218 protein-coding genes, 4 tRNA genes, 2 pseudogenes and 1 riboswitch (2 of these 225 cut by a window edge) are annotated in these 226,782 nt (G+C 68.6%); of the genes and pseudogenes, 125 read left to right on the top strand and 99 right to left on the bottom strand.

Going from position 1 to position 226,782, the window contains the following annotated elements; all coding sequences use genetic code 11:
* On the bottom strand, nt 1-143 hold the start of the coding sequence (locus HQ306_RS04000) for a crotonase/enoyl-CoA hydratase family protein (protein ID WP_056447520.1). Its footprint begins 619 nt before the window's first position; 143 of the gene's 762 nt are visible here — the first part of the coding sequence; the start codon lies at nt 141-143; its stop codon lies beyond the left edge, outside the window.
* A gap of 165 nt (nt 144-308) precedes the next feature.
* Nucleotides 309-1,952: a glucose-6-phosphate isomerase gene (gene pgi, locus HQ306_RS03995; RefSeq protein ID WP_056446956.1), complete on the bottom strand. Its 1,644-nt coding sequence runs from the start codon at nt 1,950-1,952 to the stop codon at nt 309-311.
* 143 nt (nt 1,953-2,095) lie between these two features.
* Between pgi and HQ306_RS03990 the strand changes: the two genes are divergently transcribed.
* Complete coding sequence (locus tag HQ306_RS03990; RefSeq protein WP_222627709.1) at nt 2,096-3,577, top strand: NAD-dependent succinate-semialdehyde dehydrogenase; 1,482 nt, start codon at nt 2,096-2,098, stop codon at nt 3,575-3,577.
* Nucleotides 3,578-3,643: 66 nt separating this feature from the next.
* Here the strand turns inward: HQ306_RS03990 and HQ306_RS03985 are convergent, their stop codons facing one another.
* Nucleotides 3,644-3,970: a chorismate mutase gene (locus HQ306_RS03985; protein WP_027504161.1), complete on the bottom strand. Its 327-nt coding sequence runs from the start codon at nt 3,968-3,970 to the stop codon at nt 3,644-3,646.
* A gap of 299 nt (nt 3,971-4,269) precedes the next feature.
* Between HQ306_RS03985 and HQ306_RS03980 the strand changes: the two genes are divergently transcribed.
* Nucleotides 4,270-6,729 (top strand): UvrD-helicase domain-containing protein, encoded by a 2,460-nt coding sequence (locus HQ306_RS03980; RefSeq protein ID WP_056446962.1) that lies wholly within the window; start codon nt 4,270-4,272, stop codon nt 6,727-6,729.
* 78 nt (nt 6,730-6,807) lie between these two features.
* On the opposite strand, the gene HQ306_RS03975 is transcribed toward HQ306_RS03980, so the two are convergent.
* On the bottom strand, nt 6,808-8,016 hold the full coding sequence (locus HQ306_RS03975; protein WP_027504159.1) for a M23 family metallopeptidase: 1,209 nt from the start codon (nt 8,014-8,016) through the stop codon (nt 6,808-6,810).
* A gap of 245 nt (nt 8,017-8,261) precedes the next feature.
* Between HQ306_RS03975 and HQ306_RS03970 the strand changes: the two genes are divergently transcribed.
* From HQ306_RS03970 to HQ306_RS03955, 4 genes are all read left to right on the top strand, one after another.
* Nucleotides 8,262-9,983 (top strand): hypothetical protein, encoded by a 1,722-nt coding sequence (locus HQ306_RS03970; protein ID WP_222627707.1) that lies wholly within the window; start codon nt 8,262-8,264, stop codon nt 9,981-9,983.
* A 137-nt stretch (nt 9,984-10,120) separates the two neighbouring features.
* Nucleotides 10,121-11,284, top strand: a complete 1,164-nt coding sequence (gene sucC, locus HQ306_RS03965) for an ADP-forming succinate--CoA ligase subunit beta (protein ID WP_056446972.1) — start codon at nt 10,121-10,123, stop codon at nt 11,282-11,284.
* A 14-nt stretch (nt 11,285-11,298) separates the two neighbouring features.
* Nucleotides 11,299-12,201, top strand: coding sequence for a succinate--CoA ligase subunit alpha (sucD, locus tag HQ306_RS03960; RefSeq protein WP_027504157.1), 903 nt, complete (start codon nt 11,299-11,301; stop codon nt 12,199-12,201).
* Nucleotides 12,202-12,291: 90 nt separating this feature from the next.
* On the top strand, nt 12,292-13,284 hold the full coding sequence (locus HQ306_RS03955; protein WP_222627705.1) for a zinc-binding alcohol dehydrogenase family protein: 993 nt from the start codon (nt 12,292-12,294) through the stop codon (nt 13,282-13,284).
* A gap of 1 nt (nt 13,285) precedes the next feature.
* On the opposite strand, the gene HQ306_RS03950 is transcribed toward HQ306_RS03955, so the two are convergent.
* Complete coding sequence (locus HQ306_RS03950) at nt 13,286-13,651, bottom strand: VOC family protein (protein WP_222627703.1); 366 nt, start codon at nt 13,649-13,651, stop codon at nt 13,286-13,288.
* Nucleotides 13,652-13,744: 93 nt separating this feature from the next.
* Here HQ306_RS03950 and HQ306_RS03945 point away from each other — a divergent pair, with 93 nt between their 5' ends.
* From HQ306_RS03945 to purH, 8 genes are all read left to right on the top strand, one after another.
* Entirely contained in the window at nt 13,745-14,710 is a 966-nt protein-coding gene (locus tag HQ306_RS03945; protein ID WP_056446982.1) for a YafY family protein, read from the top strand.
* Between the two features lie 253 nt (nt 14,711-14,963).
* Nucleotides 14,964-16,406, top strand: coding sequence for an HNH endonuclease signature motif containing protein (locus HQ306_RS03940; protein ID WP_222627701.1), 1,443 nt, complete (start codon nt 14,964-14,966; stop codon nt 16,404-16,406).
* A 68-nt stretch (nt 16,407-16,474) separates the two neighbouring features.
* The gene (locus HQ306_RS03935; RefSeq protein WP_222627699.1) at nt 16,475-17,710 is read left to right on the top strand and encodes an acyl-CoA dehydrogenase family protein; all 1,236 of its coding nucleotides are present in this window, start codon (nt 16,475-16,477) and stop codon (nt 17,708-17,710) included.
* A 38-nt stretch (nt 17,711-17,748) separates the two neighbouring features.
* Nucleotides 17,749-18,873, top strand: coding sequence for a dimethylsulfone monooxygenase SfnG (gene sfnG, locus HQ306_RS03930; protein ID WP_222627697.1), 1,125 nt, complete (start codon nt 17,749-17,751; stop codon nt 18,871-18,873).
* A gap of 99 nt (nt 18,874-18,972) precedes the next feature.
* Nucleotides 18,973-20,193, top strand: coding sequence for a DUF5336 domain-containing protein (locus tag HQ306_RS03925; protein WP_222627695.1), 1,221 nt, complete (start codon nt 18,973-18,975; stop codon nt 20,191-20,193).
* Between the two features lie 59 nt (nt 20,194-20,252).
* Nucleotides 20,253-21,701 carry a DUF6350 family protein gene (locus HQ306_RS03920; protein WP_222627693.1) on the top strand — a complete coding sequence of 483 codons (1,449 nt, stop codon included), beginning with the start codon at nt 20,253-20,255 and terminating at the stop codon, nt 21,699-21,701.
* A gap of 106 nt (nt 21,702-21,807) precedes the next feature.
* Nucleotides 21,808-22,452: a phosphoribosylglycinamide formyltransferase gene (gene purN / locus HQ306_RS03915; protein WP_222629067.1), complete on the top strand. Its 645-nt coding sequence runs from the start codon at nt 21,808-21,810 to the stop codon at nt 22,450-22,452.
* Entirely contained in the window at nt 22,421-24,022 is a 1,602-nt protein-coding gene (gene purH / locus HQ306_RS03910; protein ID WP_222627691.1) for a bifunctional phosphoribosylaminoimidazolecarboxamide formyltransferase/IMP cyclohydrolase, read from the top strand. Before purN ends, purH begins: the two co-directional genes overlap by 32 nt.
* Nucleotides 24,023-24,109: 87 nt before the next feature.
* Here purH and HQ306_RS03905 read toward each other — a convergent pair whose 3' ends face one another.
* On the bottom strand, nt 24,110-24,601 hold the full coding sequence (locus HQ306_RS03905; protein WP_204866400.1) for a glutathione peroxidase: 492 nt from the start codon (nt 24,599-24,601) through the stop codon (nt 24,110-24,112).
* A gap of 67 nt (nt 24,602-24,668) precedes the next feature.
* Between HQ306_RS03905 and HQ306_RS03900 the strand changes: the two genes are divergently transcribed.
* The 3 genes from HQ306_RS03900 to HQ306_RS03890 are packed head-to-tail and all read left to right on the top strand — an operon-like array spanning nt 24,669 to nt 28,420.
* Nucleotides 24,669-25,004, top strand: coding sequence for a hypothetical protein (locus HQ306_RS03900; RefSeq protein WP_081821049.1), 336 nt, complete (start codon nt 24,669-24,671; stop codon nt 25,002-25,004).
* Nucleotides 25,005-25,052: 48 nt separating this feature from the next.
* Entirely contained in the window at nt 25,053-26,456 is a 1,404-nt protein-coding gene (locus HQ306_RS03895; RefSeq protein ID WP_222627689.1) for a sigma 54-interacting transcriptional regulator, read from the top strand.
* Complete coding sequence (locus HQ306_RS03890; protein ID WP_222627687.1) at nt 26,456-28,420, top strand: VWA domain-containing protein; 1,965 nt, start codon at nt 26,456-26,458, stop codon at nt 28,418-28,420. Before HQ306_RS03895 ends, HQ306_RS03890 begins: the two co-directional genes overlap by 1 nt.
* A 6-nt stretch (nt 28,421-28,426) precedes the next feature.
* Here HQ306_RS03890 and HQ306_RS03885 read toward each other — a convergent pair whose 3' ends face one another.
* The 6 genes from HQ306_RS03885 to rpmB are packed head-to-tail and all read right to left on the bottom strand — an operon-like array spanning nt 28,427 to nt 30,881.
* Nucleotides 28,427-28,888, bottom strand: coding sequence for a hypothetical protein (locus HQ306_RS03885; protein WP_027504144.1), 462 nt, complete (start codon nt 28,886-28,888; stop codon nt 28,427-28,429).
* A 53-nt stretch (nt 28,889-28,941) separates the two neighbouring features.
* Nucleotides 28,942-29,868 (bottom strand): AEC family transporter, encoded by a 927-nt coding sequence (locus HQ306_RS03880; protein WP_222627685.1) that lies wholly within the window; start codon nt 29,866-29,868, stop codon nt 28,942-28,944.
* Between the two features lie 32 nt (nt 29,869-29,900).
* A complete protein-coding gene (rpsR, locus tag HQ306_RS03875) occupies nt 29,901-30,155 on the bottom strand; it encodes a 30S ribosomal protein S18 (RefSeq protein WP_027504142.1) in 255 nt (84 codons plus the stop codon).
* A gap of 12 nt (nt 30,156-30,167) precedes the next feature.
* Nucleotides 30,168-30,473, bottom strand: a complete 306-nt coding sequence (gene rpsN / locus HQ306_RS03870) for a 30S ribosomal protein S14 (protein WP_027504141.1) — start codon at nt 30,471-30,473, stop codon at nt 30,168-30,170.
* Nucleotides 30,473-30,643, bottom strand: coding sequence for a 50S ribosomal protein L33 (gene rpmG / locus HQ306_RS03865; RefSeq protein ID WP_222627683.1), 171 nt, complete (start codon nt 30,641-30,643; stop codon nt 30,473-30,475). Before rpmG ends, rpsN begins: the two co-directional genes overlap by 1 nt.
* A 1-nt stretch (nt 30,644) precedes the next feature.
* Nucleotides 30,645-30,881, bottom strand: a complete 237-nt coding sequence (gene rpmB / locus HQ306_RS03860; protein ID WP_222627681.1) for a 50S ribosomal protein L28 — start codon at nt 30,879-30,881, stop codon at nt 30,645-30,647.
* A gap of 141 nt (nt 30,882-31,022) precedes the next feature.
* Here rpmB and mrf point away from each other — a divergent pair, with 141 nt between their 5' ends.
* From mrf to HQ306_RS03835, 5 genes are read left to right on the top strand one after another with little or no spacing between them, the layout of a single operon-like run.
* Entirely contained in the window at nt 31,023-32,321 is a 1,299-nt protein-coding gene (gene mrf / locus HQ306_RS03855; RefSeq protein WP_027504138.1) for a ribosome hibernation factor-recruiting GTPase MRF, read from the top strand.
* Nucleotides 32,318-32,575 carry a type B 50S ribosomal protein L31 gene (locus HQ306_RS03850; RefSeq protein ID WP_027504137.1) on the top strand — a complete coding sequence of 86 codons (258 nt, stop codon included), beginning with the start codon at nt 32,318-32,320 and terminating at the stop codon, nt 32,573-32,575. Before mrf ends, HQ306_RS03850 begins: the two co-directional genes overlap by 4 nt.
* 3 nt (nt 32,576-32,578) lie before the next feature.
* Entirely contained in the window at nt 32,579-32,755 is a 177-nt protein-coding gene (gene rpmF, locus HQ306_RS03845) for a 50S ribosomal protein L32 (RefSeq protein WP_056447007.1), read from the top strand.
* 17 nt (nt 32,756-32,772) lie between these two features.
* Nucleotides 32,773-33,252, top strand: a complete 480-nt coding sequence (locus HQ306_RS03840; protein WP_027504135.1) for a cation:proton antiporter regulatory subunit — start codon at nt 32,773-32,775, stop codon at nt 33,250-33,252.
* A 3-nt stretch (nt 33,253-33,255) separates the two neighbouring features.
* Complete coding sequence (locus tag HQ306_RS03835; protein WP_027504134.1) at nt 33,256-34,431, top strand: cation:proton antiporter; 1,176 nt, start codon at nt 33,256-33,258, stop codon at nt 34,429-34,431.
* Here the strand turns inward: HQ306_RS03835 and HQ306_RS03830 are convergent.
* The 3 genes from HQ306_RS03830 to HQ306_RS03820 form a co-directional block, all read right to left on the bottom strand.
* Nucleotides 34,346-34,879 (bottom strand): DUF1992 domain-containing protein, encoded by a 534-nt coding sequence (locus HQ306_RS03830; RefSeq protein ID WP_027504133.1) that lies wholly within the window; start codon nt 34,877-34,879, stop codon nt 34,346-34,348. The genes HQ306_RS03835 and HQ306_RS03830 overlap by 86 nt on opposite strands.
* A 27-nt stretch (nt 34,880-34,906) precedes the next feature.
* A complete protein-coding gene (locus HQ306_RS03825) occupies nt 34,907-37,291 on the bottom strand; it encodes an ATP-binding protein (protein WP_222627679.1) in 2,385 nt (794 codons plus the stop codon).
* A 136-nt stretch (nt 37,292-37,427) separates the two neighbouring features.
* Complete coding sequence (locus HQ306_RS03820) at nt 37,428-38,678, bottom strand: Ig-like domain-containing protein (protein ID WP_027504131.1); 1,251 nt, start codon at nt 38,676-38,678, stop codon at nt 37,428-37,430.
* Nucleotides 38,679-38,802: 124 nt separating this feature from the next.
* On the opposite strand from HQ306_RS03820, the gene zwf reads away from it, so the two are divergent.
* A complete protein-coding gene (gene zwf / locus HQ306_RS03815; protein ID WP_056447015.1) occupies nt 38,803-40,260 on the top strand; it encodes a glucose-6-phosphate dehydrogenase in 1,458 nt (485 codons plus the stop codon).
* 203 nt (nt 40,261-40,463) lie between these two features.
* On the opposite strand, the gene HQ306_RS03810 is transcribed toward zwf, so the two are convergent.
* The 10 genes from HQ306_RS03810 to HQ306_RS03765 all read right to left on the bottom strand — a co-directional run bounded on the left by HQ306_RS03810 (nt 40,464) and on the right by HQ306_RS03765 (nt 52,948).
* Nucleotides 40,464-41,672, bottom strand: coding sequence for a lipase family protein (locus tag HQ306_RS03810; protein ID WP_308115368.1), 1,209 nt, complete (start codon nt 41,670-41,672; stop codon nt 40,464-40,466).
* A 6-nt stretch (nt 41,673-41,678) separates the two neighbouring features.
* Entirely contained in the window at nt 41,679-42,971 is a 1,293-nt protein-coding gene (locus HQ306_RS03805; RefSeq protein WP_222627678.1) for a hypothetical protein, read from the bottom strand.
* Nucleotides 42,958-44,070: a glycosyltransferase gene (locus HQ306_RS03800; RefSeq protein ID WP_222627676.1), complete on the bottom strand. Its 1,113-nt coding sequence runs from the start codon at nt 44,068-44,070 to the stop codon at nt 42,958-42,960. The genes HQ306_RS03805 and HQ306_RS03800 overlap by 14 nt, the downstream gene beginning before the upstream one ends.
* Nucleotides 44,057-45,322, bottom strand: coding sequence for a hypothetical protein (locus HQ306_RS03795; protein WP_222627674.1), 1,266 nt, complete (start codon nt 45,320-45,322; stop codon nt 44,057-44,059). Before HQ306_RS03795 ends, HQ306_RS03800 begins: the two co-directional genes overlap by 14 nt.
* Before the next feature lie 277 nt (nt 45,323-45,599).
* Nucleotides 45,600-46,685, bottom strand: coding sequence for a glycosyltransferase family 4 protein (locus tag HQ306_RS03790; RefSeq protein WP_308115369.1), 1,086 nt, complete (start codon nt 46,683-46,685; stop codon nt 45,600-45,602).
* The gene (locus tag HQ306_RS03785) at nt 46,682-48,232 is read right to left on the bottom strand and encodes a flippase (RefSeq protein ID WP_081821048.1); all 1,551 of its coding nucleotides are present in this window, start codon (nt 48,230-48,232) and stop codon (nt 46,682-46,684) included. Before HQ306_RS03785 ends, HQ306_RS03790 begins: the two co-directional genes overlap by 4 nt.
* Nucleotides 48,232-49,284, bottom strand: coding sequence for a glycosyltransferase family 1 protein (locus HQ306_RS03780; protein WP_222627672.1), 1,053 nt, complete (start codon nt 49,282-49,284; stop codon nt 48,232-48,234). Before HQ306_RS03780 ends, HQ306_RS03785 begins: the two co-directional genes overlap by 1 nt.
* Complete coding sequence (locus tag HQ306_RS03775) at nt 49,194-50,567, bottom strand: O-antigen ligase (RefSeq protein WP_222627670.1); 1,374 nt, start codon at nt 50,565-50,567, stop codon at nt 49,194-49,196. Before HQ306_RS03775 ends, HQ306_RS03780 begins: the two co-directional genes overlap by 91 nt.
* A 19-nt stretch (nt 50,568-50,586) precedes the next feature.
* Nucleotides 50,587-51,957: a sugar transferase gene (locus HQ306_RS03770; RefSeq protein ID WP_081821047.1), complete on the bottom strand. Its 1,371-nt coding sequence runs from the start codon at nt 51,955-51,957 to the stop codon at nt 50,587-50,589.
* Between the two features lie 271 nt (nt 51,958-52,228).
* Complete coding sequence (locus HQ306_RS03765; RefSeq protein WP_027504123.1) at nt 52,229-52,948, bottom strand: GAF domain-containing protein; 720 nt, start codon at nt 52,946-52,948, stop codon at nt 52,229-52,231.
* A 202-nt stretch (nt 52,949-53,150) separates the two neighbouring features.
* Between HQ306_RS03765 and HQ306_RS03760 the strand changes: the two genes are divergently transcribed.
* Nucleotides 53,151-54,218 (top strand): cellulase family glycosylhydrolase, encoded by a 1,068-nt coding sequence (locus HQ306_RS03760; protein ID WP_308115370.1) that lies wholly within the window; start codon nt 53,151-53,153, stop codon nt 54,216-54,218.
* A 62-nt stretch (nt 54,219-54,280) separates the two neighbouring features.
* Here the strand turns inward: HQ306_RS03760 and HQ306_RS03755 are convergent, their stop codons facing one another.
* Together HQ306_RS03755 and HQ306_RS03750 are read right to left on the bottom strand one after the other, a co-directional pair.
* Nucleotides 54,281-55,822, bottom strand: coding sequence for an HNH endonuclease signature motif containing protein (locus HQ306_RS03755; RefSeq protein ID WP_222627669.1), 1,542 nt, complete (start codon nt 55,820-55,822; stop codon nt 54,281-54,283).
* 407 nt (nt 55,823-56,229) lie between these two features.
* The gene (locus HQ306_RS03750; protein ID WP_027504121.1) at nt 56,230-56,469 is read right to left on the bottom strand and encodes a hypothetical protein; all 240 of its coding nucleotides are present in this window, start codon (nt 56,467-56,469) and stop codon (nt 56,230-56,232) included.
* Nucleotides 56,470-56,542: 73 nt separating this feature from the next.
* Here HQ306_RS03750 and HQ306_RS03745 point away from each other — a divergent pair, with 73 nt between their 5' ends.
* From HQ306_RS03745 to HQ306_RS03715, 7 genes are all read left to right on the top strand, one after another.
* Nucleotides 56,543-57,688, top strand: a complete 1,146-nt coding sequence (locus tag HQ306_RS03745; RefSeq protein WP_374197730.1) for a lipase family protein — start codon at nt 56,543-56,545, stop codon at nt 57,686-57,688.
* Nucleotides 57,689-57,747: 59 nt separating this feature from the next.
* On the top strand, nt 57,748-58,434 hold the full coding sequence (locus tag HQ306_RS03740; protein ID WP_027504120.1) for a response regulator transcription factor: 687 nt from the start codon (nt 57,748-57,750) through the stop codon (nt 58,432-58,434).
* Nucleotides 58,435-58,505: 71 nt separating this feature from the next.
* A complete protein-coding gene (locus tag HQ306_RS03735) occupies nt 58,506-59,978 on the top strand; it encodes a HAMP domain-containing sensor histidine kinase (RefSeq protein WP_231476140.1) in 1,473 nt (490 codons plus the stop codon).
* A 41-nt stretch (nt 59,979-60,019) separates the two neighbouring features.
* Entirely contained in the window at nt 60,020-61,390 is a 1,371-nt protein-coding gene (locus HQ306_RS03730) for a S1C family serine protease (protein WP_222627665.1), read from the top strand.
* A gap of 95 nt (nt 61,391-61,485) precedes the next feature.
* Complete coding sequence (locus tag HQ306_RS03725) at nt 61,486-61,980, top strand: molybdenum cofactor biosynthesis protein B (protein ID WP_197027709.1); 495 nt, start codon at nt 61,486-61,488, stop codon at nt 61,978-61,980.
* A gap of 788 nt (nt 61,981-62,768) precedes the next feature.
* On the top strand, nt 62,769-63,506 hold the full coding sequence (locus HQ306_RS03720) for an MspA family porin (protein WP_261769699.1): 738 nt from the start codon (nt 62,769-62,771) through the stop codon (nt 63,504-63,506).
* 247 nt (nt 63,507-63,753) lie between these two features.
* Entirely contained in the window at nt 63,754-64,176 is a 423-nt protein-coding gene (locus HQ306_RS03715; RefSeq protein ID WP_222629043.1) for a hypothetical protein, read from the top strand.
* A gap of 80 nt (nt 64,177-64,256) precedes the next feature.
* Here the strand turns inward: HQ306_RS03715 and mscL are convergent, their stop codons facing one another.
* The 4 genes from mscL to HQ306_RS03695 form a co-directional block, all read right to left on the bottom strand.
* On the bottom strand, nt 64,257-64,703 hold the full coding sequence (gene mscL, locus HQ306_RS03710; protein WP_037183963.1) for a large-conductance mechanosensitive channel protein MscL: 447 nt from the start codon (nt 64,701-64,703) through the stop codon (nt 64,257-64,259).
* A gap of 100 nt (nt 64,704-64,803) precedes the next feature.
* On the bottom strand, nt 64,804-65,460 hold the full coding sequence (locus HQ306_RS03705; protein ID WP_222627663.1) for an SAF domain-containing protein: 657 nt from the start codon (nt 65,458-65,460) through the stop codon (nt 64,804-64,806).
* An 89-nt stretch (nt 65,461-65,549) separates the two neighbouring features.
* Nucleotides 65,550-65,885 (bottom strand): FmdB family zinc ribbon protein, encoded by a 336-nt coding sequence (locus HQ306_RS03700; protein WP_222627661.1) that lies wholly within the window; start codon nt 65,883-65,885, stop codon nt 65,550-65,552.
* Between the two features lie 93 nt (nt 65,886-65,978).
* Nucleotides 65,979-66,578, bottom strand: coding sequence for a 5-formyltetrahydrofolate cyclo-ligase (locus HQ306_RS03695; RefSeq protein WP_222629041.1), 600 nt, complete (start codon nt 66,576-66,578; stop codon nt 65,979-65,981).
* Nucleotides 66,579-66,641: 63 nt separating this feature from the next.
* Here HQ306_RS03695 and HQ306_RS03690 point away from each other — a divergent pair, with 63 nt between their 5' ends.
* The 5 genes from HQ306_RS03690 to HQ306_RS03670 all read left to right on the top strand — a co-directional run bounded on the left by HQ306_RS03690 (nt 66,642) and on the right by HQ306_RS03670 (nt 70,679).
* On the top strand, nt 66,642-67,598 hold the full coding sequence (locus HQ306_RS03690) for a UTP--glucose-1-phosphate uridylyltransferase (RefSeq protein ID WP_051612960.1): 957 nt from the start codon (nt 66,642-66,644) through the stop codon (nt 67,596-67,598).
* A 32-nt stretch (nt 67,599-67,630) separates the two neighbouring features.
* Nucleotides 67,631-68,887, top strand: coding sequence for a gephyrin-like molybdotransferase Glp (glp, locus tag HQ306_RS03685; RefSeq protein ID WP_027504112.1), 1,257 nt, complete (start codon nt 67,631-67,633; stop codon nt 68,885-68,887).
* Between the two features lie 31 nt (nt 68,888-68,918).
* A complete protein-coding gene (locus HQ306_RS03680) occupies nt 68,919-69,569 on the top strand; it encodes a GNAT family N-acetyltransferase (RefSeq protein ID WP_027504111.1) in 651 nt (216 codons plus the stop codon).
* Nucleotides 69,570-69,776: 207 nt separating this feature from the next.
* Nucleotides 69,777-70,541, top strand: a complete 765-nt coding sequence (glpR, locus tag HQ306_RS03675) for a gephyrin-like molybdotransferase receptor GlpR (protein ID WP_027504110.1) — start codon at nt 69,777-69,779, stop codon at nt 70,539-70,541.
* Nucleotides 70,542-70,603: 62 nt separating this feature from the next.
* Nucleotides 70,604-70,679 (top strand) — tRNA-Ala (locus HQ306_RS03670).
* A 13-nt stretch (nt 70,680-70,692) separates the two neighbouring features.
* On the opposite strand, the gene HQ306_RS03665 is transcribed toward HQ306_RS03670, so the two are convergent.
* Nucleotides 70,693-71,442 (bottom strand): hypothetical protein, encoded by a 750-nt coding sequence (locus tag HQ306_RS03665; protein ID WP_156380407.1) that lies wholly within the window; start codon nt 71,440-71,442, stop codon nt 70,693-70,695.
* A 149-nt stretch (nt 71,443-71,591) separates the two neighbouring features.
* On the opposite strand from HQ306_RS03665, the gene HQ306_RS03660 reads away from it, so the two are divergent.
* From HQ306_RS03660 to HQ306_RS03650, 3 genes are read left to right on the top strand one after another with little or no spacing between them, the layout of a single operon-like run.
* The gene (locus tag HQ306_RS03660) at nt 71,592-72,923 is read left to right on the top strand and encodes an MFS transporter (protein WP_222627659.1); all 1,332 of its coding nucleotides are present in this window, start codon (nt 71,592-71,594) and stop codon (nt 72,921-72,923) included.
* Between the two features lie 44 nt (nt 72,924-72,967).
* Nucleotides 72,968-73,642 carry a response regulator transcription factor gene (locus tag HQ306_RS03655; RefSeq protein ID WP_222627657.1) on the top strand — a complete coding sequence of 225 codons (675 nt, stop codon included), beginning with the start codon at nt 72,968-72,970 and terminating at the stop codon, nt 73,640-73,642.
* On the top strand, nt 73,639-75,024 hold the full coding sequence (locus HQ306_RS03650) for a HAMP domain-containing sensor histidine kinase (protein ID WP_222627655.1): 1,386 nt from the start codon (nt 73,639-73,641) through the stop codon (nt 75,022-75,024). Before HQ306_RS03655 ends, HQ306_RS03650 begins: the two co-directional genes overlap by 4 nt.
* Here the strand turns inward: HQ306_RS03650 and HQ306_RS03645 are convergent.
* From HQ306_RS03645 to HQ306_RS03625, 5 genes are all read right to left on the bottom strand, one after another.
* Nucleotides 74,956-75,921: a TAXI family TRAP transporter solute-binding subunit gene (locus HQ306_RS03645; RefSeq protein ID WP_222627654.1), complete on the bottom strand. Its 966-nt coding sequence runs from the start codon at nt 75,919-75,921 to the stop codon at nt 74,956-74,958. The genes HQ306_RS03650 and HQ306_RS03645 overlap by 69 nt on opposite strands.
* Before the next feature lie 28 nt (nt 75,922-75,949).
* A complete protein-coding gene (locus tag HQ306_RS03640) occupies nt 75,950-76,444 on the bottom strand; it encodes a type II toxin-antitoxin system RatA family toxin (RefSeq protein ID WP_051612957.1) in 495 nt (164 codons plus the stop codon).
* A 26-nt stretch (nt 76,445-76,470) separates the two neighbouring features.
* Nucleotides 76,471-77,505 carry an SDR family oxidoreductase gene (locus HQ306_RS03635; RefSeq protein ID WP_222627652.1) on the bottom strand — a complete coding sequence of 345 codons (1,035 nt, stop codon included), beginning with the start codon at nt 77,503-77,505 and terminating at the stop codon, nt 76,471-76,473.
* Nucleotides 77,502-78,746, bottom strand: coding sequence for an aspartate aminotransferase family protein (locus HQ306_RS03630; protein ID WP_222627650.1), 1,245 nt, complete (start codon nt 78,744-78,746; stop codon nt 77,502-77,504). The genes HQ306_RS03635 and HQ306_RS03630 overlap by 4 nt, the downstream gene beginning before the upstream one ends.
* A gap of 248 nt (nt 78,747-78,994) precedes the next feature.
* Nucleotides 78,995-79,537, bottom strand: coding sequence for a CGNR zinc finger domain-containing protein (locus HQ306_RS03625; protein WP_027504105.1), 543 nt, complete (start codon nt 79,535-79,537; stop codon nt 78,995-78,997).
* A gap of 59 nt (nt 79,538-79,596) precedes the next feature.
* On the opposite strand from HQ306_RS03625, the gene HQ306_RS03620 reads away from it, so the two are divergent.
* The 5 genes from HQ306_RS03620 (at nt 79,597) to HQ306_RS03600 (ending at nt 82,886) form a co-directional block, all read left to right on the top strand.
* Nucleotides 79,597-80,619 (top strand): DMT family transporter, encoded by a 1,023-nt coding sequence (locus HQ306_RS03620; protein WP_222627648.1) that lies wholly within the window; start codon nt 79,597-79,599, stop codon nt 80,617-80,619.
* A 135-nt stretch (nt 80,620-80,754) separates the two neighbouring features.
* A complete protein-coding gene (locus HQ306_RS03615; protein ID WP_027504104.1) occupies nt 80,755-81,222 on the top strand; it encodes an effector binding domain-containing protein in 468 nt (155 codons plus the stop codon).
* Nucleotides 81,219-81,656, top strand: coding sequence for an effector binding domain-containing protein (locus HQ306_RS03610; protein WP_222627646.1), 438 nt, complete (start codon nt 81,219-81,221; stop codon nt 81,654-81,656). Before HQ306_RS03615 ends, HQ306_RS03610 begins: the two co-directional genes overlap by 4 nt.
* A 267-nt stretch (nt 81,657-81,923) precedes the next feature.
* A complete protein-coding gene (locus tag HQ306_RS03605; RefSeq protein ID WP_051612955.1) occupies nt 81,924-82,619 on the top strand; it encodes a TetR/AcrR family transcriptional regulator in 696 nt (231 codons plus the stop codon).
* A gap of 84 nt (nt 82,620-82,703) precedes the next feature.
* Nucleotides 82,704-82,886, top strand: coding sequence for a hypothetical protein (locus tag HQ306_RS03600; protein WP_056447066.1), 183 nt, complete (start codon nt 82,704-82,706; stop codon nt 82,884-82,886).
* A gap of 23 nt (nt 82,887-82,909) precedes the next feature.
* Here HQ306_RS03600 and HQ306_RS03595 read toward each other — a convergent pair whose 3' ends face one another.
* Nucleotides 82,910-83,680, bottom strand: coding sequence for a ferredoxin reductase (locus HQ306_RS03595; protein ID WP_056447069.1), 771 nt, complete (start codon nt 83,678-83,680; stop codon nt 82,910-82,912).
* A gap of 1 nt (nt 83,681) precedes the next feature.
* On the bottom strand, nt 83,682-84,281 hold the full coding sequence (locus tag HQ306_RS03590; RefSeq protein ID WP_056447072.1) for a sulfite oxidase-like oxidoreductase: 600 nt from the start codon (nt 84,279-84,281) through the stop codon (nt 83,682-83,684).
* A 108-nt stretch (nt 84,282-84,389) separates the two neighbouring features.
* Between HQ306_RS03590 and HQ306_RS03585 the strand changes: the two genes are divergently transcribed.
* Both HQ306_RS03585 and arcA read left to right on the top strand, forming a co-directional pair.
* Nucleotides 84,390-85,268 (top strand): SDR family oxidoreductase, encoded by an 879-nt coding sequence (locus HQ306_RS03585; protein WP_222627644.1) that lies wholly within the window; start codon nt 84,390-84,392, stop codon nt 85,266-85,268.
* Between the two features lie 62 nt (nt 85,269-85,330).
* On the top strand, nt 85,331-86,545 hold the full coding sequence (gene arcA, locus HQ306_RS03580; RefSeq protein WP_222627642.1) for an arginine deiminase: 1,215 nt from the start codon (nt 85,331-85,333) through the stop codon (nt 86,543-86,545).
* 101 nt (nt 86,546-86,646) lie between these two features.
* Here the strand turns inward: arcA and arsC are convergent, their stop codons facing one another.
* Nucleotides 86,647-86,988 (bottom strand): arsenate reductase (glutaredoxin), encoded by a 342-nt coding sequence (arsC, locus tag HQ306_RS03575; protein ID WP_222627640.1) that lies wholly within the window; start codon nt 86,986-86,988, stop codon nt 86,647-86,649.
* Nucleotides 86,989-87,015: 27 nt separating this feature from the next.
* Here arsC and HQ306_RS03570 point away from each other — a divergent pair, with 27 nt between their 5' ends.
* From HQ306_RS03570 to HQ306_RS03560, 3 genes are all read left to right on the top strand, one after another.
* Nucleotides 87,016-87,375: a GntR family transcriptional regulator gene (locus tag HQ306_RS03570; protein WP_222627638.1), complete on the top strand. Its 360-nt coding sequence runs from the start codon at nt 87,016-87,018 to the stop codon at nt 87,373-87,375.
* A 77-nt stretch (nt 87,376-87,452) separates the two neighbouring features.
* Entirely contained in the window at nt 87,453-87,887 is a 435-nt protein-coding gene (locus tag HQ306_RS03565; protein ID WP_027504098.1) for a DoxX family protein, read from the top strand.
* Between the two features lie 71 nt (nt 87,888-87,958).
* A complete protein-coding gene (locus tag HQ306_RS03560; protein WP_222627636.1) occupies nt 87,959-89,635 on the top strand; it encodes a BCCT family transporter in 1,677 nt (558 codons plus the stop codon).
* 4 nt (nt 89,636-89,639) lie between these two features.
* Here the strand turns inward: HQ306_RS03560 and HQ306_RS03555 are convergent, their stop codons facing one another.
* Nucleotides 89,640-91,106, bottom strand: a complete 1,467-nt coding sequence (locus tag HQ306_RS03555) for a dolichyl-phosphate-mannose--protein mannosyltransferase (protein WP_222629038.1) — start codon at nt 91,104-91,106, stop codon at nt 89,640-89,642.
* A 176-nt stretch (nt 91,107-91,282) separates the two neighbouring features.
* Between HQ306_RS03555 and rsmI the strand changes: the two genes are divergently transcribed.
* The gene (gene rsmI / locus HQ306_RS03550; protein WP_308115371.1) at nt 91,283-92,110 is read left to right on the top strand and encodes a 16S rRNA (cytidine(1402)-2'-O)-methyltransferase; all 828 of its coding nucleotides are present in this window, start codon (nt 91,283-91,285) and stop codon (nt 92,108-92,110) included.
* Nucleotides 92,111-92,126: 16 nt separating this feature from the next.
* Here the strand turns inward: rsmI and HQ306_RS03545 are convergent, their stop codons facing one another.
* Both HQ306_RS03545 and HQ306_RS03540 read right to left on the bottom strand, forming a co-directional pair.
* Nucleotides 92,127-92,555 carry an SRPBCC family protein gene (locus tag HQ306_RS03545; RefSeq protein WP_222627634.1) on the bottom strand — a complete coding sequence of 143 codons (429 nt, stop codon included), beginning with the start codon at nt 92,553-92,555 and terminating at the stop codon, nt 92,127-92,129.
* A 56-nt stretch (nt 92,556-92,611) separates the two neighbouring features.
* Entirely contained in the window at nt 92,612-93,607 is a 996-nt protein-coding gene (locus HQ306_RS03540) for an alpha/beta hydrolase (protein ID WP_374197731.1), read from the bottom strand.
* A gap of 336 nt (nt 93,608-93,943) precedes the next feature.
* Here HQ306_RS03540 and HQ306_RS03535 point away from each other — a divergent pair, with 336 nt between their 5' ends.
* Nucleotides 93,944-95,335, top strand: a complete 1,392-nt coding sequence (locus HQ306_RS03535) for a wax ester/triacylglycerol synthase family O-acyltransferase (RefSeq protein ID WP_222627632.1) — start codon at nt 93,944-93,946, stop codon at nt 95,333-95,335.
* Nucleotides 95,332-96,501, top strand: coding sequence for a low temperature requirement protein A (locus HQ306_RS03530; protein ID WP_308115372.1), 1,170 nt, complete (start codon nt 95,332-95,334; stop codon nt 96,499-96,501). The genes HQ306_RS03535 and HQ306_RS03530 overlap by 4 nt, the downstream gene beginning before the upstream one ends.
* On the opposite strand, the gene metG is transcribed toward HQ306_RS03530, so the two are convergent.
* The gene (gene metG, locus HQ306_RS03525; RefSeq protein ID WP_222627630.1) at nt 96,480-98,033 is read right to left on the bottom strand and encodes a methionine--tRNA ligase; all 1,554 of its coding nucleotides are present in this window, start codon (nt 98,031-98,033) and stop codon (nt 96,480-96,482) included. The two genes, HQ306_RS03530 and metG, sit on opposite strands and share 22 nt — an antisense overlap.
* A gap of 21 nt (nt 98,034-98,054) precedes the next feature.
* Between metG and HQ306_RS03520 the strand changes: the two genes are divergently transcribed.
* Nucleotides 98,055-98,885 carry a TatD family hydrolase gene (locus HQ306_RS03520; protein WP_222627628.1) on the top strand — a complete coding sequence of 277 codons (831 nt, stop codon included), beginning with the start codon at nt 98,055-98,057 and terminating at the stop codon, nt 98,883-98,885.
* Here the strand turns inward: HQ306_RS03520 and HQ306_RS03515 are convergent.
* The 4 genes from HQ306_RS03515 to HQ306_RS03500 all read right to left on the bottom strand — a co-directional run bounded on the left by HQ306_RS03515 (nt 98,882) and on the right by HQ306_RS03500 (nt 102,087).
* Nucleotides 98,882-99,511 (bottom strand): LppP/LprE family lipoprotein, encoded by a 630-nt coding sequence (locus HQ306_RS03515; RefSeq protein WP_222627626.1) that lies wholly within the window; start codon nt 99,509-99,511, stop codon nt 98,882-98,884. The genes HQ306_RS03520 and HQ306_RS03515 overlap by 4 nt on opposite strands.
* 113 nt (nt 99,512-99,624) lie before the next feature.
* Nucleotides 99,625-99,885 (bottom strand): hypothetical protein, encoded by a 261-nt coding sequence (locus HQ306_RS03510; protein ID WP_027504090.1) that lies wholly within the window; start codon nt 99,883-99,885, stop codon nt 99,625-99,627.
* 49 nt (nt 99,886-99,934) lie between these two features.
* Nucleotides 99,935-100,702 carry an amino acid ABC transporter ATP-binding protein gene (locus tag HQ306_RS03505; protein WP_081821039.1) on the bottom strand — a complete coding sequence of 256 codons (768 nt, stop codon included), beginning with the start codon at nt 100,700-100,702 and terminating at the stop codon, nt 99,935-99,937.
* On the bottom strand, nt 100,699-102,087 hold the full coding sequence (locus HQ306_RS03500) for an amino acid ABC transporter substrate-binding protein/permease (protein WP_373425295.1): 1,389 nt from the start codon (nt 102,085-102,087) through the stop codon (nt 100,699-100,701). The genes HQ306_RS03505 and HQ306_RS03500 overlap by 4 nt, the downstream gene beginning before the upstream one ends.
* A gap of 379 nt (nt 102,088-102,466) precedes the next feature.
* On the opposite strand from HQ306_RS03500, the gene HQ306_RS03495 reads away from it, so the two are divergent.
* Together HQ306_RS03495 and rsmA are read left to right on the top strand one after the other, a co-directional pair.
* On the top strand, nt 102,467-103,594 hold the full coding sequence (locus tag HQ306_RS03495; protein WP_222629006.1) for a resuscitation-promoting factor: 1,128 nt from the start codon (nt 102,467-102,469) through the stop codon (nt 103,592-103,594).
* Nucleotides 103,595-103,686: 92 nt separating this feature from the next.
* The gene (gene rsmA, locus HQ306_RS03490) at nt 103,687-104,544 is read left to right on the top strand and encodes a 16S rRNA (adenine(1518)-N(6)/adenine(1519)-N(6))-dimethyltransferase RsmA (RefSeq protein ID WP_051613059.1); all 858 of its coding nucleotides are present in this window, start codon (nt 103,687-103,689) and stop codon (nt 104,542-104,544) included.
* Here rsmA and HQ306_RS03485 read toward each other — a convergent pair.
* Nucleotides 104,532-105,530: a YafY family protein gene (locus HQ306_RS03485; RefSeq protein ID WP_222627624.1), complete on the bottom strand. Its 999-nt coding sequence runs from the start codon at nt 105,528-105,530 to the stop codon at nt 104,532-104,534. The two genes, rsmA and HQ306_RS03485, sit on opposite strands and share 13 nt — an antisense overlap.
* 85 nt (nt 105,531-105,615) lie before the next feature.
* Here HQ306_RS03485 and HQ306_RS03480 point away from each other — a divergent pair, with 85 nt between their 5' ends.
* From HQ306_RS03480 to HQ306_RS03465, 4 genes are all read left to right on the top strand, one after another.
* Nucleotides 105,616-106,566, top strand: a complete 951-nt coding sequence (locus HQ306_RS03480) for a 4-(cytidine 5'-diphospho)-2-C-methyl-D-erythritol kinase (protein WP_222627622.1) — start codon at nt 105,616-105,618, stop codon at nt 106,564-106,566.
* Nucleotides 106,566-108,350: an ABC-F family ATP-binding cassette domain-containing protein gene (locus HQ306_RS03475; protein ID WP_222627620.1), complete on the top strand. Its 1,785-nt coding sequence runs from the start codon at nt 106,566-106,568 to the stop codon at nt 108,348-108,350. Before HQ306_RS03480 ends, HQ306_RS03475 begins: the two co-directional genes overlap by 1 nt.
* Before the next feature lie 61 nt (nt 108,351-108,411).
* Nucleotides 108,412-109,086, top strand: coding sequence for a DUF4166 domain-containing protein (locus HQ306_RS03470; RefSeq protein WP_027504082.1), 675 nt, complete (start codon nt 108,412-108,414; stop codon nt 109,084-109,086).
* Between the two features lie 163 nt (nt 109,087-109,249).
* A complete protein-coding gene (locus HQ306_RS03465; protein ID WP_222627618.1) occupies nt 109,250-109,930 on the top strand; it encodes a fasciclin domain-containing protein in 681 nt (226 codons plus the stop codon).
* Nucleotides 109,931-110,124: 194 nt separating this feature from the next.
* Here the strand turns inward: HQ306_RS03465 and HQ306_RS03460 are convergent, their stop codons facing one another.
* Together HQ306_RS03460 and HQ306_RS03455 are read right to left on the bottom strand one after the other, a co-directional pair.
* On the bottom strand, nt 110,125-110,469 hold the full coding sequence (locus tag HQ306_RS03460; RefSeq protein ID WP_231476131.1) for a hypothetical protein: 345 nt from the start codon (nt 110,467-110,469) through the stop codon (nt 110,125-110,127).
* A 290-nt stretch (nt 110,470-110,759) separates the two neighbouring features.
* Nucleotides 110,760-112,400 carry a peptide chain release factor 3 gene (locus tag HQ306_RS03455; RefSeq protein WP_056447083.1) on the bottom strand — a complete coding sequence of 547 codons (1,641 nt, stop codon included), beginning with the start codon at nt 112,398-112,400 and terminating at the stop codon, nt 110,760-110,762.
* A gap of 164 nt (nt 112,401-112,564) precedes the next feature.
* Here HQ306_RS03455 and HQ306_RS03450 point away from each other — a divergent pair, with 164 nt between their 5' ends.
* Entirely contained in the window at nt 112,565-114,199 is a 1,635-nt protein-coding gene (locus tag HQ306_RS03450; protein ID WP_222627617.1) for a fatty acyl-AMP ligase, read from the top strand.
* A gap of 10 nt (nt 114,200-114,209) precedes the next feature.
* Here HQ306_RS03450 and pth read toward each other — a convergent pair whose 3' ends face one another.
* From pth to HQ306_RS03435, 3 genes are all read right to left on the bottom strand, one after another.
* Nucleotides 114,210-114,788 (bottom strand): aminoacyl-tRNA hydrolase, encoded by a 579-nt coding sequence (gene pth, locus HQ306_RS03445; RefSeq protein ID WP_222627615.1) that lies wholly within the window; start codon nt 114,786-114,788, stop codon nt 114,210-114,212.
* Nucleotides 114,789-114,894: 106 nt separating this feature from the next.
* Entirely contained in the window at nt 114,895-115,554 is a 660-nt protein-coding gene (locus HQ306_RS03440) for a 50S ribosomal protein L25/general stress protein Ctc (protein WP_027504076.1), read from the bottom strand.
* 246 nt (nt 115,555-115,800) lie between these two features.
* On the bottom strand, nt 115,801-117,006 hold the full coding sequence (locus tag HQ306_RS03435) for an aminotransferase class V-fold PLP-dependent enzyme (protein WP_222627612.1): 1,206 nt from the start codon (nt 117,004-117,006) through the stop codon (nt 115,801-115,803).
* Between the two features lie 152 nt (nt 117,007-117,158).
* Here HQ306_RS03435 and egtA point away from each other — a divergent pair, with 152 nt between their 5' ends.
* Genes egtA through egtD form a run of 4 tightly spaced genes read left to right on the top strand, consistent with a single transcriptional unit; the run spans nt 117,159 to nt 121,508 of the window.
* On the top strand, nt 117,159-118,412 hold the full coding sequence (gene egtA, locus HQ306_RS03430) for an ergothioneine biosynthesis glutamate--cysteine ligase EgtA (protein WP_222627611.1): 1,254 nt from the start codon (nt 117,159-117,161) through the stop codon (nt 118,410-118,412).
* On the top strand, nt 118,409-119,737 hold the full coding sequence (egtB, locus tag HQ306_RS03425) for an ergothioneine biosynthesis protein EgtB (protein ID WP_222627609.1): 1,329 nt from the start codon (nt 118,409-118,411) through the stop codon (nt 119,735-119,737). Before egtA ends, egtB begins: the two co-directional genes overlap by 4 nt.
* 3 nt (nt 119,738-119,740) lie before the next feature.
* Complete coding sequence (gene egtC, locus HQ306_RS03420; protein ID WP_222627607.1) at nt 119,741-120,472, top strand: ergothioneine biosynthesis protein EgtC; 732 nt, start codon at nt 119,741-119,743, stop codon at nt 120,470-120,472.
* Nucleotides 120,473-120,521: 49 nt separating this feature from the next.
* Nucleotides 120,522-121,508 (top strand): L-histidine N(alpha)-methyltransferase, encoded by a 987-nt coding sequence (egtD, locus tag HQ306_RS03415; RefSeq protein WP_222627605.1) that lies wholly within the window; start codon nt 120,522-120,524, stop codon nt 121,506-121,508.
* Nucleotides 121,509-121,574: 66 nt separating this feature from the next.
* On the opposite strand, the gene HQ306_RS03410 is transcribed toward egtD, so the two are convergent.
* From HQ306_RS03410 to HQ306_RS03400, 3 genes are all read right to left on the bottom strand, one after another.
* On the bottom strand, nt 121,575-122,558 hold the full coding sequence (locus HQ306_RS03410; RefSeq protein WP_027504070.1) for a ribose-phosphate diphosphokinase: 984 nt from the start codon (nt 122,556-122,558) through the stop codon (nt 121,575-121,577).
* A gap of 4 nt (nt 122,559-122,562) precedes the next feature.
* Nucleotides 122,563-124,041, bottom strand: coding sequence for a bifunctional UDP-N-acetylglucosamine diphosphorylase/glucosamine-1-phosphate N-acetyltransferase GlmU (gene glmU, locus HQ306_RS03405; RefSeq protein ID WP_027504069.1), 1,479 nt, complete (start codon nt 124,039-124,041; stop codon nt 122,563-122,565).
* A 107-nt stretch (nt 124,042-124,148) separates the two neighbouring features.
* Nucleotides 124,149-124,219 (bottom strand) — tRNA-Gln (locus HQ306_RS03400).
* A gap of 206 nt (nt 124,220-124,425) precedes the next feature.
* Here HQ306_RS03400 and HQ306_RS03395 point away from each other — a divergent pair.
* From HQ306_RS03395 to HQ306_RS03380, 4 genes are all read left to right on the top strand, one after another.
* A complete protein-coding gene (locus HQ306_RS03395) occupies nt 124,426-125,016 on the top strand; it encodes a TetR/AcrR family transcriptional regulator (RefSeq protein WP_027504068.1) in 591 nt (196 codons plus the stop codon).
* A 162-nt stretch (nt 125,017-125,178) separates the two neighbouring features.
* Nucleotides 125,179-125,823 carry a ScbR family autoregulator-binding transcription factor gene (locus HQ306_RS03390; protein ID WP_027504067.1) on the top strand — a complete coding sequence of 215 codons (645 nt, stop codon included), beginning with the start codon at nt 125,179-125,181 and terminating at the stop codon, nt 125,821-125,823.
* Between the two features lie 165 nt (nt 125,824-125,988).
* Complete coding sequence (mfd, locus tag HQ306_RS03385; RefSeq protein WP_374197698.1) at nt 125,989-129,678, top strand: transcription-repair coupling factor; 3,690 nt, start codon at nt 125,989-125,991, stop codon at nt 129,676-129,678.
* Between the two features lie 7 nt (nt 129,679-129,685).
* Nucleotides 129,686-130,693, top strand: a complete 1,008-nt coding sequence (locus tag HQ306_RS03380; protein ID WP_081821037.1) for a MazG family protein — start codon at nt 129,686-129,688, stop codon at nt 130,691-130,693.
* A gap of 4 nt (nt 130,694-130,697) precedes the next feature.
* Here HQ306_RS03380 and efeB read toward each other — a convergent pair whose 3' ends face one another.
* From efeB to efeU, 3 genes are all read right to left on the bottom strand, one after another.
* Nucleotides 130,698-131,978, bottom strand: a complete 1,281-nt coding sequence (gene efeB / locus HQ306_RS03375) for an iron uptake transporter deferrochelatase/peroxidase subunit (RefSeq protein ID WP_222627603.1) — start codon at nt 131,976-131,978, stop codon at nt 130,698-130,700.
* On the bottom strand, nt 131,959-133,098 hold the full coding sequence (gene efeO, locus HQ306_RS03370; RefSeq protein ID WP_222627601.1) for an iron uptake system protein EfeO: 1,140 nt from the start codon (nt 133,096-133,098) through the stop codon (nt 131,959-131,961). The genes efeB and efeO overlap by 20 nt, the downstream gene beginning before the upstream one ends.
* Before the next feature lie 88 nt (nt 133,099-133,186).
* Nucleotides 133,187-134,029: an iron uptake transporter permease EfeU gene (efeU, locus tag HQ306_RS03365; RefSeq protein WP_222628966.1), complete on the bottom strand. Its 843-nt coding sequence runs from the start codon at nt 134,027-134,029 to the stop codon at nt 133,187-133,189.
* 207 nt (nt 134,030-134,236) lie between these two features.
* Here efeU and HQ306_RS03360 point away from each other — a divergent pair, with 207 nt between their 5' ends.
* From HQ306_RS03360 to HQ306_RS03340, 5 genes are all read left to right on the top strand, one after another.
* Entirely contained in the window at nt 134,237-134,992 is a 756-nt protein-coding gene (locus HQ306_RS03360; protein ID WP_056447111.1) for a lytic transglycosylase domain-containing protein, read from the top strand.
* A 178-nt stretch (nt 134,993-135,170) separates the two neighbouring features.
* Nucleotides 135,171-136,466: a phosphopyruvate hydratase gene (gene eno, locus HQ306_RS03355; protein ID WP_027504061.1), complete on the top strand. Its 1,296-nt coding sequence runs from the start codon at nt 135,171-135,173 to the stop codon at nt 136,464-136,466.
* Between the two features lie 8 nt (nt 136,467-136,474).
* Complete coding sequence (locus HQ306_RS03350; RefSeq protein WP_222627599.1) at nt 136,475-137,056, top strand: septum formation initiator family protein; 582 nt, start codon at nt 136,475-136,477, stop codon at nt 137,054-137,056.
* Nucleotides 137,057-137,104: 48 nt separating this feature from the next.
* A complete protein-coding gene (locus tag HQ306_RS03345; RefSeq protein WP_027504060.1) occupies nt 137,105-137,620 on the top strand; it encodes a DUF501 domain-containing protein in 516 nt (171 codons plus the stop codon).
* Complete coding sequence (locus HQ306_RS03340) at nt 137,617-138,564, top strand: Ppx/GppA phosphatase family protein (protein WP_222627597.1); 948 nt, start codon at nt 137,617-137,619, stop codon at nt 138,562-138,564. The genes HQ306_RS03345 and HQ306_RS03340 overlap by 4 nt, the downstream gene beginning before the upstream one ends.
* Here the strand turns inward: HQ306_RS03340 and HQ306_RS03335 are convergent, their stop codons facing one another.
* On the bottom strand, nt 138,565-138,909 hold the full coding sequence (locus tag HQ306_RS03335) for an MmcQ/YjbR family DNA-binding protein (protein ID WP_222627595.1): 345 nt from the start codon (nt 138,907-138,909) through the stop codon (nt 138,565-138,567).
* A 146-nt stretch (nt 138,910-139,055) separates the two neighbouring features.
* On the opposite strand from HQ306_RS03335, the gene HQ306_RS03330 reads away from it, so the two are divergent.
* The 8 genes from HQ306_RS03330 to HQ306_RS03300 all read left to right on the top strand — a co-directional run bounded on the left by HQ306_RS03330 (nt 139,056) and on the right by HQ306_RS03300 (nt 143,705).
* Nucleotides 139,056-140,489 (top strand): short-chain fatty acid transporter, encoded by a 1,434-nt coding sequence (locus HQ306_RS03330; protein ID WP_056447560.1) that lies wholly within the window; start codon nt 139,056-139,058, stop codon nt 140,487-140,489.
* A gap of 42 nt (nt 140,490-140,531) precedes the next feature.
* Nucleotides 140,532-141,371, top strand: a complete 840-nt coding sequence (locus HQ306_RS03325; RefSeq protein WP_261769694.1) for a sulfurtransferase — start codon at nt 140,532-140,534, stop codon at nt 141,369-141,371.
* A 29-nt stretch (nt 141,372-141,400) separates the two neighbouring features.
* A tRNA-Leu gene (locus tag HQ306_RS03320) sits at nt 141,401-141,474 on the top strand.
* A 197-nt stretch (nt 141,475-141,671) separates the two neighbouring features.
* A complete protein-coding gene (locus tag HQ306_RS03315) occupies nt 141,672-141,869 on the top strand; it encodes a hypothetical protein (RefSeq protein ID WP_222627594.1) in 198 nt (65 codons plus the stop codon).
* The gene (locus HQ306_RS03310; RefSeq protein ID WP_222627592.1) at nt 141,866-142,117 is read left to right on the top strand and encodes a hypothetical protein; all 252 of its coding nucleotides are present in this window, start codon (nt 141,866-141,868) and stop codon (nt 142,115-142,117) included. The genes HQ306_RS03315 and HQ306_RS03310 overlap by 4 nt, the downstream gene beginning before the upstream one ends.
* A 17-nt stretch (nt 142,118-142,134) precedes the next feature.
* Nucleotides 142,135-142,464, top strand: a complete 330-nt coding sequence (locus HQ306_RS22035; RefSeq protein ID WP_261769870.1) for a hypothetical protein — start codon at nt 142,135-142,137, stop codon at nt 142,462-142,464.
* Nucleotides 142,428-142,964 (top strand): GAF and ANTAR domain-containing protein, encoded by a 537-nt coding sequence (locus HQ306_RS03305; protein ID WP_261769832.1) that lies wholly within the window; start codon nt 142,428-142,430, stop codon nt 142,962-142,964. Before HQ306_RS22035 ends, HQ306_RS03305 begins: the two co-directional genes overlap by 37 nt.
* Before the next feature lie 60 nt (nt 142,965-143,024).
* Nucleotides 143,025-143,705 (top strand): haloacid dehalogenase type II, encoded by a 681-nt coding sequence (locus tag HQ306_RS03300; protein WP_222627588.1) that lies wholly within the window; start codon nt 143,025-143,027, stop codon nt 143,703-143,705.
* A gap of 138 nt (nt 143,706-143,843) precedes the next feature.
* Here the strand turns inward: HQ306_RS03300 and HQ306_RS22030 are convergent, their stop codons facing one another.
* The 3 genes from HQ306_RS22030 to HQ306_RS03280 form a co-directional block, all read right to left on the bottom strand.
* The gene (locus tag HQ306_RS22030) at nt 143,844-144,512 is read right to left on the bottom strand and encodes a VOC family protein (protein WP_261769692.1); all 669 of its coding nucleotides are present in this window, start codon (nt 144,510-144,512) and stop codon (nt 143,844-143,846) included.
* A gap of 100 nt (nt 144,513-144,612) precedes the next feature.
* On the bottom strand, nt 144,613-145,539 hold the full coding sequence (locus HQ306_RS03285; protein ID WP_222627586.1) for an aldo/keto reductase family oxidoreductase: 927 nt from the start codon (nt 145,537-145,539) through the stop codon (nt 144,613-144,615).
* Nucleotides 145,540-145,587: 48 nt separating this feature from the next.
* On the bottom strand, nt 145,588-146,817 hold the full coding sequence (locus tag HQ306_RS03280) for a DUF3500 domain-containing protein (protein WP_374197697.1): 1,230 nt from the start codon (nt 146,815-146,817) through the stop codon (nt 145,588-145,590).
* Between the two features lie 176 nt (nt 146,818-146,993).
* Here HQ306_RS03280 and HQ306_RS03275 point away from each other — a divergent pair, with 176 nt between their 5' ends.
* Together HQ306_RS03275 and HQ306_RS03270 are read left to right on the top strand one after the other, a co-directional pair.
* Nucleotides 146,994-147,923 (top strand): glycoside hydrolase family 43 protein, encoded by a 930-nt coding sequence (locus HQ306_RS03275; protein ID WP_222628944.1) that lies wholly within the window; start codon nt 146,994-146,996, stop codon nt 147,921-147,923.
* Nucleotides 147,924-147,947: 24 nt separating this feature from the next.
* Complete coding sequence (locus tag HQ306_RS03270) at nt 147,948-148,364, top strand: hypothetical protein (protein ID WP_222627584.1); 417 nt, start codon at nt 147,948-147,950, stop codon at nt 148,362-148,364.
* 22 nt (nt 148,365-148,386) lie between these two features.
* On the opposite strand, the gene HQ306_RS03265 is transcribed toward HQ306_RS03270, so the two are convergent.
* Both HQ306_RS03265 and HQ306_RS03260 read right to left on the bottom strand, forming a co-directional pair.
* A complete protein-coding gene (locus tag HQ306_RS03265; protein ID WP_222627582.1) occupies nt 148,387-148,725 on the bottom strand; it encodes a hypothetical protein in 339 nt (112 codons plus the stop codon).
* 46 nt (nt 148,726-148,771) lie between these two features.
* On the bottom strand, nt 148,772-150,061 hold the full coding sequence (locus HQ306_RS03260; RefSeq protein ID WP_222627580.1) for a serine/threonine-protein kinase: 1,290 nt from the start codon (nt 150,059-150,061) through the stop codon (nt 148,772-148,774).
* A gap of 158 nt (nt 150,062-150,219) precedes the next feature.
* On the opposite strand from HQ306_RS03260, the gene HQ306_RS03255 reads away from it, so the two are divergent.
* Nucleotides 150,220-151,434 (top strand): EAL domain-containing protein, encoded by a 1,215-nt coding sequence (locus HQ306_RS03255; RefSeq protein ID WP_307095258.1) that lies wholly within the window; start codon nt 150,220-150,222, stop codon nt 151,432-151,434.
* 12 nt (nt 151,435-151,446) lie between these two features.
* On the opposite strand, the gene HQ306_RS03250 is transcribed toward HQ306_RS03255, so the two are convergent.
* From HQ306_RS03250 to HQ306_RS03240, 3 genes are read right to left on the bottom strand one after another with little or no spacing between them, the layout of a single operon-like run.
* Nucleotides 151,447-153,039, bottom strand: a complete 1,593-nt coding sequence (locus HQ306_RS03250) for an ABC-F family ATP-binding cassette domain-containing protein (RefSeq protein ID WP_261769691.1) — start codon at nt 153,037-153,039, stop codon at nt 151,447-151,449.
* A 30-nt stretch (nt 153,040-153,069) separates the two neighbouring features.
* The gene (locus HQ306_RS03245) at nt 153,070-154,068 is read right to left on the bottom strand and encodes an NADP-dependent oxidoreductase (protein ID WP_222627576.1); all 999 of its coding nucleotides are present in this window, start codon (nt 154,066-154,068) and stop codon (nt 153,070-153,072) included.
* 34 nt (nt 154,069-154,102) lie between these two features.
* The gene (locus HQ306_RS03240; protein ID WP_222627574.1) at nt 154,103-154,816 is read right to left on the bottom strand and encodes an SDR family oxidoreductase; all 714 of its coding nucleotides are present in this window, start codon (nt 154,814-154,816) and stop codon (nt 154,103-154,105) included.
* A 156-nt stretch (nt 154,817-154,972) separates the two neighbouring features.
* Here HQ306_RS03240 and HQ306_RS03235 point away from each other — a divergent pair, with 156 nt between their 5' ends.
* Nucleotides 154,973-155,206 carry a hypothetical protein gene (locus tag HQ306_RS03235; RefSeq protein WP_155956902.1) on the top strand — a complete coding sequence of 78 codons (234 nt, stop codon included), beginning with the start codon at nt 154,973-154,975 and terminating at the stop codon, nt 155,204-155,206.
* A gap of 10 nt (nt 155,207-155,216) precedes the next feature.
* Here HQ306_RS03235 and HQ306_RS03230 read toward each other — a convergent pair whose 3' ends face one another.
* Nucleotides 155,217-156,113 (bottom strand): alpha/beta hydrolase fold domain-containing protein, encoded by an 897-nt coding sequence (locus tag HQ306_RS03230; RefSeq protein ID WP_056447149.1) that lies wholly within the window; start codon nt 156,111-156,113, stop codon nt 155,217-155,219.
* 58 nt (nt 156,114-156,171) lie between these two features.
* Here HQ306_RS03230 and HQ306_RS03225 point away from each other — a divergent pair, with 58 nt between their 5' ends.
* From HQ306_RS03225 to HQ306_RS03210, 4 genes are all read left to right on the top strand, one after another.
* Nucleotides 156,172-157,020, top strand: a complete 849-nt coding sequence (locus HQ306_RS03225) for an SDR family oxidoreductase (protein WP_308115374.1) — start codon at nt 156,172-156,174, stop codon at nt 157,018-157,020.
* A 48-nt stretch (nt 157,021-157,068) separates the two neighbouring features.
* Nucleotides 157,069-157,653: a TetR/AcrR family transcriptional regulator gene (locus tag HQ306_RS03220; RefSeq protein WP_027504042.1), complete on the top strand. Its 585-nt coding sequence runs from the start codon at nt 157,069-157,071 to the stop codon at nt 157,651-157,653.
* A gap of 40 nt (nt 157,654-157,693) precedes the next feature.
* Nucleotides 157,694-159,235, top strand: a complete 1,542-nt coding sequence (locus tag HQ306_RS03215; protein ID WP_027504041.1) for an AMP-binding protein — start codon at nt 157,694-157,696, stop codon at nt 159,233-159,235.
* A gap of 81 nt (nt 159,236-159,316) precedes the next feature.
* Nucleotides 159,317-159,928: a vitamin K epoxide reductase family protein gene (locus HQ306_RS03210; RefSeq protein ID WP_082544607.1), complete on the top strand. Its 612-nt coding sequence runs from the start codon at nt 159,317-159,319 to the stop codon at nt 159,926-159,928.
* Between the two features lie 37 nt (nt 159,929-159,965).
* Here HQ306_RS03210 and HQ306_RS03205 read toward each other — a convergent pair whose 3' ends face one another.
* On the bottom strand, nt 159,966-160,718 hold the full coding sequence (locus HQ306_RS03205; RefSeq protein WP_222627572.1) for a GAF and ANTAR domain-containing protein: 753 nt from the start codon (nt 160,716-160,718) through the stop codon (nt 159,966-159,968).
* 48 nt (nt 160,719-160,766) lie between these two features.
* On the bottom strand, nt 160,767-162,221 hold the full coding sequence (locus HQ306_RS03200; protein WP_222627571.1) for an MDR family MFS transporter: 1,455 nt from the start codon (nt 162,219-162,221) through the stop codon (nt 160,767-160,769).
* 112 nt (nt 162,222-162,333) lie between these two features.
* Between HQ306_RS03200 and HQ306_RS03195 the strand changes: the two genes are divergently transcribed.
* Nucleotides 162,334-162,990 (top strand): TetR/AcrR family transcriptional regulator, encoded by a 657-nt coding sequence (locus tag HQ306_RS03195; RefSeq protein WP_261769690.1) that lies wholly within the window; start codon nt 162,334-162,336, stop codon nt 162,988-162,990.
* Here HQ306_RS03195 and HQ306_RS03190 read toward each other — a convergent pair.
* The gene (locus tag HQ306_RS03190) at nt 162,980-163,957 is read right to left on the bottom strand and encodes a LacI family DNA-binding transcriptional regulator (protein ID WP_222628919.1); all 978 of its coding nucleotides are present in this window, start codon (nt 163,955-163,957) and stop codon (nt 162,980-162,982) included. The two genes, HQ306_RS03195 and HQ306_RS03190, sit on opposite strands and share 11 nt — an antisense overlap.
* Before the next feature lie 126 nt (nt 163,958-164,083).
* Between HQ306_RS03190 and HQ306_RS03185 the strand changes: the two genes are divergently transcribed.
* Together HQ306_RS03185 and HQ306_RS03180 are read left to right on the top strand one after the other, a co-directional pair.
* The gene (locus HQ306_RS03185) at nt 164,084-165,130 is read left to right on the top strand and encodes a Gfo/Idh/MocA family oxidoreductase (RefSeq protein ID WP_222627569.1); all 1,047 of its coding nucleotides are present in this window, start codon (nt 164,084-164,086) and stop codon (nt 165,128-165,130) included.
* The gene (locus HQ306_RS03180; RefSeq protein WP_222627567.1) at nt 165,127-165,906 is read left to right on the top strand and encodes a TIM barrel protein; all 780 of its coding nucleotides are present in this window, start codon (nt 165,127-165,129) and stop codon (nt 165,904-165,906) included. Before HQ306_RS03185 ends, HQ306_RS03180 begins: the two co-directional genes overlap by 4 nt.
* Before the next feature lie 7 nt (nt 165,907-165,913).
* Here the strand turns inward: HQ306_RS03180 and HQ306_RS03175 are convergent, their stop codons facing one another.
* Together HQ306_RS03175 and HQ306_RS22530 are read right to left on the bottom strand one after the other, a co-directional pair.
* Nucleotides 165,914-166,681 (bottom strand): ANTAR domain-containing protein, encoded by a 768-nt coding sequence (locus tag HQ306_RS03175; protein WP_222627565.1) that lies wholly within the window; start codon nt 166,679-166,681, stop codon nt 165,914-165,916.
* Between the two features lie 59 nt (nt 166,682-166,740).
* On the bottom strand, nt 166,741-168,204 hold the full coding sequence (locus tag HQ306_RS22530; protein ID WP_307095238.1) for a helix-turn-helix domain-containing protein: 1,464 nt from the start codon (nt 168,202-168,204) through the stop codon (nt 166,741-166,743).
* A gap of 168 nt (nt 168,205-168,372) precedes the next feature.
* On the opposite strand from HQ306_RS22530, the gene HQ306_RS03165 reads away from it, so the two are divergent.
* From HQ306_RS03165 to HQ306_RS03155, 3 genes are read left to right on the top strand one after another with little or no spacing between them, the layout of a single operon-like run.
* Complete coding sequence (locus HQ306_RS03165; RefSeq protein ID WP_056447174.1) at nt 168,373-169,425, top strand: amidohydrolase family protein; 1,053 nt, start codon at nt 168,373-168,375, stop codon at nt 169,423-169,425.
* Nucleotide 169,426: 1 nt separating this feature from the next.
* Nucleotides 169,427-170,131: an iron-sulfur cluster assembly protein gene (locus HQ306_RS03160; RefSeq protein ID WP_222627564.1), complete on the top strand. Its 705-nt coding sequence runs from the start codon at nt 169,427-169,429 to the stop codon at nt 170,129-170,131.
* Nucleotides 170,132-170,168: 37 nt separating this feature from the next.
* The gene (locus tag HQ306_RS03155) at nt 170,169-171,194 is read left to right on the top strand and encodes an NAD(P)-dependent alcohol dehydrogenase (RefSeq protein WP_204870263.1); all 1,026 of its coding nucleotides are present in this window, start codon (nt 170,169-170,171) and stop codon (nt 171,192-171,194) included.
* A gap of 17 nt (nt 171,195-171,211) precedes the next feature.
* Here the strand turns inward: HQ306_RS03155 and HQ306_RS03150 are convergent, their stop codons facing one another.
* Complete coding sequence (locus HQ306_RS03150) at nt 171,212-171,877, bottom strand: 3-oxoacid CoA-transferase subunit B (protein WP_222627562.1); 666 nt, start codon at nt 171,875-171,877, stop codon at nt 171,212-171,214.
* Nucleotides 171,874-172,638 (bottom strand): CoA transferase subunit A, encoded by a 765-nt coding sequence (locus tag HQ306_RS03145; protein ID WP_056447180.1) that lies wholly within the window; start codon nt 172,636-172,638, stop codon nt 171,874-171,876. Before HQ306_RS03145 ends, HQ306_RS03150 begins: the two co-directional genes overlap by 4 nt.
* 193 nt (nt 172,639-172,831) lie before the next feature.
* Here HQ306_RS03145 and HQ306_RS03140 point away from each other — a divergent pair, with 193 nt between their 5' ends.
* The 3 genes from HQ306_RS03140 (at nt 172,832) to HQ306_RS03130 (ending at nt 175,935) form a co-directional block, all read left to right on the top strand.
* Entirely contained in the window at nt 172,832-173,584 is a 753-nt protein-coding gene (locus HQ306_RS03140; RefSeq protein WP_222627560.1) for an IclR family transcriptional regulator, read from the top strand.
* A 445-nt stretch (nt 173,585-174,029) separates the two neighbouring features.
* Nucleotides 174,030-175,304 carry an ice-binding family protein gene (locus HQ306_RS03135; protein WP_261769689.1) on the top strand — a complete coding sequence of 425 codons (1,275 nt, stop codon included), beginning with the start codon at nt 174,030-174,032 and terminating at the stop codon, nt 175,302-175,304.
* A gap of 1 nt (nt 175,305) precedes the next feature.
* Entirely contained in the window at nt 175,306-175,935 is a 630-nt protein-coding gene (locus HQ306_RS03130; protein ID WP_222627558.1) for a class F sortase, read from the top strand.
* Here the strand turns inward: HQ306_RS03130 and HQ306_RS03125 are convergent.
* Nucleotides 175,928-176,938, bottom strand: coding sequence for a Gfo/Idh/MocA family protein (locus HQ306_RS03125; protein ID WP_222627556.1), 1,011 nt, complete (start codon nt 176,936-176,938; stop codon nt 175,928-175,930). The genes HQ306_RS03130 and HQ306_RS03125 overlap by 8 nt on opposite strands.
* A 62-nt stretch (nt 176,939-177,000) precedes the next feature.
* On the opposite strand from HQ306_RS03125, the gene HQ306_RS03120 reads away from it, so the two are divergent.
* Nucleotides 177,001-177,978 (top strand): Gfo/Idh/MocA family oxidoreductase, encoded by a 978-nt coding sequence (locus HQ306_RS03120; protein WP_222627554.1) that lies wholly within the window; start codon nt 177,001-177,003, stop codon nt 177,976-177,978.
* 45 nt (nt 177,979-178,023) lie between these two features.
* The gene (locus HQ306_RS03115) at nt 178,024-178,665 is read left to right on the top strand and encodes an ANTAR domain-containing protein (RefSeq protein ID WP_222627552.1); all 642 of its coding nucleotides are present in this window, start codon (nt 178,024-178,026) and stop codon (nt 178,663-178,665) included.
* Nucleotides 178,666-178,683: 18 nt separating this feature from the next.
* Here the strand turns inward: HQ306_RS03115 and HQ306_RS03110 are convergent, their stop codons facing one another.
* Entirely contained in the window at nt 178,684-180,282 is a 1,599-nt protein-coding gene (locus tag HQ306_RS03110; RefSeq protein WP_222627550.1) for a GMC oxidoreductase, read from the bottom strand.
* A gap of 142 nt (nt 180,283-180,424) precedes the next feature.
* On the opposite strand from HQ306_RS03110, the gene HQ306_RS03105 reads away from it, so the two are divergent.
* Nucleotides 180,425-181,507 (top strand): tartrate dehydrogenase, encoded by a 1,083-nt coding sequence (locus tag HQ306_RS03105; protein ID WP_222627549.1) that lies wholly within the window; start codon nt 180,425-180,427, stop codon nt 181,505-181,507.
* 310 nt (nt 181,508-181,817) lie between these two features.
* Here the strand turns inward: HQ306_RS03105 and HQ306_RS03100 are convergent, their stop codons facing one another.
* Complete coding sequence (locus tag HQ306_RS03100; protein WP_056447203.1) at nt 181,818-182,897, bottom strand: SDR family oxidoreductase; 1,080 nt, start codon at nt 182,895-182,897, stop codon at nt 181,818-181,820.
* Between the two features lie 349 nt (nt 182,898-183,246).
* On the opposite strand from HQ306_RS03100, the pseudogene HQ306_RS22730 reads away from it, so the two are divergent.
* Nucleotides 183,247-183,468: pseudogene (locus tag HQ306_RS22730) on the top strand (twin-arginine translocation signal domain-containing protein); the annotation flags it as partial.
* On the opposite strand, the gene HQ306_RS22525 reads toward HQ306_RS22730, so the two are convergent.
* Nucleotides 183,378-183,716 (bottom strand): hypothetical protein, encoded by a 339-nt coding sequence (locus HQ306_RS22525; RefSeq protein ID WP_308115403.1) that lies wholly within the window; start codon nt 183,714-183,716, stop codon nt 183,378-183,380. The pseudogene HQ306_RS22730 and the gene HQ306_RS22525 sit on opposite strands and share 91 nt — an antisense overlap.
* Before the next feature lie 116 nt (nt 183,717-183,832).
* On the opposite strand from HQ306_RS22525, the gene HQ306_RS22520 reads away from it, so the two are divergent.
* Together HQ306_RS22520 and HQ306_RS22515 are read left to right on the top strand one after the other, a co-directional pair.
* The gene (locus HQ306_RS22520) at nt 183,833-184,285 is read left to right on the top strand and encodes a hypothetical protein (protein ID WP_308115404.1); all 453 of its coding nucleotides are present in this window, start codon (nt 183,833-183,835) and stop codon (nt 184,283-184,285) included.
* The gene (locus tag HQ306_RS22515) at nt 184,249-184,863 is read left to right on the top strand and encodes a GMC oxidoreductase (protein WP_308115402.1); all 615 of its coding nucleotides are present in this window, start codon (nt 184,249-184,251) and stop codon (nt 184,861-184,863) included. The genes HQ306_RS22520 and HQ306_RS22515 overlap by 37 nt, the downstream gene beginning before the upstream one ends.
* 8 nt (nt 184,864-184,871) lie before the next feature.
* Here the strand turns inward: HQ306_RS22515 and HQ306_RS03090 are convergent.
* Together HQ306_RS03090 and HQ306_RS22510 are read right to left on the bottom strand one after the other, a co-directional pair.
* Nucleotides 184,872-184,942, bottom strand: a tRNA-Cys gene (locus HQ306_RS03090).
* Nucleotides 184,943-184,980: 38 nt separating this feature from the next.
* Entirely contained in the window at nt 184,981-186,534 is a 1,554-nt protein-coding gene (locus HQ306_RS22510; RefSeq protein WP_222627547.1) for a GGDEF domain-containing protein, read from the bottom strand.
* Between the two features lie 254 nt (nt 186,535-186,788).
* Nucleotides 186,789-186,885: riboswitch (SAM riboswitch) on the top strand.
* 169 nt (nt 186,886-187,054) lie between these two features.
* On the opposite strand from HQ306_RS22510, the gene HQ306_RS03080 reads away from it, so the two are divergent.
* From HQ306_RS03080 to HQ306_RS03045, 8 genes and pseudogenes are all read left to right on the top strand, one after another.
* Nucleotides 187,055-188,011, top strand: a complete 957-nt coding sequence (locus tag HQ306_RS03080) for an amino acid ABC transporter permease (protein ID WP_231476123.1) — start codon at nt 187,055-187,057, stop codon at nt 188,009-188,011.
* Nucleotides 188,008-188,790 (top strand): amino acid ABC transporter ATP-binding protein, encoded by a 783-nt coding sequence (locus HQ306_RS03075; protein WP_222627545.1) that lies wholly within the window; start codon nt 188,008-188,010, stop codon nt 188,788-188,790. The genes HQ306_RS03080 and HQ306_RS03075 overlap by 4 nt, the downstream gene beginning before the upstream one ends.
* Nucleotides 188,791-188,826: 36 nt before the next feature.
* Nucleotides 188,827-189,795, top strand: coding sequence for an ABC transporter substrate-binding protein (locus HQ306_RS03070; RefSeq protein ID WP_027504017.1), 969 nt, complete (start codon nt 188,827-188,829; stop codon nt 189,793-189,795).
* A 23-nt stretch (nt 189,796-189,818) separates the two neighbouring features.
* Entirely contained in the window at nt 189,819-190,322 is a 504-nt protein-coding gene (locus tag HQ306_RS03065) for a GNAT family N-acetyltransferase (RefSeq protein WP_222627543.1), read from the top strand.
* A 45-nt stretch (nt 190,323-190,367) separates the two neighbouring features.
* Nucleotides 190,368-191,997: pseudogene (locus tag HQ306_RS03060) on the top strand (ABC transporter substrate-binding protein).
* A gap of 1 nt (nt 191,998) precedes the next feature.
* Complete coding sequence (locus HQ306_RS03055; protein ID WP_222627541.1) at nt 191,999-192,970, top strand: ABC transporter permease; 972 nt, start codon at nt 191,999-192,001, stop codon at nt 192,968-192,970.
* Nucleotides 192,963-193,847 carry an ABC transporter permease gene (locus tag HQ306_RS03050; protein ID WP_222627539.1) on the top strand — a complete coding sequence of 295 codons (885 nt, stop codon included), beginning with the start codon at nt 192,963-192,965 and terminating at the stop codon, nt 193,845-193,847. Before HQ306_RS03055 ends, HQ306_RS03050 begins: the two co-directional genes overlap by 8 nt.
* Nucleotides 193,844-195,472 carry an ABC transporter ATP-binding protein gene (locus HQ306_RS03045; RefSeq protein ID WP_222627537.1) on the top strand — a complete coding sequence of 543 codons (1,629 nt, stop codon included), beginning with the start codon at nt 193,844-193,846 and terminating at the stop codon, nt 195,470-195,472. The genes HQ306_RS03050 and HQ306_RS03045 overlap by 4 nt, the downstream gene beginning before the upstream one ends.
* 185 nt (nt 195,473-195,657) lie before the next feature.
* Here HQ306_RS03045 and HQ306_RS03040 read toward each other — a convergent pair whose 3' ends face one another.
* Nucleotides 195,658-197,031: an MFS transporter gene (locus HQ306_RS03040; RefSeq protein ID WP_222627535.1), complete on the bottom strand. Its 1,374-nt coding sequence runs from the start codon at nt 197,029-197,031 to the stop codon at nt 195,658-195,660.
* Nucleotides 197,032-197,111: 80 nt separating this feature from the next.
* Between HQ306_RS03040 and HQ306_RS03035 the strand changes: the two genes are divergently transcribed.
* From HQ306_RS03035 to msrA, 3 genes are all read left to right on the top strand, one after another.
* On the top strand, nt 197,112-197,627 hold the full coding sequence (locus HQ306_RS03035; protein ID WP_056447228.1) for a helix-turn-helix domain-containing protein: 516 nt from the start codon (nt 197,112-197,114) through the stop codon (nt 197,625-197,627).
* A gap of 109 nt (nt 197,628-197,736) precedes the next feature.
* Nucleotides 197,737-198,537 carry a GAF and ANTAR domain-containing protein gene (locus HQ306_RS03030; RefSeq protein ID WP_261769686.1) on the top strand — a complete coding sequence of 267 codons (801 nt, stop codon included), beginning with the start codon at nt 197,737-197,739 and terminating at the stop codon, nt 198,535-198,537.
* Between the two features lie 85 nt (nt 198,538-198,622).
* A complete protein-coding gene (gene msrA, locus HQ306_RS03025) occupies nt 198,623-199,159 on the top strand; it encodes a peptide-methionine (S)-S-oxide reductase MsrA (protein ID WP_222627533.1) in 537 nt (178 codons plus the stop codon).
* A gap of 30 nt (nt 199,160-199,189) precedes the next feature.
* Here the strand turns inward: msrA and HQ306_RS03020 are convergent, their stop codons facing one another.
* Nucleotides 199,190-199,990: a HugZ family protein gene (locus HQ306_RS03020; protein WP_027504009.1), complete on the bottom strand. Its 801-nt coding sequence runs from the start codon at nt 199,988-199,990 to the stop codon at nt 199,190-199,192.
* Nucleotides 199,991-200,210: 220 nt separating this feature from the next.
* The gene (locus HQ306_RS03015; protein ID WP_027504008.1) at nt 200,211-200,939 is read right to left on the bottom strand and encodes a pirin family protein; all 729 of its coding nucleotides are present in this window, start codon (nt 200,937-200,939) and stop codon (nt 200,211-200,213) included.
* A 64-nt stretch (nt 200,940-201,003) separates the two neighbouring features.
* On the opposite strand from HQ306_RS03015, the gene HQ306_RS03010 reads away from it, so the two are divergent.
* Nucleotides 201,004-201,831, top strand: a complete 828-nt coding sequence (locus HQ306_RS03010) for an SDR family oxidoreductase (RefSeq protein WP_056447585.1) — start codon at nt 201,004-201,006, stop codon at nt 201,829-201,831.
* Here the strand turns inward: HQ306_RS03010 and HQ306_RS03005 are convergent.
* On the bottom strand, nt 201,819-203,045 hold the full coding sequence (locus tag HQ306_RS03005; RefSeq protein ID WP_222627531.1) for an MFS transporter: 1,227 nt from the start codon (nt 203,043-203,045) through the stop codon (nt 201,819-201,821). The two genes, HQ306_RS03010 and HQ306_RS03005, sit on opposite strands and share 13 nt — an antisense overlap.
* 85 nt (nt 203,046-203,130) lie before the next feature.
* Between HQ306_RS03005 and HQ306_RS03000 the strand changes: the two genes are divergently transcribed.
* Nucleotides 203,131-204,039: a LysR family transcriptional regulator gene (locus HQ306_RS03000; protein WP_222627529.1), complete on the top strand. Its 909-nt coding sequence runs from the start codon at nt 203,131-203,133 to the stop codon at nt 204,037-204,039.
* Nucleotides 204,040-204,048: 9 nt separating this feature from the next.
* Here HQ306_RS03000 and HQ306_RS02995 read toward each other — a convergent pair whose 3' ends face one another.
* The 6 genes from HQ306_RS02995 to HQ306_RS02970 all read right to left on the bottom strand — a co-directional run bounded on the left by HQ306_RS02995 (nt 204,049) and on the right by HQ306_RS02970 (nt 209,998).
* Nucleotides 204,049-204,831, bottom strand: a complete 783-nt coding sequence (locus HQ306_RS02995; protein ID WP_261769685.1) for a TauD/TfdA family dioxygenase — start codon at nt 204,829-204,831, stop codon at nt 204,049-204,051.
* On the bottom strand, nt 204,828-205,913 hold the full coding sequence (locus HQ306_RS02990) for a D-alanine--D-alanine ligase (protein WP_308115375.1): 1,086 nt from the start codon (nt 205,911-205,913) through the stop codon (nt 204,828-204,830). Before HQ306_RS02990 ends, HQ306_RS02995 begins: the two co-directional genes overlap by 4 nt.
* The gene (locus HQ306_RS02985; protein WP_222627527.1) at nt 205,906-207,198 is read right to left on the bottom strand and encodes an ATP-grasp enzyme; all 1,293 of its coding nucleotides are present in this window, start codon (nt 207,196-207,198) and stop codon (nt 205,906-205,908) included. Before HQ306_RS02985 ends, HQ306_RS02990 begins: the two co-directional genes overlap by 8 nt.
* Complete coding sequence (locus HQ306_RS02980) at nt 207,195-207,989, bottom strand: O-methyltransferase (protein ID WP_222627525.1); 795 nt, start codon at nt 207,987-207,989, stop codon at nt 207,195-207,197. The genes HQ306_RS02985 and HQ306_RS02980 overlap by 4 nt, the downstream gene beginning before the upstream one ends.
* Complete coding sequence (locus tag HQ306_RS02975) at nt 207,982-209,223, bottom strand: sedoheptulose 7-phosphate cyclase (protein WP_027504001.1); 1,242 nt, start codon at nt 209,221-209,223, stop codon at nt 207,982-207,984. Before HQ306_RS02975 ends, HQ306_RS02980 begins: the two co-directional genes overlap by 8 nt.
* Before the next feature lie 103 nt (nt 209,224-209,326).
* The gene (locus HQ306_RS02970; RefSeq protein ID WP_222627523.1) at nt 209,327-209,998 is read right to left on the bottom strand and encodes an HAD-IA family hydrolase; all 672 of its coding nucleotides are present in this window, start codon (nt 209,996-209,998) and stop codon (nt 209,327-209,329) included.
* 241 nt (nt 209,999-210,239) lie between these two features.
* On the opposite strand from HQ306_RS02970, the gene HQ306_RS02965 reads away from it, so the two are divergent.
* Nucleotides 210,240-210,866 carry a TetR/AcrR family transcriptional regulator gene (locus tag HQ306_RS02965; protein ID WP_222627521.1) on the top strand — a complete coding sequence of 209 codons (627 nt, stop codon included), beginning with the start codon at nt 210,240-210,242 and terminating at the stop codon, nt 210,864-210,866.
* A gap of 1 nt (nt 210,867) precedes the next feature.
* On the opposite strand, the gene HQ306_RS02960 is transcribed toward HQ306_RS02965, so the two are convergent.
* From HQ306_RS02960 to HQ306_RS02940, 5 genes are all read right to left on the bottom strand, one after another.
* Nucleotides 210,868-211,086: a hypothetical protein gene (locus tag HQ306_RS02960; RefSeq protein ID WP_027503999.1), complete on the bottom strand. Its 219-nt coding sequence runs from the start codon at nt 211,084-211,086 to the stop codon at nt 210,868-210,870.
* A 68-nt stretch (nt 211,087-211,154) separates the two neighbouring features.
* Nucleotides 211,155-211,793, bottom strand: coding sequence for a TetR/AcrR family transcriptional regulator (locus HQ306_RS02955; RefSeq protein WP_051612942.1), 639 nt, complete (start codon nt 211,791-211,793; stop codon nt 211,155-211,157).
* 8 nt (nt 211,794-211,801) lie between these two features.
* Complete coding sequence (locus HQ306_RS02950; protein WP_222627519.1) at nt 211,802-212,953, bottom strand: diguanylate cyclase; 1,152 nt, start codon at nt 212,951-212,953, stop codon at nt 211,802-211,804.
* An 81-nt stretch (nt 212,954-213,034) separates the two neighbouring features.
* Nucleotides 213,035-213,913 carry an SDR family NAD(P)-dependent oxidoreductase gene (locus HQ306_RS02945; RefSeq protein ID WP_261769684.1) on the bottom strand — a complete coding sequence of 293 codons (879 nt, stop codon included), beginning with the start codon at nt 213,911-213,913 and terminating at the stop codon, nt 213,035-213,037.
* Complete coding sequence (locus HQ306_RS02940) at nt 213,910-215,394, bottom strand: NAD(P)/FAD-dependent oxidoreductase (protein ID WP_222627518.1); 1,485 nt, start codon at nt 215,392-215,394, stop codon at nt 213,910-213,912. The genes HQ306_RS02945 and HQ306_RS02940 overlap by 4 nt, the downstream gene beginning before the upstream one ends.
* A 126-nt stretch (nt 215,395-215,520) precedes the next feature.
* Here HQ306_RS02940 and HQ306_RS02935 point away from each other — a divergent pair, with 126 nt between their 5' ends.
* Entirely contained in the window at nt 215,521-216,876 is a 1,356-nt protein-coding gene (locus HQ306_RS02935) for an NADH:flavin oxidoreductase/NADH oxidase family protein (protein ID WP_222627516.1), read from the top strand.
* A 7-nt stretch (nt 216,877-216,883) separates the two neighbouring features.
* Here HQ306_RS02935 and car read toward each other — a convergent pair whose 3' ends face one another.
* A complete protein-coding gene (gene car, locus HQ306_RS02930) occupies nt 216,884-220,435 on the bottom strand; it encodes a carboxylic acid reductase (protein ID WP_222627514.1) in 3,552 nt (1,183 codons plus the stop codon).
* Nucleotides 220,436-220,635: 200 nt separating this feature from the next.
* Here car and HQ306_RS02925 point away from each other — a divergent pair, with 200 nt between their 5' ends.
* From HQ306_RS02925 to HQ306_RS02900, 6 genes are all read left to right on the top strand, one after another.
* A complete protein-coding gene (locus tag HQ306_RS02925) occupies nt 220,636-222,012 on the top strand; it encodes an AarF/ABC1/UbiB kinase family protein (protein WP_222627512.1) in 1,377 nt (458 codons plus the stop codon).
* A gap of 145 nt (nt 222,013-222,157) precedes the next feature.
* Nucleotides 222,158-223,633 carry an MFS transporter gene (locus HQ306_RS02920; RefSeq protein WP_222627510.1) on the top strand — a complete coding sequence of 492 codons (1,476 nt, stop codon included), beginning with the start codon at nt 222,158-222,160 and terminating at the stop codon, nt 223,631-223,633.
* The gene (locus HQ306_RS02915) at nt 223,630-224,283 is read left to right on the top strand and encodes a TetR/AcrR family transcriptional regulator (protein WP_222627508.1); all 654 of its coding nucleotides are present in this window, start codon (nt 223,630-223,632) and stop codon (nt 224,281-224,283) included. Before HQ306_RS02920 ends, HQ306_RS02915 begins: the two co-directional genes overlap by 4 nt.
* Before the next feature lie 68 nt (nt 224,284-224,351).
* Nucleotides 224,352-224,984: a TetR/AcrR family transcriptional regulator gene (locus tag HQ306_RS02910; RefSeq protein WP_056447278.1), complete on the top strand. Its 633-nt coding sequence runs from the start codon at nt 224,352-224,354 to the stop codon at nt 224,982-224,984.
* 109 nt (nt 224,985-225,093) lie between these two features.
* Complete coding sequence (locus tag HQ306_RS02905) at nt 225,094-226,002, top strand: diiron oxygenase (RefSeq protein ID WP_056447281.1); 909 nt, start codon at nt 225,094-225,096, stop codon at nt 226,000-226,002.
* A gap of 7 nt (nt 226,003-226,009) precedes the next feature.
* On the top strand, nt 226,010-226,782 hold the 5' portion of the coding sequence (locus HQ306_RS02900; protein WP_222627506.1) for a 4Fe-4S binding protein. 712 nt of this gene lie beyond the right edge of the window; only the first 773 of its 1,485 coding nucleotides appear in the window; it begins with the start codon at nt 226,010-226,012; the stop codon falls past the right edge of the window.

The raw sequence follows: 226,782 nt of genomic DNA, 5'->3' as shown, positions 1-226,782 counted from the left end.
ACCGATGCCGTCGGATCCGCGTCGAACTCCTCGAAGGCCTCCACCAGAGCGGCCGCCGTCGGACCGTCCACGGCATTGCGTGCCTCGGGTCGGTGGAGGATCACCGTGACCACCGGACCTCGGCGTTCGATCCGCACGTTCATGGTTCGACCGTACCGCTGCCACGCCCGGTTGTGGTTGTTCACGAGGCCGCCGAAGAAAGTTCGCCCGATGTGTAACGCCCGGACGGGTGGCGGCGACATGGTGTGTGAGACCGTGCCGGTCCGTCAGACCCCCGACCCGACGGACCGGCGCGGTCTCGCTGTACGTCAGCGTCCGCGTTCGCTGCGGTACCAGTCGATCAGCGCACTCGTCGACGAATCGAGGTCCGCGCCCGGGCCGTCCGCATCGGTCAGCACCGGCGTCAGCTCCTGCGCCTGGGTCTTGCCCAGCTCGACTCCCCACTGGTCGAACGAGTCGATGCCGAAGATGACGCCCTCGACGAAGACCTGATGTTCGTAGAGGGCGATGAGCTGACCCACCACCGAAGGCGTGAGTTTCGGCGCGAGGATCGACGTCGACGGGCGGTTGCCCGGCATCACCTTGTGCGGCACGATGTCCGCGTCCGTGCCCTCGGCGGCGATCTCCTCCGCCGTCTTGCCGAAGGCCAACACCTTGGTCTGGGCGAAGTAGTTGCTCATGAGCAGGTCGTGCATGCTGCCCGTGCCGTCCGCGGTGGGAAGATCGTCCGTCGGCTCGGCGAAGCCGATGAAGTCAGCCGGCACGAGTCGTGTTCCCTGGTGCAGCAATTGGTAGAAGGCGTGCTGGCCGTTGGTTCCGGGCTCGCCCCAGAAGATCTCGCCGGTGTCCGTCGTGACGGGCGTTCCGTCGGCCCTCACCGACTTGCCGTTCGACTCCATGGTGAGCTGCTGCAGGTAGGCGGCGAACCGGTTCAGATCGTTCGAGTACGGCAGCACCGCCCGGGACTGCGCGCCGAAGAAGCTGGAGTACCAGACGCCCAGCGTGCCCAGCAGGATCGGCGCGTTGGACTCGAGCGGCGCCTCGCGGAAGTGCTGGTCGATCAGGTGGAAGCCCTCGAGGAAGTCCGCGAACGCCTCGCGGCCGACGGCGAGCATCACCGACAGACCGATGGCGGAATCGACCGAGTAGCGGCCGCCGACCCAGTCCCAGAAGCCGAACATGTTCGCGGTGTCGATGCCGAAGTTCGACACCTTCTCCGCATTGGTGGACACCGCGACGAAGTGCTGGGCGACGGCGTCGTCACCGAGTGCGGCCGTGAGCCATCGCCGGGCGGCCGTGGCGTTGGTCAGCGTCTCGAGTGTGCCGAAGGTCTTGGAGGCGACGATGAACAGCGTCGACGCCGGGTCCAGGTCGGCGAGGGTGCCGACGAGATCGGCCGGGTCGACGTTCGAGACGAAGCGCGCCGAGATGCCCGCGTCGGCGTAGTGCCGCAGAGCCTGGTACACCATCACCGGACCCAGGTCGGAGCCGCCGATCCCGATGTTGACGACGGTGCGGATCCGCTCACCGGTGGCGCCGGTCCACGCGCCGGATCGCACTCGATCGCTGAAATCGCCCATCCGCGTGAGGACCTCGTGCACGTCGGCCACCACGTCCTGGCCGTCGACCTCGAGTGACGCGTCCGACGGCAGACGCAGCGCGGTGTGCAGCACGGCCCGGTTCTCGGAGGTGTTGATGTGCTCGCCCGCGAACATGGCGTCCCGACGCCCGGTGACGTCCGCTGCGCGTGCGAGGTCGAGCAGCAGTTCGAGCGTCTGCCGCTCGACCCGGTGCTTGCTGTAGTCGATGTACAGGTCGCCCGCGGTGACGGTCAGCTCGCTCCCACGCGACGGATCGTCGGCGAAGAAGTCACGGAGGTGGCGATCGGCCACGGCCTCGTGATGCGAGACGAGCTCGGTCCAGGCTTCGGTGCTCGTGATGTCGGCGCTCATGAGCCCTGACCCTAATCGCTGGGCACCCGAGCCGCTGAGACATGCGATCGCCGTGCGGGAGTGCGTGACGAGTCCCGCCCCACGGGGTAGACAGTCGGTACCACCGGGCGACCCGGCGAGCAGCGACGAGGAGTGCGAGAGACGTGAGCGAAGGAACGAGCAGCGCAGCGACGACCCGGGAGAAGGACCTGATCGCGTCCGTCCCCACGAAGTTGTGGATCGGAGGCAAGCAGGTCGACGCGGAGAACGGCGCCACGTTCCCGGTTCGGGATCCCTCGACGGGGGAGGTGCTCACCGAGGTCTCGGACGCGAGTCCCGCCGACGCCGCACGCGCGCTCGACGAGGCCGTCGCGGTGCAGAAGTCCTGGGCCGCCACCCCGGCGCGACAGCGCGGCGAGATCCTGCGGGCGGTCTTCGAGTCGATCACCGAGCACGCCGACGACATCGCACTGCTCATGACGCTGGAGATGGGCAAGGCCTTCGCCGAGAGTCAGGCCGAGGTGAAGTACGGCGGAGAGTTCTTCCGCTGGTTCTCCGAGGAGGCGGTCCGCATCGCGGGGCGGTACACGCCGGCGCCCGCGGGCAACGGCCGGATTCTGGTGACCAAGCAGCCCGTCGGCCCGGTGCTGGCGATCACGCCGTGGAACTTCCCGCTGGCGATGGGCACCCGCAAGATCGGGCCCGCACTCGCGGCGGGATGCACGATCCTGGTGAAGCCCGCCTCGGAGACTCCGCTGACGATGCTCTACCTGGCGAAGCTCATCTCCGAGGCCGGGCTGCCCGAGGGCGTGCTGTCGGTACTGCCGACGTCGAAGTCCAGCGCTGTCACCGGGCCGTTGATCGACGATCCTCGACTGCGCAAGTTGACCTTCACCGGCTCCACCGAGGTGGGGCGGATGCTCGTGGAGAAGTCGTCGAAGACTCTGCTGCGGACGTCGATGGAGCTGGGCGGCAATGCGCCCTTCGTCGTGTTCGACGACGCGGACATCGACGCCGCCGTCGAGGGGGCGATGCTCGCCAAGATGCGCAACGGCGGCGAGGCCTGCACGGCCGCCAATCGGTTCCACGTGCAGAACTCGGTCAAGGACGAGTTCGTCGCCAAGGTGACCGAGAAGATGCGCGCCATGACGGTCGGGCGGGGCAGTGATCCGGACACGAAGCTCGGACCGCTGATCAACGAGGAGCAGCGTGACACGGTGGCCGAACTCGTCGACGACGCGGCGTCCAAGGGCGCGACCGTCGCTCTCGGCGGCACTGCGGAGGACGGGCCGGGCTGGTTCTACCCCGCCACCGTGCTGACCGACGTGCCCGGCGACGCCCGAATTCTGAGCGAGGAGGTCTTCGGACCGGTGCTCGCGGTGCGCGGCTTCGAGACCGAGGAGGACGGCATCGCTGCGGCGAACGACACCGAGTTCGGCCTGGCCGCGTACATCTTCACGCGGGATCTGGACCGGGCGCTGCGCGTGGCGGAGGCCGTGGAGACCGGCATGGTGGGTGTCAATCGCGGGGTGATCTCCGACGCGGCCGCACCCTTCGGTGGGATCAAGGCGTCGGGATTCGGTCGCGAGGGCGGAAGCGAGGGGATCGAGGAGTACCTCGAGACCAAGTACATCGCCCTGCAGTGATGCGGTGAGGCACGGGAACCGCCCGTCGTCTGGGCGGTTCCCGGTCGAGCTCTACGAGCGGTGGACTCAGTGTCCGAGGCGGCCGCGGCCCAGGCGGAGCAGGAGCATGGCCAGCGTGTGACCCTCCTGGCCGAGGTCGCTGAAGCGCTGGAGGACCTTCATCTCGCGGCTGTGGACGAGGCGGGGTCCGCCCTGTGCCATCCGCGTCTGACCGATGGTGCGGGAGACCTCGGAGCGGCGCTTCACGGCGGCGAGGATCTCGGCATCGAGGCGGTCGATCTCCTTGCGGAGCTCGTCGATCTCGGCTTCGGACGTCGGCAGGTTCGCGTCGTCGGCGTGATCGTTCGACTCGGACGATGCCGATGCTGCGGTGGTGTGAATCGCTGTGCTCATATCAACTCCTCGTGTCAGAACGTGTGTCGCTCTGCTCTCACGTTCTGTTACGCGATTTCCACGAATTTCCGCGGAAGTCACGAAACGCCTGGTCACTACGGTCGGGTGCAGTCGGTGTGATGCCGTTCGCCGGTCGAGCCCGGGCAAGAGTATGCCCGTGTCACTCCCCACGTAAAGAAGGAGCAATTGCAGATCGGCGTGATACGGCGAGCGGCAGAACTCCGACACGACAGGGATTCGGCGCCCACGGCCCGAGTGATGGTGTCGGTGTCGGTGACCGCCGGTAATCTGGACGGACGATGAACACACAGTCACCCGCACGTGCCACCAGGTCCTCGGACCAGCTCCTCGAGGGCCTCAATCCCCAGCAGCGCGAGGCAGTGATGCACTCGGGGGGACCGTTGCTCATCGTGGCGGGCGCCGGTTCGGGCAAGACCGCGGTGTTGACCCGTCGCATCGCGTATCTCCTGGCAGAGAGAGATGTCACACCCGGCCAGGTCCTCGCGATCACGTTCACCAACAAGGCCGCGGCGGAGATGCGGGAACGCGTCGTCCAGTTGGTCGGGCCGCGGGCCAACTTCATGTGGGTGAGCACGTTCCACTCGAGCTGCGTGCGGATCCTCCGGAGCCAGGCGGCGCTGCTCCCCGGCCTCAACTCGAACTTCTCCATCTACGACGCGGACGACTCGCGTCGGCTCCTCACGATGATCGGCAAGGATCTGCAGCTCGATCCGAAGAAGTTCTCGTCGCGTCTGCTGGCGACGCAGATCTCCAATCTGAAGAACGAGCTGATCGATCCGGACCAGGCCGTCGCCGACGCGGAGAAGGAGCCGGCCGAGCTGCCGGCCGTCATCGCGAAGGTCTACGGCCACTACCAGCAGCGTCTGCGGGCGGCCAACGCGTTCGACTTCGACGATCTCATCGGCGAGACGGTGGCACTGCTGCAGAGCCATCCGGACGTCGCCGAGTACTACCGGCGCCGCTTCCGCCACGTCCTCGTCGACGAGTACCAGGACACCAACCACGCGCAGTACATGCTGGTGCGCGAGTTGGTGGGTACCGGAACGACGGCGGAGGGCGACGTCGCGGCGGTTCCCCCGAGCGAACTGTGCGTGGTGGGTGACGCGGACCAGTCGATCTACGCGTTCCGCGGCGCGACCATCCGCAACATCGAGGAGTTCGAGCGCGACTATCCGGACGCGCGGACCATCCTGCTCGAGCAGAACTACCGGTCCACCCAGACCATCCTGGCGGCCGCCAACGCCGTCATCGCGCGCAACACCAACCGCCGTGACAAGCGGCTGTGGACGGACACCGGCGACGGCGATCCGATCATCGGCTACGTGGCGGACAACGAGCACGACGAGGCCAAGTTCGTGGCGTCGGAGATCGATCGGCTGGTCGACGGCACCGACTACAAGTACTCCGACGTCGCGGTGTTCTACCGGACCAACAACTCCTCGCGCGCGCTCGAGGAGATCTTCATCCGCCTCGGTCTGCCCTACAAGGTGGTGGGCGGTGTGCGCTTCTACGAGCGCAAGGAGGTACGCGACGTGGTCGCGTACCTCCGCGTGCTGGCCAATCCGGACGACACGGTGAGCATGCGGCGCATCCTCAACACCCCGCGCCGCGGCATCGGCGATCGTGCCGAGGCCTGTGTCGCCGTGCACGCCGAGCGGAAGAACATCAGCTTCAACGCCGCGCTCCTCGATGCCGCGGCCGGCTCCGTGGCGCTGCTCAACACGCGCGCGCAGAACGCCATCGCGTCGTTCATGGAGATGATCGGCGAGCTGCGGGCCACCATGAACGCCACCGATGCCGACGGAAACGACGTCGCGGACATCGGCGACATCGTCGAGGCGGTGCTCGACCGCACGCGGTATCGCGCCGAACTCGAGGCCAGCTCGGATCCCCAGGACGGCGCTCGCCTCGACAACCTCAACGAACTGGTCAGCGTGGCCCGCGAGTTCAGTGCCGACGCACGCAACCTTCAGGGCATCGAGGATCTCGAGGTGGGGGTCGACATCAACGCGGACCTCGACGTCGCGTCCGCAGAACCCGAGGACACCGACGGTGTGGCCGAGCCGGGTTCGCTCGCCGCCTTCCTCGAGCGGGTCTCGCTGGTGGCCGACACCGACCAGATCCCGGACAACGGCGACGGCGTCGTCACGCTCATGACGCTGCACACGGCCAAGGGGCTCGAGTTCCCGGTCGTGTTCGTCACCGGGTGGGAGGACGGCCAGTTCCCGCACATGCGAGCGCTCGGTGATCCTGCGGAGTTGTCCGAGGAGCGTCGACTCGCCTACGTGGGCATCACGCGTGCGCGGCACCGGCTCTACCTCACTCGCGCGATCATGCGCTCGGCGTGGGGGCAGCCCATCAACAACCCCGAATCGCGCTTCCTGCAAGAGGTTCCGCAGCATCTCATCGACTGGAAACGGGAGGATCCCGGCGTCGGCAGCGGGTTCGGTTCCAGTGGTGGCTCGGGGCGCCAGCGCGACTGGACGTCGAATCCCCGTGGTGGATGGTCCGGTGGGTCGTCGCCGTCGGCCACCCCGACACCCAGCTTCGGCAAGGCCCGGTCCAACAACACCCTGACGCTCGCCGTGGGTGATCGCGTGAGCCACGACAAGTACGGTCTCGGGACCGTCGTCGAGTCCGAGGGATCAGGTCAGCGTGCGATGGTGCTGATCGACTTCGGCACGTCCGGTCGAGTGAAGATGATGCTCATCGGCGGAGTGCCGATGACCAAGCTGTGAGAGGGCACGGAAGAAAGGTCCGGCGCCACCGTGCATGACGGTGACGCCGGACCTTCGACGTTGTGGAGGTGTGGGAACTCAGTCGCGCTCGGGGCCGAGAGCGATACCGCGGGACGCCAACCAGGGGAGCGGGTCGATCTTGTTGTCGCCCGTGAGGTGGACCTCGAAGTGGAGGTGCGGGCCGGTGGACTGGCCGCGGTTGCCCATCTTGGCGATCTCGTCGCCGGCCATGACCGTCTGGCCCACCTGGACCTCGGACGAATCGATGTGGCCGTACACGGTGATGGTGCCGTCGGCGTGCTGCAACCGGACCCACAGTCCGAAGCCGGCCGCGGGGCCCGAGTCGATGACGGTGCCGTCGGCCACGGCGTACACCGGCGTGCCGATGGCGTTGGCGATGTCCACGCCGGCGTGCAGCGTGCCCCACCGCGAGCCGAAGCCGGAGGTGTAGGTGCCGAGCGCGGGCAGTGCGAAGAGGGGACGCCGTGCAGCGGCCTCGCGAGCCTCGCGCTCCTCGCTGAAGCGCTGGCCCTTCGCCAGGAGCTCCGAGAACTGGCCCAGGTCGACCGGTGCGGCGATGTTGAGGATCTGCGGTGCCGCGGACGTGGAGGGGGCCGTGACGGGCGCTCCGGTCGACGTGGCGGTGGGCACCGAGTCGACGTGCGCGGCCGGCTGGTCCGCGACGATGCCGGCGGCGGTGGAGCTGTCGACGATTCCTGCGGACGCGGCAGCTGCCGGGGCCTGGCCGGCGGCCAGCGCGTACTCGGAGGTCTCGGTGCGCTCGGCGGGCTGCGCGTTGTCGATCGCGGCCTGGCCGGCAGCGACGACCGCACCTGCGGCCACGGCGACGACAGCGACGCGTCCCTTGAGGGCGGACGGCGGAGCGGGGATGCGGTGGGCGCCGCTGCGCTTGACGGCGATCTCGTCCGCGATGGCAGCCGAGGTCACCGACGGTGCTGCCCCGGCCGGAGCGGTGACGAGGAAGGACGTCGCCGGTACCGAGCGGCGGCGGCGCGTGGGCGCATCGCCGAGGGGGGCCGGGGTGTACGCGGGCGCGGACGCCACGTAGTCGCTGGACTCGTGCGCACGGTCCCAGGGGGACGATGCTGCATCGGTCGAGAGGGCTTCGAGGGGGCCGGTGTCGGTCAGATGACCGTCCGCCGGCGTGAACACGGTGGTGTCGTGCTCGAACTGCTGGGCCTCGTACTGCTGGGAATCGAACCGACTGTCGTCGGTGGCGTCCGAGACGAAGCGTGAGCGTGTGAACGGAGTTCGGTGGTGCTGCAAGACCTGCCGTCCTCCTGATTCGTGACCTACCCGTGATGTGGAACCTCGTGGACGGTAACGAAATGGTCGCGGCGGGCGCAAGCCAAACGGCTTCTCGGGTCACATATGTGAGGTGGCTCACAAGGTGTCCTGGGTTTACTCAAGGACGAGTCCCGACGCCGATCAGGCACATCGGTGATCTTCCTGTGATCGAGGCGAGCGGCAGCACGATCGGCGGACACGAGGACCGGATACCGTTCGTCATCGTGACACAGCCGACATCCGCGGGCCGTCGTACCTCAGGTTCCGCGTCCGACCCCGTCCGGCTCGGTGCCCGCGCACTCGGAGTCGTCGGAGCGCTGGCGGTGGCGGCCGCTCCGTACGTTCCCGTCGTCGGCGGCGCCGACGTGGGCCCCCCGGTGCGGGGCGCGGCCGCCGTCTCGTCGGCGCTCTGGGCAGCGATCGCTCTGCTGCTCCTGGTGCGCGCGATCCGGCCGATCGTCTTCCCCGTGCTCGCGACGCTGGGCGCCGTCGCACTGGGATCGATCGTGTCCGATCTCCAGCTGTTCGTCGGAGCGATCGACGCCGACCGGCTGGAGCTGTTCCGTCCGATCTCGGCCGGCGCGCTGGAGGCGGGCCCCGGAGCCGTGGTGGTGACGCTCGGGCACGCGCTCGTCGTCGTCGCCGGGGCGCTGGCGGCACTCGCGCTGGCGCGGACGGTCGAGTGGGACGACGTCGACGAGGATCCCGTCGCTCATCGATCGGCATCGGTCGTGGTCGCCGCGGGGGTCGCGGGCGCTCTCGCACTCGCCGCCTCGTTCCTCCTGCCCGCGTACGTGAGCACCGATGCCGTCGTCCTCGCTCCCGCTCCGGTCGCCGGACCCGTCGCGTCGGCTCTCGGCGGTGGACTGTCCGCGGTCGCGGTGCTGGTGGGTGTGGCCTACGCGTTCTCGTCGACCAGCAGGTCCGCGGCGGTCGGCGCACTGACCGGTGTGGTCGCGGCGTCGGCGACCGTCGTCGGCGTCCGCCTGGCTGCCGCGCTGGGGGCGGGCGACCGCATCGACCTCGGCGCGGGCACGGTCGTCGGAGTCGGCGGGCTCTTCGTCCTCGGCGTGGCCACGGTGGCGACGGCGCGCGCGACCTCCGGACCCACGACCTCCGTGCCCCGGCTCGCACGGTCCGCCGCTCCCTCGAACTCGACGCGGCGGCACGTCGTCGCGGGAGCGGTGACGGTCCTGACGGGCATCGCTCTCGGTGTCGGCGCCGTCCTGCCGCTTCTCGACGTCTCGACCGGCTCCGTCCCGACGGTGGTGGGGGATCGGGCGGTGGCCGCGTACGCCGTCGTGACCGTCGTCGGCGGCGTGCTGTTGCTCTTCTCGGAGTTCGCCGCCGCGGTGCGGCCTGCGGTGCCGCTGATCGTCACGGGCCATCTGGCGCTCGCGGCCGCGGTGCTGCAGGCGCTCGTGCTGGGCGTCGGTATCGACGGCGTGTCCGTCGGTGCGGGCGGCTGGCTGCTGGTCGTCGGCACGCTGCTCGGTCTGCTCACGCTCGCGCTCGTCGCCGCGGCGGGCGCCTCGGAGCGGGACGGCGTCGACACCAGCGATCTGGACGGGGCCTCGCGCCCCCTCGCAGCCGCGCTGGCCGTCGCGGCCGGGGTCGCCGCACTGGGGCTGCTCCTGCCGCAGTACGACGTGGTTGGGGAGACCGGCGGCTGGATCGGGGCGCTGCCGTGGGGGTGGGACGTGTGGGGGCGGCTGGTACTCGTGGCCGCCGTCCTGATCGGCGCCGCCGTCGCGGCCCGCGCTCGGGCGTCGCGCGCCGCGGCGCTCCAGATCGGTTCCGCGGTGGCTCTGGCGGGTGTCGCGCTGAGCCCGATCCTCGGCGGCGCGGGCCCCGACGTGACGGCGTCGTCGGGGGCCTTCGTGACCGCTGTCGGCGCTGCGGCATCGGCGCTGGTGGCGGCGGGATTTTTTCGTACTGGCGAGTAGATGTCGGCGCAGGTCGGTGATCTGAACCACAAGTTCGACGGGCTGTCGATCAGGCCTCTCGGTGGAAAGTTACAGTCGCAAGTCGGACCCGCTCCTACCCCTCGAGCGGGCGTCAACGCAGACGAGATGGTGAGCTGATGGATCTCTTCGAATACCAGGCGAAGGAACTCTTCGCCAAGCACGAGGTTCCGACGTCGGCAGGTCGTGTCACCGACACGGTCGCCGGTGCACGACAGATCGCCGAAGAAATCGGCAAGCCTGTCATGGTCAAGGCCCAGGTGAAGGTCGGCGGCCGCGGCAAGGCCGGCGGCGTGAAGTACTCCAAGGACGTCGCCGAGGCCGAGGCGAACGCGGAAGCGATCCTCGGACTCGACATCAAGGGCCACGTCGTCAAGAAGCTTCTCGTCGCGGAAGCCAGCGACATCGCGGAGGAGTACTACATCTCCTTCCTGCTCGACCGCACGAACCGCACCTACCTCGCGATGTGTTCCGTCGAGGGTGGTGTCGAGATCGAGGTCACCGCCGAGGAGAACCCGGACGCGCTCGCCCGCATCCCCGTCGACGCCGTCAAGGGTGTCGACCTCGCCTTCGCGCGTGAGATCGCCGAGGCCGGCAAGCTTCCCGCCGAGGTGCTCGACGCCGCGGCCAACACGATCCAGAAGCTGTGGGACGTCTTCATCAAGGAAGACGCGCTGCTCGTCGAGGTCAACCCCCTCGTGCGCACGCCGGACGACCAGATCCTCGCCCTCGACGGCAAGGTCACCCTGGACGCCAACGCGGACTTCCGCCAGAAGGGCCACGCCGAGTTCGAGGACGCCGACGCGGCGGACCCACTCGAAGCGAAGGCCAAGGAGAACGACCTCAACTACGTCAAGCTCGACGGACAGGTCGGCATCATCGGAAACGGTGCCGGACTGGTCATGTCGACCCTCGACGTCGTCGCCTACGCCGGTGAGGCGCACGGCGGAGTCAAGCCCGCCAACTTCCTCGACATCGGCGGCGGCGCCTCGGCAGAGGTCATGGCCGCAGGCCTCGACGTCATCCTCGGCGACTCGCAGGTCAAGAGCGTGTTCGTCAACGTCTTCGGCGGAATCACCTCGTGCGACGCGGTTGCCAACGGCATCGTCGGCGCTCTGAAGACGCTGGGCGACACCGCCTCCAAGCCGCTGGTCGTCCGCCTGGACGGCAACAAGGTCGAAGAAGGCCGGAAGATTCTCGCCGATGCTGCGCACCCGTTGGTGACACTGGCCGAGACCATGGACGAAGGCGCCGACAAGGCCGCCGAGCTGGCTGCGAAGTAGAGGGCACCGAAACTATGTCTATTTTCCTGAACAAGAACAACAAGGTCATCGTCCAGGGCATCACCGGCGGCGAGGGCACCAAGCACACCGCCCTGATGCTCAAGGCCGGCACGCAGGTCGTCGGCGGCGTCAACGCTCGCAAGGCCGGGACCACGGTCAAGCACACCGCAGCCGACGGTTCCGACGTCGAGCTGCCCGTGTTCGCCAGCGTTGCCGAGGCCATGGAGAAGACCGGAGCCGACGTGTCCATCGCGTTCGTGCCGCCGGCATTCTCCAAGGACGCCATCGTCGAGGCCATCGACGCGGAGATCCCGCTGCTCGTCGTCATCACCGAGGGAATCCCGGTGCAGGACAGCGCGTACGCGTGGGCCTACAACGTCGAAAAGGGCAAGAAGACCCGCATCATCGGGCCGAACTGCCCCGGCATCATCACCCCCGGCGAGGCACTGGTCGGCATCACGCCCGCCAACATCGCCGGCAAGGGCCCCATCGGCCTCGTCTCGAAGTCGGGCACCCTGACCTACCAGATGATGTTCGAGCTCCGTGACTTCGGCTTCTCCACCGCCATCGGCATCGGCGGCGACCCGGTCATCGGCACCACGCACATCGACGCCATCGAGGCGTTCGAGAACGATCCCGACACCGAGATCATCGTCATGATCGGCGAGATCGGTGGCGACGCCGAGGAGCGTGCAGCCGACTACATCAAGGCGCACGTCACCAAGCCCGTCGTCGGTTACGTCGCCGGCTTCACCGCTCCCGAGGGCAAGACCATGGGCCACGCCGGCGCCATCGTCTCCGGCTCGCTGGGAACGGCTCAGGCCAAGAAGGACGCTCTCGAGGCGGCCGGCGTGAAGGTCGGCAAGACGCCGTCCGAGACCGCTGCCCTCGCGCGCGAGATCCTCGAGAAGAAGTAGTCACTCTTTCTTCTCTCACACGAGGGAGGCCGGTTTCCCGCTCGGGAAGCTTGCCTCCCTCGTGTCGTTCCGGGGGACTACCGTCGAGGTATGAGCATTCCCGCGACTCACTCCGCCATCGTCTCCGTCGAACCCGACTCGCCGTTCGTGCAGATCGAGCGAGAGACTCCGTCGCCCACCGGATTCGACGTTCTCGTACGTGTCGACGCGGTGTCCGTCAATCCGGTGGACACGAAGGTTCGCTCGTCCTTCGATCCGTCCGACGGCCCGAAGGTCCTCGGTTTCGACGCCGTCGGTGAGGTCGTCGCGGTGGGTTCCGACGCCCGAATCTTCGAGCCCGGCGATCGAGTCTTCTATGCGGGATCCATAGCTCGGGACGGCAGCAACGCCCAGTACCAACTCGTCGACGAGCGGATCGTCGGCCATGCGCCGTCGTCACTGTCCGCCGAGGACGCCGCGGCCGTGCCGCTGACCGCCATCACCGCCTGGGAATCGCTGTTCGTCCGGCTCGGACTCGGGAAAGACAGCACCGGCACACTTCTCGTGATGGGGGCCGCCGGCGGTACCGGGTCGATGATCATCCAGCTCGCCCGGGCACTGACCTCGCTCACCGTTGTTGCCGCGGCATCGCGCGGCGAATCCCGCGACTGGGCAATGGAGATGGGCGCCCATCACGTGGTGGATCGGCACTCCCTCGTGGACGAGGTCGGTGCCCTGGCGCCGGACGGCGTCGAGTACGTGTTCTCCCCGTTCTCCGAGGGCAATGTCGACGCCTACGCCGCGGTGATGGCAGTGCACGGTCAGGTCGTGGCGATCGACGATCCGGTCGGCCTGGACCTGATGCCGCTGAAGGCCAAGAGCCAGACCTGGCACTGGGAACTGATGTTCACGGTGCCGTTGTCGTTGCCGGAGAGCACTTCTCAGCACGCCATCCTCGACGAGGTCTCGCGACTCATCGACAACGGAACTCTGCGGAGCACCCGCACCACGACTCTGTCACCGTTCGACGTGGAGACCCTGCAGGACGCGCACCGGCGGGTGGAAAGTGGCGGCACTGTCGGGAAGGTGGTCGTCGTTCGGTAGATCAGTCGATCGGCGAGACCCTGATGAGGTTGCCGTCGGGGTCGCTGACCACAAATGTGCGGCCGAAGACCGCGTCGTTCGGCTCGTCGACGACACGGACTCCCTTCGAGACCCAGTTCGCGAAGACCTCGTCGACGGCAGACGCCGACCCGGGGACCATCAGTCCGACCTCGGTCGTGCGTGGAGTGTCCGGGGCCAGGTGCTCGCTGTAGCCGGTCCACAGCGCGAACAAGACGCCGGGGGCTACCTGGAAAGCGACATAGTGGGGACTGATGAAGGTCGGTTCGATCTCGAACAGGTCGCTGTAGAAGCTGGTAGCGGTCTCGGCGTCGCGGACGCCGATCAGGAACAGGTTCGGTGCGGGCACAGGAGCTCCTCGACTCGGTGAATTCTCGGTACCGCCACAGTGGACCGGCCTATCACGACAGAACCTGTCACCTTTTCTGCGAAGATCGGACGCATGAAGGCCTCCCGATTGCTGCACCTCTTGCTGTTGCTGCAGACCCGCCAACGCATCACCACCACGGAGCTGGCCGCGCGTCTGGAAGTATCGCGGCGGACCGTGCTGCGGGACGTCGAGGCGCTCTCGGCAGCAGGAGTGCCTGTGTACGCCGAACGTGGCCGCAGCGGTGGAATCGTCCTGCTCCCCGGTGCGCGGCTCAACGCGTCCCACCTGGAACCACCGGAGTTGGAAGCCCTTTCTCTGGCGGGTCTGGACAGCACGCAACGTGAGCGCATGGGCTTGTCGGCGATGTGGGAGTCGGCAGCACGCAAGATCGCCGCCCGCCAGGCCGCGACATCCACGGGCACGAGCCCATTGCGACTGGCGGACCTCGTGCTGGTGGACAGCACCCCGTGGTTTGCCGATTCAGAAGCAGCGGTCGACGTCGCCGATCTGGCATCGGCCCTGCAGGACCGACGCCGATTGCGAATCCGATACCGGCGGAGCGCCGAGAGTGAGGCCTCGACACGTGTGGTCGACCCGTACGGGATCGTGGCGAAGTCCGGCCGCTGGTACCTCGTCGCCGACCACCGAGGAGATGGACGACTGTTCTCTCTGGACCGACTCGCGGCTTTCGAACAACTCGACGCGCCAGTCTCTCTCCGACCCGGAGAAACCCTCCGCACCACATGGGCCGCGTTGAAGGACCGCACCGAGGGTCGAGGTCATGTGAGCGTGACCTTTCGCCTGCCGGAACACGGCCTCGACTTGGCGCGGCGCATCCTCGGGACACGCATCCACGATGTATCCGATCCGGAGAACGGAACATGCATCGTCGTCGTCGGCTACCCCGACATCGAGTCGGTGCGTCAACTGCTGCAATTCGGCGACCACATCGAGGTCCTCGCCCCAGACGCAGCCCGCACACGCATCAGCCAACTCGCGAAAGTCCTGGCCGAAACACACTCACCCCCATCCAGTTGACCGCCGATCGGGACGCCTCGAGCTCGATCGACGTGTCCGGTCAGTACGACCGGCCGTGTTCTCGGGCACGGAATGTGTTGGTGGAAAGGCGATCTGCGCTCAATGTCCGCGCATGTATCGACGGCCGAAACGGATCGAGGAGCTGGAGCGCGCATCCGACGGCGTGACCCGAAAGTGTGTCGGTGGGGTGGGTTACTGTCTGTTCAGGTCGTCGGGGGGCGGTCTGATCGGGGCATCACCGGGGGGTGAATTCGTGTACGACGCAGAGGTTTCGACGGATGTGGTGGTGTCGGCGAAGGTCGACGCTCAGGCGTCGTTCGCCCGGACCGTGTCGGCGTCGTGTGCGTACGTGCAGGAGTCGTCGCGGCGGCCTGCGGTGCTCGGTCCGGGTGGGGTGTTCGATGCCGAGGCTGCTGAGATCTGTGCGGTGGCGGAGGTCGCGGCGGCGTTGTCGGTGTCGACGCGCACGGTGACCGAGTGGCTGTTCCTGATTCGCACCGCGCATCCTGCGGTGGCGGAGGCGTTCGATGCGGGCCGGTTGTCGTATGCGGCGTTCCGGACGGTGTGCAGGTCGGTGGCCGGGGTTCCGAACGCCACCGAAGCGCTGCTGCAGCGGATGATCGCTGCCGCGTCGAGGTGCACTCCGGGTGCGGTGGCAGCGGCGGTCGACCGGATCCTCGCGGAGTTCGACGCGGAGTGGCACCGCATCGCTCGGGAGCGCGCGACGACGGAACGGTACGTCTCGGTCAGGAAGCTGCCGCGAGGTCAAGCCGAGCTGAAGGTTCGTGGCCCCGCAGAGCAGATTGCCGGGATGAAGCGGGCCATCGTCGAGGCGGCCCGAGGGGTGTGCGATCCGAGTTCGCTGCCGGCGCGGTTGTTCGACGCTGCGCACGCGATCATCACCGGCACACCTCTGCCGTGCGACTGCGTTGACGAGAGTTGCGCCCACGCGCCGTCGCCGGCCGCACCGGCCCATCATGCCGTCATCGTCCTCGACGCCGCCACGGCGGCGGGGTTGGCAGGGGAACCCGGTCACCTCGTCGGCTGGGGTCCGGTTCCTGCGGACACTGCACGGAGGATCGCCGGGGATGCGACGTGGCAAGCACTCATCACCGCAGCCCGCGGAACTGAACCGCGGGCGGGATGCAGCTGCCGTTGCCCGGAGCACGACCCACCCACCGTCCCCGACCCGCCTGTGCCGATCACGGGTCGGGAAGTCCGCCGCACCCGCCGTATGCGCGCAGGCTGGACACCGACCGCGGGGAAGCTGGGCAGCACGACAGCCCGCAAAGCCAGGGAGCAGGTCGACTATCTCCGCGCGCTCCCACCATCGGTGTTGGACCGCGCCGTAGCCGACCCCGACGGCCACGGTGGCTTCGCCGTACCCCCGGCCGGGGCGTTGACCTACCGGCCGTCCGAGGCGGTCGCGGCGCTGGTGACAGCCCTGTATTCGACGTGCGTTCATCCGGGATGTGCTGTGCCCAGCGAGGACTGCGACCTCGACCATGTCGTCCCGTTCGACCACACCGACCCGGAGAGAGGCGGCTGGACCGTCACCGGCAACCTCGCGCCGCTGTGCCGTCGGCACCACGGCCTGAAGACCCGGCGGCAGTGGCACCACCGCATGCTCCGGGACGGGATCGTCCATGTCCGCGACTCGCACGGCACCGACTACTTCACCGCACCCGGCGAGTGAGCGAACCGTTCGAATCACCCAGAGCGCAACGGTGGTTCCGCATCGACTCGGGCGATGTACTTCCGGGCATGACGATCACCGACACCCGCCCCGCCGGCGCCGCCACCGAACCGCGCTGGACCACCGCTCCCACGACGTCCGCGGAATGGATCGACCGTGCCCACGAGGTGGCCGCGATCCTCGCCGTCGACGCCGTCGCCCGTGATCGCGCCACCGAGGCGCCGCACGAGGAGGTGACGTTGTTGAAGGAGTCCGGTCTGGTCACGATCCTCGGGCCGATCGAGTTCGGTGGTGGCGGGCAGACCTGGGAGACCGCCTACCAGGTGATCCGCGCCGTGGCCGCCGCCGACGGGTCGATCGGACAGCTGCTCGGCTACCACCTGCTGTGGTTCTGGGCGGCACGTCTGGTCGGGACGAAGGAGCAGATCGCTGCCGTCGAACAAGCCGCCACCGAGAACACCTGGTTCTTCGGTGGCGCGGTCAACCCGCGCGACAACGACGTCGAGATCACCGACGAGGGCGACACGATCGTCTACAACGGTGCCAAGACGTTCTCCACGGGCAGTCGTGTCTCCGACGTGACCGTGCTCGAGGGGGTGCTCGCCGGTACCGACACCCACGTCTTCGCCATTGTTCCGTCGAACTCCGAGGGCCTGACGTTCCACGACGACTGGGACAACATCGGTCAGCGTCGCACCGAGAGTGGCAGTGTCACCATCGATCACGTCCGCACCGACTGGAGCTCGGCCGCCGGATTCGCGAACAAGGCGTTCGAGCCGCGGGTCTACAACACCCTCAACGTCCCGATCATCCAGCTGGTGTTCGTCAACTTCTACCTCGGCATCGCACGCGGAGCCCTCGAGACCGCTGCCGACTACACGCGTACCACCACGCGAGCGTGGCTGCACAGCACCGTGGACAACGCGCTCGACGAGCCCTACATCATCGACCTGTACGGAGACTTGACCGGGAAGCTCTGGGCCGCAGAGGCTCTCGCGGACGCCGTGGCCGCGGAGCAGCAGCGGATCCACGAGAACGCCTGGGCCGTCACCGAGCACGAGCGCGGCGAGCACGAGGTGCGCGTCGCCGCGGCGAAGGCACGCGCCACGGAGGTCGCCCTGGAGATCACGTCGGGCATCTTCGAGGGGCTCGGCGCCCGCGCCACCGCGTCGAGTCACGGATTCGACCGTTTCTGGCGCAACGTGCGCACGCACACGTTGCACGATCCGGTGGCCTACAAGCGCCGTGAGGTCGGCCGCCACGTGCTCACCGGCGAGTTGCCGCAACCCACCTGGTACTCCTGAAATCATATGTCGCGCACTATCATCGAACCGAGGACTGCATGAGTACAGAGAAGATCGCCGACGAAGTGAAGTTCGCCTACTGGGTGCCCAACGTCAGTGGTGGCCTCGTCACCAGCGACATCGAGCAACGCACCAGCTGGGAGTTCGCGTACAACAAGAAGCTCGCGCAGACGGCGGAGAACAACGGGTTCGAGTACGCGCTGAGCCAGGTCCGGTACGAGGCCAGCTACGGAGCCGAGTTCCAGCACGAGTCCACGAGTTTCAGTCTGGGACTGCTCCTCGCGACCGAGCGCCTCAAGGTCATCGCTGCCGTGCATCCCGGGCTCTGGCAACCGGCCGTGCTCGCGAAACTCGGTGCGACAGCGGACCATCTCTCCAACGGACGCTTCGCCATCAATGTGGTGAGTGGATGGTTCAAGGACGAATTCACGCATCTCGGTGAGCCCTGGCTCGAACACGACGAGCGTTACCGACGCAGCGCCGAATTCCTGCAGGTGCTGCGCAAGATCTGGACCGAGGACGACGTCGATTTCCGCGGCGACTTCTACCGCATCCACGACTTCACGCTCAAGCCGAAACCGCTCAACACGCCCGCGCGTCCCAATCCCGAACTGTTCCAGGGTGGTAATTCGTCGGCGGCACGGGAGAACGCAGGTCGGTACTCCGACTGGTACTTCTCCAACGGCAAGGACTTCGACGGCATCACCGAGCAGATCGACGACGTGCGGCACGTCGCACAGGCCCATCAGCGTGAGGTGAAGTTCGGTCTCAACGGCTTCATCATCGCCCGCGACACCGAGAAGGAGGCGAGGGACACCCTCCGCGAGATCATCGAGAAGGCGAACAAGCCGGCAGTCGAGGGGTTCCGCGGTGCCGTGCAGCAAGCCGGCAGTTCGACGTCGGACAAGAAGGGCATGTGGGCAGACTCGAGCTTCGAGGACCTCGTGCAGTACAACGACGGCTTCAAGACTCAACTGATCGGTACGCCCGAACAGGTGGCGACGCGCATCGTCGACTACCGCGACCGCGGCGTGGACCTCATCCTCGGCGGTTTCCTGCACTTCCAGGAGGAGATCGAGTACTTCGGAGCGAAGATTCTGCCGCTGGTGCGAGAGATCGAGGCCGCGCGGGCGAGTGACCGCGAACCCGTCGGCGTCGCCTGAGCGAGGAGTCACTCACCGCGGGTCCGTAGTGTTGGTGAGCGGCGCGGCCGCCGCAGTCGGCGGCCGACCGACGACCAGCACCGAGGAAGAGGAATCGAGATGACCTTCTCACCAGGGGGACCCGACCACGACCACGGCCGGACGGACCCGCGGACGACCACCTTCGGAGACCCGTCCACGGAGACCGGGCAGGTCGACGACCGTTCAGCGTCGATCGACCGCACGGACGGCGCTGCAACCCCGTCCGTCGACGCGGACGCGGCCGTCGCCGACGACAACACGACCGAGCAGATCGCGGCGCGCACGACGCAGGTCGCCCGTATCGCGTCGTACGTCGTCATCGGCACCGGTGTCCTCGCGTTCCTGCTCGGTCTGTCCGCGCAGTTCGCGCTCGGCGGTGAGTCCTCCAACTTCTTCGAACGCGAGCTGGGCGACCCGACGTCCGTGGCGCTGCTCCTCCTCGCTGCGCTCGTCACGGCCACGGGCCTCCTGCCGCGGCAGACGACGTCGCGGGGACTGGTCGCGGCGCTGTCCGTCACCGCGTTGCTCACGCTCATCTTCCAGCTGGTGAACCGCGGGGCGGCGTTCACCGCCTTCGGTGAGACCGTCCGCGTCGGTATCGGCATCGGGTCGATCCTGGTGCTGATCCTGGCCATCGTGCAGGTGGCCGCGGCCGTCGGTGCGCTTCTCGTCGACTCGGGAGTCGTGACGGTTCCGGCGCCGCTTCCGAAGCAGCAGCAGTTCGGCCAGCCGGGTGGCCCGGGACAGCAGGGTCCCGGCCAGCAGAACTACGGGCAGCAGGCATATGGCCAACAGGCATACGGCCAGCAGGGTTACGGGCAGCCGCAGAGCTATGGCCAGCCGCAGGGTTACGGCCAGCCCCAGGGGTACGGGCAGCCGGGTGCCTACGGGCAGCCGCAGGGATACGGCCAGCCGCAGGGTTACGGGCAGCCCCAGGGTTACGGCCAGCCGGGTGCCTACGGGCAGCCGCATGGATACGGCCAGCAGGGTCAGGCGCAGCCCGGCGCCTACGGTCAGCAGGGGTACGGCCAGCCGCAGGGCTACGGATCGCCCTACAGCGCCCCGACCGAGCGCTACGGGCAGCCGGTCGGCCAGACCGCCGCGGACACCGCCCCCGAGCACGCCGCATCGGCGGAGTCCGCGACACCTCCCACCGGTGAGCAGTCGTCCGCGCAGCAGCCGAGCACGGAGGAGCACATGCCCGAGCAACAGGCACCCGAGCAGCAGGCGCCCGAGCAGCAGGCACCGGAAGCCACCCGCGCACTCGACTTCGGCGATCGGTCGGACGACCGCCGCTGAACCGCGTCGTCGGCGCGCCTAGGTTCTCCACCGCGCCGACGGTGAGAACCTGATCGGTGATGACCTCACTACTCGATCGCGAACCGCACACGCGGGGCCGTTTCGGTCCGAATCCCGACGAGGCTCGAATGCTGCTCACCGTGGCGTTCCGGCCCGTCGGGCTACTCCTGGCCGTCGTCACGGCCGTGGTGCTGGTGACGCTCGTCTCCGCGAACAGCGACCTGACGGGGACGTTCGGCGCGTTGGCCGCCACGTGGCTGGCCGTGCATCAGGTGCCGCTGGGCATCGCCGGTGCGACGTTGTCAATCCTTCCGCTGCTGCCCACTCTCGTGCTGGTGCACGCGGTGTCGTCGGCGGTCGCGCGGCCACTGACCGACGCCTCCACCCGTCGCGACATCGGATGGGTCGTCGGCGCGGCGATCGCGGGTCCGCTCGCGATGGCGGCGGTGATGCTCGCGATGATTCACGACGCGTCCACCGTCATCGCCCTGAGCACGCCCAACGCACTCGCCACCTTCGGGTGGGTGATCCTCGTGCACGGCATCGGTGCGGCGATCGGCTGCATCCGCGGTACCTGGCCCGCACTCATGCGCACGGTGGTACTGCCGCCGTGGCTCGCAGCGTCCTTCGCTCCCGCGGCGCGTGCCGGCGCGGTACTGCTCGCCGGTGGCGCCGTCGTCGTCGCCGCCTCTCTCGCGCTGTCTTTCTCCACGCTCGGCACGCTGCTCGAGACCGGCGGCGGGATCGGCGGAGCGCTGGGCCTGACCGCGATCTCGGTGCTGTATCTGCCCAACATCGTGGTGGCCGCGTCGTCGGTCGTCACCGGGTCGTCCGCCCACGTGGGCGCGGCGATGGTCTCCGTCACCGAGACGACCGGCGGTCAGCTTCCTGCCGTCCCGGTGCTGGCAGTCATGCCCGAATCGTCGGCCCAGGTGTGGTGGCCGGTCATGCTCGTCGTCCCCGCACTCGCCGCCGTGGTGCTCGGGCGTGCGTGTGCTCGTGCGACGACGTCCCTGGCGGACGCGGTGCGCAGTGCCGCCGCCGCCGCGGTCTGCGTGAGCGTGGCGGCCGTCCTGATCGGCGTCGTCGCCGGTGGCTCGGTGGGAACGTTCGGCCATCTCGGTGTCGACGCGCCGCTCCTCGGCGTCACCACCTTCGCGTGGTGCCTCGTGGTGGGCGCGCTCACCGCGGCCGTCACCGCCTGGTCGATGCGGCGCCACGACATCCACGGATGGCACGAGGACAACGAAGCCGAGGAGAGTGAATCCGACGACTCCGCGGGCACATCGATGCTCGGTGAGCCGGCCGCCCTCCCCGCAGCCCCGGACGCCGCGCCGACGGACACGGACATCGTGGAAGCCGAGACCGAAGCCGAGACCACCGACACCGACACCGTCGAGACCGAAGACGATGCCGTGGAGGCGGACGTCGTCGACGCCGAGATCGTCGACCTGCCGGACGAGTCGGCCGAGCCCGAGAAGCCCGGCGGCACCGACACCGCTCCCTGACGCGCGTCCTCCCCGAGCGAGGCCGATCGAGGAGGCGAACGGCGGCCGTCTAGGCTTCCTGTCGGCGTGATCCCACGCCGACAGAGCACCTGACCCGCCCGAGCAGCTGAGGAGAAGCACGCTGTCTGCCCCGCGTTCGACACCCGGGCGGGACCTCCCGGCCCGCGTCGTCGTCCTCGCCTCGGGGGTCGGATCACTGCTCGGATCGTTGGTCGAGGCCGCGTCCGCTCCCGAGTTCCCGGCCGAGGTCGTCGCCGTGGTGGTGGATCGCCCGTGCGGCGCCGAGAGCGCAGGGCTGCCGTCCCGGCGAGTGGCCGTGTCGGACCATGGTTCGCGTGCGGAGTGGGATGCCGCCCTCACCGAGGTCGTGGACTCCTGGTCACCGGATCTCGTCGTGAGTGCGGGATTCATGCGGATCCTCGGGCCGGTGTTCCTCGCACGCTTCGGTGGCCGCATCGTCAACACCCACCCCGCACTGCTGCCGTCGTTCCCGGGCGCGCACGCGGTGGCCGACGCCCTCGCCCACGGTGTGAAGGTCAGCGGGTCCACCGTCCACCTGGTGGACGACGGTGTGGACACCGGGCCCATCGTGGCGCAGGAAGCTGTTCCGGTGCTCGACGGCGACACCGAGGAGTCGCTGCACGAGCGCATCAAGATCGTCGAACGACGGCTGCTGATCGACGTGGTCGCCGCCGTCGCCACACGCGGAGTCATCACCGATGGACGAAAGGCCCAGATCCCCAGTGACTAACCCAGAGAACACGCGCGCCGTCTCGCGCGCACTCGTCAGCGTCTACGACAAGACCGGTCTGGACGAGCTGGCCGTGGGCCTTCACGCCGCCGGGGTGGAGATCGTGTCCACCGGATCGACCGCCGGGCGCATCGCCGCCGCGGGCGTACCGGTGACTCGGGTCGAAGACCTCACCGGCTTCCCCGAGACCCTGGACGGCCGCGTGAAGACGCTGCATCCGCGCGTGCACGCCGGCGTCCTGGCGGACACGCGCAAGCCGGAACACCTCGCGCAGCTCGACGAGTTGGGCGTCGCTCCGTTCGAGCTCGTCATCGTCAACCTCTACCCGTTCACCGAGACGGTGGCGTCCGGTGCGAGTTCGGACGAGTGCGTGGAGCAGATCGACATCGGTGGCCCGTCCATGGTCCGCGCCGCGGCGAAGAACCATCCGTCGGTGGCGGTCGTGGTGGATCCCGCTCGCTACGCCGACGTGCTGACCGCGGTGCAGGGTGGCGGCTTCACGCTCGAGCAGCGAATCGCGCTGGCCGCCACGGCGTTTCAGCACACCGCAGCATACGACGTCGCGGTGGCGTCCTGGATGACCGACGTCCTCGTCGCCGGCGGTTCCGACGAGTCCGAGCACTTCCCGGCATGGATGGGCGCGACCTACGAGCGCGCCTCGGTTCTGCGCTACGGCGAGAATCCGCACCAGGCCGGCGCTCTGTACGTCGACCCGTCCGCTCCCGCCGGCATCGCGCAGGCGGAGCAGGTGCACGGCAAGGAGATGTCGTACAACAACTACACCGACGGTGACGCCGCCTGGCGTGCCGCGTTCGACCACGATCTCCCGTGCGTGGCGATCATCAAGCACGCCAACCCGTGTGGCATCGCGGTGTCGGCGTCCGGCTCCATCGCCGAGGCGCATCGCAAGGCGCACGCCTGCGATCCGGTGAGCGCGTACGGCGGCGTCATCGCGTCCAACCGCGAGATCACCGTCGAGATGGCCGAGCAGGTCGCCGAGATCTTCACCGAGGTCATCATCGCCCCGTCCTACGCCGACGGCGCGCTGGGAGTGCTGCAGCGCAAGAAGAACATCCGCGTCCTCGTGTGCGAGCCGCCGACGGCGGTGCCGGAGATCAAGCAGATCTCGGGCGGCCTGCTGCTGCAGGACCGTGACCGTCTCGACGCCGCGGGCGACGATCCGTCGGGGTGGACCCTGGCCGTGGGCGAGCCCGCCGACGAGGCAGTGCTGGCCGACCTCGAGTTCGCCTGGAAGGCGTGCCGCGCCGTCAAGTCCAACGCCATCCTCATCGCCGCGGACGGTGCGTCCGTGGGAGTGGGCATGGGACAGGTCAATCGGGTCGATTCCGCCGAACTGGCCGTGCGCCGCGCCGGCGACCGCACCACGGGCGCCGTGGCCGCGTCGGACGCCTTCTTCCCGTTCCCCGACGGCTTCCAGATCCTCGCCGCAGCGGGGGTGGCGGCGGTGGTGCAGCCCGGCGGATCGATCCGCGACACCGAGGTCGTGGAGGCAGCGCGCGAGGCGGGCGTGACCATGTACCTGACCGGGTCACGCCACTTCGCGCACTGACCTCTCACGAACCTCGACCCCCCGAACTTCAACCCCCCGAACTTCAACCCCCCGAACTTCGACCCCCCGAACTTCAACCCCGCGGGCTCAGCCCTTCGCGAGAACCTTCTCGATGGGCTTCGCGAGCTTCTCCGGCTTGGTGGTCGGCCCGAAACGGTCGACCACCTTGCCGTCGGCGTCGATGAGGAACTTGGTGAAGTTCCACTTGATCCGGCTGCCCAGCACGCCCGACTTCTGGTCGCGCAGCCACTTGTAGAGAGGGTGCGCGCCGTCGCCGTTCACCTCGATCTTCTCGTGCATCGGGAACGTGACGTCGTACCGCAGCGAGCAGAAGTTCTTGATCTCGTCGGCGTCGCCGGGCTCCTGATGCCCGAACTGATCGCACGGGAAGCCGAGAACCACCAGCCCCTGCGGCCCGTACGTCTTGTTCAGCACCTCGAGGCCCTCGTACTGCGGCGTGAATCCGCACTGCGAGGCGGTGTTGACGATGAGGAGCGGCTTGCCCTTGTAGGCGGCGAGGTCGACGGGCTCGCCGTCGATGGTGGTGGCGGTGAAGTCGTATGCACTGGTCTCGGTCACCGCTCGACGCTACCGGCAGGAGGCCACATCGTGTTTGGTCTGTTCTCGGCGAGGGTAGACGCGGGCCATGACTCAGGACCACCGTGACGGCGACCCGGACGGCGGAATGAAGGAGGGCAGCTCGGAGCGCGAGCCTCGCGACGACGAGCGGACCTTCCGCGCACACGCCGGCGAGGCCATCGCCGATGCCCGGAACTGGCCCGGCTACTTCCTCATCGCACTGGGCCTCGGGGCCATGGGTCTCGGGCTCACTGCCGCAGGAGGCGGTTTCGAGGGGTGGGTGATGATCCTGTTCCCGGCCACCGTGATCCTCTGGGCCGCCGGTCTGACGGTGATCCTGCTCGAACGCAAGCGCGTCAAGAACGCCGAGGGCAAGGACCTGACGGACCCGTCGGGGCACTGATCGAGCTGTGCACGTGCCGAAACGGCTCGACGCTCGTACGTTGGAAGGGTGACCCAGTCTCCCAGTAGTCGAGATCCACACCCGCGCGCGACCACCCTCGGTGAACTCCGCGCGTCGGGACACGTCCAGAAGACAGTCAAGAACGAACTCCGCGACAACCTGCTCGACGCCCTGCGCGAGGGCCGCGACGCATGGCCCGGCATTCTCGGATTCGAGAACACCGTCCTTCCGCAGATCGAACGCGCACTCCTCGCCCAGCACGACGTCGTTCTCCTCGGCGAGCGCGGGCAGGGCAAGACCCGCCTGCTCCGAACCCTCGCCACGCTGCTCGACGAGTGGACGCCCGTCATCGACGGCTCCGAGCTCGGTGAGCATCCCTACGACCCCATCACCCCCGCCTCGATCCGCCGGGCAGCCGAACTCGGCGACGATCTGCCGGTGTCCTGGCGCCATCGCTCCGAGCGGTACTCGGAGAAGCTGGCGACCCCGGACACGTCGGTGGCCGACCTCGTCGGCGACGTCGACCCCGTGAAGGTCGCCGAGGGCCGCAGCCTGGGCGATCCGGAGACAATCCACTTCGGCCTCGTGCCGCGTACCCACCGCGGAATCGTGGCGATCAACGAGCTGCCCGACCTCGCCGAGCGCATCCAGGTGTCGTTGCTCAACGTGATGGAGGAGCGCGACATCCAGATCCGTGGCTACACGGTGCGGTTGCCCCTCGACGTGCTCCTCGTCGCGAGTGCGAACCCGGAGGACTACACCAACCGCGGTCGGATCATCACTCCGCTGAAAGACCGGTTCGGCGCCGAGATCCGCACCCACTATCCGATCCTGCTGACCGACGAGATCGCGGTCATCGAGCAGGAGGCCGACCTCACCGCAGTCGTGCCGCCGCACGTGCTCGAGGTGCTGGCGCGGTTCACCCGGCTGCTGCGTGAATCGCCGTCGGTCGACCAGCGTTCCGGCGTCTCGGCTCGGTTCGCCGTCGCCGCCGCCGAGACCGTCGGCGCGGCCGCCGTGCACCGTGCCGCCGTGCTGGGCGAGTCCGATCCGGTGGCTCGACCCGTCGACACCCAGACGATCGTCGACGTCCTGCGGGGCAAGGTGGAGTTCGAGTCGGGCGAGGAGGGACGGGAGATCGAGGTTCTGAACCACCTGCTGCGGCGGGCCACAGCCGACACCGCACGGGACTCGCTCGGCGGTATCGACCTGGGCCCTCTCGTCACGGCCGTCGAGCAGGGTGAGCCCGTGATCACCGGTGATCGAGTCACCGCGAAGGTGCTGCTGAACGAGTTGCCGGATCTTCCTGTCATCGACGAGATCGCCGAGCGTCTGGGCGCGACCTCCGACGGTGAGCGCGCCGCGGCTGTCGAGCTCGCGCTCGAGGGTCTCTACCTCGCACGTCGCATCGGCAAGGACACCGGCGACGACGGGCAGACGGTGTACAGCTGATGGCGGGCCACAACTCCCGGTACGGGCCGTACGTCGACGGTCCGGATCCGCTGGCGCCACCCGTCGATCTGCGGGAGGCGCTCGACGCGATCGGTCAGGACGTTCTCGAAGGTGCGTCGCCGCGCCGCGCGATGCAGGAGATGTTGCGTCGCGGGACGAAGAACATGCGCGGCCTGGACGATCTCGCCGCGCGGGCGAACCGTCGTCGGCGGGAACTGCTGAAGAACAAGAATCTCGACGGCACCCTGCAGGAGGTGCGCGAGCTGTTGGACGAGGCGGTCCTCGAGGAGCGCAAGACCCTGGCCCGTGCGCTGGACGACGACGCCCGCTTCCAGGAGATGCAGATCGCCGAACTGCCTCCGTCGACGGCGCAGGCCGTGCAGGAGCTCGCCGACTACGACTGGCGCAGCAGCGAGGCGCGGGAGAACTACGAGAAGATCAAGGATCTGCTCGGCCGCGAGGTGCTCGATCAACGCTTCAAGGGCATGAAGCAGGCACTCGAGGGGGCCACCGAGGAGGACCGTGCTCGGGTCGCCGAGATGCTGTCCGATCTCAACGACATGCTCGACGCCCATGCGCGCGGGGAGAACACCGACGAGCAGTTCGAGAAGTTCATGCGCGATCACGGTGAGTTCTTCCCCGAGAATCCCGAGACCATCGACGACCTGATCGATGCTCTCGCGGAGCGGTCCGCGGCAGCGCAGAGGCTGCGGAACTCGCTCTCCGCGGAGCAGCGTGCCGAGCTGGACGCGTTGGCGCAGCAGGCCTTCGGCAGCCAGGACCTGATGGACCAGCTGTCGCGACTCGACGCGAATCTGCAGTCGGCCCGGCCGGGGGAGGACTGGGACTCCGCCCAGAAGTTCCGCGGTCAGGAGGGCATGGGACTCGGCGACGGGACCGGTGTGCTGCAGGACATCGCCGAACTCGAGGAGCTGGGGGACCAGCTCTCGCAGCAGTACAACGGTGCGGCGCTCGACGACATCGACGCCGATGCGTTGCTGCGCCAACTGGGTCCGGAGGCGGCCGCGGACGCGCGGACGTTGGCGGACCTGGAGAAGGCGTTGCAGCAGGAGGGTTTCCTCGACAAGGGGGCCGACGGACAGTGGCGCCTGTCCCCGAAGGCCATGCGGCAGTTGGGGCGATCGGCTCTGAAGGACGTCGCGGGCGGCATGGCATCGCGCCGCGGTGAGCGTGACACCCGCCGAGCGGGCGCGATGGGCGAGCCCACCGGTGCGTCGCGCGCCTGGGAGTTCGGTGACACCGAGCCGTGGGACGTCGTCCGGACGGTGACCAACGCCGTCCTGCGCACCGCGACGGAACCTCGCGGAGACGGCGAGACCGGAGTGCGTCTGGCCGTCACCGACGTCGAGATCAGCGAGACCGAGCAACGGTCACAGGCCGTGGTGGCCCTGCTGGTGGACACGTCGTTCTCCATGGTGATGGAGGGTCGCTGGGTTCCGATGAAGCGGACGGCGCTGGCGTTGAATCACCTCGTCAGCACGCGGTTCCGCGGCGACGATCTGACGATGATCGGTTTCGGACGACACGCGCAGACGCTCACACCGTCGGAACTGGCGGGGCTCGACGGCGCGTGGGACCAGGGCACCAACCTGCACCACGCGCTGATGCTGGCCACGGCGCACCTGCGGCGCAATCCCAACGCCCAACCCGTGGTGCTCATCGTCACGGACGGCGAGCCGACCGCCCATCTCGAACCGGACGGCCACGCCTTCTTCGATTATCCGCCGCATCCGCGGACCCTCGGGTTGACGGTCAGGGAGCTCGACACCCTGGCGAAGATCGGTGCGCAGGTGACGATCTTCCGGCTGGGAGACGATCCCGGTCTGGCCCGCGTCGTGGACCGGATGGCCCAGCGCGTGGGCGGGCGGGTCGTCGCACCCGATCTGGACGGACTCGGTGCCGCGGTGGTGAGCGACTATCTGAGCGCCCGCAGGAAGCGCTGAGCCGGCTCAGGTCCCGTTGAGCACCGTGCGGGTGCCCACCGGGGCCGCGAGCTGCAGCTCCATGGTCCCGTACACGGCGATCATGATGCAGGACTTGTCCTTCGCGGATTCGAGGGTGCCGGTCCGGACGGTGACCACCACCGTCTCCTCGGTCTCCTCCACGGTCGCGTCGGCGCCGTAGCACTCGGGAGTGCCGGTGACGAAGTGCACCGCGATCCGGTTGCCCGGCAGCGCGGTCCACGCCTCGAACGGTGTGGACTGCGCCATCACCAGCGACGCGCCGGGTGTGAACTCGGTGCCCACCTGGTCCGCGGCCACCTCGTGGGGAACCGGCGGTGAGCCGGGGACGGGCACGAGGTCGGTGGGGGACGCCGCGCCGGTCTCGAGGTCGCCGGCGTCGCCGGGGTCGGAGGAGCCGCATCCGCCGAGTGCGACACACAACAGCAGCCCCAGGGCGAACGACCTCATGACCTCCACGGTAGCGCGGCCGCGCGCGGGCCCGGCCGAGCTCGCTCCCACGGTCACGCGAGCAGCGCGGCGACGAGGGCGATGACGGGAACGGACACCAGCGTCGTGACGAACGCGGTGTCGCGTGCCAGCACGGTTCCGCGGCCGTAGCGGGTGGCGTAGATGAACACGTTCTGCGCGGTGGGAAGCGCTGCGATGACCACCACGGCGAAGAGGTCGTGGCCGTCGATGCGCCACACCCACCGCGCCAGGACGTAGGTGAGGACGGGCAGCACGGCCATCTTGAGAAAGGTCGCCAGCGCGACGTCGCGGCGCGGTCCGGCTCCCCGCTCGAGCACGCGTACGCCCTGCAACGACATGCCGAAGGCGAGAAGGGCGCCGGGAACGCTGGCGCCGCCGAGCAGTGCGAACGGCTGCATCACGGGGTCCGGCAGGCTCAGACCCGTCACGGCGAGCGCCAGTCCGGCGAGGCCGGCGAGGACGATCGGGTTGGTGAACGGGGCTGCCACGACACCGACCAGCGAGGTGCCGCGCGACGACGTCGAGACGTCCAGGATCGTCAGGGCCAGCGGCGAGTAGATCATGATCTGGAAGAGCAGCAGCGGCGCGACGAACGAGGCGTCGCCCAGGACGTACACGGCGATGGGGATGCCGAGGTTGGCCGCGTTGACGTAGGACGCGGCGAGCGCTCCGATGGTGGCCTCGGGGACCCTGCGCTTCGTGATCGTCAGGGCGATCACCAGATACAGGGCACCGACGAGCAGAGCCCCCACGGCCGTGATGGCAAGTGTGGGGGAGAAGATCACCGACAGGTCGGCGCGGGCGAGGGTGTCGAACAGCAGTGCCGGGGTGGCGACGAAGAACACCATCCGCCCCAGAACGAGTCCGCCGGACTCACCGAGTACGCCCGTACGGGCGACGACGTAGCCGATGAAGACGACCACGAAGATGACGGTGAATCCGGCGAGAACTCCTGACACGGCGGGGCCTGTCAGCCCCTACCGGTCGACACTCAGCGGGTGGTGAACGGGAGGAGCGCCATCTCGCGTGCGTTGCGCACGGCGGTGGCGACCTGACGCTGCTGCTGGGGGGTCAGTCCGGTGACACGGCGACTACGGATCTTGCCGCGATCGGAGATGAACTGACGCAGCAGGTTCACGTCCTTGTAGTCGACCTCGGTGATGCCCGCCGCGATGAGCGGGTTCTTCTTGGGCTTGCGATCCTTCTCGACCCGATCCTTCTTGGACGGGCCCCTCTTCACTGCCATGAGTTCTCCATCTCACCAACTGCTCTTGTGGACGCCGGGAAGTTCCCCGCGATGTGCTCTCTCTCGAACGCCGATGCGGGAGAGTCCGAATTTCCGGAGGTACCCGCGCGGGCGACCGTCCGCAGCGTCTCGATTGCGCAATCTTACCGGACTCGCATCGCGCGGTAGACGCTGGAGAGCCCGCTGCGCCGCGAACCGGTCCTCGTCGCTCGTCGAGGGCCTCCGGATCAGCTCTTTCAGCTCGTGGCGACGTGCCGCGTGGCGGGCGACGATCTCGGCCCGCTGGGTGTTGCGGGCGATCTTCGACTTCTTGGCCATCAGCGTTCCTCCCGGAAATCGACGTGTCGACGCACGACGGGGTCGTACTTGCGCAGCACCAACCGGTCGGGGTCGTTGCGCCGGTTCTTGCGAGTGACGTAGGTGTAGCCGGTGCCGGCGGTCGACGTCAGTTTCACGATCGGCCGGACGTCGGTGCTCTTGCTCGCCATGTCAGAACCTCTTTCCGGCTGCGATCAGACGAGTCACGACGGAATCGATGCCGTCGCGGTCGATGGTCTTGATCCCCTTCGCCGAGACCGTCAGCCGCACTCGTCGGCCGAGACTCGGTACGAAGTAGGTCTTGTGCTGCACGTTGGGGTTCCACCTCCGACTCGTGCGGTGGTGGGAGTGCGAGACGAACTTCCCGAAGCTCGGGACCCGTCCTGTGACGTCGCAGTGCGCGGACATCGCGAACCCTTCCTCTCTGTCGACTGGTGACTTTATCGACAACAGTTGTCGACAAGCGCTGTGTCGGAACTGTACGCTCGGACGCCGGTAACTGACAATCGTTGTCGACAACTCGAAGAACCGAAAGGACGTGCAGTGCCGATGGAGAACCTCGAGGCGCCCGACAGGAGAACGCCCCTGGTCGTGGTGTGCGGGCCGGAGGATCTCGGCGCCGCGGTGAGCGCGACGTTCCAGGAGCCGGGCACGATCGTCCTGCACCACGACCTCTCCGACGCCACCGTCGGTGTCGTGCGGCGGCGGACGGTCCGGATGGACGACGACGGCACGCCGACCACCCGGGTCGTCGACCTGGCGGGTCTCGGGTGCTGCGTCTCCTGCCTGCTGCGGGAGGATCTGCTGCCCCTGCTGCGATCGGTCTCCGCGGACTCGTCCGTGCGACGCATCGTCGTCCGGGTCGATCCCTCGCTGGAGGTCGAGGCGATCTGCTGGGCGATCGAGAACACCGTCGTCACCGGCATGGTCGGCCGGGTGGACGCCACGGCGTCGCGAGACGTGCGCATCGAGGCGGTCGTCGGCTGCGTCGACGGCGCGACCTGGCTGTCCGACGCCACCGGCGACGAGCTCGTCGGCGAACGGGCGTTCCCGCCCGGGCCCGACGGCGGTCAGGTCGTGGATCTTCTCGACGACCGCACCGTCGCGCAGGTCGCCGTCGGCACCGTTCGAGGATCCGATCTGCTGGTCGTCGCGGACACCGGAGTCGATCGGTGGGACGCCGCGCGCCTCGATGCGGTACTGGCGCGGCTCGCACCACGCGCGCCGCGGGTCTGGATCCTGCCGGGCGAACGTCCGCGAGACCTGCTGGCCCGCGTTCCGGCGACGGCGCGGCGAGGACTCGTCGACGACGCCCACGCGCCACTGCTCGACGGGCAGCCGCCGCTGTCGGCGGAGTGCGGCGTCACCCTGGTCGAGTTCACGGACCGACGGCCGTTCCACCCGGGCCGGCTGCACGACGCGATCGATGTTCTCCTCGACGGTGTCGTCGCCACCCGCGGTCGGCTGTGGGTGGCCACGCAACCCGACGCCGTGCTGTGGCTCGAGTCCGCCGGCGGTGGGCTCCGGGTTGCCTCCGCGGGCTCGTGGCTCGCGGCCATGGCACCGGACGACTACGAGGAGGCGCCCACCGCCCGCCGCGCTCTCGCCGCACTCGCATGGGACGAGGAGTACGGGGACCGCGCGCAGTCGCTGGTGGTGCTGGTGCACGAGGCAGATCCCGAGCACGTGTACGCGGCGCTGTCCGACGCGCTGCTCACGCCGGACGAGCTCGAGACTCCCGAGCTCTGGGCCGAGTGGGCCGACCCTTTCGGGCAGTACCACGAAGATCCCTGCGAGACAGACAGTTCCGCCGTCGGGGCGGACGACGACAGAAGGGCTGCACAGTGAAGAAGAACGTACATCCGGACTACCATCCGGTCGTATTCCAGGACTCCGGGACGGGATCGATGTTCCTGACGAGGTCGACCGTCACCAGCGATCGCACCGTCGAGTACTCGGACGGTCGCACATATCCGCTGGTGGTCGTCGACGTCACCAACGAGTCGCACCCGTTCTGGACCGGCGCGGCGCGGGTGATGGACACGCAGGGACGCGTCGAGAAGTTCGAGCGTCGCTACGGCACCCGCACGAGAAAGGCCTGACCCGTGGCTGTTCCCAAGAGGAAGATGTCCCGCTCGAACACGCGCAGTCGACGCTCGCAGTGGAAGGCGACGCCGCCGGATCTGGTGTCCGTCACCGTCGGCGGCGTGACGCACCGGGTGCCGCGTCGGCTGGTGAAGGCGGTGCAGACGGGACTGTTGGACCCGTCACGACTGACCTGAGGGGCTAGCATCGCCGCATGAACGTCGACGTCACCCTGCTTCCCGGCATCGGGGTACGCAAGGATTTCGCGTTGTCCACGGGGCGACGCATCGGGGTCATCACGCGCAAGGACGGCACGAACGAGCTGATCGTGTCGAAGAAGGAGGACCCGGACTCGACGCAGGCGTCGATCACGCTGACGAACGAGGAGGCGGCGGCGCTCGGCAACCTGCTGGGCACGCCGCAACTCGTCGCGCAGCTGGGGGAGGAGCACCGCGACCTCCCCGGTATCCGGACCCGGCAGTTGCCGATTCACGAGGGATCCCGCTTCGACGGCCGACTTCTCGGCGACACCGCCATGCGGACCAAGACCGGGGTGTCCATCGTGGCGGTCATGCGGGCGGGGCAGGTCCAGCCGTCGCCGCCGCCGAACTTCACCCTCGTCTCGGGCGACCTGCTCGTCGTCGTCGGAACGAGCGACGGTCTCGATCACGCAGCGAAGATCCTCGGTAGCTGACGGGTGGGAGAGACTGCGCTCGGACTGACCGAGCTGGGCGCTGTCTTCTTCGCGCTGGGGTTGCTCGCCAGGCTCGCGTCGCGGATCGGCATGTCCCCCATCCCGTTCTATCTGCTCGCCGGGTTGTTCTTCGGCAACGGCGGCATCGTCGAGCTCGACGGCATCGACGACTTCACCCATCTCGCGAGCGAGATCGGCGTGGTGCTGCTGCTCCTGCTCCTCGGACTCGAGTACACCGCGAACGAACTGGTCACCGGGCTGCAACGGTCGTGGACCGCGGGCCTGGTCGACCTGGTGCTGAACTTCGTGCCCGGTGCGGTGACAGCGCTGATTCTCGGCTGGGGACCGATCGGCGCCCTGGTGCTCGGCGGTGTCACCTACATCTCGTCGTCCGGCATCGTCGCCAAGGTGCTCGGTGACCTGGGCCGACTGGGCAACCGCGAGACGCCCGTCGTGCTGTCCATCCTGGTGTTCGAGGACCTCATGATGGCGCTCTATCTGCCGATCCTCACCGCGGTGCTCGGCGGCGTCAGCATTCTCGGCGGCGCCGAGGCCGTGGGGATCTCCCTGTTGGTCGTCGCCGTCGTGCTGGTCGTCGCACTGCGGTACGGGTGGGTGGTGTCGAAGGTGGTCGCCAGCCGGGACCGAGAGGTGGTGCTGCTGAAAGTCTTCGGGCTCGCCCTCCTGGTGGCCGGAATCGCGTCGGCGATGCAGGTGTCCGCGGCCGTGGGGGCGTTCCTGCTCGGGATCGCCATCTCGGGATCCACCGCCCAGGCCGCCACCCGGGTGCTCGAGCCCTTGCGTGACCTGTTCGCGGCCATCTTCTTCGTCGTGTTCGGGTTCAACACCGACCCGCGCTCGATCCCGCCCGTCCTCGGGTACGCGGTGCTGCTCGCGGTCATCACCGCGGTGACCAAGGTGGCCACCGGCGCGTGGGCCGCGAAGCAGATCGGCGTGGGACAGCTGGGCCGGATGCGTGCCGGGGCAGCACTGATCGCGCGCGGCGAGTTCTCCATCGTCATCGCGGGTCTGGCCGTCGCGGCCGGCGCCGTGGAGAGCGAGCTGGCCGCACTCGCCACGGCCTACGTGCTGATCATGGCCGTCGCCGGACCCATCGCAGCCAGGGTCGTCGAGCCCGTGACGCTGCGCGTGCTGGCGGCGCGGGGTCCGACGTCATGAGACCGGCCTGTTGCAGCGATGCCTTCTTCGCCGCGAGCGCTGCCCGAGCCGCTGACCGGTCCCGGGTCCACTGCGCGACCACCTCGTCGGCGTCGACGCGGCCGATGGGTACCTGAGGTCCCACGGGCGCCCGCAGCCAGTCCATGATGCGCGCGTTCAGATCCTTGACGATCGCACGGACCGCGTCCTCGGACCGTACGTCCCGCAGCGCCTCCGGGAGACGCTCGACCTCCTTGCGCAGGCGGAGCGGCGTCGGCAGAAGAGCATCGCCCGAGAGGTTCTCGCGCTTCAGATACCCCCGCACCCAGGACAACTCGTCGGTGCTCGACGGCGGGATCGGCTTGCCGAGGCCCGGCAGGTTCTCGAAGGCGCCGTTCTCCTGAGCGGACGCGATCTGCCGGTCCACCCACGTCTGGACACTGATGTCCGACGGCTTGCGTTCCGTCATGCGACGAGACCTCCTGTGCTGCTGTGCCTATCCGACGGGGTCGGACCCGAGCTCCTCCACGAAGTCGCGGACCAGTTGCTCCGCGATCACCCGAGCCTTGACGTTGGCGGCCTGACTCATCGTCGCGATGTGGTCGAAGGCCGCCTCCGGCGACATCCGCTGCGTGACCATCAGCAGGCCCACTGCCTGACTCAGGACACTGCGGCTGTCGAGCGCCGTGCGCAGCGAGGACACCTCGCGTTGCGCGCTGCCGAGCAGCTGCTCCCGCAACCGGGCGAGCTCGAGGTGCACCCGGACACGTGCGACGAGCTCCGCCGGCTGGAACGGCTTGGTCACGTAGTCGTCCGCACCGAGGCGGAGGCCTTCGACGACCGACTCGGATCCCGCACGTGCACTGAGCAACACGATCGGGACGCGCACCAGCCGGCCGTCGGACCTCGCCTCGTCGACGAGCGAGAGACCGGAGCGTCCCGGCAGCATGATGTCGCTGAGGATGACGTCCGGCGGGTGGGCGCGGGCGTGCGCCATCGCGGAGTCGACATCGGCGAACATGGTCACGTGCCAGTTCTGTTCGCGGAGCAGTCCGACGAGGTAGTCGCGCATGTCGGCGTTGTCCTCGACGAGCACCACCTGGCGCTGATCGGGTGTCGGATCGGTCCGGACGCCGTCCAGCGGTCGCCAGGTGTCGGCTTCACCGATGTACCCGGCGCCCAACGCTTCCGCGACCTCCTGTGTGGTGGCGTCGGAGGCGGGCGGCGCGGACGCCACCGTGCGGGGAAGCGTCACGGTGAACGTGGATCCCGTGCCGTCCGGGCCGTCGCTCACGTCGATGGTGCCGTGCAGGGCGGCCACGAGGTCGCGCACCAGGGAGAGTCCGACGCCGGACCCCTCGCGGCTGCGACCGGCGGCGGCCGCGACCTGATAGAACCGGTCGAAGATCTTCGCTCGGTCGGCCTCGGGGACACCCGGCCCGGTGTCCGTGACCGTCAACGTCACCGTGTCCGCGTCGTCTCGCAGGCTCACGGTCACCGATCCCGCCGTCGTGAACTTGACCGCGTTGGACACCAGGTTCATCACCACGTGAGTCCACATCGTGCGGTCCATCTCGGCGAAGCGGTGGGTGACGCCGTCGAGTGCGAGGTGCAGTTCCACGCCGGCCCGCGCCGTCGCGTCGCGGAACATCGAGGCGCAGTCCGTGGTGAGCGAGACGATGTCGGTCGGTTCGAGAGACACGACGAATCCGTCGGCATCGCCGCGGGCGACGTCGAGCAGGGTGTCCACCAGTCGCTGCAGTCGCAGTGCCGCGCGCCGCGCGGTCTGCAGCGATCGCACCCGGTGCGGCGGCAGTGGGTTCTCCTGGTCGTCCACCACGTCGCCCAACGGACCCAGGAGCAGTGTCAGCGGGGTGCGGAACTCGTGGCTGACGTTCTCGAAGAACCGGGTCTTGGCAGCATCCAGCTCTTCCAGGTCGCGAGCCCGGCGGCGTTCTGCCGCATACGAGTACGCATCCGTCAGCGCCGTCGAGATGCGTCCGGCCACCAGATCGAGGAACACGCGGTACGGCTCGTCGAAGCGCCGCAACGCGCTGATGCCGGCCACGAGAACGCCGACGGGTCGGCCCGACGACGCGTGCAGGGGGAGCACGACGGCGGTCGCGCCCACGATCTCGCCGACACCGCTCGTGCTGACGCGATCGATCACGCCGCGATCGACGGTCGTGGCGGTGTGCGGCCGACCGGGGAGCGTCGCGGACGTCGAGGCGACGGGACGGATCTCGCCGAGTTCCGCGTCGTGGGTGGTGCGGAGGTGGATGGACGCGAACGGCACGTCGGCCTCGTTGCCGGCGAGCAGGTCCAGTGACGCCCGGCAGACGTCGTCGATGTCGCGGGAGGCCACGGAGATCGAGCCCAGCTCGTGCAGCACCGACATGCGGCGCTCCGCCAGCACCTGCTGGGTCACGTCGGTGGTGGCGACGAAGACCCCGTTCACCGTGTCGCCGGAACCGAGGATCGGGCTGTAGGAGAACGTGAAGAACGTCTCCTCGAGGTAGCCGAAACGGTCCAGCAGGACGCGCTGACGGGTGCGATGGACGGCGGTGCCGCGCAGGGCGTCGTGCGCCAACGGGCCGAGCTGCTCCCAGCCGACGCGCCAGCAGTCCGCGGCGCGCTGGCCCACGGCCTCGGGAAACAGGTCGCCTGCCATCGGGGTGTAGGCGTGGTTGAAGAGCTGGACCAGATCCTCGCCCCACCACACGAGCTGTCCCACCTCGGACGGGAACAGCGTGCGGATGGCGGTCACCAGTGCGTCCGGCCAGTTCTCGACCGGTCCGAGTGACGTCGTCGACCAGTCGAACTCGCGATGGGCGGTCGAGGTGGCGTCCGTGCCGGGGAACAGCTCGTCGCGGGTCGTCACGCGACCACGTGCATCATGCGAGCACACCCGTCATGCGCTGTGTGCTGTCGTCGTCCCCGGCATTCCTGATGAACCTTCCTCGCGCGTCTCCGTACAGTGTAAAGGTGCGCGCGGGGTGGTGACGACTGCGAGCGGATCAGGCCAGCGCACTCCCGGCGAGCCACTCGGACCACGGGACGCTCCAGTCACCGTTCTGCCACTGCTGCAGCGGTGCACCGCCGGTGTCGCGCACCTCGACGACGTCGCCGGGCACCGAGAAGTCGTAGAACCAGGACGCGTTGGCCCGGCTCAGGTTGAGGCAGCCGTGCGAGACGTTGGTGTTGCCCTGCGCCCACACGGTGTCCTCGAGTTCGTGCAGGTAGATGCCGTCGTTGCTGATGCGCGTCGCGTAGTTGATCGACTCCTTGTACCCGAGGCGCGAGTTCACCGGCAGGCCGTACGTCGAGGAGTCCATGATCACCGGGTTCGCCTTGTCCAGCACGGTGTAGACGCCGGGCTGAGTCCAGAACGTCAACGTCTGGCCACCGACGGTCTCGCTGCCGCCCATGCCCATCGACGTGGGCATGGTGCGCACGAGCGTGCCGTTCTCGTACACCTCTACCTGCTTGGTGTCGTCGTCGGCGACGGAGACGTGCGAGTCGCCGATGGTGAACGACGTGGTGACGTCCTCCTGTCCGAAGAGGCCCTCACCGACCTCGACGCCGTACACCTTCGCGGAGATGGTCACCGCGGTTCCGGGCGTGTAGTAGTTCTCCGGCCGCCAGTGGACGTTCTGGTCGTCGGCCCAGTACCAGGATCCGGTCACGGCGGGCGTGGTCTGGACGGACAGCGTGCGCTCGGCGGCGGCGCGGTCACCGATGGGCTCGTCGAAGTGCACCACCGCGACGATGCCGACGCCGAAGGTGCCCCCGTCCGTGAGCAGGTTGCCGCCCGACGTCACGAAGGACGGCAGCGTGTAGTTGTCCGGCTCCACGGTCGTGAACGTGCTCGTCTGCTCGTGCGCGGCGCCGTCGGTCGCCTCGGTGTCGATCTCCAGTGAGTACTGCTTCCCGTAGCCGAGCGTGGTGGCCGGCTTCCAGGTGGATCCGTCGGGTGTCACGACCCCGTCGACGACGACACCGTCCGCGTTCGTCATCCGCACCGCGGTGATGGTGCCGTTCGACGCCGTCACGCTCACCGGCGCGAGCGGGTTGACGTCGGCCGCGCCGTCCGGCGGGTCGAGGGTGAGGGTCGGCGCGGGTGCGGCCTGCGTCGTCTCCGGCGCGCCGCCGGAATCACCTCCCGAGCCGCCGTCACTCGATCCGATGGTGCAGGCCGAGGCCAGCAGCATCACGAACGCGAGGCACGCCAGGAGAACGGTGCGGAGAAGGGCAGGACGGGACGACATGCGGGTGCTCCGTAAGGTGCGGAATCGGGCAGCGCGACGACACGGCGCTGACCACCACGGTAGCGCGTGCGCGGCGCTCACCCCCGCCGAGCGGGAGTGCGGGTTCGATGGAAGCATCGCGGGCATGACCACGACTCGCCGCCGATCCTCCGTCCCGGACGCGTTGCCGCCCCAGGTGGTCGTCCTCTTCGGTGCCACCGGAGACCTGGCCAAACGCAAGCTGCTCTCGGGGATGATGCACCTCGTCCTGTCCGAACTGGCGCCGCGGATGCGCGTCGTCGGTACGTCGTTGCAGGAGATGACGTCGGACGAGTTCCGAGCGATGGCGAAGGAGGCGATCGAGCAGTTCTCCACGCGCACACCGACGGAGGACGAGTGGGACCGCTTCGCGACTCGCCTGACCTACGTGCCCCAGACCGCCGGCCCGCAGGCGTTGTCGGACGCGGTGGCAGCGGCGGAGAAGGAACTCGGGGACGGCGTGCAGCGGCTGCACTATCTGTCGGTACCGCCGTCCGCGGCGCTCGCCGTCATCGACATGCTCTCCGAGGCGACGCTCGTCGAGCGGGCCCGCATCATCATGGAGAAGCCGTTCGGCACCGATCTCGCCAGCGCCGTCGCGCTCAACGCGGCTGTGCACGAGACCTTCGCCGAGGAGCAGATCTTTCGCATCGACCACTTCCTCGGCAAGGAGCCGGCGCAGAACATCCTCGCGTTCCGCTTCGCCAACGGTCTCTTCGAGCCGATCTGGAACCGCACGTTCATCCAACACGTGCAGATCGACGTGCCCGAGACTCTCGGACTGGACGGCCGCGCCGGCTTCTACGAGTCGACGGGTGCCTTCAAGGACATGGTGGTGACCCACCTGTTCCAGGTACTGGCCTTCACGGCCATGGAACCGCCCACCGCGCTGGAACCCGAGGCGATCAAGGAGGAGAAGAACAAGGTCTTCCGCTCCATGCTTCCCCTCGATCCGCGGAACGTCGTGCGCGGCCAGTACTCCGGCTACCGCAGCGAGAAGGACATCGCCCCCGACTCGGACACCGACACCTTCGTCGCCCTGAAGTGCCACATCGACAACTGGCGGTGGGCGGGTGTGCCGTTCTATCTCCGGACCGGCAAGAAGCTGGCCGAGGGGCAGCGCATCATCTCGATCGCGTTCCGGGAGCCGCCCAAGTCGATGTTCCCGGCGGGCTCCGGCGTCGGCGCCCAGGGGCCGGACCACCTGACCTTCGACCTCACCGACTCGTCGAAGGTGTCGCTCTCCTTCTACGGTAAGCGGCCGGGCCCGGGCATGCGCCTGGACAAGCTCAGCATGCAGTTCGCGCTGCACGAGACGGAGAGTGCCGCAGACGTTCTGGAGGCGTACGAGCGGCTGATCCTCGATGCGATGCACGGGGATCACACGCTGTTCACCACGTCCGAGGGCATCGAGCGGCTGTGGGAGGTCTCGGCACCGCTGCTCGAGGACCCGCCGCCCGTCCGGTCCTACGCGCCGGGATCGTGGGGTCCCAACGCGATCCACAGTCTGGTCGCGCCCGACGCGTGGCGGCTGCCGTTCGAGCGCGAGTGGCGCGGGGAGTGACCTAGTTGCAGGTACTCGGCGCCGGTGTCCCGGCGAACCGGCCGTCCAGCCATTCCGCCGGCGCACTTCCGAGGTTCAGGATGAGGACCCGCCGCCCGTCCGGTCCTACGCGCCGGGATCGTGGGGTCCCAACGCGATCCACAGTCTGGTCGCGCCCGATGCGTGGCGGCTGCCGTTCGAGCGCGAGTGGCGCGGGGAGTGACCTAGTTGCAGGTACTCGGCGCCGGTGTCCCGGCGAACCGGCCGTCCAGCCATTCCGCCGGCGCACTTCCGAGGTTCAGGATGCCGTGGCCCTGCCCCGGTGCCTCGCGGAGCTCGATGGTGTCGCCGAGTGCGCACGCTCGCTGCACCGCGGCCACTGTCCACTCCGGGAGTGCGAGTCGATCCAGTTCGCCGTAGCCGACGAACATGGGCGCGGTCGCCGCGGCGCCCGGCACTCCGGCCTCGGTGAGCCACGCGCGCAGACGATCTGCGGCGGCCTCGTCCACCGGTGCGTAGTCCGACGGTGTGACGGACTCGGCGATCGCGCTCTCGAGCCCGTCGTTCTCGCCCTCGCAGGCGGCGAAGACGTCCCGACGTTCGTACAGCACACCGCGGAGGTAGTCGGTCACCTGGAGGTCGGGGTGCGCGACGGACAGCCCTGTCAGGACCGACGGCACCAGCGCGACCTGTTCGGCGGTGAGTGTTCCGGCCACCATCGCGTCGACGAGCGGGCTCAGGTCGGTCGCGGGGGACATGCTGATGGTGCCGACGAGGCGGAGTCCGTCGCCGTAGTCGGCGGCCCGTTCGTTGGCGGCCCATACCGCCTGCCCGCCCTGGGAGACGCCGTAGCCGATCCAGGAGTCGGACGCCGTCGGTTCCACCTCGCGCGCTGCGCGCACCGCGTCGATCACGTTGTTGCCGGCCGTGGCGGCATCGAGGTACGGGTGCGGACCCGGGGTGCCCAGGCCCTCGTAGTCGGTCATGGCGACCACGTAACCGTTGGCGAGGAACGGGATCACGGTGGTGAGCGCCCCCAGCAGCCCGATGTGGGTGGACGGCGCGCACCGACTGTCGGTACCGGTGGTCGCGTGGCCGACGGAGACGACCGGCCACCCACCCGCCGGTGGGTCGCCACGAGGAACGAGGACCAGCCCGCTCACCTCGGTGGCGGAGCCGTCGATGCCGGAGGTCGAACGGTAGAGCACCGTCTTCGACACCGCTGTCAGGGTGGCGAGCGCGGGATAGCCCGCGAAGTCACGAGGGGTGCCCAGCAGTGAGCCTGCGGCGACGTCAGTGAGAGAGTCGACGGCCGTCTCCGGGGCCGACTCTCCCGGCAGCCCAGCGCAACTCGCGCAGAGGACGGCCAGCACCGACAGCCAGGTCAGCGCGACCTGGCGGCGCGCGGTCGTCGTCCCGATGATCGCGGCCACCGCACGTCACTCCCCGTCGGAGCGCAGGTCGGCCGTGTTCCGGCTCAGCAAACCGACAGGATCGGCACACGCGCGGGCGAGGGCACGGTCGACCGTCTCGGTCTCGATCATGCCGCTGCAGAACGACGCCGAGTACGAACGTCCGCCCTGGACCTGCGAGACGAGGATCGAGATGCCGTCCGGGCCGTCTGGTTCGAGAGAAGCCGTCATCTGCCGGGGCCGACCGTCGTCGAGCCAGGGAAGGTGGTCGTAGATCGAGAGGGTGCCCAGGTCGCTCACCGCGAGTCGCGGTCGGTCGGGCACCGTGACGACGTCCTCGCTCGGCGCCGGTGCCGGGGCTGTCCGGTGACCCTTGAGAGTTGCTCGGGCATCGGCCATTCCGAGCACGGCGATGGGCCAGCCGGAGTCGATGACCTGCTTCATGACACCGGCGACGTCACCCGGCGTCGGCAGCACGGGCAGGCGGACCGGGATACCGATCGCGAAGTTGCCGTGTTCCGCGCGGTGCTTCTCGTCGAGGTACCGGCGGCAGTTGAAGAGGATCATGACGTGCTCGTCGAGGGGGACACCCTCGGAGCGCAGAGCGGCGACGAGCAGAGCCACCGACACCGACGCGCCGGTGGCGCCCGGCGCGTTCGCCTTCGACCACGATCGCAGTTCCGCCACCTGCTCGGGACGCATGTAGGCCGCGCGCGTGGTCTTCGACGATTCCCAGTGCTCGATACGGCGCGTCGGCGCCCCGTCGGCCGTCGCGTCACGCCGTTTGTGGACGGCGCGTAGGCGCCGGAAGTCCTGCAGGGCACGAGGGTTGGATCGGTAGTGCCGCCGCAGAGCACTCCACGTGGCGCTTCTCGGCAGCGACGGCGCCATGCTGCGTGCGATCGCGAAGCCGGGGTCGCTCGCGGCGGCGCCGACCAGCAGTACACCGAGCTGACCGTCGCCCACGCCGTGGGAGTAGTGGACCACGGCGTAGTCACCGCACAGCACGATCTCCACGGGGGCGCGTACACCGTCGCGGGTGCGCACCCGGTCCATCAGCTCACCGAGGTCGTCGGTGGCCAGATCCGGCCTGCTGGTGACGGCAGTGCCGGCGCCGATGTCGGTGCGGTACGCCCAGTTCCGACTGTCCGAGCGGGGATCGAGCCGGATGCGGGAGGTGGGAGACGCGTTCTCCGCCGCGGCGAGCATCGCCCGCGCAGCGTCGACGTCGAGACCCGCCGTCGGCCCGACGACGGCGAGGGTCTGCGCGGACGCGAAGGTGCGGTCGAGTTCGGTCGACGGGTACTCAGACTGCGGCATCGATCACCTCCTGCATCCGTGAGCGGAAGTTGGCTCGCGAGAAGCCTTCCGCCCAGACGCGGATCTGCGCTCGATCGAACTGGACCGGGTCGAACGACGTCATGGCGTCGGCGAAACCGGTGACGATCTCGTCGTCGGTACCGGGCTGCACGTGCAATCCGGTGGTGCCGTGGATGACCGAGTCGACGGCACCACCCTCACCGAGCGCGATGACCGGGGTACCGGTGGCCATCGACTCGACGGGAACGATGCCGAAGTCCTCGATGCCGGGCATCAGCAGTGCACGCGTGGAGCGGTGGAGCTCGAGCAGCTTCTCGTGCGAGACGCGGCCGAGGAACACCGTCTTCGGTCCGGCGAGGGCGCGGCACTGCTCCATCGCGCGGCCGTCGCCGGCGACGATGAGCGGTACGTCCGCCAGGGCTGCCGCACGGATCGCGATGTCGGGACGCTTGTACGGCACCAGGCGACCGGCGAGCAGGAAGAAGTCCTCACGCTCCACCGTCGGATCGGGAGTGAAGCCCTCGGTGTCGACGGGTGGGTGCACCACCACGGCGTCGTCTCGTCCCCACCAGCGCGAGATGCGGTCCGCGACGGCGGTCGAGTTGGCGACGACGGTGGTCAGACGCGGCGCGGCTCCTGTCTCGCAGCGCCGTGCGACGGCCGACAGTGCCGTGAGGATCGCGGCACCTGCGCGGCCGCCGCCCTCACCCGCCCGCAGTTCCGGATCCCACGCCCAACGCGCCGGGCTGTGCACGTAGGCGATGACGGGAGCGTCGGTCGCGTGCACGGCCTGCGTCGCGAAGGCGTGGTGGCTCACGACGACGGCCTCGGCGTCGCGCAACGGCAGACGACGGAACGCCGTCGGCATCAGCGGCAGGACCGGGGCGTAGGACCGCTGACCGATGCCGTTGTAGATCGAGTTGAGCCACGTGGTGTTCGGCGGCGTGGTCAGCCCGGCGGGAGTTCCCTCGGGACGGGCAATGGGTGCGTACACGCGCGCGCCCGGCCACTGCAGAGCGAGCTGTTCGACGACGTGCTCGGATCCGGCGATCTCGGTGAAGCGCTCGTGGACGATCGCGATCTTGTCAGTGTCTGGCATTGTGTCCGACCTGTTCCTCGGGGCGCTGGGAGGCCGTGCGTCCACCCGGAGCGGGATCGGACCGGCGCTTGCGGCCGGACGGTTGCACGACGAGGTGAGTGTGGATGCCGAACGTCCGCAGCTGCTTCAGCACTCCCTCGGCAGCTCGGCGGTCGCGTCCACCGGACGACAGTAGTACCACCGCGGTCTCGACGTCGTGCACGTCGACGAAGGTCCACCACTCGCTCGTGAGGTCGGCCCCGACGAGTGCGTCCGGGTGGCGGGGCTGCCCGCCCGTGGAGAGGGAGGTGGGAGCCGGATACACGGCGTCGTCACCGACGAGTACCAGCACGTTCTGCTCGATGCGGCCGTGGGCGGCGTGCCGAGCGCCGGCCGATCGGGTGCCGTTGCCGTTGCTGCCGTTCCCGTTGGACGACGACGCGCCCCGGTCCGACGCGGCAACCGTCGCGGCGACGATGGGCGGCAGGCCCGTGGTCACCTTCGGATCGAAGTCGGCCTGGTACTTGCGAGCGACGCGGCGGGCCCACGCGGGCCGCGGACGACGCCCGAGTCGACTGCGCAGCAACACGATCAGCTCGGCGGCGACGATGAACGCCACCAGACCCGCGACGGAGGCCTCCGAGGCCGGCATCGGTGAGACGGGGGCGGTGCTCTGCTCGGGCACGGCGAGCACCACCAGCTGGTTCCCGCCGCCCGTGCTTTGGAGCTGTGTCAGCTGGTCGCGGAGGTCGGCGAGCGACTGGTCCGACGCGGAGCGGGCGGGGTCGCCCGGGATGAGCTGGGAGTTGCGGGCTTCCTCGGCCGCGATCGAGGCTTGAACCTGCTCGAGCTGCCCCTGTGCGTTGCGGGCGGCGTTGGCCGACGACGCCTGCGACACCGTGGTCACCGTGGTGCGGGCGACCTCGAGGGCGAGCTCGGGGGAGTCCGCGGTGACGGTGAAGGTGAGCAGCGCCGGCGACGTTCCCGGGGCGAGCTCGAGGTGGGAGGCGAGCTCACCGGCGTCCCAGCCTGTGTCGACCTGCGACAGCACCTGATCGAGCACGTCGTTGTCCGCGGCCAGCCCGATGAACGGGGCGCGCAGCTGCTCGATGAACGCGTCGCCGGGGATCACCTCGCCGGTCGCCCGGATCTCCGTCACGACGGATGCCGCGTACTGCTTCTCGGTGCCGTACTCGCGGAATGCGAAGACGCCGGCGCCGACGATCAGCGCGATGATCAGAGCGGGAAGGAACGCGCGTCCGAGTTCCCGCATGTGCCCGGCGAGATCTATCGGCGGAGGTACGTCTCCGCGGTGCACGGGGTCGTCTACGGGCGCCAACCGAATCTCCTCGAGTTGCTGGTGCGCGTGCGGTCATGCCCGGTCGACGGCATGTCCCATTCGATACTACGCAGGGACGGAGACCATTCCTGCGTAGGTGAATTGCCGTGTGTCACCGTTCGGGAGATCGGTTCGCAGGCCGTCGTGAAACCGACGCGGTACCCATTCTGGGCGCGTGAGGAATGGATGATGGCTCTTTCTGTCGTGGCATTCATGCGGTCAATTCCGTCAACAGTCGGGGGAGGGTGACCGAGATGTCGTGACGCGTCGCGACGGTGTCCCGCGCGCGTGCTCCCATGTCCGCGCGCGCCGCGTCGTCGCCGAGCACCCTTCGCAGAGCGTCGGCCAGTGCCGCCGCGTCACCCGGCGGGACCAGCACGCCCTCCCCGCGAGCGAGGAACTCGGTGGGACCGCCGTGATCGGTGGCCACCACCGGCACCCCGTGGGACATGGCCTCGAGGACGGACAGGGGCCCCGCCTCGGGGAGAACGCTGGCCGACACCACGACGTCCCACCGGCGCAGCGCGCTGTCGGGATCGACGTGCCCGAGGAAGCGGACACGTCCCGCGAGATCGGGACGTGCTGCCCGCGTGTGCAGTTCGTCGACGTACGCCTGATCGCCGGAGAAGCTGCCGCCCGCAAGTTCGACCATCACGTCGTCGAGCGTCGCGACCGCGTCGAGCAGGACGAGGTGCCCCTTCCAAGGAGTGAGGAGCGCGAGCATGCCCACGACGGGCGGCGAGTGCGTGGGGGCGGCGAAATCCTCCACGGGCCACGGCACGCCGTAGGGCACGATCTCCACCTCGATGCCGAGGTCGCGTACCGGTGCCGCCGCGGCGGACGTGCACGCGACCGCGCGGCGGACGGCGCCTCGACTCGCCGATGCCACGGCGCGCTGGCGTCCCGCCGCGATCGCATCGTGCACCAGCCAGGCGACACCGTGAAGTGGCCGGGCGAGTCGCGCTGCGGGCAGGGCGAACAGCGAGTTGACGACGGTGTGGGTCGCCGGCCGTCGCGTCACCGCACGCAGCGTCCGTGCCGCCGACACCCACCGCGCCGCCATCCTCGCCGCGGCGCCGATGCGGGCGACTCCCTGCTCTCCGCCCAGGCCCAGCTCGGGGATCGCGACGTGCACCGCGGCGTCGGGCAGCGCCTCGGACAGCGCCCCGACGGGACAGACGACGGTGACGCCGCCCGGCCCCCGCAGTGCCTCGGACACCAGCGACAGCAGCATCTTCTCGGCACCCGAGATGTTCGCGGTGTGCGCGACGAACACGGTGGTGCGATCCGGAGTCACGAGGCGACCTCCGGGGCAGGAGAGTTGCTGCGCGAGTCACGCTTGGTCAGGAGGAACCCGCACGCGGCGACCAGGAGCGCCGCGACGACCGAGATCAGGAACCACAGGGACGGTGCCGCGTCGACGAGCAGTGTCGCCCCGACCGTCACCGCGGCCGTGACGGCGGCGAGCACGAGGATCGGCGACACGGCGAGCAGCCCCGACATGGGCATGCTGCGCTCGATCACGACCCACAGCATGATCACCGTGACACCGAACGTGACGACGGTGGCGATGGCGGATCCGTTGTAGGACAACCTCGGGATGAGCGCGACGTTGAGGCCGATGTTGAGAGCGAGGCCGAACAGCGCGACGAGCGGGTAGTGCCGCTGCATCCCCGCGGAGGCGAGCAGGAAGATGCCGAGCAGGATGAGCGACATGATCGCGGCACCGAGGACGAGGAGCCGTGCCGCGTCGGAACCGGGAGCGAAGCGCTCGCCGTAGAGCAGGCGGATGAGCGGCTCGGCAGAGGGCCAGAAGCCGGCGACGGCGACGGCGCCGAAGGTCGCGAAGTACAGTCCCGCGGAACGGGATCGGGCGCGGAACGTGGCCGTCTCGCTCGGCCAGGCCGCCACGAGGAGGGTGCTCACCGGCGCCACGGCGGCCAGCGCGATGGTGTCCATCATGTCGGAGAACTTGTAGCCGATGGAGTACAGGCCGACCGCGTCGAAGGTGTCGAGAAGGCTCAGCATCAGGACGTCGATCTTCAGCATCGCAATGGTCAGCGCGAAGCCGATCGCGAGGGGAATCGCCTCGCGGAGGTAGGCACCCCACCGGTGGACGTCGATGTGACGAGACGGGCGTAGCCCCACCGACCGACGCCGCACCGCGAGACCCTTGCCGACCGCGCGGAACGCCTCGTTGAGCACCGCCGGCAGCACGAAGATCAGCAGCACCGGCGCGAAGACGGCGGCGAGGATCGTGAGCACCAGCTGCAGGCCCTGGCCCAGGCTCTCGATGACCGCGACCAGCAACAGTCGATGGCGAGCCTGGAACAGCACGGAGAGTGCGTGGGACGGCGTCGCGAACACCACGACGAGGCCGCCCAGCGCGGTCGCCGCGATGACCTCACCCGGGTACTGCAACACCACGACGTAGCCGACGGCGAGCACGTACCCCACGAGTCCGAGCACGGTGCGCAGTGCGAGGAACGACGAGGCGGTGCGGCCGATCTCCTCGGCGTCGTCGTCCATCAGTCGGGCCAGGACGACGCGGCCGACGCCGAGGTCGGTGACGACGGACATGAGTCCGAGCAGCGCGAAGACGAAGCTGAACTGACCCCACCCCTCGGGGCTCAGCGAGCGGGCCACGATGACGCTGCCCACCCAGCCGAGTCCCGCCACGATCACGCGGGAGATCAGCACCGCCGCGGTCGCCCGCGCCGCCGCCTTCGGATCGGCGGCGAGCGCGCGATAGTCGGGTGCAGTGGTCTCAGGTGCCGTCGTCTCAGGTTCGGGGGTCTCGGGTTCGGGGATCACGGCACCCTCGACGGTGATGTCGTCGTCCATCAGAGCAGGCCTGCGTCCCGATAGGCGTCCGCGGTGCGCTCGGCGGTCCGGGCCCACGTCAGGTCGGCCATCGCGTGCAGGGCCTCGGTCACCAGGTCCGCGCGCGCCGTCTCGTCGAACATCAACGGGCTCAGTGCCTCCGCCCAGTCGTCGACCCGCTCGTTGTCGAGCAGCACGGCGCCCTTGCCGACCACCTCGGGCAGGGCGCCCACCGCACTCGCGACCACGGCGCCGCCGCACGCCATCGCTTCGACCGGGGGCAGCCCGAAGCCTTCGTAGCGCGACGCGTACGCGGTGACGGTCGCCGCCGCGTACAGCGCGGGCAGGTCCTCCACGTCGACGTAGCCGAGCCCGTTCGCGTAGCGGGGTGCGTCCGGGCCCGTGGACCCCGCGCCCGCCAGGAAGAAGGGCACGCCCAGCTTCTCCGCGGCGTCGGCGACCAACTGCACGTTCTTGCGCGGCTCCACGGTGCCCACCTGCATGACAAAGCGTTCGGGCAGACCGTACTTCGCGCGCACCGTCTCCACCGCGCCGTCCTCCGGGGGAACGGCCCAGGCTGCCGGGGCGAGTTCGACGACCACGGCGTCGCGGCCGCTGACGGCCTTGATGCGGTCGGCGGTGAACTGCGAGACGGCGATGAGCAGGTCGGCCTTGCGCAGCGACCGTCGCACGAGGCGCTGTTCGCCGGCGGCGCGGAAGCGACTCGACGCGGACGGCATGTCGATGACCGAGATGTCGTGCACCGTGGCGACGGTGGCGCCCCGGCCGACGAGGGGGAGATCGACGTCGAGCCCGTGGACCACGTCGTGCGATCCGACCGGGAGCGCACCGAGCACCGCGCGGACGGCACCGCCGGACACCGGCCGGGGGAGCGCGTCGACGCCTGTCGGCAGCTCGCCGATCGCGTCCTTCTGGACGACGGCGGCGAGGTCCGTTCCGGGGAGACGGCCGGGCAGCTCCCTCAGGAGCTCACGGATGTACGTCTGGACGCCGCTGCCGCCGGGACGGAGGGCGAGGGCCCCGAAAACGATTCGTGTTGTGCTGCTGCGCATCCCACAACTCCTAACAAGAGCCAGAAATAGACGTCGATAGGGAAGATCTCGAAATAGGTGGCCACCAGTGACGCGAACATCGCCGCGACGATGGAGGCGCCGACACCGAGTGTCAGCGCGCCGTCCTGACCGGGGAGGGTGCGGGAGAGTCGCGTGCACCAGATCAGGGCGGTCACCAGGAGCGCGAGGACGGCCCACAGTCCGATCGGACCGAGTTCGAGAGCCGTCTTCACGTAGTAGTTGTCGGGCTGGTAGTTGGTGGACAGCCCGAGCGACCCGGTGATGTTCTCACCCTGCGCCGACGAGATCCGGTCCGCTGCCGCACCACTCGACCCGAGCCCCTCGCCGAGCCAGTGGGTGCGCACCTTCTCGATGACCTCGTTCCATCGACCGCCACGTTCGTTCAGGCTGCTCGACGAGAAGAAGACCGACGTGATCTTGGGGACGAACGGCAGGATCGCGCCGACGAGCGCCGCCATGATCACGAGCAGACCGCCGAGTGCGCGGAACCGGATGATGGTCATGTAGATCAGCCCGACTGCGAGTCCGAGCAGCGCCGCTCGCACGATGGCACTCGACATGGCGACCACCATGAACGGGCTCGCGCACAGGAACAGCAGGTTGCGCCGGCGCATGGGGTTCGCGAGCGCCACGGCTCCGCCGACGAGCAGCGACAGCATCACGTAGAGCCCGAACGGGAAGGGCAGGTTGAACGTGCTGAACGTGCGGAGCAGCCCGCCCGACGTCCGGACCTGGGTGCCGTACTCGTACCCGATCGCCACGAGCGCCGCCGGTCCCGCGAGCAACTGGGCGATGCCGACCAGGGACGTGAACGCGCCCATGCCCATGAGGATGCTGACGAGGTGGTCCCGGTCGCGGGCGTCGAACGGCGCGAGCCACAGGATCGCCACCAGCAGCAGGTAGAAGAACGTCACCTTGATGCCGACGAAGCCGATGACCCCGAACGACAGCAGTGCCGACGCGGTCCCGAACACCACGAACACGGCTGCGGCCGGCCACCAGGGCATCAGCAGTGTCGGACGACGCGGGCCCAGCGCTCGACTGCGCCGGATCCAGGCGCTGCCGAGCGTGAAGATCACCAGGCCCTCCTTCCAGCCGGCGACGAAGCCGGGCAGCGGAAGGATGGCGAGGAGACCGTTCAGCGGGACGAACGCGGCCAGCAGCAGCACCCCGAGCTGCGGTCGGTGAAAGACCGCGCGTGCCACCAGGAACGCGACGACCAGCACGACGACCGCGGCGAGACCCTCGAGGACGATCAGCATGACGGGACCGCCGACACGGTCAGTCTTCCGCCTTCTTCAGGACCGCGGCGATGGTGAGGAAGAGGATCTTGATGTCGAGGGACAGCGACCAGTTCTCGATGTAGTAGTTGTCCCACTCGGCGCGGTCGGCGATGGACGTCTGTCCGCGCAGTCCGTGCACCTGCGCCCACCCGGTGACACCGGCCTTCACCCGGTGGCGCTCACCGTAGCGGCGGATCTGCATCTCGAACAGATCCACGTATGCGGGGCGCTCCGGTCGGGGACCCACGAGACTCATGTCGCCGCGAACGACGTTGAGGAGCTGGGGCAGCTCGTCCAGCGACGTCTGGCGCATGATCTTGCCGATACGGGTCCGGCGATCCACGCCCTCGACGCCGCCCGGAGCGGCGCCCTCGACGCGAGTGAACTCGGCGTCCGAGGCACGCGGCGGACGCATGGACCGGAACTTCAGGCAGCCGAACGGTTTTCCGTCACGGCCGATGCGCTCCTGGGAGAAGAAGATGGGTCCGGGGGAGCTCGTCTTGACCAGCAGCGCGAGCACCAGGAAGACGGGGGACAGGACCAGCACGCCCAGTCCGGCCAGGGTGCGGTCCATGACGCCCTTGACGACGAACTGCCAGCCCTTGGGGTCGGTGTGCGGCAGCACCATCAGGGGCAACCCGCCGAGATGCTCGACGCGGGTCCGCACGCCGACGGTGTCGAACAGGCGCGGTACCAACCACACTCGCATTCCGTTCGAGTGGGCGGTGCGGATGGCCTTGACCAGACTCTCGGTCGGAACGTCCGAGAACCCGATGACGAGCTCCTCGGCGCCGGTCTGCTCGATGGCTTGCGCGAGCTGCGACGGTGTGCCCATGTAGGGGACGGTCAGTGCCTCGGGAGTGTCGGGCTGCGGATCGACCGCGGGTGCCTTGTCGAGCACGCCCACGGGGTCGAGGCCGTACTCGGGGAACTGGTGCATGCGCGACGCCAGCTGGTGGGCGATCGGACCGCCGCCGATGATGAGCGTCGGAGCCGCCGACTTGTGGTTCACCCGCAGGTACCGCTGGATCGCGGTGCGCAGGAACCGCGCCACCGCCACCAGGATCGCCGCGGCGATCCACACCCGGACCATGAAGAGGCCGGGCCGGTACTCCGTGCCGATGACCAGCAAGATCGTCAGCACAAGCAGAGTGGCGAGCGCGACGGACGTCTCGACGGGACCGATCTCGTCGAGGAAGTTCCGGCGGAGTCCGCGTCGGTAGAGCGAGCGGGACGCCAGGATGAGCAGAACCAGCGGCACGAACAACCACGGCACCCAGCCGTAGTCGATGCCGCCCGTTCCCGGCCAGAACCTCGCCACGGCAACAGCCACGATCGCTGCCGTCGCGTCTGCCGCGATGGTGACCATCGTGTGTGCGGGATCGACGCGAAGACGGTCCGCTATTCCACGTTCATTGGACACCCTCGTGGCAGGGGCGTTGCGTAGCAACGTATCTCGCGATTCCAGTGTTTCGGACACAGGATTCACTCCGTACGGACCTAGTGGTTGACCGACCGGGGTCAACACTAGACCATTCTTTGGAGTTGTCTTCTCAGAATGGTCACGGCGCCATTACGGAAAAGCGACCGATGGACAGACTAACGAGGCGAAAATGTAGATCACGCCCGGAATGGTTCGCTCACTCGAAAATTCGCTCGCGAACCATCCACGCGATGTCCTTGAGTACCTGTACGTGCCCCGTCGTCCACTGACGTGGTTCGGCGTCCCAGACGCACAGCGTGCCCACCGCGTGACCGCCGTCGTCCACCAACGGGATGCCGAGGTAGGAGATGAAGGTCTTGTCCAGCACGCCGGGGTGGTTCATGAACTTCTCGTCGAGGCGAGCGTCCTCCACCAGCAGTGGTTCACCCAGGGCCACCGTGTGGCGGCACATTCCGGCCTCGAGGGGAATCTCCCGAGGCCGTTCCTCTTCCGGCCCGAAACCGACAGCGCTCTTGATGAACTGGCGGTCCTTGTCGATCAAGGAGATCGAGGCGCCCGGCGTGGACAACGCGTCCGCGGCCATGGCCACGATGCGGTCGTAGGCCGGTTCGGACGGGGTGTCGAGAAGCCCGGTGGCCTCGACGGCGCGCACGCGATCGGGATCGGTGACGATCGCGGGCATGTCGGATGCCGCCGGAGGTGTGGACGCGGGCGTGTCGGGCACCGGATCCGCCGTCGACTCGAGGCGCTTGAGCAGATGGCCGAGATCGGTGTCGTCCGCCTCGGCAAGTTCTTTCACCAGGCGTGTCATGACGGCGCGCCGAACATAGGCGGGCACCGTCTCGCCCACCCTCACGGCCTGCTGTTCCAGAACCTCGTTGAGGCGGGCGTCGAAGCCGTCGTTTCCCGTCGTCATTTCGCCGATACTAATGCAGGCTTGTACGGGATCGAGCGATGTGGAGAATCATCGCAGCCGGAGCCTCGCCGGTGTCCGTTTTCGCTGGTACGCCCCGCACGGCCGCCGCTGTTAGCCTGGGCCGGTGCTCACCGATCGGTCTGTTTCGCGTTCGAGGCCGACTCGGCGCGGAGCCGGTGCCGGGTTTCTCCGGCGATGCAGCGTGTCTGGTGCCGCTGTCCTTCTCGTTCTCGGCGGTGTGCCGGCACCGGCATCCGGCGCTCCGTCGGGCGAGGTACCGCGGTGCGTCGCGGAGTCCGACGGCGTCCGGGTGGGCGGATCACCCGGCGGCTCCTTCGGATTCCTGTCGGACGAGGACCTCGGACGCGAACTCGACATCGCGAAGAATGCGGGCATGTTCTCGGTCCGCATCGACATCGACTGGTCGGTGGTGGAGCCGCAGCCCGGTCGGCGCGACTGGTCGTCGACGGACAGAGTGGTCGACGCCATCGTCGCTCGGGGTATGTGCCCGTACGCCATCGTGACCTACGCACCTGCCTGGGCGCGTGTGGCGACGGCTCGGGATCAGCCCTACGCCCGGCCGGCGAGTCCGGACGCATTCGGGGCTTTCGCAGCACTCGCCGCGGAGCGGTACCGCGACCGAATCGTGTTGTGGGAGGTGTGGAACGAGCCGAACATCACCACCTACTTCACGCCGCTGCCCGACCCGACGGTGTACGCGCTGATGCTGCGCGCGACGTACCGCGCCATCAAGAAGGTGCAACCGGAGGCGCTGGTGCTCGCCGGCGGTATGGCGCCCGCGGTGAACAACGGCACCAACATCTCGCCGACCGCTTTCCTCTCGTCGCTCTACACCCTCGGAGCGAATCGTTATTTCGATGCCTTCAACGTCCACCCGTACACGTGGCCGTTCCTTCCGAACGATCTGTCGACGGCGGCATGGAACACGGCGATGGCGATGTGGTCGATGCACGATGTCATGAGTGCCGAGGGTGACGGCGACAAGCAGATCTGGATCACCGAGATGGGCGCACCCACGGGAACGAACGCGAATGCCATGAGCGAGGAGGGGCAGGCCGAGTCCATCGGCATCATGCTCAATGCCCTTCTCGGCAATTCCTGGCTCGGGCCCGCGTACGTCTACAGCATGCGTGACTCGGGCAGCGACGAGTCCGACACGGAGCAGAATTTCGGAATGGTGCGCCGCGATTTCTCGCCCAAGCCTGCGCTCGCCGAGATCACGGAATTCACGGCGGAACATTCCGGCTGACGGTGCCAGGCCGGCGCAGTGTCGAACCTGAGGTCGCCCTCGGCTCACCGTCTCGGATTCGATCAGTCGTCCGGGGGCGGTGCGAGGTGCCGTTCCGGGAAGTTCAGGTGGTTCGGGATGCCGTGCCGACCCTCGTCGATGACGGCAGGCGGATGCCACAGCACTGTTCCCGGGTACGGATGACTCGGGGGAGCGGTGCTGGTGGCCCACTGGCCGGCACGTTCGCCGACGAGCGGATGGTGGACGTCGCACGCCAGCGCGAGGTCGTCGATGTCGGTCAGGCCGCCCGCCGCCCAGTCGTCGACATGGTGGGCCTCGCACCGTGACGCGGGGGCCGAGCATCCCGGCCCGGTGCAGCCGCGGTCGCGGGCGAACAGGGCGAGCCGCTGGTCGGTGCTCGCGCACCGGCGGGCTCGGGCGAAGTGCAGCGTGCTGCCGGTGGCCCCGTCGAAGACGCGGAGGTAGTGGTGCGCCTCGGCCGCGAGCCTGACGACATCGGCCACCGGGACCGTGGATCCGGTGGCAGTGAGCCCGAGACCCGCTGCGGCGGTGAGCTGCTCGAGTGACACCGACACGACCACGGACAAGGGCAGACCACGATGCTGTCCGTGTCGACCCGAGGCCAGCACGTCCTTCAGGAGGTAGGTCAGTGCATCGTGATTGCGCTGGTTAGGGGTGCGGTGGTCCCACTCGGCCTCGCGGTCGTCCGACCCTTCCGCGCTGTCGGCCGGTTTCGCGTCGGTGGAAGTGGCGTCCTCGGTCCGAGCCGGGTCGTCGAGATCGACTGCTGTGGGAGTGCTTTCGGAGTTGTTCGTTCCGGGTGCCGCGAACTTGGCGAGGAACGCGTCGAGCAGGGCGCGCAGCACCGGGTCGACGCAGAAGCGGCCGGTCGACATCGAATCGGGACCCTGGGGGTCGATCTCGAAGAAGCGCTTCCTGGCGCGGTCGCGATCGTCGGGCTCCGCTCCGTCGGGATCGAGGTATTCGGTGAGGCGCGTCGCGATGGCCGTGAGCTCCTCCGGTCCGACCGTGCGCGCAAGGTCGGCGAGAGTCTGCTCGGCGGCGTCGCGGGTCTCGGCATCGACGGCGTGAGGGAGCTTCTTCAGGAACGAGCGGATGATCGAGACGTGTGCGTCAGCCAGCGCGCCGTCCCGCCCTGCCGCGGCCGTGTGGGTCAACGGCGGATCGAGCATCTCACCCGTCATGGTGGTTCCGGTGCCGAGATCGCGCGCCACGGCGAGCCGGGATGCGGCGGCAGCCGTGGTGATGCGCAGCATGTGCGCCAGCGCGTGCGGAACGCCGCTCGCGCCGATCGCACCGAGCACAGAGTCGAATCCCGAGTCGGCCACCAGGCCGTTGAGCCAGGTGTGTGACGCGCCGGTGAGTAGGCGCCGGGTGTTCTCGGCCGCGCAGACCAGCGCCAGTCGGTCCTCGCTGGTGAGCGTCGACGCGTCGAGCATGGCGATGCCCTCGACCGCGGAGCCGAGCTGGGCGAGTAGCGCGCACACGCGGGGATCGTCGACAGGTGCGGCCACAGCAGGCAGCGCGCCGACACGTCGGCCCATCTGCACCTGCCAGGCCGACCCTGGATCCCCCGATTCCATGACCTCAGACTACATGAATTAGAACATATGTTCGATAGTAGATGTCACCAATTACGGACAGAGAACTGCCCACCGTTCACAGGTGAACGGTGGGCAGTCGTCGATGTGCGTCGGTGTCAGCGCGAACGGTAGCTGTGCGACATCTGGCGTCCCCGGAAGTCCAGGTCGCGTCCGCCGGACAACAGTGCGACCGCGAGTGCTGCCGCGCCGACGAGTGTCAGTGTGATCATCATGTGTTTCCTCCGATCGTGCTGAGGTCGGTTCCCCTGACCGGCCCCGGCGGGAGCGTGTCCCGCCGTGCTACATGATTGCCCGCTGCGAGGTGGTTTCCACCGGAATGAGGGGCACCCCACGTGGTGCCGATCGGGGCGACGGCGGTCACAACTGAGTGTGACGCGAGGTCACGGCTACTCGCGTAGGCCGTCCGCCAGCTCGAAGACCCGGCCCACGTAGCGGGAGACGAAGACGTCGAGCGCGTGGTCGGACAACTCCAGGCACCCCACCCGTCGGAACCAGTGTTCGAGGTCCACCAGCTTGTCGCCGAGGGCCACTCGGTGGTCGTCGAGCGCCCGGAGCTCGTCCGCGACCGCGCGCAGCTCGAGCACCTTGTCGTTCACCGAACTCTGCGTCGCACCCACCTCGTCCATGACTGGAGAGCCTAGCCGTATTCGAACGTATGTTCTAGTCCGGAATCCGGTGCCGGAGCGGTACGGTGACGCCGTGCCGAACCGCTCCCGCCGCCTGCTGCGCGCCCTGGTGACCCTGACCGCCACGACGTCCGTCGCGCTGACCCTCACGGGTGTGGCGCAGGCGCAGGACCGTGATCCGGGCACTCTCGTCGGATCGACGGCGTCACCGGCCCCGATTCCGGGAAGTGTCGACGCCCGGCGCATCACCTACTGGTCGGTGGGCTCGCAGAACGAGCCGGCCCTGAGTACCGGTGGCGTCTATCTGCCGCCCGGCGAGGCGCCCGAAGGTGGCTGGCCTGTCATCGCGTGGGCCCATGGCACGTCCGGGCTCGGCGACGACTGCGCTCCGTCGGTCGTCGGCCCCACGTTGCCGGACCGCGACTTCCCGTACCTCCAGACGTGGCTGAACCGCGGATACGCGATCGTCGCCACGGACTACGTGGGTCTCGGTACCCCCGGAGTGATGCCGTACCTGGACGGCAAGGTGCAGGCGCACAGCGTCGTCGACAGTGTCGCTGCTGCAAGGGAATTGGAGCCGACGCTGTCGAATCGCTGGGTCGCGATCGGCCAGTCCCAGGGCGGCGGCGCCGCGGTGACGACCGCGCGGTACGCCACCGAGTACGGCGGCGACGGCCTGGACTACCTCGGCGCCGTCGGGACCGGCGTGCCCGCCAACATCGAACTCGTTCTGCTTCCGCTCGGGCCCGGAGTCCCGCCCGTCGCGATTCCGGACGGTCTGACGTCGTACGTCTTCTACATCCTGGCGGGGTTGCGTGCCGCCCATCCGGAGATCGATCTGAACTCCTACCTGACTCCGCTCGGCCGGCAGTGGGTGGACACCGCCGAGACGCAGTGCGCGAACCCGTTCCACGATGCGGTGTCCGGGTTGCGACTGGGCGACATGTTCTCGCGGCCATTGGCGCAGATCCCGAACGTGTACGGACTGCTGAACGACTACATGGGTGTGCCCACCTCCGGGTACGACCGTCCCGTCTTCATCGGCCAGGGTCTGCGGGACGTCGATGTGCCGGCACCGTCCGCCCTGTCGCTCGCGGCGGCCATGACGGCCAACGGCGAACCTCTGACCTTCCGGACCTACCCGGGCGACCACAGTCAGACGTTCCGTGACTCGCAGCCCGATGCGATCGCGTTCGTCGACCGGCTGTTCGCGCGCTGACACCGGCCGCCCCTGTGTCCTCTCAGCAGCGTCTCAGTCGTCGGGGCGACACTGTTCCCATGCGTGTACTGGTGACCGACGACGATCGTGCCGTCCGAGAATCGCTGCGACGGTCGTTGACGTTCAACGGGTACACCGTGGACCTGGCCACCGACGGTCTCGACGCCCTCGAGAAGGTCGCGGCCGAGCGACCGGACGCGCTGGTCCTCGACGTCATGATGCCCCGGCTCGACGGGCTCGAGGTGTGCCGTCGCCTGCGCAGCACCGGAGACGACCTGCCGATCCTGGTCCTGACGGCTCGTGACTCCGTGTCCGAGCGGGTGGCGGGTCTCGATGCCGGGGCGGACGACTACCTGCCCAAACCGTTCGCGCTCGAGGAGCTGCTGGCACGGCTGCGTGCACTGTTGCGACGCACCGGTGGGGAACTGGGTCCGGACAGCGAGGCCATGACGTTCGCCGATCTGTCACTCGACCCCGTCACGCGCGAGGTGCGACGAGGCGAACGGCCCATCAGCCTGACCCGCACCGAGTTCTCGTTGCTCGAGATGCTGCTCGCCAACCCCCGACGGGTGCTCAGCCGGAGCCGCATCCTCGAGGAGGTGTGGGGCTACGACTTCCCGACGTCGGGCAACGCCCTCGAGGTGTACGTCGGGTATCTGCGGCGCAAGACCGAGGCCGACGGCGAGACTCGTCTCATCCACACCGTCCGCGGTGTGGGTTACGTGCTGCGGGAAACGCCTCCGTGATGGTTGCTCCCTTCGGCCGTCGGCGGGGCGAGGTCGGGACCGACAAGGGGCGCGCGGCACAGGACGGACTCATGCGTCCTCCGATGCCCCTCACTCGCTCGGTGTCCCTGCGGTGGCGTGTCACGCTGCTCGCGGCGTCCGTGGTGGCCATCGCGGTCGCCGTCATGGCGATCGCCGCGTACGCGGTGGTGTCCCGCGCGCTGTACGGCGACGTCGACAACCAGCTGCGTACCCGGGCGAGTGCGCTGATCGAGACCAACCTCGTCGCCTTCGATCCCCGGTACGTCGCGGGCGCCACGCTCTACAGCACCGATGTCAGTGTCGCGCTGATCTTTCCGGACCTGACGAAGTACATCCCGCCGGGTTCGATCGTGCCCATCGGTGACCCCGAGATGGACGTCGCGCTGGGACAGTCGACCTCGTCGCTGCGCACCACCTCGGGAGCTCGCGTTCTCGCGGAGCGCACGCAGACCGGGAGCACGCTGGTGATCGCACAGCGGCTCGCTCCCACCGGCCAGGTCTTGGATCGACTGGCCTGGGTGCTGTTCGTCGTGGGCGGCTGTGGCGTCGTCCTCGCGGCGGTGGCCGGCACGGCGGTGGGACGCACCGGTCTGCGACCCATCGGACGGCTGACGGCGGCGGCCGAGCGTGTCGCCCGAACCGACGACCTGACGCCCATTCCGGTGACGGGCAACGACGAGCTCGCCCGCCTCACCGACAGTTTCAACACGATGCTGCGGGCGCTCGCCGAGTCGCGGGCGCGGCAGAGTCGACTCGTGGCGGACGCGGGTCACGAACTGCGGACCCCGCTGACGTCGTTGCGCACCAACATGGAACTGCTGATCGCGTCGAGTCGGCCGGGTGCGCCGCGCATCCCGGAGCAGGACATGGCGGAGCTGCGTCTCGACGTGGTGGCGCAGATCGAGGAACTGTCCACGCTCGTCGGCGATCTGGTCGACCTGGCACGTGAGGACGCCCCGGAGAACGTCTTCGAACGTGTCGACATGGCGGATGTCGTCGAACGCAGCCTGGAGCGAGTTCGCAGGCGTCGCAACGAGATCGACTTCGACTCGATGACCACACCGTGGATCCTGTACGGCGACCAGGCGGGTCTGTCCCGCGCCGTCCTCAACGTGCTCGACAACGCGGCCAAGTGGAGTCCGTCGGGCGCCACCGTGCACGTGGCGATGATCGCCCGGCCCGACGGCTTGCTCGAACTCACCGTGTCCGATGCGGGTCCGGGTATCGCGCCCGAGGAACGAGAGCTGGTGTTCGAACGCTTCTACCGGTCCACCGCGTCGCGGTCGATGCCCGGATCGGGACTGGGTCTGGCGATCGTGCGCCAGGTGGTGCTCAAGCACGGCGGAACCATCGCGGTCGAGGACTCGGTCACCGGCGGCACCTTGATTCGAATCGTTCTTCCAGGGGAATCCGCCGGTCCGCAGGATCTGCTGGGAACAGGATCGCAGGACCCACAGGCCACTGACACGATGATCTCAGCGCCCTCTCAGTCCGGCGGAGCATCGTCGATCAGGACGACGTGAGGTGACCGGTGCGAGCTGGTCATGGAGATGGAGCGAAACGCATGAACGAGGACCGCACCACTGGTGACACCGGCCGCGACGGCCGAGACGGCGCATCGGAGCCCACCGCGCAGCAGCCCGCGTACGGGGGACAGACACAGCCCCAGTACACCGGGTGGGACGGTCGACAGTCCGGTCAACACCAGGCCGGTCAGCACCAGCAGCCCCACAACCCGTATCAGCAGCCTCATCAGCAGGGACAGAACCCCTACCAGCAGAACCCGTACCAGCAGCCGCAGTACTACGGCGGGACGGCGCCGGCGACCACGTCGCGGAAGCCGGGGCGTGCAGCCCTCGTCGCAGGCGCCATCGCCCTGGCCCTGGTGAGCGGTGGAGTCGGCGGCGCGGTCGGCGCCATCGCCGCGGACGGCGGCAACGGTGGCGTGACCAACGCCCTCAATCAGCCCGTCACGCAGGCGAACCCGGCCGCCAACGCCCCCGACGGTTCGGTGCAGGCCGTGGCCGGCAAGGTGCTCCCCAGCGTGGTCCAGATCCAGGTGGCGGGCCGCACCGCCGAGGGTGAGGGGTCCGGCGTGATCCTCTCCTCGGACGGCCTCATCCTGACGAACAACCACGTCGTGTCCGGCGCGGGTGCGAACGCCCAGCTGACCGTCTCCTTCAACGACGGATCCACGTCGTCGGCGACGGTGGTCGGTGCGGACGCGTCCTCGGACATCGCGGTGATCAAGGCGCAGGGTCGCAGCAACCTGACGCCCATCGAGCTCGGCACCTCGGACGGTCTGCAGGTGGGTCAGGGTGTCGTGGCCGTCGGATCGCCGCTCGGCCTCGCCGGCACGGTGACCTCCGGCATCATCTCGTCGCTCAACCGCCCGGTCGCGACCAGTGGCGAGTCGACGGACCAGACCACGGTGATCGACGCGATCCAGACCGACGCGGCCATCAACCCCGGCAACTCGGGCGGCGCGCTCGTGGACATGAACGGCAAGCTGGTCGGCGTCAACAGCGCCATCGCGACGTTGGGAGCGGGCGCCAGCTCGTCCGAGTCGCAGAGCGGGTCCATCGGCCTCGGCTTCGCCATCCCCGTCGACCAGGCGCGCCGCATCGCCGACGAGCTGGTACAGACCGGCAAGGCGACGCAGGCGATCATCGGCATCAGCGTCCCGAGCCGCGACGACGCCAACGGAGCCACGGTCATGGCCGTCACCGACGGCGGGCCGGCCGCGCAGGCGGGCATCCCGACCGGTGCAGTGGTCACCAAGGTCGACGACCGCGTCATCGCCAGCGGCGACGCACTCATCGCGGCGGTCCGCTCGCACGCCCCCGGCGACCAGGTCTCGGTGACCTACACACAGGGTGGCAACGAGCAGACCGTGCAGGTCACGCTCGGGACGGCCCCGAGCGGAGGCAACTGATGAAGCGACCCCGGATCGTCCGTGACCGTGGGCACCTCACGCCCATCGTCGGGCACATCGAGTCTCCGTCGGGCCCGGGCATTACGGTGAGCGACATGACTATGGATGCAGCCGTGGCCGGACGTGCGCTCGTCGTGATCGTCGACGATCGCACGGCTCACGGAGATGCCGACTCGACCGGACCTCTGGTCAACGAACTGCTGACCGAGGCGGGCTTCCTCGTGGACGGTGTCGTCGTGGTCAGCAACGACGAGGTGGACGTGCGCAACGCACTGAACACCGCGGTCATCGGCGGCGTCGACCTGGTGGTCTCCGTCGGCGGCACCGGCACGTCGCCGCGCGACGTCACCCCGGACGCGACGGCCGAGGTGCTCGACCGTGAACTCCTCGGTATCAGTGAGGCGCTCCGGTCCTCCGGACTGGCGGCGGGGTCGCTCGACGCCGGTCTGTCCCGCGGGCTCGCCGGAGTGTCCGGCAGCACGCTGGTGGTCAACCTGGCTGGGAGCCGCGCGGCCGTCCGCGACGGAATGGCGACGCTGACGCCCCTCGCCGCCCATGTCATCGGTGAGTTGTCCAGCCTTGACGGCTGACGACCCCCAGAAGAACGACCCCCTAGCCGGCGACGTAACACCCGTCGATCCGGACTCCGAGGACACTGCGAGCCGGGCCCGTGCACGACGGGCCCGGCTCGCTCGTGTGTTCGGCGACGTTCTTCCCGAGTCGACTCGAGACGACGGAACGTCGGGCGAACCACATCGAGGTGATTCGTCCTCGGGCTCGGAGGAGTGGTTGAGGAGCCAGAGGCCTCCGCATTACGACTAGTTTTGTGTGATCCACATCACTGGGAGTTACCACAGTGCGAACCCGGTGTTGCCTGTCTGTTAACCGCGAATTCGCCTGAATCCGGATGACCTCCCCGCGAGTTACCGCAGGGTAGATGTGACTGGTGTGACTGGCAACCCCCGTCGAGCAGTAGTTCCGCTCGGGGCCGAGTTCAATAACGCCCACGTCACGGGCACCCGGGCACCCGGTTAGCACAGTCCGACGACGTTTCGCGCCATTGGAGCTGTGGCGCGTCGTGCGGCCAAAACGCTTGTGACGCACGTTCACACGCACGAAACGTGGACGGCGGTTTTCGGACGCAACGCTTCGAACGTAGGGATTGTCACGGTCCGGATCACCCTCTAAGGTTTCGCTCAGGTTCAACGGTGGATGCTGAATCGATACGAGGACGCGTCCAACTTGTGTTCCTGCACTGCCCGACGCGTAAGCCATGAGCTTGCAGTCGCCGCCTGATACGGTTCGCTCGCAAGCGAACCGCTCGGGAGGACGTCAGAGCCCGACAGCGCACCCGAGGCGAACACGCCGCGGGACGAACATGATGAGGAAGTACATGACCGTAATTCGTAAGCCGCGGCGCAGCCGGGGGCTCAAGTCCATGAGTGTTGCAGCTGTGGCAGGCGCCTCGGTCGTCGGCCTGGTTCTCGGAACCGGCACTGCAAACGCGGGCGTCGACGCAAGCAACACCGTTGTTGACGCTGATGGCAACGCCATCACGATCAACCTCGAGGACACCTTCGTGAACAGCGTGTTCCCGCTTGACGGCAACCCGCTGACCCGCGAGTGGTTCGGCAACGGCCGAATCACCTGGTCGGTCGCAGGTCCGTCTGCTGACGACTTCGAGGGCACGGTCAACGTCGGCTACCAGGTCGGCTACCCCGGCAGCATCGGTGGCTCGCTCGGCATCGAGTGGAAGACCCCGACCGTCGGCGCCAAGCTTGGCGGCACCCTTAGCGACGGTGCTGACGCTGATCTGGGCGACGTTCCGATCACCGCGGACGTCCAGCTGCTTCCGGTTGCGACCGCCAAGGTTGAGATTGCTCCGGGCCCCGGCATCACGCAGTCCGAGAGCGCCCTCGCTGTCATCAACGAAGAGGCCGACATCACCGGCGGCGAGCAGGACGCAGCCGGTACCGACGGCTCCATCCAGCTGGCCAACGTCCACGGAACCGCCACCGGCATCCTGGGCAACGTCCGCGTCCGTCCGTACGCCTCGATCGTGTCCGCCACCGGCGACACGGCCGTTGCTTACGGCCCCGTGTGGACCTTCAACTGATCCTGGCCCAGCCGGTATCAGTTGCCTGCTGATCGGTAGTCCGCTTCCACAGCAGATCTGAACACAGACGAAGCCCCATCCGGGTCATCCGGGTGGGGCTTCGTCGTGTTCGTGAGGCGTGACAATGGCGTGCGACGACGGTCGGTGGCATGTCACGAGCATCCGAAGGTGCACCGCCCCACTGCGTTCCGACGTCCACGCATCCTGTTGAATGGTCGGCATGAACTCCGGTACCGCGACTCGTGTGATGAGTGCAGCTTTCGCCCTCACGGCCCTGGTGGGCCTGTCCGCCTGCAGCAGCGGGGATTCCGGGACGTCGGACGACTCGTCCGAGAACGCCACCGCCTGCACCGATTTCGAGACCACGTACGACCAGTTCACCGCCCTCGTCAAGGCCGGCCCGGCCGACACGGACGTCCAGACCTGGACCGACGCGAAGACCGCCGAGATGCAGAAGTTCCAGCCGCTCGCGGACACCGCCACCGGAGACGTCGAGTCCTCGCTCAGCACCCTCATCGGTGCGCTGCCCGCCGATTCCCTCGAACTCACCGAGCCGGACAGCTCGTCCGGTCAGGCGTTCGTCGACAACTCGACGGCCGTGGTCGACGCCTGCTCCGCGGCCGGCACCGCGATCACCCTCGACGAGTTCCCGCTGGTCAAGTTCAACTGATCCCGCTCGTTCGAACAGACGACGAAGGGCTCGTCCTCACCGTGCGGTGAGGACGAGCCCCTCGTCGTGTCTGTGGGTGACTACGTGGTGGTGGTGCCCGGCGTCGTGTTTCCGGTGATGCCGTCCGAGGTGGTCTTGACGCCGTCGGACCGGCCCTCCGCCAAGAGGTCCCGGATCTGGATCAGGATGTCCTGATCGCTCAGAGCCTTCTCCTTCTTCGTCGCGAAGCGGTTCTTCGCGGTGTTCACCGGGAGGATGAGCACGAAGTAGACGACCGCCGCGATGATGACGAAGTTGATCACCGCGGTGATGACGGCCCCGATGTTCACGAATGTCGCGTCGTTGCCGGAGCGGATCAGAAAGCCCCAGCCCAGCTCGTTGCTCGCCCCGATGGACGAGATCAACGGGTTCACGATGTTGGTGGTGAATGCGGTGACGATGGCCGTGAAGGCCGCACCGATGACCACTGCGACCGCGAGGTCGACCACGTTCCCGCGCAGCAGGAAGTCCTTGAAGCCCTTCAACATGCGATCCGCCCCTACTCTCGTCGATCATGGATTGAGCCACGACGAGAGTAACCGACCAGCGCGTCTCGATGGGCGCGCCGAAGCCCGGGACCCGGGACGGTCACCGCAGCAGGACCGTCAGTGCATCGGAGAGCGACGCAGCGGCGACGGCCGACGCGTCGTCCGCGCGCAGGGCGACCAGAACGAGCTGGTCGCGTCGAGACACGCCCGAGCCCGGGGCGGAGACCATCACCACGGTGGCGCTCTCGGCGATCACCCCGGACGGGGACGTGTCGTCCGGCGCCGACCGCACCACGTCGACCACGTCGCCGGCTCGAAGCAGTTGCGCCAGCTCGGGATCGGCGAGGCGGATCGGCACGATGCGGGCGTCACCGGACGGCAGGGTGGCGGACGCCAGCCGAGGCCCCAGCAGTCGGACATCGGTGAGCGCCTCGCCGGATCGGACGGGTCCGGCGACAGTCCGTCCCACCGCGTCGTCCACCGACCGCAGCGTTCCGTCCGCGAGCAGGGACGAGTCGACGCGGGTCAGCGTGACGTCGGCGGCCGTGAGTGAGGTGCCGGGAGCGACGTCCGTGGCGGTCACGACGACCGGGACCTCGGTCCGCGACGGATCGGTTCGATAGGCCGAGACGACAGCGAGCCCCACGAGAGCAGCGGCGACGATGCGTCGAGCGGCAGGTGACCGCAGACGCGGCGGGAGAGGCGGGATGCGGTCGAACAGACGCGCGCTCAGCGGGTGATCGACCGTGGGAGACATGACGCGACCGTAGAACGAGGGCGACGCAGGAGGCCGCCAGGTTTCACGGTGCCCGGGGACAGCGGTTCAACGCTCCCCGGGTCGGACGATCAGCTTGTGGCGGCGGGGGTGGAGGTGCTGGTCGACTTCTTCTCACTCGAGGTGGTCGAGGTCGAGTCGGACTTCGTGTCGCTCTTCTTCTCGCTCGAGCTCTTGCTGTCCGAGGAGCTGCCGGAGTCGGACGAGCCCGATTCGCTGCTGCTCGAACTGCCGCGGCTGTCGTTGCGGTAGAAGCCGCTGCCCTTGAAGACGATGCCCACGGTGTTGAACAGCTTGCGAAGCTTGCCGGAGCACGCGGGGCAGACCGTCAACGAGTCGTCCGTGAACTTCTGGACGATGTCGAACCGGTTGTCACACTCGGTGCACGCATAAGAGTAGGTAGGCACGTTTCCTCCGCTGTCGGTCCCTGACTGGCACTCTACAGTCGACAGTGCCAGCGTCGGCAATCGAGGCAACGTCCGTGCAGGTGGCGCTATTCCTCAGCCGCGGCTGTCGTGGCCGAGCCGCCGCAGCCCCGACAGCGGCGTCAACACGTGGGTCATGCGCACGTCGTGCGTCTCGGTGGGCAGCGCGTCGACCAGGTCGTCGTCGTACACCACGCCCACCAGCCACGCGTCGGGCCGGACGGCATCGAGTGTGCGGTCGTAGAAGCCGGCGCCTCGGCCGAGGCGACCGCCGCTGCGATCGACGGCGAGTGCGGGTACCAACACGATCGACGCGTCCGCGACGGTCTCGGGAGGAAGCGTCGGGCCGGACGGTTCGCGCAAGCCGTACGCGGCCGCGACGAGCGAGTCGGGTCCGCGGTACTCGGCCCAGGACAGCGGCCCCGGTTCACGCGCGACGGGCAGCAGCACTCGCAGTCCGGCGGCCAGTGCGGAGTCGAGCATGCTCGCATCACCGGGCTCGCTACCCACCGGTACGTAGGCGGCGAGAGTGTCGCCGCCGCGCTCCCGCGCATCGGAGGCCAAAACCGACACGGCGTGAGAGAGTGCCCCTGATGCCCGCTCTCGTGCGTGGACGTCTCGCTGCTTGCGGGCAGTGAGTATGCGTGTCCTCCACTCGAGTTTGTCGTCACTGATCACGGGGGAAACCCCAGTGTCTCGCGAAGGACGATTCGCGGTCTACATGGATAGGGTGTGCGCATGAGCTCAGCAAACAGTGAGTCCGTGGCCGGTGGCAAGAAGCCGTCGTTCCGTACGGCCGTCGTACCCGCTGCAGGCATGGGAACACGTTTCCTCCCCGCCACGAAAACGGTACCGAAAGAGCTACTGCCGGTGGTCGATACGCCCGGAATCGAGCTCGTGGCCGGAGAAGCTGCCGATTCCGGCGCGCAGCGCCTCGTCATCGTCACCTCGCCCGGCAAGGACGGTGTGGTCGCCCACTTCGTCGAGGATCTGGTGCTGGAGAACAAGCTCGAGGCGAGCGGCAAGCTCGAGATGCTCGAGAAGGTCCGTGTCGCGCCCGGTCTTCTCGACGTCCAGTCGGTGATCCAGGCGGAGCCATTGGGTCTCGGACACGCCGTCGCGTGCGCCGAGGAAGTGCTCGACGACGACGAGGACGCGATCGCAGTGCTGCTCCCGGACGACCTGGTGATGCCGCGGGGTGTGCTCGACGTGATGTCGCGGGTGCGTGCCAAGCGCGGCGGAACCGTGTTGTGCGCCATCGAGGTTCCCGAGGACGCGGTGTCCGCGTACGGAGTGTTCGACACCGAGATCGTGCCCGACGCAGTGAACCCCAACGTGCTCAAGGTCAACGGCATGGTGGAGAAGCCCAAGAAGGAGGACGCGCCGTCGAACTACGCGGCGGCCGGCCGATACCTTCTGGATCGGGCCATCTTCGATGCGTTGCGACGCATCCAGCCCGGCGCCGGTGGCGAGTTGCAGCTCACCGACGCCATCGCTCTCCTCATCGAGGAGGGTCATCCGGTACATGTGGTGGTGCACCGCGGAGTGAGACACGACCTCGGAAATCCCGGGGGTTACCTCCGCGCTGCGGTTGACTTCGCACTGGAACGCGAAGATTACGGTCCGGCATTGCGCGAGTGGCTCCAGGAGCGCTTGAGCGACAGCTGGGCACCGGAGCTCACGACCTACGAGTGACGCCCGGTCGACACGGATGACGGAAGGTGCGGATGCGCTCGGTTGAGGAGCAGCAGTCGAGAGTGACGGCTGCAGCGGTTGCCCCCCGGCCGGTGCGAGTCGCCATCTCCGAGGCGCAGGGTCTGCTGTGCGCGGAAGAAGTGGTGACCGAGCGCCCGCTGCCCGGGTTCGATCAGGCGGCCATCGACGGCTACGCGGTCCGCAGTGTGGACATCGCTGCCGCGGGGTCGGCCACCGACGACGACGGCGCGCCCGTCGACATCTCGCTGCCCGTGGTGGGCGAGGTCGCGGCGGGGTCGCGTCAGCCCATCCGTCTGCAGCCGCGGCAGGCGGTGCGCGTCGACACGGGGGCACCGCTGCCCACCCTCGCGGATGCCGTTCTGCCCGTGGATCGAGCGAAGTTCGCGCGCGGCCGCATCGAGGTGCTCGCACCCGTGCGTTCCGGAGAGTACGTGCGCCGCATCGGTGACGACGTGCAGCCCGGCGACGTCGCCGTGCGGTCCGGGACCATCATCGGCGCAGCGCAGGTGGGGCTCCTCGCAGCCGTGGGCCGCGACAAGGTCCTGGTGCATCCCCGTCCCCGCCTCTCGGTCATCTCGATCGGCGGCGAACTCGTCGACATCGAACGCACACCGGGCCAGGGCCAGGTGTACGACGTGAACAGCTACGCCCTCGCTGCCGCGGCGCGGGACGCGGGCGCGGACGTCAACCGCATCGGCATCGTCAGCGGTGACGCGAAGCGGCTGCGCGAGGTGGTGGAAGGGCAGCTCATCCGCTCCGAGATCGTCGTCATCGCCGGAGCCGTCGGCGGCAGCGCGTCCGAGGAGATCCGCGAGGCGCTGGAGGACTTCGGCGACATCGAGGTCGGCCGCGTGGCCATGCACCCCGGATCGGTGCAGGGCTTCGGCCAGCTCGGTCGCGACGAGGTACCCACCTTCCTGTTGCCGTCCAACCCGGTGAGTGCGCTCGTCGTCTTCGAGGTGATGGTGCGGCCGCTCGTGCGCATCGCGCTCGGTCGACGCCAGCCCATGCGCCGCATCGTCACGGCCCGCACCGTCGGACCCATCACGTCCATCGCCGGGCGCCGCGCCTACCTGCGCGGCCAGCTCATGCGGGACGAGGGCACGGGGGAGTACCTCGTGCAGGCACTAGGCGGTGCTCCCGGCAGCTCGTCGCACCTGCTGGCGACGCTGGCGGAGGCCAACTGCCTGGTCATGGTCGACCCCGAGGTGACCGAGGTGCGGACCGGCGAAGAGGTCGACGTCGCATTCCTCGCGCAGCGCGGCTGACGCTCCGTCCTCTTCGCTAAGGTTTCGAAGTATGCCGCGATCGTGGTCGAGCCATCCCGGATGGCCGGCGAAGCTGGGACCTCTCGTGGTTCCCGCGGGCGAGGTGACGGTCCGACCGGTGCGTCTGCGCGACGCCGCGGTGTGGTCGCGGACCCGCATCGACAACCGCGCGCACCTCGAACCGTGGGAGCCCACCGGTGAGGCGCCGTGGGACATGCGGCACGCGATGTCGTCGTGGCCGCCCCTGTTCTCGAGCCTCAAGGCCGAGGCCAGGCGCGGGATGATGCTGCCCTTCGCCATCGAACTGAACGGCACCTTCGTCGGGCAGCTGACTGTCGGCAACATCGTTCGCGGAGCCCTTCGATCGGCGTGGATCGGCTACTGGGTGGCCAAGGACGTCGGCGGGCAGGGGGTCGCCACGGCAGCACTCGCACTCGGCGTCGATCATTGCTTCTCGTCGGCCGGGCTGCACCGGCTCGAAGCCACCGTGCGGCCGGAAAACGCTGCCAGTCAAGCGGTTCTGCGCAACGTCGGGTTCCGCCAGGAGGGCCTGCTGCAGAGGTACCTCGACGTGGACGGTGCGTGGCGCGACCACATCCTCGTCGCCATGACGGTGGGGGAGACGCCCGGGACGGTGGCGGACGTGCTGGTGCGCAGTGGTCGGGCGGCGTGGGCTCGGTAGTTGCCTCGAGGTTCCCGTAGGGGTTCCGTGTTCCCGCGCGTGCTGCAGTGTCCGCGGGAACACGCAAGCACTGCGGGAATTTCGGCCTGTGACTGGAGTGACATGAGTGCACTCGTGTTCGGCGCGTCGTCGTCGGCGGTTCACCGCGCCCCACTACGCTGACGTGCAAGCTCACATGAATGTGATTCACGTCAGGAGGTGGTGGGTGTGCCCAATTCGGTGATCTGGATCGGCCTCGTCGCCATCTGGCTGTTCGTGCTCGTGCCGATGGTGGTCACATCGCGCCCGCGTATCCGCCGCACCACCGACGTCGCGCTCGCGACACGGGTCCTGCACCGGGGCGGAGCGCGGCTCCGCGTCGATCCCGGTCCCGCGGCAGGGCACCGCAGCGACCCCGACTGGCGCCCGTCCGACGACGACCTGCACTCGACCGACTCGCTTTCGGAGGATCCGATGGAGACCCAGCACGGCCACGAGAGCGACGAGCACGTCGACGAGTACTTCTCGGAGGACTTCGTGCCGCAGCGACGCGGCCGCGGCGGCTTCGATCCCGAGGCCGACGCCATCGCCCGCGCCGCCCGCTACGCGTTCCGTCAGCGCACGGTGCTCGGCTCCGTGTTTGTCATCGCGATGTCTGCAGCGCTGGGATTCCTTGCGAGCCCGATCTTCTGGTGGGTCTTCGCCGTCACCATCGTCGGGCTGTCGTCCTACCTGTTCTACCTCCGCCGCCAGGTGCGCATCGAGGAGGACATCCGTCGTCGTCGTATGCAGCGTCTGCAGCGCTCGCGCCTCGGTGTCGAGTCCAGCACCGACCCGGAGCTCAAGCTCACTCCCGAGCGCCTGCGTCGTCCTGGCGCCGTGGTGCTCGAGGTAGACGACGAGGACCCGGCGTTCGACCATCTCGAGCACTACGACGAGCACGTCGGCGACTCCCACCTCGACGTCCGCATGCGCCGCGCAGCGGGGGAGTGACCGGATTTCTGGCCGTCCCGCGGGGCTGCTAGAGTTCGAGACGATCCTGGTTCGCCGGGTCAGGGGCTGTGGCGCAGTTGGTAGCGCGTCTCGTTCGCATCGAGAAGGTCAGGGGTTCGATTCCCCTCAGCTCCACCACGTTCGACTCTCGTCACAGCGCATCGCGGAACTCGTCCAGGAACGGCGACGGCGTCTCCCGTCGGATCCGCCACGACCGCACCAGCCACATCTCGACAAGCTCGGGCCGTACGCGGCCCAGTCTCGCCCACTCGTCGAGCACCTCGCAGTAGTCGAGGTAGCGCCGCACGGTCATGGCCGACACCGAGGGATTGTCCACCCACCCCAGGTGCACGAGTTCCGACAGCGCCTGCTGGTCGAGGAGTTGCGGGCGGTGCAGCATGTTCTCCGACCCGATCGCCCACACGTACAGGGACATCGGAACGCGCCCGAATCCCGTGGCCCTCGGCCAGCCCGACCAGTCCCGGTGCGGACCGACGTCGATGAGCGCCGGCGCGCGGCGGCACTCGTCCAGTGCCTGCCGAACACCGTGCAGCCGACGGTCGCCGGCCGGCTCCTCGAGGTCCCGCGCATCGGGGAAGCGGCGAGCGCGGTCTCGGTCTCGATGACCGACGAGCCATGCGGCGCAGTGGTAGACGGTGGTCAGATCGCACCCGCTCCCGATGGTCTGCAGATCGCCGCGCCGCAGGAACCCGGTGCCGGTCTCGACGACGTCTCCGTCCAGACCTCGGGCGCGGACCCGCACCGGGATGCGCGCGCTCGTGAGACGACTGTTCCACCAGTCGAGGTCGATCTCCGCGAGATCACCCAGCACGTCGTACTCGTACGAACGGGTGCTGCACCACGCGAGGCACGCTTCGGGTAGCGCCGGCGTCGTCGTCATGTCGGCGATGGTGGCAGGTCCCACCGACAGCCTCGGTCGGGTTTGCAAAGTGTCTGTAAAGACTGCCCGCAGCCGTGCCTCATATGGCGCCGGTCACACCTAGTGTTCGTTCGGTGCATCCCCTGCACCGGACCGAAAGGTGACCATCCATGGCCACGACAGCCATCCCCGCGGGGCCTCCCTCGACGAAGCGGGCGGTGTTCAACACCATTCGCGGATCACTCGGCAACCTCGTCGAGTGGTACGACGTGTACGTCTACACGGTCTTCGCGTCGTACCTGCAGTCGAGCTTCTTCGCCGACGGTGAGCCCAACGCGGGCATCTACACGATGGGCATCTTCGCGATCACCTTCGTGATGCGCCCGATCGGGTCGTGGTTCTTCGGTCGGTACGCGGACCGGCACGGGCGTCGTCCCGCGCTGGTGTTCAGCATCTCGCTCATGGCGGGCTCGTCCCTGCTCATCGCGCTGACCCCGACGGCCGCGTCCATCGGGTCGGCCGCCGTGGTCATGCTCGTCCTCTGCCGTCTGCTGCAGGGCTTCGCGACGGGTGGCGAGTACGGCACGTCGGCGACCTACATGTCCGAGGCGGCCACGCCGGGGCTGCGCGGATTCTTCTCCTCGTTCCAGTACGTCACCCTGGTGGGCGGTCACGTCCTCGCCCAGGTCACGCTGCTGATCCAGCAGAGTGTCCTGACCGACGAGCAGATCGCCTCCTTCGGCTGGCGCATCGCGTTCGGAATCGGCGCCCTCGGCGCCGTGGTGGTGCTGTTCCTGCGTCGGAGCATGGACGAATCCCTGCAGACCGAGGTCGACGGCAAGCGCAGCGGCTCGATGACCGAGCTGTTCACCGCGTACCCGAAGCAGCTGCTCATCTGCTTCCTCGTGACCCTCGGCGGGACCGTCGCGTTCTACACCTACAGCGTCAACGGGCCGCTCATCGTCAAGAGCACCTACGCCGATCAGGGCATGACGGCGACGTGGATCAACCTCGCGGCGCTGGTGCTGCTCATGGTGATCCAGCCACTCGGCGGACTGCTGAGCGACAAGATCGGGCGCAAGCCGCTGCTCGTCGGGTTCGGCATCGCGGGTGTGCTGTGGTCGTGGACCTTCCTGAACCTGCTGCCGCGCGTCGAGACGCCGATGGTGTCCTTCCTGCTGCTCGCCGGCACCTACGTCATCCTCACCGGCTACACCTCGATCAACGCGATCGTGAAGGCGGAACTGTTTCCGGCGCACGTGCGCGCTCTGGGACTGGGACTCGGCTACGCACTGGCCAATTCGATGTTCGGTGGCACGGCTCCGGTGATCTACGAGGCCGCCAAGGAGAACGATGCGCTCGACGCCTTCGGCATCTACGTCACCATCGCCATCGGTGTCTCGCTCGTCGTGTACGTCTTCGTCCTGAAGAACCGCGCACCGACCTTCCTGGACGCCGAGCAGGCACGCCGAGCGGACAGGAACGAGGCGGCCGTGTCCTGAGGTCCGTGCGTTAGGCTTTCCGCGCCGGACGGGAGGGCCTGACGATGCAGATTCTCGTCGTCGAGGACGACCTCGGAGTCGCCGACGCACTCACACAGTCGCTGCGTCGGCAGGGCTGGGCGGTGCGGCACGCCGCGACCGGGACCGCGGCGCTCGACATGGTGGACGACGCCGATCTCGTCCTGCTCGACATGGGGCTCCCGGATCACGACGGCCTGTGGGTCTGCCGCCGGATCCGGGAGCACTCGTCCGTTCCCATCGTGGCGCTCACGGCGCGGCGCACCGAGGAATCCGTGATCGGCGCTCTGCGTGCGGGTGTCGACGACTACGTCACCAAGCCGTACAGCTTCGCGGTGCTGCTCGCACGGCTGGACGCGGTCGTGCGGCGCAGTGTCGGACGCGTCGCCACCGAGTTGGCCGTCGATCTCGGCTTCGACCTCGCTCGGGACACCCGCGAGGTCACCGCACCCGACGGCTCCGTGCGCACGCTCACCGCGAAGGAATGCGAACTGCTCGTGGCACTCTCCCGCACACCGGACCGCCCCGTGAGCCGCGCCGCGCTCATGGAGGAGGTGTGGGACACGACGTGGGTGGGTGCCTCGCGCACACTCGACGTCCACGTCGCGTCACTGCGGAACAAGCTGAAGGACGTCGCCCGGATCGAGTCGGTGCGCGGTGTCGGCTATCGACTGGTCGCTCCGGCCGAGCCCGACGCGTGAGGAGACGGCTGCTCGCACTGGCGATCACGTTGACGGCCGCCGTGCTGGCGGCTCTCGTCGCGCCGCTCGTGGCCGCCCACGCGGAGGAACGGGCGATCACCATCCACGAACGGCGTCTGGCCGCCGCGACCCGGTTCGCCACCCTGGCCGACAGCGTCGGTGACGCGAGCTCACTGGGACCCGATCTGATGCGGTACGGCGAGGTCACGGAGACCACCCGCACGTGGATCGTCGACATCGACGGATCGGTGCTCGCACCGGCAGGCTCGGATCTGCCGGCCGACGTGCCGGGTCTGGCGGGCGCGGTACGCGACGCGCTCGCGGGAACACCGACCTCCGCTCCGACTGCTCTGTGGCCGTGGCAGACCGAGCCGTTGATCGTCGCGACGCCCATCGGCCGGGACGCGCAGATCCTCGGTGCCGTCGTCATGCTGGAGGACACGTCGGCCGCGCGGGACAACGTGCAGCGAGCGATGGTGCTCGCCGCGGCGGGCGGCGCCGTCGTCCTCGCGCTCGTCGCCTGGCTCGTGGGAGTGCCACTCGTCGGCTGGGTGGTGCGGCCGGTCGACGATCTGACCACCCGCGTCGAGCAGCTGTCCCGTGGCCGCACTCCGACCGAGGGACGCCACGTCGGGCCGCCCGAACTCCGGCGGCTCGCGGAGTCGTTCGACGACATGGCGGCGAACGTGGAGCACTCCCGGCAGCAGCAGCGCGAACTGGTCGCGGACGTGTCGCATCAGTTGGCCAATCCGCTGACGGCACTGCGGCTCCGGCTCGAGAACCTGGCCGTGGACGATCCGGCCGTCGAACCGGTGCTCGCCGAGACCGAACGCATGGCGCGCTCACTCGACGCGGTGATCGAGATCAGCCGCGCGGGAGGCTTCGACCGACGCTCCTCCGAGGTGGACGTCGCCCGGCAGCTTCGCGAGCGGGTCGCGCTGTGGGCGCCGTTGTTCGGGGATCTGCTGACCGTCCGGGTCGACGTCGACACCGCCCCGGCGTTCCTGGAGGAGGACCTCGTCCCCACGGTCCTCGACGTCCTGCTGGACAACGCCCTGAAGTACGCGGAGGGTCGGTCCGTCGACGTCGCGCTGGAGCAGGCCGGCGACGCGTGGCGAGTGACGGTGCGCGATCACGGTGACGGCGTCAGTGCCGCCGAAGCCGCCGAGCTGGGGCGGCGCTTCCATCGACTCGACCGGCACGCCGGCGTCGAGGGCACCGGACTGGGTCTCGCGATCGTCGTCCTCCGCATCCGCGACGCCGACGGGGACGTGGTCTTCGACCCCGCCGATCCCGGCCTGCGGACGGTCATCTCACTTCCCGCGCGTCTCGATCGCGGAACCACCGCAGCGCCCCCGGATGCAGCGGGACCGGCTGGGTGAACATCCCGGCGGCGACGGTCGGCTGCCGGACGTCGGGGACGGTTCGTGCGATCGCGTCCTGACGGTCGAAGACGACGGACGTGAACCCGTAGGCCGTGTCCTCGCGGAGCGTCGGCGTCGCGATGAGGTCTTCACGCTGACAGTCTGGACGGCGGCGGGCAGACGGTACGGCCCGGCCGGCAGCGGACCGGTGACGTACTGCGGACCCCACGTCGACACGAGTCCCTCGACCAGTCCACCGAGATCCAGCGCGCGGACCGGTGTGCGCGCGCCCAGCTCGACCAGTGCCCGCACCGGGAACCCGCTGACGAAGGCCAGCGCGTCGACGCGTCCGGTGCTCAGCGCCGCCGTCGCCTCGCCGAGCGGTTGCGCGACGAAGTCGACGTCCGCCGTGTCCACTCCTGCTGCGGCCAGGCACCTCTCGGTCACCGACCGGGTACCCGAGTCGGTCTGGCCCGCGCTCAGGCGCACGCCCGTCAGATCCTGGATGCCCGTGACCGGGGAATCCACCGGGACGAGGATCTGCAGGAAGCTGTCGTAGAGCCGGGCCAGCGCGGTCAGGGGGACCGGGGAGTCGAAGGCTCCCTCGCCGCGCACCGCGTCGAGCGCCGTGTCGCCGAGACAGAACGCGACGTCCGCGGTGCCCGACGAGAGGTCGAGCACGTTTCCCACGGAGCCGCCGGTCACGACGACCTCCGAGCGCACACCCGGCAGCACCTGCGAGGCCTCTGTGCGCAGAGCCGCGCCGTACTCGTCGAACACCGCACCCACGTTGCCGGTGGCGATGCGCAGTCGGCCGGAAGCGTCCTGCCACCACGTGTCTCGGGAACACCCCGCCAGGGCGGCGGCGGCCGCAGCCGCGCCGGCCCCGCGGAGGAACTGCCGTCGGCCGAGCACGCGTTCAGCATAGGCCGGGGCCGGTCCGTCAGCGCTGAGTGAGCCGCGACCCGGTCTCGACGGAGACGACGCCCGAGCCGAAGAGCCCGTCGACGATCTGGTGCACGCCGGTGGCCAGTTCCTGTGCGGCGACCGGATTGAGCATGTCGGCCATCGACGGGATGCCGATGTCGACGGCGGCGTCGAAGGCCATCTCGACGGCGCCGTCGCCGGTCTCCCGCACCGCCCACCGGCCGTCGAACGATCCCAGGTCGCCGCTCGACTGCTCGAAAGTGACGGTGCGGCCGGGCACGTCGACGGTGTCCGTCTCGACCCACTGCAGCAGACCGCCGCGGAAGTGGGTCGACCACGACGACGATCGAACGTACCCGGCCGCGTCCCGCGACTCGGGATCCGTCACGGTGATGCGGTCGACCATGGGTACGTGATCGCCGAAGGAGGCGAAGTCGCTGACCCGATCGAACACGTCGTCCGGAGTGACGCCGGTGAGGGTGGCGATCACACTGATGATGCTGGGGGACATGAGAACTCCTCGAATGGAATCGACAGTCAGGCGGACTGCAGGACGGGATAGGCACCGGGGGAGCGCTCCACCAGATGTCGGGCGGTGAGGCGGGCGGAGCGTTCGATGGTGCCCGCCGTCTGCGCGGGAGGGAGGGGTCCGGACCCGAGCGACGTGGGAAACGGGCTGGTGTTGAACAGGTTCGCGACGGAGGCGAGGAGATTGGCGAACTTCGTCTGCGACGCGGGGTCGAGCAGGTCGAAGAAGGCCGGCTTCCACAGGCGCTGGAACACGTCCGGGTGCAGCCGGCGAGGCGCGTCCACCGCGATCCCGAGGCGGGTGGCCTCGTCGACCAGCACGGCGACGAGCGAGTCGATGTCCAGTGCCGCGGCCCCGCTGGTGACCCACACGTGCTCGCGGTCGTACTGCCGCGGGTGGTTCACCACCGTCGCGATCGACCGTGCGACGACGTCGCACGGCACGAAGTCGTACTGCAGCGCGTCCTCGCACAGGACGACCGGCAACGTCCCGCGCAGGAAGGCGCGCACGAGGGTGTGCAGCCCCTGCAACTCGGAGATCTCACCGGTCTCGGAATCGCCGCACACGATGGACGGGCGGACGATGGTCCAGTCGAGGCCGCTGCTCCGCACGAGATCCTCGCCGTCCCTCTTGCTGGCGATGTACGCACCGGGGTGCATGGTGGCGAGTCCGCCGGTGACGTCCGGGATCACGGGTTGGCCGACGAAGGCGGTGCTGACGTGCACCAGGCGTGCCGACGCGTCCCGGGAGAGCTCCACGATGTGGCGGACTCCGTCGACGTTGACGGCCCGGGTGGACGCGTCGTCGATCCCGAAGTCCACGACGCCGGCGCAGTGCACGACGGTGTCCACGTCGCGGGTGAGGGCGGACCACGTCCGGTCGTCGAGTCCGAGGTGTGGCGCGCGGAGGTCGCCGCGGACAGTGATCCGCGAGTGCGGCACGGCCCGTCGACCTTCCAGCACGACGACGTCGTGGTCCTCGGTGAGGGCGCGGAGCGTCGGCAGTCCGACGACGCCGGAGGCTCCGGTCAGCAGAATCGTCATCGGTGTCCTTTCGAGAACGTCTCGCGCAGTGCGTCGCCGACGGCGGTGAGCATCCAGTCGACATCAGGCTCGGTCATCGTGGCCGGGGGAGTGAAACGCACGACTGGACTGGCGTTCAGGGAGTGGTTGGCCACGACGCGCCGGTCGAGCAGCGCGAGCAGGAAGCGGCCGGCGGTGCCGGCGTCGCCGAAGTCGAGCCCGATGAGCAACCCTCGACCGCGGACCTCCACGGTCCCGAGATCCGCTGTGAGTATGCGCAACTCGTCGAGCAGTCGTCCGCCCGTCCGTGCGGATCGCGCCACCAGCTTCTCGTCGTCGATGACCTCGAGCGCGGCGCACGCGGCCGCCATCCCCAGCGGCGCACCGGAGAAGGTCGACGTGTGGATGCCGAAGTCGATGTCGAAGGCACGGAAGGCGCGCGGTGTCGCGACGGCGGCCGACACGGGAATCACGCCGCCGCCCAGACTCTTTCCCACGAGGACGATGTCCGCGTCGACGGCGTCCCGCTCGCTCTCCCACATCAGGCCGGTGCGTCCGAGGCCGGTCATGATCTCGTCGATCACGAGGAGGGCTCCGCGTTCACGGCACAGTGCCGAGGCGACCGCGAGGTAGTTGCGGGGCGGCAGCACGACCCCGCCCTCGCCCTGCACGGGTTCGAGGACCACGCAGGCGTCGGAGGCGTCGTCGCCGAGTGCGTCCGACAGTGCCTGGACGTCGCCGTACGGAACTGTGGTCGCCGCGGTGAACAGTCGACGGAACGGGTTCTGATACGACGGATTCGCCGTGAGGGCGAGCGCGCCGAGGGTCTTGCCGTGGTAGCCGCGGCTCGCCCCGATCAGGCGATGGTGGCCGGCGCTGCAGGCCATCTTGACGGCGGCTTCGGTGGCCTCGGTTCCGGAGGCGCCGAAGTAGACCTTCGACAGCGGGTCCGGCAGGCGGGCCGCCAGTGCCGCCGCGGCCTCGGCCACCCGAGGTTCGAGCAGGGTGCGGGTGGAGACGGGATGGCGTCCGAGCTGGGCGATCACCGCGTCGACGACGCGGGGATGCCGGGCGCCGAGCAGGAGGGTCCCGTACCCGCCGCAGTTGAGGTACTCGACGTCGTCGGTCGACCACAGTCTGGCTCCGAGCGAGCGGTCCTCGACGATGTCGCCCAGCATGGAGGCCACGCGTGCACGAGACTCGGACAGATGCGCGCGGGTGTGGCTCTGCACCCGCCCGTCGAGGGACGTCGAGATCGACATGGTGTGGCTCCCGAGACGAGGAGAAGCGATGAGGCGTGCGGCCCGGCGGGCCGCCGCGATCACCGACGGTAACCCCGGCTGCAGGTGGCGTCAAAGCCACCGATGAGTCGTATGATGTTGCGCCACAACAGATGGAGCGAACCACCGTTATCCTGTGGGGCAGCTCCGAGTGGCTGGTCCGGTGACCACGGAGTGAATCCGGATCATCAGAAATTGTGCGAATATCGGTTCACCAGGACCGGCCGTCGTCAGATCTTCTTGCGGGCCCGGTACGCGGCGACGTTGGCGCGGTTGCCGCAGTTTCCGGTGTCGCAGTACCGCCTCGATCGGTTGCGGGAGAGGTCGACGAGCACCGCGTCGCAGTCCGGTGCGTCGCACAGGCGGAGCCGCTCGAGCTCGTCCGACCGCACCATGTCGGCGAGGGCGACGGCGGTCTCGGCCGTCATGCGATCGGCGAGGGGCGCGTCGTCGTCGCTGACGTGCATGTGCCAGCCCCAGTCGCCGTGGCGGGTGAGGTACGGCCGGGCGTCGGATGCGGCCAGCATCGCGTTGACGACGGGTACGACGGCGTCGGGTTCGCCCGTCTCCCACAGCGCCCGCCAGGCCGGGCGCAGGGCCCGCACGGCGTCGAGTTCCTCCTGTGTGCCGTCGCGGCGCCCCGTCCACTCGTGCTCGTCGAGCATCGACGACAGGGTGCTCACGTCAGGGAGGTGGTCCTCGCCGTTCGCGGCGGTGTTGATCAGCGCCGCCGCCCAGACGAGGGCGGTGCGTGTGTCATGAGCAAAAAGCATTTGACTCCTGACCTTCCGGGTCTCTAGTGTCATGACCAATCTACAGTTACGGTCATGACGTGACGGGCGACGTACCCGGCGGTGTGGCCGGATCCTCGAAAGGGCCGCTCATGGAGTCCTCCCGTTCCGGTGTCGCGTTCGCCGTGACCTCCGCGATCGCGTTCGGAATGTCGGGCCCGTTCGCGAAGGCGCTCACCGACACCGGGTGGTCGCCCGAGTCCGCGGTGCTCGCTCGCATCGTGGGCGGTGCGGTGATCCTCCTGCCCGTCGTCGTCCTGCTGCGCCGCGGCGCACTCCGCGGGGTGCTCTCGGCTCCCGTCACCGTCGTCGCGTACGGCGTCGTCGCGGTGGCAGGAGCCCAGGTCTGCTTCTTCAATGCGATCCAACACCTCTCGGTGGGTGTCGCACTCATGCTCGAGTACCTCGGGCCGGTCCTGGTGATCGGCTGGATCTGGATCACCACCCGGCGGCACCCCCGCCCGACGACGATGGCGGGTGTCGCACTCGCGCTCGGCGGTGCGCTGGTCGTGCTCGACGTGTTCGACGGCGCCGTGTTCGATCCTGTCGGCGTGCTCTGGGGACTGTCCGCCGCCGTGTGTCTCGCGTTCTACTTCGTGGTGTCCGCGAAACAGGGCGACGCCGTCGATCCGTTGGTTCTCTCGGCCGCCGGACTGGCGGTGGGCGCCATTGTGGTCGGCGTCGCCGGAATGCTGGGAATGGTTCCGTTGCAGGTGTCGACGAACGACGTCGCTCTCGACGGCCGGGCGTGGCCGTGGTGGACTGCCGTCGCAGTGCTCGCCCTGGTCTCCGCAGCCGTCGCGTACGTTTTCGGGATCATGGCGTCCCGCGCCCTCGGGGCATCGACCGCATCGGTGATCGCGCTGGTCGAGGTGCTGTGCGCGGTGGTTGCGGCGTGGCTCCTGCTCGGCGAGACGGTGTCTCTCACTCAAATCGCAGGTGGTGCAGCAATTCTGACGGGAGCCGCCGTGGTGCAGTGGCGATCCGATGCACCGCCGCCCATGGAGGCGCTGCCGGCCTCGGCAGGAATGGACGGATCTCACGGGGTATCCGTTCTCCCCTGACGCGGCACTGTATGGTGAGGGCGCGTCGTGGTATTCGGCGGGTGGGCACTTCTCCGGGCGGGGTCGCGAGTGCCGGTCCGCCGGAATGTCAGTGACCACCACGCGGACATCGAAGCCGTTGCACGGGAGCCCGTCATGACCATCGAATTCGTCGACCTCGCGGAAACGTGGGTTGCGGGTCTCCCTGTGCGTAGCCCGAAACGGGCGTTGGGCTCTCTCTATGACACCAATCTCGAACGTGCGTGGTCCGGAATCCTGAACCAGGACATCGGTGAACCGCTCGGGTCGATCTACACCGACTTCGTTCCTGCGATCGGGTCCTACAGCACGCAGATCGTCGGGTACCGCGTCGCGGACGGTGACGTGCGCCGCGGGCACATCGTGGCGCGTGTGCCGGCGGGTCGCTATGCGAAATTCTCAGCAGTCGGCAATTTTCCGCAGGTCCTGACGACGCTGTGGAACGAGATCACCCACGCGGAGGAGATGGGGTCCTTCACTCGCGCCTTCACCGGTGAGTTCGAGGTGTATCCCCACGCGTACAAGATCGAGATGTACGTTCCGGTCGCGACGCCCGGCTCGCGGGGCGTCGGCGGTGCGGGATGACGTTCCGTCTCGTGGCACGTCCGAGCATGGTGTTCGGCGGACTGGTCGTGCCCGGTGTCGATCCCGGACCCGAGGGCAGCGCCAGCGATCTCGTCGTGTTCCTGCGTGAACGTATCCGCGAACGTGAATCGGAGGACGCCGACGTCTACACCGTCTACGTCCCGGATCAGCGTGGTGTCTGCAACGTCGTCGTCGGCGTACCTCGTGGGAACGTCGACGACGTGCCGATCGGCGACGTCTTCGTCACGGTTCCGTCGGGAGCGTTCGCGGTCTTCACGCCGTCGATGACGCTGCCCGACCGGGCGGAGGACGCGTGGGCGCAGGCCGAGGAGGCCATCGCCGACGGCTCGATCGTGCGCGCCGGCGGGGTGGAGTTCGAGTGCCTCTCAGCCGACGGGAACGTCGAGATCTTCGTCGCCGTCTCGCTGCAATGACGTGCGCCGACGTCCGGTGCCGGCGGACGAGAAGTCGGCTCTCGTCGAGATAAAGAACCTACCGACGAGTAGAAGCAGTCGGAGCGGTGCCTGGACTCGCTCGAGCGCTGGTCGTCATTGTGATTTTGTCTCGAGTGCATTTCTGTGGCGGTGTTCGAGTCCAACCTGTGCCTATCATGATCACGCGCAGTAGAAGGGTGTGACACGGGATTCACACCGGCGGTTCGGAGCACCGGTCCGAACGCGCGTGACTAGTGGGGAGTAACAATGGTCAGGCAATTACGTGCAGAGGCAACGCGGTCCGCGGCCCTGCGGGCTGCCGCCGATCTGTTCCTGCGGGTCGGCCACGCCACGGCGACCCTGAGCCAGGTCTCGGCGGAGTCGGGTGTGACCAAGGGCGCGCTGTACTTCCACTTCGCGTCCAAGGAAGAGCTGGCGCGCGCGCTCGTCGACGAGGGTCGTGAGCGTGTCGCGGCCGCCTGCACCGGAATGGTCGACAGCCGTTCTCCTGCACTGGAATCCGTCATCGGGATCACGTATTCCGTTCTCGACCTTGCCAATACCGACAACCTGGTGCGCATCATGTACCGCCTGCAGCTCGAGGTGGACGCACCGGACCCCACGCGGGGGAGCGTCTTCGGTACGTGGCAGAACATCTTCTCGCACCTCTTCGAGCGTGCCATCGAGCACGGTGACGTCATCGACTCGCTGGACGCCGAGACCGCGTCCTGCCTGGTCTCGGAGATGCTCAGTGGCGTGCTGATGGTCGCCGAGGGCACTGCGCGCCTCGACGGTGCCGCCGTGCGCATGGAGCAGGTCTGGCACACCATCCTGCCCTCGCTCGTGCCGCCGGCGAAGCTCCCGTACTTCCGCGAGTTCGCCTCGCGAAGCCTCTCCAGCTTCGTACGCGATCGCTCGGGTGCCGACGCCACCAGCGACACCGGCGTCTCCAGCAACCACTAGCGTTCGGCGCTCTCCCGGCGCACACTGTGACGTGAGACACACGGCATCGTGTGTCGACCGCACGAGTGACGTCGGGAGAGACCCATGGAAGACATCGCCACGCGCGAACGCACCGACCGCCGCATGTCCGACAACGAGCTGCGCAAGGCCATCCGCGTGCTGCAGTCACGCGCGGACGACGCTCGGAAACGCGGTGACGCCGACGATGCCGCACGCATCGAACGCACTGTCCGCGACTACCAGGACGAGATGACCACCCGCCTCTGAACTCGGCCGGGCGGGGACGGTTGTCAGCTGGGTCCGAAGCGCTCCGTGCGGATGTTCGCCGGTGCATGTCCTCGCTCGACCAGCATGTCCGCGACCGTGTCGACGAAGCTCGTGGGCCCGCAGATGTAGCACCGCGGCTCGAACTCGGCGGGCCACCCGTGCGCGTCGAGATCCTCGATCGTGATGCGGCCGAGCGGCCTGCGGGAGCCGGTGGGTGCGCGCCGCGTGTAGAGCGTGGTGACGTCGACTCCCGCGGGCGGATGCGCCCACTCGTCGGCGAAGTACACCTCCGCCGGTTCACGGACCGAGTAGAGCACGCGGAACGGCACCCGGCCGCCGCTCGATCCCGCCGCGGCCTGCGCGCGGACCATCGCGCGGAGCGGAACGATGCCCGAGCCGCCGCCCACCAGCAGGACAGGCGGTGACGGGGTCTCGGTGGGTGCCGACGGCCGCCAGACGAACCACCGGCCGACGGGTCCGCGGATCTCGAACCGGTCGCCCACCTCGACGGCGCCGACGAGGTAGGGGGACACCTCGCCGTCGGAGACGTTCTGCACGGCGATCTCGATGCGCGACGTGCCGTCCGGTGCGGAGGCGAGGGAGTAGCTGCGCTGCGCGCTGTACCCGTCCTCGGCGGTCAGCTTCACGTCCACGTGCTGTCCGGCGAGATGTCCCGGCCAGCCGTCGACGTCGAGCACCAGCGTCGAGGCGGTCGGTGTCTCGCGCCGCACCTCGAGCACCCTCGCGACGAGCCAGGGCCGGGCCCCGACCCCGGCGGTGGCTCCGGTGGTCACGTCAGTCGCCCTGGTATCGCTGCTCGCGCCACGGGTCGCCGTAGTCGTGATAGCCGCCGCGCTCCCAGAATCCCTGTTCGTTCTCCTCGGTGAGCTCGATGCGCGAGACCCACTTCGCCGACTTCCAGAAGTACAGGTGCGGCACGAGAAGCCGTGCGGGACCGCCGTGTTCGCGTGCGAGCGGCTCTCCGTCGAACTCGGTGACCAACCAGGCCTTCCCGTCTCGCAGGTCCTCGAGGGGCAGATTGGTGGTGTATCCGTCGAAGCCGTGTACGACGACGTACCCCGCCTCGGTGTCGAGACCGTCCAGCAGCACGTCGAGACTCACGCCGTTCCAGTTGGTGTCGAGCTTCGACCACTTGGTGACGCAGTGGATGTCGACCGTCGGGGTCTCGTGCGGCAGCGCGGCCACCTCGTCCCACGTCCAGGTCCGGGTCTCACCGGTCTCGGACGTGATGGAGAATGACCACGTGTCGGTCGCGACCACGGGCGCGGGCCCGATGGCGAGAACCGGGAAATCGTTGGTCAGGTACTGGCCGGGGGGAGTCCGACCGTCGTCGCCGCGCCGGCGGCCCACGAAGCCCTTCGAGATCAACGCCATGGTGGCAGATTCTGCGCCGGTCGTCGGGCCTCTGACAAGTCGGAGCGCGCACACTCGACCGGTAGTGTCGGGCACCACAGCAGGCCGGCGAGGGGGGAGTGCGACGCGATGGTGCAGAGCAGGCTGAGAGGGAGACGTCCGCGACGGTCGTGGACCGACCTGCGCGGGGCGATCGTGCTGGTCACCGGCGCCGCCAGCGGCATCGGTCGCGCCACGGCGATCGAGGCCGCGCGGCGTGGGGCGCGGCTGGTCGTCACGGACATCGCGGAGGCGGGACTGGCCGCCACGGCCGCCACCATCGCCGAGAACGGCGGCAGCGTCGTCGCCTCGCGTGCGCTCGACGTCTCCGACCACGACGCCGTCGCCTCGTTCGCGGACGCCGTGCACGCCGAGGTGGGGAGCGTCGACGTCGTCATGAACGTGGCCGGGATCTCCGCGTGGGGCACCGTCGAGAACATGGCCCACGAGACGTGGAAGGCGCTGATCGACATCAACCTGATGGGCCCGATCCACGTCACCCAGTGCTTCGTTCCCCCGATGATCGCGGCGGGTCGCGGTGGGTACCTGGTCAACGTGTCGTCGTCGGCCGGCCTGCTCGCGTATCCGTGGCACGCGGCGTACAGCGCCAGCAAGTTCGGCGTGCGCGGCATGTCCGAGGTGTTGCGCTACGACCTCGCCCGGCACGGCATCGACGTCTCGCTCGTGGTCCCCGGGGCGGTGCGGACACCGCTCGTCGAGACGGTGGACATCGCCGGCGTGGATCGCGACGACCCACGCGTGACGAAGCTGACCGCACGCTTCGAGGCCCACGCCGTGTCGCCCGAGGTGGTCGCGGAGAAGATCCTGACCGGGATGGCGAAGCGGCACTTCCTCGTCTACTCGAGCAACGACATCCGGGTGGGGTACTGGGTGTCGCGCAAGTTCGCGCGCCCCTACGAGATGACCATGCAGGCGGCCAACGACTACTTCTCCCGACTGCTGCGCTGACCTCACGCGCGTGTCGCGGCGGAGCGCGTGCCGAGTCGGCGCTCACGCACTACCGTTCTGGCATGGACGCGACGGCTCCGCTGGGAGCGGATTCCGAGGTGGGAACGCTCCGGACGGTCATGCTGCACCGCCCTGGCGACGAGCTGCGCCGACTCACCCCACGCAACAACGATCAGCTGCTGTTCGACGGGCTGCCGTGGGTGGACCGCGCTCGCGACGAGCACGACGCGTTCGCCGACCTGCTGCGAGGACGCGGTGTCGAGGTCCTCCTGCTCGGTGATCTGCTGACCGAGACCCTGGCCCTCAGCGGTGCCGCACGCGTGCAGGGTGTCGCCGCCGCGGTGGAACCCCGGCGGCTCGGACACGTGCTCGCCCGGGACCTGGCGACCTACCTCCGCGGCCTGCCCGCACCCGAACTGGCGACCGTGCTGATGGCGGGCATGACCTTCGACGAACTGCCGGTAGCGGACGACTCGGGTGTCTCGCTGGTCCGGCGCATGCACCACGGCGGCGACTTCGTCATCGAGCCGCTCCCGAACCTGCTGTTCACCCGCGACTCGTCGTTCTGGATCCAGCAACGCGTCGCGATCACGTCGCTGGCGCTGCGGGCCCGCGCTCGGGAGACGTCGCTGACGGATCTGATCTACGCCTTCCATCCACGATTCCTCGGTGTGCGCCGGGCCTACGAGTCGCACACCGCGCCGGTGGAGGGCGGCGACGTGCTGCTGATGGCGCCCGGCGTCGTCGCCGTGGGAGTCGGTGAACGCACCACGCCCGCCGGTGCCGAAGCGCTCGCGCGCAGCCTCTTCGACGACGACCTCGCGCACACCGTGCTCGTGGTGCCCATCGCGCAGGAACGGGCGTCGATGCACCTGGACACCGTGTGCACGATGGTCGACACCGACGCGGTGGTGATGTACCCGATCATCCAGGACACGCTGTCCGCGTTCACGATTCGCCGCGAGGACACCGGTGTGACCATCACCGGCGCGGGCCCGTTCCTCGACTCCGCGGCCGACGCCATGGGTATCGGCAAACTGCGGGTCATCGACACCGGACTCGACAACGTCACCGCCGAACGTGAGCAGTGGGACGACGGGAACAACACGCTCGCACTGGCTCCCGGCGTCGTCGTCGCGTACGAACGCAACGTCGAGACCAACGCGCGCCTCGAGGCGTCGGGCATCGAGGTGCTGCGCATCTCGGGATCGGAACTGGGGTCGGGCCGCGGCGGACCCCGCTGCATGTCCTGCCCCGTCGCCCGCGATCCCGTCTGATGTCCGGCCGGCCTCCGGCCTTCCCGCTGACCTCCGGCCGGCCTCCGGCCTTCCCGCTGACCTCCGGCCGGCCTCCGGCCTTCCCGCTGATGTCCAGCCGGCTAGAGGACCGTGCTCACCGTGTCCGCCGGGCGCGCCAGGACGGTGCCCTTCTCGCCGACCACGAAGGGTCGCTCGATGAGAACCGGATGCGTCAGCATGGCGCGCAGGACCGTCTCGTCGTCGGCATTCGCGAGATCGAGTTCCTTGTACAGTGTCTCGCGCTTGCGCACCGCGGTGCGCGGGGTGAGGCCGGCATCGGAGATGAGGGCTCGCAACGTTGCCTCGTCCAGCGGGGTGGTCAGGTAGGGCACGATGGTCGGCTCCACCCCCGCGTCGCGGATGGCCGCGAGTACGTTGCGGGACGTCGAGCACCGGGGGTTGTGATAGATCGTGACGGACATGGAGCAAGTATGGCGGGAGTGGGACCGATGAGGTTCACGATCGACGGTGCGTCGGGGACGGCGCCGTTCGACCAGGTGCGGTCGCAGATCGTGGCCGCGGTGCGGTCGGGGCAACTCATCGCGGGATCGAAACTGCCGACGGTGCGAGCTCTCGCGGCGACGCTGGACCTCGCTCCCAACACGGTGGCGAAGGCGTACCGCGAACTCGAGAAGGACGGCGTGATCGAGACCCGGGGGCGGTCGGGCACCTTCGTGGCGGCCGGCGGCGATCCTTCGGCCGGGGCAGTGCAACTCGCGGCCACGGAGTACGTCCGCGCGGCGCGTCGCGCCGGCATCGACGACGAGGTGGCTCTGCGCTATGTGCGGACGGCGCTCGCGGACTCCTGACACGACTTAAGTTGACGCTTCAACTTAAAGTGTGTCATCGTGATCCCGAATCCACCCCGACCCATCAGAGGATCACTGTGAAGACACCTGTCGTCGTTCGAGACATCGCCGCACTCGTCGCGCGCATCGCCCTGGGCGTCGTGTTCGTCGCCCACGGGTGGCAGAAACTGCGTACCAACGGGCTCGATGCCACCACCGCCGGCTTCGAGGGCATGGGCATTCCGGCCCCGCAGGTGTCGGCGTACTTCGCCACCTTCGTCGAGCTCATCGGTGGAGCCGCTCTGATCCTGGGCGTGCTGACGTCCGTCGCGGCTCTGCTGCTGGTCGTCGACATGGTCGGCGCGCTCGTCTTCGTGCACCTCGACAAGGGCGTGTTCGTCGGCGAGGGCGGCTGGGAACTGGTCGTCGCACTCGGCGCCGGAGCGCTTCTCCTCGCGGCAGTCGGCTCGGGCACGTACAGTGTCGACCGCGCATTCCGCCGTCCGAAGTCACGTGCACGCGTATCGTCCTGACCTGCGAAAACATTCTGTGAACTTGCACCGGGGCGTCGAGGCGAGCAACGTGACGTCTCATGACATCGCGTATGGACACGGACACAGGACCGGCTGACACCCCACGCGATGATGCCGCGGACGTTCCGTCGTCCGCGGCATCTGCCGTGCTGCCCACCTCCGCGCACCCCGATGCGCAGGACCCCGCGTCGCAGGAACCGGCGCCGCGGCGCGCCACCCTCGACCCCGTGGTGTTCGGCGTCGCGGCAGCCGTCGTCACGGGCATCATCGTCTGGGGACTGGCCGGACCGACGAGCCTCGAGAACGTGACGTCCTCGATGCTGGACTGGCTCGTCACCAACATGGGCTGGCTGTTCATCATCTCCGCCACCGGTTTCGTGCTCTTCTGCATCTACCTGGCGATGTCGAAGTACGGACGCATCCCGCTCGGCAAGGACGGGGAGAAGCCGGAGTTCAAGACCGTCAGCTGGATCGCCATGATGTTCAGCGCCGGCATGGGCATCGGGTTGATGTTCTACGGCGTCTCCGAGCCGCTGACGCACTTCGTCACGCCGCCGCCCGGCACCGACAGTAGTGTCGGAACGGCCATGGCCACCACGATGTTCCACTGGAGCCTGCATCCGTGGTCCATCTACGCCGTCATGGGTCTCGCCGTCGCGTACAGCACCTACCGCCGCGGCCGTCGTCAGCTCATCAGCTCCGCCTTCCTCCCGCTCCTCGGTCGCCGCGCCGAGGGCCCGATCGGCAAGGTCATCGACATCCTCGCCATCTTCGCGACGCTGTTCGGTACCGCCGCCTCCCTCGGACTCGGTGCGCTGCAGATCGGTTCGGGTGTCGAGGTCATCGGCTGGCTCGGTGAGGCCGGCACGCTCCTGCTCGTCGCCATCGTCGCGCTGTTGACCCTCGCCTTCGTCGCGTCCGCGGTCTCCGGCGTCGCCAAGGGCATCCAGTGGCTGTCCAACATCAACATGGTGCTGGCACTCGTCCTCGCACTCTTCGTGTTCGTGCTGGGCCCGACGGTGTTGATCCTCAACCTGATTCCCACCACCATCGGCGACTACGCGAGCCAGCTGTTCCACATGTCGGCTCGCTCGGCGGCGTCGTCCGATCCGGAGACCGCGTCGTGGCTGTCGTCGTGGACGATCTTCTACTGGGCCTGGTGGGTCTCCTGGACCCCCTTCGTCGGCATGTTCCTCGCCCGCATCAGCCGTGGCCGCACCGTTCGTGAGTTCATCATCGGTGTCATCGTGATCCCGAGTGCCGTGAGCCTGGTGTGGTTCTCGATCTTCGGCGGAGCCGGTATCGGCGAACAGCGCGACGGCATCGACCTGGCCGCGCGCGGCAGCAGCGAGTCTCAGCTGTTCGGCATGCTCGAGAACCTGCCGCTCTTCGGACTGTCCACGGTCGTCGTGATGATTCTCGTGGCCGTCTTCTTCGTCTCCGGTGCCGACGCGGCGTCCATGGTCATGGGCACCCTCAGTCAGCGCGGAACCCTCGAGCCCAGCCGCTGGGTCGTCGTGTTCTGGGGAGCCATCACCGGTGGCACCGCCGCGATCATCCTGTGGACGGGCGGCGCGGACGCGCTCAACGGCTTGCAGACCATGACAATCATCGCCGCGGCGCCGTTCGTGCTGGTCATGATCGGGCTGTCGGTGTCGCTCTACCGCGACCTGTCGCACGATCCACTGGTGCTCACGCAACGTCGTCGACGTCTCCGGCTGACGAAGGCCGGGCGCACCGAGCTCTGAGCGGTCAGCGCCAGCTCGGCAACCAGAGCTGCTGCTGCCACGTCTCCTGACTGATGGGCAGACCCGTGAGGATCGGCCAGAGCCACACGAAGTTGGCGATCACCACGGCGACGTACAGCGAGACCAGCAGCAGACCGAGCGTGCGGCGCTCGCGACCCTGCCCACCGCGGAGTCCTCGCCCGAGGATGTCGCCGAGGACCAGGGTGACGCCCATGACGAGGAAGGGCGCGAGCGCCGCGGCGTAGAAGAAGTACATCTGACGGTCGAGGGTGAGGAACCACGGCAGGATGCCGGCGCCGTAGCCGACGAGCACGGCGGCGTAGCGCCAGTCGCGGCGGGCCACGGTGCTCCACAGCGCCCAGCCGAGCATCGGGAACGCGACCCACCACAGAGCAGGCGTGCCGATGAGCATGACGGCCTTGACGCAGTTGCCGCCCGTCGAACAACCGGTGATCTGCTGCCCGTCGGCGAAGTAGTAGAGCATCGGCCGCAGACCCATCGGCCACGTCCACGGCTTGGACTCCCACGGGTGGCGGTTACCGGCCGAGTTGGTCAGTCCGGCGTGGAAGTCGAGGACGTTGCCGCTGTAGTACCAGAGCGAGCGCAGAGCGGCGGGCACGAACGAGAACGGTCCGCCCGTCCCGATGTCGGTGCCCACGGCGTTCCGGTCGACGCCGGTCTCACTCGCGAACCAGCCGGCGTAGGTGGCCAGATAGACGACGAGCGGAATCGCCACCAGCGCGTACAGCGCGGGTCCGACGTCGCGCACGGCGGTGCCGACCCACGGCCGGGTGACCCCGTACTGGCGACGCGCCGCGACGTCGAAGGCGACGCTGAGCAGTCCGAAGAACGCGACGAAGTAGATGCCCGACCACTTCGTTCCGCACGCCAGACCGAGCAGGAGTCCGCCGCCGAACCGCCACCAGCGGACGCCGAGACGCGGGCCCCACGTGGTCATCTCCATGCGGCCCTCGACGGCGACCCGGTGCAACCGCTCCCGGACGTCGTCCCGGTCGCGGACCAGAGCGCCGAACGCGGCGACGACGAACACCACCATGAAGATGTCGAGCATGCCGACTCGGGACGTCACGAACGTGACGCCGTCCACGATCATGAGGATCCCGGCGATCGCGCCCAGCAGCGTCGACCGCGTCATGCGGCGCACGATGCGGACGACGAGGAGAACGAGGATCACACCGAAGACGGCCGACGACAGCCGCCAACCCCATCCGGTGTAGCCGAACAGTGCCTCGCCGACGGCGATCAGCTGCTTGCCGACGGGCGGGTGGACGACGAGGCCGTAGGCCGGGTTGTCCTCGACGCCGCCGCCGGTGAGAACCTGGTAGCCCTGCGGGGCATAGTGCTTCTCGTCGAACACCGGGGTGCCGGCGTCGGTCGGATAGCCGAGCATCGTGAAGCGGGTGACGGCCGCGAGCACCGTGAGGACCGCGGTGACGATCCATCCGCGCATGCGGTCGGTGGGCCCGAACACTGCGGGCGGGAGAGCCGGGCGCGGCGCGGTGAGGTACTCGTCGGAACCGTCGCGACCGGTGGGGATACGCGCGGTCACGAGGGTCACGATTCGATCGTAGGCTAGATGCCGACGGCGACCGCGGTCGTGACCGACGAGCGAGATGAGGACGACGCGTGCTGGTACTCGGTGCGACACCGATGGGGGACCCCGCAGACGCGTCGCCCCGACTGCGCGACGCACTGGCCACGGCCGACGTCGTCGCGGCGGAGGACACGCGCCGCACGAAGTCCCTGGCCACGGCACTCGGTGTGCAGATCACCGGTCGCGTCGTCAGTTTCTACGACCAGGTCGAGGTCGATCGGGTTCCCCTGTTGCTCGCCGAGATGCGCGAGGGACGGCGGGTCCTGCTGGTCACCGACGCCGGTATGCCCTCCGTGAGCGACCCGGGTTACCGACTGGTCGCCGCGTGCGCCGAGGCGGGGATCGGCGTGACCTGCCTGCCCGGGCCGTCTGCCGTGACCACCGCACTGGCCCTGTCGGGGTTGCCGGTCGAGCGCTTCTGCTTCGACGGGTTCGCCCCTCGCAAGCGTGGTCCCCGGCAGGCGTGGATGCGCACGCTGACGACGGAGAGCCGCGCCGTCGTGTTCTTCGAGGCCCCGCACCGCATCGCGGACTGCCTCGCCGACGCGTCCGAGGTACTCGGCCCCGATCGGCGCGCCGCGGTGTGCCGGGAGTTGACCAAGACCTACGAGGAAGTGAAGCGAGGGACGCTGGGGGAGTTGGCCGCGTGGGCCGCCGACGGCGTGCGCGGCGAGATCACGGTGGTCCTGGCCGGAGCCGAGCCCGTCAGTGCGGATCCCGCCGACCTCGTCGCGCAGGTGGAGGATCTCGTGTCCGCCGGGCTCGGCCTCAAGGACGCGTGCGCACGGGTGGCCACCACGACGGCGGCGGACGTGTCCAAGCGTGCGCTCTACGAAGCGGTGCTGGCCGCGCGCGGCTGACGCCGACGCCGCGACGTCAGCCGACGACCTGCTGGCGCAGTCCGTCGGTCGCCGTCTCGAGCACGGACTTGGTCCCGCGCTTGACGATGAATCCCGGCACGGGGATCTTCGGGTCGAGCGTGATCTCGAACTCGAGGTGGGTGCCCTTGTCGGTCTCGCTGAGGCGGTACTCCGCGTGCTGCGACTTCTGCTGGGTGCTCTCGACGACGTCCCATTCCACCGACATGTCGGACCACGTGAAGCGCAGCACCTGCTCGTCGGTGAATCCCATGACGGCGACGGTCATGTCGGCGAGGACGGGACGACCCTGATCGTCACGCTCGCGCACCGAGACCTTCTTGTGGATCGACGACCAGGCCGGCAGACCCTCGAGGTCCGCGATGACCGCGAGCACGTCGGCCGGTGGTGCCTCGATCTCGACTTCTCTGTTTCCGCTGACAGCCATGGCGTGAATGTAACCGACCGTCCACACCTACAGGGCGGTTTGGGTCGGTGTCGTGATCATGTCCCGGTGCCGGCCAGGGGAACTGTGCCGCGGCGGACCTGCTCGTCGACGAAGACGGCGATCTCCGCGATCGCCCGCGCCGACTCGGGAACGAAGTCCGCGGCGTGGAACACGTGCACCTGGTCCTGCCACACCTGGAGACGGCACTCGATTCCGGCGTCCGCCAGGCGCTCCGCCATCAGTTCCGAGTCGGCGTAGACCATCTCGGTGGATCCGACCTGGATCAGGACCGGCGGGAGGGCGGACAGGTCCGCGTCGACGGGACAGACGCGGGGACCACGCTTGCCGTCCACGACGATGCGGGCCTCGACCTCGTCCGCCAGCTCGGTGAGCGCCGGCACGGCGCCCTTGGGGAAGACCGAGCACAGGGACGCGTTGGGATGCAACATCTTCCGCGTCGGATCGAGATCGGTGAGCGGAGACAGGGCGATGATGCCGCCCGCGGGCGGCAGACCCTGGCTCTGCAGGGCGAGCGCCACCATGAAGGCCAGGTAACCGCCGGCGGAGTCACCGGCGATGAAGATCTGTTCGGGCAGGTACCCCGCGTCGAGCAGGTAGCGGAAGCCGTCGACCCCGTCCTCCACCGCGTGCGAGATGGGGTTGCGCGGCATCATCCGGTAGTCGACCGACAGCACGTCGGCACCGGTGGACTGGGCGATGCGCGAGACGAGCCGACGGTGGCTGTTGAGGCCGCACACCACGAACGCGCCGCCGTGGAGATACAGGATCACGCGATCGCGGTCCGCGCGGCGGGTCGGTCGCTCGGACCTGCCGCCGGCACCGACACGACGCGGGCTGTCCGTGCGGACCCACTCTGCCCGGCATTCGTCGAGCCGCACGGGCGCGACGGTGGTGTCACCCACGGGTGGGAGGAGTCGGCCGGCCTGGTCGACCATCGACATGGGCCACGGCAGGCTGTGGGTCCGGGCCCACACGCCCAGGAAAGGGCGGACCGTGCGGCGCAGGTACGCGGCGAGAAGCTTGGACTGCATGCTGCCGCCCTCGAACTCCTGGCGGTCCACGGCGGTGCCGACGCCGAGGGCGCGTCGCACCCGGCGACTGGCGGACGTGCGTGTCAGCGACGACGGTGCGGTCATCTCGGCCGAGGCGATGCTCATGGGTGGCCCTCCACTTCCTTGCTCGTACTGGGAATCGCACGATAGGGCCGAAACGAAACACTTCTCGAGGAATAGTTGTTGCCGGGGTCACACCGTGACCCCACGTTGTCGCAATAGTTGTGGGTTCGTTACTTCCGGGTAGCACAGTGAACCTGCAGGTGAGCCGCACCGTGACCACGCGGTTCCGCAGTTCGAGAGAGGTCCGCCCCCATGCCCTTCATGCCGGTCACAGAGTCCATGTTCCTACTGGCCGAGACGCGCGAGCACCCCATGCACGTCGGGGGACTGCAGCTGTTCGTGCCCCCGGAGGACGCCGGCGACGACTTCGGGATGCAGCTCTACGAGACGTTCCAGGCCGCCACCGACGTCTACAAACTGTTCCGCAAGCGGCCGGCTCCGCCGGTGAACTTCATGGGCACCGTGCGCTGGATCTACGACGAGGAGCTCGACTTCGAGCATCACGTCCGGCGCATCATGCTGCCGCGGCCGGGCCGCATCCGCGAGCTGCTGCGCTACATCTCCGCCGAGCACAGTGCGCCGCTCGATCGGCATCGCCCGATGTGGGAGCTGCACATCATCGAGGGCCTGGCCGACGGCCGCGTCGCGCTCTACAGCAAGATCCACCACTCGCTGGTCGACGGTGTCTCGGCGCTCAAGTTGTTCGAGCGCACCCTGACCACCGATCCCGAGGCCCGTGACTGCGGCCCGATCTGGGACCCGGCGCTGTTCGAGCGGCCGAAGAAGAAGAGCACCGAGGTCGCGAAGGTCGACGACGGTGGCGTCCTGTCGCTGCTGTCCACGGGCGTCAAGGCGGCCGGTGAGCTCGCCGGGGTCGGACCCGCCGCGGCCCGGATCGGTCTGAACAAGCTGCGCGGCAACGAGATGGTGCTGCCTCTGACCGCACCGCGGACGATGCTCAACGTGCCGATCGGCGGGGCACGCCGCTTCGCCTCGCAGCAGTGGTCCAAGTCGCGGATGAAGGACATCGCGGCAGCGCTGGGGGTCACGTTGAACGACGTGGTGCTGACGATGTGCTCCGGGGCGCTGCGGTCCTATCTCATCGACCGCAACGCACTGCCCGACCAGCCGCTGATCGCGATGGTGCCGGTGTCCATGCGGGAGGCCGGCGCGGACGCGGACGGCGGTAACGCCGTCACCACGGTGCTCTGCAACCTCGGTACCGATCAACCCGATCCGGAACGCCGACTCGCCGCCGTCGTCTCGTCGATGAACGAGTCGAAGGCGATGATGCGCACCCTGTCTCCGCTACAGGCGCTCAGCTACGGCGCGGCCGTGATGGCCCCGCTGCTGCTCACACCGGTGCCGGGCTTCGTGCGCAACACACCGCCTCCGTTCAACGTGATCATCTCGAATGTGCCCGGTCCGACGACCGAGATGTACTGGAACGGTGCGAAACTCGACGGTGTCTATCCGGCGTCGATCGTGCTGGACGGGCAGGCGCTCAACATCACGCTCGCGACCAACGCCGACAACGTCAACTTCGGACTCGTCGGAGATCGGCGTAGCGTGCCGTCGCTGCAGCGCATGCTCACGCATCTCGACACCGCGCTCGAGGAACTCGAGAAGCTGGCCGACGGGTGAGTCTCGCGCTGCGGCCGATGGTTCCGCGGGACCCGAACGAGGAACATCGAGCGGCGAGTTCGCTGGAACTGTTCTTCGACCTGGTCTTCGTCGTCGCGGTGTCGTTCGCCTCCGTGGAACTGGCCCATCTGCTGGAAGAGAACCACATCGCGTCGGGCATCGGTGCCTACGCGATGGTGTTCTTCGCCATCTGGTGGGCGTGGATGAACTTCACGTGGTTCGCCACGTCGTTCGACACCGACGACTGGCTGTACCGCGTCACCACCATCGTGCAGATGGCGGGAGTGCTGATCCTGGCCAGTGGTGTCTCCGACGCCATGATCGACTACGACTTCACCCTGGTGACCATCGGCTATGTCGTGATGCGACTGGCGATGGTGAGTCAGTGGATACGGGCGGGGCTGCGCAACAGCGAGTTCCGCGCCACCGCCGTGCGATACGCGGTGGGCATCACCGTCGTGCAGGTGTTGTGGGTCGCCCGACTCGCGCTTCCCGACAGCCTCGCCGTGCTCGGGTTCGTCGCGCTGGTGGCCGCGGAGCTCGCCGTCCCGGTGCTGGCGGAGCGCGCGGGACGGACGCCGCTGCACGGCGAGCACATCGCCGAGCGCTACGGTCTCTTCACCCTCATCCTGCTCGGTGAGTCGTTGCTGGCCTCGGCGACGGCCATTGTCGGCGGCATCAACGAACACGATCACACGGTCGAACTCGTCGGCCTCGCGATGGCCACGCTCGTCGTCGTCGCCGGCATGTGGTGGCTGTACTTCTCGGTGTCGCAGGAGGATTCGGTCGGGGCGAGACTCGGCCGCTCGCTGAGCTTCGGCTACACGCATTACTTCGTGTTCGCGGCCGCGGGCGCGGTGTCCGCGGGTATCGAGGTGGCTGTCGCGCACATCGAGGGTGACGGAGTGCTGTCGGACCGTCAGTCCTCCGCCGCGATCACGATTCCGGTCGCGGTCTTCGTGCTGGGGTTCTGGATGGTGGCGATGCGCCGCCGGTCGTCACGGCTGGTGAACATCGTGACGCCGATCGGCGGTGTGGCCGTGCTCGCGGCCACGGCCGTACCCGGATCGGCCGTCGTCAGTGCGGCCGTGACGGCCCTGATCCTGCTCGTCGTCGTCGGAACGACGGTCGCCGATCGGTCCGCTCACTCCTCCGGTTCGACGTAGCGGGGGAAGACGCCGGTAGGCTTGGGCAGCGCGATGCCGGGCGTGAGACGCGTTGTCAGCGAGTCGAATTCGCGCTGCGTCACCCCGAGCAGATCGAGCAGCTTCGCTGTGCTGTCGGGCATGAACGGCTGGGTCAGCAGGACGGTCACGCGGAGCACCTCGAGGGTCACGTACAGGACCGTCGCCATGCGGGCCGGATCCGTCTTGCGCAGAACCCACGGTTCCTGCGACGAGAAGTAGCGGTTGGTCTCCGCGAGTACCGACCAGATCGCGTCGAGCGCCAGGTGCATCTCGACGGCGTCCATGTGGCCGCGCACCACGGCGTGAAGGGCATCGACGCGAGCGAGCATCGCCTCGTCGTCGGCGGTGAACTCGCCGGGTGTCGGCACCTGCGCATCGCAGTTCTTGGCCACCATGGACAGGGACCGCTGAGCCAGGTTCCCCAGTTCGTTGGCCAGGTCGGCGTTGATCCTGGTGACGATCGCCTCGTGGCTGTAGCTGCCGTCCTGTCCGAACGACACCTCGCGCAGGAGGAAGAAGCGCAACGAGTCCAGGCCGTACTCCTCGATCAAGGCCGCCGGGCTGACGACGTTGCCCACCGACTTGGACATCTTCTCGCCCTTGTTGGTCAGGAAGCCGTGCGCGAAAACGCGTTTCGGCAATTCGACACCTGCCGACATCAGGAACGCCGGCCAGAACACGGCGTGGAATCGCACGATGTCCTTGCCGATCATGTGGACGTCGGCCGGCCAGAACTTCCGGAACGACTCGCTGTCGGTGTCGGGGTAGCCGACGCCGGTGAGGTAGTTCGTCAACGCGTCGACCCACACGTACATGACGTGGTCGGGATCGCCGGGAACCTGGACACCCCAGTCGAAGGTGGACCGTGAGATCGACAGGTCCTTGAGACCGGACTTCACGAAGCTCGCCACCTCGTTGCGGCGACCCGCCGGGAGAATGAACTCGGGACGCTCCTCGTACAGCGCGAGCAGCTTGTCCTGGTACGCGGACAGCCGGAAGAAGTACGTCGACTCCTCCGTCCACTCCACCGGGGTGCCCGACTCGGTCGCGATGCGGGAACCGTCGTCCTGCAGCGTGGTCTCGCCCTCGGCGTAGTACGCCTCGTCCCGCACCGAGTACCAGCCGCTGTACGAGTCGAGGTAGATGTCGCCGTTGTCGGTCATCTTCTGCCACAGGTCGCGGCTGGCCTCGAGGTGGTCGGCGTCCGTGGTGCGGATGAACCGGTCGAACGTGATCTTCAGCGACTCCTGCATGGCCTGGAACGCGTCCGAGTTCCGACGCGCGAGATCCGCGGTGGAGATGCCCTCCTTCGACGCCGTCTGCGCCATCTTCAGACCATGCTCGTCCGTTCCCGTCAGGAACCGCACGTCGAACCCGTCGAGCCGCTTGAACCGAGCGAGGACATCGGTGGAGATGTACTCGTACGCGTGGCCGATGTGGGGATCACCGTTCGGGTAGGCGATAGCGGTCGTGATGTAGAACGCAGGCTTGGTCGAACCGGTCTCAGTCATGGTGCGCCTACTCTATCTTTCGTGCCGAGAGACCGTCCCGCCCCCGACTTGCCCACTCCGCTCGCACCGCTCGTGGACGCGCACACGCACCTCGACGCGTGCGGGGCCACCGATGCAGCGTCGGTCGCGGCGATCCTCGATCGCTCCGCATCGGTGGGCGTCGGACGCGTCGTCACCGTCGCGGACGACCTGGACGCGGCCCGTTTCGCTGTCGCTGCGGCGCACTGGGATTCCCGCGTGTACGCCGCCACCGCGATCCATCCGACGCGCGCGAATGTGCTCACCGACGAGGTGAAGGCCGAGATCGAGCGTCTCGCCCGCGACCCGCGCACGGTGGCGGTGGGGGAGACCGGTCTCGACTACTACTGGCCGGGGAAGCTCGACGGCTGCGCCGCGGTGGAGGAGCAGGTCGAGGGCTTCCGCTGGCACATCGATCTGGCGAAGCGCGTCGGCAAGCCGCTCATGATCCACAACCGCGACGCGGACCACGACGTTCTCGCGGTGCTCCTCGACGAGGGCGCGCCGGAGACGGTGATCTTCCACTGCTTCTCGTCGGGTCCCGAGATGGCGCAGGTGTGTGTCGACGCCGGCTACGTGCTCAGCTTCTCCGGGACGGTGAGCTTCAAGAATTCCCACGAGTTGCGGGAAGCGGCCCAGGTGGTGCCGGACGGGCAGTACCTGCTCGAGACCGATGCGCCGTTCCTGACACCGCACCCGTTCCGCGGTGCTCCGAACGAGCCGTATTGCCTGCCCTACACGGCCCGTGCGCTGGCCGAGGCAACCGGCCGAACTGCTGATGACGTCGCGGCGTCGGCGACCGCCACGGCCGAGCGGGTCTACCGGCTGGTCTAGTTCGGGGGCGGGAACTCGCCGTACGGGGTGATGGTGTTCCCGGTGAGGTCGAACTCGACGAACGAGGTGTTCGACGGGCAGCAGTTCGCGTCGTCGGGGTTCAACCAGCGGTAGCGCACCGTGACCGTGCTGTCGGTCGCACCCACCACCGAGGTGTAGCTGTACGCATCCGACGTGGCGGTTCCCAGATACGTCCCGGCGTTGGTGAAGAACAGGACGTGCGACTGGACGGTCCCGTTCTGAATGCCGACGCCCGTCGCCCGTGCCCATTCGAGCGTCGGGCATCCGTCGGCGCTGGTGCCGGGAGTGTGGTCGTCGATGACGAACACCCCGCCTTGGGAGTCGGTACCCAGGTTCGCCACGGCGGTGCGCACATTCAGCGAGTTCGGGTCCACGCACGGCACGACCTGCGCCGGTGCGGGTGCGGGCACGGTGACCGTCTCGGTCTGCGTCTCCACCCTCGTCTCCGGCGCGGGTGCCGGTGCGGGGGCCGGAGCGGACGACGAGGGTGCCGGGTCGTCGGCGGGGAGCGCCGTCCCGGTCGTACCGGCGGAACCGCACGACACGGCGGCGGCGGCGCAGGCCGCCACGGCGAGAACGGCCATCGAACGCGGGAGAGTGGTCACCGAGCCTCCAGGGTGTCCGTACCGAGCGTTCTGCTCGGCGGTCGAAGGGTGTGTCGGCGACCACCACCCGATCGTTACCGATGCTCAGGTCACGATCGGGTCGCGGCGACGGATCAGTCGTCGTCTCCGTACGTCTCCACCAGTCGATCGAACTCGGCACGGTCGATCACGCTGGGCTCGTTGATGGCCAGAGCCTGCGCGTACTTGCCCGCGAGGTGGTAGTCGCGGCCCAGGGGACCGCGCTCACCGTCCTCGTCGTCGTCCTGCGTGCTCGCTCCGGGCGGCACCTCGTTCTGCAGACCGTTCGTCTGCGCACCCAACCGAGCGTCGATCTTCGCCGTGATCTTCTGCATGATCTCTTGGTCGTCGCTCACTGTCGTGCCTCTCGTCGGTGTAGCGGCTTCTCGGTGCGGGGCCCGCGTCTCACAGGACCTTGTCGAGGAAGTCCTTCGTTCGCTCGTGCTGCGGGTTGCCGAACAGGTCGTCCGGCGAACCCTCCTCGACGATGTACCCCTCCGCCATGAAGATCACACGGTCGGACACCTCGCGGGCGAAGCCCATCTCGTGCGTGACGACGACCATCGTCATGCCGCCCTTCGCCAGATCGCGGAGGACCTGCAGGACCTCGCCGACCATCTCGGGGTCCAGCGCACTCGTGGCCTCGTCGAACAGCATGATGTCCGGGTCCATCGCCAGTGCACGTGCGATGGCGACGCGCTGCTTCTGCCCACCGGACAACTGCGCCGGCTTCGCGTTCTCCTTGTCGGCGAGGCCCACCTGGGCCAGCAGACGAACGGCGTTCTCGCGCGCCTTCGACTTGTCCGACTTCTTCGTCTCCACGGGCGCGAGCATCACGTTCTCGATGACGCTCATGTGGGGGAAGAGGTTGAAGTGCTGGAACACCATGCCGATGTGCTGGCGCACGGAGTCGAGGTTCACCTTCGGATCGGTCAGGTCGAAACCGTCGACCACGACCGTGCCGCCCGTGATGTCCTCGAGCTTGTTGAGGCACCGGAGGAAGGTGCTCTTGCCGGAACCGGACGGGCCGATGACACACACCACCTCGCCCGAGTGGACGTCGACGTCGAGGCCCTTGAGTACCTCGAGATCGCCGAACGACTTCTTCAGTCCGATGGCGCGGATCTTGACCTCGGCCGCAGCGGCGTCGGGCGCGGTGGTCTCGGTGCTCACTTGTTGATCCTCTTCTCGAGACGGTTCGACAGCATCGTCAACGCCATGATGATGACGAAGTACATGACGCCGATGATCAGCCACATGTTGAAGGACTGGAAGTTGCGGGCGATGATGATCCGCCCCGACTGGGTGAGTTCGGCGAGGCCGATCACCGACAGGATCGAGGTGTCCTTCAGCGTGATGACGAACTGATTGATGTACGACGGGATCATCGTCCGGATCGCCTGTGGCATCACGACCTTGCGCATGGACGTCAGGTAGCTGATACCGAGACTGCGCGAGGCCTCCATCTGGCCCTTGTCCACCGACAGGATGCCGCCGCGGACGATCTCCGCCATGTACGCACCGGCGTTGAGCGACAGCGTGATGATGCCGGCGGTGAACGCCGACATCTGGAAGCTGAGCGCGGCGGGAATGCCGAAGTAGATGAAGAAGGCCTGCACCAGCAGTGGCGTGCCGCGGAAGATGGCCACGTAGGTGGCGCCGATCCCGCGCAGCCACGCCTTCGTCGACACCCGGAAGAGTCCGAAGACGGCGCCGAGGATCAGCGCCAGCACGATGGAGATGACCGTCAGGACGATGGTGAGCCAGAGACCCTTCAGTAGTTCCTTGTACTCGCTCTTGATCAGTCCGGGGATCGAGTTGTCCGTCTCGTCCGCCGCGGCGCCGATGTAGGTACCGAGGATCTCGTCGTACTGGCCGGACGACCGCAGGTTGGCCAGTCCGGTGTCGAATGCGGCGAGCAGCTCGGGGTTCGCGCCCTTGTTCACGGCGAACCCGTAGTTGCTCGGCGATTCCTTCTCCGTGACCGTCTTCAGACCGTTCCCCTGGGTGATGCCGTACTGCAGCACCGGGTAGTCGTCGAACACGGCGACCGAGTTCCCGGTGCGCACCTCGTCGTACATGCTCGCGGAGTCGGCGAAGTACCGCGTCGTGAAGCCGTACTGCGCCTTGATGCTCTCCGCGAAGTCGGCGCCCTCGGTGCCGTTCTTGACCGCGACCTGCTGCCCGGAGAGATCGTCGTACGAGGTGATCGACGAGTTCTCGAGCACGGCCATCTGCACGCCGGACTCGAAGTAGGGCTCGGAGAAGTCGAACACGGCCTCGCGTGCCGGCGTGATCGTCATGCCGGCGATGACGCCGTCGGCCTGGTTCGCCTGCACTGCCTGCAACGCCGCGTCGAACCCGAGGGGCCGGATGTCGACCTGGAAACCCTGGTCCTCCGCGATCGCTCGGATCAGGTCCATGTCGATGCCGACGAACTGGCCGTCGGAGTTCTGGAACTCGAACGGCGCGAAGGTCACGTCGGTGGCGATGGCGAACGTGCGACCCTCCACCGGGCTCGGGGGCGCCGGCTGGGCCTGCGCTGCGGGTGCGAGCACCAACGCGACGAGTGCCACGACGGCGGTGATCGGCGGGAGGCGGCGCAGTCGGTGCCACCGTCCGCGTTCGGATCGCGGTGGGGAGGTCGGATTCACGAAGAGCCTTCCGTTCTGGTGCAGGTGAACAGTCGGCTCGGACCCTATCGGCCGGGGGGCTCGCGACGACCCTTACCGGAAGGTAGGAACGGTCGACGGGCTGCTCGAGGCCGTGAAGTTGCCGAACCTGTGCCCGCTCGTTACCGTATCGTGATCGTATGACCCCGATGCGAGCCTCTCGGCCTCGTGATCGTCTCGACCCGGCAAGGAAATCGAAGTTGCGTTATTCGTCCGTGATGTCCGTTCGACCAGTCGTGTCCACCGGGGCGGGAGCGCGGTGACGATGTCGCACGTCGCCAGACTCAACTCCGCCCGGTCCCGCCTGCTGTACGTCGTGGTGGCCGCGCTTCTCGCCACACTCGTCGTGGGAGCGAGCGTCGCCGTGGCCCGCCACAAGACCGTCACGATCGACGTCGACGGGCAGCAGGTCCAGCTCTCCACGATGACCACCGACGTCCGCAGCGCCCTCGAGGCCGCCGGATATCAGCCCACCGAGCGGGACGAGGTCGCGCCCGCCGCGGACGCGACCCTCGCCGACGGAGAGACCGTCACACTCAAGCGGGCCCGCGAGGTGACTCTCACCGTGGACGGTGCGCCGACGACGGTGTGGACCACCGCCTCCACCGTCGCCGAGGCCAAGGATCAGTTGGGCATCGCTCCCGACGTCCACATCGACGAGTCGGAGTCCGACCCGCTGCCGCTCGACGGTGCCTCCGTCAACGTCGTGCTGCCGAAGTCCGTGACCCTCGCCGACGGGGCCGCGTCGCCCGCACCGATGCGGCTCGCCGCACCCACCGTCGGCGAGTTCCTCGCCGCGGCCGGTGCGCCTCTCGAACAGAACGACACGGTCGCCCCCGCGGCGGACGAGCCGCTCGTCGAGGGCGCCGTGGTCACGGTGACCCGCGATCGGACGGAGACCGTCAGCGTCACCGAACCCGTCGTCGCGCCGGATCAGCGCATCGAGGACCCGACGATGAACATGAGCAAGACGATCGAGGAGTCCGCCGGCGCTCCGGGCGAGCAGAACGCGACCTACTCGGTGAACAAGGTCAACGGTGTCGAGGTCTCCCGCACGCTCGTGAAGGCCGACGTCACGACACCGCCGGTCGCCAAGACCGTGCGCGTCGGTGCCAAGCCCGGCACCGAGGTGCCACCGGTCGAGAACGGTGCCGTCTGGGACGCCCTCGCGCAGTGCGAGGCCACCGGGAACTGGGCCATCAACACGGGCAACGGCTTCTTCGGCGGCGTGCAGTTCGACCAGAACACCTGGGAGCGGCAGGGCGGGCTCAAGTACGCGGCGCGCGCCGACCTGGCCACCCGCGAGGAGCAGATCGCGATCGCGTCGCAGACCCAGCGCACCCAGGGCTGGGGCGCCTGGCCCTCCTGCACCAGCAGGCTCGGGCTGCGCTGACATACGCTCCACCCGTGTCCGAACCTCCCGTCTCCCCGCCGACGTCCGATTCGCCGGCGTCCGATTCCGCAGCCGGTCCGGCACGCGTCCGCCTGCTGGGGCCCGCGGAGGTGCGCACCCTCGCAGCCGAGCTGGGCGTCCGGCCCACCAAGACCCTCGGCCAGAACTTCGTCCACGACGCGAACACGGTGCGGCGCATCGTGACCGCGGCCGGAGTCGGTCCGGACGACACGGTGCTCGAGGTGGGGCCGGGACTCGGATCGCTGACCCTGGCGTTGCTCGACGTCGTGCACGACGTGGTCGCCGTCGAGATCGACCCCGTACTGGCGCAGCGTCTTCCGCAGACCGTCGCCGAGCGCGCCGAGTCGCGAGTCGACCGGTTGGCGGTGGTCGGTGCGGACGCCCTGCGCGTGCGCCGCGACGAGATTCCCGGCGCGCCGACAGCACTGGTCGCCAACCTCCCGTACAACGTGGCGGTGCCGGTGCTGCTGCACCTGCTCGCCCTGATCCCCACCCTGCGCACCGCGCTGGTGATGGTGCAGTCGGAGGTGGCGGACCGGCTGGCGGCTCCTCCCGGCAGCAAGACCTACGGGGTGCCGAGTGTGAAGGCCGCGTACTTCGGCGACGTCCGCCGCGCGGGCGCCGTGGGCCGTTCGGTGTTCTGGCCGGTGCCTCAGGTGGAGTCGGGTCTGGTGCGCGTCGATCGGCACGAGAATCCGCAGTGGCCGATGGACGAGACGTTCCGCCGCACTCTGTTCGCCGTCGTGGACGCGGCATTCGCGCAGCGGCGCAAGACGTTACGTGCGGCTCTGGCGGGGTGGGCCGGATCGGCGGCCATGGCGGAGACGCGGCTCGTCGAGGCGGGGATCGACCCGTCGGCGCGCGGGGAGACGCTCGACGCCGCCGCGTTCGTCCGACTGGCGCAGACCACCGGTGGTCACGAGTCCTGACGCGGGCGGTGCTCGTCGCGGGCACGGGCGTATCGGGCGGCGACACGGTCGAGTCGCCGTGATTCGACCTGGCAGGCGTCGATCAACTCTTGTGGGCCGCACACCGTGAAGTCCACGTCGAAGGCGGCGAGCCACCGCGCCATCGACGGGTAGGTGTCCGCGGTGATCGAGACCTCGCACCGCTCGTCGTCGAGCCGGGCGAGGGTGCCCCACTGCGGATCGACGCGGTCCTCGATCCGTTCGAACGGCACGTGCAGCACGACCCGTCCGCGGGCGGCCGAGAACGCCTGATCGATGCCCCTCGACACGAACTCCGCGGCGCCGCCCTCGGGCAGGGCCCGAGGAGTGAAGCGAGGCCCCGTCGGCACCTTCGGATCGAGGCGGTCGACGCGGAACGACCGCCAGTCCTCACGGGCGAGGTCCCAGCCCACGAGGTACCACCGCAACCCCGACCGCACGAGCCGGTACGGCTCCACCTCACGCCGCATGGTGTCCCCGCCGTGGGTGCGGTAGTCGAACCGCAGGCGTTCGTGGTTCTGGCACACGGTCGCCAGTGCCGTCAGTACCGACGCGTCGACGCTCGACTGCACCGGACGTGACTGCACGACGTCGATCTCCAGTGCGTCGAGTCGGTGACGCAACCGTGACGGCATCACCTGCCGCAGCTTGGTGAGGGCACCGATCGACGACTCCGCGGTGCCGGTGACGGACGCGGACGCGCCGCTCTGCAGTCCGAGCGCCACGGCGATCACCTCGTCGTCCGTCAGCAGCAGGGGTGGCATCTCCGCGCCGGCACCCAGCCGATACCCGCCGCCGACGCCGACCGTTCCGTCCACCGGATAGCCCAGTGACCGCAGCCGGTCGACGTCACGGCGCACGGTGCGCGGGGTGATCTGGAGCCGTTCGGCCAGATCGGCCCCGGACCAGTCGCGCCGGGTCTGCAGCAACGACAGCAGAGCCAGCAGTCGAGCGGACGTCTCGCGCATGTCGTCATGATGCACCCGGCAGCGGACAGTTCGGGTCCTCGATCCGGTTCGGTACTCGGGCGCACGCCGACTACAGTGGTGAGACGTGCTCACAGTCGTTCCGCGGCCGGTCTCCGTCCGCGCTCCCGCCAAGGTCAATCTGCACCTTGCCGTGGGTGACCTGCGCCCCGACGGCTACCACGAACTCACCACCGTCTTCCACGCGCTCTCCCTCGTCGACGACGTCTCCGTCGTGGCCGCGGAGACACTGTCCGTCAGCGTGTACGGGGACGATGCGGGCATCGTTCCCACCGACCACACCAACCTGGCGTGGAAGGCGGCCGAACTCGTCGCCGCCGATGCCGGTCGTCGGCCGGCCGTCGCCATCAGCATCGACAAGGGCATTCCCGTCGCGGGGGGCATGGCCGGGGGCAGCGCCGACGCGGCCGCGACCGTCGTCGCGCTGGACGCGCTCTGGAACCTCGGCCTGTCCCGCGAGAAGATCATGGACTTCGCGGCGCAGCTCGGTAGCGACGTCCCGTTCTCCGTCGCCGGTGGCACGGCCGTCGGCACGGGTCGCGGCGAGAAGCTGCTGCCGGTGCTCTCACGCAACTCCTTCCACTGGGTGCTCGCTCTCGCGAAGGGCGGTCTCTCGACTCCCGCGGTCTACCGCGAACTCGACCGGCTGCGCGAACGGGGAGCGCCGCCGCGCCTCGGCGCACCCGACGAGCTGATGCAGGCCCTGGCGTCGGGCGATCCGGCGCGGGTCGGGCCGCTCCTGGGCAACGACCTCCAGGCCGCGGCGCTGTCCCTCGAACCAGGCCTTCGCCGCACCCTGCGCGCCGGCACCGAGGCGGGTGCCATCGCCGGCATCGTCTCCGGGTCCGGACCCACCTGCGCCTTCCTCTGTGCCTCCGCCGACCACGCGGTCGAGGTCGGCGCGGAACTGTCCGGCGCCGGCGTCTGCCGCACGGTACGTGTGGCACGTGGACCGGTGAGCGGAGCGCGAGTGCGCACCGAACGCGACCAGAACGACACGAACCGGGGACAACACTGATGGCCAACCTGATCAACCTGGAGCAGGTCTCCAAATCCTTCGGCGTGAAGCCGCTCCTCGACGGCGTCTCGCTCGGTGTCCAGGAGAACGAGCGCATCGGCGTCGTGGGCCTGAACGGCAACGGCAAGACCACCATGCTCGAGGTGCTCGCGGGCGTCGAGCAGCCCGACTCGGGCCGGGTGAGTCGCGTGGGCGGCCTCCGGATAGCCGTCGTGACGCAGCGTGGTGTCCTGCCGCCCGGGTCCACCATCGGGGACATCGTCCTCGCGCCGCTCGGTGTCGCCGAGCACGAGTGGGCCGGTGACGCCCGGATCCGCAGCGTTCTGGACGGCATCGGCATCACCGGTCTCGGGCTCGACGCACCGGTCGAGCAGTTGTCGGGCGGTGAGCGCCGACGCACGGCGCTCGCCGCCGCACTGGTGCAGGACCTCGACCTGCTCGTGCTCGACGAGCCGACCAACCATCTCGACGTCGAGGGCGTCCAGTGGCTCGCGGAGCATCTGGTGAACCGGCGGTCCGCACTGGTCGTCGTCACCCACGATCGGTGGTTCCTCGACACCGTCGCCACCCGCACCTGGGAAGTGGTGAACGGTCAGGTCGAGACGTACGAGGGCGGCTACGCCGACTGGATCTTCGCTCGCGCGGAGCGCTCTCGCCAGGCCGATGCCGCGGAGGATCGTCGCCGCAACCTCGCCCGCAAGGAGCTGGCCTGGCTGCGCCGCGGCCCGCCCGCTCGTACCTCGAAGCCGCGCTACCGCATCGAGGCCGCCGAGGCCCTCATCTCGGACGTGCCGCCGCCGCGCGACTCGGTCGCGTTGTCGAAGTTCGCGCAGACCCGGCTGGGCCGCATCGTCATCGAGCTCGAGGACGCCACGCTGGCGACCCCGGACGGTCGCGTACTGGTGGAGGACTTCACGTGGCGCCTCGCGCCGGGGGAGCGCATCGGTCTCGTCGGTGTCAACGGCTCCGGCAAGACGACGTTGCTCCGCACCATCGCCGGCGAGCTCGAACCCGCCAAGGGCCGCCGCATCGAGGGCAAGACGGTGCGCATCGGCTGGCTCCGCCAGGAACTCGACGACCTGCCCGTCGGGATGCGCGTGCTCGAGGCGGTCCAGGACGTCGCGGAACGAATCCAGTTGGGTGACAGGGAGATCTCTGCCGGACAGCTCGCCGAGCGGCTGGGCTTCACGCCTGCACGGCAGCGCACGCCCGTCGGTGACCTGTCCGGTGGCGAGCGCCGTCGACTGCAGCTGACACGCGTGCTGATGTCCGAGCCGAACGTCCTGCTCCTCGACGAGCCGACCAACGACCTCGACATCGACACGCTGCAGCAGCTCGAGGATCTGCTCGACGGCTGGGCCGGCACCATGATCGTCATCAGTCACGACCGGTACCTCATCGAGCGCGTCTGCGACTCGACGTGGGCTCTGTTCGGCGACGGCAAGCTCACCAACCTGCCGGGTGGCATCGAGGAGTACCTGCGGCGTCGCGCGCGAATCGCCGCAGCCGACGACGCGGCTCCGGGAATGACGTCGGGCGGGGGAGCGAAGCCGGCCGCGGCCAAGGGCGGTGCCGACGAGCGCGCCGCTCGCAAGGAACTCTCGAAGCTCGAGCGCTCCCTGGTCAAGCTCGACGATCGGGTGCGCGCACTGCACGTCTCGCTGGCCGAGGCGGCGACGGACCCGGCGACGTTGCAGTCGCTGAACGCCGAGTTGCTCACCGTCGTCGCGGAGAAGGACTCCGTCGAGGAGCGCTGGATGGAGCTGGCCGAGGAACTGGGCTGACACGGTCTACCCTCGCGTTCAGGCGGTCGATCGGCGACCGCGTTCTGCGCGAGGAGTGACGATGACATCCGTCGTGTCCGAGGTCATGGGCTCGGAGTTCGAGAAGCTTCACCCGAAGGTGCAGTGGCGCTTCGGTTTCGGTGCGGACGATCATGTGGCGCAGTTCGGCACCGGTGTCATGGAGACCATCACGCACTCTCCGCTGCTGCCGCCGCCGGCCCTGTGGCTCGGTGGCAAGCGGCGGATGGTCCCCTCCGACTCGGGCGAGAACATCCCCTTCACCATTGCCAACTACGCGTACACGGACGAGCTGGGCAGGCCCACGCTGGCGTTCGTCCGGCGGTTCCAGTTCCCCGGCCACGAGGTGGCACTCGACTCGGTGATGGTCGTGGGATCGCGCGGCGCACTCGACTACATCGGTGCCGGCCCCGACATGGTGGTGCACACCCAGTGCTCCGCGGACGCCGACGGTGGCCTGCGGCTCGACAGCGGTCTGCCCCGGTTCCTCGCTCCGCGTGGGTCGATCAAGCCGCCGGGTCTCCTGTCGGCGGAGACCATCGGCCGCGAGTGGTGGGACGAGGAGCAGCAGCGCCACCGCATCGACATCGAGGTGCGTGGCCGCACGCTCGGGCGGTTGTTCCGCTACACCGGATGGTTCACGGCCACACAGGAAACCTGCCTTCCGACCGATCTGCCCGCCGAATTGGGGCCGGGGCGTACCGATCCCAGGGAGTGATCCCTGGTCGGACCCCGAAGTGACTGATGGGGAATTTTTCTCACAACCGTCACCAATCCCCCATGGGACCCGGATCCGAATGGTGGATGACACAACCGACAGCGGCCGGTGATCATCACCGGCGGTGAGCGGCTATCAGATCCGTACAAGAAGGGTTCTCGCCATGAGCGTCACCAAGAGCAAGAGTGCAGTAGCAGTCGGCTTCGCAGCAGTTGCACTCCTCGGACTGTCCGCATGTTCGTCCGACGACAGCAGCAGCACCACCGAGACCACCGCGAGCAGCAGCATGGAGTCGATGACCTCGTCGGCCATGTCCTCCTCCACCGCGATGAACTCGAGTGCCGATCCGGCCTCCAACCTCGTCGGCTCGGGCTGCGCCGCCTACGCCGAGCAGGTCCCGGACGGTGCGGGCTCCGTGAGCGGAATGGCTGCCGATCCGGTCGCCGTCGCCGCCTCCAACAACCCGATCCTCACCACCCTGACCGCAGCGGTCTCCGGTGGCCTGAACCCGGGCGTCAACCTGGTCGACACGCTGAACGGCTCCGAGTTCACCGTCATCGCCCCGACCGACGACGCGTTCGCGAAGATCGACCCGGCCACCATCGAGACGCTGAAGACCGATTCCGCGCTGCTCACCAAGATCCTCACCTACCACGTGATCCCCGGCCAGATCGCTCCCGACGCGATCACCGGCGAGCAGACCTCGGTCGAGGGCCAGGCAGTCAACGTCACCGGTGAGGGCGACACGCTGAAGTTCAACGACTCGAACCTGGTCTGCGGTGGCGTCAAGACCGCCAACGCGACCGTCTACCTGGTCGACTCGGTCATGATGCCCCCCGCCTGATCCTTTTCCACAGGGATCATGAGGACGAACACTCTCTTCGCGGCGGTCGTCCCCCGACTGTGTCCGTCGTGAAGTAGTACGAGGCGACCCGAGATTCTTCTCGGGTCGCCTTCGTGCGTCACGGGGACGGATGACGACAGCACGAGAATGGCCCCCGGCGATGCCGGGGGCCATTCTCGTGTGTCAGGGGAGGATCAGCGGAAGCCCTTGGCGGGGTTCTGCAGATCGAGCACCACCGTCGTGCCGTTGGAACGCACGTGCAGCTCGGGGCTCGCGAGCCCACCGGAGGTGAGGTACTCACCGAGGAGCTGCAGCAGCTCGTCGGGTCCGGTGGAGGAATCCATCGGGCGCGTGTCGCGGCTGGTGATCTCGTTCTGGGTCAGCCGTCCCGCGATGCGGATGGACGCGATGCCCATGGCCGTGCGGCGATCGGGGCTCGGGTGACGACCCGAGGCGAAGCTGCTGCCGTTCGACGATCCGTTGGTGGACGTGCTGCCGCCAGGCAACGCGTGTTCGGAAATCTGATCACTGGTTGTCATGTCGACCTCACTTTTGCTCGGAGTGACGCTCGAAGGTGTCCCGTTGGATCGGTGGGCTGGTGCCTTGCCGATCTTGATCCCCGTGAGGGGCCCACTTGATCCATCGCTCATTACTCGGACTGCTCCTCGATCGTCTCGGTACGTGACTCGAGTACTTCCGAAGAACAAACCAGAAGTACGTTCGAACAGAGAAAAAGTACCACGGGAAGGAAACAGCGAACAGTTTTGACCCTATGGATTGGAGATGACACCAATCTTGGGGTGAGGTGGTGTGGAGATGTCCCAGAGAATCAGTCGGCTGCGGCGACCAGCGGCTCGAGCAGCAGGTCCGGCAGCTCCTTCTGGATGTACTGCAGCCGCCACTTGTCACTGACCAGCGCCAACATCACGCCGTCCGTGCGGGTGAACACCTCGACGCCGCGCTGGCGACCGAGCTCCCCGGCGGACGCCGCGTCGGTGCGTCGAGCGATCGAGTAGCCCAGGGGCTCCATGCGCGCCTCGACGCCGAACTCGGACTTCATGCGCGCGGACACCACCTCGAACTGCATCGGCCCCACGGCGGCGAGGACGGGTGACGCGTCTCCGCGGATGTCGTTGCGCAGGATCTGGACGACACCCTCCTGATCCATCTGGTCCACGGCGCGACGGAACTGCTTGTACTTGCTGGCGCTCTCCGCACGGAGGACGGCGAAGTGCTCGGGAGCGAAGGACGGGATCGGCGGGAACTCGACCTTGCGATCCGCGTACAACGTGTGGCCGGGAGCGAGCGCGGTGGCGTTGACCAGCCCGACGACGTCGCCGGGGTAGGCGTTCTCCACCGTGGTGCGCTCGCGGCCGAACACCGTCAGCGCGTACTTCGTCGTGAACGGTTTGCCCGTCTGGGCATGGGTGACCACCATGCCGCGCTCGAAGACTCCGGAGACCACGCGCATGAAGGCGAGGCGGTCGCGGTGTGCGGTGTCCATGCCGGCCTGCACCTTGAACACGACCGCGCTGAAGGGGTCGGTGACCTCGCGCTCACCACCGGCCACGTCGGGACGGGGGCCCGGGGCCGGAGCGAACGAGACGAGGGTGTCGAGGATCTGGTGCACGCCGAAGTTCAGCATCGCCGACGCGAAGATCACCGGAGACGTCCGGCCCGCGAGGAACTCGTCCTCGTCGTGGCGCTGCCCGCTCTCGACGAGCAACTCGCTCTCCTCGACGGCGGTGGTCCAGTCGTCGCCCTCACGGGACTGCGCCGCCTCGGAGTCCATGAACTCCTCGGGTGCGATGGTCGCGCCACCGGCCGTGCGGGTGAAGTGAATGTACTGGTGCTCCGACACGTCGAGCAGTCCGCGGAAGTCACCCGCGATACCGACGGGCCAGTACAGCGGGGTCGGCGTCAGACCGATGCGCTCCTCGATCTCGTCGAGCAGCTCGAGGGGGGAGCGGCCCGGCCGGTCCCACTTGTTGACGACGGTGATGACCGGGATGCCGCGGTGTCGACACACCTGGAACAGCTTCAGCGTCTGCGGTTCCAGACCCTTCGCCGCGTCGATCAGCATCACGGCGGCGTCCACCGCGGTCAGCACGCGGTAGGTGTCCTCGGAGAAGTCGGCGTGACCGGGGGTGTCCACCAGGTTGATGGTGTGATCGGCGTAGTCGAACTGCAGCGCCGTCGAACTCACGGAGATACCGCGCGCCTTCTCCATCTCCATCCAGTCGGAGACGGTCGAGCGGCGACCCGACTTCCCGTGAATCGCACCGGCCTCGGAGATCTTCCGCGCGTGCAGAGCCAGGGCCTCGGTGAGCGTCGACTTGCCCGCGTCGGGATGCGAGATCACCGCGAAGGTGCGACGACGCTCCACCTCGCGCCGGAGGTTCTTCGGCGGGGTGGTGCCGGCGGCGGTGACCGCGGTGGTGGTGTCGGTGTCGACGGACGGGGTGCTCACGAAGGCCTTTCTTCGGTGACCGCAGCTGTGCGGATCACTGGTCGGAACGTACCCAGGGTACTCGGCCGACACGCCGACCCCGTCCGTCCGTAACAGCGGTCACCGTCGTCCGGATGTAACAGTGGTGCGCGCACCCGGCACGCACCACCGACGAGGGAGTGACGTTGAGCAGGTTCACCGAGGAGATGTACGCGACCGCGGCCACGACCGAGCGGGGTCTCGTCACCGGTGAGCCCGACGCACCGTTGCGGCAGACGTGGGGCGACATCCATGCGGTCGCGCGCCGGATGGCCGGCGGGCTCGCCGCGGCAGGGGTCTCCCGCGGGGACGCGATCGGCATCCTGGCCGGTCAGCCGGTGGACATCGCGCCGTCGTGTCAGGCGGCGTGGATGCGCGGCGCGTCCGTGACCATGCTCCATCAGCCGACGCCGCGCACCGATCTCGCCGTGTGGGGTGCCGACACCGAGACCGTCATCCGGATGATCGACGCCGCCGCGGTGGTGCTCGGTGCACCGTTCGACGCCGCGGCGCCCATCCTGGAGGAACGCGGGATCACCGTGCTGACGATCGACGACCTGCGCGGCGGTGAGGACACCGATCCCGTGCCCACCGACGAGTCCGACATCGCGCTGCAGCAGCTCACGTCCGGGTCCACCGGATCTCCCAAGGCCGTGCGCATCACCCACGAGAACTTCTACGTCAACGCCTACGCGATGATCGATCGGATCGAGTACTCGCTCGAGGACGACGTGATGGTCAGCTGGCTCCCGCTGTTCCACGACATGGGGATGGTCGGGTTCCTGTCGGTGCCGATGCAGGTCGGAGCCGAGGTCGTCAGCATCACGCCGATCGACTTCCTGCGCTCTCCGCTGCTGTGGGCCCAGCTGATCGACAAGTACCGCGGCACCGTCACCGCCGCTCCCAATTTCGCGTACTCGTTGCTCGCGCGCAGGCTGAAGCAGGCGTCCGCCGACACGGCCCTCGATCTGTCGTCGTTGCGCTACGCGTGGAACGGTGCCGAGCCGGTGGATCCCGACACGATGCTCGCCCTCGCGGAGGCGGGCGCCCGGTTCGGGCTCGCCCCGACGGCTCTCGCACCCGTCTACGGGATGGCGGAGACCACGCTCGCGGTGTCGATCCCGGTCCGTGATCAGGGCCAGGTGCTCGACGTGGTCGACGCGGACCTGCTCGAGGTGATGGGCCGCGCCGTTCCGTCGACCAAGGGCAACGTCCGTCGTCTCGCGACGCTCGGGCGGATGGTGCCGAATCTCGAGGGGCGCGTCGTCGACGCCGAGGGCCAGGTGCTCCCGAGTCGCGGCGTCGGTGTCATCCACGTGCGGGGGCCGGCGGTGACGCCCGGATACATCACGGTGGAGGGCTCGGTGTCCGCGCAGGACGACGACGGGTGGCTCGACACCGGAGACATCGGGTACTTCACGGAGGAAGGCCTGGTCGTCGTCTGCGGGCGCATCAAGGACGTCATCATCATGGGCGGCCGCAACATCTATCCGACCGACATCGAACGTGCCGTGGGCACCGTCGCGGGCGTCCGGCCGGGCAATGCCGTCGCGATCCGTCTCGACGCGGGGCAGAAGCGGGAGAGCTTCGCGGTCGCGGCGGAGACCAACGAGATCGCCGACCCGGATGCGGTCAAGCGCATCGAGCACGACATCGTGCACGCGGTGTTCTCGGAAGTGGGGGTTCGTCCTCGCACGGTCGCGGTGCTCGGTCCCGGCACCATTCCGAAGACGTCCTCGGGCAAGCTCCGCCGCGCGAACTCGGCGTCGCTCCTCGGCTGAGCTCAGCGCATCAGGGTCGGTGGATGCGGTTCTGCGCGTTCTCGAGGCTGCCCTTCAGGAGCAGCTCCACTGCGTCCGCGGCCTCCTCCAGCACTACCGCCACCTCGTCGCGCTCGGACGCGGCGAAGGGCTTGAGCACGTACGACGCCGGATCCATCCGGCCGGGCGGCCGCCCCACCCCGACCCGGACACGGAGGTAGTCCTTGGTGGACAACGACTTCGAGATCGAGCGCAGCCCGTTGTGCCCGCCCTCCCCGCCGCCGACCTTGAGCCGCACCTGACCCAGATCGACGTCGAGTTCGTCGTGCACGACGATGATGTCCGCCGGCGCCACGGAAAAGAACCGGGCCAGGTTGGCGACCGGGCCCCCGGACTCGTTCATGTACGACCGCGGCTTCCCCAGCACGACCGGGCGAGTCCCGAGCCGTGCCTGGAGCACGTCGGAGTTGCTGCGCTTGTGCGACGAGAACGACCCTCGCATCCGCTCCGCCAGGGTGTCGACGACGACGGCGCCGACGTTGTGTCGGGTGCGCTCGTACTGCGGTCCGGGATTGCCCAGGCCGATGACGAGAGCAGGTCGATCGGTCATGTGCGGCAGTCGCTTTCAGCTCGTGGCGTGCGGGGTCGTACGGAGTGGGGAACGAGAAACGGCGCGCCTCCGGTGAGGGAGGCGCGCCGCGGTGGTGCTCGGTGGATCAGTTCTCGTCTGCTGCTGCGGCCTCGTCGGCGGCGGAGCTGTCCTCGACAGCCTCCTCTTCCTCGGCGGCGACGTTGCTGGCGAGATCGCCCGCGCCCTCGGCCTCGAGCGCAGCCTCGCTGGGCGCCTCGACGACGTTGACGAGGAGGAGCTCGGGATCGGAGATCAGCGTCGCGCCGGACGGCAGCTCGATCGACGAGGCGAGGATCTGGGTGCCGATCTCGGCGTCCTCGACGGAGACCTCGAACTGCTCGGGGATCTGGGTCGCGTCGACCTCGATCTCGATGACGTTGGCATCGGTGGTGACGAGGGCGCCGGGCGCCGCGTCGCCGGTGACGACGACGTTGATCTCGACGGTGACCTTCTCGCCGCGACGGATGACGAGGAGGTCGGCGTGCTCGATGTAGTTACGGATCGGGTGGACCACGACCGACTTGGTGAGGGCGAGGTGCTTCTCGCCGTCGACCTGGAGCTCGATGACGGCGTTGGTGCCGTCGGCGCGGAGCACGGCGGCGAACTCGCGGGACGGGAGCGCGAGGTGCTTGGGCTCGGTGGCGTGTCCGTACAGGACGGCGGGGACGAGACCGTCGCGGCGGGTGCGGCGGGCTGCGCCCTTGCCGAACTCGGTGCGGACGGTGGCGTTGAGAACGTTGGCCATGGGACGGGGCTCCTCGGAAGATCTGGTGTGACTGCGGTCTGAAACGGCTGCGGTCCGGTGTGACTGCTGCGGGTACTACTCGCTCGGCGTGGACACGAACGAGGACGGCTGCGAGACCGCGCCTGCGTCGATCACGGTGACGTACGCACTGCGCACTCGTCACCCTCGCCGAGACAACGGCGTGAACACTACCCGAACGCGCCGATCGGCCGCGAATCGCCCCTGCTCGTCACCGTTGGCGGCGGGTCACCGCTGCGACGTCAGAGCCCGGCACTCGTCCACGGCGTGATCGATCTGATCGAGGGTCAGGAAGTAGTGGGGAGACGCCCGGACGACGGAGTCCAGTCCGCGGGCCGTCATGTCGAGCAGAGTCGACGACGCCGGGCTGACGGAGACGGTGATGTCGCGCTCCGCCAGTGCGTCCTTCACCGCGGCGGGCGCGGCGCCCTCGACGGTGAAGGTCACGATGCCGGTGTGGTGGTCGCCCAGGTCGTGCACCGCGATGCCGTGCACCTCGGCGAGGGTGTTCCGCAGCCGCTCGGCCCGCACACGCACCGCGGCCTCCACCGCGCTCGGTCCGAGTTCGAGCAGGAGATCGACGGCGGCGCCGAGACCGAGCCGGGCCGCGACGTCGTGTTCCCACGTCTCGAACCGCCGCGCGTCGTCGGCGACGGTGTAGGAGTCGGGGCCGGTCCAGGACGCACTGTGCAGATCCAGAGATCGCGGCTCCAGGGTGTCGAGCACCGACGGGGCGACGTGGAGGAAACCGGTACCGCGCGGTCCTCGCAGCCACTTGCGTCCCGTCGCGGAGAGAGCGTCCACACCGAGCTCCGCCACGTCGAGGGCGATCTGGCCCACCGACTGACAGGCGTCCAGCAGCACGAGGGCCCCGTGACGGTGGGCCAGGTCGACGATCTCCCGGACCGGGTTCAGCAGGCCGCCGTTGGTCGGCGCGTGCACGAGCGAGACCAGCGCGACGCGGTCGTCCATCATCCGCTCGAGGGCCTCGAGATCGATGCGTCCGGACGGGTCCACGGGAATGGTGTCGACCACCGCGCCGGTAGCCCGCGCCCGCTGCAGTGCGGCGATCGCGTTGGTGGCGTACTCGACGGTGGAGACCAGGATGCGGTCACCGGGGGAGAGCGGTACCGCGTAGAAGAAGTCGCACCAGGCCCGCGTGGCGCTGTCGGACAGTGCCACGGTGCCGGTCGGGGCTCCGATCAGCATCTCCACGGACGTGCGCACCGCGGCGAGATCCTGCGAGCGTTCACGCGCTGCGCGGTATCCGCCCACCTCGGCCTCACGGCGCAGGTGCTCGACGACCGTCTCGACGACGCGCTGTGGCGGCAGCGACGAGCCGGCGCTGTCGAGGAACACCCCGTGCTCGGCGGCAGGGGTGTCCGCGCGGGCGGCGAGCACGTCGACGGTGTCCGTCTCGGGGGTGGCGTTCACAGTGACGCCGACACTACCGGCGACCGCGCGCGGGAGCGATTAGTCTGTGAAGGGCGGGGGTAGACGTCATCCGGACACGCAGTGTCCGTTCCTCTTCCCGTACGCAGTGCCCGTTCCACTTCACGCTCCACCGTCACCCCGCGGAGGCATCCATGACGGCCGTTTCCGGCACTCTCAGTTCGCGGCCCGCCGCCGAGGCATACCTCGCCCGGGTCTGTTTCAAGGTGGGGCCGCCGACTCTGATCGGCGCAGAACTCGAATGGTTCACCCGGACCCCGTCCGGTGCACGTCCCACTCTCGACTCGCTCGCCGAGGCACTGGGTGCCCACACCCCGCAGTCTCTTCGGCCCGAGTCCCCCGCACTCGCCCTCCGCTCCGGAAGTGTCGTCTCCGTCGAGCCCGGTGGTCAGATCGAATTGTCGTCCTCGCCCGCCACGTCCCTCGCCTCCGTCGTCGAGGCGTTGCGCGACGACGAGCAGACGTTGACCCGCCTGCTCGACTCGCACGGGATCTCCCTCGCCGGAGGCGGCGCGGACACGCTGCGACCTCCCGACCGCCTGCTCACGCTGCCGCGCTACTGCGCGATGGAGCAGCGCTTCGAGCAGTACGGCCCGTACGGCAAGCTCATGATGTGCAACACGGCCGCGGTCCAGGTCAGTGTGGACGCCGGCGGCGACGACGAGCAGATCCGACGGCGCTGGGCCACAGTGCATGCCGTGGGTCCGGCGTTACTGGCGGCGTTCGCGACCACGCCCGCTCTGTACGGCGTTCCCGACGGTCGGTGGGCCTCGCAGCGCATGCGCACCTGGTTCGAACTGGACCGCACCCGCACGCGTGTTCCGCTCGGGGTCGATCCCGTCCGCGACTACGCACGCTGGGTCATGGACGTCCCGCTCCTGTGTGTGCGACGCGACGGGCGCCTCGCCGCGCCGCCGCGCGAGGCCACGTTCGCCCAGTGGCTCGAGGGTGACCTGGACGACGACATGGGTCGGCGCCCCACGACGGCCGACCTGGACTACCACCTGACGACGGTGTTTCCCCTCGTGCGTGCGAGCGGCCACCTCGAGATCCGGTACCTCGACGGCCAACCCGACGGGGCGTGGGAGGTGCCGATGTACGCGGTGGACGCCCTGGTGTCCTCCGACTCGGTGGCCGACCAGGCGCTGGACCTGGCGGAACCCACCCTGAACAGGTGGGAGGACGCGGCGCGGGACGGACTCGCCGACCAGGCGCTGCGGCGAGCTGCGGTGGAGCTGCTGACACTCGCGGCCGACTCCAGCCACGGCGAGGCGCGTGAAGCCCTGGGCCGCGCGGCGACGCGCTGCTCCGCCGCCCAGCCGCCGACGGCACCAGGGACAGCGGCGACACCACCACGAGGCGATGCTCGGAAGGAGTTCTCACGATGACGGCGAACACGACGGTCGACGCGGTGGCGCTGCGCGGCCGGCTCGAATCGATGCTGGTGCGTAGCCGCGCCCGGACCCTGGCGCTCACCCGGTGCCTCGACGAGGACGGGCTGCGCGAGCAGGTGTCGCCGTTGATGAGCCCACTGGTCTGGGATCTCGCCCACATCGGCAACCAGGAAGAGCTGTGGCTGGTCCGCGACGTGGGCGGCCGCGACGCGGTGCACCCGGAGATCGACGACCTCTACGACGCGTTCCGCCACGCACGGTCCGTCCGGCCGGGGCTGGATCTGCTGTCGCCCGACGAGGCGCGTGCCTACGTCGACACCGTGCGCGCCCTGTCACTGGATGCGTTGCAGCGCTGCACCTTCGACGAGAGTCGGCTGGTGGAGAACGGCTTCGTCTTCGCGATGGTCGCGCAGCACGAACAGCAGCACGACGAGACGATGCTGGCGACACATCAGCTGCGCACCGGCGACGCCGTGCTGGACGCACCCGACGCTCCCCGCGCCCAGCTGCCGCCCGCCCACGACGTCGAGGTCATCGTCCCCGGTGGCGCCTTCGAGATGGGCACCGGCGACGATCCGTGGGCCCTCGACAACGAGCGGCCCGCGCACACTGTCGAGGTGCCCACCTTCGCGATCGACGCGGCTCCGGTGACCAACGGCGAGTACCTCCAGTTCATCGCCGACGGTGGCTACGACCGCGAGGAGCTGTGGACCGAACGCGGCTGGGCACACCGCACCGAGGCCGGTCTCACCGCGCCGCAGTTCTGGTCGCAGGACGACGACGGTGTGTGGTGGCGTCGAGTCTTCGGACGTGCGAAGCAGATTCGAGCAGCGCAGCCCGTGGTTCACGTCAGCTGGTTCGAAGCCGACGCCTACGCCCGCTGGGCCGGCAAGCGCCTGCCGACCGAGGCGGAATGGGAGAAGGCGGCACGCTTCGACCCCGCGTCCGGGCTCTCCCGGCGCAACCCCTGGGGCGACGACGACGCCGACGACCGGCACGCGAATCTCGGTCAACGCCACCTCGAACCCGCCGACGTCGGCGCGTATCCCGAGGGAGCCTCGCCGCTCGGCGTCGAACAGCTGATGGGCGACGTCTGGGAGTGGACGTCGTCCGACTTCGAGCCGTACCCCGGGTTCGAGATGTTCCCCTACCCGGAGTACTCCGAGGTGTTCTTCGGCGGCGACTACAAGGTGTTGCGTGGCGGTTCGTTCGGCACCGACCAGACCGCGGTCCGCGCGACGTTCCGCAACTGGGACCACCCGATCCGGCGCCAGATCTTCGCCGGCTTCCGGTGCGCCCGCGACGTGGGACACCGGTAGCGGATGTGCCGACACGTCGGCTATCTCGGACCCGCGCGCACCGTCGGAGACGTGCTCACCGCGGGCCCGACATCGCTGCTCACCCAGTCGTACGCACCCCGCGAGATGCGCGGCGGCGGCACGATCAACGCGGACGGCTTCGGTGCGGCCTGGTGGTCGAACGGCACCGCGTCGTCGTATCGGAGTGCGATGCCGATGTGGGGTGACCCGGCCGTCACCGACACGCTCACCCACATCCGCTCGGTGGCGGTGATGGGGGCCGTGCGGTCCGCCACCGTCGGCATGCCCGTCGAGCGGTCGGCGTGCGCGCCCTTCGTCGAGGGTCGATGGGCGTTCAGCCACAACGGTGTCGTGCGCGGATGGCCGCAGTCGGTCTCCGCGCTCGCCGAGAAGGTGCCCGTCGAGTCGCTGCTGCGGTTGGCGGCACCCACGGATTCCGCTGTGCTGTGGGCGATTCTGCAGCAGCGGCTACTGGACCGCGATCCGGCGGACGCACTCGCCGGTCTGCTGGCGGACGTCGACGCCGCCGCTCCGGACTCGCGCGTCAACCTGCTGCTCGGCGATGGCGAGTCGCTTTGGGCGACGACGCTTTACCACTCGCTCTCCGTCCGGTACGACGAGGACAGCGTCGTCCTCGCGTCCGAACCGCTCGACGATCTGCCCGGATGGCAGCAGGTGCCCGATCGGTGCCTCGTCTCCGCCCGACCGGGATCCGTGGACATCACCACCTTCTGACCGCTCCACCCCTGCACCTTCCATGCTCGTCAGCACCGAGGAGTTCGTCATGACAGCGCCGTCACTGGACATCCACATCACCGAGGGTGATCTACAGGAATCGCTGCGGGAAGATGCCCGCCGCGGGCTCACCGCGACGCCGAAATGGTTGCCGCCGAAGTACTTCTACGATGCCGTGGGCAGCGAACTGTTCGAGCGCATCACCGAGTTGGACGAGTACTACCCGACGCGCACCGAGCGCGCCCTGCTGACCGAACGGGCCGCGGAGATCGCTCGCGTGACGGGAGTGGAGGTGCTGGTCGAGTTGGGCTCCGGATCGTCGGACAAGACCCGGGTGCTGCTGTCCGCGGGTCTGGAACACGGCACCCTGCGTCGCTACGTCCCGCAGGACGTGTCGCCGTCGGCGTTGACCGGTGCGATGGAGGAGTTGTCGCGCCAGTACCCGGATCTCGAGATCCACGGTGTGGTGAGCGATTTCACGAGCACCGGCGGCCCGGACAGTGGTCTGTTCTGGGTCCCCACCGGCGGGCGCAGGACGTTGGCGTTCCTGGGCGGCACGCTGGGGAACCTCGTGCCGCAGGAGCGCGCCGAGTTCCTCTCCGCCATCTCGAACACCCTCGACACGGGGGAGTTCCTGTTGCTCGGGGTCGGGCTGGTCATCGACCCCGCGGTTCTGGTGCCCGCGTACGACGACGCGCAGGGAGTGACGGCGCAGTTCGACCTGAACGTGCTCTCCGTGTTGAACGGGCAGCTGAACGCCGACTTCGACGTGGACGACTTCGAGCACGTCGCCGTGTGGGACGAGCGCAACGAATGGATCGAGATGCGGCTGCGCGCACGTCGCGACCACACGGTGCGCGTCGCGGACCTCGACCTGGACGTGCAGTTCGCGGCGGGCGAGGAGATGCGGACCGAGATCTCCGCCAAGTTCCGGCGCGAGTCGATCACCGGCGAACTGGCGGCGGCGGGGCTGACGGTCGACGAGTTCTGGACCGATTCCGACGAGCGCTTCGCCCTGGTGCTGGCCCGGATGTAGGGCGCCCGACGACGACACTCCCCGCGGACGAGGTCCGCGGGGAGTGTCGGTCGGTGACGTCGTTTCTCAGGCGTTGCCGTTGAACAGGCTGGTGACGGACCCGTTCTCGAAGACCTCACGGATGGTCTTGCCGAGCAGGGGTGCGATGGAGAGCACGGTCAGCGACGGGAACAGCTTGTCGTCACTGATGGGCAGCGTGTTGGTCACGACGACCTCCTTGGCGCCGCACGACGCGAGGCGCTCGGCGGCCGGGTGGCTCAGCACGCCGTGCGTGGCGGCGATGACGACGTCGCCCGCGCCGGCTTCCTCGAGCACCTTCACCGCGCCGGCGATGGTGCCACCGGTGTCGATCATGTCGTCGATCAGGATGCAGGTGCGTCCCTCGACGTCACCGACGACTCGGTTCGACTTGACCTGGTTGGGCACCAACGGATCTCGTGTCTTGTGAATGAACGCCAGCGGCGCCCCGCCGAGCGAGTCGGCCCACTTCTCCGCGACGCGCACGCGGCCGGAGTCGGGGGAGACCACGGTGATGTGCTCGAGGTTGTAGCCCTCGCGGATGTGGTCGGCGAGCTGGCTGTGCGCGTGCATGTGGTCGACCGGGCCGTCGAAGAAGCCCTGGATCTGATCGGTGTGGAGATCGACCGTGATGATGCGGTCGGCACCGGCCGTCTTGAGCAGATCGGCGACCAGGCGCGCGGAGATTGGCTCGCGGCCGCGGTGCTTCTTGTCCTGGCGGGCGTAGGGGTAGAACGGCAGGATCGCGGTGATGCGCTTCGCGGATCCGCGCTTGAGCGCGTCGATCATGATGAGCTGTTCCATGAGCCACGTGTTCAACGGGAACGGGTGGCTCTGGAGCACGAAGGCGTCGGAGCCGCGGACGGACTCCTCGAAGCGGACGAAGATCTCGCCGTTCGCGAAGTCGCGGGCGGTCTGCGGGGTGACCTCGATCCCGAGTTCCTTCGCCACCTGCTCGGCGAGCTCGGGATGAGCGCGACCGGAGAAGAGCATCAAGTTCTTCTGGTTGTCGATCCAGTTGGCTGTGGTCACTGCTCTACTCGCCGTCCTTCGGTTCGTGCACGTGTGATTCCTCGGTCGAACGGGCGCGTTCGGCGGCCTCTGCCGCCGGCGTTCCCGGACGTTTCTTCTGCACCCAGCCCTCGATGATCCGTTGCGGACCACCGGAGACGGCGAGCGCTCCCGCCGGTACATCATGGCGTAGGACGGTTCCGGCGCCCGTGTAGGCCCCGTCGCCCACGCGCACCGGCGCGATGAACATGGTGTCGGAACCGGTGCGCACGTGCGAACCGATCTCGGTCCGGCTCTTGCCGACGCCGTCGTAGTTGACGAAGACGCTGGACGCACCGATGTTGGAGTGCTCGCCGATGCTGGCGTCGCCGACGTAGGTCAGGTGCGGCACCTTGGAGTGCGCTCCGATGGTCGCGTTCTTGGTCTCCACGAAGGCGCCGAGCTTGCCGTGGTCGCCGAGGTCGCTGTTCGGCCGCAGGTAGGTGAAGGGCCCGACCGTCGCTCCGGCACCGATCACCGAGTCGGATCCGTGCGAGCGGACTACCGTCGCGCCCTCGCCGACCGACACGTCGGTGAGTGTCGTGTCGGGCCCGATGATCGCGTCCTCACCGATGACGGTGCGTCCGTGCAACTGCGTGCCGGGGTGCAGCACGGCGTCGCGTCCGACGGCGACCTCGATGTCCACCCACGTCGACGACGGGTCGATCACGGTCACGCCGGCGCGCATGTGGCGGGCGAGAATGTGCTCGTTGAGGATGCGGGTGACCTCGGACAGCTGCACTCGGTCGTTCACGCCGCGCACCAGCGACGGGTCGGTGAGCTGGGTGCTGAACACCGGCAGGCCGCGTCGGCGCGAGATCTTCAGGACGTCGGTCAGGTACAGCTCGTGCTGCGCGTTGTCGGTGCCGAGCGAGTCGAGAGCCACCCGCAGCGACTGCGCATCGAAGGCGTAGACACCCGAGTTCACCTCGGTGATGGTCAGCTGATCGGGAGTCGCGTCGGCGTGCTCGACGATCTCCTGGACCTGGCCGGACCCGTCGCGGACGATGCGGCCGTAGCCGTTCGCGTCGTCGGGGACGAAGGTGAGCACCGACACCGCGACGGGCTCCGCGGAGGAGTGGTGATCGTGCAGCAGCGCCTGCAGAGTGTGGGCGTCGAGCAGTGGCACGTCCCCCGCGGTGACCACCACGGTGCCGTCGAAGTCGGCGGGCAGCGACGCGAGGCCGCACTGCACCGCGTGACCGGTGCCGTGCTGTTCGGCCTGCACCGCGATGTCGATGGTGCGACCCAACGTCTCGGCCAGATCGGCGACGGCGGCCGAGACCTTCTCGCGGTCGTGCCCGACGACGGTGACGAGGTGATCGGGGTCCACCCCGTCGGCCGCGTGCAGAGCGTGCGCGAGCATGGACCGACCGGCCAGTTCGTGCAGAACCTTCGGAGTCTTCGATCGCATTCGGGTTCCCGCCCCCGCGGCGAGCACGACTACAGCGACCTTCGACGTCATGAATCTCCTCGACCGACTTCGGATGTGCCCCGGGCGGGGGACCCGCCACACTCGTCGCCACGGCTCCGCCGCCCTACGACAGCAGCTCCGCCGCTGTGGCGTCACGGCTCCGCCGCCAGGATTCGAACCTGAACTATCTGAACCAAAATCAGAGGTGCTGCCATTACACCACGGCGGATCACAGCCTCGGCTGGCGTGCGCCGAGCGCGTCGATCCTCGCACGAGTGCACCCGCTCCGTAAAACGCTCCGCAGGCCTCACTCGCCGCGCAGTGCTCGCGTGTCACAGTGATTCCATGACCTCGACGCCCGACGCGCCCCGCGAGCCCGATCAGCCGCGTGCACCCGGTGACGCCGCCCTACCGGAACGTGCGCCCCGCGTCCGGATGACGGGGACCGCGCGCCGGGCCCAGTTGATCGAGATCGGCCGCACGCTGTTCGCCGAGCGTGGCTACGAGGCGACGTCCATCGAGGAGATCGCGCAACGCGCGCAGGTGAGCAAGCCGGTCGTGTACGAGCACTTCGGCGGCAAGGAGGGTCTCTACGCCGTGGTGGTGGACCGCGAGATGTCCACGCTGCTGTCCATGATCACGTCGTCGCTGACCGAGAACCGGTCCCGGATCCGGGTCGAACGGGTGGCGCTGGCCCTGTTGACGTACGTCGAGGAGCGCAGCGACGGGTTCCGCATCCTCGTGCGCGACTCCCCGGTCGCCGCGGCCGAGGGAACGTACTCGAGCCTGCTGAACGACGCCGTCGGCCAGGTGGGGCACATCCTGGCGGGTGACTTCTCCCGCCGCGACATCGACCCGGCCAATGCCCAGCTGTACGCCCAGGCATTGGTCGGAATGGTGTCGATGACGGCGCAATGGTGGCTGGACGAACGGTCTCCCTCGAAAGAGGTGGTGGCCGCGCACATCGTGAACCTGTGCTGGAACGGGCTCACGAATCTGGAGCCCGATCCCCGGTTGGGGAGCTGAAAGCGCGAGTGTCACCGGAGGTGGTCACGGTGGACCACCTCGTCGGTCGTGACGACACGACGCTCGGACTCCGGGACGAGTGCTCGTGCTGTGTAGTGGTCCAGTGGTACCGTTCTCGCGTTGTTCACGGATTGAATGCCCCAAACTTTCGAGGCGGATCGCATGGTCAGACAGGCACGCGCCGAGATCACCAGAGACACGGTGCTCGCGGGGGCCGCCCATGTCTTTCTACGGCTCGGGTACGCCAATGCCAGCCTCAGCGAGATCATTTCGCAGTCGCAGGTCACCAAGGGAGCTCTCTACTTCCACTTCGGGTCGAAGGAGGAGCTGGCTCGCGCCGTCATCGACGAGGGCGTGCGGCGGCTCACCACCGCGTGCCGCGCCCTGGACGACGGCCGGATCCCCGCTCTCGAGGCCGAGATCGGTGTCTCGTACATCACGGTCGATCTGGCGATCACGGATCCGATGGTCGCCGCGATGTTCCGGCTCAAGCATCAGATCGGCGACTACCGCGGTACCGGTGAGAACGTCATGGAGGGCTGGGCCGAGTACCACACCGGCCTGGCGCGTCGGGCGATCGACGAGGGCGACCTCGAGGCCGACCTCGACCCCGTGACCACCGGAATGCTGTTCCTGGAGGTCATCGTCGGCGCCCACATGGTCGCGGTGGCCACCGACAGCACCAAGGAGTTGTCGGCGCGCATGGAGCGGCTGTGGCACTACCTGCTCCCGTCGCTGGTCCCCGGTCGCAAGCTCGACTACTTCCGTGAGTTCGCCGCCCGCCGGGTCCTGCGCTACGGCGCCTGACGACGAGCGGCGGTGTCGCGGTCGCCTCGGTCGGCCCACGGTCGTTTCTGTCGGCGACTGCTCCTAGAATCGATACCGAGTCGTCACCGACCGATCGATCTCCGTGAGGGGTGTCGAGCGTTGCGGGTGCACGATCGTGTCGTCTTTCCGTCAGGAGTTCTGCTGGTGTCCTCGCCGTCCGTCCATGTTTCTCCCGCGCAGACCCCGGACGACGGTGCGGGCCGGATGTCGGGCCTGCTGGAATTCGCACTGCGTGACGCGTCGCTGGCGCAGATCGTCGATCTGTCCGGCCGCCGCGAGGCCACCCTGGTGGCACCCACTCCGGCACGGGCGTTCATCGCTGCGGCCATGTCCCGCACCACACCGGTCCTGCTCGTCACCGCGACGGGCCGCGAGGCCGACGATCTGACGGCCGAGCTCACGGAGATGGTGGGCGGCGCCGTGGCGCAGTTCCCGTCCTGGGAGACGCTGCCGCACGAGCGTCTGTCTCCCGGAGCGGACACCGTCGGTCGTCGTATCGAGGTGCTGCGGCGCCTCGCCCGGCCGGAGGACGCCGACTACGGCGTCCCGCTGAAGATCATCGTCACCACCGTGCGCTCGGTGCTCCAGCCGATGGCGCGTGGACTGGGCGAGATCGAGCCCGTCGGCCTGCGCGTGGGGGCGGAGTTCGACTTCGAGGAGTTGCAGAAGCGACTGGTCGAGCTGGCCTACACGCGTGTCGACATGGTCGGCAAACGCGGTGAGTTCGCGGTGCGCGGCGGCATCCTCGACCTGTTCTCGCCGACGGCGGATCACCCCGTCCGTGTCGAGTTCTGGGGTGACGAGGTCACGGACCTGCGCGCCTTCTCGGTCGCGGACCAGCGCTCCATCCCCGACGTGGAGGTCGACACGGTCATCGCGCCGCCGTGCCGGGAGATGATTCTTGACGAGGCCGTACGGGAGCGCGCGGCGCGTCTCGCCGCCGACAACACCGGCGACCCGATCCTGGTGGAGATGCTCGAGAAGATCTCCGCCGGCGTTCCGGTCGAGGGCATGGAGGCGTTGCTGCCGGTGCTGAAGGCCGGCGGCCTCGAACTGCTGACCGACGCGCTGCCCGACGGCGCGCACGTGCTGGTCTGCGATCCGGAGAAGGTGCGTACGCGCGCGACGGATCTGGTGCGGACCGGCAAGGAGTTCCTCGAGGCGTCGTGGACTGCCGCGAGCATCGGTGCGGCCGCACCGCTCGACACCGCAGCGCTGGACACCAGCAGCGTGACGGACGAGAGCGCCGTCCTCGACCTCGATCTCAGCGCGTCCGCGTACCGGTCGCTGCGGCAGGTCCGAGAGTCTGCGGAGGCGGCCGGTCGGCCGTGGTGGACCGTGGGTCCGCTCGCCTCGGGCAGTGACGAGGAGATCGTGCTCGACGTCGACGCGGCGCCGGACGTGCGCGGCTCCGAGGAGGCACTCGCGACGCTCTTCCAGATGTTCACGGCGCACCTCGCGTCCGGCGGCCGCGTGGCCGTCGTCGTCGCGGGCGCGGGAACGGCGCAGCGCACGGTCGAACGCCTGCGGGAGGCCGGTGTGCCGGCGCTCCCTCTCGATGCCGGTTCCGAGCCCGGCCCCGACGTCGTCGGCGTGATGTGCGGGTCGTTGCACTCGGGTCTCGTCCTGCGTGACGCCGGCCTGGTGGTGGTGACGGAGGCCGATCTCACCGGCAACCGGGTCGCGGCGGCCGGCGACGGCAAACGCTTGCCCGCCAAGCGTCGCAATCAGGTCGATCCGCTCGCGTTGACGGCCGGCGACATGGTGGTCCACGACCAGCACGGCATCGGCCGCTTCGTCGAGATGGTCGAGCGGACCATCGGCGGGGCACGCCGTGAGTACCTCGTCGTCGAGTACGCGCCCAGCAAGCGCGGCCACCCGGGCGACCGCCTCTTCGTTCCCATGGAGTCGCTCGACCAGTTGTCCCGCTACGTCGGCGGGGAGATGCCGAGCCTGAGCAAGCTGGGCGGATCCGACTGGACCAACACCAAGCGCAAGGCCCGCAAGGCCGTCCGCGAGATCGCAGGGGAGCTCGTCCAGCTCTACGCGGCGCGGCAGGCGGCGCCCGGTCACGCGTACGGGCCGGACACCCCGTGGCAGAAGGAGATGGAGGACGCCTTCGCGTTCACCGAGACCGTCGACCAGATGACCGTCATCGACGAGGTCAAGGCGGACATGGAGAAGCCCGTCCCGATGGACCGAGTGGTCATCGGCGACGTCGGTTACGGCAAGACCGAGGTCGGCGTCCGGGCGGCGTTCAAGGCCGTCCAGGACGGCAAGCAGGTGGCGGTGCTCGTTCCCACCACCCTGCTGGCCCAGCAGCATCTGCAGACCTTCACCGAGCGGATGGCCAACTTCCCGGTGACGGTCAAGGGGCTGTCCCGGTTCTCCGACGCCGCCGAGTCGCGGGAGACGTTCGCCGGCCTCGCGGACGGCACGGTGGACATCGTCGTGGGCACGCACCGATTGCTGCAGACCGGTGTGCAGTGGAAGGACCTCGGGCTGGTCATCGTCGACGAGGAGCAGCGCTTCGGCGTCGAGCACAAGGAGCACATCAAGGCGCTGCGCACGCACGTCGACGTCCTGACGATGTCGGCGACACCGATTCCGCGCACGCTCGAGATGAGCATGGCGGGCATCCGCGAGATGTCGACCATCCTGACGCCGCCCGAGGAGCGTCACCCCGTCCTGACCTACGTCGGTGCCTATCAGGAAAAGCAGGTGGCGGCGGCGATCCGCCGTGAGCTGCTCCGTGACGGCCAGGTCTTCTACGTTCACAACCGCGTGAGCAGTATCGACAAGGCCGCCGCGAACATCCGACGGCTGGTGCCGGAAGCGCGCGTCGTGGTCGCACACGGTCAAATGAACGAGGACGCGCTCGAGAAGACGGTGCAGGGGTTCTGGGAGCGTGAGTTCGACATCCTGGTCTGCACCACCATCATCGAGACGGGCCTCGACATCTCCAATGCGAACACGCTGATCGTCGAGCGAGCCGATTCGTTGGGTCTGTCCCAGCTCCACCAGTTGCGTGGGCGTGTGGGTCGCAGCCGGGACCGTGGCTACGCGTACTTCCTCTACCCGCCGGAGAAGCCGCTCACCGAGACGGCGTACGACCGGTTGGCCACCATCTCGCAGAACTCCGACCTGGGCGCCGGTATGGCGGTGGCGATGAAGGACCTCGAGATCCGCGGCGCGGGCAACGTGCTGGGCGCGGAGCAGTCCGGCCACGTCGCCGGTGTGGGATTCGACCTGTATGTCCGACTGGTCGGCGAGGCGGTGGAGGCGTACCGCGCCGTGGCCGACGGCCGCCCCGTCACCACCGACGAGGCGCCCAAGGAGGTGCGCATCGACCTCCCCGTCGATGCCCACATCCCGCCGGACTACGTCACCAGCGACAGGCTCCGACTCGAGGCGTACCGCAAGCTGGCCGCGGCGCAGAACGACGCCGAGATCCGCGCGGTCATCGACGAGCTGACCGACCGCTACGGGCCGGTGCCGGCCGAGGTCGCCCGGCTCGTGGCCGTGGCCGTCCTGCGCATCCTGTGCCGTTCCTACGGCATCGTGGACGTGCAGATGGCGGGGACCATGGTGAAGTTGGCGCCGATGGACCTACCCGACTCCAAGCAGATACGGTTGAAGCGGCTCTACCCCAGCGCACAGTATCGGGCGACCACCGGCACGGTGCAGATCCCGATTCCGCGTGTGGCAGGTGGTGGAGTCGGTTCGGCCCGTGTCCGCGACGAGGAACTTCTGCAGTTCGTCGCCGACGTGCTGCTCGCGATGGACGGGCAGCCCGCGGGCTCCGTACGAGTCGAGCAACCGATCGGGGTGTGAGCGCGCGATGACGATTCTGCTGCTGGATCCCCTGCGGCCCACCATGGTGCCGGTGCAGGCCGTGACGTTGCTGGACAAGCCCGTGGGCTTCACCGAAGAGGTGCCGGTCTCCATCCGCTGGCGCCTCACGGGGTTCACCTCCGCGGGCGACGACGAGCCCGAGGTGCTCATCAGCACCAGCCGCGACAACCCCGACGTCCAGGAACGCATCACGCGCGGCGAGGACGTCATCGAGGTGCCGGTACCCCGCGGCGGCAACCTCGCCGAGGCCGTCTTCGTCATCGACAAACTGCGCTCACTCGGCGGATGGGAGGCGCAGCAGACGCACGAGTCGCTGCGCGGGTACCTCCTCGAGGAGACCTACGAACTGCTCGATGCCATCGAGACCGGCGATGCGGACTCCATCCGGGAGGAGCTCGGCGATCTGCTGCTGCAGGTCATCTTCCACGCGCGCATCGCCAAGGACGCGGGCGCCGAGGCGTTCGACATCGACGACGTGGCGTCCACCCTGGTGGCCAAGTTGACCCACCGCAGCCCGCACCTGGCCGACACGTCCGGCGCCCCGATCGACATCGGTGCGCAGGAGAAGGCCTGGGAGGAGCGCAAGGCCGCGGAGAAGGTACGCGCGTCGTGTCTCGACGGCATCGCCATGGCGCAGCCGTCGCTCGCGCTCGCCCAGCAGGTCATCACCCGAGCGGTCAAGGCCGGGCTCCCTCAGGACTTCGTCCCGGAGTCCATGCTCTCGGTGCGCATCGACATCTCGGGTGATCACGGCGCCACCAGCGCCGAGGACTCGCTGCGCCGCACCGTCAACGAGTTCGTGGCCGACGTACGGGCCGCGGAGCGCGGCGCCGCCATGGACGGAGTCCGATCGGCCGAGATGGACGCACGAGCGTGGTCCAAGTACTGGCCGGGAACCGACATGTTCGGCCGACCGCTCGCGGCGACGGGGACGGACGACGCACGCGTCGCCGCGTCCCACCATCGGCCGCAGGCGGACGAGAAGAACCGCTGACCGTCTAGCCGAAGAGCGTCGAGCCCCAGTATTCCTCGGTACCTTCCGGAACTCCCGGTGGGCAGGCGAAGACCGCCGAACCGACGTGGGAGATGTACTCGTTCAGGGCATCTCGTCGCGCGAGAGCTTGCTGCATCGGCACGAACTGGGTCTGCGGATCGCTGCAGAAAGCGACGAAGAAGAGCCCCGCGTCGAGGTGGCCGAAGCCGTCGGAGCCGTCGGTGAAGTTGTACCCGCGGCGAAGAATCTTGATGCCGCCCAACGACTCCGACGACGCCAGTCGTACGTGCGCGTCCTTCGCGATGGTCGAGGAGCCGAGGTCGACGGTGTCGAACTCGGCCGTGCCGCCCAGTGGCGCGCCGGTGGCCTTGGACCGACCGATGACGCGTTCCTGTTCGCCGAGCACCGCGCGGTCCCACGGTTCGATCTTCATCCGGATGCGCCGCGCCACGAGGTAGGTGCCGCCCGTCATCCAGTCGGACTCGCCGCCGTTCACCCACACGTGCTCGTCGACGGTCGCCGCTTCCTCGGCCTTGATGTTGTTCGTGCCGTCCTTGAAGCCAAAGAGGTTGCGCGGTGTCGCCTGGGCGGTCGACGTCGACGCGGTGCGACCGAAACCGAGCTGCGACCACCGCACCGACGCGGTGCCGAACGCGATGCGCGCGAGATTGCGGATGGCGTGCACCGCCACCTGCGGATCGTCGGCGCAGGCCTGCACCGCGATGTCGCCACCGCTCCGCGCCGGGTCGAGGTCGTCGCCGGGGAATCGCGGAAGATCCTGCAGTGCAGCCGGTCTGCGGTCACCCAAGTCGAACCTGTCGAAGAACGACGGGCCGAAGCCGATGGTCAGCGTGAGGTTGGACGGCATCAGGCCGTAGGCCTCGCCGGTGTCACCGGGCGGCTCGTACTGTCCGCCGCCGACCACGCCACCGGGCACCGACTCGGCGCCGACGGTGAGACGTTCGGCCATCGCCGTCCACTTCGTGAGCATCGCGACGATCTCGTCGCGCGAGGTGGTCGTCACGTCGAAGGTGACGAAGTGCATGCGGTCCTGTGCGGGCGTGACGATGCCCGCCTGGTGGACGCCGCGGAACGGCACCACGGCCTCGGCCGCGTCGGCGACCACGGGTTCGGGTGCGGTCGACCGGCCCAGCGCGGCACCGGCGCCGACCGCGAGTGCGCCGGCTCCCACGCCACCGAAGAGCGCGCGGCGCGAGAGGCGTCGACTCGGCGGGGTGGCGGCGGCGTCCGTGTCGGACGTCCGCTCAGGCGCCCGCGACGACACCCTGGACCTGGCTCACCGACGCGGACAGGGCGTCGATCTTCTTCGACAGGTCCTGGCGCTGCGGCTCGGTGACCGTGTCGTAGGAGACGAAGCCGTCACCCCGGCGGTACTTCGCGAGCTCGGTGTCGAGTTCGGCGAATCGCTGCTCGATGGTGGCCGCGAGTTCCGGGTTCCGCTCGGACAGCACCGGAGCGAGAGCCGCCACCGCTGCCTGCGATCCGTCGACGTTCGCCTGGAAGTCGTACAGGTCGGTGTGGGAGAAGAAGTCCTCCTCACCGGTGATCTTCGTCTGGGCGACCTCGTCGAGGAGGCCCTGTGCGCCGCCCGCCACCGTGATCGGGTCGATCACGAAGTCGGGGGACTGCACGCCCGCGACCAGTTCGTCGACGTCCGCCTTCAACTGCGCGGCGATCGCGTTCGTGTCCGGCTGGAGCCCCTGTGCCCACAGGTCCTTCTCCAGGCGGTGGAACCCGGTCCACTCGGCACCCGGCTCGACGTCCGGCTCGCGCAGGTCGATGCGGGGGTCGAGATCGTCGGGGAAGCTCTCCGCGACGGGTTCGATGCGCTCGTAGTAGGTGCGGACGAGCGGGAACTGGGCCTTGGCGCCCTCGACGTCGCCGGACGTGACCGCGGTGACGAACGACGCCGTCGTCTCCTGCAACGCCGTGACCTGGCTGACGACGTAGCGCTTGTAACCGTCGGCCGCCTCGGCGAGCGTCCCGTCGGCGTCGGACTCCTTGGCGTCACCCGTGACGACGAAGTCGCCGCGGAGGCCGTCGCCGACCATGCCCGGCTTGCAGGCGGTCTGGTACGTGGCGGGCTCGGGCAGCGCGACGATGAGCTGGCGGGAGACGCCTGGCCCGATGTTCTCGATCTCGCCCATGACGCGGTCGCCCTCGCCGTAGACGTAGAACTCGGTGACCTTGGAGCCGTTGTTGGTCACCTGGAAGGTGGAGCTGCCCGTCTGTGCACTCGTCGTACCGACGTCGCACGAGCTGTCGGTCGCGTCGACCACGATGTCGCCGCCCTCGGCCGAGGTCGCGGCCTCCTTCTCGGTGCAGGCCGTGAGTGCCAGCGGCAGCGCGGCGGCGCAGAAGAGGAGGCGGGTGGTGGTGCGCATTTCAGTGGTGCCCTTTCGGGAGCGGGAAGGCCGGAGGCCGGTCGGTAGTGGAGCGGGAAGGCCGGAGGTTCTGGAGCAGATGTGTGGGTCAGGACGCGGCGGGTTGTGGCTGCGGTGCGGTGACTCGTGGCACGGCCTTCGGCCGCCGGAGGAACAGGGGCAGGACGACGACGAGGTAGAGCACCCAGGCCGCGACCTGCAGAACGGTCGGCTCGGGGCGGAAGTTGAAGATGCCGGCGACGACGGTGCCGTACCAACTGCCGGCGTCCCAGGTGTCGCTGATGTCGAACGCGGTCGCGCTGCCACCGGGGAGAATTCCGCCGATCTGCAGAGCCCGCAGTCCGTACGCCAGGATTCCGGCGGCGACGAATACGAGGAAGACGCCCGTCCAGCGGAAGAACCGGGCGAAGTCGATGCGCACTGCTCCGAAGTACAGGACGACGGTGAGGAATGCAGCAACGGCGATTCCGGCCAGCAGGCCCAGCAGCGGCCAGGAACTGCCGTTGGTGTTCTCCGCGTAGCCGACCATGAGGAGCGCCGTCTCGATCCCTTCGCGCCCGACCGCCAGGAAGGCGAGCGATGTGACGGCCACCGGCCCGACGTCGAGCGCGCGGGCCATGCCGGCCTTCAACGTGCCGGAGATGGAGGCGGCGGCCGACCGCATCCACAACACCATGCCGGTGACGATCGCGACGGCGATCAGCGAGGCGATGCCGGCGATGATCTCGGCGGTGAGGCCCGTGACCGTCGAGGTGCCGAGGTGGATGACGGCGAACACGACGACGACCATGCCCACGGCGGCCGAGACACCCGTCCACACCCACTTCAGCGCGTCGCGGCGGTCGGACTTCACGAGGAAGGCGACCAGGATCATCACGACGATCCCGGTCTCGAGTCCCTCCCGGACGCCGATCAGTCCACTGCCGACCATCTGCGTCACGACGGACGGCGCGGACGCGACGACGGCGACTGTGGACACGGCGGGATCTCCCGGGTTCGAGTGGAGTGGGGCGTCTTAGGCAAGGCGACCCTCATACGAAAGGTGAACATACACCGGCTTCGGGGTGCGAAACAGCCGCCGACCAGGACTTTTGAAGACCTTTACCCTTCTATTACTTTGACTCGGGATGATGGAGGCATGCTCCCACCGCGCTCCCGGCGCCTCCGCGTCGTCGCGGCTGCGCTCGCCACGGCCGCCGTCGTCTCCGGCTGTGGTGCCCTCGATCTGGATCCGGGCAGACCCGCGGTGGAGATCCCCGAGGGAATCCCGCCGGGGCCCGGAGCGCCCGTGCCGCCGATCGACGTGGACGCGCCCGGTCGCTCGGCCGACCTGCTCGCCGGCTGGGCGGAACCGCTGGTCGACCCCACCGGAATCGGCCGCACCGCGCTCGAGGCCTACGGCCACGCGGCCGCGGTCATGGCCCGCTCGTCACCAGGGTGCGGTCTGGCCTGGACCACTCTCGCCGGGATCGGCCGTATCGAGAGTCGTCACGGCACCTTCGGTGGATCGTCCGTCGGTCCCGACGGCACCGCGACCCCGCCGATCCGCGGAGTGCCCCTCGACGGCACCGCCGGCAACGCGGAGATCGCCGACACCGACGGCGGAGAACTGGACGGCGACACCGTCTTCGACCGCGCCATGGGACCCATGCAGTTCATCCCCGAGACCTGGCGCAAGTGGGGCGTGGACGCCAACGGGGACGGCCGCGCCGACCCCGACAACCTCGACGACGCCGCGCTCACCGCGGGGCGTTACCTCTGCGCCCGTGGGGGAGACCTCACCACCGCGGAGGGGTGGCAGGCCGCCCTCATGGCCTACAACCTGTCGGGGGTCTACCTGAGGGACGTCCGCGACGCGGCCTCCGCCTACTCCGTCGGTGCCCGGCCGTCCTGACGTCGACCTCCTCCGGCCTGCCCGCCTGACTACCGACCGGCCTCCGGCCTGCCCGCCTGCGCGTCGAATATCGAGCGCGGCGGCTGCGGCGGCTAGTCTGTCTTCGAGCCGCGCCCGACCACGGGTGACCGGTTCGCGCCCGAAGCTGTGTGTTCAACGCCTGACTAGGAGTTCATTCGTGGCCATCATCGAACAGGTCGGAGCTCGCGAGATCCTCGACTCACGTGGCAACCCCACGGTCGAGGTCGAGGTCGCGCTCGACGACGGCACGCTGACCCGTGCAGCGGTGCCCTCGGGCGCCTCCACCGGTGAGCACGAGGCCGTCGAGCTCCGCGACGGCGGCGATCGCTACGGCGGCAAGGGTGTCGAGAAGGCCGTCAACGCCGTGCTCGACGAGATCGCGCCGGCCGTCATCGGCCTCGACGCCATCGAGCAGCGCACGGTCGACCAGGCACTGCTCGACCTCGACGGCACCGCCGACAAGTCGCGCCTCGGCGCGAACGCCCTGCTCGGCGTTTCGCTCGCCGTGGCCAAGGGTGCCGCGGAGTCCGCCGGACTGGAGCTCTTCCGTTACCTGGGTGGACCCAACGCCCACATCCTGCCGGTGCCGATGATGAACATCATCAACGGTGGCGCCCACGCCGACAGCGGCGTCGACGTGCAGGAATTCATGATCGCCCCCATCGGTGCGCCGACCTTCAAGGAGGCCCTGCGCTGGGGCGCCGAGGTCTACCACGCACTGAAGTCGGTCCTCAAGGCCAAGGGCCTGTCGACCGGGCTCGGCGACGAGGGCGGTTTCGCCCCCGACCTCGCGGGCACCAAGGCCGCACTCGACCTCATCTCGGAGGCCGTCGGCAAGACCGGCCTCACGCTGGGCTCCGACATCGCTCTCGCGCTCGATGTCGCCGCCACCGAGTTCTTCACCGCCGGAACGGGATACGCCTTCGAGGGCAACACCCGCACCGCGGAGGAGATGTCGGCGTTCTACGCGGACCTGCTGAACCAGTACCCGCTCGTCTCCATCGAGGATCCGCTCGACGAGAACGACTGGGACGGCTGGGTCGCCCTCACCGACAGCATCGGTGACCGGGTCCAGATCGTCGGCGACGATCTGTTCGTCACCAACCCGGAGCGCCTCGAGGAGGGCATCGTCAAGGGAGCCGCCAACGCTCTCCTGGTGAAGGTCAACCAGATCGGCACGCTGACCGAGACCCTCGACGCCGTCGATCTCGCGCACCGCAGTGGCTACCGCACGATGATGAGCCACCGCAGCGGCGAGACCGAGGACACCACCATCGCCGATCTCGCCGTCGCCGTGGGCAGCGGACAGATCAAGACCGGTGCCCCGGCTCGCAGCGAGCGTGTCGCCAAGTACAACCAGCTGCTGCGCATCGAGGAGGCACTCGGCGACGCCGCGCGCTACTCGGGCGAGCTGGCGTTCCCGCGGCTCGACTTCACCTCGAAGGACAGCTGAGCTCACCGATGGCGGACCGGGACTCTCGACGCAGTGCGGCACGGCCGGGTGGCCGTTCGCCGCGCCGTGACGCGCGTCCCGGTCGATCCACGCACCGCGACGGGTCCGGGTCCTCGCAGCCCCGGACCGTCGCCGGCGCGGTCAACGACGTCGTCACCGAGGGTGCCGCACTGGTCGGTCGGCGCGGACGCCGCCGCGGCGGCGAGAAGAAGGAGCGCACGTTCCTCGGCCTGTCGACGGGCAAGGCCGTCGTTCTCGCCGTGGTGATCTGCGCTCTCGCCCTGACTCTCGCAGTTCCGTTGCGGACGTACATCTCCCAGCGCGGGGACGCCGCCCAGGTGGCCGCCGAGCGAGTGGCCTTGGAACAGCGCGTGGCCGAGCTCCAGATCCGCAAGGACCAGACCGACGATCCGGCCTACATCACCGCACAGGCACGCGAGCGCCTCGGTTACGTCATGCCCGGCGAGACCCCCTATCAAGTCCAGTTGCCCGGCGCGCGTGCACGATCGGACATCGAGAACGATCCGCCGCCGCCCCCGCCCGGACCCTGGTACAGCGACCTGTGGTCCACGGCGACCACCCCACGGTGACGCCTCGGCGCACGCCGATCCACCCGATCCGGAAATGAGTCAGACCCAGTGAGCGACGTGTCGCGCGAAGACCTCGACGCCGTGTCCGCCCAGCTCGGACGAGAGCCGCGCGGCGTGCTCGAGATCGCCTACCGCACCCCGGACGGCCGTCCCGCCGTCGTCAGGACGGCGCCGAAGCTGCCCGACGGCACGCCGTTCCCCACCCTCTTCTACCTCACGGATCCGCGTCTGACGGCCGAGGCGAGCCGCCAGGAATCCGCCGGTGTCATGCGCGAGATGACCGAGCGGCTGCAGCAGGACGAGGAGCTCGCCGCGGCCTACCTGCGTGCCCACGAGGCGTATCTGGCCGAGCGCAACGAGATCGAGTCGCTCGGAACCGATTTCACCGGCGGCGGGATGCCGGACCGGGTCAAGTGTCTGCACGTGTTGATGGCGCACTCGCTGGCCAAGGGGCCGGGTGCCAATCCGCTGGGCGACGAGTCGGTGGCGCTGGCCGCCGAGGGGCCCCTGCGTGGCACGGCCCTGCCCGCGGACTGGCCCACCATCGAGGAGCTCCGAGCATGAGGGTCGCTGCGATCGACTGCGGAACCAACTCCATCCGCCTGCTCGTGGCCGACGTGGACGACGACGGTCTCCGAGACCTCGCGCGTGAGATGCGTGTGGTCCGGCTGGGGCAGGGTGTCGACGCGACCGGGTCGTTCGCACCCGAGGCGATCGACCGCACCGAGGCAGCGCTGCACGAGTACGTCGACATCATCACCGAGCTGGGCGGTGTCGACGCGGTGCGCATGGTCGCAACGTCGGCCACGCGCGACGCCGACAATCGTGATCTGTTCTTCGACATGACGCGCCGGACCCTCGCCTCCGTCGCGGACGGTGCAGTGGCCGAGGTCATCTCGGGCGACGAGGAGGCTCGTCTGTCCTTCGCCGGGGCGGTCGGCGATCTGGATCCGGACGAGGGGCCGTTCCTGGTGGTCGATCTCGGCGGCGGCTCCACCGAGCTGGTGCTCGGAGATGCCGACGGTGTGCGCGCCGCCTTCTCCGCCGACATCGGATGTGTTCGGCTCACCGAGCGGTGCCTGCGCACCGATCCACCCACCGAGGCCGAGCGCAGGGCAGGGCAGGCCTTCACCTCGGAGCGCCTCCAGCCGGCGTTCGACGCGGTACCCGTGAAGGATGCCCGCACCTGGGTCGGGGTTGCCGGGACCATGACCACCCTCTCGGCCGTGGCACAGAATCTTCCCGCCTACGATCCGCACGCGATCCACTTGTCGCGCATCCCGTTCACCGATCTGCGCGACGTCTGTGATCGTCTGCTCGGCATGACGAGAGCGGACCGTGCCGTGCTCGGCCCGATGCATCCCGGTCGCGTCGACGTCATCGGCGGAGGATCCCTCGTCGCGGCCACACTCGCCGAGCACATCGGTGCCGAAGCCGGAATCGACAGCCTGGTCGTGAGCGAGCACGACATCCTCGACGGGATCGCTGTCAGCGTCGCCGGGCGATGATCATTCCGGTCTCGGCCCGAGCTTCCTGACGGTCACCGGAGCGCGGCACTCCCACGCTTCCTCGATCAGGTCACGAAGCTCGTCGACGTCCACCTCGGGCAGTCGCACGAGCACCGACGCGTGACCCTCGTAGTGCTCGGTGGTGAAGAACGCTGCCGGGTTCGAGCTGATGAGGGCCTCGCGGTCCTCGACGCTCGGTCTGCGGAGCAGCAGAACGTCGGGCATCTCGTGGACCCGTGCGAACAGTCGGTCCTTCACGCGGAAGCCGGGAGTGCCGTACGACGGCTTCTCCGTCACCTCGCGCAGCGCGAGTGCGATACGTCGGACGTCGTCCTCTGTCGCCATGGACGCAGTGTGCCACCTGCAGTCCTGCATCGCCGCAGATCGAGGGTGCAGTGATGCCTCTTGCCTTCGGGCGGACGCACGGGAAGGGTCGATCGAGGCCGTTGTGGTCCCCGACACACCGATCGCTCGACGACCAGGAGGTCACCATGGCAGTCCGCGACACCGACGCACCCGCGGAGAAGGGTCTGGCGCGAACAGCCCAGGCACTGGCCCGCGGCACCGAGAAGTGGTTCCCCGACGCCTACATCTTCGCGCTGGTCGGCGTGCTCGTGGTGGCGATCGCCGCGTTCGCGAACGGATCGTCGCCGCAGAACGTGGTCGACGCGTTCGGCAACGGATTCTGGGACCTGACGGCGTTCACTCTGCAGATGGCCATGGTCGTGCTCACCGGGTACGTCGTGGCCACGTCGCCACCCGTGGCGCGGCTGATCACGAGACTGGCCGCGCTGCCGAACAATCCACGCACGGCGGTCAGCTTCGTCGCGCTCATGTCGTGCTCGGTGTCGTTTCTGAACTGGGGTCTCAGCCTCGTCTTCGGTGGACTGCTCGCTCGTGCCATCGCCCGGCGACGCGATCTGAGCGTCGACTACCGCGCGCTCGGCGCCGCGGCGTTCATGGGCCTGGGCGCGGTGTGGGCACTGGGCATGTCGTCGTCCGCGGCGCAGCTCCAGGCCACCGCGAGCTCGCTCCCGCCGGCCCTGCTCCGCATCACCGGAGTCCTGGACTTCGGCACCACCATCTTCACGTGGCAGTCACTGGTCATGTGCGTGATCATCATCGTGCTGACGGTGATCATCGCGCACCTCTCCGCTCCCACCGGTGCGGCGATCAAGACCGCCGAGGCCATGGACGTGAATCTCGACGACACCATCGCCGAGCCGCCGACGCGCACCCGTCCGGGCGAGTGGCTCGAGTACAGCCGCATCCTCCCGATCCTCGCCGGGGCGATGACGCTGGGATGGCTGGTGTCGCAACTGCTCTCGAAGCCCGTGCTGTCGGTGGTGAGCAGCCTCAACGGCTACCTGCTGGTGTTCCTGATGCTGGGACTCGTGCTGCACGGCACACCGCGACGGTTCCTCGATGCCGTCGCCAAGGCCGTACCCGCCACAGCGGGGATCCTGGTGCAGTTCCCGCTGTACGCCGCGATGGCCGCGATTCTGACCACATCCGAAGGGCGGGGCGGAGTCACGGTGTCCGAGCACCTGGCCACGTTCTTCACCGAGGTCGGCGGTGGCGGAGCCTTCGCTGTGGTCATCGCCGTCTACACCGTGATCCTGGGACTCTTCGTCCCGTCGGGCGGAGGCAAGTGGTTGGTCGAGGCGCCGTACGTCATGCAGTCCGCCACCGACGTGCAGATGAACCTCGGCTGGACCGTGCAGATCTACAACGTGGCCGAGGCGCTACCCAACCTGATCAACCCGTTCTTCATGCTGCCGTTGCTCGCCGTCCTGGGTCTGCGGGCGCGCGATCTCATCGGATTCACGTTCCTGCAGTTCCTCTTCCACTTCCCGGTGGTGCTGCTGCTCGTCTGGCTGCTCGGGACGACGTTCACCTTCGAGCCGCCCGTGATCCCTGCCTGACCGAGCGGTGCGCGCGGCACACCGAGTCGTACTCTGATCGCCATGTCGGAGATCCTGGTGACCGTGTCGGAGTTGTCCGCAGCGCTGCCGTCGCCGCGTCCGCCCGTGCTGCTCGACGTCAGGTGGGCACTGGGTGATCCCGACAACCACCAGCACTACCTCGACGCGCACATCCCCGGCGCCGTTTTCGTCGACCTGGGCTCGGAACTCGCCGGTCACGGGGAGCCCACCGAAGGGCGGCACCCCTTGCCCCGACTCGACGATCTGCAGATGTATGCGCGGCGATGGGGCATCGACGCCGACTCGTCCGTCGTCGTCTACGACGCCACCGGCAACATGGCTGCGGCTCGGGCGTGGTGGCTGCTGCGCTGGGCGGGCGTCGAGACTGTGCGCATGCTCGACGGTGGACTCGGCGCGTGGCAGGCGGCCGAACTACCCACGCGGTCGGGCGAGGAGACCGCGCCGCGGGCTGGAGACGTGACGCTGTCCGAGGGCCATCTGCCGACGGTCACGGCAGACGCTGCCGCCACATTCCCCGGTCGTCTTCTCGACGCACGTGCGGGGGAGCGGTACCGCGGGGAGGTCGAGCCCGTCGATTCCCGTGCCGGCCACATTCCCGGCGCTCTCAGCGCGCCGACGTCGGACAACGTGACCGTCGACGGGACCTTCGTAGCACCCGATGTACTGCGCGATCGGTTCGCGGGCATGGGTATTCGGCCTGGCGACGAGGTGGCCGTCTACTGCGGTTCCGGTGTGACCGCGGCGCACGAGATCGCAGCGCTCGCACTCGCCGGTATCGATGCGGCCCTGTTCCCGGGATCCTGGTCCGCGTGGTCGTCGGATCCCGCGCGACCGGTCGAGACGGGACCAGGCGTCTCCTGAACGGCCCACGATAGGCTGGCCTCGAGCAGGCCCCTATAGCCCAATTGGCAGAGGCAGAGGACTTAAAATCCTTGTGTTCCGGGTTCGAGTCCCGGTGGGGGCACCGACACCGTCCTTCCGTCCTCTCGGCACCCCACGTCGATACGTTCGTGGTGTTTACAGGAACTCCCTACGGGTATCGACCTGACCCAGCGGTCGATGCTCCGAGCCGCGCGCTCGTTCCCGGCCGGGCGACGGCCGGAGACCAGGCATCGGCCCGACTGTTCCACGACTCGTCCGGTGTCGGAAAGGGAGAACGCCATGGTGTCGAGAGCAGACGACATGGACCGGACGGCCGACGTCGACGACGTGGTGGCGATCGTGCAGAGACGACGCGCTGCCGTACGAGAGAACGCCCCCGCAGAAGAGGTGTTCAGATTGATGGCACTCGAGCGACTGCTCGCCGAGCGTCGTCGAACGGGCGGCGGGCTGCCCGCGACGCTGAGCGATGCGTCATGACCGGGGACATCGGCGTCGAGGTGGACCAGGTGTTCGAGGCCCGGCCGTCACGGGGATCGATGTACATCCCGGTCGACCTCATCCCGTTGCTCAGCGCCCACTTCGCATCGCACCGCGACAGGTTGCTCGAGTGCGGTGACACCTGGCGCGCCGCGCGAGCGGAGCGAGTGCTCGACGAGTTGGCGAATGCCTTCACCGTGGGCGTGGCCCGATCGGACACCGGAGACGCGGCAACCGACGAGCCCTGAAAGGACTCGGTGATCTCATGCTCGAGAAGCACTGTGAGGACGACGCACGGCACATGGCTCGGAGCCCCTCGGATGCGGCTCTGACCTCCGTCGCCGAGGTGGTCGGGAAGATGACCTCGTTCCTCGAATCCATCGGAGACGTGGACGCGACGCTGGAGCAGATGTGCGACAACCTCGTCGACGCCGTACCCGGAGCCGACGCGGCAGGCATGACAGTCATTCGACGGGGAAGACCGGTGACGATCGTGGTACCGACGGGTGCGTCCGAGCTGTCGACCGTGCTCAGTACGACGCCGACGAGGGCCCGTGCCTGGAGGCCGCGGCGACCCGGACGCCGGTCCGTGTGACGAGCGGGGTTGCCGCGCAGAGGTATCCTGAGTTCTGGACACGGAACGCGGACACGGGAATGCGGAGCTTCCTGTCCACACCGGTGTCGGTGGGCGATGAGCGCTACGGGGCTCTCAACCTCTACAGCCGGAGCGATCACGGGTTCGAGTACGCGGACGCGGACACGTCGACGATCTGTGTCACCGTGGTGGAGTCGTTGCTCGCGATCGCCCGGCGAGCCGACGACGCCCAACGTCAGGTGGACGGTCTTCGAGCGGCGCTCGAGTCACGCGCGGTCATCGATCAGTGCAAGGGCATCGTCATGGTCGTCCTCGACATCACGGACGATCAGGCTTTCGCACTGATCAGGTGGCGGTCGCAGGAGACGAATACTCCAGTTCGGCTGTTGTGCAGACAGATCCTCGCCGATCTCAGTGCTGAACCACTGGGCGAGGGACTCGAGTCCATTGTGGGAACCGTCCTCATGACCGCGCACACCCGGGTGGCGGCGGGCGGGTGACAGTCGGCGACACGGATGGGCTCGGGGTTGGCGTCTCCCCGCGTCGGGTACGCCGGTGGCATGGCAGAACCCGTTGCTCCTGATGTCGTCGTGTTCGATGTGGTCGGCACACTCGCCGATCTCGACATCGTCCGCGACAGGTTCATCTCGGTGGCGCCGCCGTCGTCGTCGTTCGACGGATGGTTCGCGCACCTGTTGCGTGACGGCATGGCGCTGACCCTGTCCGGTGCGTACGAGCCGTTCGCCGTCGTGGCATCGTCCGCTCTGCGGGCGTACACCCGTGGGTTCGTCTCCGACGCCGACATCGAGCACGTCGTCGGAGGGTTCGCCGAGACGACACCGCACCCGGACGTCGTCGCGGCACTCGACGCCGCTGTCGCCAGTGGTGCGCGAGTGTTCACCCTGTCCAACGGAAGCGCGGACTCGACAGCAGGGTTCCTCGACCGGGCGGGTGTGACCGATCGGGTCGAACGAGTGCTCAGCATCGACGACGTCCGCGCGTGGAAGCCGGCAGCGGCGCCGTACGAGCTGGCGGTGTCGAGCGCCGGAGTCACCGCGGACCGGTGCGCGATGGTGGCGGTGCACTCCTGGGATCTCCAGGGCGCAGGACGCGCGGGAATGCGCACCGGATGGTGCCGCCGCGAGGAGAAGGTGCCCAGTGCCGCCTTCGGCGAGGCCGACGTCTCGTCGCCGACGCTCGACGGTGTGGTGCGTGCACTGTTCGACTCGACCGACGAGTGAACAGCCACTGCCAATCGACGACGAACAACGGCACGCCGGCCGCGCAGAGCGAATCCGGTGCACTGAACCGCGTACAGCGCGGACTGCTGCACCGGATTCCACCGCCCGATCGAGCGCTGGGCCACCGCGCCGGACTCGTCATCGGTCGGACCACACCATCGTCGTGATGCAGAACGGATGTCCGGCCGGATCGAGGAGAACAGCCCACCGAGAGTCGACCTGTGACTCGGACTGTCGCGCGCCACAGGTTTCTGCGTACCGGACTGCACCGGCCAGGTCGTTGCCCGCGTCGATGTCCAGATGCATCACGGCGGTTCCGGGCCACTCGGGAGGTGTGTACTCCTCGACCTTCTGCGCCACCAGGACGAGCCCCTCATCGGTGCGCATCCCGGACGCCTGGTCGTCACCCCAGAGTCGACGATCACCGAGGAGGGCCAGATAGAACCGAACGAGTTCCTCCGGATCGGCACAATCCAGAGAGATGCCTGCGGTGCGTAACGGCCCCCTCGTCGTCGGGGCGACGTCGCGCTCGCGCTCCACGACGTACCGCCGTCCGATGCCCGCCGTCCGTCTGCCCCACTCACTCGACGAGACTCGCTCCTGATGTCGTGCGAAGGCGGCGTCGTCGGTGAAGTACTCGTCCACCTGCCACACGAGGGGGTCGTCGCTCTGCTGGACGTCGAAGGACACGCACCCGGGTTCGGCCCGGGTCAGCTCGACATGGCGGGGCAGACACTCCGACACGACGGCCGACTCGGCATCGTCCCGACAGATCAGCTGACCGCTGAGGTGGACGTGCGGGCGCATGCGCTGCTCCTCGTCGATGTGCTACTGAGGGGTGTTCGACGACGATTCTCTCCTGCGGGCGCGGGAATCCCGGTGTTCGGGAGTGCATGGTTCACCGGCATCACGGCAACGTGTGCCCTGCAGCGCGGAAGAGGCGGTACCACTGCTCCCGGCTCAGAACCACGTCCGAACCGGCGGCAGCTTCCCGCACGCGGCCGGGGTTGGTGGTTCCGAGCACCACTTGAATGTTCGCCGGGTGCCGGGTGATCCACGCGGTGGCGATCGCGGTGGGCGTGGTTCCGAACTGGGAGGCGAGCTCGCGGAGCGCGTCGTCCAGTTCGGGGTAGTTCTCGCGATCACCGAGGAACACGCCGTCCGACGTCCCCTTCTGGAACGGTGACCACGCCTGCAGAGTGACGCCGTTCAGTCGCGCGTGATCGAGCAGACCGTTGTCGCGGTCGACCGACTGCTCGAGCCCGGCGATGTTCGCCGCGAGACCGGCCGCCACGAGCGGTGCATGCGTGATGCTCAGCTGGACCTGGTTCACGATCAGAGGCTGTCGCACCTCGGTCTTCAGCACCTCGATCTGTCCGGGAGTGTGGTTCGAGACTCCGAAATGCCGCACCTTGCCCGCCGTGTGCAGCGTGTCGAAGGCCGCCGCGACTTCGGCCGGCTCCACGAGGGTGTCCGGCCGGTGCAGCAACAGGACGTCGAGGTGATCGGTACGCAAGGCGGCGAGAGACTCGTCGACGGTGGTCAGGATGTGCTCGGACGAGAAGTCGTAGAACCCTTCTCGGATGCCCACCTTGCTCTGGACGATGACGTCGTCTCGATCCGATGCGAACGACACGGCGTCGCCGAACCTGCGCTCGCAGGCGTGACGATCGCTGCCGTAGATGTCCGCGTGGTCGAAGACCGACACTCCCGCATCACGCGCGGTGCCGACGAGTGTTCGAATCTCCTCGTCGCTCAGCGTCTCGATGCGCATGAGGCCGAGCACGACGCTGGACGCGCGGAGATCGGTGCCGGGTAGCTCGTAGGTCTTCATCTGCACCTGACTACCCGCCGCGAACCGCCCGGCGCAACCGTGGAATCGTCAGAAGCCCCCACCCGGCATCGCGCCGCCGCCCATTCCGGTCGACTCCTGTTGCGTGACACTGTTCGCGTAGTCGTTGCTCGGGTCGCGGTAGATGGTGTGGACGTGGCCCCACCCCGAGGTGGTGACGCCCGCGACGTCCGCCCCGGCCGAGCCCTGCTGTGCTGCGAACTCGACGTAGACGTCCGGTCCGCTGATCTGGAAGTGGATTCCGTCGCCCTGGCTCATGTCGTAGGTGGTCGCGCCGGACCAGTTCACGTAGGTCGTGTCGAGCGTCGCCTCGATGGTCGCGAGCGCGTCGGCGGTGGTCTCCTCGTCGGCCATGCCGGCCCAGTTCGCGATGACCTGCAGGAGCAGTTGCTTCTGCTCGTCGGTGAGGTCGGCGCCGGAAAGTCCGGTGCCGGTGGGGAAGTCGCAGGTGCTGCCGGGCGCGCACACCATGGCCGCGACGTCCGATCCCTGGTACAGGGTGGTCTTCTGCTCGTCGGTGAGGCTGTCGTAGAAGGCGAAGGCGTCGGTGCAGATGCCGTCGAACGGCTGCACGTCGGTGCCGTCGGCAGTGGTGTACTCGGCGGGTTGGACGCCGAGGTGGGTGGGGGCGAAGGTGACGGCGTCGGCGGCGCCGTAGAGGGTGGCGTTGATGCCGAGGTGGTGTCCGCCGAACTGGATCTCCCAGGCGCTGGTGGCGGACGGGTCGCCGAAGAAGGCGATGTAGTACTGGCCGAGTGAGTCCTCGGTGGAGGTGCTGTTCTCGTGCAGGTACTCGTCGCCGCCCATGATGCCGGTGACGGTCGAGTAGGCGTCGTCGCCGAGCAGCGACTCGAGCACGGTCATGGCGGCGGCGCGCTGCTCGTCGGTGAGGTCGGCGAGGTTCAGGCCGGCGCGGTCGACGAAGGTGACGGGGAAGTTGGACCAGGACGTCGTCTTGGTCTCGTCGTCGTAGGCATAGGTGACCTGCTCGCGCTGCGCGTCGGTGAGCGTCGCCAGGAAAGCCTCGGCGGCCGTGGCGCTGTCGCTGATCGTGGCCGCGGTGGTGGTCGCGCCCTCGGTGACGGAGGCGGTGGACACGGCGGCCTCCTGGCTCGTGGTGGCGGAGGCCGGTGTCGCCGCGTTCTCGGTGGCGGCGCTGCAGCCGCCGAGCAGCAGACTGCCGGCCACGAGAACAGAGGCGAGGGCCGTGCGGCTGCCTCGCGGGAAACCGGCGGGTGTGGGAGTTCTGTAGAACATCATGGGTCGGACGTTACGAATGCTTTCTGCACCCGCGGTGCGAGGACGCTGGACGTTTCCTGTGAACGACCTGCGTAACGATCCAGCACCGATGTGAATCCTGGTGCGGATGAGACAGATGGGACTGGGAGACTGCATCGGTGACGACCCTCCGACGCAGGCGACTGTCCGGCCTACCGATGGTGCTTCTCGCCGTGGCGAGCCTGCTCGTCGCCGCCCCGGCGAGCAGTGCTGCCGCTCCAGCGGAATGGACCTACACGATGGTCGCGTTCAGCAATGCCAGCGACCGTGACCTCGACGTGTATCGGTCGTCGGACGGGACCACGTTCACGCCGGAGCGTACGTCCGCGTTCCGACCGCCGTCGGGACTGATGCGGGACCCCAGCATCTTTCGCCACACCGACGGGTCGTACCGCCTCACCTACACGACGGCCGACGGTGCGAACATCGGCTTCGCTCGCAGCCCGGACCGGGTGAACTGGACGTTCACAGGTACCCAGCCGGTGCCGTTCTGTTGCGCGTTCATGCCCGGCACAGGAGACGGCAAGGGCCCACGCATCCCGTTCCTCTCCGAGTCGGCAGGCTTCGCCGACGGCCCGTCGCTGTCGCCGTTCGTCACCAAGGCCTGGGCTCCGGAATGGTTCGTCGACGGCGACAAGGTGCACGTCGTCCTGTCGTTGTCGACCGGCGGCGGCTTCGTGCCGTACCTGATGACGGCACTCGACGACTCTCTGAGTTCGTGGAGCATTCCGGTGCCACTCGACGGGATCGGAGCCGACCACATCGACACGACGATCGTGAAGGTCGGATCCACGTACCACGCGTTCACCAAGAACGAGACGAAGAAGTTCGTCGAGCATGCCGTCGCGCCGACCGTGCTCGGGCCCTACCGCTTCGTCGCCCCCGGCGCGTGGGGTTCCATGGTCGAGGGTCCGGCCCTGGTCCAGCTGCCGAACGACGTGTGGCGCATCTACCTCGATGCCTACATCGACGGGAAGTACCTGTACTCCGACAGCACGGACGGTCTCGCCACATGGTCCCCGGTGCAGGAGCTGCCCGGGGTGTCCGGAACCGCGCGGCACTTCGGTGTGATGCGAGAACCCGCGTGATCCGCACCGGACGTCGCTGACGACGTGGGACGAGTCGTCGCCGCGGGACTCACCGGTGTCCTGCTCGGTCTGCTGCCCGGGCTGCTGTGGATCGTGTCCGCCTTCGTCGGTCTGCCGCCCGACGCGTCCGTGGCGTTCCCCGTGGACGGGTTGCTCGTCCTCTACGGGGGGAGCGTCGCAGCGGCATACGTTCTCGCACTGCTCGCCGTGTTCCTCACGCTGAGGCTGACCTCCGATCCTCTGGTCCGGCGCACGACGACGGCGGTGGCAGTGGCGCTTCCCCTCGGCGCGGTGGTCGCGACGGCGGCCGCACTGGGAGCAGGCCTGCTGTTCTCCTTCGACGCGTCCGTGACCATGTGGTCCGCCCTGACGATCGTCGTCGTGCTCGTCCTCGCGAGCACCTTCGCCGGCGCACGACGCTGGGCGCACACCGACCGGTGAACGCCGCGCGGACCCAGCGTCGTCAGGGCTTGCCGCGTGCCGGGGTCTGGTACGCGACGCCGTGCCGGAGCGGCGTGTGGTCGGTGGGGGAGTGCTCCGGACCGACGTTCGACTGCCGCGGGGTGTCCGACACCTCGGGAGCGGCGGACGGGTCCCCTCCGGAGGGTTCGGCTCCGGCGCGCAGTTCGCCGAGGCGAGCAGTGAGAATCTTCAAGACCTGAGGGCGATTCGCCGCATCGCGCTCGTGAGCGATCAGCCGCTCCATCTGATCCTGATCGAGTGCTCGGCAACGGTGCTGAATGGTCCCCACCGTGAGCTGGTCGTAGTCGGGTAGTGGTGTGGTCGCGTCGTCTGCAGTCATGGGTGCGGCCTACCCGAGCTGTCACGCCACAACCGAGGGTGATCAGTCAGCGATTGCCGTTACCGTTCCCGGAGTTACCGTTGCCGTTGCCCGAGTTGCCGTTCCCGGAGTTGCCGTTCCCGGAGTTGCCGTTCCCGGAGTTGCCGTTCCCGGAGTTGCCGTTCCCGGAGTTGCCGTTGCCGGGTGCTGCGGGTTGCGGAACGACGGGTGCGGGAGCGACCGTCGTCGTCTCGACGACCGGTGGCGCGACCTCCGGGACCGTCTCGGGAACCGGGACAGGGGTGGCCGTCGGCTCCGACGTCGTCTCGACCACCACGGACGTGCTCGGCAGCGGCGGCTCCGTCGTCGGTTCACCGTCCGACCCCGCTCCGCGGATCGCGAGCACCGTGACGAGCGCCGCGCAGATTCCCAGCGCGGCGAGTACCCACGGCACGGCGGATCGACGGCCCGACACGACGGCGGCCGGCGTCGCCACCGGGGTCGCGAGGACCGCGGTGTCGGTGTCCTCGGTGAGGGTGTGCAGCCGGTGAGCCACGTCGGCGGCGGTCGGGCGCGCCGTCGGCGTTCGGGAGGTCATGTCGGTCAGCAGCGACACCCACGTAGGCCCGAGTTCGACGGGGATCACCGGGTCGCGATGCAGACGGGCTATCGCGGCGGCGATCGCGCTGCCCTCGAACACCATTCGTCCCGTGAGGCACTCGGTCAGGACAAGGCCCAGCGAGTAGACGTCGGAGGCCGGCCCCGTCGCCTCGCCGGTCGCCTGCTCCGGGCTGAGGTAGTGCGCCGTCCCGACGGCGGTGCCGTGCTCGGTCATCGGGTCGGAGTCGACGATGCGCGCGATACCGAAGTCGGTGAGCTTCGCTCGCAGTCCCGCGTCGTCGTCGCGGGTGATCAGGATGTTGGCAGGCTTGACGTCGCGGTGGACGATGCCCGACGCGTGGATGTGTGCCAGTGCCTGCGCCACCTGGTGGCCTATCTGCCGGATCACCTCGGGCGGCAGGGTGCCGCCCGCGCGGAACGTGGACAGCGTGGTGCCGTCCACGAACTCCATCACCAGGTAGGGCCCGTCGTAGCCGACGACGTCGGACTCGGAGCCGGCGTCGTGGAGCGTGACCAGGCCGGGGTGGGTCAGCGACGCGAGGGTGCGCATCTCGCTGTCGATGCGTCGACGGTCGTGCGGCGTGTGGTCGTCGCTGCGGAACAACTTCACCGCCACGGCCCGGCCCAGCGTCCGATCGGTCGCCCGGAACACGTCCGAGACGCCACCGCGGCCCAGGACAGGTCCGAGGAGGTAGCGACCGGCGACGATGCGGGGTGCGGCCACCTGCTCAGCCATTCATCGCACCTGTCGACCGGTTCACCATGGGCATTGATCCTAGGGCGGGTCGGCCATTGGTCACGCAGAGCCGCGATGTCCGACTCGAACGGAACTCGAGGCACACTGTGTGGCCGGGTGGGGACGTCGGAGCATTTGTGGATCGGAAAGGGCATGTGGTGGACGCACCCCCTCTTCTTCCCGGACCGATCGACACCGTCTATCAGCCCATCGTCGATCTGAGGAATCGCTCGATCGTCGGCTACGAGGCTTTGACCAGGCCGGCGTCCGGCGGCTCACCCGAGGACTTGTTCGCCGAGGCCGAGCGCCGGGGTGTGACCGCCGAGTTCGATTGGCTCTGCCGCGTGTCCGCAGTGCGTGGCGCAGCGGAAGCGGGACTCCCGAGTGAACTGGCGTTGTTCGTGAACTCCGAACCCGCCGCCCTGGACGCCCCACCGCCGGATTTTGCACGCGGTGCGCTCGTGGACGCCGCCGACCAGTCCATCGTCGTGGAGATCACCGAGCGTGACCTGATGGCGGATCCGGCCGGAATACTGCGTGCGGTCGCGCACGCCCGAGACCTGGGGTGGCGTATCGCCGTCGACGACGTGGGGGCGGACTCGTCGAGCCTCGCGCTGCTGGCGTTGCTGCGACCGGACGTCGTCAAGCTGGAGATGCGCCTGGTCCAGCAACCTTCCACGCCGGAGACGATCGCGCTCCTCGCCGCGGTGGCCGCGGAGACCGCGCGAACGGGCTCCGTCGTCGTCGCCGAGGGAATCGAGAATGCTGCGCACGAGGCCCGCGCCCTCGAGCTCGGTGCCTCGTGGGGGCAGGGCTGGTACTTCGGCGCACCCGGCCCGCTACCGCGTTTCGACGCCGTGCCGCGTCGACCGCATCCAGGGCTGGCCGGCCCCGCTGTGACGGTGCGTGCCCCGGTGGCCGTGACACCCTTCGGGCTCACTCACGGCCGCGGGTCCGCGGTGCGGACCACCCCGGCCGCGCTGGCCGACCTGGAGGCGGATCTGCTCCGTCGTGCCCTGGAGTGTGGGCCGACATCGTTGGTGCTCGTCACGGTCCCGGAGCCGGAGACGATGATCGGGACTCGGCGGCAGCTGCTCGATCAGCTGTCCGAGCGAAGTGCTCTGACCGTGCTGTTCACCGCGGGAGACGCGCGATCGCTGGCCGGCCACCATCGAATCGTCGTGATCGGACAGAGCGAGCCGCTGGCGAGAGAACACTCGATCGTGGTGGTGGACCCGGAATTCGCCGCGGCGCTGACCGCGGTGCCGTGCACCGCGGACGGGGAGCCGTGTGTGGAGTATCGACTCACCCGCGACCGTGATCAGGTGCTCGACGCGGCCACGCTGCTTCTGCACCGGGTGCCGCCGCGCTGAGCGAACCCCGGGCTACATCTGCACGCCGGCGATCTTCTGCACTCCGCCCCGGCCGTCGAAGGCGAGTTGGCGGAAGGCCACCTTCTCGATGAAGAAGCGGTCGTGGCTCACCACCACGACGGCCCCGGGGAACGCCGTCAGCGCTCGCTCGAGGACGTGCGCGCTCGGGAGGTCGAGATGGTTCGTCGGCTCGTCCAGCACGATGACGCCGGCTCCGAACAGGAGACACTGGGCCAACGCGACGCGTGCCTGTTGACCTCCGGACAGCGTTCCGATGCGCTGCTTCTGTTCGGCCTCGGAGAACTGCAGCAGAGCGAGGAAGCGTGCCACGTCCTTCCGGGTCGCGGTCAGTGCCAGACTGTCCGGCATCGCGTTGACCGCGTGCGTGACGGTGTCGTCCGGATCGAGGTTCGCGAGCACCGTGTTGTAGTGAATGAACGCGGGCGCCTTGACCTTCCACTTCACCGTTCCGGAGTCGGCGGGTGCGAGCCCGGTCAGCACGTCGAGGAGCGTGGACTTCCCGCAGCCGTTGGGGCCGGTGATCGCGATGCGGTCGCCCCGATGGATCTCGAAGGAGAGATCCGCGAACAGTGGATCGCCGCCGTGCCCCTTCGTGACGCCGTCGACGACGCAGAGGTCGTCGTGCACGTGCAGTCCGCCGTAGATCGACGTGATGATCTGATCGACCGGTCGAGGGGTCTTGCTCTTCTTGATCGACGCCAGTCGCCGCTTCAGCACGCCGCTCGGATTCTTCGCGGCTTCCTTCCGGTCGGTGATCGCGTCCTGCTCGTAGGCCAGGAGTTGCTGCTCGGTGCTGAACTCCTTCTCGAGGTTCTTCAGTCGAAACTGCTTCTGCTGCACGTACTCCGAGTAGCTCCCGTCGTAGGTGTGCAACCGGTTGTTCTCGATCTCGACGATGGTGGTCACCACCTGCTCGAGAAAATGGCGATCGTGGGAGACGAGGAGCAGTGCGCCGCGGAAGTCACGGAGCCACCGCTCGAGCCACGTGATCCCGGCGACGTCGAGGAAGTTGGTCGGCTCGTCCAGAAGGAGGACGTCGGGCGATTCCAGGACGATGCGGGCCAGCGCGGCTCGGTTGCGCCATCCACCGGACAGCTTGTCCACCGGCAGTTCTCGACGCTCGGCGTCGAAACCCAGCATCGACAGGGCGGTGTCGATCTGCTGGTGGTACGTCCATCCACCGCCGACCTCCATCTGCTCGAGCAGCTCGGCCTGGCGGTCGACGAGGCGGTACATCTCCTTCTCGTCGATGTCGCCTCCGAGCGCCGTCTCGACCTCGGCCAGTTCGGTCTCCACCGCCCTGATGTCCCCGAAGAGCGACTCGAGTTCGGCGGTGATGCTGCGATCGCCGTCGAGCTCGGAGAACTGGGAGAAGTAGCCGATCCGAGCACCCTCGGTGACGTCCACCGTGCCGGAGTCCGGCGCGACGCGACCCAGGAGCAGCTGCAGGAGCGTGGTCTTGCCCGACCCGTTACGGCCGGTGAGGCCCACCCTGTCTCCGTCGGAGAGACGGAAGAACACCTCGCGGAGAACGACTTTCTGCTCGTACCCGGCGGTGACGTCGTTCATGCGAATCCAGCTCATCGCGACGACGCTACCGGGAGCCGCCGCCGGTCAGGTGACGGGAAGGGTGGCCACGATCTTTCCGCGGTTGCCGCCGGCGGACATCGTCGACAGCGCCTCGGGGATCTCGTCGAAGGTGATGGTGCGGCCGACGACGGGACGGAGCGCCCCGTTCTCGATCAGGGCGGCGATCTCCCGTAGCTGACCGCCGTCCGCGTGCATGAACAGGAATTCGTACGACACATCGGCTTTCGCCGCCTGTCGACGAATCTTCCGGCTGATCACCGCGATGGCCGTGCGGACGACGATGTTCAGGCCTGCGTCGGAGGCGAAGGCGGGGTCCGGCGGGCCGGTGATCCCGATGGCCTTGCCACCTCGCTTCAGCACGCGGAGCGAGGTCTCGAGTGTCTCACCGCCGACGCTGTCGAGCACGAGGTCGACGCCGGACAGGGTGTCGAGATCGTCGGTGTGGTAGTCGATCACGACGTCGGCGCCCAGTGCCCGCAGGAAGTCGGCGTTGCGGGCACTGGCCGTGGTCACCACGGTCGCTCCCAGATGTTTCGCAAGCTGGCCGGCTATGGTGCCCACACCACCGGCCCCCGCATGGATCAGCACCGTCTGACCTGCCTGCAGGCCGCCTCGCTCGACCAACGCCTGCCACGCGGTGAGCGCGACGAGGGGCAGCGACCCGGCCTCGGCCATGCTGGTGCCGGCCGGTTTCGGTGCCACGTCGGACTCGGGAACGGCGATGCGCTCGGCGAAGGTGCCGATGTGATCGGTCGGTGGCCGCGACCAGACCTCGTCCCCCGGTGCGAAGGACCGCACCGCCGAGCCGACTGCGAGAACGGTGCCGGCGACGTCGTGACCGAGTGTGCGGGGAAGGGTGTACGGAAGTATCTGCGTGAACTCGCCGAGACGGATCTTCTCGTCGAGCACGTTGAGACCGGCCGCCTCCACTCTGATCAGGACGTCGTGATCACCGACGATCGGCTCCGGAACATCCCGTTCGACGAGAGGGTGCTTGTAGCGGGTGAGAACGAGTGCGCGCATCGTGAGCCTCCTGAGTTCTCTTCGGCCGGTCGAATCAGACTGTGGTGGGGCGGGATCCGGGGTACAGGGCGTCGAGTGGTCCGGCCAGTGCGGCCTTGGTGCCGACGGTCAGCTCGTCGGCGAGCACCTCCGTCTCGCCTGCCTCGACTCCGTCCAGAACGGCCGCGACGAGCTGCTCGGTCGTCAACTTCGGCCCGTCGGCGCCCGCCGCCATCGCGGTGTCGACGTACCCCATGTGCACACCGGTGACGAGCACGCCGTGGGGCGCCAGTTCGAGACGCAGGGAATTGGTGGCCGCCCAGAGGGCCGCCTTGGACGCGCTGTACGCGCCACCGAAGTGGTACCAGCTGGCGACCGAGTGCACGTCGATCAGCACGCCCGCGCCGTGAGCTATCAGTGCCGGCGCGAAAGCTCGCGCCACGAGCAGGGGACCGAAGAAGTTCACCTCCATGGTGGCGCGGATGTCGGCGACCTCGACGTCGAGCAGGCTGGCGCCGGGCGGAAGTGCGCCCGCGTTGTTGATCAGCACCGTGACGTCCGCGGCCTGTGCGGCGGCGGCCTCGACGGACGCGGGGTCGGTCACGTCCAGGGTGACGGGAACGATGCGGTCGTCGTCCCAGTCGCGCGGCGTCCGGGCGCTGGCGTACACCTTGGCGGCGCCGCGGGCGAGGGCGTCGTGGACGAACTGCGTACCGATGCCACCGTTGGCTCCGGTGACGAGGACGACGGATCCGGCGAGAGCGGTCATGACGAGCTCGATTCTGTGACGGGTTTATATGACTGTACTCAGAACCGAGCACGGTCATGTTTTGTTCCGCGCTGCTGCACCGTCGTCGTTCCCGCGTGACGAGACTCGCACCCCCCTCGGGGGTAGTCCGCGCCCGGTGCGGGGTACACCCCGCTGGTGACGAGACGAGTGACGTTCAAGCGATCCGTCGCGCAGGCGATGGCCTTGTTCGCGGTGCTGGGCCTGTTCTGGGCGCTCGTCGGTGCACGCCTCGACCAGGATCATCCGTTGCGCACCATGGTCGTGGTCGGCTGCAGTGTGATCGGCGCCGGGTGGTTGTTGCTCGCCGTGGTCGTCGTCGTTCGTCTCCGGCGTCTCCGCGCGCGTCGTGATGCGGTGAGCGACACCTGACGCAGCGACGTCAGGGCGCGGTCGTGAGATCGCGTATCAGGGCGTCGACGATGCTGCGCCGCGCGCTCGCCCCCTCGGGTGTGGGAAGCAGGGGGTAGACGTGGATCGCCCCGGGACACTCGGTGCTGCGGATGTCGACGCCCGCTGCGCGCGCCTCGTCCACGAACGCCCGGACGTCGGGCAGGAACAGATCTCTATCCCCGATCAGGACGTGAACGGGCGGTAGTCCGCGCGTGGGCCCGCGCAGTGGACTGACCACGGGATCGTCGAGGTCTCGACCGTTCGACCACGTCCGCGCCAGATGTCGCAGGCCGACGCTCGACAACCACGGGTCGCGCGCCTCGACATCGGGGATCGCCGGGTTCGTCAGCGCGAGATCGAGCCACGGGGAGATCAGGCAGAGATGAGACCCCGGTCTGCCGGCTGCCGCGAGCCGTTGCGCGAGCCCGAGGGCGAGGGTGCCGCCGGCGGAATCGCCCATGATCGCGGTGTGGTCGATCCCGTGCTCGGACACCATCCGTTCGTGGACCGACGTCAGGAGGGGGTAGGCGTCGTCCACGGTGTGATCCGGAGCCAGACCGTAGTGCGGTACCGCGACAGCGAGCCCCGCCTCGGTGAGCTGATCGACGAGCGACCAGTGCTGAGCGGCGATCTCGCTGACGAACGCTCCGCCGTGGAGATGCAGGACGCCGCCGACGCAGGGTCGGTCGCGCGGACGCACCACGTCGACGGGCCGTCCCGCGACCTCGAACCGCTCGATGTCGTGCCGTCCCGCCATGCGCGCCGGCGGAGTCGGAGAGTCCTTCGGCCGCCGCATCCGGCGGTCGGCACGAGCCTCGGACGCCATCGTCCGCTTCGCCGTCGCCCGCATGTACAGCGCCACCGCGCGCATCTGCCACGTCGCCATGAAAAAGTCTCCTGGTCGGTGATCGTCCGGCGGCCATCGTGTCACGAGAGGAAAGCCCGTGAACGTCATCCGAACTCCCGTCGCGGTCACCGGATCGACCGGCGCACTCGGCGGCGCCGTCGCCGCGTCGCTCGCCGCCGCGGGCGCGTCGCAGCGTCTGCTGGTGCGGAACGCCGGTCGCGCGCCGTCACACCCGGGTGCCGATGTCGCGCAGTGTTCCTACTCGGACGCGACCGCCGCGGTGCAGGCACTCGCCGGGATCGAGGTCCTGTTCATGGTCTCGGCCTCCGAGAGCGCCGATCGTGTCGACCAGCAGAGGACGTTCGTCGACTCGGCCGTCGCCGCCGGCGTGCGCCACATCGTCTACACGTCGTTCGTCGGCGCCGCGCCGGACGCCGTCTTCACCCTGGCCCGAGATCACCACGCCACGGAGAGTCACATCCGGTCCACGGGTATCGGGTTCACGTTCCTCCGGGACAACTTCTACCTCGACGTCATGGAGCACTTCGTGGGGGAGGACGGTGTTCTGCGCGGACCGGCGGGGGAGGGGCGTGCCGCGCTCGTCGCCCGCGTCGACGTAGCGCGCACCGTTGCGGCGGTGCTGAGCGACCCTGCCCGTCACATCGGCCGGACCTACGATCTGACCGGGCCCGAGGCGCTGTCGATGACGGAGGTGGCCGCCACACTGTCCGACGTCCGGGGAGTCGACGTGCGGTTTCACGACGAGACGGTGGCGGAGGCCTACGAGTCGAGGGCACGGTGGGCGGCACCCGCCTGGCAGAACGACGCGTGGGTGTCGACGTACACGGCCATCGCCTCGGGAGCTCTCGCCGACGTCTCGGGTGACGTGGAGGAGATCACCGGACGCCGACCGCTCTCGTTCCGGGAGTTTCTCACCGTCGGCTGAGCACGAGCACGGTCGGTATAGTGCACTGCATAGAACGAGAGGAATCGCATGCCCAGGCAGAGCACCGCCCGTACCGACATGTTGCGCAGCGCGGCGCTGCTGTTTCGGGAGAAGGGTGTCGAGGCCACCTCGGTGGCCGACGTCATCGAGCATGCCCATGCGCCGCGCGGATCGATCTACCACCACTTTCCCGGAGGGCGCCCGCAGCTCGTCGAGGAAGCGACACGGGGCGCGGGTGACTTCATGGGATCGATGATCTCGGCGGGTCTCGCGTCGCGGGGACCCGAGCACACCATGGCCTCCATCGTCGGGTCGTTCCGTGACCAACTCGTCGCGACGGATCACGTCGCGGGGTGTCCCGTCGGTGCGGCGGCCGTCGAGGGGCCCAACACCCCGGGTGCCCGCGACGCGGCAGGTGCGGCCTTCACGTCGTGGGAGAAGATCATCGCGGACTCTCTGTGCGAGCGCGGTGTCGCTCGTGACGACGCGGAACGCGGTGCGACCCTTGCCCTGTCGGCCATCGAGGGCGCCCTCCTCATGTGCAAGGCGCAACGGAGCACGCGGCCGCTCGACGTCGTCGAGGAGTGGCTCGTCGGCATGATGGCCGACCTGCTGGGCACCGCCTCTCGGTGAACTGCGCCGCACGGCGCGGAGCCTTGTTAGTGTCGGTCGAATGTTCGTCCCGTTCAGTGTCACCGACTTCCTCGACCGCGCCGCCGCCGTGTACGGAGACCGGGTCGGGTTCGTCGACGAGCCCGATCAGCCCGCTCCGAGCCTCGGATCGCCGACCTATGCCGAGATGGCGGACCTCGCCCGGCGGCAGGCCGCGAAACTCGACGATCTGGGTATCGAGCGTGGCGATCGAGTGGCGATCGTCAGCCACAACGCGGGCCGTCTGCTCACGTCGTTCTACGGAATCAGTGGCTGGGGCCGCGTCATCGTTCCCGTCAATTTTAGACTCCGGCCGGACGAGGTGCGGTACATCATCGAGGACTCCGGTGCGCGCGTGCTCTACATCGATCCGGAGCTGAAGGACTCGCTCGGCGACGTCGAGTGCGAACACGTCGTCGTTCTCGGTGACGACCAGAATCTGTACGCTCCGCCGGGATCCACTCCGGCACCGTGGGATCCGGACGAGAACGCAACCGCTGCCATCAATTACACGTCGGGGACCACGGCTCGCCCCAAGGGTGTCCAGATCACGCACCGCAACATCTGGGTCAACGCGGTCACCTTCGGCATGCACGTCGGCGTCAGCGATCGCGACGTCTACCTCCACACCCTGCCCATGTTCCACGCAAACGGCTGGGGACAGCCGTTCGCGATGACGGGAGTCGGTGCGCAGCACATCGTCCTGCGCAAGGTCGACGGCGCCGAGATCCTGCGCCGCGTGCGCGATCACGGCGTGACGGTGATGTGTGCGGCCCCCGCCGTCGCGGCAGCCGTGCTCGATGCCGCGCAGTCGTGGGAGGGCGAGATCCCCGGCCGGGATCGGGTGCGCATCATCATGGCCGGTGCGCCGCCACCGACGAAGACCGTTGCGCGCGTGGAGCGTGAACTGGGGTGGGAGTTCATCCAGATCTACGGGCTCACCGAGACGTCCCCTCTGCTGACCGTCAACCGCACTCGCCAGGAGTGGGACGATCTGGAACCCGAGGAGCGTGCCGCGAAGCTCACTCGGGCCGGCGCCCCCGCACTGGGTGTCCGACTCGACGTCGACCCGACCGGCGAGGTGTTGGCGCGATCCAACGTCGTCATGGAGGGCTACTGGGGGCGGCCCGAGGAGAGCGCCAGAACGCTGGACGGCGGCTGGTTCCACACCGGTGACGGCGGCCTCATCGGCGACGACGGCTATCTCACCATCGCCGACCGCAAGAAGGACGTGATCATCACCGGCGGCGAGAACGTCTCGTCCATCGAGGTCGAGGACTGCCTCTTCTCCCATCCCTCGGTGAGCGAGGTCGCCGTCATCGGGGTGCCGAGCGAGAAGTGGGGCGAGACGATCAAGGCCTTGGTGGTGCTCGCGCCGGACGTGGACGCCGGCCCGGAGACGGAGGTCGACCTCATCGCGTGGTGCAAGCAGCGACTGGCCGGGTACAAGGCGCCGACCACCGTGGAGTTCCGGGACGAGTTGGCGCGCACGGCCACCGGCAAGCTGCAGAAGTTCAAGTTACGCACGCCCTACTGGGACGGGATGGACCGCGAGGTCAACTGACTCGCCGGAGCCGATCTCTCAGGGAGGCTGTTTACACTCGGGGACTCGACCACTCTCCGACTCTCCGACGGGATCCCACCGATGACGATGTCCTCGCTGTCCGACGACGACGTCGACGTGGACCGTCCGTCTCGCGGAACCCCGGCGCGCGTGCTGCCGTGGGTCCTGCTGATCGGCGGGGTCGTCGGATTCGCGGCCGCCTGTGTGTTGACCTACGAGAAGATACGACTGACGGCGGACCCGTCGTACGCGCCGACCTGCAACCTCAACGCCGTGGTCAACTGCGGCTCGGTCATGGCATCACGCCAGGCGGCCGTCCTCGGATTCCCCAACTCCTTCATGGGGGTGGGCGGCTTCGCCATCGTCGCCATGGTGGGCGTCGCCCTGCTGATGCGCACGCGTCTCGATCGGTGGTTCTGGGCAGGGCTGCAGGTGGGGGTCACCGCGGCCGTCGCCTTCGTGCACTGGCTCATCGTGCAGAGCCTGTACGAGATCGGTGCGCTCTGCCCGTACTGCATGGTGGTGTGGGCCGTCACGGTGCCCGTCTTCTGGTACGTGACGGTGGTGAACGTGTCGGCTCTGGCGGGACCGGGCCGGACGAGAGACCTGCTGACGCGGTACCACGCCGTCCCCCTCGTCCTCTGGTATCTCGTACTGGCAGGACTCGTCGTGCAGAGGTTCGTGCTCGGCTGACCGCGCCCTCCGGCTCCGGCTGACCGCACCCCGTGCGTCAGGCGGGGCGCGCGCCGGTCATCTCGGCCGGCGCGACGTCCGTCACCGACGACACGAATTCGCGGGCGATGTCCCGCAGTCGGCGGTTGGTGCGCTGTGACTCGGTCGAGAGCACCTCGAACGCCGCGGCGTCGTCGATGCCGCGCAGGGCCATGAGGATGCCCTTGGCCTGCTCGATGGGTGCGCGGTGGGCCATGGCATCGCGGAGGCCGTCGACGGTGGTCGAGAGGTCGCGGTGCTGGTCGTCGCGCTCCAGCGCGTCCGAGACGGCGCCGACCAGCGTGCTGAGAACCTGACGGTCCAGGTCGTCGAACGAGTGCGGGGTGTGGGCGAAGAGGGTGAGCGAACCGATGGTGCGGTCACCCACCCGCACCGGGGTGCACATCATCGCGGCGATCCCCGCGGCGCGCGCAGTGGTGCCGAATTCCGGCCACCGGGCGTCTCCCGCCTCGCAGTCGACCAGCACCGTCTCGCCCTCGCGAGCGGCGTGCAGGCACGGACCGCTGTCCGAGTCGTACTGCTCGAGGTCGATGGCGGAGACGGTGGCCGACGACGTCGCGGCCGCGAAGGGTGCGCCGTTCAGCTCGACGGTGACTCCGCACATGTCCGTGTCGGGGATGCACGCGCAGGCGGCGTCGACCAGCCGGTGCATCAACTCCGCAGCATGGTCGTCGTCGGTGCCCGCCGCGCTCAACGAGCGGACGGCGTTACCGATCACGACCGCGAGCGGCAAGGAGTCAGAGGAGTTCACGGCACCATTGCACCACGACGGGACGACAACCTTCCGGCAACGACCAGGTCACCCCCGGTCGGCCGCAGGCGTACGGATGAAGAACGAGGCGCCCACTGCCAGCAGGGACACGGCACCGCCGCACAGGAACGCGGTGTGGATCCCCGACTGCTGCGCCGCCACGTCGCCCACGCCACCGGCCAGTCGGGAGGCCGCAGCGGTGGACATCACGGTCACGAACAGCGCGGTGCCGGCCGCTCCCGCCAACTGCTGCACGGTGTTGAAGATCGCGCTGCCGTGCGAGTACAACTGCGGCGGAACCGAACCCAGTGAGGAGGTCATCAGCGGAGTCATGATCAGAGCGAGTCCGACGCTGAGCAGCGAGTGGATCGCGACGACCACGGGGAGGGCGGTGTCGGCCGTGAGAATCGTCATCGACCACAGTGCGGCGCTGACGACGACGGCGCCCGGGACCACCAGTGGGCGGGGGCCGACCCGGTCGAAGACCCGTCCGACGACGGGAGCGAGACCGCCCATGATCAGACCGCCGGGAAGGAGCATCAGGCCCGTGGTCAACGTGTCCAGCCCGCGGACGTTCTGCAGATACATCGGCAGCAGGATGAGGGCACCGAACAGCGCCATCATGCTGATGGAGAGCATGCCCAGGCCGATGCTGAACGTGGGGGTGCGCAGCGGACGCAGGTCGAGCAGGGCCCGGCCCGAGTCCTGACGAGCGATCTGCCGGAGGACGAACACGACCAGTGCGACGACGCCGACACCCAACGGGATCCACACGGGGACCGCGGTGCCCTCGGCGGCGTGACCCAGGCTGCCGAGTCCGTACACGATGCCGCCGAACGCCAGCCCGGACAGCACCACCGAGACGGCGTCGAACGGGGCCACCGTGCTCGCCGCGGTGGCGTTCTCCACCAGGCGGGATCCGATCGCGAAGGCCAGCAACGCGATCGGGAGCACGAGCCAGAACATCCACCGCCAGTCGAGCGCACTGAGGATGACACCCGAGATGGTCGGCCCCACGGCCGGAGCCACGGCGATGACGATGGAGATGACGCCCATCATGCGGCCGCGCCGATCGGCGGGAACCAGTCGCAGCACGGTCGTCATCAGCAGGGGAAGCATGATCGCCGTGCCGCCTGCCTGGACGACTCGACCGGTGAGCAGCAGCGGGAAGCCGGGCGCCGACGCGGCGAGAACGGTGCCCACGGAGAACAGCGACATCGCCGCGAAGAAGACCTGGCGGAGAGTGAAGCGCTGGAAGAGGAAGCCCGTGGTCGGGATGACGATGGCCATGGTCAGGAGGAAGCCGGTGGTGAGCCACTGCGCGGTGCCGGCGTCGATGGCGAGATCGACCATCAGTGTGGGCAGCGCGACGCTCATGATCGTCTCGTTGAGGATCATGACGAACGCCGACACCACGAGCACCGCGATCAACAGCCGACTGCTCCGTGGCAGAGGCCCGTCCGTGACGCGCGGCGCGTCCACCTCTGTCTGCTGAACCTGCATCGTCGTGGGGCCTCTCTGTCGTTCGGTGTGGTAACAGTGTCTTCCTGCATGACAGTCACTGTCAAACTGGTTGTTGATGTAGGGTGACGGCCATTCGGAGAGGAGTGATGTCTTGAGTGGAGACGGCTCGACCGAGGTGGCGGCGACACCGGTGCCCGATCTGCGGGAACGTCGGCGTCGCGACATGTGCTCCGAGATCTCACTGGCGGCGCTGGAACTCTTCGAGCGTCAGGGATTCGCGTCCACCACCGTCGGCGACATCGCTCGCGACGCGGGCATCTCGCAGAGCACGTACTTCCGTCACTTCCCCACGAAGGAGCAGTCCGTCGTCGGCTTCGACGCCGGGCTCGAGCGCGAGATCCTGGCGTGGGTGACCGAGGCCGACCTCGCGGGTGTCGGTCTGGCCGGCATCGAGGACATCGTGGAGCGGTTCCTCCGGCGCATGAGTGCGGCGAACACGGCGTCGTCCGACCGCGTGATGCGCATCCGTCGGCTGATCGTGTCGGATGCGCACCTACGGTCCGCGGCGATCGCCCTCGACGAAGTGGTCATCGCTCGCCTGGCCGCCGCGCTGGCGGCGCGAGTTCCGCGATCGCCCTCCCGCCTGACCGCCGAGACGGCGATCATGACCGTCCGGGTCGCGTTCGACTCGTGGGCGGCGCGCGTGGACGACGGGGACCAGGACGCCGACCTGGCGGAGATCTATCGCGTCGCGTGCCGTGATCTGCGGACCGTCGTGACCGGTGCCGCCCCGGACGTCACGGCGTAGCCCTCGGTGCGCCGGTGGTCGACCGTGACACCAGGCTGGGCGTCAGCACGATGCTCGGCGCACTGTCGTCGACGGTGAGGGTGAGTGCGGCGTCCACCGCCGCGTCGGCCAGGCTCTCGGCGTCCTGGGACACCGTGGTGAGTGCGACGTGGTCCAGTCCGGCGACGCGCGAGTCGTCGTACCCGATCACCGACATGTCCCGCGGCACGGCGAGTCCGCGAGCGACCAGTGCGGCGAGAACGCCTGTGGCGCACCGGTCGTTGAAGGCGATCACGGCGGTGGGAGGGTGCTCTGTGTCGAGGAGTCCCTCGACTGCTCGCGCTCCGTCGTCCTCCGTGAGGCCGCCCCGCACCACCTCGGCTCGGGCGTCGTCGATGTGGGACAGGGCGTCCAAGAAACCGGCGGATCGGTCCTCGCTGCCCGGTGCGCCGTCGCCGTCGACGAAGGCGATGCGCCGATGGCCGAGCTCCTCGAGATGCCGTACCGCCAGCGTGATGCCGGCGACGTCGTCGCTGCGCACCGTCACCGTGTCCGGGGTGTCGACACGGCGAGCGACGACGACGGTGGGAACGGTGCGGGCGAGCGCGGCCAGCTCGTCCTCCGGCAGTCGGCTGCCGAGGAGGATCGTTGCCTCGCAGCGATCGTGACGAAGGGAGTCGATGGCCGCTGTCTCACCTCTGCTGGGTGCGACGGCGCTGAGAGCCACCTCGTAGCCCCGTCGAGCCGCGGCGGAATAGACGTGTTCGACCAGATCCCCGTGGAACGGTTGTTGCAGCTCGAAGACGACCCCGAGAAGCCGGGAGTGCGACTGCCGCAGACTGCTCGCCCGTCGATCGCGGACGTATCCCAGTTCGTCGGCGATCTCGCGTACCCGTGCGCGGGTCGCGTCGCTGGCACCGGGGGAGTCGCGGAAGACGATGGACACCAGGGCGGTCGAGACTCCCGCCGCCCGTGCCACGTCGGTCATCGTGACGGGACGCTCGGTTCGTCTCCTGGTGGTCACGCACCGATCGTACGGGGGTGTTGACGCCGGCGTCTAGTACGTTCTAGCCTCTGCGAACAGGCAAACTAGAACGTACTAGTAGGAGGCGTCATGGCAGTCGATCGTTCGGAGGTGGTGGGCATCGCGGTGCTCGGTGCGGGCAGGATCGGCGCCAACCACGCCGAGATCGTCGCGCGCCGGGTACCGGGTGCCGCACTGCGGGCAGTGGCGGATCCGGTGCCCGGCGCCGCCGACAGGCTCGCCGGGGAACTCGGTGCACCGACGGCGTCCACCGACATCCACGAGACCCTGCGGCGTGACGACGTCGACGCGGTCGTGATCTCCGCCCCCGCGCGGAGTCACACCGAACTCGTCGTCGCGGCCGCGGAGGCCGGGAAGCACGTGTTCGTCGAGAAGCCGATGGCCGTGACCCTCGAGGACGCGGACCGTGCCATCGCCGCCGCACGGGCCGCGGGAGTGACACTCCAGGTGGGCTTCAACCGACGCTTCGCGCCGGGATTCGCGGCGGCACGTCGGGCCGTCGACGAGGGCAGGATCGGTACGCCCCAGCTGCTGCGGTCGCTCACCCGTGATCCCGGCCCGTGGGGTGGAGATCCGAGCCGCGTTCCAGCGTGGACCATCTTCCTGGAGACGCTGATCCACGACTTCGACACGCTGTGCTTCCTCAACCCGGGAGCCGCTCCGGTGCGCGTGCACGCCATGGCCGACGCGTTGATCCGGCCCGAGGCCAGGGACGACGGCTTCCTCGACACCGCCGTCGTCACCATCGCGTTCGACAACGGCGCCCTCGCGACGGCCGAGGCCAACTTCTCCGCGCTGTACGGCTACGACGTCCGCGGAGAGGTGTTCGGATCCGGCGGCATGATCACTGCCGGCACCACGGCGTCGAGCGACATGACCCTGTACGACGCTCGCGGGATCACCGTGGACACCGCCCGTCGCGACACCGATCTGCTGCGCGAGGCCTACATCGGCGAGTTCACCGCGTTCGTGTCCTCGGTCCGCGACTCGACGCCCGCGGTCGTCGGTGGAGCCGACGCACGGGTCGCCCTGTCGATCGCGCTCGCCGCGATCGAGAGCGTGCGGTCCGGCGCCGCGGTCGCCGTCGCGGATCTCGACTCGGACGGTGTCCGATGACGTACACGCTGGCGGCCAGCGCCGAGATGCTCCACCTCGATCTGCCGTTCGTCGATCGGGTCCGACGGATCGCGGACCGCGGCCTGCAGGTCGAGATCTGGAACTGGTCGACGAAGAACATCGACGATCTGCAGGCCACGGGTGCCCGGTTCTCCTCGATGACCGGGTACCTGAGCGGAAGCCTCACCCACCCGGACGGCATCGACGAGTTGCTCCGCACGGCCGCGGAGTCGCTGCGCGTGGCCGATCGGCTCGACTGCCCGCGCCTGAATCTGCACGGCACAGGTCTCGATTCCGAGGGGTTGCCGGTCCACCCCGAGCACACGGTGACCCCCGACATGTGGCTCCGGGCGGCCGACACACTGCGCCGGGTCGCGGAGCTGGGCGAGCGTGCCGGTCGCGTGTTCACCCTCGAGAACCTCAACACCGCGGTCGATCACCCCGGTACACCGTTCGCCACCGCGGCCGACACGCTCGCACTCGTGTCCGCGGTGGACAGTGCGGCGCTGCGCCTGAATCTGGACCTGTACCACGCTCAGATCGGCGAGGGGAACCTCATCGAGACGGTGCGGCGCTCGCTTCCCTGGATCGGCGAGATCCAGGTGGCCGACGTTCCGGGGCGCTGCGAACCGGGCACCGGGGAGATTGCCTACCCGGTCGTCGCCGCCGCACTGCGCGAGATGGGGTACGACGGTGTCGTCGGTCTCGAGGGGTGGGCACGCGCCGATCCCGACGAGGCACTCGACGCCTTCGAGGCGGCGTTCACGGCGCCGTGATCGTCGGTCAGCTGTCCTCGGTGATCCGGCGGGCCACGTCGACGAGTGGCAGTTCCGTTGCGGCAGCGGCTTTCTCGAGTAGTGCTCGGGCCTCGCCCATGTCGAGATCGTCCCGCACCATGAGGATGCCGACCGCGATGCCGACGACCCGGCGGTCCACCATGGCCGCACCGATCCGTCGGACTCCGGCGACGAGGTCGCGCCCGCGGCCGTAGGACCACAGGGCGGTGTCGAGGTGGTCCACGAGGACGCACACCAGATCGTCCTCGGCCTCGACCTGCGCGGAGGACAGGGGAGGCCCCGCGGCGTACAGGTTGACCGATCCGGCGGCCGCCCCGTCGACGGTCAGCGCGCACGCGTGCACCCGGTCCACGCCGGCCCTCGCCGCGAGGGCGGCAAGGGGCGGCCAGAGTCGGGCCACCTCGTCGTGGGAGAAGTGCAGCGACGAGTGTGTCCGCAGCGCGCGCAGGCAGGGTCCGTCGTCGAGGTCGTACTGCTGGGCGTCGAGCGCGAACACGACGGCGTCGGTGGGGGACACGGTGAAGGGGTGGCCGTCCACGGTGGCGGTGATGCCGGCGTGCGCCACGCCGTCGAGTGATCGGACCGCCGCCTCCGCGCCCTGCTCGAGCACGACGAGCAGAGCGGCATCGTCGTCCACCGAGCCGGTCAGAAAATCGGAGACCGTGGTCGTCGCCGTCGAGTCCCGTTCGCGGGCCCGACGGAAGTGGGGGAGGTCGCGCAGTGCGAACAGACGTCGCGTGAGTTCGTCGTCCATGTCCGCGCCCCTCCCGTGAGATCGAGTCGTCCGGGACGAGACTACGCGGCCGACGTGCGTCAGCCGGGGTTCCGCGGATCGATCTTGTAGTAGGCCGTCTTGCGGTAGAGCGTGGCGCGGCTCATCCCCAGCTGACGGGCCGCCTGGCTCATCGTGACCTTGCCCGACGCGAGGACCCGCACTATCTCCCCGTGCTCGAACGCCTCGATGCTCGACAACCGGCGCGTCCGGCCCGCCAGCAGTTCGGCGGGGAGCATCGCGACGTCGACGACGTCCGCACGCGACGCGACTCGCGTGACGAGTTCGCGGAGCTCCGCCGCGCCCTGCGGCCAGTCGTGGTGCTGCAGAGCGCGTTCCGCCGCGGGGGTGATGTGCACGTCGCGTCCGCGCACCGCGCGCGCGAACTCGTGAGCCAACGGCACGACGTCGTCCGGTCGGTCCGACAGTGGGGGCAGCGACACGACCGATGCGACCGCGGAGGCGAGTGCGGCCGGGATGTCGTGCAGTCGTTCGGCGGTGACCGCGAAGGGCATCCGGGTCTCGGCGGACCGCAGCAGGTCGACGAGTGACTGCGCGGCGAAGTCGGGGAGCGTGTCGACGTCGCGCAGGACGACGACCGTGTCGGTGCGATCCGCCTCGTACGTCCACAGGTCGAGCCACGTGTCGACGTCGTCGGGTGCGGGGGCCGCTGCCGAGAGAATGCGGTGGCGCGGGAAGGCGCGCCGCGCAGCGTGCGTCACCAGCGACGAGCGGCCGGAGCCGGGGCGGCCGATCACCGCGACGGTCGATCCCGCGGCCATCGCGGAGTGGGCGTCCGCCTCCAGTCGTGACCACTCCGCGCCGAGTCGAACGCCTGTGCCGGTGGACCCGTGCTCGATACGGAAGAGGCTGCGACGCACCGTCGGTCGCTCTCGTCGACCGGTCGATCGGGACGACATCGACAGCGAGATGGTGCTCGCGGCCGACCGTGCGAGTGTGAGTAGGAGGTCGCTCGACGTCCGGGACCAGGTGGTGAGATTGACGGCACCCTGCAGACGACCCGTCGCGGGATCCAGCACCGGGGCGGCTGCGCAGGTGAAGCCGGTGAGGCTGTGGGAGTAGTGCTGTTCCGCTCGGACCAGGGTGGGTGCCAGGTCTGCCAGCGCGAGACCCAGACCGTTGGTCCCCACCTCCCGTTCCGAGTAGCCGAAACCGGGCGCGAGGTGGACGTCGTCGAGCGCGCGGAGCAACGTGTGGTCCCCGCTCAGGCGGGACAGAACGAGGCCGTCGGCGTCGGTGAGCATGAGGCCCACCGGCTCGGCGGTGAGCGTCCGCTGCAGGTCGGCGAGCACTTCGTCACCGCACTGCCGAAAGAGCGACTCCTGCCGTTCCGTCCCGGCGAAGACCGGCTCGACATGATCGACCGGGATGCCGTAGCGCCGACTCCGAAGCCAGGAGGCGCGGAGCCGAGGGGGTACCGCACCGGCGACCGCGTCCACCTCGCGGCCGGAGCCGGTCCGGTGTTCGGGGAGCTGTGCTGGCACGCGGGCGTCCTGGTGGGTCGAAGCGGGTCGGGTTGTGATCCAGGTTACAGCGCCCGAGGGGTGGTCGACCGTCTCAGATTGAGACGCCGGGGACGCCCGCTTCCCGTCCGTCGCGCCCTAGCGTCGAGTCAGTGAAGGTGACGCCAGTCACACGACGAAGGGACCTCGATGTACACCAAGGGCGACAACAGCTTCTTCATCGTCGACGCGCACGTCGCGCTGTGGGACGCGCGGCCCGAGAACCAGCGCAACATCCACGGCAAGCAGTTCATCGACTGCTTCTACGACTACCACCGCAACCTGTCGCCCGAGAGCGAGCTGTGGCCGTACGACGAGTACCTCTACCAGGGCGGCGACCGCCTGATGAAGGACCTCTTCGAGGACGGTTACGTCGATCATGCGATCTTTCAGCCGGCCCACCTCGGGGAGTTCTACGTGAACGGGTTCGGGCAGACGGAGGAGGCATGGGCCCTCACGGCGCAGAATCCCGACAAGCTCACCTACAACCACCACTTCGATCCGCGCAACGGCGAACGTGGGCTCGATCAGCTCCGCGCCGATGCCGAACGGTTCGGACTGAAGGGCGTCAAGCTCTACACGGCGGAGTGGCACGGAGACTCTCGCGGCTACAAGCTCGACGACGACTGGACCCGGCGTTACCTCGAGGTCTGCCGCGAGCTCGGGATCACCAACATCCACGTCCACAAGGGACCGACCATCAGGCCGCTCGATCGCGATGCCTTCGACGTGGCGGACGTCGATCATGTCGCCACCGACTTCACCGATCTGAACTTCGTCGTCGAGCACTGCGGTCTCCCGCGGCTCGAGGACTTCTGCTGGATCGCCACCCAGGAGCCGAACGTGCATGCCGGGCTCGCCGTCGCGATGCCGTTCATCCACTCCCGGCCGAAGTACTTCGGCCAGATCATGGGCGAGTTGCTCTACTGGCTCGGTGAGGACCGGATCCAGTTCTCGTCCGACTACGCCCTCTGGACACCGCGCTGGCTGATCGAGTCGTTCGTCGACTTCCAGATCCCGGCGGAGCTGAGCGAGTACCCGGAGATCACGATGGACCAGAAGCGCAAGGTGCTGGGCCTGAACGCCGCGAAGATGTACGACATCCCGGTTCCGGCGGAGCTGCAGATCGCCGATGCCGACGAGACGGCCACCGGCCCGCGCGGCGCCGACCGTGCGGCCGACGACGTTCTCGTGGGAGCGTGAGATGACCACCCGTGCCGACTCGGCGATGCGGGCTCTGGACGTGGTGATCGATCCCGAGCTCGACGAGCCGATCACCGACCTCGACTTCGTGCAGTCGCTCACCGTCTCCGAGGACCGTGACGTCGTGGTGCACCTGCGCTTGCCGACGTCCTTCTGCGCGCCGAACTTCGCCTACCTCATGGCCTCCGACGCGAAGGACGTGCTCACCGGCCTGCCCTGGACGCGGAACGTGACGGTGGAACTCGACGACCACCACGATTCACCGATCATCAACGCGGGACTCGCCGCGGACGCGGGGTACCGGGGCACCTTCGCGCACGAGGCGGAGAACGATCTGGAGGAGCTCCGGACGACGTTCCGGCGCAAGGCTCACGTCGCGGCGATGGAGCGGTGCCTGACCGCGCTGCTGAAGCGGGATCCGTCCCGGCGCATGGAGGACGTGGGAACTGTTGTGCTGGGCGATCTCCCGGACGACGACACCACCAGGGCGCTGCGGTCGCGGCGACGGTCCCTCGGCCTGGACGACGTGCCCGACAGCATCGTCATGGTCGATCACACCGGAGCCGGCTACACGCAGCTCGACGTGCCGCTCGCACTGCGTCGGGCTCGATCGACCCGCATCTCGATCGACGGCAACGCCCACTTCTGCAGGGGACTGCTCCGTACCCGCTACGACGACCCGGACCGCACGACGGTCGACGCCTGACCTTCCCGAGAAGCCGAGGAGACACATCATGAGCACCATGCGCGCAGTCCAGGTCGTGGGGTACCACGAGAAACTCCGAATGACCGAGGTGCCCGTTCCCACTCCCACGGGGCCGTTCGACGTGGTCGTCCGGATCGGTGGAGCGGGGGTGTGCCGTACCGATCTGCACATCCTCGAGGGGCAGTGGGCCGAGAAGTCGAACGTGACCCTGCCGTACACGATCGGTCACGAGAACGCCGGCTGGGTCCACGCCGTCGGTTCCGCCGTGACGAACGTGCAGGAGGGTGACAAGGTCATCGTCCACCCGCTCATCACGTGTGGGCTCTGCCGCGCCTGCCGATCCGGCGACGACGTGCACTGCGAGATCAACCAGTTCCCCGGCATCGACACGAACGGTGGCTACGCGGAGTATCTGAAGACGTCGGCACGCAGTGTGGTGAAGCTGGACGACTCGCTGGAGCCGGCGGACGTGGCTGCCCTCGCCGATGCCGGGCTGACGGCCTATCATGCCGCGGCGAAGGCTTCCCGGCATCTGACTCCCCGCGACCGCGTAGTGGTGATCGGCGCAGGTGGGCTGGGGCACATCGGGATTCAGGTGCTGAAGGCGCTGACCGCGGCCGAGATCGTGGTCGTCGACCGTAACGCCGACGCGGTGAAGCTGGCCCTGTCCATCGGGGCGGATCACGGCGTCGTCGCCGACGGCACCCACATCGAGCAGGTGCTCGAGCTCACCGGCGGGCAGGGCGGCGAAGCGGTCATCGATTTCGTCGGAGAAGGCGGCGCGACGGCGGAGGGCATCGCGATGTTGCGGCAGGCGGGCAATTACCACGTCGTCGGATACGGCGAGAACATCGACGTGCCGACAATCGACATCGTGTCGTCGGAGATCAACGTCATCGGCAACCTGGTCGGGTCCTACAACGACCTGTGCGACCTCATGGCTCTCGCGGCACGCGGGTCCGTCGTTCTGCACACCGCGAAGTACGCACTCGACGACTTCCAGAGCGCCATCGACGATCTGGACGCGGGCACGGTGCGAGGGCGGGCCATCCTCACGCCGTGAGAACGGCCCGCCGCCGGTCAGTGCGTGACGAGGTCGTCGGCGTCGGTGAGGGTGGCGCCGGTGGCGTCGTGTACCTGCGCCGCCGTGACACCGGGCGCGGTCTCCCGCAGGACCAGGGTGCCGTCGCCGACGACGTCGATGACGGCGTAGTCGGTGATGACACGGTCGACGACGGCCTGACCGGTGAGGGGGAGCGTGCACGCGTCGACGATCTTCGGGTTGCCGTCCCGATCGGTGTGCTCCATGACGACGATGACGCGCGCGGCGCCGTGGACGAGGTCCATGGCGCCGCCCATGCCCTTGACCATCTTTCCCGGGACCATCCAGTTGGCGAGGTCGCCGGTCGACGAGACCTGCATGCCGCCGAGGACTGCGGTGTCGATGTGGCTGCCGCGGATCATGCCGAAGGACAGCGCGGAGTCGAAGAACGCCGCGCCGGGCAGGGTGGTGACGGTCTCCTTGCCGGCGTTGATGAGATTGGCGTCGACCTCGTCCTCTGTGGGGTAGGGGCCGGTACCGAGGATGCCGTTCTCGGAGTGCAGCGTGACGCGGATCGCGGGATCGAGGAAGCCGGGAATCAGTGTGGGCAGCCCGATGCCGAGGTTCACGTAATCACCGTCGCGCAGTTCGGCCGCCGCGCGCCGAGCCATGTTCTCGCGGGTCCATCCGGTGTCGGTGCTCATCGTGCGTCTCCTGCGGGTCGGGTGGTGCGCTTCTCGATGCGGGGTGTCTGTGGGCCGGTCTCCACGATGCGCTGGACGAACACGCCGGGCAGGTGCACGTGCGCCGGGTCGATCTCGCCCGGTTGCACGAGATGCTCGACCTGAGCGACGGTGATGCGGCCGGCCATGGCGGCGAGCGGGTTGAAGTTCATGGCTGCCTTGTCGAAGACGAGGTTTCCGTCGGTGTCACCCAGGTGCGCGTGCACGAGCGCGAAGTCGGCGCGGATGCCCTCCTCGAGGACGTACCGCTTGTCGCCGAAGACGCGGGTCTCCTTCGGGGGGGATGCGAGTGCGACGGATCCGTCGGCGGCGTAGCGCCACGGGAGCCCGCCGTCGGCGATGGGGCTGCCGACACCGGCCGGGGTGAAGAACGCCGGGATGCCCGCGCCCCCGGCGCGTAGTCGTTCGGCGAGAGTGCCCTGGGGAGTGAGCTCGACCTCGAGCTCGCCGGAGAGGTACTGCCGGGCGAATTCCTTGTTCTCGCCGACGTAGGACGCGGTAACGCGACGGATCCGGTGCGCTGCGAGCAGGATGCCGAGGCCGTGGTCGTCCACTCCGCAGTTGTTGGAGAAGACCTCCAGATCGGTGACGTCGGTGGCGGCGAGGGCGTCGATCAGTGCGTCCGGGATGCCGCAGAGCCCGAAGCCGCCGACGGCCAGGGTGGCGCCGTCCGTGACGCCGCGTATCGCGTCGGCGGGGGTGGACAGGACTTCGGTGGCCACGAGTTCCTCCTGAGATCGAGTACTGATCAGATGTACGGTCCGGTGAGTGGACGTGCGCACTCTCTGCATTCGATCAGGACCACGGCGTCTTCGCAGGCGATACGGGGTCCGGACGGCGAACTGCTCGACTCGTGGAACGATCGGCGGCACGGTGTTCACTGAGTGGACACCCCGCGAGCCCTAGACTGTGGTGATGGCGGAGGCAGCGAGGTCGGTCATCGCGCGAGTCGCGGCCGTGATGCGTGCCGTCGGTGATCACGAGCCGGACGGCGCGTCGACCACCGACATCGCCAGGACCGCCGGGTTGGCGCGGCCCACCGTGCACCGGATGGTCACCGCGTTGGCGGCGGAGGGCTTCGTCGATCGGCACGAGTCGGGCCGGTGGGCGCTGGGGCCCGAGACCTTCCTTCTCGGATCGATGGCAGCGGAGCGGTACGACATCACGTCGAGCGCGGGAGACATCCTGCGCGATCTGGCCCGAACGACGGGGGAGAGCGCCTTCCTGTCGGCACGTCGGGGCGACGAGACGGTCTGCATCGCGAGCGAGGAGGGCAGTTTCCCGCTGCGCTCGCACGTCCTGCACGTCGGCCTGCGCATGCCCCTCGGAGTCGCGTCCGCCGGGTTGGTCATCCTCGCGCACCTGCCCGAACGTGAGCGGAGGGAGTACCTCGACCGTGCAGAGCTCGGCGGCTGGGGAGAACGTCACGCGCCGCGCGAGATCGCCGAACGGGTGGAACAAGTTCTGGTGCAGGGATACTCGGTGAATCCCGGGTTGTTGGTGGAAGGTAGCTGGGGTCTCGGGGCCGCGGTGTTCGATCGCCGCGACGCCCCGGCGTGGGCGCTGAGTCTGACGGGCGTCGCCGGCCGTTTCGACGATGTCCGGCGCCCTGTTCTCGGCGAACAGCTGCTGCGGGCCGCACACGCGTTGACCTTGCGTCTGCGGTGATCGGAGGTCGATGCGGCCGGTCGGACAGAACTCGGGCGGTACATCCAAGTTATTCACCCGTTATATCGTGAATGCATGCCCGATATCGTATCGATGTCTACATCAGAGTCCGAGAATTGTTGTCGCACAGAGATGTCAGTCGTCCATCACGTGATTGTCCGGACTCGACAGAATGTCGCAATTCCGGCATGCATTGACATCACCGTTATCGTCCTGTTCACTCTCATTTATGCCGTAAATCTACGTCGCATTCGACGGAGTCGGCTCGATCTCACACCTGCCCCCGCCACATTTCGGCGTCGTGGTCGTCTTCTCGGACGGTCATCGACGCGCCGACGTCGCCGGGGCGTCATCGCACCGCTCTGCGTCGTCGGGGACAGAGTCTGCGCACCACATGTGCTGCATCTCGGATGCGGCACATTCACCACATCGCGCAAGGAACCGCATGATCAGGACACACCTCGACCGCTCTCCCTTCGACGCCGCGAAGCGAGGCCGCCTCCCCGCACTGGGTACCGTCGCCGTCGCCACGGCGGCTCTGATGATCGTCGGCGCGAGCACCGCCGACGCCGCCACTCCGGTGGGACTCGGCACCGCTGCCAGCTACGCGGTCCTGGCCGGTGCGGGCGTGACCAACACCGGCCCGTCGGTCATCTCGGGTGACCTCGGAACCAGTCCGACCGCGGCCGTCACGGGGTTTCTGCCCGGTCTCGTGAACAACGGCACGATCCATGCCGCCGACGCGGTTGCGCTGCAGGCGCAGTCGGACCTCACCACGGCATACGACCAGGCGAGTGCGGAGCCGATCTCGGCGAACGTCGCTGCCGACATCACCGGCAGCACCCTCGCCCCGGGGGTCTACAAGGCTTCCAGCGCACTGGCCCTGAACGGCACCGTCACGTTGGACGGTGGATCGGATCCCGACGCCGTCTTCGTCTTTCAGGCACCGTCCACATTGATCACGGGGTCCGGCAGCAGAGTGGCACTGATCAACGTGAATCCCTGCAACGTCTTCTGGCAGGTGGGCAGCTCGGCGACCATCGGTACCTCCACGACGTTCGTCGGAACGGTACTGGCGCTCACCTCGATCAGCGTCCAGAACGGTGCGACCGTCTCCGGACGTGTGTTGGCGCGCAACGGCGCGGTCACCCTGGACGACAACGTGATCACGGCGAACGACTGCTCCCCGCGGACGACCACCACCCCGGTCGGCGACGGAGGAGTCGTGGTGCCTCCCATCGTGATTCCGATCCCGTCGATCCCGGGACTGCCGTCGATCCCCGGTGTCCCGCCCGTGATCACCATCCCGGGTCTTCCGGGGTTGCCGGGTACACCGCCCACCTCGTCGGTGCCCACCGCACCGGCGGTCCCGCCCACCTCGGACACTCCCGGTACGCCGGGAACCCCGAACACTCCCGGTACGCCGGGAACCCCGAACACGCCGGGAAATCCGAACACTCCCGGAACCCCGAACACTCCCGGAACCCCGAACACGCCCGGAACCCCGAACACGCCCGGAACCCCCGGTGTCCCCACGGGTCCGGACGCGCCGGGCCGGTACTCGCCGGGCAGCCAGATCACTCAGGTCCCGGGTGGTGGCGTCGACACGGGTGACGGCAGCACCGTCCGGTCGGCCGACCATCGGCAGCCCGTGTCGATCGGCCTCGCGGCCGCGGCGATCATCGGGTCGGCACTGGTGCTGCGTCGTCGAAAGAGCTGACATGGCATCACGTTCCGCCATCACCGCGGCGCGCTCACTGTGCGCTGCGGTGCTGCTCACGCTGGCGCTGATCTCCGGATGCTCCACTGCTGCCGGCACCGAGTCGCCGGTGCCGGCCGCGACCGAGTCGGCGGACGTCGGCGTGGTCGACGAGGGCACCACTGGTGTCCCTGATGCCGTGGCCGTCTCGTCGCCGCCGGTCCGCATCGACGTTCCCGCGATCTCCGTGAGTTCCGACCTCATGGGCCTGGGTCTGCAGCAGGACGGGACGATGGAGGTACCACCCGGCGCGTTTCCGGCCGGGTGGTACACGGGTTCACCGATTCCCGGCGCGATGGGGCCGTCCGTGATCGCCGGTCACGTGGACTGGGACGGTGCGCCGGGCGTGTTCTCCCGGCTCGGTGACCTCGTCCCGGACGACGACGTGATCGTCACTCTGCAGGACGGCACCACGTCGCGCTTCCGGGTCATGGAGGTCGATCAGTACCCGAAGGCCGAGTTCCCGACGAACACGGTGTACGGCGACATCGACCACCCGGGACTCCGGCTGATCACGTGTGGCGGTCGATTCGACAGCGACGCAGCCAGTTACGACGACAACATCGTGGTCTACGCCGATCTGATCAGCTGATCCGGTCGCGAATCCGGTCGATGATCTCCAGGGTCGCGACCGCGTCGGCGAGGGGATGGACGGCGGACTCGACCTCGCCGACGGAAATCCTTCTCGCAGCCTCCACCGCGGCGAGATGCAGTCCGTCGACCTGGAGGCCGGGGGTCTCGTCGTAGGCGAGGGTGATGCCGTCGCGGAGTGCGACGGTGAACGGCCCCGGCATGAAGAAGGGCCCGGCGATGGTGAGCGTGCCGTCCCGGCCGCACACGACCGCCGTCGTCGGCGTGTTCGTCAGGATCGTGGTGTTGAGCACCGCATGTCCGGACTCGCCGGTGAGAAGGGCCGAGATCTGACCGTCGATCTCGTCATTGGCAGGTCGACTCCGGGCATCCACCGTCTCCGGTGCACCGAGAACCGAGTAGGCGAAGGACGCGACGTACGTTCCCAGATCCAGGAGCGGGCCACCGGCCAGCGCCGGATCGTAGATGCGGTGATCGGTGGTGAAGAACTCGCCGTGATCCGCGAGCACCGTGTGGATCGGTCCGAGGACGCCGCTGCGGAGCACCTGCTCTATCACGTCGAACTTCGGCAGGAATCTCGTCCACATCGCTTCTCCCGCGAACACTCCTGCCGACCGTGCGGCCTCCGCGATACGGGCCGCGCCGGCCGCGTCGACGGCGAGCGGCTTCTCGACGAGCACGTGCTTGCCCGCGGCGATGGCGTCGAGGGCGTTCGCGAGGTGCTCGGTGTGCGGCGTGGCGATGTACACGATGTCGACGTCGTCGTCGGCGAAGACGTCCTCGTAGGTGCCGTGCGCGCGGTCGACGCCGTGCTCGTCGGCGAAGGCGCGTGCGCGCTCCGGTGAGCGGGATCCCACCGCGACGACGGTCTGGGTCGTGTGCCGGTGCAGTGACTCGACGAACCGGTGCGCGATCCAGCCCGGCCCGAGGACTGCCCACCGGAGCACGGGCGCGTCACGGGGATCGGGAACTCGTGACAGGGGGAGGGAGGCGCTCTGCGTCATGCGGCAGAGCCAATCAGACGAACGCACATTTGTCAGGACATTAAGATGTAATACTTTCGATCATGACTGTGCGGGTTGGAATCATCGGTGTCGGCGTCATGGGAGCGGACCATGCCCTGTCCCTCGATCGGCGGGTGTCGGGCGCGGCGGTGACCGCTGTCGCCGACTTCGACGCAGCACGGGCGAGTGCAGTCGCCTCCACCCTGCGCGGCGCCACCGTCGCGGCGGACGGCCCGGCGCTGATCGAGCGCGACGACGTCGACGCCGTCGTCATCGCCTCGCACGATTCGACCCACGCCGAACTGGTGCACCTGGCGCTGGCCGCGGGCAAGCCGGTGCTGTGCGAGAAGCCGCTCGCGCCCACGGCGGCGGAGTGCCGCGAGATCATCGCCGCGCAGGGCGAACGCACCTTGATCACGGTCGGCTTCATGCGTCGGTTCGATCCGGCCTACGTGGAACTGAAGCGTGTGGTGTCGTCCGGTGAACTGGGTGAACCACTCGTCGCCCACTGCGTGAGTCGCACCGTCGAGGCCTACCCCGGCGGCACGTCCGCGTCGACCATCACCAACTCCGCGATTCACGAACTCGACATCGTGCCGTGGTTGCTGTCGTCGCCGATCACGGAGGTGAGTTGGCACGCTGGTCGTACGTCCGCGCACTCCGGAACGCGCCAGGATCCGCAGATCATGCTGTTGCGGACCGAGTCCGACGTTCTGGTGACGGTCGAGATCTTCCTCAACGCCCGCTACGGATACGACACGAGGTGCGAGGTGGTGGGCGATATCGGAGCGTCTGCGCTCGTGCTGCCCACTCACGTGGTCACCGACCGCGACCGCCGGCGGTCCGTGGCCTACCCGGCCGACTGGGTTCCCCGCTATGCGGACGCGTATCGCCTGCAACTTCAGGAGTGGGTCGATTCCCTCGAGGCCGGCCGGGTCTCGGAGCTCGCCGACGCGGACGCGGGGCTGCGTGCAGGTCTCGTCGCCGACGCTCTCGTCGCCTCGATGAACGAGGGCGGCCGAACCGTCGGCGTGGAGTGATCTCGGCGGTACGTTCATCCATGTCCGACTCGGGCACCAGAATCCATGGATTCTTTCGACGCCACCCGCGCCGTGGTGGAGCGGTACGCGCCGTCGCTGGGTGTGGACGGGATCGCGGTGGCAGTCATCGTGACCGCGGCGATCCGCGACCTCGTCTACAGCAGCGACGACGTAGCGACCCGCATCGACGAACTGCAGTTCACGCTGGGAACCGGGCCGTGCCTCGATGCCTTCCGGAGTGAACAGACGATGATCAGCATGGTCGGTACCGACGAGGGCTCGCCGTGGCCGCTGTTCGACGACGCCGTTCGAGCTCTCGACGTGGGTGCCGTGTTCGCGGTTCCGGTGGGCACGGAGCCGACGGTGGGCGTGCTCGAGCTCTATCGCCGCGACGCGCATCCGTGGTCGCCGGTGACCGCGGCGCGTGCCGCGCGGTGCGCCGGGGAACTCGCGTCCGCGGTGCGCCGCGACGTCGCCGGAGTGGGGGACGACGCCGCGGACGATCCGCTGTCCCGCGCCTCCGTGCACGTGGCTGCCGGCATGATGGCAGCACGGTTCCGGATCACCGCCGACGAGGCCGTGGTTCGGCTCCGGTCCCTCGCCTACGCAGACGGGATACGCGTCACCCAGCTCGCGGACGACATCGTCGCGCGGCGGGTCGAGCTGACCGATGCCCTGCTGGACTGACGCCGGCCGCGGACCGGCTCAGATGACGGTGCCGACGTCGGTGGCCACGATGCTGTCGAGAGCGTGCTCCGCGACTGCGGCGATGGTCATCGACGGATTGCAGGCGGCGCAGTTGCCCGGAATCAGGGCGCCGTCGAGAACGTAGAGGCCGCGCTGTCCCTGGACTCGACCCTCCAGATCACAGACCGTTCCCATGTTGGCCCCGCCGAGCGGATGCCAGGTGGACGGGAACACCGCGTTGGTGTCCACGACGAGGCTGTTCGGTCCGGCGATCGCGCGCACGCGCGGGTCGATGTGACCCTGGATGGCCGCATCCCCCTCGTGCGGCCACCGCAGGATCGCATCGTCCCGCGCACCGTCGTAGACGAAACGCCCACGGGCGTCGCTGACGCCGTAGCCGACCAGAACGGTGGTTCGGGCATCCACCCCGAGAGGGGGGAACGACGCCTGGATGACCGTCATCGCGCGGGACGGGTCCGCCCAGTCGAGACTGCCGAAGACCACCGGGCCGCCCTGTGCGGGTCCGAAGTCCTGGTCGAACGTCGTCCACGAGTAGATCCTGTCCGCGTTGGTGCCCCAGCCGTCGCCGAGCGCGTCCGGCATGTCCGGGATCCGGCCGGATGCTGCCGCCCGCATCAGCAGTCGCGTGGTGTTCATGCTGCCCGCAGCCATGATCAGGGTCGGCGTGGTGAGGATCTTGTTCTCCACGACCGCCCCCGAGGTGTCGATGCGGTCGACGTACACCGTCCACCGGCCGTCGGACGCCCGTTCGACGTCGGTGACCTGGTGCAGGGTCTGTACCGTCGCCAGCCCGGTCGCCTCCGCCTCGGCGATGTACGTGACGTCCACGGAGAACTTGCCGCCGTTGTTGACGCCGATGGCGCCGTCGCCGTTGGTGTAGGACGGGGCCATCTCGCCACGAAGTTCGTCGAGCGCGAAGTTCCAGTCGATGGGCATCGGGATCTTCGACACGGGGAGTCCGAGTCGTCGTGCACTGTCCCGGAATGCTCGTGGTGCAGCGTAATTGGGGCTGTCGACCAACTCGTCGGGCGCGACCGCGAGGTGCAGCATCCGGGCGACCCGCGGGTAGTGGACGCGATCGAGCAGGCCCCAGTCCAGTGCGCCGGGGAACTGCGACGCGAACACCGCCTCGGCCGGCTGCAGCGTCATCCCCTGATAGACGAGGGACCCGCCGCCGACCCCGGCCGCACACAGCGCGGTCATGTTCTCGCCGGGAACCGCCTCGACGAGGCCGGTGTACGCCGGGACGTCGATCGGACTTCCGAACACGTTCTTCGCGGATCCGTACCAGAGGAAACGACCGTCGGGTGAGCGAGCGTGCGGAAAGGTCTCGGCGTTCGGACCGGTCGGCCATCGCAGACCGCGCTCGAGCACGGTCACCGGAACGCCTGCCTGTGCGAGGCGCAGTGCGGCGACGCCGCCGCCGAACCCGGAGCCGACGATCACCACGCGGTGATCCTCGCGGGAGAGCGGAACCCGTTGTGTGCGTGCGGCGATGCCGTGAGCAGAGGCGCGGGCGGCATGGTTACCGGCGATCAGCGCACCGCCGGCCGCGGCGGCGCCGGAGAGGAACGTGCGGCGAGTGAACGGTGGCATGCGGCTTCCCCCGGATCGTTCGTGGAGTCCGCCGATACCTGTGGGCACCCCCCGGCGAACACCCGATCTCGATGCCGGGTGCTCAGAACCTAGACAGTTCTGTCAGCGAGTGTCAAGGTTTCGCCCCGACTAGGCTCGAACGATGGCTACCAGACGCATCGCAGTGATCCCGGGTGACGGCATCGGCAAGGAGGTGGTTCCCGCCGGTATCGAAGTACTGGACGCCGCGGCGGCGGCGTTCGACCTCGACCTCGAGTACGAGTACTTCGACTACGCCAGCGCCGACTACTACGTCGAGCACGGAAAGATGCTTCCCGACGGCTGGTTCGAGGAGCTCCGACCGTTCGACGCGATCTTCTTCGGAGCGGTGGGCTGGCCGGAGGTGGTGCCGGACCACATCTCGTTGTGGGGCAGTCTGCTCCAGTTCCGACGTCACTTCGACCAGTACGTGAATCTGCGGCCCATCCGGCTCATGCCGGGCGTCAGCAGCCCGCTCGCGGGACGCGAGGTCGGCGACATCGACTTCTACGTGGTGCGGGAGAACACCGAGGGGGAGTACACCGATCTCGGCGGCCGGATGTTCGCGGGGACCGAGCGTGAGACGGTGATCCAGGAGACGGTCATGTCGCGCATCGGCGTCGACCGAATCCTGAAGTACGCCTTCGAACTCGCCGAGACCAGGCCGAAACGCCACCTGACGTCCGCGACCAAGAGCAACGGCATCTCCATCTCGATGCCGTACTGGGACGAGCGGGTCGCCGCCATGGCGTCGCATCACCCCACGGTGGACGTCGACAGCTATCACATCGACATCCTCACGGCGAACTTCGTGCTGCACCCGGACTGGTTCGACGTGGTCGTCGCGAGCAATCTGTTCGGGGACATCCTGTCCGATCTCGGACCGGCGATCGCGGGCACCATCGGCATCGCCCCGAGTGGAAACATCAACCCGGAGGGGCTCTTTCCCAGTCTGTTCGAGCCGGTGCACGGATCGGCACCGGGTATCGCGGGCAAGAACGTCGCCAATCCGATCGGACAGATCTGGAGCGGCAGCATGATGCTCGATCACCTCGGCGAACCCGATGCCGCGCGCACGGTCCTGACTGCGGTCGAGAACGTGTTGGCACGGGGCGGCGCCGCGCTCACCGCCGACATGGGCGGAACGTCGGGGACCGACGAGTTGGGGCGCATCATCGCGGACGAGGTGACCGCTCTCGCTCGCTGATGATGTTCTCGAAATTGACACCGTTTCGGGGCGTTGTCTGTGAGCACGACCAAGTCAGTGACAGGTCACCACACCGTTCATCGTCGTCCGTGACGACGGGTCCTTCATGATCTGTGTGCGCGAAACAATCGCGACATCACTCACTCGGGAGACATCATGCTCAGCATTCTCAACGGCCTCAGCTTCCTCAATTTCTCGTTCGGAGATCTGCTGCCTCTGACCGATTTCCTGAACATTCTGAAGAGCCTCTCGATCGCGTCCTGACGCCGACGGCCGGGCGGGTCCACCCGCCCGGCCGTTGCGTCCGACGTCAGCGAGGAATGATCCGCGCGTCCCGGTACCGAGCGAGGTTCTCCGCGAAACTCTCACTGGTCGAGCGGAATCCGAGGAACCCCGCCTTGCGGCTCTTCGTCATGTCGGTCAGGCACTCCATGTCGCGGCCGAGGTCGCCGTCGGTGTGCCACCACGATGCGAGTCGAGTCACGTCCGACTCGACGAGGTCGTACTTCTCGGCGATGCGCCGCCACGCGTCGGGTGCATCGTCCATTCGCGTCGCCAACGGTCGCGGTTCGGTGTCGAAACCGACGGGTTCGACACCGAAATGGTCGGCGATGCGCGGCCACAGCCATCGCCAACGGAACACGTCGCCGTTCGCGACATTGAATGGCTCGTCGGCGCCGTTCTCGTTCGTGGCGGCCCAGATCATCTGCTCGGCGAGCAGATCGGCATCGGTGACATCGGTCAGACCGTTCCACTGGGTCTCCGAACCGGGGAAGACGAACGGCTCGCCGGTCTCCTTGCAGAGAGTGGCGTACACCGACAGGGTGAGTGCCATGTTCATGGCGTTGCCCACGGCGAACCCGAAGATGGTGTGTGCCCGGTGCACGCTCCAGGTGAAGCCCAGTCGCTCTGCGCCCGAGAACAACTCGTCCTCCTGGGCGTAGTAGAAGTTCGGTGTGTCGAGGCGCTCCTCGCTCTCGTGGAACGGGGTCTCCGCCGTCACCGCGGCGCCGTAGGCGTCGAACGGGCCGAGGTAGTGCTTCAGACCCGTCATGAGAGCGACGTGCTTCACCGAGTTCTCCGGCGCCAGCGCGTCGAACGTGTTCCGGAGGGTGGCGGTGTTCACCTCGATGTTCTCCGCCTCCGAGTCCTGCATCATCCACGCCGTGAAGAACACGAGGTCGGGCGCCGTTCCGCGCAGTGCCTCACTCAGAGCATCGGCGTCGAGAAGGTCGGCCGTCACGGGTGTCACGCCGTCGACCGGCAACTCGGTCTTGCGCGACAACCCGTAGGTGCGCCACCCCGCGTCGACGAGTCGTCGACAGATGGTCTGCCCCGAGATGCCGGTGGCTCCGACGACGAGCGCCGTGCCCGGACTTCGTGCTGCCATGTGTGTGATGCCTCCGATCGGTGATCGTGTCTCGATCCAGCATGGGCTACCCGTAGGGGCAACGGAGCAACCAGTGTTGCCGAGTGGCGCGGCGCACTGGTCCGCTACGTGGCGCCGAGCGCACCGCCCGGTGCCGAGCGCGCGCTGCACCGTGCGCGGAACGCCGTGCGCAGCGCGCGGGCGCCGGAACAGCTCGAGTGGTGCGGCGCACTCGTCGACGTCACGGCCGATCGCCTCTCATCGAGCCGGGCGAAGTGGACAACTTACCGGCGAGTAAGGAAGCTTCAGCGCATCCGCTGCCCGTCCGCGACACCCGCGATCACCTGCACCGGGTGGAGAGAAGCGTGACATGCAGTGGTCGAGGAGACAGTTCCTGGGCGCGATGGGCGTCGCGGGCCTGATCGGGTCGACGGGACCGGGAGCGGTGTCCCGCGCGGCTCCGATACTCGACGGTCTGTATCGGTCGGCGGTGCCCGAGCTCTACGCACCGATCGATCCGGCGCCGGCGCATTCGGAGGCCGTGGTGGTCGGGTCGGGCTTCGGTGCCGCGGTCACCGCGCGGCGCCTCGCCGAGGCCGGCGTTCGCGTCACCGTCTTGGAGCGCGGGTCGCAGTGGCCCACGGATCCGCGTCGACAGATCTTCGCCAACGACTTCCTGCCGGACGGGCGCGCGTTCTGGCGTCGCGGTGGCACTGCTCCGCTGACCGGACTGCCCACGGTTCCCACCGACCGCTTCGGCGGCATCTTCGACGTGAGCGAACACGGCACCATCGACGTGTGGTCCGGAGCCGCGGTCGGCGGTGGTTCGTTGGTATTCACCGGCGTGATGATCGCCCCCGAACGACGGTTCTTCGACCAGCTCTTCACCGGGCTCGTCTCGTACGACGCAGGCTCTGCACTACCCGCTCGTCCGTTCCGAGCTGCGGCTCGCACCGATGCCGGAGGACGTCTATCAGTCGCTGCCGTTCACGCATTCACGGGTGTGGGATCACCAGGTCCGCCGCGCCGGGTACACACCACAGCGTATCGACGGTATCTGGGACTGGGACGTGGTGCGCGGAGAGATGGCCGGTCGGTCCCGTCCGTCCGCGATCATCGGGGAGTCGAATCTCGGCAACTCCAACGGCGCCAAGTTCGACCTCAACCGCAACTATCTGGCCGCTGCTCGCGCCACTGGCCGGTGCACGATCCATGCGCGTCACGAGGTCACCGCCGTGACCAGGGAGGCGGACGGTCGCTATTCGCTGACCGTGGATCTGCTCGACCCGTCCGCCGAGGTCCTCTCCACCCGCACGGTGACCTGCGACGACCTGTTCTGGGCGCCGGGTCGATGGGAACGTCGCGGCTTCTCGTGCATGCCCGCGACACCGGACTGCTCCCCGACCTGAACGAGCACGTCGGTGAGGGATGGGGCACCAACGGTGACGCGGCACTCGTCCGGGGCATGAGCCCGGAGGGCAACGGCATCGTGCAGGCGTCGCCCTCGGCGTCGAGGATCTCCGACGACTCGGGCGCCCCGCTCACCCTCGAGAACTGGTTCGTCCCCGGATCGCCCGTCGATCTGACGCTGATCGGCTCGTTGGGCATGGTCATGGACCCGACGAGAGGGCGGTTCGTGTGGGACGAGTCGACGCGGTCGGTGCGGCTCGACTGGCCGGAGGCCGGCAACATCGCCGTCTCGGACGCCCTGCGACCGGTGCACGACCGCATCGCGGAGCGCTCCGGAATCGGTGTGGGGTATCCGCCCCTGCGGGTTCCGGACGTGAACACCTCGTTCACGGCGCACCCGTTGGGAGGGGTGGTGCTGGGCCGAGCCACGGACGCGCACGGCCGCGTCCTCGGCCACGACCGGTTGCACGTCGTCGACGGAGCGCTGATCCCGGGCAGCACCGGCAGAGTCAATCCGTCGCTCACCATCGCGGCGCTCGCCGAACGCAACATCGCGACGGTGATCGCCGATCGCTGACCGCCCCGTGGAGCGAATGACGGGAATCGAACCCGTGTGCACGGCTGTGCAGGCCGTTGCCTCACCACTCGGCCATCCCACGTCAGGAAACCCGGACCTGTCGGGACAGGGTTGCGCTCACGGTGATTCTCGGGCTGTCGCGGGGAGATACCTCGCGGCCGCCGCCGGGTTCTCGTCCGCCAGTGACGCCAGCGCTCGACACAGTGCGCCGAGTGAGGTTCCCTCGGCGTGCGCGGCCGACTGCAGGAGTGCCGCCGCGGTGTCCCGGTCCACCGCGAGGTGTTCCATCGCCATGCCGATGCTCTGATCGAGCGAGGCCGCGGAGCGCAGTGCCGCGGAGTATCGATCCGAACGGGACGTCGTCGCCACGTCGATCTCCTTCTCGAGGCGCCGAGACAGCATCGCGAGTCGGACGGCCGTGTGTTCCGGCCCGTGTCCGTGGGTCTGGAGCGCGACGAGGGTGGCAGCGACCGCCGCGGCGGCCTCGGTGCGCGCGCGTCTCTGCACAGCCTGCCGTCGACGGGACCGGAGGTGCTCGGACGACCGTGCTCGCAGCAGTGACGGCGGGTGGAACCGAGTCGTGTCGCCGTGCTCGACGCGGTCACGACCGAGACGCTTCGCCCGGTACATCGCATCGTCCGCGCAGGAGATGAAGGAGTCGAGCGTCGACTCCACGTCGCCGAGGGCGAGCGCGGCGCCGTCGGGAGCCGTGGCCACGGCCGTCGTGGTGCCGATGCTCACCGTCACCGAGCACCGTGTGCGCACCGATCGCAGGACACGGTCCGCGAGATCGGCCGTACGCGCACCGCGGGCGACGACCAGGAACTCCTCGCCGCCGAGACGAGCGACGACGGCGCCCGCCGGAGTCGCCAGCACCACCGCTCGCGCGACGGACTGCAGCGTCCGATCACCGTGGGTGTGTCCGTGGGTGTCGTTGACGGCCTTGAAGTTGTCGATGTCGATGACGAGGGTGGTGACCGATTCGTGCCGCGACGCCGCGGCACCCAGCAGTTCCGTCAGACGGGGGAGTACGCCCCGGCGGTTCAGCAGGCCGGTCAGGACGTCCGTGCGTGCGAGCACGTCGAATCGGTGACTCACCCGCACCATCGACCGCCGCAGGCCCCACACCAACACGACGGGGACGACGACGATGGTCAGGGACGCGCCGGCACTGATGAACGCGATGGCCGCAGATCCTGCCGAGGCGAACGACACCACGACGGCGGCTCCACCGGCAGCCACGGTGAACGACCACGCGGTCGCGGGCGGCGACGCGGCCGCGGAGAGCACCGGGACGATGGTGAGCAGCGCAGCGATCGCGAGGGAACCCGCCGGATCGGTCACCGCCACCGCGGAGAACGTCGTACCGCACAGCATCACCATGCCCATGGCGACGAACTGGCGTTCGGTCAGCCGCCCCGAGCGCCAGATGATGCCGGCTCCCACCACGGCCGCAGCGACGGCGAGAGCGGTGGCGAGCATCGGGGCGATGCCGGGGAAGAACAGCCCGGGCACCACCCAGCCCGCTCCCAGTGACAGGGCGGAACCGGTGATCGCCGTTCCCATCGCGATCGACCGGATGTCGAGCACCTGCCGTGCGGGTGTCTCGAGAGGCGACTCGGTGGGCGACGTCCGCGCGCCGCGGTGCGCTCTGTCGATGTGTGGCGTCACGCGAGCACCCCGGTCCCCGTCACCGGTGATCCGTCGTCGGCTGACCTCCACCGTGTACCCCGTGAATGTACCGACCGGGACGGTTCCGTCGCGGCGATCCGGCGCACGTCTGGCCGTGAGACCTCGGGCGCGTGACCACCGCGAACACGTGGTCGGTGCGGTTGTCACCCTTTCCGGTCATCGTGATTCGAACTCGACGGAGCCGAAAACGGTTGTGCGATTTGACGTCTCGAGACGTCGGCGCTACATTTTCCTCACCATCCAGAGCGACCGAGAGACCTGGCTCGTCGACGTCGCAGCAACCCGCCTCGAGTTCGAGTGTGTGGGTGCTACCGCCAGGACCGATGGAGGAGATCCGCCGATGAACACTGTGACGACCCGACGCCCGCACGTCCTGCGCCTGCACCTCGAGTGGTGTCGAGAGTGCTGCTGCGCCTGTACGCGGCGCTGACCAGGTCCCTCACTTCGTCCTCTCGAAAGGCACAGCGATGTTCGCTGCCCTCACGCACCGGTGCAGCCGGTGACTCAACTCCACGATCGACCGGTCGCCACCGACGCCGGTGACGTCTCGGATCACGACCTCGTCGTCGCACGCACGGTGCACCCGTGGCGGTGGATCATCGCCGTCGCGACCCTGGTCCTTCTCGCACAGTTCGTCCACGGGCTGGTGACCAACGCCGGCTGGGACTGGGGCACCTTCGCTCAGTACTTCACGGCGCGGTCCGTCGTCACTGCTCTGTGGCTCACGATCCAGCTGACCTTCTGGGGCACCCTCATCGGGTTCGCACTCGGCATCGCTCTCGCGGCGGCGCGGTTGTCGCAGAACCCGGTCCTGCAGATCATCTCCTGGTTCTACATCTGGGCGTTCCGGTCGATCCCGCTGATCGTGCAACTGCTGTTCTGGTTCAACATCGCCTACCTGTATCAGCGTTTGTCCCTGGGCATTCCGTTCGGACCGAGCTTCGTCGAGTTCGACGTCAACAGTGTCATAAGCGGGTCCACTGCGGCGATCATCGGTCTGGCCCTGCATCAGGCGGCGTACTCGGCGGAGATCGTGCGCGCCGGCATCATCTCGGTCGATCAGGGGCAGCTCGAAGCCGCTGCGGCGCTGGGGATCCCGAAGCGACGCGAATTCTTCGCGATCGTGCTGCCGCAGGCCATGAGGGGAATCCTCCCCAACGCGGCCAACGAGGTGATCAGTCTCTTCAAGGGCACCTCGATCGTCTCGGTCATGGCCATCGCCGAGCTGTTCTATCAGGTCCAGGTGATCTACGGACGGACCGGCCGTGTCGTCCCGATGCTCATGGTCGCGACGGTCTGGTACGTGATTCTGACGTCCGTCCTGTCCGTGGTGCAGTTCTACGTCGAGCGGCACTACTCCAAGGGTGCACTGCGCACGGTGCCGCTCACGCCGATCCAGAAGTTGCGTTCGCGCATCGCCGCGCTGCCGCTGTCACCGAGGGGAGCAACTCGATGACCGACGAGATCGAGACTGCGCGGTATGCGGTCGAGGTACGGGGAGTGCACAAGTCCTACGGTGCCCTCGAGGTCCTGAAAGGCGTGGACCTGGCCGTGCGGCCGGGGGAGGTCACGGCCATTCTCGGACCCTCGGGGTCGGGCAAGTCCACTCTGCTGCGCACGGTGAACCACCTCGAGAAGGTCGACGCCGGATCCGTCCGAGTGGACGGTGCCCTCGTGGGATACCGCCGCAGAGGCCGGAAACTGCACGAACTGACGCCGAAGGAGATCCGGCGCCAGCGCTCGCAGATCGGCTTCGTCTTCCAGAACTTCACCCTGTTCCCGCACCTCACGGTGCTCGAGAACGTGGTCGAGGCACCCGTGTCCGCACAGCGACGTCCGCGGTCGGAGGTGGAACCCGAGGCTCTCGCACTCCTGTCGCGGGTCGGTGTCGCTGACAAGGCGCACGACTACCCGCGGCGGTTGTCCGGCGGACAACAGCAACGCGTCGCGATCGCCCGGGCGCTGGCGCTGCGCCCGAAGGTGATCCTGTTCGACGAACCCACGTCGGCACTCGATCCCGAGCTGGTGGGCGAGGTGCTCGATGTCATCCGCGGTCTCGCCGCAGACGGCGCGACGCTCGTCATCGTCACGCACGAGGTCGGCTTCGCACGCGAGGTCGCCGACACCGTGGTGTTCATGGACGGCGGCGTCGTCCTCGAACAGGGTTCTCCTGTAGTGGTGTTCGACACCCCGACCCACAGTCGCACTCGAGAATTCCTCTCCCGGGTTCTCTGATTCCCACGCACACCTCTCCCGAAAGTGACCTCTCCCATGTCTCGATCGTCCCGTCGCCTCGCGTCGGTCCTGTCCTCCGTCGCCGTCCTCGCGCTCGTCGCGTCCGCGTGCGGCGAACCCGCAGCCGAGAACACCGTGGTGTCCGAAGCCGGTGTCTCCTATGATCTCTCGCCCGAGCAGTCCGGGCGCATCCACACCGAGAAGGTGGACGACATCGCGGCGAAGGTGCCGCAGGCAATCCGTGATCGCGGAACCCTCGTCGTCACCGGAACAGCGGGTGCGACTCCGCCTCTCGGCTTCTATGCCACCGACGACACCACCGTCGTCGGATCCGAGATCGATCTCGCGAGCCTCTTCGCCGACGTCCTCGGTCTCTCGGTCGACCGCCGCACCGCGGACTGGGCCCAGAACTTCGTGAAGATCGATTCGGGCGAGAACGACGCCTTCATCTCGAACGTGACGGTCACGGAGGAGCGCAAGGAGAAGTACGACTTCGCCACCTACCGCCTCGACAACGTCGCCCTCGAGGTTCCGACGGACTCCGACTGGACGTTCACCGACCGCAAGGACATCGCCGGCAAGAAGATCGGTGTCTCGTCCGGTACCAACCAGGAACAACTGCTCGTCGACTGGAACACGCAGAACGGGGCGGAGGGCATCGCGCCCGCCGAGATCGTCTACTACCAGAACGCCGCCGACTACTACCTCGCCCTGTCCTCGAAGCGCATCGACGGGTACCTCGGACCCAATCCGTCCGCGCAGTACCACTCGTCGAGCACAGGGGAGTCGAAGATCATCGGCACCTTCTCCGGTGCGGGCGAGGCGCTCCAGGGTGAGATCGCCGTCCTGGTGAAGAAGGACAGCGGGCTCGCCGAGGCGTTCGCGGACGCCATCGATCACACCATCGAGAACGGGACCTACCAGCAGGTGCTGGACAAGTGGGGGCTCGGCGGCGAGGCCGTGTCGGCCTCGGAGATCAATCCACCCGGGCTCCCGAAGAAGTGACCTCGGTCCGACAAGGAGCACCCGTGGCCGGCAGCGATCGCCCGCAGCTCGAGGTCGCGCGAGTCGACCAGGGCGATCCGCTGGCACGACCCCTGCTCGCGGAGCTGGCGATCGAGTACAGCACCCGCTACGGCGGGACCGCCGACCAGATGTACTCGGCTCTGTCCACCCATCCGGCAGAGGACTTCGCGCCGCCGCACGGCGGGCTGATGGTGCTCCTCGAGAACGGTGAACCTGTTGCCGGCGGGGCGTTTCGGCGTCACGACGAGCAGACCGCCGAACTGAAGCGCATCTGGACGTCCGCATCGCACCGCCGACGAGGACTCGCTCGGCGCGTTCTCACCGAACTCGAATCGGAGATCGCTGTCCGAAACTACGAGAGCATCCACCTCACCACCGGGTGGCGCCGACCGGAGGCTGTCGGCCTGTATCTGGCGGCGGGGTACACACCGCTGTTCGACCCGGTGGCCCCGCCGGCCGAGGGCGTGCCCCGTGCGTTCCGGAAGACGACTCGACCCACCGACTGACCCCCGTTCTTCGTTCCTGCACACACACCTCTTGGAGTTGACCCAGTGATCGACCGCCATCAACGGACACCCGCCGTCAGTGCCGCGATCGGCCTCGTCGCCCTGACCACGGCCCTCACCGCCTGCGGCGGCGCTGCTGGTTCGGCGGGCGCCGACGCCGGCCCCGCTCAGCCGGGAGGCACCCTGAACTACGGACTCTCCACAGCGCCGACGTGCTCGGATCCCGCGCAGGCAGGGACCAACCAGACGATCTACGTCACGCGCGCCGTGGTCGACTCACTCACCGATCAGGATCCCGACACTGGCGAGATCGTGCCGTGGCTCGCCGAGAAGTGGGAGACCGACGCGGATGCGACGTCGTTCACGTTCACACTGAAGGACGGGGTGTCGTTCAGCGACGGCACACCGGTCACCGCGCAGTCGGTCAAGAACAACTTCGACGCCATCGTGGGCACGCTCGGGGCGGCGAAGGCGCCGCTCGCCGCCAGCTATCTCGCGGGATACGTCGGGACGACCGTGGTCGACCCGCGGACCGCGCAGGTGACCTTCTCGTCGCCCAATGCGCAGTTCCTGCAGGCATCGGCGACCTCACAGCTGGGACTGCAGGCCGATGCCACCACGTCGCTGTCCGCCGAGGAGCGCTGCCAGGGCGGAAACATCGGCAGTGGCCCGTTCACGTACACCGACTACCAGCAGGATCGATCGGTGAGTGTGGCCAGGCGAGCCGGCTACTCCTGGGGTTCGCCGGCGTTCGGTCACACCGGTGAGGCCTACCTTGACGGCATCGAGTTCACGGTGGTGCCGGAATCGGGCGTCCGGACCGGAAGCCTGTCGTCGGGTCAGCTCGACGCCGTCAGCGACGCGCTCCCGCAGGACGCACCGACCATCGAGGCGACCGGCGGTCGAGTGCTGACGACGTCGAATCCCGGAACACCCTTCGGTATCGCGCCCAATGTCTCGCGAGGCGTACTGGCCGACCCGGACGTGCGCCGCGCACTCGTCCCCGCGATCGACCGTCAGCAGTTGGTCGACACCGTCCTCGGCCCGAACTTCCTGCCGGCGACCAGCACTCTCGCGAGCAGGACGCCCGGCTACGTGTCGTTGCCCGACGTGACCTTCGACGCCGACGCGGCGCGGACCGTGCTCGACCGTGCGGGTTGGGTACCGGCCGCGGACGGGATCCGCGAGAAGGACGGTCAGCGGCTCAGCTTCTCGATCCTGTTCAGCGCCGTGTTCGCGGGCAACCAGGCAATTCTCGAGTTGCTGCAGCAGCAGTTGCGGGACGTCGGTGTCGATGCCCGGCTCGAGCTGACGTCCGTGCCCGAGTCGAATCGCACGACAGAACGCCGGTGACTTCGACGCGACGTACTACAACAGCACGCGTGCCGACGGCGACATCCTGCGGACGTCGTTCGCGGCGGACGGCCGAAATCTCAACCAGCGTGGCCCGATCGCCGATCTGGATGCCTCGTTGACCGATCAGCTGCGCACGACGGACACGACGCAGCGCGGCGAGTACCTGGCGAACGCACAGCAGCAGGTGCTCGACAACGGACTGTGGATCCCGACCGTCGAACTGTCGCAGGCGGTCGGCGCGAGCTCGGCGGTGCAGGACCAGAGGTTCGACGCGTCTGCTCGGCTGCAGTTCTTCGACACCTGGTTGAGCAGGAGCTGACATGCTTCGCTACCTCGGCCTGCGCGTCCTGCAGGCGATCGGTGTCCTGTGGGCCGCGTTCACCATCTCCTTCGTGGTGCTGTTCCTGCTGCCCTCCGATCCGGTGAGCATCGCGGTCGATTCCGGCGGCGGCAGTGACACCCCGGTGGACGCGGCCGCGGTCGCCGAGCTGCAGGCCCGGTACGGACTGGACAAGCCTGTCCTCGAGCAGTACTGGACATCGCTCACCAGCGCGATCCGCGGTGACTTCGGCACGTCCATCTCCACGGGTCAGCCGGTGACCACCGCGATCCTGGGCGCCGTTCCGAGCACCCTCGCCCTGGCCGGTCTCGCGCTGATGCTCGCCGTCGGTGTCGGTGGGGGGCTCGCCTTTCTCGCTACCTACACCCGCGCACGATGGTTGCGTACCGCGCTGCTCTCCCTCCCTCCGCTGGGCGTCGCGGTGCCGACGTTCTGGGTGGGACTCCTGCTCCTGCAGGTGTTCTCGTTCGGGCTGCCGATCTTCCCGGCGTTCGGCGACCGCGGGTTCGGATCGCTGGTGCTGCCGGCGATCACGCTGGCGGTACCGACCGGGGCCGTCATCGCGCAGGTGCTCGCGACCAGCCTGACCACGACGTGGCGGCAACCGTTCACCACCGCGGCCGAGGCGAAGGGTGCGTCCCGGTGGCGGATCCAGACTCGCCACGTGCTGCGCCTGGCCAGCGTGCCGGCGTTCACCATCGCCGGCGTCCTCGTCGGCGAACTGTTGGCCGGTTCGGTGGTCGTCGAGACCGTGTTCTCCCGGGCCGGCGTGGGCCGACTGACGCAGACATCGGTTCTCGCGCAGGACATCCCGGTGGTGCAGGGAATCGTGGTCCTCACGTCGCTGGTGTTCGTGGTCGTCACGCTGGCCGTGGACATCGTGTACCCCCTGATCGATCCCCGGATCGTCCAGCGCACCACCCGACCCACGAAGGAGCCGACCCATGTCTGACGTCCTGGTACGAGAGACGGTCCACGCGAGCGTCTCGCCCGAGCCGACGTCCCGTCGACGGCGAGTGACCCCGCGGGCCGTCGGCGGCAGGATCGGCGTGGCGGTGTCGGTGGCCGTCCTGATCGTCGCCATCGGGTTCGCCATCGTCCCGTCTCTGTTCGCCAGTGGGGATCCCTTGCGCGGCGTCCCGGCGGAGAAGTTGCAGGGACCCAGCGCCGCTCACTGGTTCGGCACCGACAACATCGGCCGCGACGTCTGGACCCGGGTCGTGCACGGTGCCGGGTTGTCGCTCAGCGCGACGCTGATGGCCGTGGCCATCGCGCTCGTGGCGGGATCGATTCTCGGCCTGATCGGAGGCGCTGTCGGCGGAATCGTCGACGCGGTGCTCATGCGTCTCGTCGACGTGCTGTTGTCCATCCCGACTCTGCTGCTGGCCCTGGCCCTGGTCACCGCTCTCGGTTTCGGAACCGTGAACGTCGCGATCGCGGTCGGTGTCACCCTCGTCGCGAGCTTCGCGCGCGTGATGCGGTCCGAGGTGCTGCGCGTAAGGCGGTCGCTGTACGTGGAGGCCGCCTTCGCGTCGGGTTCGCGGTGGCACACCGTGCTGTGGACCCACATTCTCCGGAACGCGTACCCACCCGTGATCGCCCTGGCGGCAGTGCAGTTCGGCATGGCCGTGCTCGCTGTGTCGTCGCTCAGTTTCCTCGGTTTCGGAGCGGTACCGCCCACACCGGAATGGGGTTCGCTCGTGTCGGAGGGGCGCAACTTCCTCGCCACCTCCTGGTGGCTCACCACGCTGCCCGGTCTCGTCATCGTGGCGGTCGTGCTGTCGGCGCACAGAGTGGGCCACGCGCTGGATCGGGGTGATCGAGCATGAGCAGCAGGAGTGGAGCCGGCGGAACGACCCGGTCGAGCCTGCTCAGGGTCGACGGTCTGCGCGTGTCGTACGGGGCGACAGAGGCAGTGCGGGGTGTCGACTTCGAGATCGCGCGGGGTGAGGTGCTCGCCCTGGTCGGCGAGTCCGGCAGCGGCAAGACGACCACGGCCCAGGCGATCATCGGTCTCCTCGCCGGATCGGGCACCGTCACCGGGGGCACCGTCACGTTCGACGGTGACCGTGTCGACGACGCGGGACACCGTCGGTGGGAGAAGCTTCGCGGTGCGCACATCGGTCTGGTGCCGCAGGACCCGACCACGTCGCTCAATCCTGTGAAGCGAGTGGGGGAGCAGGTCGCAGAGGTGCTCCGCATCCACGGCCGGGCCGACCGGCGCAGCGCCGCGGCGGCGGCCGTGCGGATACTCGACGAGGCGGGGATCGACAATCCGGAGCTCCGTGCTCGGCAGTATCCGCAAGATCTGTCCGGCGGGCAGCGTCAGCGCGTGCTCATCGGTGTCGCGCTGGCGTGCGAGCCGGAGCTGGTGATCGCCGACGAGCCGACCAGCGCTCTGGACGTGACCGTGCAGCGCCGCATTCTCGACCACCTCGCGGATCGGATCGCCGAGCACGGCACCTCGGTACTGCTGATCACGCACGACCTCGGGGTCGCGGCCGACCGCGCCGATCGGATCGCCGTCATGCGTGACGGTGAGATCGTCGAGATCGGGCCGGCGCGAGAGGTGTTGGAGAACCCGACCGCCGACTACACGAGAAGCCTGATCGCGTCCGCGCCGTCTCTGACGTCGGTACGGCTGCCGCGTGCGACGCGCGAGGCGCAGCCGGTCCTGTTGTCGCTGAGACACGTGTCCAAGACGTTCCGCATCGGTCGTGGGCAGAACCTGACGGCGGTGGACGGGGTGTCGCTCGACGTCGAGCGCGGACGGACGGTGTCGATCGTCGGGGAGAGCGGCTCGGGAAAGTCCACCACCGCTCGCATCGCCCTACGGCTCGAGAACCCGTCGGCGGGGTCGGTCGTCTTCGACGGCGACGACATCACGTCCGCACGCGGCAGGGAGTTGCGCACCCTCAGGCGACGCTTCCAGATCGTGTATCAGAACCCGTACGCATCGCTGAATCCCGCACTGCGCGTGCGGGACATCGTGGCGGAACCGCTCGTCGCGTTCGGGCTCGGATCACGCTCCACGCGTCCCGCCCGGGTGGCCGAACTGCTCGAGCAGGTCGCCCTGGCGCCGGAGTACCTCGACAGGCGCCCCGCCGAGCTGTCCGGTGGGCAGCGCCAGCGGGTCGCCATCGCCCGCGCGCTGGCTCTCCACCCGGAGCTGCTCGTGCTCGACGAACCGGTGTCCGCACTGGACGTCTCGGTGCAGGCGCAGATTCTCGAACTCCTCACTCGGCTGCAGGACGAGTTGGATCTGAGCTATCTGTTCATCTCCCACGATCTCGCGGTCGTGCGCCAGATCAGCGACACGGTGCTGGTGATGCGCAACGGGCGAGTGGTCGAGTCCGGGTCGGCGGAGGACGTGTTCGATCGACCGCAGCACGAGTACACCAGGGAACTGCGCAAGGCCGTTCCGGGAACGGGAGTCGACGCACGACCGTCGTGACCTTTCCGATCACGCCGAGCAGAACTGTGTCTCCGCGCGCCGCGCGGCTCTAGCGTCGGGCCATGACCTGGAACTCGATCATCGATTCGATCCGTCACTGGGTGTCCGACTGGAGCGACGAGTCTGCCGCCGGCTGCGTCGAGGCCGCGGTGCGCACCTCGTTCTGAGGGCGCGCGACGACGCGGTCAGCGTACGGCTCTCGGCCGGGTCGCCGCGACGACCGCGGCCCCCAGCGCGGTGATCGCGATGACGACGATCACGGCGTGGTTCCAGCCGTCGAACACTGCGGACGGTGCGGTGCCGGCCGACAGGACCACCACCGACACCACGGTCACGCCGATCGCCGAGCCGAGATAGCGCGCGGTGTTGTTCGCCCCGCTTCCCATGGCGGCGCGCCCGGCAGGGACGCTCGCGACGGCCTCGCGGCCGAGGGCGGCGTTGACTATTCCTGTAGCGGCGCCGGCCAGGACGAGACCCGGCACGAGGCGCAGGGGCGACGACGTCTCGGACAGTCCGAGTAACAGCCCCGTCCCGACGGCGACACCGACGAGGCCCAGGGCCAGTTGCGTTCCGCCGGAGACGGACGCGGGTATGCGCCGCGCGAGCAGGGCGGTGATCACGCTCGTCGCCGACCAGCCGAAGAGCAGGAAGGCGCTGTGGAGTGCGTCCAGACCGAATGCGGCGCCGACGAATCCGGCCATGTACGACATCAGCGCGATCACCCCGGCTCCGGTGGCGAGTGCGGCGACGGTGGCGGCGAGGAAGGCGGGTTGGCGCAGCAGCGTGAGATCGAGCATGGGCGACGCGGTCCGGCGTTCGTGCAGAACGAAACCCGCGAGCAACAGCGCGGCCACGGCGAGCAGGACCAGGGGTAGGGGTCGCGTCCACCCGGCACGGCCCTCGACGAGCGCGGCGAGGAGGGCCGACAGACCCCCGGACAGGGCGACGGCGCCGATCAGGTCCAGCCCGCGCGGTGTCTCCGTGCGGGATTCGGCGAGGAGGCGCCCTGCGACGACCGCGGCGACGAGTGTCAGCGCGGTGAGCAGCCAGTACCCCTCGCGCCACGTGGCGAGACGATCCGAGGTCGCGGACAGCAGGGGCCCGAGGGTGATGCCCGCGCCGACGGCCGCGCCCCAGATGCCGCTGGCACGGGCGCGCAGCGGGCCGGGTTCGAAGGCGTGCGCGAGGACGCCGAGACTCGACGCCAGCACCGCGCCCGCGCCGACGCCCTGGACCACGCGGGCGAGGACGAACACGAGCGTGGACGGCGCGGCCGCGCACACAGCGGACGCGAGGGCGAGGACGACGAGACCGAGAACGAAGGTGCGGCGACGGCCGATGTCGTCGGCGAGTGCGCCGGACACCAGCAACGCGGCACTGAGGCCGATGCTCATCGAGCTCAGGATCCAGGTTCTGCCCGACGCGTCGCTCCCGAGCGTCGCGGCGGTGCTGCCGATGGTCGCCAGGGGAAACGTGAACGCAGCCAGGGCGAGGAGGGTCCCGAACGCTGCGACGGGCAGGGGACGGGCGAGAGGTGGTGCGGATCGCTGCTGAGTCATGCCCGTCCTTCGGTTCGGTGAGCGAACCGTAACCCGCCGATATGGTTCGGTCAACAGACCGTTCGAGGTAGGCTCGGGCCATGGCGATGGGAACGGATTACGCCGCGCAGGACTGCTCGCTCGCTCGCGCCCTGGAGATCGTGGGGGAGCGGTGGACACTGCTCGTCGTGCGGGACTCCCTGTTCGGTGTGCGCCGGTTCTCCGACTTCCAGCACCACCTCGGCATGTCGAAAGCAGTGCTGTCGCAGCGCCTGTCGGCCCTGGTGGACCACGGGTTGCTGAGCAGGGAACGTGTCGGTGGGCGTGAGGAATATCGTCCCACCGAGATCCTCGTCGACCTGTGGCCCGCGCTGCACGCGCTGACGGTGTGGGGTGAACGAGCAGTGCCCGCGCAGGACGGCCCCCGTCGGGTGTTCCGACACGAACCGTGCGGCGGTGAGCTCGACGATCACGGCAGCTGCCCGCAGTGCGGGACCGTGCCCGCTGCCGGTCGGGTCGTCATGTCGCCGGGGCCGGGTGTGACCGCGACCCCGCGGCCGAACACCGTGTCCCGCGCGCTCCGCGCACCTCGTCGGTTGCTCGAGCCGATCAGGTGACGGCGACACCCGGCGCGAGGTGAAGGGGGGCGGTCGCGCGACGGCCCCCGGGGCCTCGCTCTATTCTGGACCGGGTCGGAAACACAGGTCCGCGACACGGTCGGTTGTCATGGGCGTCGAGAGTGGGGAACACATGACGGTGCCGTACGGCGATCGCGGCGATCTCGTCCGCACCATCGACGAGGACACCTCCGTCGATCAGCAGGCGTCGGCGCTCGGCAAAATCGCCGAGATGGCCCGCACTCTCCGCGGAACCCGTCGATCGGTGGACGACACGCTGACAGCCCTGGTGCGGTCGGCCACGCAGCTCATGCCCGGCGTCGACCATGCGTGCGTCACCGTGATGACCGGTGCGCGGCGCACCATCCACGCCCGCACCGACGACGTCGCCGCCGATCTCTGCCGTGTGCAGTTCGAACTGGGTGAGGGGCCCACCGAGAACGAGATCTGGCAGATCGACACCGTCGTGGCCGAGAATCTCGGCAGCGAGCGGCGGTGGCCCTCCTTCGCCGCGGCCGCACGCGACAGGGGAATCGAGTCGATGGCGGCGTTCCGCCTCTACACCGATCCGTCGGCGCGTGATCTCGGCGTGTTGCTGCTGTTCAGCAGGACTGCCGACGCCTTCGACGCCGATGCTCAGATGGTCGGATCCGCGCTCGCCGCCCACGGCGCGGTGGCGCTGCTCAGTGCCCGCGACGACCAGAACTTCCGGGACGGCCTCGCGAGTCGCGACATCATCGGCCAGGCCAAGGGGATCCTCATGGAGCGATTCGACGTCGATGCCGTGCAGGCCTTCACGATGCTCGCCCACATCTCCCAGTCCGAGAACCGCCCGCTGCGGGAGGTCGCGCTGTCTCTGATCGAGGAGTCGCATCCCACGAGGTCCGTCGAGGTTCCGCCCGTCGCGTGACGGCCCGCCGGAACTGCCCGTCGGAACAACGCGGTGCGCGCGGACGTTGTCGGAACAGAGTGTTACTGCGACAAGAGGAGACACCATGGCGGACAGCACACAGGCAGGTTCCACGACCGAGACGGCCATCCTGGCGGGTGGATGCTTCTGGGGTGTCGAGGAACTGATCCGCAAGCAGCCGGGCGTGCTCTCCACGCGCGTCGGGTACTCGGGCGGAGACGTGCCGAACGCGACGTACCGGAACCACGGCACGCACGCCGAGGCGGTCGAGATCGTGTTCGACCCGACCCGGACGACCTACCGCGACATCCTGGAGTTCTTCTTCCAGATTCACGACCCGTCGACGAAGAACCGTCAGGGCAACGACCGCGGAGTGAGCTACCGCTCGGCGATCTTCTACACCTCCGAAGAGCAGAAGCACGTCGCGCTGGACACGATCGCCGACGTCGACGCGTCCGGTATCTGGCCCGGAAAGGTGGTCACCGAGGTCACCGCGGCGAGCGAGTTCTGGGAGGCCGAGCCCGAGCACCAGGACTACCTGCAGCGGATCCCCAACGGATACACCTGCCACTGGGTCCGCCCCGACTGGAAGTTGCCGCGCCGGAACGCGGCGGTCAGCTGAGCCGTTCGACCATCGACGCCCGTCGTCCCCTCAGGGGCGGCGGGCGTTTCTCGTCAGCTCGATCGTCGCGGCACGGAGATCGTCGAGTGACGCCAACGGCGACGTGTAGCCGACTCGCGTGTAGGACACGCCTCTCGGTGTGGTGACCGTGATGTCGAGTCCGTAGCGGTCGGCGCCGGTGCACACAGCGGACGTCGCATCGGGGAATCCGCCGAATGCCGCGGTCATCGCGGTGAGTGCGTCCGCGTGGTCGGCGTTCAGGTGCTCCACCGCGGGCCCGCTCACCGGCCGTACCGGATCCGGTACGGCGGCTGCGTAGTCCGCCGCCGTGGCCGAGTCCATGCGGCCGTAGCCGCCCACCCATCTGACTCGGTCCACCGACAGGATCCAGACGGTGAAGTCGCTGTAGTCGATGTAGTACCGCGCCGCCGGGACGGCCGCCAGGTGCGCCTCCCGCGCAGCCTCGACGTCCGAGCCCGACGGCCGAAGCACGGTGCCCGCCAGCGTGATACGTCCGCTCGCGAGCGGATCACTGTTCTCGCCCGGAGCGACGACGGACAGACTCACCCGTGGATCCGCCGCGAGATTGCGACCGTGCTCCGCCATGTGGGAGACACAGAGCACGGGGTTCCCGCCCAGGAGGCCGTACGTCACGTAGGACGCCCACGGATGTCCGTCGGCCGAGAGGCTCGCGAGCGTGGCCGTGTTGGTCGACGCGGCCACCGTGCGCGCCTCCTCGGCCGCGGACGGCCGGCGAGGGTGGGTGACGGGAGCGGTGGGCGTCGGCATCGACGGGGCGTCGCCGGGGTCGCCGTGATCGAGAGTGGCCATGGGCGAACACTACCGGCGCCCGGCGCCGACCGGTGGCGCCGGAATGCCCTAGCGGACGGGCGGTCGCAGCAGGAGGGCAGCGCCCGAACCGACACCGACCACCATGAACATCAGCAGCATGACGACGTTGGCCATCTCGTTCTCCGTCTTCCGGGCGGGTACGTCCACATCGCGACCCGTGTGGACAGTTTTCTACCCCCGGCCGTGTGACCGCAAACACTCACGCATGAGCGTGCATCTCCCACACCAGGATCTCGGCCGACGACGTCGTGTGGACGACATGTCCGCCGGTGTCGGTACCGCGGAGCGCGTCACCGGGACCGAGTGTTCCGATGCCGTCGATCTCGACGGTGCCGCGCGCGACGAAGAGGTGGAGGAACGGCGCGGTGGGGAGGGTGACGGGCGTGCCCGGCCGCAGCCGCGCCACGTGGAGCGCCGCCTTGCTCTGGCCCAGTCCGACGGCCGTGCCACCGCGGTCACGGTCGAGTCCCGACGCGACCGTGACCAGGCGGCCGGAGGCCAGTTCGCCTGCCGCCGCGTACTCCTCGTACCCGGGCGGCCGCCCGTTCTCGTCCGGCGGAAGCCACATCTGGACGACCCGCAGCGGTGTCCCGGCGGAATATCCGGCCCCGTTCCGCTCGGAGTGGACGACGCCGGAGCCCGCACTCATCCGCTGCGCCAACCCGGGCGTGATGGTCCCCTCGTTCCCGAGCGAGTCACGGTGCACCAGTGATCCGTCCAGCACCCAGGTCACGATCTCGACGTCGGCGTGCTGGTGGCTGTCGAATCCCTCGCCCGCGTCGACGGTGTCGTCGTTGTGGACGAGCAGCAACCCGTGCGCATTCGCGGCGAGATCGAAGTTGCCCGCCACGGGGAAGGACTGCCAGGAGTCCAGCCACTCGTTGCGCCAGTGGATTCGATCGGCAGCGGGTACGACGACGTCGGGCATGACACGCACAGTACCCGGGCACATCGACACTGCGACGCGATGTGATGACAGCTATCATCAGATGATGGTGGGACGACGGAGACCGTTGGCGGACCTCGCAGGCAAGGTGGTGGTGATCACCGGAGCCGGATCCGGCATGGGCCGCGCGTACGCGGCGGCCTACGCCGCACGCGGGGCGGTCCTCGCGCTCGGCGACATCGACGGCAACGCCCTCGCGGAGACGGTGACGAGCCTGCCCTCGGGCGGCACGGTGCTCACCGAGGTGTACGACGTGGCCGATCGCGACGCCGTCGCGGCCTTCGCCGCCCGCGTCGCCCGGGAGGTGGGCCCGGCGACCGTCGTCGTCAACAACGCCGGCATCGAGGGCGGTTTCCGGCCCGCCTGGCATCTCGACGACGCGTCCTACGACCGGGTGATGGCGGTCAATCTCGGTGGGGTGGTGCACGGGACGCGCGCCTTCCTGCCGCAGCTGATGTCGCGGCCGGCGGCTGCGCTGGTGAACGTGTCCTCCATCTTCGGACTGCAGGGGACGCCGAACCACACCGACTACTGCGCCAGCAAGTTCGCGGTGCGGGGATTCACCGAGGCCCTCGCGACCGAACTCGCCGGGTCCACCGTCTCGGTCCACCTGGTCCATCCGGGCGGCGTGGCGACCAACATCTCGCGGGCCGAGGGATCCCAGCAGTTCGCAGCGAAGTACTACGCCACCTCGCCCGAGGCGGTGGCCGAGCGCGTGGTGCGGGACGTCGAGTCCGGACGGATGCGCATCGTCACCGGACACCGGTCGCGCCAGGTCGCCTTCGGGGCCCGGTTCCTGCCGCTCCCGCTCATGGTCCGGCTCGTCCGTCGCGACATGAACGACATCCTGGACCCCGGCGACTACGCCGACTGAGCCTCGGCGCCGGGCGACCGCAAGACCAGTGCCCACAGAGCGGCGACGACGGCCAGTGCGATGACGAACGCGGCCATGGCCGACCAGCCGTAGGCCTGATACACGACTCCGCCCGTCCAGCCGACGATGCTCGAACCGCCGTAGTAGAAGAGGTTGTAGAGCGACGCCGCCTGAGCGCGACCGTCCGTCGCGCGATGCCCGGTCCATCCGGACGCGATGGCGTGCGCGGCGAAGAATCCCATCGTGAACACCACCAGGCCGAGGAGTACGACGATCAGCGAGTGCGCGATCGTCAGGGCGACCCCGGCGATCATGACGCCCGTCGACCCGGCGAGCACCGCGGAGCGTCCGAACCGGCCGGCCAGCTGTCCGGCGACGCGAGACGAGACGGTTCCGCTGAGATAGGCGATGAAGATGAGGCTGATCAGCGACTGGGGGAGTCCGAACGGGGCTGCCTCGAGGCGGAAGCCCAGATAGTTGTAGACGGTGACGAAGCCGCCCATGAGCAGGAACGCCTGCCCGAACAGCGCGCGCATGCCGGGGTCCCGGAGGTGTGTGGTGACGCGTTTCCCCAGCCCCGGGCCGCCATCCCGCGCAGGGAGCGCGCGCCGCGGTGCGGGGGCGAGGCGCAGGAAGGCGATCGCGGCCACGGCGGCGATGATCGAGACCGTCAGTGTTCCGATGCGCCAGTTCGTGTACTCGGCGACGGGTCCGGCGATGATGCGGCCGAGCAGCCCGCCCAGCGTGGTGCCCGAGACGTAGGTGGCCGCGGCCACCGCGGTGTTCCGGCGGTGCACCTCCTCGCTGAGGTAGGCGATCGCGATGGCCGGCAGCCCGCCGAGGGCGGCGCCCTCCACGAACCGCACCGTCAGCAGCATCGGCAACGACGTGGAGAGCGGGACGACGAGGCCCAGGACGGTGGCCGTGACGATCGAGATGCTCATGGCACGCACCCGGCCGACGCGGTCGGCCACCACGGACCACGGCAGTACGGCGACCGCGACGCCGACCGTGGCGCAGCCCACCGCGAGCGAGGACTGCGACGGCGTGATCGAGAGGTTCGAGGCGATGAGCGGGAGGATGCCCTGGACGGAGTACAGCTGGGCGAAAGTGGCGACACCGGCGAGAAGCAGCCCGGCGACGAGCCTGCGGTACTCGCGGGACCCACGGGTGTGTCCGTCCCAGTCGGTGTCGGTCGCCTCGTCGATGGTCACGCGATCCGACGGTAGGCCGGACGTGACCTATTCGTCCAATGCATTGCATCTCGCACAATCATGATCGTGACGTATCGTTCGATTCATGCGTGAGGAAGCCGAGGCACTCCTGCCTCTGATCCCGACACTGCTCGCCGTGGCGGAGACCGAACACATCACCGAGGCGGCGCACGTCCTCGGCCTCCCGCAGCCGACGGTGAGCCGGCAACTCGCCCGCGCCTCGGCCGCGTTGGGAGTGGCGGTCGTCGAGCGTCGTGGTCGGGGCATCGCCCTCACGCCTGCGGGACGTGCACTGATGCCCTTCCTCGACCGGGCGGTCCGCGAACTCGAGGCCGGGCTCGACGCCATGACCGAGCAGGACGCCCGCACTCGTGGCCGCATCTCGGTCAGCTTCCAGAACACGGTGGGCGAGGGCGTGCTCCCGCTGCTCATCAAGCGCTTCCTCGCCGATCATCCCGCCGTCACGTTCACCCTCGACCAGGGCGCGCGGGCCCGGTGCCTCGACAGACTGGAGGACGGGAGCGCGGACCTCGCATTCGTGGCGCTCGGCACCGAACACGGCACCGACACGTCCTTCGGGCTGTACGACGAGAGGCTCGTGTTGGTCGTCCCGTCCGATCACCGACTGGCGGGCCGCCGATCGGTGGACCTCGTGGAAACGGCGGACGACCCGTACGTGGCGATGGAACACGGGTACGGCATGCGTTCTCTCTGCGAGACACTGTGGGCCGCTGCGGGAATGGCCCCGACCATCGCCTTCGAGGGGCAGGACATCCACACCGTGCGCGGGCTGGTCGGGGCGGGCCTCGGCGTCAGCGTCCTCCCTCGCACGACCACTCCCGCCGGCCCGCTGCCCACGGTCGACATCGCGGTGAACGACCCCGCGGCGCGGCGGCGCATCGGCGTGGTGTGGCCCGCACGCACCCTGCCGGCGCAGGCCCTCGCCTTCCGCGACATGGTGGTGCGGCGAGGGGCCGCTGTCCTGGCGCGCTGACGATCGGCCTCAGGAGCGAGCGCGACCGTCGGTTGCCATCCCGCGGTGCATCACCCGGTCGCCCACCACTCCGCTGTGGTCGGCCCGGTGCATGACGCACCGGTTGTCCCACAAGACGACGTCGCCCGGCTGCCACGTGTGCCGGTGCACGTTGTCCTCGGCGGTGGAGTGGTCGTAGAGGAACCGGACGGTCTCGGCGGTCTCGTCGGGCGACATTCCGCTGATCGACGCGCATCGCGCGGGAGTCGACAGGTAGAGCGAGCGCCGTCCGCTGATCGGATGGGTCGCCACGAGCGGATGCACTGCGGACGACTCGGCATCGTCGGCGAGATCGAGACCGGTCACGACGTGCGTGAGCGTGCGGTCGACGAGCTCGTCGCGAAGGTCGTCGGGCAGTGTGTCCCACGCGCGGTACTGGTTGCTGAAGACGGTCTGTCCTCCCTCCGACGGCACGGTGACCGCACGGAGCGAGGTGTACGCCGGTGGGTGTGCCACATAGCTCGTGTCCACGTGGAAGGTGGAGCGCGGCGTCGTCGTCCGGCCGACATTGCTGATGACGTTGAGATCCGGGTGTCCGGGGACCGGTGTCTCGCCCTCGGTGAACACGAGGTCGCCGAACGCACGGAGGAACTCGGTGAAACGGTCGTCGTCGAGCGACTGCCCCCGGAAGACGACGACGCCGTGATCTGCTGCGAGGCGGCGTGTCTCGTCGATTCCCGCCGCGTCGAGGTCCTCCACCCGGACGTCCTCGACGTGTGCGCCGACGGGTTCGAGGGTGGTGTGTCGCATCATCGTGCTCCTTCGATCGAGAGTTCGCGCAGTCCTGCGGCGAACAGGTCCTCGAGACTGATTCCCGCGGCCGCAGCCATCACCGCGACCACGCTGCCCCGCGCGTAGGAGCAGTACAGGCCTGCCTCGAGAAACCACGGTCGACCGTCGGGGTCCACCCGGAAGTCGAAGAGGCTGTAGTGCCGACACCCCAGCGCTCGGTGGCACTCGAGGGCCACCGCGTGGATCCGCTCGGTGATCGGATCGTCCTCGGGGACGATCCACGCCTTCGTGGCGTTCTTGGCCACCAGGTACAGCGCCCCGTCCTCGTCGCGGGACAACTTGTCCTCGCGTGTGCGGATCGGACGATCGTCCGCGTCCACGGCGTACTCCTCGAGAGGCAGGCACACCGGTTCACCGTCCACCACGACGATGCCGCAGCGCACCTCACGTCCCAACTCGACGTAGCGCTCCACCAGCACCCGGCGGGAGAACCGCGCAGCGTCCGCGAGCGCGTCGGTGTACTCGTCAGGAGTGCGCGCGAGCGACACCCCCACCGAGTTGTCGGAGTCCACCGGCTTGACGACCACCGGTAACGGGACGGGCGACCGCGTGCCTGACCGTGGTGCGTCCGGGGGCACGACGACGACGTGGCCCTCCGGCACCGGAACGCCCGCCGCAGCGACCACCGCTCGGGTCAGCGCCTTGTCCGCCGCGAGTGCCATCACGTCGGCGGTGTTGCCCAGCAGAGCGAGACCCACGACGTCGACCAGCGCCCGGTAGGACGTCATGCCGGGCAGGCAGAACATCTGCGGCACGACGACGTCGACACCCAGAGCCTCGATGTGACGCAGCGCGTCCGCGAGCGACAGAGGCGGAGCCGCCGCCACCGCGTCGTCGGTGAGATCGACCGGGAAGCGCCACGTGCGGTCGGGCGAGACCAGTGCGACGTGGAACTCGTACCGTGCGGGATCGGCGAGCGCGGACAGCGCGTCCAAGGCGTACACCCGCGACAGGTCCGAGTGGAACTCGTCCTCGGCGGACCCCGCGAGGTGCAGCACGGTCACCCGTGCGGTCGGGTGGACGAAAGCCGTGTCGTCAGTCACCGCCGGCCTCCACGAGTTTGCCGATGTTGAAGTCGATGCGGCTCCACGAGCGACCGGCGCGAAGGTTCGCCCAGATCAGCGACGGCATGTGGAGGTGGTGAAGCATGAAGTAGGGCAACGGATCCCACCGCGTGAACACCGCGTCCTTCCCGGTGGCGATGGTGCGTGCGCGGGCGAGGCGGCCAGGCTGGGTGAGCAGCCGCCAGATCTCGTGGTAGATCCAGTAGGTCGGCCGGGCGGACGGGAGCGGCGTGATGACGGGGTGCCCGTCGTCGAGGTACGCAGCCGCCACGTCCGGGTGATCGTGGAACATGGTGATGGCCGAATGCGTTCGCGGATTGCACTCGATGGCGTAGGCGTGGCCGTCCGCCGCCTCGATGAAGTCGAAGGACACCTGGCCCGTGAGCCCGAGCTCGCCGACGAAATGCTCCACCCACGACCGGATCTCGGGCTTGTCCACCATGGCGTAGTTGATCTGGAACGCCGACGACTCGCAGCACCCGTACACCTGCACGCGCCCGTTGCGGACAGTCGAGTGGGTGCAGTACTCCTGACCGGTGACGAACTCCTGCATGATCCACGGATCCTCGTCCGAGATGTCGAGCCCGGAGACGAACGCGGCATTCGCCGCGCGGTCCCGTCCCGTCAACGGCGTGAGGTCCATACGACCCACCGGGTTGTACGCGATGCGCTTGAGGATGTAGGTACGGCCGTCGGGGAAGTCGAAGTCCTCGACCTGCCGACGGTCGGTGACGAGGTGTGATTCCGGCACGCGCAGACCGAGCGACTCCGCGACCTTCGAGAACTGCACCTTGTCGTCGAGCATGCGCACGGTGGCCGAGTCGACGTGGACGACGTCGCACCGCCCGTCGAGCAGACGACCGACCTCGGCGTCCGGCACGCTGGACGCCGGACTCGACACCGGCACGAACACGTCCGCTCTCTCGTTCAGCACGATGTCGGCGATCGCGCGCGCATATCCGGGTTCCGACGCCTCGGGGACGGTGTGGAACACGTCCACCGCTCGGGAGAACCGATGCGCGGTGTACCGGTACTTGGCCGATTCGACCAGTACCACCCGGTGGCCGGCGCCGTGGAACGATCTCGCGAGTTGTAGCGCCTTGGTCATCTTGCCGCCGTTGATCACGACCGTCCTACGTTGTGCGGCAGGCGAACCGGGTGCCGTGCGCGGTCGGGCTAGCGCCGCCAGGACGGGCACGAGGTCGAGCGGGGCGGTGACGAGCGAGCCGACGAGGACCGCCACGGACCGGCCGACGCTCGTCACGACGCACTCGATCGACGGATGAGCGTCAGTCCGTCCCGCAGCGGGACCAGGACCTGCTCGACGCGGGGGTCCGCCGCCACGGCGCGATTGAACTCCGCGATGGCGGAACCGTTGTCCGACATGGCCGTACCGAGGTACGGCTCGGCCTGCAGGAGTGTGTTGTCGACGGCGACCACGGCGTCCGGCGTCAGCAGCTTGGAGTCGAGAAGCGCCGTCAGGTATCCGAGGTACCCGGCCTTGTCGGCATCGATGAACACCAGGTCGAACCGGCGTCCCTCGTCGGCGAGACGGGTGAGGGACTCCGCCGCAGGACCGACGAGAATCTCGATCGCGTCGCCTGCCGACGACGCGTCGAAGCACTGTCGGGCGAACGCCGCGACGGGTTCGTCCAGTTCACAGGCGACGATGCTTCCGCCGGGTGGAAGTGCCTCGGCCATGGCGAGAGCGGAGTACCCCGTGAACATGCCGATCTCGAGGACCGACGTGGCGCGGGTCATCCGCACGAGGAAGTCGAGGAAACGTCCCTCGACGTGGCCGGACAGCATCTCCTGCTCGAGCGCGCTGCCGGACCATTCCGCGGATCGGGTGCGTGCGGCCAGATCCGCGAGAGCGGGTGATTCCGGGGTGGTGCACTCGTCCAGGTACGGGTCGAGGCCCGCGATCACGTCACGCGCACGCCGAGCGCGGCCGAGAACGGCTGCCGGGACCCCGAGGTCGTCGAGGTCCCGGCACAGCTCCGTCAGCTCGGCCGCGGCGATGGTGGTCGGTGTGACCGGCCGTGCATCACTCATCGTGGGACGAACCGACCGCGACCTCCGGTTGCGGCGCGGTGAACATGTCCACGCCGTCGCCGTCGCGGTCGTGCTCGAGGCAGATCTTCTTGTGCAGGGTGAGCGTGTCCGACAGCTCGTCGACGGTCACGTCGTTCAGGAATTCGCAGGACCCGATGGGCGCCGGCACCGCCGCGCGGAGAATCCCGTCTCGGGTCTTGAGGATGGACGACGTGGCCTCGGCGAGCAGGTCGGCCGTCAGGTACGAGCTGTCGAGCGCGAGCCCGATCCCGCTCATGACGCCGAGCACGCGGTCGCGGTCGTCGGCCGTGATGTGGCCGCGCTGCTCCGCGAGGGTGGTGGACAGCGCCATGTCGATGTTGATGGCGTGTCCGTGGAAGAACGGCGCGGGCGGGGTGAGCTCGAGCGTCGGACTCCAGGTGTGGCCGAAAGCGATCACGCGATCGAGGTCGATCTCGTGGAGGTTGGGCGCTTCCAGGTCCAGCATGGTCGCGATGGCCTTGTAGGTGAGGCGGTCGGCGATCTCGCGCAGTTCCGCGGTGCCGTCGAGGTGACCGAAACGCGTCGCGAGCAGCTCCGGGCCGTGCTTCTCGAGCATCTCGAAGATCTCGAGATTGCCCACGACGGAGATCTTGATGAGTTCCGCCATGCCGTTGCGAACCTGGTCCTCCGGCAGGGTGCCCAGGAAACTGAAGTCCAGCAACACCTTCTGCGAGGCGTGGTACGCGCCCAGACGGTTCTTGTGCTTGCCGTAGTTGACGGCGACCTTGATGCTGACGCTGGCGTCGATGAGACCGATCAGCGTCGTGGGGATGCGGATGTACGGCGTGTTCCGGCGGTAGCTGGCGCACGCGAAGCCGGCGACGTCCGTCGTGAGTCCGCCGCCGACGACCAGGACGGGCTCGGTACGCACCAGGCCGAAGCGATCGAACTCGCCCACGATCCGCTCGAAGGTCTCGATCGACTTCGCCGTCTCGCGGATCTGCACCGGGACGATGGTCAGCGCGATGTCGTGATGGCGGAAATAGGTGTGGATCGCGTCGCCGTACAGCGCGAGGACGCTGTCGTCCACCACCATCAGGCAGCGGCCGTACGGCCGGTAGCTGTCCGCGAGCTCGGTGTTCGCGGTGTCGAAGACGCCGTCGACGTACACGAGGTCGTACTCGATCTTCTCGTATCCCTCGACGTGGAAGGTGCGATCGTCTGCGGTGACACGTGCCTGGAGGTTGCTCACTACTTCTCTCCCGAGGAAAACGGTTCGCGAGCATCGCGCTCGACGGGTGAACCGGGGTTGGCGTGGATGTGACTCGACAGGGTGTGGAGTCGACCGGTGAAGGTCACTGTCGAGCCGTCACCAGAGATTCGATGCGAGCGGGGTCGAGGGATTCGACCGTCTCCGATGCCGAGGAGAAGTCGCTGCCGGCGGTGTTCTCGTTCGGGAACGCGACGCAGGTGATGTCGGCTGCGGCTGCGGCGGCCACACCACCGGCGTTGTCCTCGATCGCGACACAGGCGGACGGCTGTTCGCCCAGCTTGTCGAGGGCGAAGGCGTAGGACGCGGGGTCGGGCTTGCCCTGCTCGACGTCGTCCGCGTCGACGAGGACGTCGAACGAGTCGCGAGAGACCTCGTGGGACAGCGCCTCGAGCACGGCGTCGACGTTCTCCTTCGACGTGGTCGTGACGAAGCCGAGCTTGGCGCCCGACTTCTTCGCCGCGGCGATGGTGTCCACGACGCCGGGTCGCGGGCTCACACCGGCCGAGGAGAGGAGGGACCGGAAGATCTCCGACTTGGTCGCGTGCACCGCGGAGGCGTCGACCTCGACGCCTTCGGACGTCGCGAAGTCCTCGATCCGGTTCGCGCCGCCGTTGGACCCGAGCATGGACCGGTAGTCGTCGCGTGACCAGTTCCAGTCGAGCCTGTGCGAGGAGAACGCCTCGTTGAAGGCGCGTCGCTGGAGCTCGGACGTGTCGGCGAGAGTGCTGATGGAGCCGAAGAGGATGGCAGACATCGGTGTCCTTCCGTAGACCGGCCCGACGCTGTGCTGCGCCGTGGCCCGAGGCGACGGATGACCCGTCGCGAATGATGGTGGGGGAGTTCGCGGTCGAAATGCCGTGCAAAAATCTGGTCCAACAGTACAGTAATGAACATTTCGTTCAATAGGTCTGTACCCGAAACTCGCGTAACTTCAACCCTCGAACTTCGATGCCCGCAATTGGAAGCACTGGCTGAACGAGGAGGTGAGTGACGCGATGAGTGATACCCCGTCGGACGAGAACGGAATCGGAATCGAGCCCGACGCCGTGGCAGAGGACGCCCGCGTCGCTCGCACTCGCGCGGACGTCTCGCGCGCCGCGCTCGAGGTGCTGACAGGCGAGGGGTGGGAGGCGGTGACCCACGCGCACGTCGCACGGGTGGCCGGTTACTCCAAGACCACGCTGTACACGCACTGGCCGTCCCGTTCCGACCTGCTCACCATGGCTCTCGAGGCGATCGGCGACATGCCGCATCACGACCTGGTCGGCGACGTCCGCACGGACCTGATCGGTGAGCTGCGGATGCTCCGTGACGCCATCGCCACCCAGCGCCTCGATCGCGTGCTCATGGCCATGGCGCAGTGGGGGGCCACCGTCGCCGAGATCGGCCGGGTGCGCCGCCGCATCGTCGACGACGGCGAGAAGCACACTCGGCAGATGCTCGGTGCGGTGATCCAGGGCCCGGAGCTCGAGGCGGCGGTGTCCATGCTGTCCGGCTCCGTTATCTGCCCGACGCTGATGTACGGGACGCTGCCCGACGATGCCACCATCGAGGCCGCCGTCGACATCCTCCTTCGGGGCATCGATCTTCGGGGCAACGAACTTCGGGGCAACGAACGCTGACTCAGCGGCTGCTGTGCACCAGGTCGGCCAGGGACTGCCGCGACTGCGCGGACTCGGCCAGTGCCGCCGTCAGTTCCTCCCATGCGCGCTGGACGCGGAGTTCGTCGTGGGCGAGACGTGCGCGGGCGCGAGCCACGCGCCGGTGCTCGGCGTCGCGGGTGAAGGTCGCGTGTTCCTGCCGTCGGACGAGCAGGAACACGTCGGGATCGGTCGGATACATGCGTGCGTCCTCGAGTCGTGGTCGGTTCGCACCACTGAAACACCCGAGGGGGGACCGCGTCGACCGAATTACTCGGGCTCGGCCGCACCGACCACCGCGGCGAGGAACCGGGCGGTCCCGTGGACGAGATCGGTTCTGTCCGCTCGGTATCCGTCCATGAGCCAGGTCATGGCGGTGTGGCTGATGCCGCCGACAGCGGCGGTGGCCAACCTGTCGAGGGAACTACCGACGGCAATGTCCGGCGTGTGGCGACCGAGGAGCCCCACCATCAGCTCACCGAATCCGTGCATCGTGTCGAGATACGTACGGTCCACCCGTGGGCTCACCCCCAGCACCTCGAGCCACACGATCCGTGCGAGCTCACGGTCCTCCACGGCGCGGAAGAAGCCGTCGAGGCCGTGACGCGAGAGCGTCAGCGGGTCCGTCCCGGCGGGCAGGTCGTCGACCGCCGCCGTGGTGGATCGGGTCAGTGTGGCGATGCACTCGCGGTACACCTCGACCAGGAGGTCCTCGAGAGTGGGGAACAGCTCGTAGAAGTAGCGATCGGCGACGTGCGCGTCACGACAGATGCCGCGCACCGTCGACGCTCGGAAACCCACCGATCCGAAGGACGCGCGCCCCGCGTCGAGCAGTTGGCGCCGGCGACGAGCCGTGCGCTCCTCGGCGCTCTCCCCGCCGTAGGTACGTGCGGGCGATGGATCGGTCACGCCACCATTCAACCGGTCGACGCGAGACCGCGCGCCGTTCCCCCGTCCACGGCGACGCAGTGCCCACCCGATCGCTTGGCCCGGTACATCGCGGTGTCGCCCCGATCGACGAGTTCGGTGAGTGTGGCCGACAGGCGCCGGCGATCGTGCAGCAGGGTGGTCGTGCTCGCCATCGCGAGCCCGACACTCGCGGTGACCGCCGGCCCCGGGATCCTCTCCGCCACCGCGTCGCGGACGGCGCGGGCGGCCCGCAACGCCGCGAGTGCGTCGTCGTACAGATCGAAGACGAGGAACTCCTCGCCGCCGTGGCGTGTGACCACGGCGGCGGATCCGGCCGCGCGCACCAGGCTCTGTCCGACGCGCACCAGCACCTCGTCGCCGACGTTGTGCCCGAATTCGTCGTTGATCGCCTTGAACTTGTCGAGGTCGAGCACGATCACGGCGGCCACCGGGTGGGCAGCGGCGGCGCGGGTGGTCGTGGAACGCATGTCGTCGGCGAGAAGCATCAGTCGCGACTCGAGCCCCCGGCGGTTGCTGAGGCCGGTGAGCGGATCGGTCAACGACTTGTCCGCGTCGACGCGGATGAGATGGACACCCAGTTCGATCACGATGGGGACCACCACGCCGACGACACTCAGCATGATCGCCTTGGCGGCGGCGATCGCCAGGTCGTACTCGGGGTCGAGCGCGACCTTGACGGCGAGCACCGCGATGGTGAATGCGCACCACACGACGTGCGCGAGTAACACCCGTGGCCCCAGCAGGAAGGTCGCGTAGGTCCCGAGGAGCACCAGCAGACCGGCACCGCTCAAGCCGGCGAGCGAGCTCGAGTCGAGGAAGCAGACCACGGCGATGGCGACATCGGCGTAGGCGAAGAAGACGACCGATTCGCGGAAGGACGGCCAGTGCGCCACGTTCCAGCGCACGGCCCAGCCGATTCCACCCACGATGGTGACGACGACGACGGCTCGATCCGCGAGACCCTGGGCTCCGGACGGCGATCCGAGCGACAGGACAGCGATGGCCGTGACGACGAGGGTGAGGCAGGAGATCAGGCCGCGCATCCATCGCGCGAGGCCGCGCGACTCCACGAAGAGCCGCAACTGCTGCGTGTCACGCTGGGCGGACCAGCATTCCCGGAGCAGGGCGGCGAGCATCATGCATCGGAACGATACCCGTGATAACAGACACTGTCGGTACTAATCACCAGTGTGCGGGTCACAAACGGGGAAATAGCCGAATCAGGGCCGGCGGCGTTCGAGCCGCGCGACGAGCGTCCGGATCGTCCGGTCCTTCTCCAGCACGAGATCGGACAGCGGGTTCGCTATCCCGCGCATCGCCGAATAGGCCCGCCACCGTCCCGGAAGCTGGATCCGTGCTGCTCGTCGCTCGATACCGTCCACCGCTCCCGCCGCGAGAGCCTCGGGGGAGATGGGCGTGAGAAGGGGTGCGGGGAAGGCTCGCGCCACCAGAGCGGTCGCGATGTCGTCGGCGCCGAAAGCCACGTCAGCGATGGGGGTCGCGACCCACCCCGGGTACAGGATCCCCGCGGTCGCGCCCGTGTGAGCGAGCTCTGCACGCAGGGCGCGACCGATCTGCTCCACCGCGGCCTTGGTCGCGGCGTACGGAGCGTTCGCCAGGCCGTTGAGATAGGCGTAGGTCGACGACGTGATCAGCACGTGGCCGCGGGCGGCGACGATGTCCGGCAGTGTCGCCCGGATCGTGTTCCACACGCCGTTCAGGTTGACCGAGACGACACGCTCGAAGACCCCGTCGGGAACGGTCGCCACGGTGTACGCGGTGTCGCCGCTCGAGATGCCCGCGTTGGCGTGCACCACGTCGATCCCGCCGAACCGGTCGTGGACGGTGGCGACGGCCGCACTGAGTTCGTCGGGAGACGTCACGTCCACGCGGAGGGCGATCGCCCGGTCGCCCAGGGCACGAGCGACGTCGTCGACGGACGGAGCGACGTCGAGCAGCGCGACCGCGGCGCCGCGGGAGACGAGTTCGCGTGCGACGGCGGATCCGATGCCGCCGCCGGCCCCCGTCACGACGGCCACGCGCCCGTCGAGGCGGAGCCGCGGGGATCTCCGGAACATGCCCGGGGTGCCGGAGGTCATGACGCTGCCACTGTCTCGGTGTCGGTCGACGCGGGCCGCAGGACGTGGTCGTCGTCCCGGAACGAGCCGGCCAGTCTGCGGTAGGTGAAGCTGAAGCCGGGGAACATGGCGATCACGCGTCCGGACGCGGACTTGTACCAGCTCGTGCAGCCACCGTTCTGCCACACCGTGCGTGTCATCTCGTCGTGGATCATCGCGGTGTAGCGCTCCTCGGCGGCGCGGGTGACCTCCACCGTGCGCGACGACGTCCGCCGAGCGTGCTCGATGGCCGACATGATGTACCGCATCTGGGCCTCGATGACGAAGATGGCGCTCGTGTGGCCGATCCCGGTGTTCGGCCCGGTGACGATGAACAGGTTCGGGAAGTCGGGGACGGTCGTGCCCAGATAGGCCCTCGGGTAGTCGGACCACACGTCGCGGAGCGCGGTGCCGTCCCGGCCGATGACCGGGTAGGAGATGACGCCGTCGGTGGCGTCGTATCCGGTGGACCACACGATCACGTCGAGGGGGATCTCGCGGCCCGTCGCGGTGGTGATGCCGGTGGGGGTGACTTCGGCGATGCCGTCGTCACGGTCGTGGAGCGTCGTGTTCGCGGAGCTGATGGCGGGATACAGCGTGTTGGACAGGATGATCCGCTTGCACCCGATCGTGTAGTCCGGTGTCAGCCTGGCCCGGAGATCGGGGTCCGCCACCTGGTCGCGGAGCAGATTCCGTGCGTGACGCTCGGCGAACAGCCAGAGGCCGACCTTCGAGTACTTGAAGCCGATGATCCGGGCCTCGAGCTTCCAGTAGATGGCCGCGCGCAGTGCTCGACGCACGAAGCCCACCCGCAGGGCACGGCGTTCCCAGGGTCGAAACTTCCGATCGGGTCGGGGCATCACCCAGTGCGGGGACCGCTGGAAGACGTGGAGCTCACCCACCTCGGGCTGAACGGCCGGGATGATCTGCGCCGCGCTCGCACCACTGCCGACGATGGCGACACGCGCGTCGGCGAGGGGGACGTCGTGGTCCCACGCGTTGGTGTGGAACTGGGCGCCCGCGAAACTCTCGCGACCCGGGAAGGGCGGAACGACAGGCGTGCTGAGCGGCCCGGTCGCGTTGACCACGAACTGCGCACGATAGTCACCCGCTGTTGTCGTGACGTGCCAGGAGTCGTCGACCCACTCGATGCGCTGCACCTCGGCGCCGAGCACGGTGAGATCCCCGAGACCGTGCTTGTCCACGACGTGGCGGGTGTAGTCCTCGAGCTCGCTCTGCACCGCGAACATCTGCGACCAGTCGTACGGCTCGGACGCGATCGAGTAGAGCGGGCTCTGCACGTCGACGGCCGCTCCGGGGTAGGAGTTCTGCCGCCAGGTTCCGCCGGCGAACTCGCGTCGTTCCAGGACGACGATGTCGTCGATGCCGCGACGCAGCAGTTCGATGGCGGCGCACTGCCCACCGAACCCGCTGCCGATGATGACGACCGTGACGCTGCGCATCGCGCTCCCGAGTGGTGGGGCGCCCGTTCACGGACACCGCGGCAAGTGATGACAGCTATCATCACACCACATCTGGTGTACTCCGGGGAACGGATCCACCCACCCATTCACCCGACGAGGGGTTCCATGCCTGACGTGTCGCTGTCCGCACCGCTGACGTTGCCCAACGGACAGGTCCTGCCGAACCGGATCATGAAGTCCGCGCTCAGCGAAGCGCTGGGTACCCGTGACAACGCTCCGGACGAGAGACTGTCGCGTCTCTACCGCCGCTGGGGCGATGGTGGCTACGGGCTCCTCGTCACCGGGAACGTCATGGTCGACCACCGGCATCTGGGCGAGCCCGGCAACGTCGCGGTCGCGGACGGACGCGACCTGGACGCCCTCTCCCGCTGGGCGAAGACGGCGCAGGACGGTGGCAGTCCGATCTGGATGCAGATCAACCACCCCGGCCGTCAGGGCAACCCGGTGACGACGGTCGGCGGCACCCTGGCGCCGTCCGTGGTGGGCCTGGACATCCCCGGGATCCCGGCGCCCCGCGCGGCCAGCGGCGCGGAGATCGAGGACATCCTGTCGCGGTTCGCGACGACGGCCGCGGTGGCCGAGGAGGCGGGGTTCGACGGAGTGCAGATCCACGCCGCCCACGGTTATCTCGTCAGCCAGTTCCTCTCGCCCCTGACGAACCTGCGGACCGACGAGTGGGGCGGCGACATCGAGGGCCGCGCGCGTTTCCTGCTCGAGGTGGTGCGACGAGTACGGGCCGCCGTCTCCCCGGGCTTCGCCGTCGGCATCAAACTCAACTCGGCCGACTTCCAGCGCGGCGGTTTCAGCGAGGACGAGTCCCGTGAGGTGGTCTCGATGATCGGTGATCTGCCGGTCGATCTCATCGAGATCAGCGGCGGCAGCTATGAGTCGCCCGCGATGATGGGCACCGCGGTGTCGGCCGGTACGGCGTCGCGCGAGGCGTACTTCCTCGACTACGCCGTCACGGTGCGCGACCTCGCTCCCCACATCCCGCTCGCCGTGACCGGTGGGTTCCGCACGCGCGACGGAATGTCGGACGCGGTGCGGTCCGGTGCGTGTCAGATGGTGGGACTCGGCCGCCCGACCGCCGTCCTGCCCGGAGCGGCACGGGACGTTCTCGACGGCACCGTCAGCGTACTGCCCAGCCCGTCCATCTCCGTTCCGGTGCCGGCCCGCTTCGCGACCCACCGCTCGGTCCGGTCGCTGGGGGGACTGCTCGATCTGCAGTGGCACACCGATCAGTTGCATCTGATGGGAGCCGGCAAGGATCCGGATCCGGCTCGGCCCGTGGCGAAGACGATGCTGTCGTCGTTGCAGCGCAACGGGATCGACGCTTTCACCGCGGCGCGGCGAGGATCCGGTGGCGGTGCGAGCTCCCCCGTGGGGACAGTGTTCGCGCTCGCACGCCATCGGATCCTCGATCCCGCCGTCCGGCTCGTTCGGTCACGCACCGGACGCTGATCGGCTGTCAGAGCGTCGGGATCAACCCCAGCGCCTCGAGATCACGCACGTACTTCGCGACGAGATCGCGCGACAGGTGCGGGATGTCGTCGATGTCCGCCAGTGCCGACCCCGGTGTCGACGTGTCGCGGACCGCGGCACGGAACACCTCGGCCGGCAGGGGTGACCCGGCGGTCGGTAGGTCCGGCCGCGCGTAGGCGTGCCGCAGCGGCAGCACCGAGGCGGACCGCTGCGCCGACGGCAGAGACTCGAGCGCGTCGGAGAACTCGGCGAACCACGTGTCGTAGTCGGCGATGCGCCGAATCGTTCTGCCGGACTGGATGATCCAGTCGACGACGGTGTCGAGAGAGATACCGTCGTCGTGCGGATTGAGCACGTCGAAAGTCCGGTGTCCCGACGTCGCGCTGCCACCGAGCTCGGTGATCGCCGCTGCGGTGAAATCGGCGGGGAGTCCGTCGTAGTGTGCGCGCGGCCGCCCTGCATCGTCGACGGGTGCGCCCGTGTCCTGCCGGTAGAACGTCTCCGGGGCGATTCCGGTGGCGATCAGCGACAGCACCGTGCGGGTGAAGATGTCCGGGACGTTGAGCTGACCGGTCCACCGGGGGTGCGCCAGGATCATGTCCGAACGGAAGACGGTCACGGGGAGTCCGAAGGCGTCGGAGGCGTTGCGCAGCACCACTTCACCCGCCCACTTGGAGGTGCCGTATCCGTTGGCGTACGACTCGTCGAGGGCGCGGACCGGACTGATCTCGCGGATGTCGCCGTCCTCGGAGAAGGCCTCGACGCCCGCCGCGACGGCCACGGTGGACAGGTAGGTCACCGGCTTGAGGTGATGCGTCAGGGCGAGCCGGGCGATCTCGGCGGTGCCGATCACGTTGGGGCCGAACAACTGCTCGTACGGCAGCGCGTGATTGACGAGCGCCGCGGGATGCACGATGCGGTCGACCCGCTCGGCCAGCGACGCGTACTCCTCGTCGCTCACGCCCAGGTTCGCCTCGCCCACGTCGCCGACGACGACCTCGAGCGCGGTGTCGGCCAGCGTCGTCCACCGCGACCACAGGGCCGGGTCGCCGGTGTCGAACGCGGTGTCGAGACGGGCACGAGCGTCCGCCGCGGTGCGTCCGCGCACGAGGCACACGACGGTGCCGCCGACCGCGGCCTGGCGTTCGAGCCACTCCAGGCACAGGAAGCGCCCGAGGTATCCGTTGGCGCCCGTGAGCAACACGGTCCGGGTGTCGGTGCGCACCGGTCCCACGTCAGCCGCGGACGAGAGGAACTCGTCGCCGAGGACGGCGCTCAGCGTCAGCTGATCGGCACGGGCCTGCGTCGCGTGCGCTCCGTGCACCGAGGCGAAGGTCGCGGCTCCCGTGGCATCCGCGTCGCCGCGTCGCCGCTCGATGTGGGTCGCGATCGCCGCGAGGTCGGACGACGGCGCGATGACGACCGTGACGGGGACGTCCACCTCGAAGATGTCCTGCAGCAGGGTGGCGAACGTCAACGCGGACAACGAGTCACCGCCGAGGTCGGTGAAGTGCGCATCGGGTGAGACCTCCGTGCCGGCGCATCCCAGCAACGCCGCGGCGGCCTCGCCGACGGTCTCCAGGACGGGTGCGTCGGCGCCGCGGCGGCGTAGTTCGCTCATCTTCGCCGTCTGGCCCTCGTCGATCTCGCGGTACCTGTCCTCGAGCGCCTCGCCGTAGCGCGCCGTCAGAGCGGGACGCAGCTGCTTGTTCGCTCCCGAGAGCAGACCGTTCTCCTGCGTGAAGGGCTCCGCGGCCAGGACGATGTCGCGCGGAACCTCGTAGGACTCGAGCTGCTCCTCGCGCGCGAGCGCCTGCAGGGAGTCGAGCACGGTGGCGGTGTCGGCTCCGTCGGCGGGCACGACCACGGCGAGGAGGTAGGACCGCTCGCCGCTGCCGTGCAGATGGATCTGGTCGACGGCGTCGGCGGACGCGTAGATCGACTCCAGGCGCGAGAGGGCGACGAACTCGCCCTGCGCCAGTTTCAGCACGTTCTTGCGGCGATCGACGTACACGAGATGGTCCGGCTCCGTCTCCGCGACCACGTCGCCGGTGCGGTAGAAGCCGTCCGCACTGAACATCTCGGCCGTCACGTCCGGCCGCTTGTAGTAGCCGGGCACGAGGGAATCGGTCTTGAGGAGAAGCTCACCGCGCGGGTAGGGGTGGTCGGTCACCGCGTACCCGAGCTCCGGAACGTCGTCGAGGCGGTACTCGAGCACCGGCGGCCGCTGGACGACGCCGTCGAACAACACCATGCCGGCCTCGGTGGAGCCGTAATTGTTCTGCACCGTCGTGTCCAGGAGTTCGGAGACGAAGTCGATGACCTCGGGGGAGGTCGGCGCGGTACCCACCACTGCGGAGAGGATGCGGCCACCGAGAGTGGTGGATCGCATGTCCTCGAGGACCTCGGCGCGGACGGCGTCCGCGCTCTCGCCGGTGCGGTGCGCCCGGGTCTCGATGCGTCCGAGGGCTGTCTGACGCAGTAGATCACACACGCGGGGAACCAGCATGGCCACGGTCGGCCGGGCGAGTGCGTAGTCGTCGAGAAGCGTGGACAGATCGCTCGAACTCGCGAAGTACACGATGCCGCCGGCTGCCAGGGTCGTGAACACCACCGCGCGCCCGGCGAGATGGCTCATGGGCAGGTAGTCCAGCGTGATCGCACCGGGTCGCCCGGCCTCGTCGGACTCCGCGCTCTGGTCGTACCAGTGGGACGTCGACCACAGGCGCGAGACGATGCGCTGGGTGTGGATGGCGCCCTTCGGGGTCCCGGTACTGCCGGAGGTGTAGATCAACGTGGCGATCCGGTCGGGATCGACGGCCTCGGGGCCGGCGAGCCGGGGGAGAGTGCGACCGCGTGCGATCGCCTCCCGCAGCGTCTCGATCGCGAGCACCGTGCCCGGTGCGGATCGTCGAGCCTCGGCGAGACGATCCTCGTCGTCGTTCACACGGTCGTCGTGGTCGAGGACGACGATGCGGCGGATGCTCGGGCACGCGGCGGCCACAGCCGTGGCGGTGGACAACTGTTCGTTGTCGACGACGAGTGCGACTGGCTCGACCTCGGCGGCGATGTCGGCGAGGCGTCCGGGAGCGGCGCCGGACTGGAGGGGAACGGCAACGGCACCGGTCCGGACCGTCGCCAGTTCGGCGACGACGTAGTCGGCACCGGCGAATCCCAGGGTCGCGACGAAGGTGTCCGGAGTGGCGACGTCGCCGAGTGCGGTCGCGAGATCGAGGGCATCGGACCACAGCGATCCATAGGTGATGGTGTCCATGCGCTGCTGGAGCCGACGCACCCGGCGACCGTCGTCCGCGGGCTCGACGTCGTACGCCCGGCGACCCAGCGCGGGCCGGTCTGCGTAGCGGTCCATGACCACCTCGATCATGGCGTGCAGATCGGGCGTCAGGTCCGCCACCTGTGCCGACACCGCGGGATCGGCGGCCGCGGCGCGCACCTCGGCGTCGGTGTCGAACAGGTGTGCCGCGCGGGCGGCGACAGCGTCGGTCCGTGTGTCTCCTGATGTGATGGTGCTGGTCATGCTGTGTTTCCCCCTCTGATCGACGTCGCGCGGTCCCCGTCGCGCGGTATATCGTTACTCGAAGTAAGAGTAAGCCCTCGCGGACCTCCGGAAACGTGATGTGCGACATAGCGTGCCCGAGATGTCCGGTGCGCCAGAAACTTCCGGGTCCGCGGTGCCGCGATCGATCGAGCGCAGGCACGGTGCGGGATACTGGGGAAGTGCCGGAGAAGATGCCGACGTCCAGGGTGGCCCGGGGCGCCGAGGTGGGTCGCCTCGTCGCGGGTCGCACGGCGCGTAACGCCACCATGCGAGTACGCATGGCGGGTCGCACCGAGGAACTGCGTGCCGCCCTCACGGCGAAGGAGGCGGTCCGCTCGGCCGAACGGCTGGTGACCGTCCTGGGCGGTCTCCGCGGAGCGGCGATGAAGCTGGGCCAGATGCTGTCGATGCTGGACCTGTCGTTCGTCCCCGACGAGCACCGCGACGAGTTCCACCGCAAGCTCGCCGAGTTGCAGAGCCGCGCACCCACCGTCTCGTTCGACGACGTGCGCACTGTGATCGAGGCGGATCTGGGCGAGTCGATCGAGTCGCTCTACGCCGAGTTCGACGAGAGCCCGTTCGCCGCCGCGTCGATCGGTCAGGTGCATCGTGCCCGCTTGCACGACGGCCGGGAGGTGGCCGTCAAGGTGAAGTACCCCGGTATCGACGACGCGGTGCGGGCCGACCTGAAGAATCTGTCGTTCTACGTCAAGCTGTTGCCGGCGTCGATCCCGATGCTGTCTTCCCGTGCCGTCGTCGACGAGTTGCGCCGAAACCTCGAGGCGGAACTCGACTACCCGGCGGAGGAGCGGACGCAGCGCCGCGTCGCGGCACTGTATCGGGAGCACCCGCACTTCTTCGTCCCGGACACCGTGCCGGAGCGGTGCGGCGCGGCGGTCCTGACGACCGAGTTCGTCGACGCGGTGCCGTTCGACGAGATCCGTGCGATGTCGGCGGAGGTGCGAGACCGGGTGGGTGAGACGGTGTTCCGCTTCTACATCGGGTCTCTGCACACGCTCGGCGAGTTCTGCGGTGACCCCCATCCGGGCAATGTCCTGCTGGCTCGGGACGGGCGCGTCACCTTCGTCGACTTCGGTCTGTACCTGCGGATGAGTCCGGCGGACGTCCGTTTCGAGAGAGAGTGCCTGCGAGCGGCGATCGAGGGGCGCGGAGACGATCTGCTCATCGCCATGTCCGCGCGGGGGATTCTCGACCCCGGCGCCGCCGTGACGGCGAGCGATTGTCTCGACTACGTCTGCGCAGCAGCGGAACTCAGTCTGAACGACGGGTCGGTCACCGTGACGCCAGAGATGGCGGGGGCGTGTTTCGTCCTCGCCGTCGACCCGCGATCGGGCAGTTTCGGCACAATGACCAAGCAGTGGTTGCCGCCCGAGCACGTCTTCTCCCGTCGCGCGGACTTCCTGACGTTCGGCATCCTCGGGCAACTTCGTGCCACCGCGAACTGGGGGCGGATCGCGCGCGAGTGGTTGTACGACGAACCGCCGAGCACCGCCATGGGTGTGGACATCGCCGCATGGCAGCCACCGCCCGCGTGACAGAACGCAACCCCCCTCGGCGGCGGTGCGACATCCGGTGCCGTGGTGATGCGGGCCACAGGAGCGTCGAGAACGTTGACGTGGGTAAGGATCGGTGCCTAATTTAAAACAGCTGTTTCAAACTAGCTGAGAAGAGACTCGACCCATGTCCTCACCCATCGCTGCCACGGCCGAGACGGAGGAGACCGGAACCGGACGTATCGTCGCGGTACTGGCCTTCGCCGGCATCACGGTCGCCTTGATGCAGACACTGATCATTCCGCTGGTTCCCCAGCTCCCCGGTCTGGTGAACGCCTCGGCGGCGAACACCGCGTGGGCCATCACGGCCACCCTGCTGGCGGGTGCGGTCGCCGTTCCCGTGACCGGCCGACTCGGCGACATGGTGGGCAAGCGGCGCATGCTGCTGGTCAGCCTGGCGCTGCTCGTCGCCGGATCGGTGGTCGGTGCCCTCGCGAACAGCCTCGTGCCCCTCGTCGTGGGGCGGGCACTGCAGGGTCTCGCCGCCGGTGTGATTCCCCTCGGCATCAGCGTGATGCGGGACGTGTTGCCTCGCCACAAGCTTCCCGGTTCGATCGCGCTGATGAGTGCGTCGCTCGGAGTGGGCGGCGCCCTGGGTCTTCCGGCCGCGGCGATCATCGCCGAGTACGCGGACTGGCACTTCCTGTTCTGGACGGCGGCTGCGCTCGGCGCACTGGTGGCGGTCGCCGTGGTCGTCGTCGTTCCCGAGTCGACGGTGCGCACCGGCGGCACGTTCGACATCGGTGGAGCGCTCACGCTGTCGGTCGCCCTGGTGACCCTGCTGCTCGGGATCTCGAAGGGTTCCGACTGGGGGTGGAGCAGCGCGTCGATCCTCGGCCTGCTGCTGGTGTCCGTCCTCGCGTTCGCGGCGTGGATCGTGTGGGAACTGCGCACTCCCCAGCCACTGGTGGACCTGCGGGTCTCGCTGCGGCGGCAGGTGCTGTTCACCAACGCCGCGTCGATCATGCTCGGATTCGCGATGTTCGCACTCAGTCTCGTTCTGCCGCAGATCCTTCAGTTGCCCGCCGCGACCGGTGTCGGCCTGGGACAGTCGATCCTCGTCGCGGGCCTGGTGATGGCGCCGTCCGGACTGATCATGATGGCCGTCGCGCCGGTGTCCTCGCGCATCACCACCACGCGCGGACCGAAGATCACGCTCATGGCCGGCGCGGCGACGGTTGCCGTCGGCTACCTGCTGGGCATCGTGATGATGGGCGCGGTGTGGCAGCTGATCGTGGTCTCGCTCGTCATCGGTGCGGGCATCGGACTGGCGTACGGAGCGATGCCCGCCCTGATCATGTCGGCGGTGCCCGCCTCCGAGACAGCGGCGGCCAACAGCTTCAACACGCTGATGCGTTCCCTCGGAACGTCGTTCGCCAGTGCGGTCGCGGGGGTCGTTCTCGCGTCGATGACCGTGTCGTTCGGATCCACCGCGGTGCCGTCCGAGGCCGCCTTCCGGATCACCATGGCCATCGCCGCCGGCGCGGCGATCCTCTCGGTCGTACTCGCCTCCTTCCTTCCGCGTCACCAGGACGGCGAGAACGAGGCGTCGGAGGTCGTCGGAGGTGCCGTCACCGACCGGGCCACCGAGACGGTGGAATGAGCCAGGCCCGGTCGACGCGAGCCCCGTCCGCGCGCTCCGAGGCGACGCGCGAGGCGATTCTGGGTGCCGCTGAGCGGCTGTACGCGGAGAACGGTGTCGTGTCGGTGTCGAACCGTCAGGTCGGCGACGCGGCGGGGCAGAGCAACAGCGCCGTGGTCGGTTACCACTTCGGCAGCAAGGAGGATCTCGTCCGCGCGATCGTCGTCCGCCGGACGGGCGACGTCGAACGGATCCGCTCCGGCCACGTCGCGGCGATCGGAGAGGGTGCCGACCTGCGAGCGTGGGTGTCGGCACTGGTCCTGCCGTCGACGCAGTACTTCGCCGAGCTCGGCGCCCCCACCTGGTACGCGCGCTTCGCCTCCCAGGTCATGACGGACCCGGTGCTGCGGCCGATCCTGGTGGACGAGGCACTGTCCTCGGCGACGCTGCGAGAGACGGTGGCCGGCGTCATCTCGTGTCTGCCCCCGATTCCTGCCGACGTCCGCGCGGCCAGAGGGGCCATGGCGCGCACTCTGCTGACGCACGTGATGGCCGAACGAGAGGCGGAGTTCGCCGCGTCGGGCGCCGATCCGACGGCGTACTGGACCGCGTGCGGCGTCGACCTCGTCGACGCCATCGTGGGGATCTGGTCCGCTCCTGTCTCCCGCTGACGTCGCGACGCGTCGTCAGCGGGCTCGCCGCGCCGACGACCGGGCACCCGTCGACCTAGACTTTCCGGATGCAGACTGCCGGGAACAGGCTCGAGCGACGGAAGGCGCGCACGCGCCAGGCTCTCGTGGACGCCGCGCGCGAGATGATCGCCGACGGGCGTTCCTCCACCGCGAGCATCGCCGACATCACGGCCGCCGCCGACGTCGGGTTCGGGAGCTTCTACAACCACTTCGAGGACAAGCCCGCACTCTTCGCCGCTGCCGTGGAGCAGGTTCTCGAGCAGATGGGGGAGACGCTCGACGGAGTCTCGCCGCGCTCGGACGATCCGGTGCAGATCTTCTGCGACGCCGTCAGGCGGACCGGTCGTGCCGCCGTATCGCATCGTCAGGCCGCGGAGATCGTCGACCGGTCGGGGTTCGCGTTGCTCGACGCGCCCGGTGGTCTCGGGCCGCGGGCCCGCCGGGATCTCGCGGCGGCGGTGGACGCCGGACGACTCGAGATCGAGGACCTGTCTCTCGCGACGGCAATGACGGCGGGTGTGCTGTTCGCCCTGGTGCACCGGTGGCTCGAGGACCCGGGCTCCGTCGACGATCGCCGGATCGACGACGCAGCGGAGCGGCTGCTGGTGATGCTCGGAACGGACCCCGACACCGCTCGGGCAGTGGCGCACACGGACCTGGAGATGCCACAGATCTCCTGACGATTCGGGACCGTCCCGACCCTGCGACGTCTTCCCGTGACGGCGAGTACCTGATAACCTCTGTCACAGTTAGTCACGGAGATGTACCCGCCCACGGAAGGACGACGCCATGACCAGCACACTCGACCCGGAACTCACCGTCTCGGACGCCGAGGACGTGTCTGCTCGGCTGCTCGATTCCGTCGCAGCGCTCTCGTACGACCCCATGCAGGAGGTCGACTGGGAGGCTCCCCTCGACCCGGAGCAGTTCGGCCTCAATCCTGAGTGGAGCACCCTCTACGGCACTGATCTGTGGAAGGAGATGACGCCCGAACAGCGCGTCACCCTCACCCGCCACGAGGTCTGCTCGATCATGAGCACCGGCATCTGGTTCGAGATGATCCTGCAGCAGATGGTTCTGCGTGATCAGTACTGCAGCGACTCGTCGTCCTCGGACTTCCAGTTCGCGCTCACCGAGATCGCCGACGAGTGCCGCCACTCCCTGATGTTCGCCAAGGCGTGCCGCACCATGGGCATCAAGGCGTATGTCCCGCGCCGGCTCAGCATCGAGCTCGGTCGTGGCTTCAAGACCCTCGCCGTGTCCGAGGCCGCCTACGGCGGCATCCTCGTCGCCGAGGAGGTGCTCGACGTCATGCAGCGCGACTGGATGCGCGGCGAGAACGTGCTCCCGTTGGTACGCACCACCAGCAAGATCCACGTCGTCGAGGAGTCGCGGCACATGACGTTCGCGCGTCAGCAGATGCGCGAGAACATGGCGGGAATCTCCACCGCCCGCCGTAAGTCCGCGGCCCTGCTCATCGCCATCGCCGCCCGAGTCATCGTGTCCAACATGGTGAACAAGGACGTCTACGCCGCGGCCGGTCTCGACCGGGACCGCGCCGTGCGCGAAGCGAAGAACAACACGCACCACCACGTCATGATGCGCACGAGCAGCCAGCACCTGATGGCGTTCCTCAGCGACTGTGGACTGCTGACCAAGCCCGCTGCGGCCGTCTACCGCACCATCCACATGGTCTGACGCTCCCATGGCCTTCGCGATCACCCAGAACTGTTGCAACGACGCATCGTGTCTGTCGGTCTGTCCGGTCAACTGCATCCACCCGACGCCGGACGAGCCGGACTTCGGCAAGACCGACCTGCTGTACATCGATCCGCGGTCCTGCATCGACTGCGGCGCCTGCGCGGACGCGTGCCCGGTGGACGCGATCACGCGGGTGTCGCGGCTGTCGCCGTCGCAGGCGATCTACGCGGAACTGAACGCCGACTACTACCGGGACCGGCCGGTCGATCATGTATGGGGCGCACCGACGTTCCCGCCCGCAGACATCGGTTCCGTGTCGCTGAAGCGGGTCGCCGTGGTGGGAACCGGGCCGGCCGCCTGCTACACCGCGACGGCGCTCCTGCGTCAGACCGATGCCACGGTGACCTTCTTCGACAAGCTGCCCGTGCCGGGTGGTCTCGCGAGATACGGTGTGGCACCGGATCATACGAGTACCCGGCGCATCGGTGAACACTTCCGGTCACTGTTCGTGCACTCGCGCGTGACGATGCGCCTCGGCGTCGAGGTCGGGGTCGACGTCACGGTGGAGGAACTCTCGCGGACCTTCGACGCGGTGGTCTACGCGGTGGGTGCCGATCAGGACAGGCAGCTTCCCCTCGAGTCCGAGGTCGTCCCGATGAGTGCCCGCACCCTCGTCGGCTGGTACACCGGTCACCCCGACGTCCCCGCCGACGCCGTGGATCTGCGCGGCGTGACGCGCGTCGTCGTGATCGGCAACGGGAACGTGGCGCTCGACGC

It is taken from the genome of Rhodococcus sp. BP-160, from assembly GCF_019836205.1.
GTDB lineage: Bacteria > Actinomycetota > Actinomycetes > Mycobacteriales > Mycobacteriaceae > Rhodococcoides.
This window is presented reverse-complemented; position numbering and strand designations above follow the sequence as displayed.

Excerpts from the sequence above, each read along its gene's own strand:
- msrA (WP_222627533.1), top strand. The coding sequence starts at position 198,623 with ATGGCGGACAGCACACAGGCAGGTTCCACGACCGAGACGGCCATCCTG.
- HQ306_RS03750 (WP_027504121.1), bottom strand. The coding sequence starts at position 56,469 with ATGGACGAGGTGGGTGCGACGCAGAGTTCGGTGAACGACAAGGTGCTC.
- HQ306_RS03315 (WP_222627594.1), top strand. The coding sequence starts at position 141,672 with ATGGTGTCGAGAGCAGACGACATGGACCGGACGGCCGACGTCGACGAC.
- HQ306_RS03075 (WP_222627545.1), top strand. The coding sequence starts at position 188,008 with ATGACCGACGAGATCGAGACTGCGCGGTATGCGGTCGAGGTACGGGGA.
- HQ306_RS03935 (WP_222627699.1), top strand. The coding sequence starts at position 16,475 with ATGACGATCACCGACACCCGCCCCGCCGGCGCCGCCACCGAACCGCGC.
- HQ306_RS03160 (WP_222627564.1), top strand. The coding sequence starts at position 169,427 with ATGACCACCCGTGCCGACTCGGCGATGCGGGCTCTGGACGTGGTGATC.
- HQ306_RS03925 (WP_222627695.1), top strand. The coding sequence starts at position 18,973 with ATGACCTTCTCACCAGGGGGACCCGACCACGACCACGGCCGGACGGAC.
- HQ306_RS03390 (WP_027504067.1), top strand. The coding sequence starts at position 125,179 with ATGGTCAGACAGGCACGCGCCGAGATCACCAGAGACACGGTGCTCGCG.
- HQ306_RS03590 (WP_056447072.1), bottom strand. The coding sequence starts at position 84,281 with ATGGCGTTGATCTCGAAGGGCTTCGTGGGCCGCCGGCGCGGCGACGAC.
- HQ306_RS03330 (WP_056447560.1), top strand. The coding sequence starts at position 139,056 with ATGGCAGTCCGCGACACCGACGCACCCGCGGAGAAGGGTCTGGCGCGA.
- sucC (WP_056446972.1), top strand. The coding sequence starts at position 10,121 with ATGGATCTCTTCGAATACCAGGCGAAGGAACTCTTCGCCAAGCACGAG.
- HQ306_RS03495 (WP_222629006.1), top strand. The coding sequence starts at position 102,467 with ATGTCGCACGTCGCCAGACTCAACTCCGCCCGGTCCCGCCTGCTGTAC.
- HQ306_RS03785 (WP_081821048.1), bottom strand. The coding sequence starts at position 48,232 with ATGGACGACGACATCACCGTCGAGGGTGCCGTGATCCCCGAACCCGAG.
- egtB (WP_222627609.1), top strand. The coding sequence starts at position 118,409 with ATGACGGCGAACACGACGGTCGACGCGGTGGCGCTGCGCGGCCGGCTC.
- HQ306_RS03245 (WP_222627576.1), bottom strand. The coding sequence starts at position 154,068 with ATGCGCGCACTCGTTCTCACCCGCTACAAGCACCCTCTCGTCGAACGG.
- rpmB (WP_222627681.1), bottom strand. The coding sequence starts at position 30,881 with ATGTCCGCGCACTGCGACGTCACAGGACGGGTCCCGAGCTTCGGGAAG.
- HQ306_RS03635 (WP_222627652.1), bottom strand. The coding sequence starts at position 77,505 with ATGACGATTCTGCTGACCGGAGCCTCCGGCGTCGTCGGACTGCCGACG.
- HQ306_RS03350 (WP_222627599.1), top strand. The coding sequence starts at position 136,475 with ATGGCGGACCGGGACTCTCGACGCAGTGCGGCACGGCCGGGTGGCCGT.
- HQ306_RS03020 (WP_027504009.1), bottom strand. The coding sequence starts at position 199,990 with ATGGCCACTCTCGATCACGGCGACCCCGGCGACGCCCCGTCGATGCCG.
- HQ306_RS03770 (WP_081821047.1), bottom strand. The coding sequence starts at position 51,957 with ATGGTCACCATCGCGGCAGACGCGACGGCAGCGATCGTGGCTGTTGCC.
- HQ306_RS03985 (WP_027504161.1), bottom strand. The coding sequence starts at position 3,970 with ATGAGCACAGCGATTCACACCACCGCAGCATCGGCATCGTCCGAGTCG.
- HQ306_RS03465 (WP_222627618.1), top strand. The coding sequence starts at position 109,250 with ATGAGCGTCACCAAGAGCAAGAGTGCAGTAGCAGTCGGCTTCGCAGCA.
- HQ306_RS02945 (WP_261769684.1), bottom strand. The coding sequence starts at position 213,913 with ATGACCTCCGGCACCCCGGGCATGTTCCGGAGATCCCCGCGGCTCCGC.
- HQ306_RS03335 (WP_222627595.1), bottom strand. The coding sequence starts at position 138,909 with ATGGCGACAGAGGACGACGTCCGACGTATCGCACTCGCGCTGCGCGAG.
- HQ306_RS03260 (WP_222627580.1), bottom strand. The coding sequence starts at position 150,061 with ATGGCTGAGCAGGTGGCCGCACCCCGCATCGTCGCCGGTCGCTACCTC.
- HQ306_RS03210 (WP_082544607.1), top strand. The coding sequence starts at position 159,317 with ATGACGATGTCCTCGCTGTCCGACGACGACGTCGACGTGGACCGTCCG.
- HQ306_RS03540 (WP_374197731.1), bottom strand. The coding sequence starts at position 93,607 with ATGCAGTCCAAGCTTCTCGCCGCGTACCTGCGCCGCACGGTCCGCCCT.
- HQ306_RS03820 (WP_027504131.1), bottom strand. The coding sequence starts at position 38,678 with ATGTCGTCCCGTCCTGCCCTTCTCCGCACCGTTCTCCTGGCGTGCCTC.
- HQ306_RS02915 (WP_222627508.1), top strand. The coding sequence starts at position 223,630 with ATGAGCCAGGCCCGGTCGACGCGAGCCCCGTCCGCGCGCTCCGAGGCG.
- HQ306_RS03180 (WP_222627567.1), top strand. The coding sequence starts at position 165,127 with ATGACGTACACGCTGGCGGCCAGCGCCGAGATGCTCCACCTCGATCTG.
- glmU (WP_027504069.1), bottom strand. The coding sequence starts at position 124,041 with ATGACGTCGAAGGTCGCTGTAGTCGTGCTCGCCGCGGGGGCGGGAACC.
- sucD (WP_027504157.1), top strand. The coding sequence starts at position 11,299 with ATGTCTATTTTCCTGAACAAGAACAACAAGGTCATCGTCCAGGGCATC.
- HQ306_RS03795 (WP_222627674.1), bottom strand. The coding sequence starts at position 45,322 with ATGCGGGAACTCGGACGCGCGTTCCTTCCCGCTCTGATCATCGCGCTG.
- HQ306_RS03755 (WP_222627669.1), bottom strand. The coding sequence starts at position 55,822 with ATGGAATCGGGGGATCCAGGGTCGGCCTGGCAGGTGCAGATGGGCCGA.
- HQ306_RS03070 (WP_027504017.1), top strand. The coding sequence starts at position 188,827 with ATGTCTCGATCGTCCCGTCGCCTCGCGTCGGTCCTGTCCTCCGTCGCC.
- HQ306_RS03585 (WP_222627644.1), top strand. The coding sequence starts at position 84,390 with ATGGTGCAGAGCAGGCTGAGAGGGAGACGTCCGCGACGGTCGTGGACC.
- HQ306_RS03610 (WP_222627646.1), top strand. The coding sequence starts at position 81,219 with ATGACGTTCCGTCTCGTGGCACGTCCGAGCATGGTGTTCGGCGGACTG.
- HQ306_RS02995 (WP_261769685.1), bottom strand. The coding sequence starts at position 204,831 with ATGATGCGACACACCACCCTCGAACCCGTCGGCGCACACGTCGAGGAC.
- HQ306_RS02960 (WP_027503999.1), bottom strand. The coding sequence starts at position 211,086 with ATGTATCCGACCGATCCCGACGTGTTCCTGCTCGTCCGACGGCAGGAA.
- HQ306_RS03155 (WP_204870263.1), top strand. The coding sequence starts at position 170,169 with ATGCGCGCAGTCCAGGTCGTGGGGTACCACGAGAAACTCCGAATGACC.
- HQ306_RS03285 (WP_222627586.1), bottom strand. The coding sequence starts at position 145,539 with ATGAAGACCTACGAGCTACCCGGCACCGATCTCCGCGCGTCCAGCGTC.
- HQ306_RS03215 (WP_027504041.1), top strand. The coding sequence starts at position 157,694 with ATGTTCGTCCCGTTCAGTGTCACCGACTTCCTCGACCGCGCCGCCGCC.
- HQ306_RS03535 (WP_222627632.1), top strand. The coding sequence starts at position 93,944 with ATGCCCTTCATGCCGGTCACAGAGTCCATGTTCCTACTGGCCGAGACG.
- HQ306_RS03600 (WP_056447066.1), top strand. The coding sequence starts at position 82,704 with ATGGAAGACATCGCCACGCGCGAACGCACCGACCGCCGCATGTCCGAC.
- HQ306_RS03325 (WP_261769694.1), top strand. The coding sequence starts at position 140,532 with ATGTCGGAGATCCTGGTGACCGTGTCGGAGTTGTCCGCAGCGCTGCCG.
- purH (WP_222627691.1), top strand. The coding sequence starts at position 22,421 with ATGGACGAAAGGCCCAGATCCCCAGTGACTAACCCAGAGAACACGCGC.
- HQ306_RS03220 (WP_027504042.1), top strand. The coding sequence starts at position 157,069 with ATGCCCAGGCAGAGCACCGCCCGTACCGACATGTTGCGCAGCGCGGCG.
- HQ306_RS03130 (WP_222627558.1), top strand. The coding sequence starts at position 175,306 with ATGGCATCACGTTCCGCCATCACCGCGGCGCGCTCACTGTGCGCTGCG.
- HQ306_RS03735 (WP_231476140.1), top strand. The coding sequence starts at position 58,506 with ATGCGTCCTCCGATGCCCCTCACTCGCTCGGTGTCCCTGCGGTGGCGT.
- mscL (WP_037183963.1), bottom strand. The coding sequence starts at position 64,703 with ATGTTGAAGGGCTTCAAGGACTTCCTGCTGCGCGGGAACGTGGTCGAC.
- HQ306_RS03730 (WP_222627665.1), top strand. The coding sequence starts at position 60,020 with ATGAACGAGGACCGCACCACTGGTGACACCGGCCGCGACGGCCGAGAC.
- HQ306_RS22030 (WP_261769692.1), bottom strand. The coding sequence starts at position 144,512 with ATGCGCCCGCACGTCCACCTCAGCGGTCAGCTGATCTGTCGGGACGAT.
- rpmG (WP_222627683.1), bottom strand. The coding sequence starts at position 30,643 with ATGGCGAGCAAGAGCACCGACGTCCGGCCGATCGTGAAACTGACGTCG.
- HQ306_RS03125 (WP_222627556.1), bottom strand. The coding sequence starts at position 176,938 with ATGACGCAGAGCGCCTCCCTCCCCCTGTCACGAGTTCCCGATCCCCGT.
- HQ306_RS03310 (WP_222627592.1), top strand. The coding sequence starts at position 141,866 with ATGACCGGGGACATCGGCGTCGAGGTGGACCAGGTGTTCGAGGCCCGG.
- HQ306_RS02970 (WP_222627523.1), bottom strand. The coding sequence starts at position 209,998 with ATGTCTGCCATCCTCTTCGGCTCCATCAGCACTCTCGCCGACACGTCC.
- HQ306_RS03175 (WP_222627565.1), bottom strand. The coding sequence starts at position 166,681 with ATGGACGACGAACTCACGCGACGTCTGTTCGCACTGCGCGACCTCCCC.
- HQ306_RS03570 (WP_222627638.1), top strand. The coding sequence starts at position 87,016 with ATGAGGTTCACGATCGACGGTGCGTCGGGGACGGCGCCGTTCGACCAG.
- HQ306_RS02940 (WP_222627518.1), bottom strand. The coding sequence starts at position 215,394 with ATGCGCAGCGTCACGGTCGTCATCATCGGCAGCGGGTTCGGTGGGCAG.
- HQ306_RS03150 (WP_222627562.1), bottom strand. The coding sequence starts at position 171,877 with ATGAGCACCGACACCGGATGGACCCGCGAGAACATGGCTCGGCGCGCG.
- HQ306_RS03460 (WP_231476131.1), bottom strand. The coding sequence starts at position 110,469 with ATGACAACCAGTGATCAGATTTCCGAACACGCGTTGCCTGGCGGCAGC.
- HQ306_RS02905 (WP_056447281.1), top strand. The coding sequence starts at position 225,094 with ATGACCAGCACACTCGACCCGGAACTCACCGTCTCGGACGCCGAGGAC.
- HQ306_RS03830 (WP_027504133.1), bottom strand. The coding sequence starts at position 34,879 with ATGACGGAACGCAAGCCGTCGGACATCAGTGTCCAGACGTGGGTGGAC.
- HQ306_RS02965 (WP_222627521.1), top strand. The coding sequence starts at position 210,240 with ATGAGTGATACCCCGTCGGACGAGAACGGAATCGGAATCGAGCCCGAC.
- HQ306_RS03560 (WP_222627636.1), top strand. The coding sequence starts at position 87,959 with ATGGACACGGACACAGGACCGGCTGACACCCCACGCGATGATGCCGCG.
- HQ306_RS03250 (WP_261769691.1), bottom strand. The coding sequence starts at position 153,039 with ATGAGCTGGATTCGCATGAACGACGTCACCGCCGGGTACGAGCAGAAA.
- HQ306_RS03680 (WP_027504111.1), top strand. The coding sequence starts at position 68,919 with ATGCCGCGATCGTGGTCGAGCCATCCCGGATGGCCGGCGAAGCTGGGA.
- HQ306_RS03615 (WP_027504104.1), top strand. The coding sequence starts at position 80,755 with ATGACCATCGAATTCGTCGACCTCGCGGAAACGTGGGTTGCGGGTCTC.
- egtC (WP_222627607.1), top strand. The coding sequence starts at position 119,741 with ATGTGCCGACACGTCGGCTATCTCGGACCCGCGCGCACCGTCGGAGAC.
- HQ306_RS03360 (WP_056447111.1), top strand. The coding sequence starts at position 134,237 with ATGCTCCCACCGCGCTCCCGGCGCCTCCGCGTCGTCGCGGCTGCGCTC.
- HQ306_RS02920 (WP_222627510.1), top strand. The coding sequence starts at position 222,158 with ATGTCCTCACCCATCGCTGCCACGGCCGAGACGGAGGAGACCGGAACC.
- arcA (WP_222627642.1), top strand. The coding sequence starts at position 85,331 with ATGGACGCGACGGCTCCGCTGGGAGCGGATTCCGAGGTGGGAACGCTC.
- HQ306_RS03640 (WP_051612957.1), bottom strand. The coding sequence starts at position 76,444 with ATGTCCCCCAGCATCATCAGTGTGATCGCCACCCTCACCGGCGTCACT.
- HQ306_RS03135 (WP_261769689.1), top strand. The coding sequence starts at position 174,030 with ATGATCAGGACACACCTCGACCGCTCTCCCTTCGACGCCGCGAAGCGA.
- HQ306_RS03660 (WP_222627659.1), top strand. The coding sequence starts at position 71,592 with ATGGCCACGACAGCCATCCCCGCGGGGCCTCCCTCGACGAAGCGGGCG.
- HQ306_RS03780 (WP_222627672.1), bottom strand. The coding sequence starts at position 49,284 with ATGCGCAGCAGCACAACACGAATCGTTTTCGGGGCCCTCGCCCTCCGT.
- HQ306_RS03725 (WP_197027709.1), top strand. The coding sequence starts at position 61,486 with ATGACTATGGATGCAGCCGTGGCCGGACGTGCGCTCGTCGTGATCGTC.
- HQ306_RS03630 (WP_222627650.1), bottom strand. The coding sequence starts at position 78,746 with ATGTCGATCTCGACGTCCCTCGACGGGCGGGTGCAGAGCCACACCCGC.
- efeU (WP_222628966.1), bottom strand. The coding sequence starts at position 134,029 with ATGGTCGGCAGTGGACTGATCGGCGTCCGGGAGGGACTCGAGACCGGG.
- HQ306_RS22520 (WP_308115404.1), top strand. The coding sequence starts at position 183,833 with ATGCCGGAGGACGTCTATCAGTCGCTGCCGTTCACGCATTCACGGGTG.
- HQ306_RS03980 (WP_056446962.1), top strand. The coding sequence starts at position 4,270 with ATGAACACACAGTCACCCGCACGTGCCACCAGGTCCTCGGACCAGCTC.
- HQ306_RS03625 (WP_027504105.1), bottom strand. The coding sequence starts at position 79,537 with ATGCTTTTTGCTCATGACACACGCACCGCCCTCGTCTGGGCGGCGGCG.
- HQ306_RS03045 (WP_222627537.1), top strand. The coding sequence starts at position 193,844 with ATGAGCAGCAGGAGTGGAGCCGGCGGAACGACCCGGTCGAGCCTGCTC.
- HQ306_RS03920 (WP_222627693.1), top strand. The coding sequence starts at position 20,253 with ATGACCTCACTACTCGATCGCGAACCGCACACGCGGGGCCGTTTCGGT.
- HQ306_RS03200 (WP_222627571.1), bottom strand. The coding sequence starts at position 162,221 with ATGCAGGTTCAGCAGACAGAGGTGGACGCGCCGCGCGTCACGGACGGG.
- HQ306_RS03010 (WP_056447585.1), top strand. The coding sequence starts at position 201,004 with ATGGTGGGACGACGGAGACCGTTGGCGGACCTCGCAGGCAAGGTGGTG.
- glp (WP_027504112.1), top strand. The coding sequence starts at position 67,631 with ATGCGCTCGGTTGAGGAGCAGCAGTCGAGAGTGACGGCTGCAGCGGTT.
- HQ306_RS02980 (WP_222627525.1), bottom strand. The coding sequence starts at position 207,989 with ATGAGTGATGCACGGCCGGTCACACCGACCACCATCGCCGCGGCCGAG.
- HQ306_RS03775 (WP_222627670.1), bottom strand. The coding sequence starts at position 50,567 with ATGCTGATCGTCCTCGAGGGTCTCGCCGCGGTCGTCGTGCTGGTCGTC.
- sfnG (WP_222627697.1), top strand. The coding sequence starts at position 17,749 with ATGAGTACAGAGAAGATCGCCGACGAAGTGAAGTTCGCCTACTGGGTG.
- pth (WP_222627615.1), bottom strand. The coding sequence starts at position 114,788 with ATGACCGATCGACCTGCTCTCGTCATCGGCCTGGGCAATCCCGGACCG.
- HQ306_RS03945 (WP_056446982.1), top strand. The coding sequence starts at position 13,745 with ATGAAGGCCTCCCGATTGCTGCACCTCTTGCTGTTGCTGCAGACCCGC.
- rpsN (WP_027504141.1), bottom strand. The coding sequence starts at position 30,473 with ATGGCCAAGAAGTCGAAGATCGCCCGCAACACCCAGCGGGCCGAGATC.
- HQ306_RS02935 (WP_222627516.1), top strand. The coding sequence starts at position 215,521 with ATGCCTGACGTGTCGCTGTCCGCACCGCTGACGTTGCCCAACGGACAG.
- HQ306_RS02910 (WP_056447278.1), top strand. The coding sequence starts at position 224,352 with ATGCAGACTGCCGGGAACAGGCTCGAGCGACGGAAGGCGCGCACGCGC.
- HQ306_RS03805 (WP_222627678.1), bottom strand. The coding sequence starts at position 42,971 with ATGCCGCAGTCTGAGTACCCGTCGACCGAACTCGACCGCACCTTCGCG.
- HQ306_RS03190 (WP_222628919.1), bottom strand. The coding sequence starts at position 163,957 with ATGACCGACGTGGCACGGGCGGCGGGAGTCTCGACCGCCCTGGTGTCC.
- HQ306_RS03030 (WP_261769686.1), top strand. The coding sequence starts at position 197,737 with ATGGGCGTCGAGAGTGGGGAACACATGACGGTGCCGTACGGCGATCGC.
- HQ306_RS03885 (WP_027504144.1), bottom strand. The coding sequence starts at position 28,888 with ATGAGGTCGTTCGCCCTGGGGCTGCTGTTGTGTGTCGCACTCGGCGGA.
- HQ306_RS03230 (WP_056447149.1), bottom strand. The coding sequence starts at position 156,113 with ATGGCGACGTGGCAGATGCGCGCGGTGGCGCTGTACATGCGGGCGACG.
- egtD (WP_222627605.1), top strand. The coding sequence starts at position 120,522 with ATGACAGCGCCGTCACTGGACATCCACATCACCGAGGGTGATCTACAG.
- HQ306_RS03605 (WP_051612955.1), top strand. The coding sequence starts at position 81,924 with ATGGTCAGGCAATTACGTGCAGAGGCAACGCGGTCCGCGGCCCTGCGG.
- HQ306_RS03275 (WP_222628944.1), top strand. The coding sequence starts at position 146,994 with ATGGTGCTTCTCGCCGTGGCGAGCCTGCTCGTCGCCGCCCCGGCGAGC.
- HQ306_RS03035 (WP_056447228.1), top strand. The coding sequence starts at position 197,112 with ATGGCGATGGGAACGGATTACGCCGCGCAGGACTGCTCGCTCGCTCGC.
- HQ306_RS03050 (WP_222627539.1), top strand. The coding sequence starts at position 192,963 with ATGTCTGACGTCCTGGTACGAGAGACGGTCCACGCGAGCGTCTCGCCC.
- HQ306_RS03545 (WP_222627634.1), bottom strand. The coding sequence starts at position 92,555 with ATGGCTGTCAGCGGAAACAGAGAAGTCGAGATCGAGGCACCACCGGCC.
- HQ306_RS03105 (WP_222627549.1), top strand. The coding sequence starts at position 180,425 with ATGGCTACCAGACGCATCGCAGTGATCCCGGGTGACGGCATCGGCAAG.
- HQ306_RS03110 (WP_222627550.1), bottom strand. The coding sequence starts at position 180,282 with ATGCCACCGTTCACTCGCCGCACGTTCCTCTCCGGCGCCGCCGCGGCC.
- HQ306_RS03485 (WP_222627624.1), bottom strand. The coding sequence starts at position 105,530 with ATGCGCGAGACGTCCGCTCGACTGCTGGCTCTGCTGTCGTTGCTGCAG.
- HQ306_RS03740 (WP_027504120.1), top strand. The coding sequence starts at position 57,748 with ATGCGTGTACTGGTGACCGACGACGATCGTGCCGTCCGAGAATCGCTG.
- HQ306_RS03720 (WP_261769699.1), top strand. The coding sequence starts at position 62,769 with ATGATGAGGAAGTACATGACCGTAATTCGTAAGCCGCGGCGCAGCCGG.
- HQ306_RS03015 (WP_027504008.1), bottom strand. The coding sequence starts at position 200,939 with ATGCCCGACGTCGTCGTACCCGCTGCCGATCGAATCCACTGGCGCAAC.
- HQ306_RS03120 (WP_222627554.1), top strand. The coding sequence starts at position 177,001 with ATGACTGTGCGGGTTGGAATCATCGGTGTCGGCGTCATGGGAGCGGAC.
- HQ306_RS03440 (WP_027504076.1), bottom strand. The coding sequence starts at position 115,554 with ATGGCCAACGTTCTCAACGCCACCGTCCGCACCGAGTTCGGCAAGGGC.
- HQ306_RS03655 (WP_222627657.1), top strand. The coding sequence starts at position 72,968 with ATGCAGATTCTCGTCGTCGAGGACGACCTCGGAGTCGCCGACGCACTC.
- arsC (WP_222627640.1), bottom strand. The coding sequence starts at position 86,988 with ATGTCCGTCACGATCTATCACAACCCCCGGTGCTCGACGTCCCGCAAC.
- HQ306_RS03840 (WP_027504135.1), top strand. The coding sequence starts at position 32,773 with ATGAACGTCGACGTCACCCTGCTTCCCGGCATCGGGGTACGCAAGGAT.
- HQ306_RS03705 (WP_222627663.1), bottom strand. The coding sequence starts at position 65,460 with ATGTCTCCCACGGTCGATCACCCGCTGAGCGCGCGTCTGTTCGACCGC.
- HQ306_RS03690 (WP_051612960.1), top strand. The coding sequence starts at position 66,642 with ATGAGCTCAGCAAACAGTGAGTCCGTGGCCGGTGGCAAGAAGCCGTCG.
- HQ306_RS03300 (WP_222627588.1), top strand. The coding sequence starts at position 143,025 with ATGGCAGAACCCGTTGCTCCTGATGTCGTCGTGTTCGATGTGGTCGGC.
- HQ306_RS03395 (WP_027504068.1), top strand. The coding sequence starts at position 124,426 with ATGACGGGGACCGCGCGCCGGGCCCAGTTGATCGAGATCGGCCGCACG.
- HQ306_RS03265 (WP_222627582.1), bottom strand. The coding sequence starts at position 148,725 with ATGACTGCAGACGACGCGACCACACCACTACCCGACTACGACCAGCTC.
- pgi (WP_056446956.1), bottom strand. The coding sequence starts at position 1,952 with ATGAGCGCCGACATCACGAGCACCGAAGCCTGGACCGAGCTCGTCTCG.
- HQ306_RS03475 (WP_222627620.1), top strand. The coding sequence starts at position 106,566 with ATGGCCAACCTGATCAACCTGGAGCAGGTCTCCAAATCCTTCGGCGTG.
- HQ306_RS02950 (WP_222627519.1), bottom strand. The coding sequence starts at position 212,953 with ATGATGCTCGCCGCCCTGCTCCGGGAATGCTGGTCCGCCCAGCGTGAC.
- HQ306_RS03040 (WP_222627535.1), bottom strand. The coding sequence starts at position 197,031 with ATGACTCAGCAGCGATCCGCACCACCTCTCGCCCGTCCCCTGCCCGTC.
- HQ306_RS03900 (WP_081821049.1), top strand. The coding sequence starts at position 24,669 with ATGACTCAGGACCACCGTGACGGCGACCCGGACGGCGGAATGAAGGAG.
- HQ306_RS22035 (WP_261769870.1), top strand. The coding sequence starts at position 142,135 with ATGCTCGAGAAGCACTGTGAGGACGACGCACGGCACATGGCTCGGAGC.
- HQ306_RS03055 (WP_222627541.1), top strand. The coding sequence starts at position 191,999 with ATGCTTCGCTACCTCGGCCTGCGCGTCCTGCAGGCGATCGGTGTCCTG.
- HQ306_RS03185 (WP_222627569.1), top strand. The coding sequence starts at position 164,084 with ATGGCAGTCGATCGTTCGGAGGTGGTGGGCATCGCGGTGCTCGGTGCG.
- metG (WP_222627630.1), bottom strand. The coding sequence starts at position 98,033 with ATGACTGAGACCGGTTCGACCAAGCCTGCGTTCTACATCACGACCGCT.
- HQ306_RS03955 (WP_222627705.1), top strand. The coding sequence starts at position 12,292 with ATGAGCATTCCCGCGACTCACTCCGCCATCGTCTCCGTCGAACCCGAC.
- egtA (WP_222627611.1), top strand. The coding sequence starts at position 117,159 with ATGACGGCCGTTTCCGGCACTCTCAGTTCGCGGCCCGCCGCCGAGGCA.
- HQ306_RS03280 (WP_374197697.1), bottom strand. The coding sequence starts at position 146,817 with ATGATGTTCTACAGAACTCCCACACCCGCCGGTTTCCCGCGAGGCAGC.
- HQ306_RS03165 (WP_056447174.1), top strand. The coding sequence starts at position 168,373 with ATGTACACCAAGGGCGACAACAGCTTCTTCATCGTCGACGCGCACGTC.
- HQ306_RS03765 (WP_027504123.1), bottom strand. The coding sequence starts at position 52,948 with ATGACGACGGGAAACGACGGCTTCGACGCCCGCCTCAACGAGGTTCTG.
- HQ306_RS03555 (WP_222629038.1), bottom strand. The coding sequence starts at position 91,106 with ATGCGCGGATGGATCGTCACCGCGGTCCTCACGGTGCTCGCGGCCGTC.
- HQ306_RS03890 (WP_222627687.1), top strand. The coding sequence starts at position 26,456 with ATGGCGGGCCACAACTCCCGGTACGGGCCGTACGTCGACGGTCCGGAT.
- HQ306_RS03470 (WP_027504082.1), top strand. The coding sequence starts at position 108,412 with ATGACATCCGTCGTGTCCGAGGTCATGGGCTCGGAGTTCGAGAAGCTT.
- HQ306_RS03240 (WP_222627574.1), bottom strand. The coding sequence starts at position 154,816 with ATGACCGCTCTCGCCGGATCCGTCGTCCTCGTCACCGGAGCCAACGGT.
- HQ306_RS03340 (WP_222627597.1), top strand. The coding sequence starts at position 137,617 with ATGAGGGTCGCTGCGATCGACTGCGGAACCAACTCCATCCGCCTGCTC.
- car (WP_222627514.1), bottom strand. The coding sequence starts at position 220,435 with ATGACCAGCACCATCACATCAGGAGACACACGGACCGACGCTGTCGCC.
- zwf (WP_056447015.1), top strand. The coding sequence starts at position 38,803 with ATGACCACGACTCGCCGCCGATCCTCCGTCCCGGACGCGTTGCCGCCC.
- HQ306_RS03715 (WP_222629043.1), top strand. The coding sequence starts at position 63,754 with ATGAGTGCAGCTTTCGCCCTCACGGCCCTGGTGGGCCTGTCCGCCTGC.
- HQ306_RS03380 (WP_081821037.1), top strand. The coding sequence starts at position 129,686 with ATGACGATTCTGCTGCTGGATCCCCTGCGGCCCACCATGGTGCCGGTG.
- HQ306_RS03115 (WP_222627552.1), top strand. The coding sequence starts at position 178,024 with ATGGATTCTTTCGACGCCACCCGCGCCGTGGTGGAGCGGTACGCGCCG.
- HQ306_RS03140 (WP_222627560.1), top strand. The coding sequence starts at position 172,832 with ATGGCGGAGGCAGCGAGGTCGGTCATCGCGCGAGTCGCGGCCGTGATG.
- mrf (WP_027504138.1), top strand. The coding sequence starts at position 31,023 with ATGGAGAACCTCGAGGCGCCCGACAGGAGAACGCCCCTGGTCGTGGTG.
- HQ306_RS03000 (WP_222627529.1), top strand. The coding sequence starts at position 203,131 with ATGCGTGAGGAAGCCGAGGCACTCCTGCCTCTGATCCCGACACTGCTC.
- HQ306_RS03800 (WP_222627676.1), bottom strand. The coding sequence starts at position 44,070 with ATGCCAGACACTGACAAGATCGCGATCGTCCACGAGCGCTTCACCGAG.
- HQ306_RS03665 (WP_156380407.1), bottom strand. The coding sequence starts at position 71,442 with ATGACGACGACGCCGGCGCTACCCGAAGCGTGCCTCGCGTGGTGCAGC.
- HQ306_RS03100 (WP_056447203.1), bottom strand. The coding sequence starts at position 182,897 with ATGGCAGCACGAAGTCCGGGCACGGCGCTCGTCGTCGGAGCCACCGGC.
- rpsR (WP_027504142.1), bottom strand. The coding sequence starts at position 30,155 with ATGGCAGTGAAGAGGGGCCCGTCCAAGAAGGATCGGGTCGAGAAGGAT.
- efeO (WP_222627601.1), bottom strand. The coding sequence starts at position 133,098 with ATGCGCACCACCACCCGCCTCCTCTTCTGCGCCGCCGCGCTGCCGCTG.